The sequence below is a fragment of the Sphingomonas sp. M6A6_1c genome, from assembly GCF_053345135.1.
Genome location: NZ_JBKEZO010000001.1, coordinates 1 through 227,118 on the forward strand (window position 1 = coordinate 1; position 227,118 = coordinate 227,118).

Sequence of the window (227,118 nt, forward strand, 5' to 3'; positions counted from 1 at the left end):
CGCAACAAGAGTGGTCGCTTACCTCCCCCTCCGTCACGGCTTCGCCGCGCCACAGTGCCGGGTCGGTCATGCCCCCGGCATGACCTTGAACGGCCGGGGGCCGTTCAACCCGGCACTCCCTGGCGGGGGAGGATTTCTCGCGAAAACCCTGAATAACGATCCCGCCTAGACCTTCGGCTTATCCTTCGCCCACAGCGCATCGACGCGCTTCTGGTTGCCGCCCGCCTCGCGCAGCCGCAGGTCGAGCAGCTCGACCTTGCGCCCCTGGAAGCGCTGCGGCCGGGTATGCCAGACGATGTCGTAGATCGCCTGCCGCGTCGTCGGCTGGTCGTCGGTGAAATAGGTGTAGCGGATCAGCACCGGCAGCCGCCCGGTCAGGTCGTCCGCGCCGCCGTCGGTCGCCTGGCGCAGCGCCTTGTCGAACCAGTCCGCCTGGATCGTCTGCGTCACCGAATCCTGCGGCGAGACGCCGAGCGCGGTTGGGAAGCTGACACGGATGTCGCCGAGCGGATGCGTCTCCTCGCGCGCCAGCACGATCGTCCGCTTGTCCTTGTCGGGCGCGCCGCGCAGCACGAAGCGCGTCTTGTCGCGCGTCGCGCTCGCCTGTTCGATCGCCTTGTCGGCAGCGGCCTGCCGCCGGTCCTGCCAATTGCTGTAGAGCGTCAGCGCCGCGATCACGACGCCGGCGACCGCGACGACCTCGGCCAAAGTGACCCAGCGCCGACGGGTCTGCGCCTGGTCGCGCGTCTCGCTCATCGCCCGCCCGCTTCGAGCAGGTCGCGCGGCGCGGCGAGCTCCCAGCTGTGCGCGATCCTGTCCTCGACCAACGTCCAGTCGGTATCCTCGTCGATCGCGACGTCGGTCCACTGCGCCTCGTCGTCGAGCAACTGCACGACGGCCGTACCGTCGGTCCCGTCGCGCACCCGTACGAAGGCGGCATCGCCGACGAAGAAGCTGTGGTCGTCCTGCGCGCGCTCTTCGACTTCGGGCAGCAGCAGGGCGACGGCGCGCACCCGCGCCAGGACAGGGGAGACGTCGGTCATCGCTTCACGAATTCCTTGAGGATCTGGGGATAGAGACGATGTTCCGCCGCGAGCACCCGCGCGGCGAGCGTATCGGGGGTGTCGCCGGCCAGCACCGGCACCTCGGCCTGGCCGAGCAGCGCACCGCCATCCAGCTCCTCGGTGACGATATGCACCGAACAGCCGGCGACGCCGTCGCCCGCGGCGATCGCCCGCGCATGGGTGTCGAGCCCCTTGTATTTGGGCAGCAGCGAGGGGTGGATGTTGACGATCCGGTCGCGCCATCGCGCGACGAAAGCGTCCGACAGCAGCCGCATATAGCCGGCGAGCGCGATCACCTCGCACCCCGCCTCGCGCAGCGCCGCGTCGAGCCGCGCCTCATAGGCGGCCTTGCCGATCCCCTTGGGGGACAAGGCGAAGGTGGCGATGCCGCGTCCCCGCGCCCAGGCGAGGCCGGGCGCGTCGGGCTTGTCGGACGCGACCAGCGCGACCGGAATCCCCGCCTCGACCAGCGCCATCATGTTCGAGCCGCGGCCCGAGATCAGGATGCCGACCGTCTTGCCGTCCACGCCATCAGCCATGGTCGTGCGTCGCGGTCCAGTCGCTGCGCGCGCTCCACGTCTCGGACGCGCCGCGCACGGTGCAGCCGCGCGCCCCCGTCTCGACCGCGCCGATCCGGTGCACCGTCTCGCCCGCCGCGGTCAGCGCCGCCGCGACCGCTTCGGCCCGCTCCGCCGCGACGACCACCGCCATGCCGATGCCGCAGTTGAAGGTACGCGCCATCTCCTCGGGCTCGATCGCGCCCTGCGCCTGCAGGAACGCCATCAGCCGCGATTGCTCCCACGCATCGGCATCGATCACCGCATGCGTCCCCTCGGGCAGCACGCGCGGGATATTCTCGAGCAGACCGCCGCCGGTGATATGCGCCAGACCCTTGATCGCACCCTCGCGCAGCAGCGGCAGCAGGCTGGCGACATAGATGCGCGTCGGCGCCATCAGGATGTCGATCAGCAGCCGGTCCGAATCGAACAGCGCCGGGCGATCCAGCTTCCAGCCGCGATCCGCCGCCAGCCGCCGGACCAGCGAGAAGCCGTTCGAATGCACCCCCGACGAGGCGAGGCCGAGGATCACGTCGCCCGCGGCGATCTCGCGCCCGGTCAGCACCCGGTCGCGCTCGACCGCGCCGACGCAGAAGCCCGCGAGGTCGTAGTCGCCGGGCGCGTACATGCCGGGCATCTCCGCGGTCTCGCCGCCGATCAGCGCGCAGCCCGCCTGTCGGCAGCCCTCGGCGATCGACGCGACGACGCGCTCGGCGATGCCGTTGTCGAGCTTGGCGGTGGCATAATAATCGAGGAAGAACAAAGGCTCGGCGCCCTGGACGATCAGGTCGTTGGCGCACATCGCGACGAGATCGACGCCGACGCCTTCATGCCGGTCCCATTCGATCGCGAGCTTCAGCTTGGTGCCGACGCCGTCGTTGGCCGCGACCAGCAGCGGATCGGTGAACCCGGCCGCCTTGAGATCGAACATGCCGCCGAAGCCGCCCAGCTCGGCATCGGCACCGGGCCGGCGCGTCGCCTTGGCGAGCGGCCCGATCGCGCGGACCAGCGCGTTCCCCGCGGCGATCGACACGCCGGCATCGGCATAAGTGTAGGACTGGTCGGACGGGGAGGGCGGGTTGCTCATCCGGCCAGCCTGCTACGATTTGCGATGGTTGCTGGCAATGCCGAACCGAAATCCGCCGCCGCGGCGTGGGGCGAACGGTCACATCCCGCTTGGCATCACCCGTCGGCTTCGCCAAAAGGCCCGCGACATGCGCATCCCCTTGTTTCCCTCGCTCGCCGGTGCGGCCCTGCTGCTCGCTGCCGGTGCATATGCGCAGATCGAGGGCGGGCGCGGCGTCGCGCCGGTCGACAGTTCGGGCGATTTCGAGGTCGGCGGCGTCGATGTCGACGTCGCCGCCAAGACCGCGCAGGCGGCGCGCCTGGGCGGTTGGCGGCTGGCGCAGCGCAAGGCCTGGGTACAGCTTTCGAAGCGGCTCGGCGGCGATGGCGGCCTCGTCTCGGACGGCACGCTCGACCAGCTCGTCTCCGGCATCGTTGTCGAGAACGAACAGATCGGCCCGACCCGCTACATCGCCAAGCTCGGCGTGCTGTTCAACCGCAGCCGCGCCGCATCGGTGCTCGGCATCAGCGCCTATTCGGATCGCTCGCGGCCGATGCTGCTCGTGCCGTTGCAGGTGTCGGGCGGGGTCGAGACGGTGTTCGAGCAACGCACCGACTGGCAGGAGGCCTGGGCACGGTTCCGCACCGGCAACAGCGCGGTCGATTACGTCCGCCCCTCCGGCAACGGCGCCGATTCGCTGCTGCTCAACGCCGGGCAGATCGCCCGGCCGGGGCGCGGCTGGTGGCGGACGGTGATCGACCAATATGGCGCCGCCGATATCCTCATTCCCGTGGTCCGCCTCTACCGCAGCTATCCCGGCGGCCCGATCATCGGCGTGTTCCAGGCGCGGCACGGTCCCGATAACGAGCTGCTCGGCAGCTTCACGTTGCGCGTCGGCAGCGCCGCCGGGCTGCCGCGGCTGCTCGACACCGGCGTCGCGCGGATGGATGGGCTGTTCCAGCAGGCGCTGCGTGGCGGCGCGCTCGGTCTCGATCCGACGCTGTCGCCGCCGCCGGCGCCCGAGCCGGTGGTCGATCCCGACGCGATCGACGACGCGGCGAGCGGCGAGACGCTCGCCGAGATCGTCGGCGACACGGGTGCCGCCAATGCCGGCATCGCGCTCACCCTGCAATTCGACACGCCGGGCGCGAGCGCGGTCGCCAATACCGAGGGACTGGTCCGCAGCATCCCCGGCGTCCGCGCGGCGAGCACCACCAGCCTCGCGCTCGGCGGCCTGTCGCTGATGCGGGTCACCTATGACGGCGATCCCGACGCGCTGCGTGCGGCGCTGGAGGTGCGCGGCTATCAGGTCAGCGGGTCGGGCCAGACGCTGCGCATCCGTCGCGGCGCGCCGACGCCGGCCGCCACCGCCAATCCGACCGGCTGACGCATGAGCAACCAATTGGCGCTGCCCCTCGGGTGGCCAGCCGACCCGAAGGACGATGCCTTTCTCGTCACCCCGTCCAATATCCGCGCCGCGCAGGTGCTGGAGCAATGGGCGAGCTGGCCGGTGATGGCGGCGGTGCTGACCGGCCCGCGCAAATCCGGCCGCAGCCTGCTCGCGCGCATCTTCGCCGCCAAGAGCCAGGGCCGGATCATCGACGATGCCGAGGCGGTGCCCGAGGCGCAGATCTTCCACGCGTGGAACCAGGCGCAGGCGGAGGGGCGGCCGCTGGTGATCGTCGCCGACGCGCTGCCGCCCAGCTGGGCGGTCAAATTGCCCGATCTGCGCTCGCGGCTCGCCGCCAGCCCGCACGCCGCGATCGGCGCGCCCGACGATGAACTGATCGCCGCATTACTCGCGCATCTGTTCCACCGCCGCGGGCTCGATGCGCGCCCCGATCTGGTGACCTGGCTCAGCACGCGCATCGAACGCAGCCACGTCATCGTCCAGCGCGTCGTCGATGCGCTCGATCAGGAGGTGCTGGAAAGCCGCCGCCGCCTCTCGATCCCGCTCGCACGAACTGTTTTGACCGCGGCGGGGATCGTCACGCAACCGCAACCGTTGCTACCTATGACCGAAGTATGACACGCCCAATCCACCTCTCGCACCTCGCCGCTCCCGATGACGATCCGTTTGTTCCGGAAGTGAACGATCGCTATTTCAATCGCGAGCTGTCGTGGCTCGCCTTCAACCGGCGCGTGCTGGAGGAGGCGTGCAATCCGGCGCATCCGCTGCTGGAACGGCTGCGTTTCCTGTCGATCTCGGGCAACAATCTCGACGAATTCTTCATGGTCCGCGTCGCCGGCCTGAAGGGGCAGCAATTGAAGGACGTCGACCGCCGCTCGTCGGACGGCCTGACGCCGGGGCAGCAGCTTGCCGCGATCACCCGCGAGGCGGACGCGCTGATGGCGAGTCAGCAGGCGGTGTGGGGCGACCTGCGCACGCTGCTCGACGAGGCCGGCCTGCACGTCCTGCGCCGCGACGAGGTCGACGCGCAGGACGCCGAATGGCTCGATGCGCATTTCCGCGAACAGATCTTCCCGATCCTGACGCCGCAGGCGCTCGATCCCGCGCATCCCTTCCCCTTCATCCCCAACAAGGGACTGTCGGTGATGTTCGACGTCGTCCGCGATTCTGACGGCGAGCCGGTGCGCGAACTGGTGATGATCCCGGCGACCGCCCCGCGCTTCGTCCGCCTGCCCGGCGAGCCCGCGCGTTACGTCTCGATCGAGGCGCTGCTCAAGCGGTTCGCGCCGGTGCTGTTCCCCGGCTATACTTTGGTCGGCGCCGCCGCCTTCCGCGTGCTGCGCGACAGCGACATCGAGATCGACGAGGAGGCGGAGGATCTCGTCCGCTATTTCGCCAATGCGATCAAGCGCCGCCGCCGCGGCCGCGTCATCCGGCTCGAACTCGAGACGGGGATGCCCGACGCGCTCGCCAAGGTGCTGCGCCACGAATTGGGCGGCGCCGACGCGACGATCACCGAAAGCGGCAATCTGCTCAGCATCGGCGATCTCGACGCGGTGATCGACGAGGATCGCCCCGACCTCAAGTTCCTGCCGTTCGTGCCGCGCTTCCCCGAGCGCATCCGCGAATTCGGCGGCGATTGCTTCGCGGCGATCCGCGCGAAGGATATCGTCGTCCATCACCCCTATGAGACGTTCGACGTCGTGCTCGCCTTCCTCAAACAGGCTGCGCTCGACCCCGACGTCATCGCGATCAAGCAGACGCTGTATCGCGCCGGCAAACAGCCCGCGGTCATCAACGCGCTGATCGCCGCCGCCGAGGCGGGCAAGTCGGTCACCGCGGTGGTCGAGCTGCGTGCGCGCTTCGACGAGGAACAGAACATCCTGTGGGCGAGCGCGCTCGAACGCGCCGGCGTACAGGTCGTCTACGGCTTCCTCGAATGGAAGACGCACGCCAAGGTGTCGATGGTGGTCCGCCGCGAGAACGGCCAGTTCCGCACCTATTGCCACTTCGGCACCGGCAATTACCACCCGGTCACCGCACGCATCTATACCGATCTCAGCTTCTTCACCGCCGATCCGCGGATGGGGCGCGATGCGGCGCAGATGTTCAACTACGTCACCGGCTATGTCGAGCCGACCGACATCACCAAGCTCAGCCTCTCGCCGCGCGACCTGCGCCAGAAGCTGCTCGACCTCATCGACGTCGAGATCGCCAATGCCCGCGCCGGCAAGACCGGGGCGGTATGGGCGAAGATGAACAGCCTCGTCGATCCCGCGATCATCGACAAATTGTACGAGGCGAGCGGCGCGGGGGTCGAGATCGACCTGATCATCCGCGGCATCTGCTGCCTGCGTCCCGGGGTGCCGGGCATGTCCGAGCATATCCGCGTCAAGTCGATCATCGGCCGCTTCCTCGAACACAGCCGCATCTTCTGCTTCGGCAATGGCGCGGCGCTGCCCAACGACGGCGCGAAGGTGTTCATCTCCTCGGCCGACTGGATGCCGCGCAATTTCGACCGCCGCGTCGAATATATGCTGCCGATCGAAAACCCGACGGTGCACGACCAGGTGCTCGACCAGGTGATGGTCGCCAACCTCATCGACACCGAACAAAGCTGGGAACTCGAATCGGACGGCCGCTACGTCCGCGAAACCCCCGGCGACAGGCCGTTCAACCTCCACCGCTATTTCATGACCAACCCGTCGCTCTCCGGCCGCGGCGCGGCGCTGGCGGAAAGCAACGCGGTGCCGACGCTGGCGCTGCGGCGGCGGCGATGACGGCGGATCGGGGCGGGGTCCGGGGTGTGCGGCCCGCCGCGGACGCCCGCTGATGGTCCGTTTGCCGTTCATCACGACGTTGCGCGACCGCCCCGCATCTGAACACCAGCCCGCGCCGGCCGTTGAACCGGCAATGACCGACCCCTATCCCCGCACCGGCATCATCGACATCGGCTCCAATTCGGTGCGGCTGGTCGTGTATCAGGGCCATCCGCGCATCCCCGCGACGCTGTTCAACGAAAAGGTCATGGCCGGCCTCGGCCGCAGCCTTGCGGCCACCGGCGCGATCGACGCGGACAGCATGTCGCTCGCGATCGGGGCGCTGCGCCGGTTCGCGATGGTCGCGCGGGAAATGGACGCGCCCGTCCGCACCGTCGCCACCGCCGCGGTCCGCGACGCGAGCAACGGCGCCGCCTTCATCGCCGCCGCGAAAGACCTCGGCCTCACCGTCGAGCTTCTCTCCGGCGAGCAGGAGGCGACTGCGGCGGGCATGGGCGTGCTGTCGGCGATCCCCGATGCGGACGGCATCGTCGGCGATCTCGGCGGCGGCAGCCTCGAACTCGTCCGCGTCGTGGCGGGCACCGTCACCGACCGCATCTCCTTCCCGCTCGGCGTGTTGCGCATCGCCGCGATGCGCGCCAGCCGCGGCCCGGCGTTCGATCGCCACGTCACCCGCCTGATCGCCGAGGCGGGCTGGACCGGCCGGGGCAGGGGCCTGCCGCTCTACATGGTCGGCGGATCCTGGCGCGCGCTCGCCCGGCTCGACATGAGCCTGACGCATTATCCGCTGCCGATCATCCACGGCTACAGCCTCGCGCCCGAAACCGTCGGTCGCCTCGGCCGCAGCATCGCGCATCTCTCGCGGCCGCGGCTGCGCAGCGTGCCGGGCATGTCGTCAGTCCGCGCCGCGCAGCTCGGCGACGCCACCGCATTGCTGTCGGTGGTGATGCGCGAACTCGGTTCGGGCAGCGCGATGGCCTCGACCTTCGGGCTGCGCGAGGGGTTGCTCTATGCGACGCTCGATCCGCAGACGCGTGCGCTCGATCCGCTGATCGTCGCCGCGCGCGAGGAGGGCAAATTGCTCGGCCGCTTCGCCGAGCACGGCGATTTGCTCGCCGCCTGGATCGCGCCGCTCTTCCCCGGCGATGCGCCGGAGCTGGCGCGCATCCGCCATGCCGCGTGCCTGCTCGCCGATTCCGGCTGGCGCGCCAATCCCGAATTCCGCGACGAGCGCGGGTTCGAGGTCGCGCTGCACGGCAATTGGGTGGCGATCGACGCGCCCGAACGCGCGATGCTCGCGCAGGCGCTGCACACCAGCCTCGGCGGCAGCACGGTGCCGCATCCCTTGCTCGCCGGCCTCGCCAGCAGCGGGCAGATCGCGCTGGCGATCGACTGGGGGCTGGCGATCCGGCTTGGCCAGCGGTTCAGCGCCGGCCTCGCCGGGCCGCTGCAACGCGCCTCGCTGGCGCTGGTCCCCGGTCACGTCACGCTGTCGCTGGCCGAGGCGGACCGGCCGCTCTACGCGGAGACGGTCGAACGCCGCCACGCCGCTTTGGCCACGGCGCTCAAACGCAAGCCGCGCCTCGCGATCAGATGATGGGCGCCGGTGCCATTCAGTAAATTCCTCCCCCGCCAGGGGGAGGTGGCGCGGCGAAGCCGTGACGGAGGGGGAGGTAAGGGACAGCTCCGGTTCCGTGTCCTCCCCCTCCGTCATGCCTGCGGCATGCCACCTCCCCCTGGCGGGGGAGGAGTTTCAATCAGAACCGTTGATCAGCCGCACTTCAGCCCGCTGACCAGCCCGCCGTCGTCGAGCAGGATGTTCAGCCGGTCGACGCGGAAATCCTGCGTCGTGACATCGTCGGGATGGATCACCCGCGAGATCGCCGAATGCGTCATATGCTCGATCTCGGGCCGCATCCGCTCGCGGAACTTGACGCCGGCGAAGCGGATCTTGACCGCCTCGTCGATCGCGCACGGTCCGCGCTCCGGCTCCGGCGCGGGCATCGTCGCACATCCCGCCGCGAGCACCGGCAGTAGAAAGGCCAACCGCATCATGCTGCTTCCTCCGTTCGCGTCATCTTGAGCTTGCCGCCGCGCACCGCAAAGCCCAGCCGCCCCTCGACCAGATCGAGCGCATCGCGCCCGAACTGGTCGAACCGCCAGCCCTCCAGCATCGGCAATCCGGTCCGCACCCCCGCGGCCAGCGCTTCCAGTTCCTCGGAACGCGCCAGCAACCGCGAGGCGACGTCGATATCGCGCGAGCGGATTTTGAGCAGCAGCTTGAGCAGGTCGGCGACCAGGGCGCCCTCCTTGCCCAGCCCCGGCTTGCGATCGTCGCGCGGCGGCAGCTCGTCCGCATCGAGCGGTTCGGCCGAGTCGATCGCCGCCATCAGCCGCCCGCCGATATCGTTCGACGCCCAGGTCGCCGACAGCCCGCGCACCTTGGCGAGATCGGCCTGCTTGCGCGGCGGATGGCCGGCGAGATCGCCCAGCGTCTCGTCCTTGACGATCCGCCCGCGCGGCAGGTCCTTCGACTGCGCCTCCAGCTCGCGCCACCGCGCCAGCGCCTTCAGCCGCCCGAGCACGTCGGGCTTGCGCCCCGAAATCCGCACGCGCTTCCACGCCTGATCGGGATCGTTGGCGTAATTGGCGGGGTCGGCGAGCCGCTCCATCTCCTGGTCGAGCCACACGCCGCGCCCGGTCTTGCGCAGCCGTTCCAGCATCTTGGGAAAGATCACCGCGAGATGCGTCACGTCGCCGATCGCATATTCGATCTGCCGCGCATCCAGCGGCCGCCGCGCCCAGTCGGTGAAGCGCGCGCCCTTGTCGACGACGATGCCGAGCCAGCTGTCGACCAGGTTGGAATAGCCGATCTGCTCGCCTTGGCCCAGCGCCATCGCCGCCACCTGCGTGTCGAACAGCGGATGCGGCGTCTTGCCGGTGAGATTGTAGATGATCTCGATATCCTGCCCGCCGGCGTGGACGACCTTGAGCACGTCCTGATTCTCGGTGAGCAGTTCGAGCAGCGGCGTCATGTCGAGCCCCGGCGCCATCGGATCGATCGCCGCCGCCTCGTTCACGTCGGCGATCTGGATCAGGCACAATTCGGGATAATAGGTGCTCTCGCGCATGAATTCGGTGTCGACGGTCACGAAGTCGGCATTGGCGAGGCGGGCACACAGATTGGCGAGGCTGGCGCTGTCTGTAATCAACGGGTGGATATGCATTACCCGTCCATAGCCACACGCGCGCGGGTTGACAAAGAGGGAAGGGGTGGAGATGCGCTCCACGACCATCCACGTCACCCCAGCGTAAGGCCAGGGTGACGAAGCAAGAAGAAACGATCATGCACGCCTATCGCTCCCACACCTGCGCCGCGCTCACCGCGAGCAATGTCGGTGAGACCGTCCGCCTGTCGGGCTGGGTCCATCGCAAGCGCGACCACGGCGGCGTGCTCTTCGTCGACCTGCGCGACCATTACGGCATCACCCAGATCGTCGCCGACAGCGATTCGCCCGCATTGCCGACGCTCGAATCGCTCCGCGTCGAATCGGTGGTGACGATCGACGGCGTCGTGAAGGCGCGGTCGGAAGCGACGCAGAACCCCAATCTCGCCACCGGCGCGATCGAGGTGTTCGCGCGCGGCGCGACCGTGCAGAGCCACGCGCAGGAGCTGCCGATGCCGGTCGCGGGCGATGCCGAATATCCCGAAGATATCCGCCTGCGCTATCGCTTCCTCGACCTGCGCCGCGAGCGGCTCCACCAGAACATCATGCTGCGCTCGAAGGTGATCTCCTCGATCCGCCAGCGGATGATCGGGCAGGGCTTCACCGAATTCCAGACGCCGATCCTCACCGCGTCGAGCCCCGAGGGCGCGCGCGACTATCTCGTCCCCAGCCGCGTCCATCCGGGCAAGTTCTACGCGCTCCCGCAGGCGCCGCAGATGTTCAAGCAGCTGCTGATGGTCGCCGGCTTCGACCGCTATTTCCAGATCGCGCCCTGTTTCCGCGACGAGGACGCCCGCGCCGACCGTTCGCCCGGCGAATTCTACCAGCTCGATTTCGAGATGAGCTACGTCACGCAGGAAGACGTCTTCCAGGCGATCGAGCCCGTCCTCCACGGCGTGTTCGAGGAATTCGCCGACTGGCAGGGCCAAAATGGACGAGGGGGCGGCCGCACCGTCAGTGCGCTGCCGTTCAAGCGCATCCCCTATCGTGAATCGATGCTGAAATACGGCAACGACAAGCCCGACCTGCGCAACCCGATCCTCATCAGCGACGTGTCGGAGCAATTCGTCGGCTCGGGCTTCGGCCGTTTCGCCTCGATCGTCGAGGCCGGCGACGTCGTCCGCGCGATCCCCGCGCCCGGCACCGCCGATAAGAGCCGCAAGTTCTTCGACGACATGAACGCCTGGGCGCAAGGCGAAGGCTTCGCCGGCCTCGGCTATGCCACCCGCAAGGGCGGCGAATGGGGCGGCCCGATCGCCAAGAATCATGGCGAGGACAAGATGACCGCGATGGCCGACGCGCTCGGCCTCGGTCCGGACGACGGCCTGTTCTTCGCGGCGGGCAAGGAAGGGCAGGCGGCCAAGCTCGCCGGTCTCGCGCGCACCCGCGTCGGCGAGAGCCTCGGCCTGATCGACCAGAGCCGCTTCGAATTCTGCTGGATCGTCGACTTCCCGATGTTCGAGTACGACGAGGACAACAAGAAGGTCGACTTCAGCCACAACCCCTTCTCGATGCCGCAGGGCGAGATGGAGGCGCTGGAGACCAAGGACCCGCTCGATATCCTCGCTTATCAGTATGACATCGTCTGCAATGGCGTGGAGCTGTCGTCGGGCGCGATCCGGAACCATCGTCCGGAGATCATGTACAAGGCGTTCGAGATCGCCGGCTATTCACAGGCCGAGGTCGACACCAATTTCGCCGGCATGATCAACGCCTTCAAGTTCGGCGCCCCGCCGCACGGCGGCTCGGCGCCGGGCATCGACCGGATCGTCATGCTGCTCGCCGACGAACCCAACATCCGCGAGGTCATCGTCTTCCCGATGACGCAGAAGGCGGAGGATCTGATGATGGGCGCACCCAATTTCGCGACGCCCAAGCAATTGAAGGAACTCAACCTGCGCGTCGCGCCGCAGGCCGGTGCCGCCGCCGCCGCCGACGTCGACAAAGCGGTCGCGCCCAAGGCCGGCTGATAGATCGGCCGACGGGTGTCCTCGCGGCGCCCTTCGGCCGGTCTGGCTCAGAACCCGCCATGCACCCGCGCGGCCAGCACGTTGGCGGGGCCGCGGTCGCGATTATAGCCGGGATGTTCGATCAGCTGGTAATCGAGCGTCAGCTCGAACCCGCGCGTCGCGGCGAGCTTGTAGAAGGCCTCGCCGATATATTCGGCCCCCGGATGCGGCAATCGGCCGTCGCCGACCAGCACGCCGAGACCGCCCGCGTCGAGATAGCGCTGGTGCGCCGTGCTGATCCCGTTGACGACCACCGCCGCGCCGATTGTATCGCCGACGCGGTGCCAGCCCGTGCCTTTCAACGACAGGCCGAGCTGCGCCGTCCGGTCGATATCGGTGAAGTCATAGGGCTCGATCGCGCCATCCGCGACACCGGCGCGCGCGAACAGGCCGAGCGAGCCGGTGACCGCCTGTTCGCCGTTGACGCTCGCGCCCACCCGCGTCCGCCGCGCCCGGACGAAGGCGGTGTCGGCAGCGCCGCCGCTCGCCGCCGCCAGCGTCAAAGCATCGTCGAACCGGCCGAACTGCCCGCGGTTGCGGAACAGCGTCAGCCGTAGCGCGCCGTCGTGGCCGCCGATCCGGTGGCGGTGCTCGATCTCGCCATCGACCTGATATTGCTGGAAGCGCGTCTCCAGCGTCTCGCCATTGGGCACCTTCGACAGATTGAACAGGCCGAGCCGCAGCGTCCAGTCGCCGCGATACGCTTCGCCCGCGATCCCCGTCGTATAGCCCCAGGCATCCGCGGCGTAATCGAAGCTGCCCGCATCGACCGCCGACCAGTTGAGGAAGTCGCTGCGCGGATCGTGCGCATAGCTGTTGGTGTCGAACACGTCGCCGACGCCGAACTTGCCCGCGGTCAGCACCAGCCGGTCGGTGTCGCGCGTCGCGGCGAGCTGGTTCACCGCGCCGGCCACCGCTTCGCTGCCGCCGCCCAAGCCGATGGTCTGGCGGAAGAAGAGCCGCTGCAACCGCAGATATGGGCTCTTCCGCCCGACCTTATACGCCTCCGCGCTCGGGAAGCCGGCGGCGCCCAATGTGTTGGACAGGCCGAAGCCCTGGTCGATCTCCGGATTGATCCACATCTCGCCGCCGCGCCACGGCCGCACCCCGGCATAGAGCGTGACGTCGACCGTCTCCTTGATCTGCCGCGGCGTCAGGCTATTCGGCCCTTGATAGGGGGAGGCGAAGCCGGGCGTGCCCTGCAGCACGCCGGTCGCCTGGCCATGGATCGCCCAATCCTGATCGACGGGGGCGGCGGGCCGGTCCGCGATGGTCTGCGCTGCGGCGGGGGCGGGGAGGGACAGGCCGGCGAGCGCGCAGGCGCCCGCCAGCAGAGATGCGATTCGTGTCATGCTGATGCCCCTGGACGCGCTTGGTTACAGATGATGGGTGCGCGGGCTGGTCGGTACGGATCGGCACCAACCCGCCGGCGCGCCGTGATAGAGCCGCAGCATCAACAAAAATCAACCACCCGCGCGCTTCCCCTGAATTCCATAACAATCCGCCGCTTGGCGGGGGTAGAATGCCAAATATCCCATAAAATAGCGGTTCGATCCGTTCGCGCTTTTACACATTATTATCATTTGCAGCTGCAACCGCCCCTTGGGAATTCAGACCGGGGGCGGTGATATGCGTAAGTGGGTATACCTTTTGGCAGCGGCCGGCTGCGCGGGAGCGATCGGGCAGGCGGACGCACAGGGGCTCCGCGGCCTCGCACCGACCGCCAAGCAGGGGGAGAAGGAAAAGGCGCCCCCAACGGTCGCCGAGAACACCTCCGACATCGTCGTCACCGCGACGCGGCGCTCGCAGCGGCTGTCGAACGTGCCGATCGCGGTCAGCGCCTATGGCTCGACCGCATTGCGTCATTCGGGCGCGACCGACATTCGTCAGATGGCGCAGCTCGCGCCATCGCTGTCTGTTTCCTCGACTGGATCGGAGGCAAATGCCACCGCACGCCTGCGCGGCATCGGCACCGTCGGCGACAATCCCGGCCTCGAAAGCTCGGTCGCGGTGTTCATCGACGGTGTCTATCGCAGCCGCACCGGCTCGGGGCTCAACGATCTCGGCGAGGTCGAGCGGATCGAGGTGCTGCGCGGGCCGCAGGGCACGTTGTCGGGCCGTAACTCCTCGGCGGGCGCAATCAGCATCTACACCAAATATCCGGAATTCAAGTTCGGCGGCTATGGCGAGGCGAGCTACGGCAATTACAACGCCGTCCGCCTCGCCGGCGCGCTCACCGGTCCGGTGCTCAAGGACACGCTCGCCTTCCGTATCGACGGCGTCGTCGCCAGGCGCGACGGCTTTTACACCGACGTCGTCAACAAGACCGACTATAACGACCGCAACCGCTATTTCGTCCGCGGCCAGTTGTTCTTCAAGCCGAGCACCGATCTGTCGCTGCGCCTGATCGGCGACTACACCTATCGCAACGAAAAGTGCTGCGGCGCGGTCTACGTCGACACGCGCGAGAAATACGATCCGACACCGGGCGTGGCGGGCGACTTCGCGGTGGCGCCGCAGAACCGCGTCGTCTCGGTCATGCAGAGCCTCGGCGCGGTGCTGCCGAGCGCGGGCGATCCCTATAACCGCCAGATCGCGCAGACGCCCGGTCGCGCCTATGCCAATGTCACCAAGGATTACGGCATCTCGTCGCGGATCGGCTGGACGATCGGCAGCGTGCAGCTCATCTCGATCAGCGCCTATCGCGAATATAAGGCCGGCGACGCGCTGGATCCGGATTACGGCAATCTCGACATCGGCTATCGCAGCGACAACGGCAACGCCTACCGCCGGTTCCGCACCTATACGCACGAGACGCGGCTGAGCGGCGGCCTGTTCGACAATCGGCTCGACTGGCTGGTCGGCGGCTATTTCGCGCACGAAGGGCTCGAAGTCGCCGACAATTTCAAGTTCGGCTCGCAATTCGGCGCCTTCGCCTCGTGCAGCCTCGTCGCGCGGATGAACGCCAACTCGGCGCTGCGCGACCCGACCAAGTCCGGCTGTCTGAGCGCCGTGGGTCGTCCGGCGCTCACCAGGGCTCTCGGCGGGACCCTGATCGGCGGTCTCGACCGCATCAGCACCGCCAGCAACCTCGGCGCGCTGCGCGACGTATTCGATCAGATCAGCACCAATTACGCCTTCTTCACGCACGACATCTTCCGCATCACCGACACGCTGAGCCTCACCGCCGGCCTGCGCTACACGCACGAACACAAGGTGCTGAACGCATCGCTCAACAGCAACAATACGGTATGCCCGGCGCAGCAGGCGGCGCTCGCTTCGGCGCGGTTGAACTCCAACAAGCTGATGCGAGACATCGCCGACGGGCTCGTCGCGATCGTCTGCGCCGGCAATTCGACGACCGCGCTCAACGGCGTCCCGCTGAACGATGCGATCGGCGAGGGCCAGTTCACCGGCACCACGGTGTTGTCGTGGCAGGCGACGCCGAGCACCTTGCTCTACGGGTCCTACGCCCGCGGCTATAAGGCGGGCGGCTACAACCTCGCCCGCTCGGGTCTCGTCCTCGGCAGCTCGCGCGCGAGCGACCTCCGCTTCGATCCGGAGACGGTGCAGGCGTTCGAACTGGGCGTCAAATACAGCACCGAAAGGTTCAGCGCCAACCTCGCCGGTTTCCGCTCGTCGTTCCGCAACTTCCAGTTGAACACCTTCAACGGCAGCGCCTTCGTCGTCCAGAATATCGGCGGCTGCGACGGATCGCTGAACGGCCAGGATCGCGACGACGATCCCACCTCCGGCGCCTGCAAGGGCAAGGTCGGCGCAGGCGTCGTCACGCAAGGGTTCGAACTGGAGGCGGGCGCCTATCCGACGCCCGACGTCACCTTCAATCTCGGCTATACCTACGCCCATACGCAATATCGGGACGATCTGGTCGGCAGTGCCGCCGGCGCGCCGCTCACCCCCGCCTTGTTCATGTTGCCGGGCAGCCAGATGTCGAACGCGCCGCGCCACGTCATCACCAGCGCGGCGACCTGGACGCCGGCGATCGGCAGCAACGGGCTCACCGGCCTGTTCTACGTCGATAGCCGCATGACCAGCGACTATAACACCGGTTCCGACCTGTTCGCCGAGAAGCGTCAGGACGGCTATGTCCTGGTCAACGCGCGGATCGGCATCCGCGGCCGCGATCAGCATTGGGCGCTGGAATTCTGGGGCCAGAACATCTTCGACACCCAATACGAGCAGATCGCCGCGGCGGCCTTCCTGCAGGGCAGGGGCAGCCAGTCGCAGGTCCAGCAGCTCGGCGCGAGCTATCCCGTCGGCAATGCGCTGACCACCGCCTTCCTCGCCGAGCCGCGCACCTACGGCGTCACGCTCCGCTCGCGCTTCTGAACCCGGTCGCCATGGCGGCGCGGGACCTCTCGCGTCGCCACGCCGGGCCATCCGCACGGCGGCCGCTGCGACGATTGCGTCGCAGGCGCATCTCCCAGCCTTCGTGCGGCTATAATGAGAACACCAAACCGTCACTGGGAATGATCGGCACAGCGCCAGCCGGCGACGTGAGATCGCTCTCATCCTGCCCCCGAAGGAACGACGACCATGAAGATACCGCGCAAGCTCGGCCTCTCCTTTCTGGCGATCAACGCCTCCGCCGCGGTCGTGATGCTGGTGTTCTTCGCCAACATCATGTCGATCCAGCGCTCGACCGAGCGCAACAACGTCAGCCAGACGATCTACGCCAAGGCGCTGACGCTGGAGACGTCGATGCTGCGGCAGAACAGCCAGTTCCGCGGCTTCCTGGTCACCGGCGACCCGAGCTACCTCAAATCCTATAACGAGGGGCGCAAGGAGTTCGACGACACCGCCGTCGCCCTCCAGCGGCTGCTCACCGATCCCGTCAAGCTCGATCAGGTGCGTACCGCCGATCGCGCCGCGCTCGCCTGGCGGCGCGACTGGGGCGACCGGCTGATCGGCTGGGTCAAGGCCGGCCGCCGCGAGGAGGCCGAGGCGGCAGTGCGTGCCGCCGGCGACAAGGTGCTGGTCAGCAAGGTCGCGCTGCCGCTGCGCGACCTGCGCAGCGCCGAGACCGAGGAGATGGAGAGCAACGCCGCCAGCCAGGACGGTGCGATCCGCACCGCGCTGATCACGCTGGTGATCGGTGGAATCGCGCTGATCGGCATCGCCATCACGCTCGCGATGATGCTGAGCAGCCAGATCGCCCGGCCGATCACCGCGCTGACCGCGGCGATGGCCGACCTCGCCAAGGGGCGTCACGACATCGCGATCTCCGCCACCGATCGGACCGACGAACTCGGCGACATGGCGCGCGCGGTGACCGTCTTCCGCGACGCCGCCAAGGCCAAGCTCGCCGACGACCGCGATCGCGACGCGGCGCGCGAGACGATCGGCGAAGCGCTGCATCGTCTGGCGGAGGCCGACCTCACCGTGCGCATCACCGACGTGCCCGAGACCTTCCAGAGCCTGTCGCGTGACTTCAACGGCGCCACCTCCAGCCTGTCGCGCGTGCTCGGCGAGGTGCGGGGGGGCGTGCAGGCGATCAAGCACAATTCCGAGGAGATCAGCCGCGCGACGCTCGACCTGTCGCAGCGCACCGAACAGCAGGCGGCAGCGATCGAGCAATCCGCCGCCGCGCTCGACGAGGTCACCAAGTCGATCCGCGAGGGTGCCGGCGCGGCGATCGGCGCGAGCGGCTCGATGACCGAGACGCGCGGCGAGGCCGAGCGCGGCGGCGCGGTCGTCAAGGAGGCGATCGGCGCGATGCACGGCATCGAAAAGGCGAGCAAGGAGATCGCCGAGATCATCAGCCTGATCGACGGCATCGCCTTCCAGACCAACCTCCTCGCGCTCAATGCCGGGGTCGAGGCGGCGCGGGCGGGCGATGCGGGCCGCGGCTTCGCGGTCGTCGCGCAGGAGGTGCGCGCGCTAGCGCAACGCTCCGCAAACGCCGCCACCGAGGTGAAGAACAAGGTGACCTCCGCCTCCGCGCATATCCGCACCGGCGTCAATCTGGTCGATCAGACCGGCCAGGCGCTGGCGCGGATCATCGACCGCGTCGGCACGGTCAGCGTCGCGATCGACGCGATCGCGCGATCCTCCGACCAGCAGGCCAAGAGCCTCGGCCAGATCAACGTCGCGATCAGCGAGATGGATACGATGACGCAGGAGAATGCCGCGATGGTCGAGGAGACCTCGGCCGCGGCACGGCGGCTGGCGGCGGAGGCGGAACACCTCAACCAGTCGGTCGGCGCCTTTGTCATCGATCATGAACCGGCGCTCGCGGCACCACCGCCGCCGCCGGTGCGGGTTCTAACCCCGTCGAAGCCAAAGGTCGGCCGGCTGCCCACGGCGGCGGCGCGCCCGCGCCTCGTCGCCAACGGTGATTGGGACACGTTTTGACGCTCCTGACCAGCATGATCGACGTGCCCGACAGCGCCGCTGACCGCGGCCCGCTGCGGCGGCAGGCCGCCGCGGTGCGTGAGATGGGGTCGACCTTCGTCGCCACGGTGCTGGAGGCGGCGGAGCGGCAATTGCACCGCGCGCCGCGCACCGCCGCGCTGATCGCCGCCTGGCCGCGCGACGTCGCCGCCGATGCGCTGGCCATGCGCTTCAACGCCGCGCTGCATGCGGTGGCGCGCGGCGACACCTTGCCCGCGCTCGCCGCGCTGTACCGCGATCGGGCGGGCGACTTCGACCGCGTCATCGGCGAGGCGCTCGCGGTGGCGGACGACGTCATCGTCGAATGGATGCGTGACCCGCCGCAGACCAACGAGGTCGGCCGCACCGCGGCGATCATGGCGGCGTTGATGGTCGCGCGCGCGCATCACGACATGCCCTGCGAACTGCGCGAACTCGGCGCCAGCGCCGGGCTCAACCTCAATCTCGACCGCTACGCTTATGATCTCGGCGGCCGCGCCGTCGGTCTGGCCGGATCGCCGGTGCGCGTTGCGCCGGAGTGGCGCGGGCCCCCGCCAGCGGTCCGCCCGGTCGAGATCGTCTCGGCGCGCGGGGTCGACCTGCGCCCGCTCGACGTCACCGATGCCGCCGCCTGCGCACGGCTGATGGCCTTTATCTGGGCCGATCAGCACGCGCGCGCCGACCGGCTCGCCGCGGCGCTGGCGATCGCGCGCGCCCGGCCGCCGCAGGTCGACGCGGGCGATATCGCGCTCTGGCTGCCCGACCAGCTCGCCGCGCCGCAGCCGCAGGGGCGCTGCCGGATCATCGTCCATTCGATGGCGCTGCAATATCTCGATCCCGCCCGCCGCCACAGCGTCGAGGCGGCGTTCCGCGCGGCAGGCGCCACGGCCACCGCGACGCGCCCGCTCGCGCGCATCGCGTTCGAATGGACCCCCGCGCGCGATGCCGTCCATCTGTCGCTGACCGTCTGGCCGGACGGCGTTACGAGTCATCTCGCCACCTGCCACGCTTATGGCGCGTGGATCGACTGGCACGGCCCGACCGACTGACCCGCGCTATTTCTCACGCCGGCTGCGCCGCGCGCGCGACTGATGCGTTCGATCCCGCATTGCCCCGACAGGAGGACGTGCGTGATCGATTTAGCCGGCTTCGAGAAGACCAAGCCCTACAAGGGCCATTACAAGCGCGATCTGGCCGCGCTGCAGGAGCGGCTGGAGCGCATCCTCGTCGCGCATATCGTCCACGATCGCCGCGCCGTCGTGATGTTCGAAGGCTGGGACGCGGCGGGGAAGGGCGGCATCATCCAGCGTCTCACCGCCGGCTGGGACCCGCGCCATTTCGCCGTCCATCCGATCGCCGCGCCGACCGACGAGGAGAAGGCGCACGATTTCCTCTGGCGCTTCCGCCGCGCGCTGCCCGCGCCGGGCGACATCGCGATCTTCGACCGCAGCTGGTACGGCCGCGTCCTCGTCGAGCGCGTCGAGGGCTATGCCAGCGAGGCCGACTGGCATCGCGCTTTTGAGGAGATCAACGCCTTCGAAGCCGATCTGATCGCCGGCGGCACCACGCTGATCAAGCTCTTCGTCCACGTCTCGCAAGCGGAGCAGGACCGCCGGCTCGAAGACCGGCTCGAAGACCCGTGGAAACATTGGAAGACCGGCCTCGACGATTATCGCAACCGCGCCCGCCGCCCCGACTATCTGGCGGCGATGCACGACATGTTCGCGCGCACCGACACCGGCGGCGCGCCCTGGACGGTGATCAACGGCAACGACAAGAAGGCCGCGCGCATCCACGCCCTCACCGCGATCGCCGACCATCTCGAGGCGAACGTTGACATGACCCCGCCGGCGCTCGACCCCGAGGTCGAACGCGTCGCGCGCGCGGCACTGGGCCTCGACTGAGGGTTAGAAGCTCGCCTCGGCATAGACCCGCGACAGGTCGCCCGCCCATTCGCCGTGATAGCGGTCGAGCAGCACCTGCGCGGGCGCCTTGCCCGATCGCACCACCTCGCGCAGCGGGTCGAGGAAGCCGGTTTCGTTGTCGCCCATGCCGTTGCCGCGGGCCCGCGCGGCGAGCCCGGCATGCGCGATGTCGAGCACCTGCCCGGCGATATCGCCGAGCCTGCCGCCACCCGGCAGCGGCGCGTCGAGCGCCAGCTTCGGCACCGCAGAGCGCAGCGCCTCGCGATCCTCCATCGACCAGTCCTTGACGAGGTCCCACGCCGCGTCGAGCGCGCCCTGGTCGTAGAGCAGCCCCACCCAGAAGGCGGGCAGCGCGCAGATCTTGTTCCACGGCCCGCCGTCGGCACCGCGCATCTCGAGGAAGGTCTTCAGCCGCACCTCGGGGAAGGCGGTCGACAGATGGTCGTTCCAATCGTCGAGGCTCGGCTTCTCGCCGGGCAGGACGCTGAGTTCGCCCTTGAGGAAGTCGCGGAACGACAATCCGGCCGCATCGATATAGCGCCCATCGCGATAGACGAAGTACATCGGCACATCGAGCATGTAATCGGCGTAGCGCTCGTAACCGAAGCCGTCCTCGAACACGAACGGCAGCATGCCGGTGCGCGCCGGATCGGTGTCCGACCAGATATGGCTGCGATACGACAGGAAGCCGTTGGGCTTGCCCTCGGTGAACGGCGAATTGGCGAACAAAGCGGTCGCCAGCGGCTGCAACGCCAGCCCGACGCGGAACTTCTTCACCATGTCGGCTTCCGACGCGTAATCGAGGTTTACTTGGATCGTGCAGGTGCGCAGCATCATGTCGAGCCCCATGCTGCCGACCCGCGGCATATGGCGCAGCATGATCGCATAGCGGCCCTTGGGCATGATCGGCAGCTCGTCGCGGCGCTTGTCCGGCCACATGCCGAGCCCGAGGAAGCCGATGCCGAGCTTTTCGCCCGCCGCCTTCACCTGTTCCAGATGCCGCCCGGTCTCGGCGCAGGTCTGGTGCAGCGTCTCCAGCGGCGCGCCCGACAGCTCGAACTGCCCGGCGGGCTCGAGGCTGACGCTGCCGTCGGCGCCGTTGAGCGCGATGATCTTGCCGCCTTCCTCGACCGGCTGCCAGCCATAAGGCTGGAGCGCGCGGAGCAGGTCGCGGATGCCGCCCGGCTCGTCCCAGCTCGGCGCGCCGTGGTCGCTCAGCCGATAGACGAATTTTTCATGCTCGGTGCCGATCCGCCAGCGTTCGGCCGGCTTCTCGCCGCGGGCGAAGCTGGCGATCAATTGGTCGCGCGATTCGATGATCGGCGACGTCTTGGCGGTATCGGTCGTGGTCGTCATGATCGCGCCCTTACGCGCGGATGAACGGCTGCGCCAGTCAGTCTTCCTGCCAGTCCCCGCAAGCCGCCATCCACAGGGAAACCGCCGCCGCCGCCGCGGTGTCGGCGCGCAGGATCCGCGGCCCCAGCGCCACCCCCACCGCCTGCGGCAGCGCGCGGATCGCACCGCGTTCCTCCTCGGTGAAGCCGCCTTCCGGCCCGATCAGGATCGCCGCCGGCCCGCGCCGCGCCCGCATCGCCGCGAAGGCCGGAACGCCGCCGGTCTCGTCCGCGAAGAACAGCGCGCGCTCCGCCGGCCAGTCGCGAAGCAAGGCCGCCAGCTTCACCGACTCGGCCAGCACCGGCAGCGCGGTGCGCGCGCATTGCTCGGCCGCCTCGATCATATGGCTGCGCAGCCGGTCGAGCTTGGGCCGGTCGACGATCGTGCGCTGCGTCACCACCGGCACCAGCCGGTCGACGCCCAGCTCGCACGCCTTCTCGACCAGCCAGTCGATCCGCCCCTTCTTCAGCGGCGCCGCGCACAGCCACAGATCGGGCACCGGCTCGCGCGGCCGCAGCCGTGTAGACACGTCGACAATCAGATCGCGCTTGCCGACGCTGGCGGCGGTGGCGAGCCATTCGCCGGTGACGTCGTCGAACAATTTGACCGGATCGCCCGGCGCCATCCGCATCACCGCGACCAGATAATGCGCCGCCGGCCCGTCGATGCGCAGCGGCCCCGGCGTCAGCTCGGTCTCGACGAACAGCCGCGGCGTCGATTGCGGCGGCCAGGCGGGGGTGGCGGTCATGATCCTCCCTTGCGGCGCCGTTGCCGCGCCCACAGCTTGCGTGCGACGATCCAGGCGAGCACCGCCGCCGCCGCCACCGCGACGACCGCCATCGTCACGACGCCGGCAACGCGCAGGATCGCCCAGAAGAGCGCCTCCACGAACCGTCCCACCGCTACCGACAACCCGATCATGCCCCGCGATTGGCGCAGTTTCGCCGGCTTGGCGAGGCAAAAGCACGTCCGCGCCCTTGCCCGCGGCGGCGATTGCGCGGCAAAGGCGGGCCATGTCAGCCGAGATCGTCCCCGACAGCGAACACCGCGGCCTCGTCGGCCGCCTCCCGCCGACCGCACGCGGCCTTGCGCTGCTCGCCCGGCTCGACCGGCCGATCGGCTGGTGGCTGCTGTTCTGGCCGGGCGCCTGGGCGGTGGCGCTCGCCGGCGGCACGCTGACCCGCTGGCCGCTGATCCTGTGGATCCTCGCCGGCAGCATCGCGATGCGCGGCGCCGGCTGCGTCTACAACGATATCGTCGATCGCGACCTCGACGCGCAGGTCGCGCGCACCCGGGCGCGGCCGATCCCGAGCGGGCTCGTCTCGCTCAAGCTCGCCTGGGTGTGGTTGCTCCTGCTCTGCCTGATCGGCCTCGTCGTGCTGGTCCAGCTCCGCCCGCTCGCCGCCGGCGTCGCGCTGGCCAGCCTCGCCCCGGTCGCCGCCTATCCGTTCATGAAGCGGATCACCTGGTGGCCGCAGGCGTGGCTCGGCCTCGTCTTCTCCTGGGCTGCGCTGGTCGGCTGGAGCGAGGTGGCGGGCGACCTGTCGCTGCCGATGTGGCTGCTCTACGCCGGCTGCATCGCCTGGACGATCGGCTACGACACGATCTACGCGTTGCAGGACCGCGAGGACGACGCGCTGATCGGCGTCCGCTCCTCAGCGCTGCGGATGGGCGCGCACGTCAGGGGCGGCACCGCGCTGTTCTATGCGCTGGCGCTCGCCTGCTGGTCGGCGGCGGTCTGGCGCGTCCGCCCCGACCCGCTCGCATTGCTCGCGCTGCTCCCGGTCGCCGCGCATCTCCTCTGGCAGATTACGACGCTCCGCCCCGACGACGGCGCCAACGCCCTCGCCCGCTTCCGCAGCAACCGCTTCGCCGGCCTGCTAATGTTCCTGGCGTGCGTCGTCGTGGGGACGTCGGCGGCGGGGTAGGGGCTCGCACGGGGGCGACGATCGATCGCGCCGGCCCATCACCCCGAAAAACTACGCCACCAGCCCGGCCTGACCCGCCCGTGCCCCTGCGAAAGCAGGAGCCCAGGAGTCCCGAACGCGATCGATCGTTGCTCCGCTACCCCCGCGTCACCGCTTCCAGCCACTCCCGAACCGCGACGATCTCCGGCCGTGCCGCCACGGCGCGCGTCGTGAGGACATGATAGCCCCCGCCCTCGATCACCGGGCCGAAAGGATGCACCAGCAACCCCGCCGCCATCTCGGGTGCCGCCAGCGTCAGGCTGCTGACGACCGCGCCATGTCCGGCAATCGCCGCCTGCAACGCATGGCCGTCGTCGGTGAAGCGCGGCCCGGCGGTGACCGGCAGCCCTTCGATCCCCGCCAGCCGCGCCCAGCTCGCCCAGTCCGGCCCGGCGATCGGGCTGGTCCACTCCGAATGGAGCAGCGGTACGCGCCGTAGATCGTCGGGCGTCGCGACTCCCAGCGCCGGGCTGCACAACACTCCGACATTCTCCGCCAGCAACGGTGTCGCGATCAGCGCGCCGAACGGGCCATCACCATAGCGAACGGCGATGTCCGCAGCGCCGCTGTCGAGATCGACCACCTGATCGCTCGCATGCAGATGCAGGTCGATTGCCGGATATGACGCCGCGAAGCCGCCCACCGACGGAACGAGCAGCCGCGCGGTGAACAGCCGGGTCGCCGACACCACCACCGTCGTCCGCGCGCGCCCGCGGCGGAGCTGCGTCAGGCAGCGGTCGAACGCGTCGAAGCCGTCGCACAAGACGGGATAGAGCATCGCCCCCGCCTGGGACAGCGAGACCCGCCGCACATGGCGGACGAACATCGCCTCACCCAGCGATTCCTCGAGCAGGCGCACCTGATGGCTGATCGCCGTCGGCGTCACGCCCAATTCGGCCGCCGCGTTCCGGAAGCTGAGATGACGCGCGGCGGCTTCGAAGGCGCGCAGCGTTGCCAGCGGCGGAAGATCGCGACGGCCACCGATGGATGAAGGCACCTCAGCTATCTCCTGAGCAATTCGCGTTCGTCGCCGATGCGACGGGGCGATAGATTAGCGGCATGATAGATGAGGACAACAAGAGGATGCGCAATCACGACGATACGACCCGCCGCCTGCTCCACATCGACGCGAGCGCCCGGTTCGGCCGCTCGGATGATGATCCCCACGGTTCGCACAGTCGCCGATTGTCGCACCGCTTCGTCACCGGCTGGCAGGCGCGGCGACCCGCGGATGTGGTGGTTCGCCGCGACGTCGCGGCGCATCCGCCTACCCCCGTTGACGCCGCCTGGATCGACGCGAGCTTCACCCCGCCGGAGCGTCGCACCGCCGGGCAGGCCGCGCGCCTGCGCGAAAGCGACGCGCTGACCGCGGAGCTGCTCGGCGCCGACCTGCTGGTCGTCGGCGTCCCGATGTACAATTTCGGGGTGCCGTCGCAGATGAAGGCGTGGATCGACAACATCGTACGGGTCGGCCTCACCTTCGGCTTCGATCGATCGCGCGACGGCGAGCCATATTGGCCGATGCTGCCCGCCGGCAAGCGGCTCGTCATCCTGACTGCGCGTGGCGATTACGGCTATGGACCCGGTGGACGGCTCACCGCGATGAACGTCGTCGAGGTCGGGCTGACGGTGCCGCTAGGCTATATCGGCCTGACGGAGAGCCGGACCATCGCGATCGAATATGACGAATTCGGCGACGATCGCCTCGCCGCCTCGATCGCCGCAGCAGAAGCCGCGGTCGACGGACTGGTCGATGATCTCTGTGCGACTATCGGCGGGGTCGCACCGGCCGGCTGACCGTTCCCGCTATGTCCTACATGCCGGCCACGCTCTATAAGCCCCGCCATGTCGCGCGCGCTCCCCTCCCATCAGCACCAAAATGGAAACGATGGGGGCGGATCGTTTCCGTTAAGGTGTCCATCTTGTCCATGTTGCCTTGATTCGTCACGATCGCGGGGCCTAGCATCCCGCCGGCTGGCCCCCTAAGTCGGGACGATGCTGACCCCTGATCAGGCGCGCGATCGCGCCGCCGATATCGTCGCCCGTGCCGTCCGCGCCGGAGCCGACGCCGCCGATGCCGTCTTCGCCGCCGATGCCTCGCTCGACGTCTCCGTTCGCCTCGGCGCGCTGGAGGATGTCGGTCGGTCGGAGAGCGAGGAACTCGGTCTGCGCGTTTTCGTCGGCCGGCGCTCGGCGAGCGTCTCGACCTCCGATCTGTCGACCGACGCGATCGCCGCCCTGGTCGAACGCGCCGTCGCGATGGCGCGCGAAGCACCCGAGGATCGCTGGGCCGGGCTCGCGCCGCAGGAGCGGCTGTTGCACGGCGCGCCGCCGCTGCTCGACCTTGCCGACGGCGACGAGCCGACCCCGGCCGAGTTGCGCGAATGGGCGCTGGCAGCCGAGGATGCCGCCCGCGCGGTGCCCGGCGTCACCAACAGCGAAGGCGGCGGCGCCAGCGCGTCGCGCTCGGTCTGGGCCTTGGCGACCAGCCACGGCTTCGCCGGCGCTTATGCCGCCACCGCCTACAGCCTGTCGGCCAGCGTGCTCGCCGGCGATGCCGCCACCGGCATGGAACGCGATTACGCGCATCACGCCGCCCGCAAGCGCGCGCATCTCGACAGCCCCGACTCGATCGGCCGCCGCGCCGGCGAACGCGCGGTGGCGCGCCGCAATCCGGGCCGCATCGCGAGCGGGCCGATGCCGGTGGTGTTCGACCCGCGCGTCGGGTCGTCGCTGCTCAGCCACCTCACCGGTGCGATCTCGGGCCAGGCGATCGCGCGCAAGACCAGCTTCCTGCTCGACGCGCTCGGCACGCAGGTGTTCGCCGACGGCGTGTCGATCTGCGATGATCCCCATCGCCCGCACGGCTTGCGCTCGCGGCCGTTCGACGGCGAAGGGCTGCCGGTATCGCCGGTCGCGATCGTCGAGAACGGCATGCTGGAGACCTGGCTGCTCGACAGCGGGTCGGCGCGGCAATTGGGGCTCGAGCCGACCGGCCACGCCGCGCGCGGCGTCGGCGGCGGCCCCGGCGTGTCGCCGAGCAATCTCTATATGGCCGCCGGCATCGTGCCCGTCGCGACGCTGATCGCCGACATCGCCGATGGCGTCTATGTCACCGAATTGATCGGTCAGGGCATCAACGGCGTCACCGGCGATTACAGCCGCGGCGCCGCGGGCTTCCGCATCGTCGGCGGGCAGATCGCCGGCCCCGTCGCCGAATTCACCATCGCGGGCAATCTCAAGGATATGTTCCTCGCGCTGACCCCGGCGAACGATCTCGAATTCCGCCACGGGCTCAACGTGCCGACGGTGCGGGTCGACGGCATGACGGTCGCGAGTGGCTGAGCCGCTCGCCGACCTGACCGCCGCGGTGATCGCGGTGACGCACGAGGCGGCGACGATGGCGCTCGCCCGCTGGCAGACCGACTTCGCGCGCTGGGAAAAGACGCCGGGCAGCCCGGTGTGCGAGGTCGATCTCGACGTCGACCGGATGCTGCGCGCGCGGCTCGCCGGATTGCTGCCCGATGCGGGCTGGCTGTCGGAGGAGACGGTGGACAGTCCCGATCGTCTCGCCTGCGCGCGCGTCTGGGTGGTCGATCCGATCGACGGCACCCGCGACTATATCCGCGGCCGGTCCGGCTGGGCGGTCTCGGTGGCGCTGGTCGATGCCGGCGAGGTGGTGCTCGGCGTGCTCGACGCCCCGGCGCGCGACGAGCGCTGGCATGCGACGCTGGGGCAGGGGGCGTGGCGCAACGATGTCGCGCTCCATGCCGGCGACCGCACGATGCTGGCGGGCGCACGCGTGCCGACCGATGCGCTTCCCAAGATCGATCGCCATCTCACCGCGGTCCACAAGCCCAATTCGATCGCGCTGCGCATGGCGATGGTCGCCGCCGACGAGGCCGACCTGCTCACCACGCTGCGCTGGGGCAATGAATGGGACATCGCCGCCGCCGCGCTGATCGCCGCGGAGGCCGGTGCGACGGTCAGCGACGCTCTGGGCGCGCCGCTCCGCTACAACAAGCCCGATCCCACCGCGTTCGGCGTCATGGTCGCCGCACCCGGCATCCACGGCGAGGCGCTGGCCTGGCTAGAGGGTCGCGCGCGCGCCGCATTCGGCGGCTGATTCCTGCGCTTTTCAGTTGGTTGATCCGCCAACGGAACATGCAACGCCTGCGTAACGTTTTATCCCCCACGACGGCCCGTTGGCCGATCGCCTTGGAAGGGAAGCCGTACGATGTTGTGGACGATTGCCGTAATCCTGCTGATCCTCTGGCTGCTGGGCTTCTCGCTCCACATCGCCGGTGGTCTCATCCACATCCTGCTGGTCGTCGCGATCATCGTCGGCCTGATCCAGCTCTTCACCGGCCGCAAGGCACTCTGACTCCCGGCGACGGCCTCCCGATGGAGGCCGTCGCCGCCCGCATCAATGCACGAAGCGCGCGACCACGTCGCGATAGCTGCGGCTGACCTTCACGCTGGCACCCGAGTTGAGCACCAGGAAGCATTCGCCGTTGGTATGCGGCTTGACCTGCTTGACGAGATCGAGGTTGACGATCGTCGACCGGTGCACCCGCTGGAAGCGCCGCGGATCGAGCCGTTTCTCCAGATCCTTCATCGTCTCGCGCAGGATCAGCGTGTTGTCGCCGGTATAGATGCACATATAGTCACCGGCCGCATCGATCCGCTCGATCGTATCGACGTCGACGCGGAAGATCTGCCCGCGATCCTTGATGTTGATCAGCTTCTCGAAGCGATTGGCGCTGACCGCGTCGCCGCCCTCGACCATATCCGCCGCCGCTTCCGGCGCATGCTCGGCGAGCACCTCCTTGAGCTTCTCGACCTCCTCGACGCCGCGCTTCTCGGACAATCGCTGCCGCACCCGCTCGATCGTATCGGCAAGCCGCGCCTCCTCGACCGGCTTCATCAGATAATCCACCGCCTGCGCCTCGAACGCACGCAGCGCATGGTCGGAGTAGGCGGTTACGAAGACGAACAACGGCGGTTCGACCTCCATCAGCCCCTGCACCACCGAAAAGCCGTCGAACCCGGGCATCTGGATGTCGAGGAAGACGAGGTCGGGCTTGTGCGTCTTGATCGCGCGGATCGCCTCGCGGCCGTTGGAGCATTTCTCGATGATCTCGATATCATCATGCGCCTGGAGCCGGAGCTCCAATCCCTGGATCGCGAGCGGTTCGTCGTCCACCAGGATGGTTCTGATCGTCATGCGGCCTCTCTACTCAGATCGTCGAGCTGGAAGGGAATTTCGATCTCCACCGAAAAGCCTCCAGCCGGCGCGGTACGCGTCTCGAAGCGGTGGTCCGGGCCATAGGCCTGGATCAGCCGCTCCCTAATATTGGGGAGACCCACGCCGGTTGAAAGGCTTGGCATCACCCGGCCTTCGAGCAAACCCGGTCCGGTGTCGGATACGCCGATCTGCACGCGATCCCCGGCGAGCCGCACGCGAACGCAGATTTCGGCGCCTTCCTCCTGCGTGCTGACCGCATATTTGATCGCATTCTCGACCAGCGGCTGGAGCAGCAGCGACGGCAAGCGCGCGCGTTCGGCGGCCTGGTCGATATCGAACACCGGCCGCAATCGCTCCTCGAACCGCATCTTCTCGATCTCGAGATAGAGTTTCAGCGTCTCGACCTCCTGCGCCACCGTGACGTGCGCGGTCGGCTCGTTGGCGAGCGTGTAACGCAGGAACGACGACAACCGGCTCAGCATCGCATTCGCGCGCTCGGTTTGCTTGAGCAGTACCAACGTCGAGATCGAGTTGAGCGTGTTGAACAGAAAATGCGGATTGAGCTGGTAGCGCAGCATCGCGAGCTGCGCCGACGACGCCTGATTTTCGAGATGCTGCATCTCGTCGATCTGCTGTTCGACGATCAGGTAGAAATTGATCCCGAAATACAGCGCCGACCACCCCGCCATCACCGTGAACGCGACGTAGAAGGAGACGAGCAGCCGCGGCAGCGTGACACCGGGCTGGCCGTTCTGGATCAGCGACCAGGTGAAGGCGTCGAGGAAGGCGAAGAACAAGGTCGCCGCGGCGAAGGCGAGGACGGTCAGCAACAGCCCCGGCGCGCGCGCCAGCCCGCGGAAATAGCCGTAGAAGGTCGAGAGCAGCAGCGTCACGCAATAGCCGACGATCGCCTCGACGATCACCGGAATGATCGCGTCGAGCGACAGATTGGTCAGCGTCGAGGCGCCGCGCAGCAGCAGGTAGCCGGTCCAGCCGACCGCCTGCAACGTCCAGAAGGCGCGGCTTTTGTTCTCGAAGAACGGACGCACGTTGAGCGCCGGGCGGGATGGGGCGGGAAGGGTCGCCATGTCGGGGCGTCTCTACACGGGTGACGCCGGCGGTGCAAAAAAGAAGGGCCGCCGCTTCCGGGGAAGCGGCGGCCCTTTGCTCGTCACCCGTGAAGGCAGATCAGAATGCCGTGTTGATCGACATGATGAAAGCGCGCGGGCTGCCGATCTGGACGAACGGGATGGTGTTGTTCACCGAGAGCGTCGATCCGCCCGTAAAGCCACCAACATAGAATTTGTTGAAGGCGTTGACGACGTTAAGCTGCAAGTACGTCTTGTTGTTGCCGCCGATGCCGATCCAGTCGAGCGCCAGACGAGCGTCGAAGTCGACGACTGTATAACCCTTGGCATAGGAGTCCCAGGTCTGGACCAAGATGCCACGAGTGCCGGTGTAGGTTGCAGGAACGTCATTTACTGTCGGGCAGACGGTATTTACGAGCGCGACCGTGCAGCCGAAATTGCCGAGGTTCTGGTCGTTGACGTACCGGCGGCCGGTGCGCTTGGCCTGTGCCCCGAGCTCGAGCGGCCCCAGCGTCGCCTGAATGCGACCGCCGAACGTGTAAACGGGAGCGCCGGACTCACGCTTGCCTTCGGTCTGGGCGAGAATGGGCGCACCTGCAACGGTGCAGTTGTTGGTCGTGTTCGCCGCGGTCAGCGTCGTCGGGCAGCGGCCGATCTCGACATCGTTCTTGATCTCCGACTTCAGGTACGAACCGTAGACGTAGAACAGCAGCTCGTTGATCGGACGATAAGAGATGTTGCCGTCGATGCCGTACTTATCGACGCGACCCAGGTTGCGGTAGATCGTCTGCTGGGTGTCGATGTCGTAGGAGCTTGCCAGACGGTTCTGGAAGCGGGTGTACCACGGGCCGACCGAGGCCTGGATGCGGCTGCTCGTGTAACGCAGGCCTGCATCGAAGTTGTCGGTGATTTCGGGCGTCGGGTTCGCGGCGTTCGTGTTCTGAGGATAATAGAACGCCTGGTACAGGTTGTCCGTGCCCGGAACCTGAATGCCCTTCGAGTAATTGCCGAAGATCGAGAAGGCGTCGCTGATCTCATACGTCAGGCCGCCCGCCGGCAGGATACGGTCGTACTTGTAGACGCGGTTCTGCGGTGCCGCGAAGCCGGTTATGGTCGGCGCGGCTGCGGTACCACCGACACCATAGGGGTTGGCAGTTGCATACGCCGCATTCTGTCCCGCAGTCGCCAGGCAGTCGACGTTGCCGCCCGCCGAGGTCGAGAAGCAATAGTTGGTGAGATCGCGCTTGAACCACTTGCCCGTCACCGACGCCTCGACGCGCAGCTTGCTGTCGAAGAAATTGCCGATGTACTGCGCGAAGCCCTGGTTCAGGATCGCCTTCGAAAAGCGGTTGCGCTTCTGCACGACGCCACCGTTGGTGGCGACAAGACCGTTATTGCTCGGGAAGACGTCAAACGGAATGCCGTTCGCCTGGAGGTAGCCAAGCTCGCCGGTCTGGCGATGGCGGCCGTAATCGAGCGTGTAGCCGACACGCAGGCTCTGCGTATCCGAGAAGTCGTATCGAAGCGATGCGATGACGCCATAGCGGTTGGTTACCGTCTGGCTGGGCGCAAGCAGCGTGATCTGATCAAGCACGTCGCCATCGCCGTTCAGATCACGACCGAAATAATATTGACCGCCGACGAAGCCGTATTGCGGCGTGGTGATCGCCGGCAGCGTCGACGTTGCCGTGCGGGTGTAACCGCTCTCACGTGCTGTGACCGTACCGCCGCCGTTCGCCTTGGTATATTGATACGACGGATCGACGAAAAGCGTCAGCTTGTCGTTCAGTGTGAATCGCGAGTTTACGCGGATGTTGGCGGTGTTCGACGGGTTGTAGCGTTCGTCGAATGTGGTGCCGCAGCCATTACCGTTGTTGGACGCGCCCGGCACGTTGACGATCGCTGGCGTGTCAGCAACGCCGGCCTGCGGCTGGTCGATCTGACAGCGACCCACCGAATACGGCAGTTCATCGCGGCTGTTCGGGAAGCGGCTGAGGTTGCTCGTTCCTGCGACGCGGGCCGCGCCGGGGACGAGGACCGGAGCGGCGGCGTTGGCGCCGGCGCCCCCGGTCGAGGTAAAGACGTTCGTGTCATAGCGCAGCGGCGCCGAGCCGAAGAAGTTGTTGCGGTTCTGGTTGTAGTGGCCCGCAACCGAGATGAAGTCCTTGCCGCTGCCGATAGGCTGATAGACCTTGGCGTTATACTGCTGCTTATTAATCTTGCCAAAGTTGTTGAACACGACGTCGTTGGTCGCGCTCGAGCCCGAGAACCACGCCTTGGTGCCGAACGGGGTGAAGACGCCGGTGTTGATCAACCCGAACACGCGGAAGAAGCTGTAATCGCCGATCGAACCGACCATCCGCGCGCCGAGTTCGTCGGTCGGGGTCAGCGTGCGATAGTTCACCGTTGAACCAGATGCCGAGGCGGTCGGCGAATCCGGATCGGTCGAGCCCAGATTGACATTCACCTGCTCGATCAGCTCGGGGTCGAGCTGCTGGTTCGAGTAAATCGCGTAATTGCCGGTATCGTTGAGGGGAATACCGTCGAACGTCTGGCTGATGCGGCTGCCGTCGAAGCCGCGGATGGTGAGCGTGCCGCCGGCCGAACCGAACGGATCGTTGTTCTGGAAGCTGACGCCGGGCAACTGGTTGATGATGTCATTAACCGTCTGGCCGGGCGTCTGGTGCGAAATGAACGTCTGGTTGAGGACCTGCTTGTTCTTCGCGGTATTGGGGATGTCAACGCCGCCGACACCGGGCTCGCGCGCGCCGGTCACGACGATGTCCGTGCCCACGTTGTCGGCCTCGGACGACCCCGTCGACTGAGCGAAGGCTGCGGCTGGAACCATGAGCGCGGCGAAGGCCACGCCGCAAGCGAATGTCGTGCGCATTTGATCTAGTCCCCTTTGAGCGATGAGCTCTGGCATCGCGGCTCGTCTTTGACCGTTGCCGCCGCCCATGTCGGGAAAATATTGCGAGTTTGTGACATTCGCGAGCTTGACGATGGTACGGAGATGCTTCGATATTTTGCGTTGCAAAAAAGCCACGCCACCGCTGGCGGGCTTAGCCCGTTTCGGCCACGATTTCAGCCCATTGCGCCTCGCTGATCACCGTCACGCCGAGATCCCCAGCCTTCTTCAGTTTCGACCCCGCATCCGCGCCCGCGACCACCAGATCGGTCTTCGCCGATACCGAACCTGACACGCGCGCGCCGAGGGCTTCGGCCTGGGCCTTGGCCTCGTCGCGCGACAGGGTTTCGAGCTTGCCGGTGAACACCACGGTCTTGCCGCTCACCTGCGACGCGCGCGTTTCCCAGACCAGATCGGTCGGGCGGACCTCGCGCAGCAGGTCGAAGACGACGTCGCGATTATGGCGCTCGGCGCAGAAGCCGATCAGCGCGCCGGCGACCTCCGGCCCGATCCCCGGCGTCTCGATCGCCGCGACGAGCAGCCGGTCGCGGCGGAGGACGAACTTGCGGTCGGTCTCGCCGATCACCGGCTCGATCCGGCGGTGGAGGAACACCGCGTGGCGCAGCATCGCGCCGAGCGCCCGGATCGAGCGATAGCGGCGGGCGAGGTCGCGCGCGGTGATCTCGCCGACATGGCGGATGCCGAGCGCGAACAGGAAGCGGTCGAGCGCGATCTCGCGGCGGGCTGCGATCGCCGCGACCAGATTGGCGGCCCAGGTCCGCCCCTCCTTCTTGCGCGCGGCGAGCTGGTCCTCGGTGAGGCGGAAGATGTCGGCGGGCGACTGGATCAGGCCGTCGGTGAAGAAGGCCTCGATCAGCGTCGCGCCGAGCCCGGTGATGTCGAAGGCGTGGCGCGAGACGAAGTGGATCAGCCGCTCGACCCGCTGCGCCGGGCAGATCAGCCCGCCGGTGCAGCGATAGACGACCTCGCCCTCCTCGCGCTCGACGGTCGATCCGCAATCGGGGCAGGTGCGGGGGAAGGGCCAGGCGGGGCGGTCGGCCTCGGGCGTCAGGTTGCGGACGATCTGCGGGATGACGTCGCCGGCGCGCTGGACGACGACGCGATCGCCCTCGCGCACGCCGAGTCGCTCGATCTCGTCGGCATTGTGGAGCGTGGCGTTGGTCACGACCACGCCGCCGACGGTGACCGGCGCGAGCCGCGCCACCGGGGTCAGCGCGCCGGTGCGGCCGACCTGGATGTCGATCCGCTCCAGCGTCGTCTGCGCCTGTTCGGCGGGGAATTTATGCGCGATCGCCCAGCGCGGCACGCGGCCGACGACGCCGAGCCGCTCCTGCCAGTCGAGCCGATCGAGCTTGTAGACGACGCCGTCGATGTCGAACGGCAGATCGGCGCGCTGCGCCTCGATCCCCGCATAGGTGCGCAGCGCGGCGGCGGCATCGCCGGCGACGGCGATATTGGGGGTCAGCGGCGTGATCAGATCGTCGTCGGCGACGCGAAAGCCCCAGTTGCGGACATGCTGCATCATCGCCGACTGCGTCGCCTCGGGCAGCGTGTCGTGATCGCCCCATCCCCAGGCGAAGAAGCGCAGCGGCCGGGTGGCGGTGACCCGCGCATCCTTCTGGCGCAGCGAGCCGGCGGCGGCGTTGCGCGGGTTGGCGAACTGGCGCGCCTTGCCGGGGTCGTCGGCCTCGTCGAGCAGGCGCCGGTTGAGCGCGGCGAAATCGGACTTCGCCATATAGACCTCACCGCGGATCTCGAACACCGCCGGGGCATCGGCGGGGAGGCGTTGCGGGATGTCGGCGATATGGCGGACGTTGGCGGTGACGTCCTCGCCGATCCGGCCGTCGCCGCGGGTCAGCGCCTGTTCGAGCGTGCCGTCGACATAGCGCAGCGAGCAGGACAGGCCGTCGATCTTGGGCTCGGCGGTGAGCAGGACCGGCTCGTCCGCATCGAGCCGCAGGAAGCGGCGGATGCGGGCGACGAACTCGACGACGTCCGCTTCGCTGAACGCATTGTCGAGGCTGGTCATCGGCCGGGCATGCGGCGCCTTCGCCAGATGCGCCGACGGGGCGGCGCCGACCTGCCGGTTCGGCGAATCGGCCCGGACCAGGTCTGGGAAGGCCGCCTCGATCGCGGCGTTGCGGCGGACCAGCGCGTCATAGGCGGCGTCGGAAATCTCCGGCGCATCCTCGCCGTGGTAGCGCCGATTGTGGTGGGCGATCTCCGCCGCGAGCTTTTCGAGTTCGGCGGCGGCGTCCGGCGCGGTCTTGGGCAGGTCGGTCATGGCAGCGGGGTAGGGGAGCAAGGGCCGGTCGGGCAAGACTCGGCGCGACGGCGAGACCGCGTCGCGCCGTCATCATGCTGTAAATGCCGAATATTCTTCCTCCGGCGATGAACTATCCGCGCGCGCGGGAGCTTTCCCATCGACGCCTTCCGGAGTTTTGCCATGACCGATCAGACCAACCGCCGCGACCTGTTCAAAGGTGCCGCCGTCGTGGGCGCCGCCGCCGTCGCCGGATCGGCGATCGCGCAGACCGGCCCCGCCGCGGCGCCGGCCGACCCGCGTACGAAGTTCACCAACCAGCCTTTCCCCGAACAGAAGCAGAAATGGCCGGCGTTGCAGCGCGAGATGAAGCCGGTGCCCGATTGCGGCGAGGCGAGCTATCGCGGCTCCGGCAAGCTCACTGGGCGCAAGGCGCTGGTCACCGGCGGCGATTCGGGCATCGGCCGCGCCGCGGTGATCGCCTTCGCGCGCGAGGGGGCGGATGTCGCGATCAATTACTTCCCGACCGAGGAGCCCGATGCGCAGGACGTCGCGCGGCTGTTGCGCGCCGAAGGGCACAAGGTCGTGCTGATCCCCGGCGACCTGACCGACGAGAAATTCTGCCGCGACCTCATCGCCCGCGCCAATCGCGAACTGGGCGGGATCGACATCCTCGTCAACAACGCCGCCTATCAGCAGTCGAAGGAATCGATTGCCGAGATCACCGCGGAGCAATTCGACCGGACGATGAAGACCAACGTCTATGCGATGTTCCACCTCAGCAAGGCGGCGATCCCGCTGATGAAGCCGGGTGCGGCGATCATCAACACCGGTTCGGTCAATTCGGTCGCGCCCGAGGAGGAACTGCTCGATTACGCCTCGACCAAGGGCGCGATCCTCATCTTTACCAAGGCGCTTGCCAAGCAGCTCGGCAAACAGGGTATCCGCGTCAACATGGTGGCACCGGGACCGATCTGGACGCCGTTGCAGGTCGCCGGCGGGCAATTGCCCGGCAAGATGCACGAATTCGGGCAGGACACGCCGATGGGGCGGGCAGGGCAGCCGGCGGAGCTTGCCGGCCTCTACGTGGCGCTGGCGGACAGCGGCAACAGCTTCACGACGGGCAGTGCGTTCGGCGCCAACGGCGGCACTGGCGCGATCTGACGGTATGGCGCGGGGCCGGTTCGCCTGCCCCGCGGTCAGGCCGTTTCGAGCAGCCGTTCCGCCTGCGCGCGCGCCTCGTCGGTGACGGTGGCGCCCGACAGCATGCGGGCGATCTCCTCGCGCCGTTCCGCTTCGTCGAGCACGCGGACGCCGGTGCGCGTCACCGTGCCGTCGTGGCTCTTGGCGATCAGCAGATGTTCGGCGCCACGCGCCGCGACCTGCGGCGAATGGGTGACGACCAGCAATTGGGTATGTTCGGCGAGCCGCGCCAGCCGCTCGCCGATCGCGCTCGCCACCGCGCCGCCGACGCCGCGGTCGATCTCGTCGAAGATCATCGTCGCCGCGCCGCCCTCTTCCGCCAGCGCGACCTTGAGCGCTAGGATGAAGCGCGACAGCTCGCCGCCCGATGCGATCTTGGCGAGCGGTGCGAAGGGCGCACCGGGGTTGGTCGCGATCTCGAACTCGACCCGGTCCTTGCCGTGCGACGACCAGCCGTCGGGCGCATGCGTGACGACGACGGTGCGGAACCGCGCCGCATCGAGCTTCAACGGCGCCAGCTCGCCGGCGACCGCCGCGTCGAGCCGTTCGGCGGCCGCATGGCGGCGCCGCGACAGGATGTCGGCGGCGGCGTCGTAATCGGCCCGTGCCGCGGCGACGGCGGTCTCCAGTACCGCGATGCCGTCCTCGCCGGCTTCCAGCCGTTCCAATTTGATGCGCAGGTCGTCGGTGAGCGCCGCAAGCTCGTCGGGCTGGACGCGATGCTTGCGCGCCATGCCGCGCAGCTCGAACAATCGTGCCTCGTCCTCCTCCAGCGCGCGCGGATCGAAGGCGAGGTCGCGACGCGCCTCGGTCAGTTGCTCTTCGGCGACCGTCGCCTCGATCACCGCGCGGTCGATCGCCGCGAGTGCCTCGCCGAGCGCCGCATGATCCTCGGCGATCCGTTCGAGCACGCGCGCCGCCTGGCGCAGCTGTGCGAGGCCGCCGTTCGACCCTTCCAGATAGTCGTCGATCGCGGAAAGCTCGTCGGCGATCTTCTCGGCGCGCTGCATCCCGCGCCGCTTGTCGGCCAGCGCTTCCTCCTCACCGGGCTCGGCGGCGAGTTTGGTCAGCTCGCCGACCGCATGTTCCAGCCATTCGCGATCCCGCGCCGCCGTCTCGATCTCGGACCGCGCGGCGGTCAGCTTGCTCTCCGCCGCGCGCAGCGTCGTCCAGGCGCGGGCCGTATCGCCGGGATCGACCCGGCCGAACGCGTCGAGCAGGGCGCGATGGCCGCGCGGATTGAGCAGGCCGCGGTCGTCGTGCTGGCCGTGGATCTCGACCAGCATCGGCGCCATCTCGCGCAGCAATGCGGCGCCGGCGGGCTGGTTGTTGACGAAGCCGCGGCTGCCGCCGTCGGCCTTGACGATACGGCGGACCAGCAACGGCTCCCCGGGCTCGATCTCGACGCCATTGTCGTCGAGCAACGCGGCGAGCGCGCCGTTCGGTGGATCGAAGGTTGCGGTGACGACCGCCTGGGTCGCGCCATGACGAACGAGGCCCGTCTCGCCGCGCCCGCCGAGCGCCAGTCCCAGGGCATCGAGCAGGATCGACTTGCCCGCCCCGGTTTCGCCGGTGAGCACGTCGAGCCCGTGCCCGAATTCCAGGTCGAGCGCCTCGATCAGCACTACATCGCGAATGGACAGCGCGGTCAGCATCGCCGTCGATATAGCGCGCCCTTATCGGGATGTTGATCCCTAAACGTTCCGGTCCGCCACGAAAGTGGCGGCCGTCACGCCGCGAACGGTCAGCTCGTCGGCGTCTCGGTGCTCGGGACCGGCCCGCCGGTGGTGCCGCCGGTGGTCCCGACCGGAGTCGGCGCACCCGGCGCCTCGGCCTTCGGCGTCGCGGTACCCGATTCGCCGGGCAGCGTCTGCGCCTTCGCGCCGGGCGTGCCGGCCGGGATGATCGGCTGACCCGCCGGGATCGGCGCGACCGGCTTGAACGGATGCTTCTGCATCAGTTCGTAAGCATGGTTGTACCAATCGCTGCCGGGATAATTGGCGCCGAGGACGGCGGTCGCCTTCTGCGCCTCGTCGGGCAGACCGACGGCGAGATAGCTCTCGGTCAGCCGCATCAGCGCCTCCGGGGTATGCGTCGTCGTCTGGAACTTGTCGATCACGGTGCGGAAGCGCAGCGTCGCGGCGAGCCATTGACCGCGCGTTTCGTAGAAGCGGCCGACCTCCATCTCCTTGCCGGCAAGGTGATCGTTGACGAGGTCGATCTTCAGCCGGGCGTCGGAAGCATAGCGCGTGTTGGGATAGCGGCGGGTCAGTTCGCCGAGTGCGTCGAGCGCCTGGCGGGTGATCTTCTGGTCACGCGTCACGTCGCGGATCTGCTCGTAATAGCTCAGGGCGACGAGGTAATAGGCATAAGGCGCGTCGCGGTTGCCGGGATGGACCGACAGGAAGCGCTGCGCCGACTGGATGCTCTGGGTGTAATCCTTGTTCAGATAATAACTGAACGCGCTCATCAACTGCGCGCGGCGCGCCCAGATCGAATAGGGATGCTGGCGCTCGACCTCGTCGAACAGCACCGCCGCCTCTTTGTAGCGGCCCTGATCGAGGCGCTTGCGCGCCGTCGAATAGAGCGTGCCGACGTCGCGCGCGACATAGGGCAGGTCGGACTTCGCACGATTGCGGGCGCATCCCGCGACGGGAAGCGCGAGGACGGCGATCAGCGCTGCGGCAAGCGCCTTGGACTGGGGGATACGCATCGGCTAAGGCTCTTAGCGTAAGCCCGGCCGTGCGAACAATCCCCCCTGTCGCACGTTGGCGCCGAGTTGATACGATCACGAAAGGACCCGCATGCCTGCTACCCTGCTCCACACCCATCGCGTCGAAAAGCCATGGGGCCGGCATGATCTGGGCTTCGGGTTCGAGGATGCGCCCGCCGACCGTGATCCGATCGGCGAAATCTGGTTCCAGGAACCCGGCGATACGTCGCCCGACCTGCTGATCAAATATCTGTTCACGGGCGAGAAACTGTCGGTGCAGGTCCATCCCGACGACGAGCAGGCGCATGCCCGCGGCCTGCCGCGCGGCAAGGACGAATGCTGGACGATCCTGGCCGCACGGCCCGATTCGACGATCGCGCTCGGCCCCAAGGCACCGATCTCCGCCGACGCGCTGCGCGCCGACGCGCAGGACGGTTCGATCGAGGACGATCTCGATTGGGTGCCGGTCAAGGCGGGCGATTTCTATTATGCGCCATCGGGCACGATCCACGCGATCGGCGGTGGGCTGACGCTGATCGAGGTGCAGCAGAACAGCGAGACCACCTATCGCCTCTACGATTACGGCAGCGACCGCGAATTGCACCTCGATGACGGCGTCGCGGTGGCGCACCTGACCCCCTATCGGCCGATCACCTCGCCCGGTGCGGCCGGCGAGGGGCGTACGATCCTGGTCGAGGGGCCGAAATTCGTCCTCGAACGCTGGTCCGCCGGCCGGCATGACGTTGCCCTGGCCGAGGGACAGACGGGCTGGCTGGTGCCGATCAGCGGATCGGGCGAGGTCGCCGGCACGGCCTTCAAGGCGGGCGAATGCCTCACCGTCAGCGGTAGCGAGACGATCACCACCAGCGCCGACTCCGATCTGCTGTTCGCCTATCCGGGCACCCGGCGAATCTGACCGGATGGGTCGGGAGAAAGCTTTAACTTCGAGTGGTTAGTACGCGGATCATGCTCCGCGTACTGACGCTCTCGACCCTGTTCCCGGACGCCACCCGACCGAACTTCGGGATATTCGTCGAACGGCAGACGCGTGGCCTCGCGACCGCCGAGGATGTCGAGGTTCGCGTCGTCGCGCCGATCGGGCTGCCGCCCGGACCGCTGGCGCTGATCCAGCACGCCGACAAGCTGACGCTGCCGTTGTATGAGATATGGCACGGGCTGCACGTCCATCGGCCGCGGTTCACCTCGATCCCCGGCGTCGGCGGGCGCTGGCACGCGCACCATCTGGTGAGGGCACTGATCCCCTTGCTGGACGACATCCGCAGCGATTTCGCCTTCGACGTGATCGACGCCTCGTTCTTCTTCCCGGATGGCCCCGCCGCGGTGGCGCTGGGCGAACGCTACGGCGTGCCCGTCTCGATCAAGGCACGCGGCGCCGATATCCATCATTGGGGCACCAGCGGCTCGACCGCGGCGCAGGTCATCGCCGCCTCGCACGGCGCCGACGGCCTGCTCGCGGTCAGTGCCGCGATGCGGACCGACATGGCGACGCTCGGCATGCCGGCGGAGCGTATCCGCGTGCATCACACCGGGGTCGATCTGGCGCGCTTCCGGCCGGTTGCGGACCGCCCGGCGGCGCGGGCGGCATTGGGGCTGGCGGGGCCGCTCGTGCTGTCGCTCGGCGCGCTGATCCCGCGCAAGGGGCATGATCTGGTGCTCCGCGCGGTAGCGGCATTGCCAGGCGTCTCGTTGGCAATCGCGGGCGAGGGGCCGGAGCGCGCGCGGCTGGTCGCACTGGCCGACGAATTGGGTTTTGCGGATCGTCTGCACATGCTCGACAACGTGCCGCACGGCGATCTGCCGGCGATCTGCGCCGCGGCGGACGTGATGGCGCTCGCGTCGGCGTCGGAGGGGCTGGCCAATGCGTGGCTGGAGGCGCTCGCCTGCGGGACGCCGATCGTCATCTCCGATGCCGGTGGTGCGCGCGAGGTCGTCGCCTCGCGCACCGCCGGGCGCATCGTGAACCGCGATCCGGCTTCTTTCGCGGCGGCGATCGCCGATCTGCTCGCAACCCCGCCGGACCCCGAGGCGGTGCGCACCACCGCCCTGGCCTTCACCTGGGAGGCGAATACCGCCGCATTGGTCGATCATCTCCGCGGGCTGGTTCGCCACGGCCGGCGCCGGACGATCCGGACGCGTCAGGCGTCGAGGGGGTAGAGCGCCGCCCCGATCACGCGACCCTCGCCGCGCAGCACGCCCCAGGCGCGCGCGGCGGCCCGGCTGTCCATCGCCTCGACGCCGATCCCGCGATCCTCCAGCGCCCTGACCAGCGCGACGGGCGGCCGGACCAAGGTCGCACCGGTGCCGATCAGGATGAACTCCGGTTCGGCATCGATCAGCAGCTGCAACGCATGCTCGCCGAGCACCGAAAGCGCCGGCGGGGTCCACTCCACCGCCGTCTCATGCGTCATCAGCAGAGCGCGTATCACATGCTCATCGTCAACCCGAAACCCACTACCCACGAAGCCGCGAACGATCGGGCCGCCGGTCTGGGCGTCTGCCTGCATCCGCATCGACTCAGCGCTCGCGCGGGGCGACGCGCTCCGCATTGTCGGCGACGCCGCGGGTCGGCTTGTCGCTGGGGGTCGGCTCGGCACGCAGGCCGAGCGTGATGAGCAGCGACGACGACACGTAGATCGACGAATAGGTACCGACGACGATGCCGAGGATCATCGCGGCGGTGAAGCCGCGCAGCACGTGGCCGCCGAGCAGCAGCATCGCGATGAGCGCGAGCAGGATCGTCACCGAGGTCATCACCGTCCGCGGTAGCGTTTCGTTGACCGACAGGTTGATGATCTCGCGCATGTCCATCTTGCGATAGCGGCGCATGTTTTCGCGGATGCGATCGTCGATGACGATCTTGTCGTTGATCGAATAGCCGATGATGGTCAGCACCGCGGCGATGATGTTGAGGTCGAATTCGAACCGCGACAAGGCGAAGAAGCCGACCGTCATCAGCAGATCGTGGACGATCGCGACGATGGTCGAGACGCCGAACTGCCATTCGAAGCGGAGGATCGCGAACAGGCCGATACCGAGCACCGCGAGCACGACGGCGAGCACGCCATTGCGGATCAACTCGCCCGACACCTTGCCGGACACGGTCGAATAGCGGCTGAACGTCGCCCCGGGGAAGGCGCGTGCCAGCGCGCCTTCCACCTTCTTCACGACGGCGTTGGTCGCGCCTTCGTCCGCACCGCTCTGCACGGGGAGGCGGATCACCAGCGTCTGCGGTCCGCCCTGCTGCTGCAATGCGGCTTCACCGACGCCCAGGCCGTCGATCACCGAGCGCACCTTGTTCTGATCGGGCGGGGTGGCGAACTTTTCCTCGATCATCAGACCGCCGACGAAGTCGACGCCAAAGTTGAGGCCCTTGTAGACGGTCAGCCCGACCGCGATCACGCTCAGCAACAGCGTCAGCCCAAAGGCCAGGCCGCGCAGGCGGACGAAGTCGATGTTGGTGTTGTCGGGTACGATTTTCAGGAGGCGCATGTCTTGGCCTTTCGCCTCAGATGTTGATCGTCTTGGGCTTCTCGCGCCGAATCCACTGCGCGACGAGCATGCGCGTGAAGGTGACGGCGGTGAAGACCGAGGTGCAGATGCCGATCAGCAGCACGACCGCGAAGCCCTTGACCGGGCCGGAGCCCAGCACGAACATGATGACGCCCGAGATGGCATGCGTCATATTGGCCTCGAAGATCGTCCGGCTGGCTTCCTTGTAGCCGAGCTCGACCGCCTGGACGACCGAGCGACCACGCCGCCGCTCTTCGCGGATGCGCTCGTTGATCAGCACGTTGGCGTCGACCGCGGTACCGATCGTCAGCACGAACCCGGCGATGCCGGGCAGCGTCAACGTGCCCTTGAGCAGCGCGAGTACGCCGAGGATGACGAACACGTTGATGACGACGGCGATGTTCGCATAGAGGCCGAACCGCCCATAGGTCAGGAACATAAAGGCGACGACGAGCGCGACGGCGACCGAGCAGGCGAGGATGCCGGAACGCACCGAGTCCGCGCCGAGATCGGGACCGACGGTCGATTCCTCGATGACCTTGAGATTGATTGCCAGCTTGCCCGAGCGCAGCGCGATCGCGAGCTGGTTGGCGCTGTCGACCGTGAACCCGCCGTTGATGACCGCCGAGCCGCCGAGGATCGCGGTTTCGATATTCGGCGCGGTGATGACCTGATTGTCGACGATGATGGCGAACGGCTTGCCAACGTTCGCCTGCGTCACGCGGGCGAACCGGTTGCCGCCCGCCGCGTTGAACGTGATCTGGACGTTGGGCTGATTGGTCTGCTGGTCGAACGCCTGGCGTGCGTCGGCGAGCTGATCGCCCGAGATCATCACCGATCGTTTGACGGCGATGAAGGGCACGCCCGACGGGTTCTTCGGATAGGGCAGGATCTGGCTGCCGATCGGCGCGATGCCCTTGACGAGATCCGCGGGGTTGGTGACCGTCTGGTCGACCAGCTTGAATTCGAGCTTGGCAGTCTTGCCGAGCAGGTCCTTGAGCGCCTGCGGATTTTGCAGGCCCGGAACCTGAACGAGGATGCGATTGTCGCCCTGGCGGACGATGGTCGGTTCGCGCGTGCCCAATGCGTCGATGCGCTTGCGGACCACATCGGTGGCGTCTTCCATCGCCGTCTTGATCGCCTGCTGCAGGCCGGCCTGCGTCGGCGACAGCACGAAGCGGCTCGAATCGACGACCTGGATGTCCCATTCGCGCTGGCCGGTCATGCCGGCGCCGCCGCCGGTGATGCCGAGCAGCCGTTCGCGCGCGGCATCGACCTGGCTGGGGTCGCGCAGCATGAAGCTGATCTGGTTGTTGCGGGTCGAGACGTCGCCGATGTCGATCCGCGGCGTGCCGTTGCGCATCGTGCCCTGGATCTGCTCGCGCATCGCCTCGATCCGCGTGTTCGCGAGATCCTGCGTATCTGCCTCGAGCATCAGATAGCTGCCGCCGGCGAGATCGAGCCCCTTGTTGATACGGGACTGGAACGGCCAATCCTTGGTGACGGATTCGGGCAGGAACGTCGGGATCGACAGCGCGCAGAGCAGTGCGAGGACTGCCCAGATCGACACTATTTTCCAGCGCGGAAAGTCGAGCATCAGTCGTTCGCCGGCTTCGTATTGAGGCCGGTCACCTCGGCGAGCGTCGCCTTGACCACGCGGATGCGGGTGTTGGGCGCGATCTCGACCTCGACGAACGCATCCTCGACCTTGGTGACCTTGCCCATCACGCCGCCGGCGGTGACGACGCTGTCGCCCTTCTTCACCGCGGCGACCGCCTGCTGCAACGCCTTCATGCGCGTCTGCTGCGGGCGGATCATCAGGAAGTAGAAGACGATGAAGATGAGGAGCAGCGGCGCGAAGCTGATGAGCGAGGCGTACCCGCCGGATTCAGCGGCGCTGCCGGCGGTCTGGGCATAAGCTGGAGAGATCAACATCGTATCCGTGCATGGCTGATCGGCGGGGGAAATCCTCCGCACAAGATAATCCGCGCGCTAGCATCGGTTAGGGCAGCGCGCAATGTTGCGACGCTGCAACGGCTCTTCCCGGCGCAGCATCGATAAAGGGCGCTTGCATCCCCCGGCGGACCCGCCTACAGGCCCCGCTCCGGGATCGATGGCCATGTGCCGACGGTCCCTCGGTCGGGGCGTAGCGCAGCCTGGTAGCGCATCACACTGGGGGTGTGGGGGTCGCAGGTTCGAATCCTGTCGCCCCGACCATTTCATTCGCTCGAGACGAGCGAGCCGGATCGATCCCGCCGGGATCTCCAGCCAAAGACATCGTCGATTGTGGAAAGTGCGCGTGCCGTCGTGGGGCGCGCCTATCGTTTGCGCAGATGGTCCAGCTCTGCCTGCAGATCGGCACGGGTCAGCTCGAGATGCTGGATCATGAGCTGCTCGACGGCATCGCCGTCGCCGTCGAGCCAGGCGGCGAGCAGGTCGCGATGCTCGCGATCCGCGCGCGCGAACCGGCCGGCCGGTTCGAGATGCGCGATGACATAGCGTTCGGCGAGCATCGCCAGCCGCTCGATCAATTGCGTTGTCAGCATCCGGTCGCCAGGCCGGACGAGCGCGACGTGGAAGCGGCGGTGGCGCACCGCGATCTCGGTCGGCGCAGCGCCGCGCGCCTCTTCGAGAGCCGCCAGCGAGGTCGCCGCGTGGCTGCGATCGTCGCCGTCGGCTTCGGCCGCGCCGATCGCTGCGGCGCGCGGTTCGATCGCCAGGCGCAGCGCGTAGATCTCGTCGGCCTGCTCGGCGGAGAGCGCGCGCACCGAATAGCCGCGGTTCGCCTGGCTGTGGATCAGCCCTTCATGTTCGAGCCGGACGAGCGCCTCGCGCAGCGGGATCTTGCTGACCCCGAGTTCCGCGGCGAGCGCATCCTGCCGGATCGGCGCTTCGGCGCGGATCGATCCATCGACGATCCGTTCGCGGACGATTTCAAAAACCTGATCGGACAGGGTCCGTACGACGATGCTCATCGGCTTGTTTCCCAGCGCGACGATCCCGGCGCGTATACGGTGCTCTTCCAGAATCCGGCCGTAAGATCAATATATTGCAAAGCGGATCAAGCCTCCGGCGACTCCGCGCCCCAGCCCAGCCCGAGTGCTTTCTGCAAGGCGATGAAGTCGCCGGTCAGGCCTGCGGTACCCGCCGACAGATTCTGTTCGGCGGCCATCCGCTGCCGCTCGGCATCGAGCGTGTCGATCAACGTCGCGGTGCCGGCGCGGAAGCGTTGCTGCATCAGATCGGCGGCACGATCGGCGCTCGCTTTGCTGCGCAACAGGCTGGCGACCGTCTCGCGGCGATGGCCGAAGCGGGAGAGGGCATCCTCCGCATCCTTCAGCGCGCCGAGCACGGTGCCGCGATATTGTGCCGCGGCCTCGTCGCGCTGCCCCTCGGCCTGATTGATCCGCGCGCGGTTGCGACCGAAGTCGAGGAAATTCCATTGCAGCATCGGCGCGGCGAGGCCGACCAGCTTGTCGGGGCTGATGTCGGAGAGCCTGGTCCCGCCGAGGCCGATCAGCCCGAGGATGTTGAGCCGCGGAAAACGCGCGGCATCGGCGACGCCGATCTGCGCGGTACGCTGCGCCAATCGGCGCTCGGCGGCGCGGATGTCGGGGCGGCGCTGGAGCAAGGCGGCGGGATCGCCGACCGCGACCGCGGCGGGCGGCAACGGCACTTCCGCGACGGGGGTCAGTCGCGCATCGAGCGCCCCGGGCTCCTGTCCGGTCAATACCGCCAGCGCGTTGAGATAGCTTTCGAGATCGGCCTGAAGCGGTACGATCTGGCCGTTGGTCGCCTCAACCTGACCGCGCAGCCGCTCGACGTCGAGATCGGAGGCCGCACCCTGACCGAAACGCTGCTGGGTGAGCGTGAGCATCTGCTGCTGCATGCGCGCCGCCTCGCGCGACAAAGCAATGCGGCGCTGGACGTCGCGCAGATTGACATAGGCCTGGGCGACGTCGGCGGTGAGGCTGACCTGCGCATCGGCGACGTTCGCCTCCGCCGCCTCGGCCTGCGCGCGGGCGGCCTCGACCGAGCGGCGGCGGCCGCCGAACAGATCGACCTCCCAGCTCGCGTCGAACCCGACGTTGTAGACGTCGACCGCGCTGGCGCCATTGTCGCTGTTGCTGGACGCGCTACCGAAGTCGAAGCCGGGGATGCGCGCATGCAGATACGCCGACGAGGCATTCGCGCTCGGCGCCTGATTGGCGCGCTCCAGCCGGAGCGAGGCGCGCGCCTGCCGCAGGCGCGCCGTCGCGACCGCGATATTGGGATTGGCGGCGAGGGCCTGCGTTTCGAGCTGGGTAAGCAGCGGATCGTTCAACTGCGTCCACCACGCCGCGACACCCGGCGCGGCCGGCGAGGCGAGGGGACCGCCGCGTTTGAAACCCGCCGGTGCGGCGGTATCAGCAAGCGTCTTGGGCGGGCCGGCATAGTTTGGGCCGACCGTACATGCGCCGAGCGCCAGGGCAGGGAGCAGCAGCAGGAAAGGGGAACGGAGAATTCGCATCATCGCCTCAATGCATCGCCACGGGGCCGCCCTGCGGCAGCGGACGGAGGAACAGGACGAGCGGCACGACGCAGCAGATGCCGACCGACAGGAGCCAGAACAGGTCGTTATAGGTCATCACCAGCGCCTCGCGCTGGATGGTGCCGCCGAGCGACTGGATCGCGGTGGCGGCACCGCCGAGCGACCGGCCGGTGGCGGCGAGATAATCCTGCAACGCGACCGAATTGGCGTTGAGCACCTCGTCGATCCGCCGGCTGTGCAGATAGCTGCGCTGGTCCTGCAGCGTGGCGATGCCGGCGAGCGCGAACGAGCCGCCGATGTTGCGCGCCGCGCTGAACAGGCCCGCCGCATCGCCGGCTTCCTCCGGCCGCACCGACGCGATCGCCGCCTGGTTGAGGAAGACGAAGCCGAGGATCGTGCCGACGCCGCGCAGCAACTGCGAGTCGGTGAAGGCGTTGCCGACCGATTCGGCGGTCAGCGTCGTGTCGAGATGGCAGCTCAGCGCCATCAGCAGCAGGCCGGAGGCGACCGCGATACGGATATCGAGATGGCGGATCATCAACGGCACCAGCGGCATCATCAACAGGCTGGGGATACCGCTGAGCAGCACCACCTTGCCCGATTGCAGCGCGTTATAGTCGGCGATCGCCGCGAGGAACTGCGGGATCACATAGCTGCTGCCGTACAGCACCATGCCGAGCACCAGACCCATGATCGCGACGCTGCCGAATTGGCGGTCGATCAGCAGGCGCAGTTTGACCACCGGCTTTTCGGCGATGAACTGACCCGCGAACAGCATCACCAATCCGAAGACGGTCAGCGCGGTCAACTTGATGATGAGCGCGGACTGGAACCATTGCTCGCGCTGCCCTTCCTCGAGCACGACGGTCAGCCCGCCGAGGCCGAGCGCCAGCCCGGCGATGCCGAGCCAGTCGGCCTTCAGCAATTCGCGAAGATGCGGCTTCTGGTGGGGCAAGCCGACGAGCAGCAGCACCAGCAGCACCGCGCCGACGGGCACGTTGAGGAAGAAGGCGTAATGCCAGCTGACATTCTCGGTCAGATAACCGCCGATCAACGGGCCCAGCACCGGCCCGAGGATCGCAGTGACGCCGAACAAGGCGGTGCCGATCGGCTGTTGCGAGCGCGGGAGGCGCGTCGCGATTATCGTCATCGCGGTCGGGATCAGCGCGCCGCCGGTGATGCCCTGGCCGGCGCGACCGATGATCATCATCGTCAGCGTCGTCGACAGGCCGCAGACCACCGAGAAGGCGGTGAACAGCATCGAGGCGATCAGCAGGAAGGTGCGCAGGCCGAGCACGCGCTCCAGCCAGGCGGACAGCGGAATGATGATGATCTCGGCGACGAGATAGGAGGTGGCGATCCACGTGCCTTCGGTACCGCTCGCACCGATCTCGCCCTGGATCACCGGCAGCGCCGAATTGACGATCGAGATGTCGAGCGTCGCCATCAGCGCGCCGAGGCTGCCCGCCGCCACCGCCAGCCAGGCGGCGAGATCGGCGCGCTCGGGCGTGCCGGTCCGCGCCTGACCGGCCGGGGCCGTGCGGGCGGCAGCCGCGCTCATCGCGCCTGCCGCTCGTTATGCTGGTCCTGCTCGTCGCGGATGCGCTGCACGCTGCCCTTGGCGGAGCGGGTGTCGACCGTCACGTCCACCGACATGCCGGGCACGAGCAGCTTGCGCGTCTCCGGTCCGGCGTCGAGCGCGATGCGGACCGGCACGCGCTGGACGATCTTGGTGAAGTTGCCGGTGGCATTCTGCGGGGGCAGCAGCGAGAATTGCGCGCCGGTGCCCGGAGAAACGCTCTCGACGCGGCCGTGGATCTCCACGCCGGGGAGTGCGTCGACATCCAGCGTGACCGGCTGGCCGACCCGCATCAGGCCGAGCTGCGTTTCCTTGAAGTTCGCCTCGACGTAGATCTGCTGCACAGGAACGATCGACATCAGCCGGGTGCCGGCCTGCGCGAACTGGCCGATGCGCACCGTCTTGTCGCCGACCCGGCCATCGATGCTGGCGCGCAGGATCGTCGCGCCGACGTTGACCTTGGCCGCGGCGAGCTGCGCCCGGCTGGCCTCGCGTTGCGCGTTGGCTTGTTGGACCTGGGCATGCAATGTGCCGACGCGGCGGGTCGCGCTGGTCAGCGTTGCCTGTGCCGAGGCGACCTGCGCATCGGCCTGACGCGCCTGGTTCTGGAGCTGCGACAGTTTCTCGCGCGTCTCGGCACCCGAGGCGGCGAGCGGCTGGTAGCGGACGACCTCGGCATGCGCGAAGGCGGCATCGCTGCGCGCCGCGGCGAGATCCGAGCGCGCCTTGTCGATAGCGGCCTGCTGTTCGCGGATCTGCGCGCGCACGCCGTCGGCATTGGCGCGGGCGACGTCGATCTGCGCCTCCACCTGCGCCGCCTGCGCGTTGTAATCGCGCGCGTCGATCTGGACGAGCGGGGTGCCGGCCTTCACCTGCTGGTTGTCGGCGACGAAGACCTTGTCGACATAGCCCGATACCTTGGGCGAGATCGTCACCGCATCCGCCTGGATATAGGCGTCGTCGGTCCCTTGCATGAACTTGCCGACGCTCTGGTAGCGCACGTACCACAACACGCCGCCGATCACCGCAGCGGCGATGACGATCAGCAGGATGATGCGCACCCGCGGGTTCTTGAGCGGCGAAGGCTTGGCCGGCGCCCGATCCGAGTCGCCCTGCGATTCGGCGCTATCATCCCGATTTTGCTCGTTTTCAGCCATCAGCTTCATCTTCTTGCTTCAATTTGACGCGGTGATGCTCGCACTTGCAGCATTGTGCAAGACCATTTAATGAGGGTCCTCACATATGTCCGATTGCGAACCCCTTGCCGCCGATCTGTTCCGGCTCTTCCTGCGTATGCAGCGGTTGATGAACCAGCGGATGGCGGAGCAGGGCGCGTCGCTGGCGCGGACCAAGCTGCTGCTGTTCCTCAACAAGCGCGGGCCGGCGCGGGCGGCTGATATCGCCGACTTCTTCGATTACGCACCGCGGACGGTGACCGAGGCGATCGACGGGCTCGAGCGCGACGGGTTGGTGCTGCGTACCCCCGACGAGCGCGACCGGCGCGTCAAGCAGGTGTCGATCACCGACGAGGGGCGGCGCGTGATCGGCGAGACGGAGCCGCTGCGTCAGGAGCTGATCCGCGGCGTCTTCGGCGCGCTCGACGCGGCGGAGCGCGAGGTGCTTGCGGGGATGTTCGGCAAGATGTCCACGGCGCTCGATGCGGAAGAGGCCCGTTCGCGCCGCTGACGCCTATTGCATCCGGATCGGCCTGTGTTAGCCTCTCGCTGTCGCCGGAAGAGCGATGATGAGGAGAGGTGCTATGGACCGGTATCAGCCGACCTTGTGCCAATGCGGTTTCAGCATCCTGTGCTGCGCGAGCGGTGCGGCGCTGTCGATCTGCGCGGTGACGTTCGCCCTGCTGGGCTGAGCCGCCCGGCGGCCGTGCTGCGCGTCAGCAGCAGCGGCCGCCGTAGCGTGCGCTGCCGCCTTTCCCTTGCGGGCAGGGCTATCGCTCAGGGACGTGAGTGTGATCCCCTCGTGTTCCAAACCCACGCCGTCACCCCGGCCTTGCGCCGGGGTCCCGCTTCTTCGGACGGTGCGAAGAAGCGGGATGCCGGATCAAGTCCGGCATGACGGAATATGAATGCCGTCGCACTGCCCCAAATGGTCCTATGCGACGGTCCTGCCCTTGCAGGCGGGATCAGGCTATGCGGTTCGCGACCAGGTCGTCGACCACCGCGGGGTCGGCCAGCGTCGAGGTGTCGCCCAGCGCGGTCACGTCGCCCTCGGCGATCTTGCGCAGGATGCGGCGCATGATCTTGCCCGAGCGGGTCTTGGGCAGGGCGGGGGCGAACTGGAGCTTGTCGGGGCTGGCGATCGGCCCGATCTCCTGCCGCACCCAGGCGACCAGCGCGCTGCGCAGCCCCTCGTCGCCGTCGCGCCCCGCATTGAGCGTGACATAGGCATAGATGCCCTGGCCCTTCACCTCGTGCGGCATGCCGACCACCGCCGCCTCGGCGACCGCCTCGTGCAGCACCAACGCGCTTTCGACCTCGGCGGTGCCCATGCGGTGGCCCGACACGTTGATGACGTCGTCGACCCGGCCGGTGATCCAATAATAGCCATCCGCGTCGCGGCGGCAGCCGTCGCCGGTGAAATATTTGCCCTCGTAGGTGGTGAAATAGGTCTGGAAGAAGCGCTCGTCATCGCCCCAGACGCCGCGCATCTGGCCGGGCCAGCTCTGCGTGATGCAGAGGTTGCCCTGCGCCGGGCCGGTCAGCACAACGCCCTTGTCGTCGACGAGCTGCGGCACGACGCCGGGCAGCGGCTTCGACGCCGACCCGGGCTTCATCGGTATGGCGCCCGGCAGGGGCGCGATCATGATGCCGCCGGTCTCGGTCTGCCACCAGGCGTCGACGATCGGTGCGCGACCCTCGCCGACGACGTCGTGATACCAGCGCCACGCCTCCGGGTTGATCGGCTCGCCGACCGAGCCGAGCAGCTTGAGCGACGACCTATCGGTCTTGCGGACGAAGTCGTCGCCCTCCTTCATCAGCGCGCGTAGCGCAGTCGGTGCGGTGAACAGCGTGTGGACCTTGTGGCGGTCGACCACCTGCCAGATGCGGCTGGCGTCGGGCCAGGTCGGCAGCCCCTCGTACATCAGCGTCGTGCCGCCGTTGGAAAGCGGGCCGTAGAGCAGATAGGTATGGCCTGTGACCCAGCCGATATCGGCGGCGCACCAGAAGACCTGCCCGTGCCTGTAGTCGAAGGCGATCTTGAAGGTGAAATCCGCCCAAAGCAGATAGCCGGCCGAGGTGTGCATCACGCCCTTCGGCTTGCCGGTCGAGCCGCTGGTGTAGAGGATGAACAACGGGTCCTCCGCCGCCATCGTCTCCGCCGGGCAGTGGGTGCCGACCGTGGCGGCGGCGTCGTGATACCAGACGTCGCGCGGCCCCATCGCCACGTCGGCGCCGGTCGCCTTGACGACGATGACCGTCTCGAGCGTCGGCGCGCGGGCGGCGGCCTCGTCGACGCAGGCCTTGAGCTTGATCCTCTTGCCGCCGCGACGGCCCTCGTCGGCGGTGATGACGATCTTGGAGCCGCAATCCTCGATCCGGCCGGCGAGCGCGTCGGCGGAGAAGCCGCCGAACACCACCGAATGGATCGCGCCGATCCGCGCGCAGGCGAGTGCGGCATAGGCCGCCTCGGGGATCATCGGCATGTAGAGCGTGACGCGGTCGCCCTTGGCGACGCCATGCGCCTTCAGCACGTTGGCGAAGCGGCCGACCTCATCGTGAAGCTGGCGATAGGTGATGCGGCGTGGTTCTTCGCCGGGCTCGTCGGGTTCCCAGATGATCGCGACGGTATCGCCATGTTTGGCGAGATGGCGGTCGATGCAATTCGCGGCGACGTTGAGTTCGCCATCGGCAAACCATTTGATGTGGAAGTCTGCCTTTGCGAACGACCAGTCGCCGGCGATCGTCGGTGTGGTGATCCAGTCGAGCCGCTTGGTCGCCTGATCGAGCCAGAAGCTGCCGGGGCTGCTCGCCGCGGCCTCGTAGAGGTCTTTGTATTTCCTGGGATCGAGGCTGGCGTTGGTCCAGTCGCCGGTGATCGGGTAGATTTCAGGATCGGTCACGCAACGCATCCCCGCCATGATGATAACGCGGGCGCCGAACGGCGCCCGCGAGGGTGGATAATAGAGCGGCCGACTGGATGCCAGCCGTTACCGCACGAGCCCGTTACCGCACGAGCCCGTTACCGCTCAGGCCCGTTACCGCCCCAGAAAGGTCAGCAGATCGTTGGTCAGGCGATCGCCGTGGGTGGCGAACAGTCCGTGCGGCGCGCCGTCATATTCGACGAGCTGGCTGTTCGCGATGCCGAGCGAGGCGGGACGACCGGCGGCGTCGATCGGCACCGTCTGGTCCGACGTACCGTGGATGATCAGCGTAGGGACATTGAACGACGCGAGGTCGGGCCGGAAGTCGGTATGGCCGAACGCCTCGGCGCAGGCGAGCGTCGGCTTGAGACCCGCTTGCATCGCGCTCGTCGTCGCCCAGTCGAGCACGTCGTCGCTGACCGGATGGCTGATCACGCCGACGCCGAAGAATTGCTTGAAGAAGGTGTCGCGGAAGAAATGCGCGCGATCCTTCTGGATGTTCTCCCCGATCTCGGCGAGCTTTTCCTCGGGCGTACCGTGCGGATTGTCCTCGGTCTTCAGCATGTACGGCACGACCGAGGCGACGAGCGCCGCGGCGATCACGCCTTTGCCGCCGTGGCGGCTCATGTAGCGCGCGACCTCGCCGCCGCCCATCGAGAAGCCGACCAGCGTCGCCTCGCTGTCGGCGCCGGTCGCGGCCATCACGTCGGCGAGATCGTCGGCGAGCGTGTCATAATCGTAGCCGTTCCATGGCTGGCCCGAACGGCCGAAGCCGCGACGATCGTAGGCGATGGCGCGGAAGCCGGCATCGGCGAGTGCCATCATCTGCGGGTCCCAGCTGTCGGACGACAGCGGCCAGCCGTGCAGCAGGATGACCGGGCGGCCCGATCCCCAATCCTTGACGTAGATGTCGGTGCCGTCGCGCGTTTTGACGTAGGGCATGAAAACGTCCTCTCGTGATGTCAGCGCGTTCAACGTGGCGCGCCACAGCGCGTTCCTCGCCCGCCCGGAGTCCCGCCCCGAATGGCGCCCGGACTGGCATTTGCCCCGACCGGGTGCCAGCATCGCCGGCGACATACGAATCAGGGGATCAGGTTATGCGTAACTTCGTGGCGGCCTCGCTGCTCGCGCTCGCCGTGGCGGGCTGTTCGGGCGGTGCGCCCACGGCGGACAATGCGGCGGCGCCCGCCCGGCCGGCGCAGAGCAACGGCTTCGCCCAGTTTCGCGACGGCTTCGTCGAGGGCTGGTTCAAGCTCGATCCCGCCAATGCGGTGTATCAGGGGCGTCACGATTTCGACGGCCGACTGCCCGACTGGAGCACCGCCGGCCTGCAACGCCAATCCGCCTTCCTCCACCAGGCGATCGACCGGGCGCGCGCGTTCGGCAATGCCGACCTCAGCCCCGACGAACGGTTCGAGCGCGACTATCTGATCCGCGTCGCGGAGGGTAAGCTGTTCTGGCTCGACGACGCCGATCAGCCGCATAGCAACCCGGCTTATTATGTCGGCGGCGGCCTCGACCCCAATGTCTATATCGCGCGGCCCTATGCGGACGCGCCGACGCGGCTCAAGGCGCTGATCGCCTTCTTCGGTCGCGTGCCGGCGGCGACGCAGGCGATCCGGGCCAATCTCAAGACACCGATGCCGCGCTCGTTCATCGACTACGGTGTCGCCGGCTTCAACGGCTTCGCCGATTATTACGTCGGCGACGCGCGCAAGGCGTTCGCCGACGTCCACGATGCCGATTTGCAGGCGCAACTCAAGACGTCGTCCGAGGCGGCGAGCAAGGCGGTACGCGCACTCGGCAGCTGGCTCGCGGCGCAGCGCGGCACCGCGACGGGCGATTTCGCGCTCGGCGCCGATCGCTTCCAGCGGATGGTGCGCGCCACCGAGGGCGTCGATACCTCGCTCGCGACATTGGAGGCGGCGGGCCGCGCCGATCTCAAGCGCAACCAGGATGCGCTAACCGCGGCGTGCAAGCAATTCGCGCCGGGCCAGACGATCCCCGCCTGTATCGACAAGATGAACGCCAACAAATCGGCGGATGGCCCGGTTGCTGAGGCACGCCGCCAGATCCCGACGCTGCGCGCCTTCGTCATCGCCAAGGACCTCGTCACCATCCCCGGCACGGAGGAAGCCAAGGTGGAGGAGAGCCCGCCGTACAATCGCCAGAACTCGGCCTATATCGACCCTGCCGGCCCGTATGAGAAGAACGTGCCGTCGGTCTATTATATCTCGCCGCCCGATCCAGCCTGGGACAAGACAACGCGCGACGCCTTCGTACCGGGCAGGAAGGATTTGCTGTTCACCTCGGTGCACGAGGTGATGCCGGGCCATTTCCTCCAGTTCCTCCACGCCAACCGCTCCAAGTCGATGTTCGGCCGGGTGTTCGTCGGCTATGCCTTCGCCGAGGGCTGGGCGCATTATGCGGAGGAGATGATGTGGGAAGCGGGCCTCGATAACGGCGATCCCGAGACGCATATCGGCCAGATCAGCAACGCATTGCTGCGCGACTGCCGCTTCCTGTCGGCGATCGGCATGCATGCGCGCGGGATGACGCAGGCGCAGAGCCTCACGATGTTCCGCGAGCAATGCTATCAGGACGAGGGCAATTCGCGCCAGCAGGCGGCGCGCGGCACGTACGACCCGGCCTATCTCAACTACACGCTCGGCAAATTGATGATCCGCAAGCTGCGCGACGACTGGACCGCCACCCGCGGCGGCCGCAAGGCGTGGAAGGCGTTCCACGACCAGTTCCTGAGCTATGGCGGCCCGGCGATCCCGCTGGTGCGGCAGCGGATGATGGGCGAGGAGACCGCGCGGGCGGTGTTCTGACCCGACACTCGCTGGCGGGGGAGGGAAGGTCCCTAGCGCGACACCTGCGTTCCCGGCTGCTCGTCCTCCGCCTCGTCGCTCGACGGATTGCGGATCGACGGGCGTAGTCGGGCGAGGCTGCATAGTCCGGCGACCAGCGCCAGTCCGGCGGCGACCAGCGGCGGCGCCATCCCGGCACCGACGTTCATCGCGAGCAATGCGGCGACCAATGTCGCGCCGGTCGTCTGCCCGACCAGCCGCACCGTGCCGACGAGGCCGCCCGCCGCGGCGGCGCGCTCGCGCGGGGCGGATCCGATGATCAGCCGCGCATTGGGCGGCAGGAACAGCCCGAACCCCGAGCCGCACAGCGCCATCCGCCACGCGATGTCGAAATAGGCGGCATCGGCGGGTAAAGTCGCGATCAGCAGCAAGGCGACGATCGACACCGCCATGCCGATGCCGCCGAGGATTCCCGCCGGCACCCGATCGGACAGCCAGCCGGCCAGCGGCGCGACGATCATGTTGGTCAGCGGCCACGGCGCGATCGCCGCGCCGACCTCCGCCGCGCTGAAGCCATAGCCGTGCTGGAGCCGGAAGGGCGTCGACAGCAGCAGCGTCATCGACGCGGTGAAGGCGGTATAGGCGCCGATCGCCGACAGCGCGATCACCGGCCGCGCGAGCAGGTCGATCGGCAGGATCGGCTTGGCCTCGCCGCGCTCGCGCCGCACGAAGATCCAGCCGATGCCCGCGCCCACCGCGACGATCGCCGCCGATACCACCGGACTGTCGCCGTGCACCGCGCTCTCCGCGCCCGAGATGACGAGGCCGATCATGCTCGCGCACATCACCGCGCCGAGCACGTCGAATTTTTCGTCGCGCGGCTCGGGCGCGGGCAGCGCGCGGCCGAGCGCGAGGCTGAGCAGCGCGAACGGCACCGCGCTGGCGAACACCCACGGCCATGGCGCGATACCGAGCACCAGCCCGCCGATCGTCGGCGCGAGCGCGGCCGAACTCGACACCACCACCGAGTTGATCCCGAGCCCGCGGCCCAATTGCTTGGCGGGATAGATCGAGCGGATCAGCGCCGACGACACGCTGAGCGCCGCCGCCGCGCCGAGCGCCTGCGCGGCACGGACGACGAGCAGGAACGGCAGGCTCTTGGCGAAGAAGCAGAGCAATGTCGCGACGGTGAAGACGAGCTGGCCGAACTGATAGGTGCGCTTCAGCCCGAATTTGTCGCCGAGGCCGGCAAATGGCAGGATCATCATCGCGAGGATGAGCTGATAGACGGTGACCACCGCCACCACCGCGCTGTTGCCGACGTGCAGGTCGCGCGCGATCGTCGGCAGCGCCACCGTCGCGATGCCGCCGTCGATGATGACCAGCGCGGTCCCCGCGGAGATCGCGCCGATCGCGACATAGCGGCGGGGCAGGGGCAGGCCATCGGTCATTGCGGAAATCCCAAGCGCTCCGCCCCAGGATCACCGGCGGATTGCGCGCCAACGCTTCGCCCGGCTAGACCGGTCCACCCCCAAGGAGAAACCGCCCCGATGATCCTTCGCACGCTGCTGATCGCCTCCACGATCCTTGCCGCCGCGCCCGCGCTCGCGCAAAGCAAGCCGATGACGAGCACGCCGACCACCGAAACCGACCCCTATATCTGGCTCGAGGACAAGGACGGCGCCAAGCCGCTCGCCTGGGTCGAGGCGGAGAACGCCAGGACGCTGCCGCGCCTGCAGAACGATCCGCGTTACCGGACCTTTTATGCCGAGGCGCTGGCGATCGCATCCGCCAAGGATCGTATCCCGATGCCGAGCCAGCTTTATGGCCGCATCTACAATTTCTGGCGCGACGCCGATCATCCGCAGGGCATCTGGCGCTGGACGAGCGAGGCGGATTATGCCCGGCCGCAGCCGCAATGGACGACCGTCCTCGACCTCGATGCGCTGTCCAAGGCCGAGGGCAAGAAATGGGTATGGAAGGGCGCCTCGTGCCTGCATCCCGAGGAGCGGCTGTGCCTCGTCGCGCTGTCCGAGGGCGGCGAGGACGCGATCAGCTATCGCGAATTCGATCTTGCCGCCGGCCAGTTCGTCGCCGGCGGCTTCGCGCTGCCCAAGTCGAAGCAGGGCGCGAGCTGGCTCGACAAGGACACGCTGCTGGTCAGCCGCGACTGGGGGCAGGGGACGCTGACCGCGTCGAGCTACCCCTTCGTCGTCAAACTGGTGAAGCGCGGCCAGCCGCTCGACGCGGCGCAGGAGATCTTCCGCGGCCAGCCGACCGACCAGCTCGGCACCTATGCCGGCGTCATCACCGACGGGCAGGGCAACCGGCTCGTCGCGATCGAACGCCGCATCACCTTCTTCGGCGGCGAGACGCACGTCTGGACGCCTCAGGGAACGAAGAAGCTCGACATTCCGGCACGCACCAGCCCGGTCGGCATGGTCGCGGGGCAGGTGCTGTTCCAGACCAGCGATCCCTGGGGTGCGGTGACCGCCGGCTCGATCGCCTCGGCGCCGCTCGCCGAGGTGCAGGCCAATGCGATCCGTCCCGTCGTGCTGTTCGCGCCGACGCCGCGCCAGTCGGTCGACGAGGTGGTGACGACCAGGGATCACGTCGTCCTGATCTACAACGACAATGTCCGCGGCCGCGCGTCGGTCTACACGCCGGGCAAGACCGGCTGGACGGCGAAACCGATCGCGCTGCCCGACAATGTCTCGCTCGGGGTCGCCAGCGCCGACGACAAGAGCAATCACGGCTATCTCACCGTCACCGGCTTCCTGACGCCGACGACGCTGCTGCCGCTCGATGCGGCGAGGGCGAGTGCGGCGAAGCCGGTCAAGACGCTGCCCGCCAAGTTCGACGCGAGCGACCTCGTCGTCGAACAGCATGAGGCGACCTCGACCGACGGCACCAAGGTGCCGTATTTCATCGTCCACAAGAAGGGCATCGCGGTCGACGGCACGACGCCGACGATCATGACCGCTTATGGCGGGTTCGAGCTGCCGATGCTGCCGGCCTATTCGGCGATCACCGGCAAATTGTGGCTCGAACGCGGTGGCAGCTATGTGCTCGCCAACATCCGCGGCGGCGGCGAGTTCGGCCCCAAATGGCACGACGCCGGCCGCAAGACCAAGCGGCAGGTGATCTACGACGATTTCGCGAGCGTCGCGAAGGACCTGTTCGCGCGCAAGCTGACCAACCCGCAAAAGCTCGGCATCTATGGCGGATCGAACGGCGGCCTGCTGATGGGCGTCGAGTTCAACCAGCATCCCGATCTGTGGAGGGCGGTGACGATCCAGGTGCCGCTGCTCGACATGCTGCGCTACGAGCAGATCGCCGCGGGTGCGTCATGGGTCGACGAATATGGCTCGGTCACGGTGCCGGAGGAGAAGGCGTTCCTCGCGACGATCTCGCCGTACCAGAACATCCGGAAGGGCGTGGCCTATCCCGAGCCCTATATCTGGACGACGACCAAGGACGACCGCGTCGGCCCGCAACACGCGCGCAAGTTCGCCGCCCGCCTGAAGGAATACGGCCTGCCGTATCTGTTCTACGAGGATACTGCCGGCGGTCATTCGGGCGATGCCGACATCGAACAGGGTGCCCGGTTGCAGGCGCTGCAGATGACGTATTTCGCGCAGAAGCTGATCGGGCCGGCGAAATGACCCGCGCGCGTCCTCGGCCTAGCCGGGGACGTAGTGGTGGCTTGCCGCGCCCGGCAAGGCGTTGCTTCAGTTCCGCAATTATAACCGCGCCAGCCACGAACGCTTTCTGCATCAGGGCATGCAGGAGCGCTGGGCACAGTTCACAAGCGCGATGGTGCGGATGACGTCGGTCGAGCCCCTGTCGGCGTGCCTGTGCGGTGAGCGGTACGAGCGGTTCACCGAAGTGGCGAAGGACTCGGGTCGTCGGCTGGCCTGATCGCCGATACGTCCAAGGCGGCCGGCGACGCGATCACCGACAGTCTGGCGGATGCGGCGAAGCGGCTCGTGGCGTTGCAAAGCTATGTAGGCAAGAGACAGGCGCTCGATCTGCTCACCGCAGACGATTGCCGCTTCAATCAGCTGGAACAGCGTCCCGGATCAGCGTCGGGTCTGCTCGCTGCACCTTATCCGTAAAGTAATACAGGCCGATCATTGTCGCTATGAAAAGGTGCGATAGCCAAAAATTGTAGACTAGAATAAATGCCGACCCGATCCAAAATCGAACATCGGGATGAACAAGGATCCGAAGTCCAGGAGCGAGCATATTTGCCGAAAAGCCAAGGCCGTACAATCCGAAACACGAGAACGAGAGATATCCGAACAGAAGGCAAAGAAAACGGCGGCGCTCCAGCGGAGCCGTTTCATTACCGTATGTTGTGCGAGGTGTTCCGCCGAGCGGCTGCAGTAGTGCTTCGCTGTTCGCCGTCGATAATAGTGTCAGCGCAGCGACGAAAAAACCGCCGAGGATCGCATAAAGGCTTTGAAGGCCGGCAAGATATCCGGTCGCCGAAAAGGGTGCGGGTACCGCAGGCCAGAGGCGAACCACCAGCGTCAGCGCAACCGATCCGACGCCAGGCAGGACGATATCCCACCGTCGCTTCACGGGGTGTTTTACCTGCCAGTACCTGAGCGGGGCAAGAAGCATATCAATCCAGAAGTGGCGGGCAAACGGTCATACTAGAAATTTGCGACCATTGCCTCCACTAATTCGTCGACCAGGACGTGGCTGCAATCCGATAAGGGGTTCTCGACCCGCAGGAGTTCGCGCTTCGCGAAAAGCGCCGTGCCTATGTCGGCTAGGTCGGTTGCGATCTCGGTGGGGACTGGCCGGGTCTGTCCGGGCGGCGTCCAGCGAATTTTCATTCGACCGTAATTGGCTGCGGCCGCTCTGGCCTTCAGCTTGTTGATTGCGGCCGCAAAGCCCCCTTCACCGGCACTCACGCGCACCATGAGCTTCTTGCCGCGGGTTTCAAATTCAGGGTCCTCATCAAATGTCGGATCAACCGAGGTGTCGATCAATTCAATTGGCATAAACTTGCCGCGATCGAAAGCGTCCGCTAACTCTTGCGACCTTCGAGCGTCGAGGTTCCCTGTAACCCAGGTCTTCACCTCACTCCCGGTAGCTCGCCGTCTGAAACGGGCGTTCGTGAGAAACGCCTGCTCGCGTAATTCATGGTTTAGTAGTCGCTCAAGAGGCGCGCGCCCCAAGTGCGGCGTCTCCTCAACCAGCATCCTGTACCGCCCCTCCTTTGTGTCGTCCGGCGTAAGCCTCATGAGCACATGACAACTTAACCCTTTCACCTCGCCATCCCAGCGCTCGGCATCACGCGCTTCGCCGCGCTCATAGTGCACCCACGAAGGGCTCGATCCACGTCGATCGCCAAGCGTAACAACAAATGCCAGCCCCGGCGTGCCGTCACGTAGCTCAACTCGGCGAGCTTGGGCGATCCGAGCAACACGGTTCTCTTTCTCGTACGTCCGCTTGACGTCACCGTTATTCGCGCGGCGAATTATCTCATCGGCGTAGTCGTGGAAGTGCTGGGCTGGCGCATCTTCCGGCAAAACGTGGGTGTCGTAATCATAGTAAATGAACCATCGTTCGTGCGCATCGGCCACCGGCAACTCTCCCTGACATCTTTGAAGCTACGCTTGGTTAGCATTGGTGTCAAAATACTTGGCCGTGCCATTTCATGACGCCACCGGCGTTCGTTACCGATCGAAACCGGCCATCAGCAACCGCGACTAAAATGTAGGTGGGACCGAGGGCGTTCCGTCGCAGGACAACGCTAGCGTTGTAAACAGTGCTTTTTTTGGAATATTGGCGGAGGGAGTGGGATTCGAACCCACGGTAGGCTTCCACCTACGGCGGTTTTCAAGACCGCTGCCTTAAACCACTCGGCCATCCCTCCGTGCCGGCCCCGGATAGTCGCACCGCGGCTGCCCGTGCAACCCCTGCGACGATAAGAGGTTCACGTCACCGGCTCGCTGTGGCACCACGGCCGGCATGTGGGGGCAACGACTGCGACGCGCGCTGACGACCGGCGTAATGGCAACGACCTTGGCGCTGAGCGCCGCCGTGCCGGTGGCGGCGCAGGACGAGGCGGGGTTCCAGACCTATCTGCAGACGCTGCGCCAGCAGGCGCTCGCCGAGGGCGTGACGCAGCGCACGGTCGATGCCGTCTTCCCGACGCTGACGCTCAGCGACCGGACGATCCAGCTCGATCGCGCGCAGCCGGGCAATCCCGGCAGCACCGCGACGCCGCCGTTCGCGCCCTATAAGGCGAGCCATGTCGATGCCGCGCGGATCGGTCGCGGGCGCACCACCTATCAGGCGCAGCGCGCGCGGCTGGCGCGTGTCGAGCGCGAGACCGGTGTGCCCGAATCGATCATGGTCGCGATCTGGGGGCACGAGACCAATTACGGTGCCTATACCGGCAATTTCGATCTGCTGCGCAGCCTCGCCAGCCTCGCCTACGAGGGGCGGCGCCGCAGCCTGTTCGCGGGCGAGTTCATCGCCGGGCTCAAGATCCTCGATCGCGGCATCCCGCGCGAGCAGTTGAAGGGGAGCTGGGCCGGCGCGACCGGCAATCCGCAATTCCTGCCCTCGGTCTATCTGCGGCTGGCGCGCGATGGCGATGGCGACGGTCGCGCCGATATCTGGACGAGCCCCGCCGATACGCTCGCCTCGATCGGCAATTATTTCGCCAATGCCGGCTGGCGTCCGGGCCAGCCCTGGGGCGTCGCGGTCAGCGTTCCGCCGAGCCTCGACCGGGCCGGCCTCACCAGCCGGATGATGTCGCCGCGCTGCCCGCGCGTGTTCGAACGGCACAGCCGCTGGCGGACGATGGCGGAATGGCGCGCACTGGGCGTGGTGCCGCAGGGCGGGCGGTGGCCGGGCGATGGCGTGCAGGCGACGCTGATCGAACCCGACGGGCCCGGCGCGACCGCCTATCTGCTCACCGGCAACTATCGGGTGATCCTCGATTACAATTGCTCGAACTTCTACGCTCTGTCGGTCGGCCTGCTCGCCGATGCGGTTGAGGGCTGACGGCGCGCCCCGGCGTCGCTATGCCACTGCCATCCTCGCTTATCTTCCGGAAAGCCCCATCGACGTCATGAACAAGCTGATTGCCGCCCCCCTCGCGATCGTCGCCGCCGCCGTCCCGTCGGTCGCCGCCGCCCCCCAGTTCCAGGGGACCGCGCCGATCGCCTATATGGAAGACCTGTCGTCGGGCGCGGTGCTCTATCAGCGCGACGCGGATCGCCGCATGCCGCCGGCGTCGATGGCGAAGATGATGACGGTCTATGTCGCCTTCGACATGATCAAAAAGGGCGAATTGAAGCTCAACCAGACCTTCCAGGTGCGGCCGGAGACGTGGCAGCGCTGGCATGGGCCGCAGGCGGGATCGACGATGTTCCTGTCGACCGGCGAGACGGTCAGCGTCGAGAATCTGCTCAAGGGCATCGTGACGCTGTCGGGCAACGACGCCTGCGTCGTGCTTGCCGAGGGGATTTCGGGCACCGAGCAGACCTTCACCGATCGGATGAACGATCAGGCGAAGAAGCTGGGCCTGACCAACAGCCATTTCGGCACGTCGAACGGCTGGCCCGACAATGGCGTGACCTATGTCACCGCCAAGGACCTCGCGCATCTCGCCAGCGCGACGATCCAGCATTTCCCGGACCTCTACAAGCGCTTCTATTCGCTGCGCAGCTTCACCTGGGGCAAGACGCTCGGCGCCGGCGCCGACATCACCCAGGCCAATCGCGATCCGTTGCTGGGCCGCGTCGCCGGTGCCGACGGGCTCAAGACCGGCCATACCGAGGAGGCGGGCTATGGCTTCACCGGCTCGGCGGAGCAGAACGGGCGGCGGCTGGTGATGGTCGTCGCCGGCCTGACCTCGTCGAACGGCCGCGCCGAGGAATCGGTGCGCTTCATGGAATGGGGCTTTCGCGCGTGGCAGGCCAAGCCGGTCGTCGCGGCCGGCAAGCAGGTGTCGACCGCCGAGGTGCAGATGGGCAGTTCGAGCAGCGTCGGCCTCGTCGCGCCGAAGCAATTGACGGTCACCGTGCCCGCCGGCGCGGTGCCGCAGATGAGCGCCAAGGTCGTCTACGACGGCCCGATCCGCGCGCCGATCAAGGCCGGCCAGCATATCGCCGATCTCATCGTCAAATCGCCCGATCTGCCCGAGCAGCGGCTGCCGCTGGTCGCCGACAAGGACATCGGCGAGGCGGGTTTCTTCGGCCGCGCCTGGGCGGGGCTGACCTCGCTCTTCGGCTGATGCCGCGCGCGTGACCGGGACGTTCGGCAACGCCGACGCGCACGCCGCCTTCGTCGCGGCGCTGCGTGGCGGCGCGTTGCATCATGCCTGGCTGCTGGTCGGGCCGGAGGGCGTCGGCAAGGCCAGCTTCGCGCAGGCCGCCGCGCTGCGGATGCTCGCCGAGGCGAGCGCGACCGGCGTCTTGGCGCCGGGGCTCGCCGTGCCCGAGGGGCATCCGACCCGTGCGCTGGTCGATGCCGGTTCGCACCCCGATCTGCGCGTGATGCGGCGGTTGCCCAAGGACGCCGAAAAGCCCGATCAGGATCTCGCCCGCAGCATCACGATCGCGCAGGTGCGCAGCCTCCAGCCGCTGTTCGCGACGACGCCGTCGATGGGGGCGCGCCGCGTCGTCATCATCGATGCCGTCGACGATCTCGAGCGCAACGGCGCCAACGCCTTGCTCAAGAATCTGGAGGAGCCGCCGGCCGGGACGATCTTCCTGCTGGTCAGCCACGCGCCGGGGCGATTGCTGCCGACGATCCGTTCGCGGTGCCGCGTGCTGCGCTTCGGCGCGCTCGACGATGGCGATATGGCCAAGGCGCTGCGGCAGGCGCTGCCCGAGGCGGACGAGGACGAGATCGCCGCGCTGGTGCGGACGGGGGAGGGGGCGCCGGGCCGGGCGATCCGTTATGCCGGTCTCGATATCGACGGGCTCGACCGCGCGATCGCCGGCATCGCCGAGGATGGCGATCCGATGAACGCGCGCCGGGCCGCGCTCGCCCGGGCGCTGGCGGGGAAGGGCAATGCCGCGCGCTACGAGGCGTTTCTCGATCGCGTTCCGGCGATGATCGCGCGCGAGGCGCGGACGCGTTCCGGCACGCGGCTCAAGACCGCGCTCGATGCGCAGGCGGCGGCGCGCGATCTCGCCGGCGCGGCGCTCGGCCTGTCGCTCGATGCGCAGGCGACGGTGTTCGAGATGGCGGCGATCGTCGCGACGCTGCGCTGACCCCGCTTCACCTCGCCGGGCGGATCGACTAGGAGGCCGGCATGGCCGATCCTTATTATATCACGACCGCGATCCACTATCCCAACGGGCGTCCGCACATCGGCCATGCCTATGAGATGATCGCCGCCGATGCGATCGCGCGGTTCCAGCGCCAGGCGGGGCGCGACGTGCGGTTCCAGACCGGCACCGACGAACATGGCCTCAAAATGGCGCAGACGGCGCGCGCGCGCGGCGTCGAAGTGCGTGCGTTCGCCGACGAAATGTCTTCGCATTTCAGCGAGATGGCCGACACTCTTAACATCTCCTACGATCGCTTCATCCGCACCGTCGAACCAGCGCATTACGCCGCCAGCCAGGCGATCTGGCGCGCGATGCGCGACAAGGGCGACCTGTACCTCGACCGCTACGAAGGCTGGTATTCGGTCCGCGACGAAGCCTTCTACGACGAGAAGGAACTGATCGACGGGGAGGGGGGGCAACGCCTCTCGCCGCAGGGTACGCCGGTGGAATGGACCGCCGAGGAGACGTGGTTCTTCCGCCTGTCCGACTATCAGCAGCCGCTGCTCGACTTCTACGCCGCCAATCCCGACTTCATCCGCCCGGAGAGCCGGCGCAACGAAGTGCTGCGCTTCGTCGAGGGCGGCCTGTCCGATCTGTCGGTGTCGCGGACGAGCTTCGACTGGGGCGTGCCGGTGCCGGACAGCCCGGGCCACGTCATGTACGTCTGGGTCGATGCGCTGACCAATTACCTGACCGGCGCGGGATATCCCGACGATAGCGAAGCGCTGGCGCGCTTCTGGCCGGCGGATCTGCATCTGATCGGCAAAGATATCACGCGCTTCCACACCGTCTATTGGCCGGCGTTCCTGATGTCGGCGAATCTGCCGATCCCCAAGCAGGTGTTCGCGCACGGCTTCGTGCTCCATCGCGGCGAGAAGATGTCCAAGTCGGTCGGCAATGTCGTCAGCCCCGACGAGTTGACCGGGGCGTTCGGCGTCGATGCGGTCCGCTATTTCCTGCTGCGCGAAGTAAGCTTCGGACAGGACGGCAGCTACTCCGCCGAAGCGATCGTGACGCGGGTCAATGCGGAACTCGCCAACAGCTTCGGCAATCTCGCGCAGCGCACGTTGTCGTTCATCGCCAAGAACCTGGGTGGGGCTTTCCCGGATGCCGGGCGCAGCGATCCCGCCGATGCGATGCTGATCGAGGAGATCGTCGTCGCCTGTGCGGGGCTCAAGGCGGCGTTCGGCGATCTGATGCTCAGCCAAGGGATCGAGGCGTGGATGCGCGGCGTTTTCGCCTGCAACCAATATATCGACGCGCAGGCGCCCTGGGCGTTGCGCAAGACCGATCCCGAGCGGATGCATGCGGTGCTTAATACGCTGGTCCGCGCGATCCGCATGCTGGCGATCGCCATCCTGCCGGTGGTGCCCGATGCGGCGGCCAAGGTGCTCGACCAGATCGGTGCGACCGAACGCGATCATGCCGCGATCGACGATGACGGCTGGTATGCGCGGCAAGCGGCGTCGGGCTTCGCGATCGCGCCACCGTCGCCGGTCTTCCCGCGGCTCGAACTGCCGGTGGCCGAATGATGTTCGCCGACAGCCATTGCCACCTTAACTACAAGGGGGTGTTCGAGCAGCAGGGTGAGGTGCTGGCCCGGGCGCGAGCGCGGGGTGTCGGCGCTATGCTCAACATCTCGACGCGCGAGAGCGAATGGGATGCGGTGGTCGCCACCGCCGAGCGCGAGCCCGATGTCTGGGCGGCGATCGGCATCCACCCCAACGAGGCCGACGCCTATCCCGACGTGGGTCGCGCGACATTGGTCGACCGCGCCGCACATCCGCGCGTCGTCGCGATCGGCGAATCAGGGCTCGATTATTATTACGAGCATTCCGATCGCGCGCGGCAGCAGGCGAGCTTCCGGACGCATATCGCCGCCTGTCGCGATACCGGCCTGCCGCTGATCGTCCATACCCGCGATGCGGAGGAGGACACGCTGGCGATCCTGCGCGAGGAGATGGAGCAGGGGGCCTATACCGGCGTCATCCATTGCTTCACCGCGAGCGGCGCGTTCGCCGACGCGGCGCTCGATCTCGGTTTCTACATCTCGATCTCGGGGATCGTGACGTTCAAGAATGCGCGCGATCTGCAGGAGACCGCCGCGCGCCTGCCGGCCGAGCGGCTGCTGATCGAGACCGATGCGCCGTTCCTCGCACCGGTGCCCAACCGGGGGAAGCAGGGCGAGCCCGCCTTCGTTGCGGATACGGCGGCATTCCTTGCCAAGCTGCGCGGTGAGCCGATCGAAGACCTGGCGGCAAGAACGGCCGATAACTTCTTCTCCCTGTTCAACAAAGCGCAACGGTGAAGGTCCGTATCCTCGGCTCCGGCACGTCGTCGGGCGTGCCGCGGATCGGCAACGACTGGGGCGCCTGCGATCCCAGCGAGCCACGCAACCGTCGTACCCGTGCATCGCTGTTGGTGGAACATGAGGGCACGCGCATCCTCGTCGACACCGGCCCGGACATGCGCGAGCAATTGCTTGCCGCGGATGTCGCAGCGGTCGACGCGATCATCTGGACGCACGACCATGCCGACCATTGTCACGGCATCGACGACGTCCGCCAGATCTTCCATGCGCTCGGCAAGCCGGTGCAGGGCTTTGCCCGGCCGCGGACGCTGACCGCGCTGCGCGAGCGCTTCACTTATGTCTTCGCGGGCCGACAAGGCTATCCGCCGACGGTCGAAGCCGCCGAATTGCCGGACCGGCTGACGATCGGCGGCATCACCGTGGACGTGGTCGATCAGCCGCACGGCCATATCACCTCGGCCGGGCTGCGCTTCTGCGCCGGCGATGCGGTGGTCGGCTATGCGACGGATTTCCACGAACTCACGCCGGCGATGCGCGCGCTCTATACCGGGCTCGACGTCTGGATCGTCGATGCACTGCGCTACGCACCGCATCCGACACATCCCGACGTGCCGACGGTGCTCGACTGGATCGAAGAGCTGCGGCCCGGCCGGTCAGCCTTCATACATATGGACCATAGTATGGATTATGCGACGCTGGTGGCGAGTTTGCCGCCGGGCGTCGAACCCGGCTATGACGGACTAGAATTCACGCCATGAACACGGATGTGGGCGGCTCGGCGCTCTTCTACCTGGTGCTGCTCATCTTTCCGATTTCGGCGCTGATCGCCCGCCGCGTGCCCGTCCTGCGGATCGTCATGTCTCTGGTGAGCTGGCTGGTGATCATCGGCGTGCTCGTCGTCGTCGTCGGCCAGCGCGAGCGGTTCGATCCCTATCTGCAGCGCGTCGCCAGCCTGTTGAAGATCGATGACCAGAGTGTCGTCGGCCGCGAAACGCGCATCCGGATGGCGGCGGACGGGCATTTCTGGGCGCGCGTGACGCTCGACGGCGTACCGCGCCGCATGCTCGTCGACAGCGGCGCGACCGTGACCGCCTTGTCGACCCGCACCGCGCAGGCGGCGGCGCTGGACGTCCGCAACAGCGCGTTTCCGATGATCCTCAACACCGCCAACGGCCAGATCAGCGCGCAAACCGCTTCGGTGCGGGAATTGCGGCTGGGCGACATCGCCGCGCGTGACCTCGGGGTTGTCGTGTCGCCGGCGTTCGGGGACACCGACGTGCTCGGCATGAACTTCCTGTCCAAGCTCAAATCATGGCGGGTGGAGGGGCAGACGCTGATCCTCGAGCCGCATCACCATCAGGATTTTACATAATGTCTATTATCAGTCTTGATGGTGGTCAGTGAGAGGGGGCGTGGAATGATCGAGCGACTGGTGGCGATCATGGCACGGCTGCGTGATCCCGACCGCGGCTGCGACTGGGATGTCGCGCAGACCTGGGCGACGATCGCGCCGTACACGATCGAGGAAGCCTATGAGGTCGCCGATGCGATCGCGCGCAATGACGCGGCCGATCTCAAGGACGAACTCGGCGACCTGCTGCTTCAGGTCGTCTTCCACAGCCGGATTGCGGAGGAAGCCGGCGCCTTCACGCTCGCCGATGTCGTTGCATCGATCAGCGACAAGATGGAGCGCCGCCATCCGCATATCTTCGGCGATGCGATGCAGAGCCCCGGTTGGGAGAACCTCAAGGCCGCGGAGCGTAGCGGCAAGGCGGATGCCAGCGCGCTGGCCGGCGTCGCCGTCGGGCTGCCCGCGTTGATGCGGGCGGTGAAGCTTCAGAAGCGCGCCGCACGGGTCGGTTTCGACTGGCCCGACGACGCGGGACCACGCGCCAAGCTTCACGAGGAAATCGAAGAGGTTGCGGCTGCTACCGGTGACGAGATCGAGGACGAGATCGGCGATCTGCTCTTCTCCGCGGTCAATTGGGCGCGCCATCTCGGCGTCGATCCGGAAGCCGCGCTGCGCCGCGGCAACGCAAAGTTCGAACGGCGCTTCCGTGGCATCGAAACGCTCGCCGGTGACCATTTCGCCTCCCTGAGCCTCGCCGACAAGGAAGCGCTCTGGCAACAGGTCAAGCGCGGATAGGCATCGGTTTCACCGCTGCAAAAAGCGTTCGTAATCGCGCTCTGCGAGGCGAACCTCATATTGCGTCTGAAGATCCTCGCTGATCTGGCCGAGCACCTCGCCGTGCGCGTGCAGCCAGGCAGCCCCCGCCCCGTCGCCGGCATCCAGCGTGATCCAATAACGACGATGGCCTGCGGTGAGTTTGGCGGCGACCTGTTCGATCAGATCGTCGATCCCCTCCCCGCTGAGCGCCGAGATCGCGACGACATCGTCACGATGGCTCGCTTCGACCAGCACGTCCTCATGTCGTTCGCCGTCGAGCAGGTCGAGCTTGTTCCACGCCTCGAAGCGCGGGGTCAGTTCGGAGACGCCGATCTCCGCCAGCACCGCCTCGACGTCGCTGCGCTGCGCTTCGGTTTCCGGATGCGCGATGTCGCGGACGTGGATCAGCAGATCCGCCGACACCACTTCCTCCAGCGTTGCCTGAAAGGCAGCGACGAGCTGCGTCGGCAGATCGGAGACGAAGCCCACCGTGTCCGACAGGATCGCCTTGTCGATGCCGGGCAGCGAGATCTGCCGCAACGTCGGGTCGAGCGTCGCGAACAGCAGATCCTCGGCCATGACGTGCGCACCGGTGAGCCGGTTGAACAGCGTCGACTTGCCGGCATTGGTATAGCCGACCAGCGCGATGATCGGCCACGGCGCGCGTTGGCGCCGGTCGCGATGGAGGCCGCGGGTCCGGCTGACCTGCTCCAGTTCGCGGCGCAGGCGCGCCATACGGTCGCGGATCAGGCGCCGGTCGGCCTCGATCTGCGTTTCGCCGGGACCGCCGAGGAAGCCGAAGCCGCCGCGCTGCCGTTCGAGGTGGGTCCAGCTGCGCACCAGCCGGCCGGCCTGATAATCGAGGTGGGCGAGTTCGACCTGCAACCGCCCTTCGGCGGTGGCGGCGCGTTCGCCGAAGATTTCGAGGATCAGGCCGGTGCGGTCGATGACCTTGGCTTCGAGCGCGGTTTCGAGATTGCGTTGCTGCACCGGGGTCAGGCTCGCGTCGAACACGACGAGGTCGGCCTCGTTCTGGCGCACCTGCACCGCGAGTTGCTCGACCTGGCCGCTGCCGATCAGCGTCGCCGCCTTGGGCGAGCGCACCCGCACCGCGACCTTCTCCGTCACGACCAACCCGATCGCCGCGGCGAGGCCCGCCGTCTCATCGAGCCGGGCATCGGCATCGCGATGCGCGTCGCCCTGATCCGGCAGGACGATCAGCGTGCGACCGCCACGGGCAAATTCGTCGCGGTCGCGGTTGAAACCATTGCTCACTATTATTCTTCCGTCTCGCCCTCATCGGCAAGGTTCAACGCGCGAGCCGGCTGGATGGTGGAAACCGCATGCTTGTAGACGAGCTGTGCCATGCCTTCGCGCTGGAGCAGCATGCAGAACAGGTCGAAACCGGCGATCTGGCCCTGCAGCATGACGCCGTTGATCAGGAACATCGTGACCGAGTCTTCCGACTTGCGCACGGCATTGAGGAAGATCTCCTGCAACAGCGGCTGCTTGCGCTGCGCCTCGCCGACCGACTCGATGAGCGCGGCAATGTCCATCGGGCCCGACGGCATGATGGTGGAAATGGCATGTTTGTAGATGAGCTGGGACTGGCCATCGCGGCGCAGCAGCACCGAGAAATTGTCGAACCAGGTGACGATGCCCTGCAATTTGACGCCCTTGACCAGAAACATGGTCACCGGCGTCTTGGAACGGCGCAGCGCATTGAGGAAGAGGTCCTGCAGAGACCCTTGTTTTTCGGCCATGATGAGCCTTTCGGTTCTTGGCGAGCCGTTTGCCCGCTATCGCGCCGTTTCCCGGCGTCGGATCGTCGCCCGGATCGGGCGACACGTTGCATCTATGAACGATGCGGCCCTACGTCCAGCGCTCAATCCTCGCGCATGTCGGTGATGCCGAGCAGCTTGAGCTTCCGGTGCAGCGCCGAGCGTTCCATGCCGATGAAGCTCGCCGTGCGGCTGATGTTGCCCGAGAAGCGGCGGATCTGGACGCGGAGATATTCGCGTTCGAACGTCTCGCGCGCCTCGCGCAGCGGTGCGCCCATGATCGCCCCCCCGCCCCCGCTGCCGAGATCGCCCTGATCGCCGAGCACTTCGGCGGGGAGCAGGTCGAGATCGATGCGGCCGATCCGGTCGCCGGGGGCGAGGATGATCGTCCGCTCGACGACGTTGCGGAGCTGGCGAACGTTGCCGGGCCAGTCGTAGGATTGCAGCGCGACCATCGCATCGGGGGCGATCTCCGGCGTCGGGACCCGGCGGTCGGCGGCATAATGCGCCATGAAATGCTCGACCAGCGCCGGAATGTCCTCACGCCGTTCGGAGAGCGCGGGCAGCACGACGGGGACGACGTTGAGCCGGTAATAGAGGTCCTCGCGGAAGCGGCCTTCGGCGATCTCGTGCGTCAGGTCGCGCGAGGTGGCGGAGACGACGCGGACGTCGACCTTGACGATGCGCGTGCCGCCGATGCGGCTGAAGCTCTGGTCGGTGAGGACGCGCAGGATGCGGGCCTGCGTCGCGACGGGCATGTCGGCGATCTCGTCGAGGAAGAGCGTGCCGCCATGCGCCTGTTCGAGCAGGCCGGGGCGGACGAGATCGCCGCTCTCCTCGACGCCGAACAGCTCCTCCTCGACGCGTTCGGGGGTCATGCGGGCGGCGCTGACGATGACGAAGGGTGCCTGCGCGCGGTTGCTCCAGCCGTGCAGCAGGCGGGCGGCGACCTCCTTGCCGACGCCCGCCGGCCCCATGATCAGCACGCGGCTGCCGGTGGCGGCGACGCGCTTCAGGGTGGCGCGGACGCCGTTGATCGCGCCCGAGCTGCCGGTGAGGTCGCTCTCGCGCCCCGCCGAGACGCGCAGGCTGGCGACCTCGCGGCGGAGGCGTTCGGTTTCGGTGGCGCGGGCGACGAGGAGGAGCAGCCGCTCCGCCTCGAACGGCTTTTCGATGAAGTCGCTGGCGCCGCGGCGGATCGCGGCGACGGCGGTGTCGAGATTGCCGTGGCCCGAGATGACCAGCACCGGGATCGACGGATCGCGGCGCTTGATCTCGTCGAGCAGCTCCAGCCCGTCGAGCCGCGAGCCCTGTAGCCAGACGTCGAGCAGCACCAGCGACGGGCGGCGGGTGGCGATCGCCTCCAGCGTCGCATCGCTGTTGGCGGCGGAACGGGTCTCATAGCCCTCGTCTTCGAGGACGCCGGCGACCAGTTCGCGGATGTCGTGTTCGTCGTCGACGACGAGGATGTCGAGCGGCATGTCTAATTCCGATTGCGTGTGAGGGCGGCGAGCTGGCCTTCGCCAGCCGGCTCGGGCGCGGCGGCCCCCTGGTCGAGGGCGGCGAGCGCCGCGGCGTCGAAGGTCATGCGGACGACGGTCCCCCCGCCGTCGCGGTCGGCGAAGGTCATGGTGCCGTGATGCTCCTCGACGATCTTCTTGACGATGGCGAGGCCGAGGCCGGTGCCGCGGGCGCGCGTCGTCATATAGGGTTCGACGATACGATCGCGGTCGGGTGGCAGGCCGACCCCGGTGTCGGCGAGCTCGACGGTCGTAACATCACTATCCTCACGCACGTGCATCATCACGGATCCACCGCTTTCGCCCTTACTTTCAATGGCTTCGACGGCATTCTTGACAATATTCGTGAACGCCTGGCCGAGCTGGCGGCGGTCGCAGACGAGCGTGGGCGCGGGGATGCTGTGGTCGAGTTCGAAACGGATATTGGGATGCGCGACCTCGTGCAGGAACAAGGCCTGGCGGGCGATGTCGACCAGGGATTCCTCGCGGAACACGGGCTTGGGCATCCGCGCGAAGGAGGAGAATTCGTCGACCATCCGGCGCAGGTCGCCGACCTGGCGGACGATCGTGTCGGTGAGCCGCGCGAAGGTGGTGTCGGCGGGATCGATCTTGCTGCCGTAGCGGCGCTGGAGCCGTTCGGCGGCGAGCTGGATCGGGGTGAGCGGGTTCTTGATCTCGTGCGCGATCCGCCGTGCGACGTCGGACCAGGCAGCGCGACGCTGGTCGAGCAACTGCTGGGTGATGTCGTCGAAGGTGAGGATCGGGCCGGCGTCGGTGCGCGCGATGCGCACCGCGAGCGTGCGGGTTTCGCCGTTGCGGATCACCTGGACGATCGCCTCACGTTCGTGACCATGGACGAGATCGGCGAGTTCCGGGGCGATGGTGGTGAGCGGGCGACCGATCAGGCCGTCTGCCCCCGCCCCGATCAGCTCGGTGGCGGAGCGGTTGGCGATGCGGATCGTGCCGTCCTCGGCCGTGGCGACGACGCCGGCCGACACCCCGGCCATCACCGCCTCGATCAGCGCACGGCGGTTCTCGAGCTGGTCGTTGGCGGTGACCAGGGCGCTGTTCTGCTCCTGCAGCCGGCCGGTCATCTGGTTGAAGGCATTGGCGAGCGTGCCGACTTCGTCCTTGCGGCGGGGGTCAGGAACACGCGCGGTGAGATCGCCGGTGGCGACCTTGCGCGCCGCGCCGACCAGCTCGGCGACCGGGCGCACGAGGCGGTCGGCGACCGCCAGTGCCGCCCAGACGGCGATGCCGACGATGAGCAGCGAGACGATCAGCAGCGCGGCGTTGAACTTGAGCTGCAACGCGCGCGAGCGACTTTGCAGCGCCTGATAGTCGCGGATGATCGCGTCGCCGCGTCGGATCTGGCTGGCGAGCTGCGGATCGAAGATGCGGGCGGAATAGAGGTAGGCGCCCTTGCCGTAGGTGAGCGGAACGACGACGCCGATGCGGTCGTCGCTGCGGATGACGACGAAGCCCGCCCCCCGATCCAGCGCGCGTTCGACGGACGGATTCACCAGGTTCTGGAGGGGTTTGTCATAGGGGTTGAGGACGATGAGCGGATCGGCTTCGCCGCGACGAATGATCATCGCCTCCGATTGTTCGCGACGATAGGTCTGCAACAGAAGCGCGTTCTGGAAATACGGGCTGTCGATGTCGTGGCCCTGCAAATCCCTGGCCAGATCGCCGCTCATGGCCTGCACCTGCGCAATGACGCGGTTCGCCTCGCGCTGATAGTTTTCGCCGACCAACGTGCGGGCATTTTCGATCATGCCGCTCGCGCGGTCCGACGACCAGAATTCGACGCCGATCTGGAACAGCAACGAGGCGAAGATGGTGACGAGCAACGCCGGGACGGCGGCGATGATCGAGAAGATCGCCACCAGCCTGACGTGGAGGACCCCCTCCCCGCCGACCAGCGAGGCCGCGGCACGCTTGCGGGCGATGCGGCGGCCGAGCAGCATCAGCAGCGCGATACCGGGAACGAGATTGGCGACGAGCAGCGAGGCGATGGCGGGCGGCGACAGCGGCTGCGCGGGCTTGCTGCTGCCGGTGATGACGAAATAGGTCGCGGTCGCGATAGCGATAGCCAGCACGAGCACCAGCGCCTCGACGGCGGGCGTGATGCGCAGCCGGCGGTCCGGGGCGGGTGCGATCAGATCGGGCATGGGGGCCGCGTTCATTCGACCCTTCGTACAACGTGGATTGTTGCACGGAAACCACATAATTTACCGGGAACGGTGGTTTGTGGTGACAGTAGGGTGAGCGGGGCAGGTCGCTGGTGGGGCATGCCGTGAATCGGTCCACGCGGAGGCGCGGAGGTGTCGCGTTCGGTGCAGCGGCAGCTTGCCATCGCGCCGTCTGCCATGACAGGCCACGCTGCCCCGAGCGGTTCATCTCGGCGCCTCCGCGCCTCCGCGTGAACGTATCTGCCTTCCTCTCGAACCGCGATGTGGCTGCCGACTTCGCGAAAACACGGCAACGGGGGAAGCAGTCGATCGCGCAAGCAGCCTCGTCACCGTGGAAATGTTCGAACCTCTGCGAGGGTCAGCCGGGTACAAAGCGATGCCGTGCTCCTGCGGACGCAGGAACCCAGGGTTAGGCAGAATAACGGCTTATGACGTTCCGGGCTCCTGGGCTCCTGCGCTCGCAGGAGCACTGGGGGCGCTGCGAGGGATGAGGCTTTCTCAAGCCCCTCTCCTCGCCGCAGAGTGGACCCCGCAACGAGTCCGGGGTGCGTGTGGCGGGGACTATGACCCCCTGCCCGTTACTCCTCTGCGCGGGTGCTGATTCCCAGGGTGTCCAGTCGCTTGCGCAGGGTGTTGCGGTTGAGGCCGAGCGCTCTTGCGGCGCGGAGCTGATTGCCGGCGTGGCGGGCGAGCATCGCCTCGATCAGCGGGCGTTCGACCTCGCCGATGACGCGGTCGTAGAGCGTCCCGTCGTCGAGCGCGCCGGGACGTTCGCGGGCGATGCGCTCGACGAGATGGCGGACGGCTTCGGCGATGCCGGGGTCGGAGGCCTCGCCGCCGGTGCCCGGGGCGCCGAGCAGGTCGCGGATCGTCGCGGCGTCGATCAGTTCGTCGCGGGCGAGCACCGCCAGGCGGCGCATCAGATTTTCGAGCTCGCGGACGTTGCCGGGCCAGTCGTGCGCGGTGAGCGATGCCTGCGCGGCGTCGCTGAGCTGGCGGCGTGGCAGGCCCTGTGCAGCGGCCATTTCGAGGAAGTGGCGGGCGAGCAGCGGGATGTCCTGCCGGCGCTCGCGCAGCGCGGGGAGCGCGATCGGCACGACGTTGAGCCGGTAGAACAGATCCTCGCGGAACTGACCGGAGGCGACCTGTTGGGTGAGATCGCGGTTGGTGGCGGCGACGACGCGGACGTCGGCGCGCATCGTGCGGGCGCCGCCCACGGTGGTGAACTCGCCCGACTGGAGGACGCGGAGCAGGCGGGTCTGCGCCTCCATCGGCATGTCGCCGATCTCGTCGAGGAACAGCGTGCCGCCCGCCGCCTGTTCGAAGCGGCCGGCGTTGCGCATCGCCGCGCCGGTGAAGGCGCCGCGTTCGTGGCCGAACAATTCTGCCTCGATCAGCTCGCGCGGGATCGCCGCCATGTTGATTGCGACGAAGGGCGCGGCGCGGCGGGTGCCGAGATCGTGGATCGCGCGCGCGACGAGTTCCTTGCCGGTGCCCGATTCGCCCGAGATCAGCACGGTGAGGTCGTTGGAGAGGACCCGCGCGATGATGCGGTAGACGTCCTGCATCGCCGGCGAACGGCCGATCAGCGGCAGCGCCGGGTCCTCGCTCGCCTCGGGCTGCGGCATCACCGCGCCGCGGGCGAGCGCGCCGGTCACCGCGCGGGTGAGATCGTCGAGATCGAACGGCTTGGGGAGATATTCGTATGCCCCGACCTCGGCGGCGCGGACCGCGGTGGTCAGCGTGTTCTGCGCCGAGAGGATGATGACGGGGAGTTGCGGCAGCCGCTCGCCGATCTCCTTGGCGCGGGCGATGCCGTCGCCGTCGGGCAGGACGACGTCGGTGATCAGCACGTCGGGAACGCGGGTGGCGAGCATCCGGTCGAGCTGCGCCAGCGTCTCGGCGGTCTGCACGTCATGGCCGGCGCGGCGCAGCGCCTGCGCGACGACGGTGCGGATCGCGGCATCGTCGTCGACGACGAGGATGCGAGTCATGCGGCGGCGCGCGGCAGCAGGAGGCGGAGCGTCGTCATTTCCGGGGTTCCTTCGCGGGCATATTGGACGATGCCGCCCATGTCGCGGACCAGTTTGTCGACCAGGGCAAGGCCGAGCCCCTGCCCCTCCGGCCGGCCCGAGACGAAGGCGTCGAACAGATGGTCGGCGATATCGGCGGGGGCGCCGGGGCCGTTGTCGATCACGCATATCTCGATCGGCAGCGGCGTGCGCGGGCGGCCGGGCGCGGCGACGACGGACATGCCGTGGCGGTAAGCGGTGGTGATGAGGATGCGCGGATTGCGCACCGATCGATTGGCTTCGACTGCGTTCTTCAGAAGGTTGATGAGGATTTGCAGCAGCGCGTCGCGGTTGATCGCGGCGGCGGGCAGCGACGGATCGAACCGTTCCTCGATGGCGATGCCGCGAGCGAAGCCGGCGAGCGCGAGGCGGCGGGCGTGGCCGATCAGCGGATAGATGTTCTCGGGCACGATCGGCAGCGGGCGGGTGTCGCTGAAATCCTGCATCCGGTCGATCAGCGCGGCGATCCGGTCGACCTCGGTGACGATCAGGGTGGTCAGCTCGCCGGTGCCGAGCAATTGCGCCGCGCCGCGGATGCCCGACAGCGGATTCTTGATCTCGTGCGCGAGCATCGCCGCGGCGCCGCTGGCGGCACGCGCGCCGGCGCTGCGCCCGGAATGGCCGAGGCCGCGGGTGCTGGCGGCGGTGTGGAGCGTGATCGCGCGCCAGCCGGGATGATCGGGGATCGCCGCCTCGACGAAATCGACGCGGATCTTGGGGCCGTGCGGCGTCGCGATCTCGGTATCGTAGAAGGCGAAGCCCTGCCCGTCGCGGCGTGCGTCGGCGGCGGGCGGCGGCAGGATCGCGGCGAGCGGCTGGCCTCGCATCACGCGCTCGGACAGGTTGAGCAATTGCTCGGCGAAACCGTTGGCATGGGCGATGCGGTCGTCGGGATCGACCACCACCACCGCGACCGGCAGCGCCGCGAACAGTTCGGCGAAGCCGGGCCGGCCGGAGGTGTAGCCGGTACGCTGCTCCATTCGCCGGTCAGGCGGCCTGCCGGATCGGCTGATCGCGATGCGGTGCGTAGAAATCGGTGAGCATGCGCTTCACGACGGCGGCGTCGGGCTGCTGGTTGACCGCGTTGCGGAATTCGGCGGAGCCGGTCAGCCCCTTGGTGTACCAGCCGATGTGCTTGCGCGCCATGTTGACGCCGGTGATGCTGCCATAATGATCGAGCATCGCGTCGTAATGTTCGATGATGACGCGATATTGTTCGTCGAGCGACGGGTCGGGCCGGCGGTTGCCCGTGGCGAGATAGTCCATCACCTGGCCGAGCAGCCACGGCCGGCCATAAGCGCCGCGGCCGATCATGATGCCGTCGGCGCCGGACTGGTCGAGCGCGGCGACGGCGTCGTCGATCGTGCAGATGTCGCCGTTGGCGATCACCGGAATCGTCACCGCATCCTTGACGGTGCGGATGAAGCGCCAGTCGGCCTGGCCCTTGTACATCTGGTTGCGGGTGCGGCCATGGACGGTGATGAGCTGCACGCCCAGATCCTGCGCGATGCGCGACAGCTCGGGGGCGTTGAGGCTGTCGAGGTCCCAGCCCATCCGCATCTTGAGCGTGACCGGCGCGCTGACCGCCTTGACCACCGCGTCGACGAGTTGCGCGGCGAGCTTGAGGTCGCGCATCAACGCCGAGCCGGCGTCGCCGTTGGTGACCTTGCGGACCGGGCAGCCCATGTTGATGTCGATGATCGCGGCGCCGCGGTCCTCGGCGAGCTTCGCCGCCTCGGCCATCTCATAAGGGGTGCAGCCGACGAGCTGCATCGAGACCGGCTCCTCCGACAGGTGCCATGCCGCTTTCTGGAGCGACTGGCGCGTCTCGCGGATCGCCGCCTGGCTGGCGATCATCTCGGTGACGTTGAGGCCGGAGCCGTAGCGGCGCACGAGCGTGCGGAACGGCATGTCGGTGACGCCGGTCATCGGCGCCAGGACGACGGGATGGTCGATCCGCACGGGACCGATCTGAATGGGCGTGAGAGCTGCCATGATCTGCCTGAAAATTGGGCATCTCCCTAGCGGCTTGCGGGGGTGCTGGCAAGGTTGCGGGCGGGCGGCTAGAGCGGCGCGATGACGGATCGACCTTCGACGACCGCGCTGATCGTGGCGGCGGGCAGCGGCACGCGGGCGGGCGGTGCGCTGCCCAAACAATATGCCGTGGTGGCGGGCAAGCCACTCGTCGCGCATGCCTATGCCGCCTTCGCCGCGCATCCGGCGGTGGACGAGGTGGTGGTGGTGATCGCGCCCGGTGCCGAAGCGCTGGCGCTGGCGGCATTGGGCGGCGTGCGCACCGTGGTCGGCGGCGCGACGCGGCGCGAGTCGGTGGCGCGCGGGCTCGCCGCCGTCACCGGCGCGCGCGTGCTGGTCCATGATGCGGCGCGGCCGTTCGTGCCGGCGGCGGTGATCGACCGGGTGCTGGCGGCGCTCGACGGGGCGGAGGCGGCGATGCCAGTGCTGGCGGTGGCGGATACGCTGGTGCGCGACGGCGCGGTGGTGCCGCGCGACGGGCTGGCGCGGGTGCAGACGCCGCAGGGGTTCCGCGTCGCAGCGCTGCGCGCGGCGCATGCCGGCTGGCCGGCGGGCGACGAGGCGACCGACGACGCGCAGATGGTGCGGCGGCTTGGCGGGAGCGTCGCTTTGGTGCAGGGCGATGCGATGCTCGATAAGGTAACGCATCCAGAGGATTTCGCCGCCGCAGAGGCCCGTGTGACCTGGGAGACGCGCAGCGCGTCGGGGTTCGACGTGCATCGGCTGGAGGCGGGCGAGGAATTGTGGCTCGGCGGGGTGCTGATCCCGCACGACAAGGGTTTGTCGGGGCATAGCGACGCCGACGTCGGGCTGCACGCGCTGACCGACGCCTTGCTCGGGACGATCGCGGCGGGGGATATCGGGACGCATTTCCCGCCCTCTGACCCGCAATGGAAGGGCGCGGATTCGGCGCAATTCCTGCAGCATGCGGCGCGGCTGATCGCCGACAAGGGCGGGCGGATCGACTTCGTCGACCTGACGCTGATCTGCGAGGCGCCCAAGATCGGGCCGCATCGCGAGGCGATGCGCGCGCGGATCGGCGCGTTGCTCGGATTGCGCGAGGATCGGGTGAGCATCAAGGCGACGACGACCGAACGGCTCGGCTTCACCGGCCGCGGCGAGGGGATCGCCGCACAGGCGGTGGCGACCGTGAGCCTGCCGCGATGAGGGCGCTGATCGCGATCGTCGCGTTGCTCGCCGCTTCGTCGGCCGAGGCGCAGACGCGCTGCATCACCACGCCCGAGGCGGAGGCGATGACCCTGGTGGCGCTGCCCGACATCATCCAGCAGACCGGGATCATCTGCACGACGCGCCTGCCCTCCTCCAGCCTGATCCGGCGCACCGACAGCGAGTTTCTCGATCGCTATCGCGACGCTGCCGACCGGGCGTGGCCGAATGCGCGGGCGGCGATCGTCAAACTGTCGGATCCGATGATCGATACGCTGCTCCAGTCGGAGTTCGCGCGGCCGCTGCTCACCGCGGCGCTGGCGCCGCTGCTCGTCGGGCGGATCAACCCGGCGGATTGCGCGACGATCGACCGGTTCGTCACGCAGCTCGCGCCGCTGCCGCCGCAGAACACCGCGGCGGTGATCGTCACCACCCTGCGCTATTTCAAGGGCGAGAAGGCCAAGGGCAAGGCGATCGCGGTGCCCGACCTGCCTCTTTGTCCGGAGGGCCAACGCTGATGGATACGGTGCTTCCCCGCGAGCTGATCGAGGCCGCGACGAAGGTGGTCGAGGCGAACCGTGCCGCCGGTCGGACGATCGCGGTGGCGGAGAGCTGCACCGGGGGGCTGGTCGCCGCGGCGATCACCGAGGTGCCGGGCTCGTCCGACGTGTTCGGCGCGGGCTTCGTCACCTATTCGAACGATGCCAAGATGAAGCTGCTCAAGGTCAACAGCGACGTGCTGGAGACGTTCGGCGCGGTATCGATCGCGGTGGCGTGGAGCATGGCGCAGGGCGCGCTCGCCAATAGCGGTGCCGATGTTGCGGTGGCGATCACCGGGGTCGCCGGGCCGGGCGGCGGATCGATCAAGAAGCCGGTCGGCACCGTCGTGTTCGCCCGCGCCGAAAAAGGCGGCGATCCCTCGGACGTCCACGCCGATCGCAAGGCGTTCGGCGACCTGGGGCGCGGCGGTATCCGGCTTCAGGCGGCGCTGGTCGCGCTGGAATTGCTGCTGCCGTAGAGGATTTTGGCGCGATCCTCGAACGCACCGATCATCCGGCGCAGCGCGACGCCGAACACCTGCCCCGCCAGCATCTCGAACATCCGGTTCTTGAATTGGAAATCGACCGCGAAATCGACCGCGCAGCCACCCTCTTCGGCACGGAACCGCCAGTCGTTGTGGAGGTATTTGAGCGGACCGTCGACATATTCGACGTGGATCGTCTCGGCGCGCGTCTTCTCGACCTTCGAGGTGAAGGTCTCGCGCAGGCCCTTGAAGCCGACGATCATGTCGGCGAGCGTCGCGGTGTCGCTGTCCTGGCGCACGCGCATCGCGCTGACCCAGGGCAGGAACTCCGGGTAGCGCTTCACGTCGGCAACCATGTCGAACATCTGCTCGGGGGTGTAGGGCAGATGGCGCGTTTCGGAATGTTTAGGCACGGACGCTCGCGGTTTGCGGCACCGCGCTCTGGGCAAGCTTGGCGGCACGGGCATCGCGCATCTTGGCGAAATCGTCGCCGGCGTGATAGCTCGACCGGGTCAGCGGCGACGAGGCGACCAGCAGGAAGCCCTTGGCGCGTGCGATCGCGGCATAGCTGTCGAACGCCTTGGGTGTGACGAATTCGGCGACCTTGGCGTGCCGCGGCGTCGGCTGGAGATACTGGCCCATCGTCAGGAAATCGATGTCGGCGGAGCGCATGTCGTCCATCACCTGATGCACTTCGAGCCGCTGCTCGCCGAGGCCGAGCATGACGCCCGACTTGGTGAAGATCGACGGGTCGAGCTTCTTGACGCTCTCCAGCAGGCGGATCGAGGCGTAATAGCGCGCGCCGGGGCGGATCGTCGGGTAGAGCCGCGGTACCGTCTCGAGATTGTGGTTGTAGACGTCCGGCCGTGCCGCGACGATCGCCTCGACCGCAGCCTCGTGCTTGTTGCGGAAATCGGGGGTAAGGATCTCGATCGTCGTGCGCGGGTTGGAGCGACGGATCGCCTCGATCACCTTAACGAACTGCTTGGCACCGCCGTCGGGCAGGTCGTCGCGATCGACCGAGGTGACGACGATATGTTCGAGGCCCATCTGCGCCGCGGCGTCCGCGACGTTATTGGGTTCCATCGGATCGACCGCGCGGGGCATGCCGGTCTTGACGTTGCAGAAGGCGCAGGCGCGCGTACAGGTGTCGCCGAGGATCATCACAGTCGCATGCTTCTTCGACCAGCATTCGCCGATGTTCGGGCACGCCGCCTCTTCGCAGACGGTGGTGAGGCTTTTCGAACGCATCAGTTCGCGCGTCGCGGCGAACCCGGCGCTGGTCGGCGCCTTGACGCGAATCCAGTCGGGCTTGCGCAGGCGTTCGGGACGGGCGAGCGGGGTCATCTCGTTCATGATCCGCGAGATAGCGACTCCGTCGTTTGTGAACAACCGCCATGCCGTTTGTGAAGAAGCTTTGCCGTGCGACGGAAGGGGGGACCCTGCCCGCAAAGATGCGTTATACCAGCCGAAACGGACAGATAACGGAGGTACAATGACCGATTTCGCCGACATGGTCGAAGGCTATCGCCGGTTCCGCGCCAAGGGCTGGACCGAGCAGCGCGAACGCTGGAGCCAGCTCAGCCAGGGACAGGACCCCAAGGTCATGGTGGTCGCCTGTTCCGACAGCCGCGTCGATCCGATGCAGATCTTCGACGTCGCGCCGGGCGAGATCTTCACGGTGCGCAACGTCGCCAACCTCGTACCGCCGTTCGAAACCACGAAGGGCTATCACGGCGTCTCCGCCGCGGTCGAATTCGCGGTGACGCAGCTCGAGGTGCCCGAGGTGGTGGTGATGGGCCATGCGTCGTGCGGCGGCTGCGCGGCGGCACTGTCGGGCGGGTTCAAGGACAGCAAGCCCGGCGAAGGCGGCTTCATCTCCGACTGGGTCGGGCTCCTCGACGGCGGGCGCGACAAGGTGAAGGCGAAGTTCGGCGATGGCGCGGACGCCAAGCGCGAGCTGGAGCATGAGGCGGTGCGGGTCAGCATCGCGAACCTGCGCACCTTCCCGTTCGTCGCCGAGCGCGAGGCGGCGGGCAAGCTCAAGCTGCGCGGCGCGTATTTCGCGATCGCCGACGGGCAGTTGCATGTGATGGACGAGGACGGGGTGTTCGCACCGGCGTGATCGGGCGATCCCGTCCTCCCCCGCAAAGGGGAGGTAGGACGCCTAAGGCGTGACGGAGGGGAGGACGGGGCGGAGCCCCACGATCAGGCTCCCGCCCTTTCCTCTCCCTCCGTCAGCGCTTTGCGCTGACACCTCCCCCTGGCGGGGGATGATTTAGAGGGGGCGTGCGTAGATGAAATCGTCGTGGAGCGTCGCGCCGACTTGGTACTGGCGACGGCCAGCGACGGTGAAGCCCTGCCGTTCGTAGAAGCGCCGCGCGCGATCGTTGCCGCCGTAGACGCCCAGCAGCATGCGGGTCCTGCCCATCGCCCGCGCATCGTCGAACGCGCGCACGATCAGCGCCGGCCCGAGCCCGGTGCCGTACGCCACCGGCAGCGTGTAGATGCGGCGGAGTTCGATATCGCCCGCCCCGATCGCGAGCGGCAGGTCGGGGGTGGTGAGCAGCGTATAACCGATCGGCGCAGCGCCATCGGGATGCTCGGCCAGCGTCACGACGCTGGCGGCATCGGCGGCCCAGTCGGCGAAGCGGTCGGCCGAACTGTTCTTCGCGACATGCGCGACGATGTCGGCACCGTCGAGGATGCCGGCGAAGGTGGTGAGGAAGCTCGCGGCCGCCACCAATGCGACCGCGGGCGCATCCTCCGGGGACGCGCGCCGCAGCCGCCAGGTCATCAGCCGACGATCTCTTCGGGCTTGAAGAAATAGGCGATCTCGATCTCGGCATTCTCGTCCGAGTCCGAACCGTGGACGGTGTTCGCCTCGATCGATTCGGCGAGTTCCTTGCGGATCGTGCCGGGCTCGGCGTTCGCCGGGTTGGTGGCGCCCATGATGTCGCGGTTGCGCTGCATGGCATTCTCGCCCTCGAGCACCTGCACGACGACCGGGCCGGAGATCATGAAGCTGACGAGGTCGTTGAAGAACGGCCGCTCGCGGTGGACGGCATAGAAGCCCTCGGCCTGCTCGCGGGTCATCTGGATGCGCTTCGAAGCGACGACGCGCAGGCCGGCCTCTTCGAGCATCTTGGTGACCGCACCGGTCAGGTTGCGGCGGGTGGCATCGGGCTTGATGATCGAAAAGGTACGGTTCGCGGCCATGATGGTCACGGGCTCCTGTTTTGGGCGGTCGGGAAGTGGCGCCGCCCTAGTCGGGGGGCGCCATGTTTGCAACCGCTTCGGCTGGGCGGCGTGACGGGTCCGCGGCGGTGCGCCGATCAGGCCGCCTGTTCCCAGCGGCCGGCGTCGTTCTGCTTCCAATAGCGGCGTTCAACGCCGTCGCGGCCGCCGAGCGCGCGCCACGCGTCGCGGGCGGGACGGATGAATTCATCTTCGAAGAAGTGGAAGGCGCGGTCGAAGTCCAGCGCGGCATCGCGCCATTCGCCGTCGACCAGGGCGACGTAGCGGGCGTCGTTGGCGGCGCGGACCTCGGGCGTGATGAGGATCGGCTGGCGCGCGTCGTCGCCCGCGCCGAGCTGGGCGTGCGGTAGGAAGCTGTCGGGACGATAGACCCACAGCAACCGGTCGAGCTCGGCGCGTTGCTCGTCGCGGGCGCTGACGATCAGCAGCCGGTTGCCGGTCTCGACCACCTTCGTGGCGATCTGCGGCAGCGCGCGGTCGAGCGGGGTGGCGGTGAGATGGTAGAAGTCGACCTGCATCGCGACGGGGTAGCGTGGCGGTGCGGCGGCGTCACCCCTTGCGGTGACGCGTGCGTGGGGTGGTTCTTGGTTGGGTGTGGAGCCACGGCGGCCGCTCGAAGGTCCCACCCCTTCAGCAGAACTATCGCATATGCGAATCCGGGTAATTGAATGCGTTTTCAAACGCGCTTCGTCACCCCGGGCTTGCCCCGGGGTCCCGCTTCTACCGACGGTATGGAGAAGCGGGATGCCGGATCAGGTCCGGCGTGACGGAGGATGTAAGGACCGTCACGACGTCCCAATCATCGATATGCAATAGCCCCGCCCCTTTCGGGGAAGGGCGGAACCCGCGGTCAGCGCTCGAAATGGTCGGCGATGGCGCGGTCGAGGAGGCGGACGCCGTAGCCGGTGGCGCCCTTGTCGTAGGTCGCGCCGGCCTTGTCGCTCCACACCATGCCGGCGATGTCGAGATGCGCCCAGGCGACGCCCTCGTCGACGAAGCGCTGGATGAACTGTGCCGCGGTGATCGAGCCGGCGCCGCGCGGGCCGACGTTCTTCATGTCGGCGATCGGCGAATCGATCAGCTTGTTGTAGGCGTCCGACAACGGGAAGCGCCACAATTTGTCGCCCGTCGCGAGGCCGGCGGCGAGCAACGTGTCGGCGAGGCCGTCGTCGTTGGCGAAGACGCCGCCATATTCGTTGCCGAGGCTGACGATCATCGCGCCGGTCAGCGTGGCGAGATCGATGATCGTCTTCGGGCGGAAGGTCTTCTGCGTCCAGGTGATCGCGTCGGCGAGCACCAGCCGGCCCTCGGCGTCGGTGTTGAGGATCTCGATCGTCTGGCCGGACATCGAGGTGACGACGTCGCCGGGACGCTGTGCGTTGCCGTCGGGCATGTTCTCGACGAGGCCCATCACGCCGACGACGTTGAGCTTCGCCTTACGCGCGGCGAGCGCCTTCATCGTGCCGGCGACCGCGCCGGCGCCGCCCATGTCCCACTTCATGTCTTCCATGCCCGCGCCGGGCTTGAGCGAGATGCCGCCGGTGTCGAAGGTGACGCCCTTGCCGACCAGCGCCAGCGTCGGATCGCCCTCGCCCGCGCCGTTCCACTTGAGCGCGAGGATGCGCGCCTCGCGCACCGAGCCCTGGCTGACACCGAGCAGCGCGCCCATGCCCAATTCGGCCATCTCCGCCTCGTCGACGGTGACGATCTCGAGCCCCAGGCCTTCGACGCTGGCGCGGACCTGCTCGACGAAGCTTTCGGGATATAGGATGTTGGGCGGTGCGGCGACGAGGTTGCGGGTGAGTTCGAGGCCCTGGGTGACCGCATGCTGCGCCGCCCAGGCGGCATCGGTGTCGGCGGGGGCGCCGACGACGGTCAGCGTGGCGAGCGTCGCCTTCTGCTTGTCGGGCAGCTTGGTGCGATACTGGTCGAAGCGCCAGGCGCGCTGCGCGGCGGCGGCGGCGAAGCGCGCGGCGGCCTTCGCCGTCGGGCTGGCGGCGGACAGGTCCGCGGTGACGTCGGTGGCGCCGGAGGTGAGCAATCTGGCGACCAGCGCGCCGCCCGCCTTCTCCCAATCCGCCTCGCCATTGGCGCCGACGCCGAGCAGCAGCACCTGCCGCGTGGCGTCGCCCTCGGCAACGAACAGCTCGACGATCGCGCCGGCCTCGCCATCGAAGCGCGCGGCGCGCGCCGCGGCGGTGGCGAGCGCCTGATGCCCGTCGCCGAGCCCCGCCCAGCTGGCGCGGCCGGCGAGATCCTTTTCGATCGGCAGCGCGAGGATCGCAGGGGCAGTGGTAGCGGCGGACGAGAAGGCGATCTGCATGTAGGGTGACTTCCTGGGACGAGAACAGGCGCATGATCTAAGGTCGCCGGGCGGCAAGCACAACGATTGCAGCGCCGCGCGGGTGATGCGATAGGCGGGCGTGGGGTGCGGCGCCGTTCAGGGCGGGGCCGGCCACGCCGAAAGGGTATTCGGATAATCGTGTTGCGTTTCGACCTTATGGCCGGCTGTGCGCTCGCCGCGGCGCTGCTCGTCGCACCGGCGGCGGCGCAGGATCTGCAGAACCGCCCGGTCGCGCCGCCGCCGGCGAGCGATCCCGCGCTGGCGACGCCCGCGGCTGACGATCAGGTGCAGTTCAGCGCCGGCAGCCTCGACTATGACAGCAACGCCGACATGGTGACCGCGCTCGACGAGGTGCGGATGTTCCGCCAGGGCGACCGGCTGCGCGCCGACAAGGTGGTGTGGAACCGCAAGACCGGCAAGGTCGTCGCGACCGGCAACATCGCCGTCACCAACCCGCAGGGCGACGTCGCCTACGGCGATTCGATCGAGCTGACCGATTCGCTGAAGGACGGAATCGTCCAGAACATGCTGGTCGTGCTCGAACAGGGCGGGCGGATGGCGGCGGAGCGCGGCACGCGCCACACCGACGGCTCGATGCAGCTCGACAAGGCGGCCTATACGCCGTGCGCGGTGCAGACCTCCGAGGGCTGTCCCAAGACGCCGTCGTGGCAGATCACCGCGGTGCGGATCACCTATCGCCCCGATCGCGAGCGCGTCTATTTCGGCGGCGGGCAATTCCATCTGTTCGGCTTGCCGGCGCTCCCCCTGCCCGCCTTCTCGATGCCGGTCGGCGGCGGTTCGGAAAGCGGCTTGCTCGCGCCCGACCTCCAGCTCGACCGGGTCAACGGGCTCGAACTGGTGACGCCTTATTATTTCCGGCTGGCGCCCAACAAGGGGCTGACGCTCACCCCGCACGTCTTCTCCGCGGTGCTGCCGATGATGCAGGCGCGCTACGAGGCGCTGGGCACCAACGGCGCCTTCCAGGTGACCGGCTACGTCACCGAGAGTCGGCGCAGCGACGATCTCAACACGGTGACGCCGACCGATACCGAGCGCGCGTTCCGCGGCTATATCGACGGCATCGCGCGCTACCAACTGACCCCCAATTGGGGCGTCAGCGGATCGGCGCGGATCGCCAGCGACCGCACCTTCCTGCGCCGCTACGACATTTCGCGCGACGACCGGCTGCGCACCACCGCCTCGCTCGAGCGGATCGATCCCAACACCTATTTCGCGCTGACCGGCTGGTACATCCAGACGCTGCGCGTCAACGATCCGCAGGGCAATCAGCCGATCGCGCTGCCCGAGATGGATTTCCGCAGGCGGATCGATCTCGCCGGCGGCAAATTGCAATTGCAGGCCAATACGCTGGCAATCACCCGCACCGAGGGGCAGGATACGCAGCGCGCGTTCGTCGCCGGGCAATGGGACCTCAGGCGGCTGACCAATTGGGGCCAGGAGGTGACGTTCACCGCTTATGCCCGAGCCGACGCCTACAACACGCACAATTCGCTGCTAACCTCGGTCGCCAGCTATCGCGGCGTCGACGGCTTCCAGGCGCGCGCGATCGGCGCGTTGGCGGCGGACATCAAATGGCCGTTCGTCGGCGAATTCCTCGGCGGCACGCAGCGGCTGACGCCGCGGTTGCAGATCGTCGCCAGCCCCAAGGTCGCCAATCTCGACGTTCCCAACGAGGATGCGCGCGCGGTCGACCTGGAAGATTCGAACCTCTTCGCGCTCAACCGTTTCGCCGGCTACGATCGCTGGGAGGACAGCAGCCGCGCGACCTACGGCGCGGAATGGGCGGTGGCGGTGCCCGGCGTGACCTTCGACACGGTGATCGGCCAGAGCTATCGCCTGTCGGAACGTCCGACGATCCTGCCGAGCGGCACCGGGCTCAGCGACCGTTTCTCCGACTTCGTCGGGCGCACGACGTTGCGCATCCGCGACTTCGTTTCGATCATCCACCGCTACCGGCTCGACAAGGACGGCTTTGCGGTGCGCCGCAACGAGGTGGATGCGACGGTCGGGTCGCGCTCGACCTATATCCTCGCCGGTTATCTGCGGCTCAACCGCAACATCTTCCCGGCGATCGAGGATCTGCAGGATCGCGAGGAGGTGCGGCTCGCCGGCCGGGTGCAGTTCGCGCGCTTCTGGTCGGTGTTCGGCTCGACCGTCATCGATCTCACCGATCGCAGCGAGGACCCGCAGTCGCTATCCGACGGCTTCGATCCGATCCGCCACCGGCTCGGTGTCCAATATGAGGACGACTGCCTGCGGCTCGGCATGACCTGGCGGCGCGATTATCAGGATACCGGCGATGCACGCTCGGGTAACAGCTTCCTGTTGACGCTGGCCTTGACCAACCTCGGTCGCTAAGCCGCAGTTCAGATGGATCGGGGCATGACCGGAACAGGCGCCGTGCCCGATGCGCGACGCCGAGCTTTGGGGTAACGGAAGAACGTGACGCAGAACAATCGACGCAGCGCCCGGATCGGTCGCACCATGAGCTGGCTCGCGCTGGCGGCGATCGCCACCGGCGCGGTGGCGCAGACGGTGCCCGACCAGCAGGTGCCCGAGACCAACCTCAACATCCCCACCAATTTGCAGATCTTCGGCAAGCTCGATCCCAACGTGCGCAAGCCGACCGCGATCGTCAACGACACGGTCATCACCGGCACCGACGTCGACCAACGGCTGGCGCTCACCGTCTTCAACAACGGCGGCCGCGGACCGGCGGCGGAGCAGATCGACGAATTCAAGCTGCAGATCCTGCGCCAGCTGATCGACGAGACGCTGGAGATCCAGGAGGCGAAGACCGCCGAGATCACCGTCACCGCGGCGGAGCTCGACCAGAGCGAGGCGGGCCTCGCCAAGCGGTTCAACATGACCGTGCCGCAATTGCGCGTCGCACTGCGCAAGGCGGGATCGTCGGAGCGGTCGCTGCGCCGGGCGATCGAGGGCGAACTTGCCTGGAGCCGCTATCTGCGCCGCAAGATCGAGCCGTTCGTCAACGTCGGCGACGAAGAGGTGAGCGCGATCCAGAAGCGGATCGAGGCGTCGCGCGGCACCGAGGAATACAATCTGCGCGAGATCTACCTGAGCGCCAACGACGGCAACCGTGCCGAGGTGTTCGCCAAGGCCAAGCAGATCATCGGCGAGATCCAGAAGGCGCAGCAGCCGTTCGAATTGTTCGCGCGCAATTATTCGGAGGCCTCGACGCGCGGCGTCGGTGGCGATCTCGGCTGGATCCGGCTGGTGACGCTGCCGCAGCCGCTCGCCGATGCGGCGCAGCAGATGCAGGTCGGCCAGGTCGCCGGTCCCGTCGAAACGCCGGGCGGCTTCTCGATCCTCTATCTCACCGACAAGCGGACGATCGGTGCCGCCGATCCGCGCGATGCGCGGCTCAGCCTGAAGCAGCTCACCGTCGGCTTCCCCGCCGGCACGACGCAGGCGCAGGCGCAGGTGCGCGCCGCGACCTTCGCCAAGACGGTCCAGTCGATCCAGGGCTGCGGCACGGTCGAGAAGGTCGCCGCGACGATCGGTGCCGAAGTGGTCGACAACGATTCGGTCCGCATCCGCGACCTGCCGCCGCAGCTGCAGGAAATCCTGCTCAAGCTGCAGGTCGGTCAGGCGACCCCGCCGTTCGGTTCGCCGACCGAGGGCGTGCGCGCGCTGGTGCTCTGCGGCCGCGACGATCCGCAGCAATCGGCGGTGCCGGGCGCGGCGCAGATCCAGGGCCAGCTCGAACAGCAGCGCGTCAACCTGCGTGCGCAGAGCAAGCTGCGCGATCTGCGGCGCGATGCGGTCATCGAGTATCGTTGACATGAGCCAGGCGCCGCTCGCGATCACGATGGGCGATCCCGCCGGGATCGGGCCGGAGATCGTCGCCAAGAGCTGGGCGGTGCGGGCGCTGCGCAGCCTGCCGCATTTCGCGCTGGTCGGCGATCCCGCGGCGGTGCGGCGGGTGTGGAGCGGCCCGGTCGAGGCGATCAACGATCTCGATCAAGCCGCGGCGGTGTTCGACCGTGCGCTGCCCGTGCTGGCGATCGGCGATGCCGGACCGGTGACGCCGGGCACGCCAGAGGTCGGCGGCGCACGGGCGGCATTACAGGCGCTGGAACGGTCGATCGCGCTGGTACGCAGCGGCGCGGCGCGGGCGCTGGTCACCGGCCCGGTATCAAAGGCGCAATTGTACGGCATCGGCTTCAACCATCCCGGCCAGACCGAATTCGTCGCGGAGCGCTGCGGCATCGCCGCGGAGGATGCGGTGATGATGCTTGCCGGGCCCAGCCTGCGCGTCGTGCCGATGACGGTGCACGTACCGCTGGCGCAGGTGCCCTCGCTGCTGTCGGTCGAGCTGATCGTCGCCAAGGGCCGCGCCACGGCGCTGGGGCTGACCCGCGACTTCGGTATCGCCGCGCCGCGGCTCGCCTTTGCGGGGCTCAACCCGCATGCCGGCGAAGGCGGTGCGATCGGCCGCGAGGAGATCGACATCCTCGCACCGGCGATCGCGCAGATGCGGGCGGAAGGGATCGACGCGACCGGGCCGTTCCCGGCGGACACGCTGTTCCACGCGCGCGCCCGCGCCGGTTATGACGCGGTGCTGTGCTGCTACCACGATCAGGCGCTGGTGCCGATCAAGACGCTGCATTTCGACGAGGGCGTCAACATGACGCTGGGCCTGCCGATCGTGCGCACCTCCCCCGACCACGGCACCGCCTTCGGCATCGCCGGCCGCGACGAGGCGCATCCCGGCGCGATGATCGCGGCGATCGCGCTGGCGGGTCAGGCGGCGGACCGGCGCGCGCGGGCATGACCGACGCACCCGCGGGCGGCAAGCTGCCGCCCCTGCGCGAGGTGATCGCGCGCTACGGCCTCAACGCCAGCAAGGCGCTGGGCCAGAATTTCCTCTTCGACGGCCAGTTGCTGGCGCGGATCGCGGCGGTGCCGGGCGATCTGCATGGTGCCGAGGTGTTGGAGGTCGGGCCGGGGCCGGGCGGACTGACGCGCGCGCTGCTCGCCGCGGGGGCGAGCGTCACCGCGATCGAGCGCGACCGGCGGTGCATTCCGGCGCTGGCGGAGCTGGGCGAGGCCTATCCCGGCAAGCTGCGCGTGATCGAGGGCGACGCGCTGGAAGTGGATGCACCGTCGCTGTTCGCGGGGCGGCCGCATATCGTCTCCAATCTGCCCTATAACGTCGGTACCGCGTTGCTGGTCGGCTGGCTCACCGCCGAGTGGCAGCCGTGGTGGCAGTCGTGCACGCTGATGTTCCAGAGGGAGGTCGCCGAGCGGATCGTCGCATCGGCCAACGACGATGCCTACGGGCGGCTGGCGGTGCTGAGCCAATGGCGATCGTCCGCGCGGATCGCGATGCCGGTGCACCGCTCCGCCTTCACCCCGCCACCCAAGGTGATGTCCGCGGTGGTGCATATCGTGCCGGGCGAGGCGCCCGAGGGCGTCGCGGTGCGCGTGCTGGAGCGGATCACCGCGGCGGCGTTCGGCCAGCGGCGCAAGATGCTGCGGCAGAGCCTGAAGGGCGTGCCGGGGGCATTGGCCGGGCTCGAGCAGATCGGGATCGATCCGACGCGGCGGGCGGAGACGGTGAGCGTCGCGGAATTCGTCGCGCTGGCGCGGGTGGTCGGCGAGGGCTGAGCGAACGAGGCGGCTCGTACAGGCCTGCTTCGTTGCCTGAAAACCGAGCCTTTCCGGCATTCCATTCCTCCCCGGCACGGGGAGGTGGCACCGCAGAGCGGTGACGGAGGGGGGGCTTCCCCAGACGTTGCGCGGCGTTGCGAGCCCCCTCCACACGCCGCTGTGCGGCGCGGTCCCCCTCCCCTTGCCGGGGAGGAGTTTATTCCTTGGGTGCGGTCGGCTTGGTCTCGGTCTGCGCGGTGGTCACCGGCGGGCCCTTGGCGATCACCGCGGCGAGCTGGTTCGCCTCCGGGCAGCCCGCCTTGCAGAGCGTGCGGATCTTGGCGAGGTTGGTCTTGGCGATCGCCACCGCGCCCTTGGCGACCAGCGCCTCGCCCTGGCCGCGCAACGCGGCGACGTCATTGGGTTCGAGCGTCAGCGCCTCGCGGTAGAGGCGGATCGCCTTGCCGGGCAGGCCGCGGGTTTCGGCCACCTCGGCGAGCGTGACGAACGCCTGACGGTTGCGCGGATCGACCGCCACCGCGGTTTCGAGCAGGTCGGTCGCGCCGTCGAGGTTGCCGGCCGCCTTGGCGGCGCGGCCCTGCGCGAGCAACTGCAGCGAGCGCGCGTCGATCTGGTCGTCGGGTCGCTGGCCGCTGAGCGAGGTCGAGACACAGACGAGGGTCAGCGCAGCGGCAAGAGCGACGGACGTAACGCGCATGAAGGTCTCCACTGGGGGCACGGCCGATGAGTTAGCAGGGGCGGATCAGCCGCGCGACAAAAAAGCCGTCGGTGTCGTCGCTTGCCGGATCGAGCCGGCGCCCCTGTCCGCGCAGGCTGCCGGCGGGCAGATCGAGCGGCGCGGGCGTCCAGCCGGGATGATCGGCGAGGAAGGCATCGACCTGATCCGCGCCCTCCGCATCGAGCAGCGAACAGGTGATATAGACCAGGGCACCGCCCGGCCGGACCAGCGGCGCGCCGACGGTAAGGACGTGGCGCTGCTGCGCGGCAAAGCCGGCGAGCCGGTCGGGGGTGAGCCGCCAGCGTGCCTCGGGATTGCGCCGCCATGTACCGGTGCCGGAGCAGGGCGCGTCGATCAGCACGCAGTCGGCGGCGTCCTGCCAGTCGGCGAGCGCCTCGGCTTCGCGCCTGGGGTCGAGCAGCCGGGTCTCGACGATGGTCACCGCCGCCTTCGCGGCGCGCGGCATGAGGCGCGACAGGCGGCCGCGGTCGATATCGGCGGCGAGGATCTGACCCTGATTGCGCATCGCCGCGGCGAGCGCGAGCGTCTTGCCGCCGCCGCCGGCGCAGAGATCGACGATCCGCTGGCCGGGCTGCGCCTGCGCGGCGAGGCTGACGATCTGGCTGCCGGCGTCCTGCACCTCTGCCTGGCCGGCGAGCGTGTCGATATTGGTGCCCGCGGGCAGCCGCAGCGCGTCGGGCAGACCGGGGATCGACGTGCCGTCGAGCTGGTCGGCAAGCGCGGCGGGGTCGGCGAGCAGCCGGTTGACGCGCACGTCGAGCGGCGCACGCCCGATCAGCGCCGCCTGTTGCTCCGGCGCGACCCCGGATGCGGCGAGCGCCTCGGCAAGCCACGCAGGCATTACGCCGGCGGGGGCGGCGTCCTCGCCTGCCCCGATCGGTGCCGGGCCGTGTGTCGAGCCGTCGAAGGTGGCGGCGATCGCGGCGTCGTCGGCGGCGATCGCGAGCAGCGCGGCGCGGCCCGAGGCGGGCACCTCGCCGGCGCGGCGGATCGCGGCATAGACCAGCTCGCGCACCGCGCGGCGATCCTTCGATCCGGCGTAGCGGCGCGTCGCGAAATAGCGCGCGATCAGCGTGTCGGCGGCGGCGCCACCGCCGCGCGCGGCGGCGATGACCTCGTCGAGCAGCTCGATCGCGGCCTGGGTGCGAGCGGCGGGGGTCACTTAGCGGGTCGGGTAATTGGGCGCTTCCCGCGTGATGGTGACGTCATGGACGTGGCTTTCCTTGAGACCCGCGCCGGTGATCTGGACGAATTGCGCGCGCTTTTGCAGGTCGGGGATCGTCGCCGAGCCGGTATAGCCCATCGCTGCCTTGATACCGCCGACGAGCTGGTGGATGACGTCGCGCGCCGGCCCCTTATAGGCGACTTGCCCCTCGATCCCCTCGGGCACCAGCTTCATCTGGTCCTTGATGTCGCCTTGGAAATAGCGATCGGCCGAGCCGCGTCCCATCGCGCCGACCGAGCCCATGCCGCGATAGCTCTTGTAGGCGCGGCCCTGATACAGGAACGTCTCGCCCGGTGCCTCCTCGGTGCCGGCGAGCAGCGAGCCGACCATGCAAGTCGAGGCCCCCGCCGCGAGCGCCTTGGCGAGATCGCCAGAGGTGCGCAGGCCGCCGTCGGCGATCACCGGCACGCCGTGCCTGGCGGCGGCTTCGGCGCAATCCATCACCGCGGTGAGCTGCGGCACGCCGACGCCGGCGACGACCCGCGTGGTGCAGATCGAGCCCGGGCCGATGCCGACCTTGATGCCGTCGGCGCCGGCGTCGATCAGCGCGCGCGTCGCCTCTGCGGTCGCCACGTTGCCGGCGACGACCTGTACCGAATTGGAGAGCTTCTTCACCCGCTCGACGGCGCGGGCGACGTCGCGATTGTGGCCGTGCGCGGTGTCGATGACGATCAGGTCGCATTCGGCGTCGACCAGCGCCTCGGTCCGCTCGAACCCCTTGTCGCCGACGGTGGTCGCCGAGGCGACGCGCAGGCGGCCGGAGGCGTCCTTGGTCGCGGTGGGATAGGTCACCGCCTTCTCGATGTCCTTGACCGTGATGAGGCCGACGCAGCGATAGGCCTCGTCCACCACCAGCAGTTTCTCGATCCGGCGCTGGTGGAGCAGCACGCGCGCCTCCTCCTGCCCGACGTCGGTCGAGACGGTGGCGAGATTGTCGTGCGTCATCAGCTCGGCGACGGGCTGTTTGGGATCGCCGGCGAAGCGGACGTCGCGGTTGGTGAGGATGCCGACGAGCTTGCCGTCGCGCTCGACCACGGGGATGCCGCTGATCTTGTGATGCGCCATCAGCGCCTGCGCCTCGCCGAGCGTCGCGGTCGGCGCGATCGTGATCGGGTTGACCACCATGCCCGATTCGAACCGCTTGACCTGCCGCACCGCGGCGACCTGTTCCTCGACCGAGAGATTGCGGTGGAGCACGCCGATGCCGCCCAATTGCGCCATGACGATCGCCATGTCCGCCTCGGTCACCGTATCCATCGCCGAGGAGAGGATCGGAATGTTGAGCGCGATGCCGCGGGTGAGCTGCGTACGCGTATCGGCGGTGCTCGGCAGGATGTCCGACTCGCCGGGTACGAGCAGTACGTCGTCGAAGGTGAGGCCGAGCCGGATGTCCAAGGTGCCGTTTCCTCGCGGGAGGGATAAGTGGCGGGCCATGTAACCGCAGCGCAGCATCTGCGCTAGAGGGCGGCGAGATGTGCCGCGACGTATTCCGTCACGACACCCACCAGCGAACCGCCGAAGCGCGGGTTGAGTTCGAGGATGCGCAGGCGCCCCTCCTCCCATTTGTAGTTGAAGCAGCAGGTGCCCTCGTAGCCGAGCGCCGCGAGGATCGCGGTGCAGGTGGCGAGCGCCGGGCCGGGATCGGCAGGCGTGATGCTCGCCGGGCGATCGACCGCGCCGCGGACGCCGAGCGGCTGGCCCATGTCGTAGCGATAGGCGACCTGGAAACAAATCGTTCCGCCGATGCGGAGCAGGTGGAGGACGTATTCGTCGGCACCGGCGACCGCGCGCTGGCGGAAGACGTCGGGATGATCGCTGCCGTCGTCCTCGCCGGGGCCGCGGATCATCGCGCAGCCGAGGCCGAAATCGCCGCGCCGCGTCTTGCGGATATAGGGATAATCGGTCGGGCGGGTGCCGAGCAGCGCGGGGACGGTATCGCCGAAGCCGTGATCGATCAGCCAGAGATTGAGCGCCAGCTTGTCGTCGCACAGCGCGACGAGTTCGTCGGTCGGCAGCACGGCGCGTCCGCCGCGTGCGGGCGCGATCTGTTCGATGCGCAGCGGCACGACGAGATCGAAGCGCGAGAGGTCGACCGCATCGAAGGGTGCGAAGCTCGCTTCGTACCGGTGATGATCGATATGGCGCGCGATCGCTGGCATCTGTGTGGAATGGTTGCCGAAAAGAATGCGCTGCATGGTGACCTTTGTCGGACGTCGGGCTGTGCTAGGATCAGGTACCGGCGCGGAGACTCGCGCCGGCAGGAGGGCTCATGGGTATCACGATCGCCGCATTCGCACTGCTCCTGGTGCTGTTCTACCTGTTCACCAGCATCAAGATCGTCCGCCAGGGCTATCAATATACGATCGAGCATTTCGGCCGCTACACCGCGACCGCAAGCCCCGGCTTCAACTTCTACCCCGCCTTCTTCTACCGGGTGGGGCGCAAGGTGAACATGATGGAGCAGGTGATCGAGATTCCCGGGCAGGAGATCATCACCAAGGACAATGCGATCGTCTCGACCGACGGCGTGGTGTTCTTCCAGGTCCTCGACGCGCCGAAAGCGGCCTATGAGGTGTCGGACCTGTATGTCGCGCTGCTCCAGCTCACGACCACCAATCTGCGGACGGTGATGGGGTCGATGGACCTCGACGAGACGCTGTCGAAGCGCGACGAGATCAACGCGCGGCTGCTGTCGGTGGTCGATCATGCGACGGTGCCGTGGGGCGTCAAGATTACCCGCGTCGAGATCAAGGACATCCGCCCGCCCGCCGATATCGTCACCGCGATGGGCCGGCAGATGAAGGCAGAGCGCGAAAAGCGCGCCAATATCCTTGAAGCCGAGGGCACGCGGGCATCGGAAATCCTGCGTGCCGAGGGGCAGAAGCAGGCGCGCATCCTCGAATCGGAAGGGCGCAAGGAATCCGCCTTCCGCGACTCGGAGGCGCGCGAACGTGCCGCGGAGGCCGAGGCGAAGGCGACCCTGGTGGTGTCCGAGGCGATCGAGCGCGGCGGGACGCAGGCGATCAACTATTTCATCGCGCAGAAATATGTCGAGGCGATCGGCAAGTTCGCGACCAGCCCCAACGCCAAGACGATCCTGTTCCCGGTCGAGGCGACGCAGCTGATCGGGACGCTGGGCGGGATCGGCGAGCTCGCCAAGGATGCGCTGGGCAAGGCCCCTGCCCCGACCACCGGCACGGCCAAGCCCGAGGCGAAGCGCGGGCCGTTCGAACTGCCGCCGGCGTGACGCTCGACACGATCGGCGGAGCGGCCGGCGCGTGGCTGATCGCGGCGCTGTTGCTCGGGATCGCCGAACTGGTGATCCCCGGCGTCTTCGCGGTGTTCATCGCGATCGCCGCGGCGGTGGTCGGCGTCGCGGTGCTGGTATTGCCCGGATTGCCGGTGGCGGCGCAGATCGCTGCCTTCGCCCTGTGGAGCATCGTCACCGTCCTGATCGGCAAGCGCTGGTATGTGGATTTCCCGGTGCCGAGCAGCGATCCGCAGCTCAACGATCGGGTCGCGCGGCTGATCGGCACCACCGCGGTGGTGCAGGTGGCGATCGGTCCCGACGGCGGCCGCGTGACGGTCGGCGATGGATCGTGGCCAGCGCGCGGGGTGGTTGCGGAAGCCGGCGCGCGGGTGCGGATCGTCGCGATCCGCGACGGCATCGCGATCGTCGAACCGGCTGGCGCTTAATTCGCAGCAAACCACGGTTGCCGGGTGTAAGCGGCACGACGATCTGCTATATGGAACGGGTGACACAGAGCATCCCCCACAGCTTTCCGATCGGCATTGATCCCGCCGACATCGATTTCATGGGGCACGTCAACAACGCGAGCTATCTGAAGTGGGTGCAGGACGCCGTGGTCAGCCATTGGCAGAAGCTCGCGCCGGCCGAGGCGGTCACCGCGCACCTCTGGGTCGCGCTGAAACATGAGATCACCTATCGCAAGCCGACCTTCCTCGGCGACGACGTGATCGCGACGGTGCTGCTCGAAAAGGTACAGGGCGCGCGCGCCTTCTACGAGACGGTGATCCGGCGCGGCGAAGAGGTGCTTGCCGAGGTCAAATCGAGCTGGTGCTGCCTGGATGCGGAGACGCTGCGGCCGGCACGGCTGGCGCGCGATATAGTCGAGCAGTTCTTCCAGCGGGGCGATGGCCCGTTGCCGGCGACGGGGTTGGTCGAGCGCGGCTGACCCGGCCTGGCGGATTGGCCGATGAGGATTAGCGACGCTGCGCTTCCGTACGACCTATAGAAAGCGGTCGGCGGCTTCTGCACTTGGTGGTTTCAGAACGAGGCCGGGCCAAAAAGCCGGGCCGTTCCACTGCTCTTCACGAAGCTTAGGCGACCCACGCGATCTGCGAATAATCCCGCCAGAGCTTCTGCGTCTCGGACTTGCGGCCATGGCTCGCCGCTATCCGCGACAGCTCCGCCGCCAGATCCGCGCGCGGCGTGACGTCGAAATGCGCGAGCCACGCCAGGAACGGCTTGCGCCAGATCGCCGGCCAGCCCGATTGCGTGCCGAAGTCGACCACCGCCAGCCGCCCGGTATCGCGCGTCACCGCCAGCCCCTGCCCCAGCGCCTCCCGCCATGGCGGGATCATCGACAGCGTGTAGCTGAACATCACGCGATCGAACCGCGCGACCCCAAACAGCACCTGCGCGTCGAAACCTCCGGCATCGCCCTGCGCCAGCGTGATCCGATCCGACAAGCCGGCGGCGGCGACGTTGGCGCGGGCGGTGGTGAGCATCGCTGCGGAAATGTCGATGCCGTACAGCCGGGCACCGGGCCAGGCGCGGGCGGCGCGGACCAGATTGCGTCCCGTCCCGCACCCGATCTCCAGCAACGTGCCGCCCGCGTGAAGGTCGAGCCCGTCGATCAGGCGGTCCCGTCCGAACAGATAATATTTGCGCGTGAGATCATAGATATGCCGCTGCCCACCGTAGATGCGGTCCATGCGGGTGGCGTGGTCCCCCTCAACCATCGGCGAGCACGTAGAGATGGACGCCGCCATAGATCGCCGACCGGTCCCGCGTTGTGAAATGGCGTGACGCCTCCGCCTGGTAGCGCCATCGTGCGACGATCGGATCGGGGACACGGCCGGGGATGATGTCGGCCTCGCCTGCGGTGCGGAACAGGATGCGCGCACCGGGACGCGCGGTGCGGGTGATCTGCGCCCAGAGATCGCCGAGCTGCTCGTCGGTCATCCAGTCCTGCGCGTCGAGCAGGATATAGCGGTCGCGCGACGCGGCAGGCAGGCCGGCGAGATGCTCGGTCATATTGGCGTGGCGGAGATCGACGCGGCCGACGCGCGCGACGATCGCGTCATAATGATCCGCCTGCAGATAGGGTGGCAATGGCGCGGTCGGCCCCTCGCCGTAGCGGCGGCCGAACGCCTGCCACGCGAAATAATTGTCGCGCAAGTCGAAGCCGCAGGCGAGCTTTTCGAGCCGCTGGCGCAACACCACCGCCATCCGGCCATCGCCGGCGAGCGCCTCGAACTGCGCGGGCGGGATGCCGAGGCCGAACAACGAGGCGGGCTGGTCGGTCAGCCATTTGACGAAGCCGCGATCGAACACCGGCGCGAAATCGCGTTCGAAGATCGCGCGCTGTTCCTCGATCGTCTCGGCTTCGAGCAGCAGGCGCGGATCGACGCCATTGAGCCTGGCGAGCAGATGCGCCGCACCGATGAAGCGGCCGAGCAGCCCGCGCTTGTGGACGCCGCTGGCGAAACCGGCGATGCGGCGGCGGCCGGTGAGGTCGCGTCCCTCCCAGTAACGGCGGGTCGGCTCGTCGATATGCGGGCGGATATGACGCTGATAGGCGGCGAGATTGTCGCGGCTGGCGGCATTGCCAAAGAAGCGGTGGAAGCTGGCGTGATCGGGCAGATGGCGCGCCGCGGCGAGCTTGAGCGTGCCGAGCGCGATATGCGCGGTGTTGAGGTCGACCGCGTCGATCGCTTTGGGATTAGCCGTCAGATAGGACAGCATGTTGCAGCCGCCCGAGGCGATGGTGACGACATGGCTGTCGGGCGTGATCGCCAGCGCCGCCATGTCGACCACCGGGTCTTCCCATATCTGCGCATAGACGAGGCCGCGGAACGCCCAGGTGAAGGCGCGTTCGAGCAGGCCCTGTTTGGAAAGCTGGCCGTGCCGCTGCATCGCGGCCGCGACGGCCTTTTGCGTCTCACCGGTCATTCATCCGCCCCTCATGGTCATGGGAGCGGCCCATGCGCCGCCATTGTGACGGCGCATGGTCGTTCGTGCGATGCTATCGTGACAGCATCACGCCGCTTCGGTCACCTGTGGTGCCGACTGGCGGACGCCGGCATCGACGTGATCGTCGAATTGCGCGAAATTCTCGACGAAGAGATCGACGAGTTTCGCGGCGGTGGCGTCATAGGCGGCGGTATCCGCCCAGGTGCTGCGCGGGTCGAGGATCGCACCGTCGACGCCCGGCACCGCGATCGGCACCTGGAAGCCGAAATTGGGATCGGTGCGGAATTCGCCGTGCTTGAGGCTGCCATCGAGCGCGGCGTTGAGCAAGGCGCGGGTCGCCTTGATCGGCATGCGGTGGCCGACGCCATATTTGCCGCCGGTCCAGCCGGTGTTGACCAGCCAGCAATCCACCCCGCCCTCGGCGATCCGCTCCTTGAGCAGATTGCCGTAGACCGAGGGGTGACGCGGCATGAACGGCGCGCCGAAACAGGTCGAGAAGGTGGCGTCGGGTTCGGTGACGCCGATTTCGGTGCCGGCGACGCGCGCGGTATAGCCGGACAGGAAATGGTACATCGCCTGATCGGGGGTCAGCTTGGCGATCGGCGGCAGCACGCCATAAGCGTCCGCGGTCAGCATCACGATGTTTCTGGGCACCCCGCCCATATTGTCGGCTGAGGCATTGGGGATGAAGTCGATCGGATAGGCGCCGCGGCTATTCTCGGCGAGGCTGTTGTCGTCGAGATCGAGCTGGCGGGTGACCGGGTCCATCACGACATTCTCGAGCACCGTGCCGAAGCGCTTGGTGGTCGCGAAAATCTCCGGTTCGGCATCGGGCGACAGGCGGATCATCTTGGCGTAGCAGCCGCCCTCGAAATTGAAGACCGCCGTATCCGACCAGCCATGCTCGTCGTCGCCGATCAGCGTACGGCTGGCATCCGCGCTGAGCGTCGTCTTGCCGGTGCCGGACAGGCCGAAGAACACCGCGGTCGAGCCGTCCGCGCCCATATTGGCCGAGCAATGCATCGGCATCACGCCGCTCTTGGGAAGCAGATAGTTGAGCAGGCCGAACACCGACTTCTTCATCTCGCCGGCATAGCGGGTGCCGCCGATCAGGATCAGCTTCTCGGTGAAATTGACCGCGATCACGGTCTCGCTGCGCGTGCCGTGGCGCGCGGGATCGGCGCGGAAGCTCGGCAGGTCGATGATCGTATATTCGGGGACGAAGCCCTGCAGCTCACGCTCCTGCGGGCGGACCAGCATCGTGCGAATGAACAGATTGTGCCATGCGAGCTCGTTGACGACGCGCACGCGCACCCGGTTCTCGGGCTGCGAACCGCCGTAGAGATCCTGGACGAACAGATGCTCCTTGTCGCGCAGCGCGGCGAGGAAATCGGCCTTGAGCGCGGCGAAATGCGCCGGGTCCATGCCCTTGTTGGACTTGCCCCACCAGACGCTGTCCTCGGTCTCGGCGTCGCGGACGATGAATTTGTCCTGCGCCGAGCGGCCGGTGTGCGCACCGGTTTCGACCACCAGCGGCCCGTCGGCGCTGAGCTTGCCCTCGCCGCGGGCGACCGCGGCCTCGACCAGCCGTGCGGTGACGAGGTTCCAGTGGAGATCGGCTCTCGTCTCGATATGTTGGCTCGCGAGACCTGCGTGCGGAATGCGCTCGTTCACGTACATCCTCCCAATGCGTTCGGCCCGGCGCGCGCATCCTGGGGAGGGTCTGCACGCACGCCGGTGATCGGAATGGCATAAGGGCACCCGGACGTAGCGTCAAACCGCAGCGCGACGGATGGTGGGTCGTTACGGGACGGGATGCCGCTGGTTTCACTCGGCATTGCCGTGGATCGCATGGCGGCGGTTCGCGACGTGGCCCCTCCTGCCGCTTCACCCCGGTTGAGCCTAGCGCCGCTTTGCCCTACCGCATGCCGATGATGCCGAGGGTTCCCCACGCATGACGGCGACGATCGCGCTGGTCGACGACGACCGCAACATCCTGACCTCGGTCTCGATCGCCTTGCAGACCGAGGGGTTCCTGACCCGCGTCTATTCGGACGGCGAGACCGCGCTCAAGGCATTGACCGACAATCCGCCCGATCTCGCCATCTTCGATATCAAGATGCCGCGGATGGACGGGCTGGAACTGCTGCGCCGGCTGCGCGAGAAGAGCCAGATCCCGGTCATTTTCCTGACCAGCAAGGACGACGAGCTCGACGAGGCGCTCGGGCTGGCGATGGGTGCGGACGATTATATCGCCAAGCCGTTCAGCCAGCGGCTGCTGATCGCGCGCATCCGCGCGATCCTGCGCCGGACCGACCTCGCCACCGCGCCCACCGAGGACAATGAGGCGGCGGGCGCCGGGCCGCTGGTGCGCGGGCGGCTGTCGATGGACCCGGCGCGGCACCGCACCACCTGGGGCGGCGAGCCGGTGACGCTGACCGTCACCGAATTCCTGATCCTCGAAACGCTCGCGCAGCGGCCGGGGATCGTCAAGACGCGCAACCAGTTGATGGATGCCGCCTATCAGGACGACATCTACGTCGACGACCGTACCATCGACAGCCATATCAAGCGCCTGCGCCGCAAGTTCCGCGGCGTCGATCCCACCTTCGACGCGATCGAGACCCTGTATGGCGCCGGATACCGATTCTCCGAGGAGTGAGCCGCGGCCGGAGGGCGGCGATCTCGCGCTGCGCTGGTCGGGGCAGATCTCGCTCACCCGGCGGATCCTCGCGGTCAACATCATCGCACTGCTGCTGCTCGCCGGCGGCTTCTTCTATCTCGATTCGTATCGCAGCCGGATCGTCGACAGCCGCGTCGCGCAGGCGGGGCGCGAGGCGCGGCTGATCGGCGAGGCGCTGGCGATGGTCGCCCCCGACCAGCGCGACGACCTGCTGCGGCGGCTGGCGCGCGATACCGGTGCGCGGCTGCGCGTGTTCGATGCGGCGGGGCGGACGATGGCCGACAGCCGGGCGCTCGGCTCGCGCAACGCGGTGCTGCTCGATCCCGACAAACAGGCGTGGGATCAGGTGGTGGCGCGGTGGCTCGATGCGGGAATCGACATCATCGTCGGCGCGGCGCGTCCGCCGCTCTATCGCGAGCGGAGCGACGGGCGGCAATGGCCCGACGTGCGGCAAGCGCGTGCGGGCGAGAGTTCGGCGAGCGTCTGGCGTGCGCCCGACCGGACGCCGGTGATCACCGCCGCGGCGCCCCTGCCGAGCGGCGGCGTGGTGATGACGACGATCAACGCGCGCGACATCACCCAGACGGTGCGGATCGAGCGCTTCCGCTTGAGCCTCGTGCTGCTGCTGGTCACGATCGTGTCGGTGGCACTGTCGCTGTTCCTCGCGCGGACGATCGTGCGGCCGCTGCGCCGGCTGGCCCGCGCGGCTATCCGCGTGCGACTGGGGCGCGCGCGCGAAGTGGTGGTGCCCCGCCTGCCCTCGCGCCGCGACGAGATCGGCAGCCTCGCGCGGGCGCTGTCCGACATGAGCCTCGCGCTGCGCGCGCGGATCGATGCGACCGAGGCGTTCGCGGCGGACGTCACCCATGAGATGAAGAACCCGCTCGCCTCGCTGCGCTCGGCAGTGGAGGGGCTCGACGCGGTCAGGGACCCGGAGTTGCGCGAGCGGCTGCTGTCGATCGTCCGCGACGACGTGCACCGGCTCGACCGGCTGATCACCGACATTTCCGAGGCGTCGCGCCTCGACGCGCAGCTCAGCCGCGCGAAGTTCGAGGCGATCGACATCGCGGCGATGATCCGCGCGCTCGTCGACCAGCGGCTCGCCCGCGAGGTCGAGCGGGGCGTGCGGCTCCGCTTCGATCATGCCGGCACGGCGCTGGTGACGCTCGGCGAGGGCGCGCGGCTCGAACGCGTGTTCGACAACCTCATCGACAATGCCCTGTCCTTCTCGCCCGATGGTGCGCTGATCGCGATCGCGGTGGCACGCGAAGGCGACGATCTCGTCGTCCGCGTCGAGGATGAGGGGCCGGGCGTGCCCGAAGAGGCGCGCGAGGCGATCTTCCGCCGCTTCCAGTCGATCCGGCCCGAGGCGGAGGCGTTCGGGCAGCATTCCGGCCTCGGCCTCGCCATCGCCAGGACGATCGTCGAGGCGCATCAGGGCAGCATCGCGGTCGAATCGCGCGAGGACCGGCTGGGCGGTGCGCGCTTCGTCGTCCGCCTGCCGCTCGCCGAGCGATGAGCGAAACCGAACGCCGCCATGCGACCTGCGTCGCGATCGGCGGGCACGCGGTGCTGCTCGAAGGACCGCCGGGCGCCGGCAAGTCCGACCTCGCGCTGCGGCTGATCGATCGCGGCGCGATGCTGGTCAGCGACGACCAGACGTTGCTGGTCGGGGACGGCGCGATCGTGCTGGCGCGCGCGCCGGCGACGATCCGCGGCCGGATCGAGCTGCGCGGCGTGGGGATCGTGACGATGGCCGCGGTCGATGACGTACCGGTGGCGCTGATCGTGCGGCTCGACGGCACGCCGCTTCGCATGCCAGAGCGCCACTGGCGCCGGCTGGCGGGAATCGCGGTGCGTGAGATCGCGCTCGATGCCTTCCAAGCCGCGACGCCGCTGAAGATCGAATGGGCGCTGCGCCAGCCCGAGGCGACACCGGAATGAGGTTCGTGCCATGACCAAGGACATATTGCTCGTCACCGGCCTGTCCGGCGCGGGCAAGTCGACCGTGCTCAAGACGCTGGAGGATCTCGGCTGGGAGGTGGTCGACAATCTGCCGCTGGTGCTGCTCGATCGATTGCTCGACGCGCCGCTCGCCGCCGGGACGGCGGACGACAGCCAGCCGCTGGCGATCGGCATCGGCGCGCGCACCCGCGATTTCGACCCGGCGCGGATCGTCGAGCGCATCCGCTCGCTGCGCGACGACCATGGCCTCGACATCGGCATGCTGTTCCTCGACTGTTCGGGCGCCGAGCTGGAGCGGCGCTATTCGGAGACGCGGCGGCGGCACCCGCTCGCCCCCGACCGGCCGGCGGGCGACGGCATCGCGCGCGAGCGCGAGATGCTGCGGCCGTTGCGCGATTGGGCGAACCGGCTGATCGACACCACCGACCTCTCCGCCAATGCATTGGCGCAGCAGGTGCGCACCACCTTCGCCGGGCACGGCCGCGACGAGCCGGTGCTGTCGATCCAGTCGTTCGGCTTCGCCCGCGGCCTGCCGCGCAACGCCGATCTCGTGTTCGACATGCGCTTTCTGCGCAACCCGCATTGGGACCCGGCGCTGCGGCCGGGGACCGGGCTCGACGCCGACGTCGCCGCTTATGTCGCCGCCGACCCCGCCTATCCGCAGGCGATGGAGCAGATTGGCAGCCTGCTCGAACTCCTCATCCCGCGCTACCGCGCCGAGGGGAAATCCTATGTCAGCGTCGCGATCGGTTGTACCGGAGGGAGACACAGATCGGTCCATGTCGCCGAGTATCTCGCTGACCGGTTGCGCAAAGCGGGTTTTTCGCCCACCATTACGCATCGCGACCTCGGGGCCGCACCGCAGGACTCGCTCGAGGGGCCGCCGGCCAGCAAATGAGTAACGTATCTGAGATGATTGGCCTCGTTCTGGTGACGCACGGGCGGCTCGCCGAAGAATTCGTGACCGCGATGATCCATGTCGTCGGTCCACAGGATCGCATCGCGACGATCTCGATCGGTCCCGACGACGATATGGAGGAGCGGCGCGCCGATATCGCCACCGCGATCGGTGCGGTCGATTCGGGCCGCGGCGTGATCGTGCTGACCGACCTGTTCGGCGGCACGCCGTCCAACCTCGCCATTTCGCTGATGGAGCGCGGCCGGGTCGAGGTGATCGCGGGGATGAACTTGCCGATGCTGATCCGGCTCGGCTCGGCGCGCAAATCGATGAAGGTCGTCGAGGCGGTCGCCGCGGCGCGGGAGGCCGGGCGTAAATATATCTCGGTCGCCTCCGAAGTGCTCGGCGAGGCGGCGGCGTGAGCGCGGAGGTCACGCGCACCGTCCTCATCACCAACAAGCGTGGGTTGCACGCGCGGGCGAGCGCCAAGTTCGTCACGCTCGCCTCGACCCAGCCGGTCGAGGTCAAGGTCAGCAAGGACGATGGCGCGGTGACGGGCACGTCGATCATGGGGCTGATGATGCTGGGCGCCGCCAAGGGCGATTCGATCACGATCAGCGCGAGCGGCGACGGCGCCGAGGCGGCGGTCGGAGCGCTCTGCGAGCTGGTCGAGGCCAAGTTCGGCGAAGATTGAGCTTGCGCTGACCGGCCGCTGTGCCGGAGGGGGAACCTATGCCCCGTGAGATCACCGCCTTTTCCAACCCGCTCGTCAAATACGCCCGCGAACTGCGCGACAAGCGCCATCGCCGCGGCGCGCGCCAGTTCATGGCCGAGGGGTTGCGCATCCTCACCGAGGCGCGCGAGACCGGGCGACTGCCGCGCATCCTGTTCTACGCGGCGGGCAATGCCGACCACCCGCTGGTCCATGCGCTGTCGATCGACGTCGAGATGGCGGGCGGCGAGTCGATCCAGACGACGCCCGACATCCTGTCCAAGCTGTCGGGCAAGGACAATCCGCAGGCGGTGGTCGGCGTGTTCGACGAATTCGACCGGACGCTGGCCGATCTCGATCGGACCACGTCGAAGATCTGGCTGGTCGCCGAGCGGCTGCGCGATCCCGGCAATCTCGGCACGATCCTGCGCACCGCCGATGCGGTCGGCGCGGGCGCGCTGATCCTGATCGGCGAATGCGTCGATCCCTTCTCGGTCGAGGCGGTGCGCGCCAGCATGGGCGCGCTGTTCACAATTCCCGTGGTGCGCAGCGAATGGGAGCCGTTCCTCGGCTGGCTACGCGAGGGGCCGGGGCAACTCGTCGGGCTGAGCCTCGATACCGACCATGATTATCGCGCGGCGCGCTACGCGACCCCGACCTTCCTGCTGACCGGCAACGAGGCGCAGGGGATGCCGGCGGACTATGCCGCGGCGTGCGACCTGCTGGTCAAGATCCCGATGCTGGGCAAGGCGGACAGTCTCAACGCCGCGGTGGCGACGGCGGTGATGGCCTATGAGGTGTTGGCGCAGCACGGCTAGGGGCGGCATCGAAGTCAGTCCTCCCCCGCCAGGGGGAGGTGGCATGCCGAAGGCATGACGGAGGGGGAGGACACGCAACCGAAGTGATCGCTTTCCTCCCCCTCCGTCACGGCTTCGCCGCGCCACCTCCCCCTGGCGGGGGAGGACTTTTTATCTGGATGCCTGTCCTCGCTACTGGTCCTGCCGCCGCCTCGCGCATGATGCAACATGGACAAGTTGGACACCTTAATCGAAACGATCGAGCCCTATCGTTTCGATTTCTGAACCGATGAGAAAGAGCCAGACGGGTAGCACGAACGCTGCCTGTAGGACAGCGGTGCCGGTTTCGGCCGCAGCGTCAACGCCTTGCCGACCGGCCTAGCCACCGACCATGCCGCTGACCCGGATGACGCCGCCGCGGTCGATAATGCGGCCGGAGACCATGCCGCTGATCCGTGCGCGGGCGCCCGCCTCGACATAGACGTCACCGGCGACCATGCCGCTGATCCTGACGTCGCAGCCAGAGCGGACGATCACGTCGCCGGCGACCATACCCGACACGCGCCCGTCGCGATCCATGATGACGTCGCCATCGTACATGCCCTTCATCGCCCGCTCCTCTATTCCGCCGCGTCCGGCAGGCGCAGCGCTTCCTCGCCGTAGCGCGCCAGGGCCTCGACGGGTTCCGCGACGCCGATCTCGCGCGCGCCGGGTTCGATGTTGAGGTCGCGGAACTTGCGCGCCGATACCAGGGCGCGGCTTTCGAAGCTCGAAACGAAATTGTTGTAATTGTTGACCGCGGTGGTCAGGCCGCCGCCGACCTTGCGGAGGTCCTCGCCGGCCTTGGCGAGCCGGTCGTAGAGTTCCTTGCCGAGCGCGCCGATCGCGCGGGCTTCGGTCGCCAGTTTCTCCTGCCGCCAGACCGCCGCCACGGTGCGCGCGATCGCGATCAGGTTGGTCGGCGTGGCGAGCAGGACCTTCTTGTCGAAGGCATAATCCCACAGGCCGGCATCGTGCTCCAGCGCGGCGGAGAGGAAATGCTCACCGGGTACGAACATCACGACATATTCCGGCGTGTCGTCGAACTGCGACCAATAAGCCTTGGCGGAGAGGCCGTTGATATGCGCGCGCATCGAGGCGGCGTGGGCGGTGAGGCCGATATGGCGCTCGCTCTCGTCGACCGCGCCGAACGCGTCCTGATAGGCGTTGAGCGACACCTTGGCGTCGATGATCAGCGACTTGCCGCCGGGAACGCGGACGATCGCGTCGGGGCGCAGGCGACCGCCCTCGCCGTCGGCGACGCTGACCTCCATCGCGAAGTCGGTATGCTCGGCGAGGCCGCAGGTTTCGAGCACGTTGCGAAGCTGCTGCTCGCCCCAGCGGCCGCGCGCCTTGGGCGCGTTGCGCAGCGCGTTGACCAATTTGGCCGCCTCGCCGGAGACGCGCTCCTGGCCGAGCCGCATCTGCTCGATCTGGCCCTTGAGATCGCCGAAGGCGTCACGGCGCTCGGCCTCGACCTTGGCGACGCCCTCCTCGTAGCGGAGCAAGCGGTCGTTGACCGGCTGGAGCAGTGACTTGAGATTGGTGCCGGCGAGTTCCTCCGACTGGCGGAAGCGCGCCTCGGCACGATCAAGGAACGCTTTTTGCGCGTCGGTCAGCGCCTTGTTGGCGAGGTCGTTGAACTGCGCCGCCATCTGCTCCTTGGCGTCGCGCATGTCGATCAGGCGCGCCTCGAACGCCTCGACCTGCGCGCCGGTGGTGGCGAGCGTGGTGCGGGCGGCGTCGCGATCGGCGCGGATTGCGGAGAGTTCGTCGCGCAGCGCATCGAGCGTGGCGGCGCGGTCCTCCGCCTGCGCACGGAGCGCGGCGAGGTCGCGCATCGCCTCGTTGCGTTCGCGCTCGACCGCGTCGCGGGCGCGGGCGGCGATCTCGGCGTCGGCGGCCTTGCTCTGCGCGACGGCGAGATCGGCGGTGAGGCTGCCGGCCCTGCGGCTGGCGAGCAGCCAGCCGACGAGCAGCCCCGCCGCGAGGGCAAGGATGGCGATGATGACGATCGTCAGGTCCACGGTCATTCCCTTTGGCGGCCGGCGGACGTCATTGCGAACATCGCCGGCGGTCTTTTCGTGACGGGGAACATAGATCGAACGTCGGAGGGAGGACAGTCCCTAATTGCGGGATATGGGCGCTCGACGCTGCCCGCCTCAGTCTCCCCCTGTCACGGGCGGGGCCGTCACACAGGACCGTTCATGTAAGCACTTCGCGTTCCAAGCACTGTGCAGTGTCGCGGAGGTTTCGAACGGGTCCGGGGTGACGGATGTGGAGGAAGCGGAGCGAGCCGCCCCGCGCCTGTGCGTCAGCGGCGCATCTTCGTCAGTTTCTTCATGACCATGTCGCGCTTGAGGCGGCTGATATGGTCGATGAAGAGGATGCCGTTGAGATGATCGATCTCGTGCTGCATGCAGGTCGAGAGCAGGCCGGTCAGCTCTTCCTCATGGGCTTCGCCCTGTTCGTCGAGCCAGCGGACGCGGCAGCTCGCCGGGCGGGCGACGTCGGCATATTGTTCGGGGATCGACAGGCAGCCTTCGTTGTAGCTGCTCGTCTCTTCGCTGACCGACAGGATCTCGGGGTTGATATAGGCGTGCGGCGCCCTGATCGGCTTGTCTTCCTCGTCCTTCTCGTCCTGCAGGTCGATGACGAGGATGCGGCTGTCGACGCCGACCTGGATCGCGGCGAGGCCGATGCCGTTGGCGTCGTACATCGTGTCGATCATGTCCTGCACGAAGGCGCGCGTTTCGTCGGTGACCTGCTCGACGGGCTTGGAGATCAGGCGCAGGCGCGGATCGGGGACTTCGACGATGGGGAGGACTGCCATGCCCGGTCAGCTAGGTGGCGAGGAGTTTGGCGTCAAGTTCGAGCATAGTCCTCCCCGGCACGGGGAGGGGGACCATGCGTTGGCATGGTGGAGGGGGCTCTCCCCGGACGGGGGCGCGTGTGGAAGCCCCCCTCCACCACGCATCTGCGATGCGCGGTCCCCCTCCCCGTGCCGGGGAGGAATTTACACCGGACGCCGCGCGCGCAGCGCCTGCGCGAGCGTGCCTTCGTCGAGATAATCCAGTTCGCCGCCGACCGGCAGGCCGTGGGCGAGCTGGGTCACGCGCACCGGGAAGCGTTCGATGCGGTCGGCGAGGTAATGCGCCGTGGTCTGGCCCTCCAGCGTCGCGTTCATCGCGAGGACGACCTCGTCGATGCCGCCCGCCTCGATCCGGGTGACCAGGGTCTCGATCGCGAGATCCTCGGGGCGGATGCCTTCGAGCGCGGACAGTCGGCCGCCGAGGACGTGGAAGCGGCCGGGGAACAGCCGCGAGCGTTCGAGCGCCCACAGGTCCGCCACTTCCTCCACCACGCAGAGCGATCGTTGGTCGCGGCGCGGGTCGGCGCAGATCGCGCAGGGGTTGGCGGTGTCGACGTTGCCGCAGGTCGCGCAGGTCTCGAGCCGTTCGTCGACCGCCTCCAGCGCGGCGCGCAAGGGGCCGAGCGCCGCCTCGCGCTTCTTGAGCAGATGGAGCACGGCGCGGCGTGCCGACCGTGGCCCAAGGCCGGGGAGGCGCGCGAGCGCCTGGGTCAGGGCTTCGATTTCGGGAGAGGCCATGACGGAACAGATAGGGGGTTGCGCCGTCGCCCGCCAGCGCGTTGAAGGCAGCCCATGCGGATCATCTTCATGGGAACTCCCGACTTCGCCGTACCGACGCTGGAGGCGCTGGTTTCGGCCGGACATGACGTCGTCGCGGCCTACAGCCAGCCGCCGCGGCCCGGCGGGCGGCGCGGGCGCGAGACGGTCGCCTCTCCGGTGCAGCAGCGCGCCGAGGCGCTGGGGATCGCGGTGCGGCATCCGGTCAGCCTGAAGGGCGCGGAGGAGCAGGCGGCGTTCGCGGCGCTGGACGCGGATGTCGCGGTGGTGGCGGCGTATGGGTTGATCCTGCCCAGGGCGGTGCTGGCCGCGCCGCGGTTCGGCTGCCTCAACGTCCATGGTTCGTTGCTGCCGCGCTGGCGCGGGGCGGCGCCGGTGCAACGCGCGATCCTCGCCGGCGATGCCGAGACGGGGGTCGGGATCATGCAGATGGAGGCGGGGCTCGATACCGGACCGGTGCGGCTGGAGGGGCGCGTGGCGGTCGATCGCAAGACCGCGGGCGAGCTGACCGAAGAGCTGGCGGCGTTGGGCGCGGGGTTGATGGTCGCGGTGCTCGGCGATCTCGATGCGCATCCGCCGGTGGCGCAGCCCGAGGCGGGCGTCACCTATGCCAGCAAGATCGACAAGGCGGAGGCGCGGATCGATTTCACGCGCAGCGCCGTGGAGGTCGAGCGGCTGGTGCGGGCGATGAACCCCGCGCCGGGGGCGTGGCTGGAGATCGCGGGCGAGCGGGTCAAGGTGCTCGGCGCCGACGTGCTGCCGTTCAGCTTCCCCGGCGGCGAGGGGACGACAGTGGACGATGCGCTGACGATCGCCTGCGGCGACGGCGCGATCCGGCCGATGCTCGTCCAGCGCGCCGGGCGCGGGGTGACGAGTACGGCGGAGTTGCTGCGCGGTTTTCCGGTGCGATCGGGCACGCAGCTTTGACGCGGTTCGCGCTGACGGTGGAATATGACGGCCGGCCGTTCATGGGCTGGCAGCGGCAGAAGCACGGGCCGAGCGTGCAAGCGGCGCTGGAGGAGGCGGTGTTCGCGGTGACCGGCGAGCGGACCGCGGTCCATGCCGCTGGGCGGACCGATGCCGGGGTGCATGGGCTTGGGATGCGCGCGCATGTCGATATCGCCAAGGATATCGCGCCGTTCCGGTTGATGGAGGCGCTGAACGCGCGGGTGCGGCCGGCGCCGGTCGCGGTGCTCGACTGCGTCGTGATGGCGGACGATTGGCATGCGCGGTTTTCGTGTCTCGGGCGGGCGTATGAGTATCGCATCGTCAACCGGCGGGCGCCGTTGACCTGGGAGGCGGGGCTGGCGTGGCAGGTGCCGCAGGTGCTCGATGCCGACGCCATGGCGGCGGCGGCGGCGGTGCTGGTCGGGCGGCACGACTTCACTACGTTCCGCTCGGCGCATTGCCAGGCGGACAGCCCGGTGCGGACGCTCGATCTGCTGTCGGTGACGCAGGCGGGGGAACGGATCTCGGTGCGGGCGGCGGCGCGGTCGTTCCTCCACCATCAGGTGCGCTCGATGGTCGGGTGTCTGGCGCTGGTCGGGATGGGGCGCTGGTCGGTGGAGGACGTGCGGGAGGCCCTTGAGGCACGGGACCGGGCGCGGCTGGGGCTCAATGCGCCGCCCGACGGGCTGTTCTTCGTATCGGCGGTGTATTGAGTTCACGCGAAGGCGCGAAGGCGCGAAGGCGCGAAGGTGTTGCGATCGGGGAAGCCGCGGGACATTCCCGCATGCGATTGCTCGTCTTCCGGTCGATCCGCTCGCCCTTGGCGGGACCTCTTCGCGCCTTCGCGCCTTCGCGTGAACCAATTACCGGATGAAGCGCGCCGCCAGTTCGACGTGGGTGGACCAGCGGAACTGGCCGACCGGCTGGACCCAGTCGATCCGCCAGCCGCCTTCGATCAGCAATTTCGCGTCGCGGGCGAAGCTCGACGGGTTGCAGGAGACGTAGCCGATCACCTTCGCCTGACAGGCGGCGAGCGCCTCGACCTGATCGCGCGCGCCGGCGCGGGGCGGATCGATGACGATCGCGTCGAAGCGGTCGAGCTCGGCCACCGTCAGCGGGCGGCGGTAGAGATCGCGGTGTTCGGTGAAGACCGGGAGCTGCCCCCTGCCCGCCGCGGATTTCAGCGAGAAGAGCGCGTCGCGCGCGCCCTCCGCGGCGTAGACGCGTGTCGGCAGCGCGAGGGTGAAGGTGCCGAGACCGGCGAACAGGTCGGCGATCGTCGCGGCGCCCTTGGTGGCCTCGCGCATCGCGGCGACGAGCGCGTCCTCGCCCTCCTGCGTGGCTTGCAGGAACGCGGCGGGCGGCAGCGGCACCGGATGGCCGCCGAGCGTGATCGTCACCGGCTGCGGCTCCCAGCGGGTCTCGGCGCCGATACCGCTGTCGAGCGTGAAGCGCGCGATGGCGTGGCGCTCGCAGAAGCTGGTGATCGCCTCGGCGGCAGCGAGGCCGTCGGCGGTGAGGTTGGTGACCATCACGTCCGGCCCCTGATCCGACAGCGTCAGGTGGACGTCGCCGCGGCGCTTGAAGCCGAGCTTCTGGAGCAAGGCGCGCAACGGGGCGACGACCGCGAACAGCTCCGGCGCGAGGATATGGCATTCGCGCATGTCGACGATCGCATGGCTCTTTTCGGCGGTGAAGCCGAGCGTGACGCGGCCGCCCTTCCCCTCAGCGTGCAGCGTCGCGCGACGGCGGGTGTTGGGCGGCGAGACGAGCGGCGGGCGCAGCGCGGCAGTCAGCTCCTGCCCGTCGAGCGCGCTGGCGACGCGGTCGGTGACGAAGGCGGCATAAGCGTCGTCGTCGAGATGCTGGAGCTGGCAGCCGCCGCATTCGGGGAAATGGCGGCACGGCGGCGCCTGGTGATGCGGGCCGTGGGTCAGTGTGCCGTCGGCGCCGAGCAGGTCGCCGGGCGCGGCGAAGGCGGCGTGGCGGCCGTCGGCGGTGACGCCGTCGCCGCGCGCCGCGACGCGTAAAATGGTGTCGGTGGAGGTCATGCGCCGGCTCTGGCCGGGGTGAGCGCATTTGCCAAGTCGTCGGCGATGAAGCTTTTCCCCGCCAGCGTCGCCGCCCGAGCGTGGAGCCAGACGCCGGCATCGGCGGCGGCGAGCGGATCGGCGTGGCCGTATGCGAGCTGCGCGGCGATCGTGCCGGCGAGCACGTCGCCGGTGCCGGCGGTGGAAAGCCACGGATTGCCGGCGGGATGGACGCGGGCGCCGGCGGCGCTGGCGACGATCGTCGTAGGGCCTTTGAGGACGACGATGGCGTCGGCGCGGGTGGCGGCGCTGCGCGCTTGATCGAGGAGCGAGCCTGCGGGGCTGCCGAAGAGTGCGCGGAACTCGCCGGCGTGGGGGGTGAGGACGACCGGGTTGCGGCGGCCGCGGAGCGCATCGGGGTCGAGCAGGTGGAGCGCGTCGCCGTCGATGACGAGCCGGTGCGTGTCGGCGGCGATCAGCTCAGTGAGCCGCGCGCGTGCCTCATGGTCGCGACCGAGGCCGGGACCGATCAGGATCGCGCCGATGCGATCGTCGGCGAGCGCTTCGGGGTCGTAGGGGCGGTGGACAATCGCATCGGGGCCGCCCTGCCCGCTGCCGCCGTAGAGCGCGACATAGCCGGCGCCACTGCGCAACGCGGCGACGGCGGCGAGGCGGGCGGCGCCCTCCATCGCGCCGGCGACGATCGCGACCATGCCGCGGGTGTATTTGTGCGAGGTCGGACCGGGGTGCGGAAGCGTCGGCCGGTCGGCCACCGTGACGGCATCGGGGCGGTCGATTGCGAGGTCGATCAGGCGGACGGTGCCGCAGGCGGCCGCGGCGGGGTGGAGGACGTGCGCGGGTTTGAGCGCGCCGAGCGCGAGCGTCAGCGTGACGGGGTGGTCCTTGGCCCAATCGGGGGCTCGGGCGGTGTCGGCATCGGTGCCGCTGGGCAGGTCGGCGGCGATGACGAGGCGGGCGGCGCGCGACAGACGGGCGAGCGTCGCGTCGATCTCCGGTGCGAGCGGACGCGTCACGCCGATGCCGAACAGGCAATCGATCAGCACCGGCGCGGGTGTCGCCTCGGCGAGCGCCTCGATCGGGCCGGTCCAGCCGGCGCGCGCGGCGATGGCAGCGTCGGTCTTCGGCGGAGCGCTGGCGGCCACGCGGACCGGGTGGCCGAGGCGGGCGAGCGTCGTCGCGGCGACATAGCCATCGCCGCCGTTGTTGCCGGGGCCGCAGACCACGAGAACGTCCGTACCGATGGCGAGGCGGCGCGCGGCGGCGGCGATGCCCTCCCCCGCCCGCTGCATCAGCGCCTTTACCGACGTGCCCGCGGCGATCGCGGCATTCTCGGCGGCGCGCATCTGCGCGGCGGTGAGGATCGGCTGGCCGTCGATCGCGATCATCGGGCGGGCTTGATCGTCGCGGGGAGACGGTAACGATCGGTGCCGAGCGCGACGTCGATCGTGCCGGGTTCGGGGATCGTCACCTTCGCCGGTTCGGCGCCATCCGCCGCGACCACGCCGCGGCCGTCGCGCGTCACCAGCAGGCGGTGGAAGCCGCCGTCCGCATGGCGCAGGGTGAGGATCAGGCCGCGTTCGCTCTGCGTCTGCTCGACGGTGCAGTCGCGCTTGAGCGCTTCACCGCCGCGCGCGCAGAGGATGTTGCCGTCGTCCTCCGCCGCCTCCGCCTGCGCCGATTCCACCTGGGCCAGCGCGTTGTCGCCGGCATGCGGATCGCTGCAGGCGGCGAGGAGCAGCAGCGCCGCTCCTGCGCCCCGGCGATCAGATATCCGCATAGACGTGGGTTTCGGCTTTGGCGCCGGGGTGGGTGACAGCGCCCTGCCAGGCAGGACCGACGTTCTGGGCATAGCGCCACAATGCGCCCGAGCCGTAATCGTTCACCCGCGGCTGCCAGGCGGCGCGGCGCGCGGCCATCGTCGCGTCGTCGACGAGCAGGTCGATCGTGCCGGCCTCGGCATCGATGCGGATCGTGTCGCCGTTCTCGACCAGGGCGATCGGGCCGCCCTCGGCCGCCTCGGGGCCGACATGGCCGATGCAGAAGCCGCGCGTCGCGCCCGAGAAACGGCCATCGGTGATGAGCGCAACCTTCTCGCCCATGCCGAGGCCGTAAAGCGCGGCGGTGGTCGACAGCATCTCGCGCATGCCCGGGCCACCCTTCGGCCCTTCGTAGCGGATGACGAGCACTTCGCCTTCGTTGATCGAACGCGCTTCGACCGCGGCGAAGCAATCCTCCTCGCAGTCGAACACTCGCGCCGGCCCTTCGAACTGGAGGCGGTGCATGCCGGCGACCTTGACGATGCCGCCATCGGGGGCGAGGCTGCCGAGCAGGCCGACGACGCCGCCGGTCGGGCTCAACGGCGTCTTGACGTCGTAGATGACCTTCTGGTCGGGGTTCCACGTCACCTGATCGATGTTCTCGCCGAGCGTCTTGCCGGTGACGGTGATGCAATCGCCGTCGAGCAGACCGCCGGCGAGCATCGTCTTCATGAGCATGTAGACGCCGCCCGCCTCGTACATGTCCTTCGCCACATATTGCCCGCCGGGCTTGAGGTCGGCGATATACGGCGTCGACTTGAACGCCTCGGCGACGTCGAACAGGTCGAAATCAATACCAGCCTCGCTCGCCATCGCCGGCAGATGCAGCGCGGCGTTGGTCGAACCGCCGGTGGCGGCGACGACGCGCGCGGCGTTGATGAAGGCGGCGCGGGTGCAGATGTCGCGTGGGCGCAATTGCTTGGCGACCAGCTCCATCACCTGCGCGCCGGCGGCGACGGCGATCTGCTCGCGCGTGCTGTACGGCGCGGGGACCATGTTGCTGTTGGGCAGGCTGAGGCCGATCGCCTCGCCGACGCAGGCCATGGTGTTGGCGGTGAACTGGCCGCCGCACGCGCCGTGGCCGGGACAGGCGACCTTTTCGAGTTCGTGCACCTCCGACAGCGGACAGGCGCCGGCGGCATATTTGCCGACCACCTCGAACACGTCGACGACGGTGACGTCGCGGTTCTGGAAGCGACCGGGCAGGATCGAGCCGCCGTAGACGAAGATCGACGGGATGTTGAGGCGCAGCATCGCCATCATCATGCCGGGCAGCGACTTGTCGCAGCCGGCGAAGCCGACCAGCGCGTCGTAGCAATGGCCGCGGACCGACAGCTCGACCGAATCGGCGATGACCTCGCGGCTGACCAGCGACGCCTTCATCCCCTGATGGCCCATGGCGATGCCGTCGGTGACGGTGATCGTGTTGAAGCGGCGCGGCATGCCGCCGCCCTGGATCACGCCGGCCTGCGCGGCATCCGCCTGGCCGTCGAGCGTGGTGTTGCACGGCGCCGAATTGTTGCCGGCGCTGGCGAGCGCGACGAAGGGCTTGGCGATATCCTCCTCGCCGATGCCCATCGCGTAATAATAGCTGCGGTGCGGAGCGCGTTCGGGGCCGACCGAGACGTGGCGGCTCGGCAGGCGGGACTTGTCAAACTGGGTCATGGCGACGCCCTATGTCGCGGGAGGGCCCTTCAACGCAAGCTTGTTACGCGTAATATCGGATGCGGGCGCGACGCAGGATGCGATCCTCCAGCGAAAAATAGAGGGAGATCATGCCGTCCTCGATGACGGTCGAGGCGGCGAAGGCGATGTCGGTCTTGGCGCGATCCTCGGGCGGGGGCGGCAGGATGACGGGTTCGAGCCCGCGACCGGCTACCGCAGCGAAATCGGGCGAGAAGCTGATCCAGCCGATCCGCCAGCGCGCGTCGAGCGTCGCGCCATTGTAGAACATCACCGGATCGGCGCCGGGCAGGCAGCAGACCGGGCCGGTCGACAGATGCCAATTGTCCCACGAATCGGCGCGGATCGGAAAGGGATCGGCAAGCGAGGTCCAGGGTTCGCCGAGTCGCGCGGCGCGGGCGATGCCGACGCGCGAGGCGCCGATGCCGCGTTCCTCCGCGACGGCATATTCGTAGAACAGGCGCCAGTCGCCCGCCGCGGTCTGCGCGAAGGTCGCTTCCTTGATATTGCCCTCGCCGGCCGGGGCGGCGAGCGCGACGCGGCGCTTGACCAGCGTGTCGAGCGTGGCGCCGCTCGCGGCGATCAACACACCCTGCGAGCGGGCGGCGTCGACGCCGGTGTAATAGACGACATAGCCGCCGTCGTCGGCGATCAGCACAGTAGGGTCCTCGCAGCCGCCGGCATCGGCGTCGGCGGGATCGGTGCCCGGCGCGATCGCGAGCTGCGCGTCGAGCGTGAAGTGGAGGCCGTCGTCGCTCCAGCCGCTGGCGATCAGGCCGGTGGGATCGGCGGGGCCGAGCGGATCGGGAACGCCGCGCACCAGCATGCGGTACCGGCCCTGCTCCCGCCAGACGAAGGGGCTCATCAGGTCCATGCCGTCGATCGGCGAGCCGGGGGCGATGGTGACGGTGTCGAGGGCCTCGACGGCATAAGTGGGCATCGGGGGCGCTCCTATGCGCCCTGCGCGATGACGAGGGACAGCGCGCCGTCGATCGTGACGGTGGTGCCGGTGATATAATCCGCCGCGGGCGAGAGGAGGAAGGCGACGAGCGTCGCGACCTCGTCGGCGGTGCCGGCGCGGCCCCAGGGGATGTTCGCCTCCAGCTTCGCGCGATAGGCGGCGTCCTCCACCGCATGCGCGTTCATCGGGGTCAGGATCATGCCCGGGGCGATGCCGTTGACCGCGATCCGCGACGGCGCGAGTTCGAGCGCCAGCGTCGCGGTGAGCTGCGCGAGGCCGCCCTTGGCCGAATCGTAATCGGCCCCACCGGGGCGCGGTGCGCGTTCGTGGATCGAGGAGATGTTGACGATGCGGCCGCCGGCCTTCGCCGCCTCGGCGGCGCGGACGAAGCGGCGGCAGGTGAGGAACGGGCCGTAGAGATCGGAACGCAGCACGCGGTCGAACTGGTCGAGCGGCATGTCGACCAGCTTGGTGCCGGCCATGTTGAGGCCGGCGGAATTGACCAGCCACGTCGCGGTGCCGAACCGCGCCTCGGTCTCTGCGAAGAGCGTTTCGACCGCGGCTTCGCTGGAGACGTCGCATTGCACGGCATGGGCGCGCGTCTCGCCGCCGGCCGCCTGCGCGACCGCCGCTGCGGCGGCGGCGTCGCGGAAATAGGTGAAGACGACGCGGGCGCCGGCCTTGGCGAGCGCCGCGACGCAGGCCGCGCCGATGCCGGATTCCCCGCCGGTGACGATCGCAATCGGTTCGCCTGCCACATCTGTTCCTTCTTGAAAGCCTCGATCGGTCAATGCGATCGGAAGGACCTTCGTTCCGGTGACAAATGCGTCATGCGTACGCGGGGCGCGAATGTCGCTTCGCGCGATCGCCTGTCCTGTCGACCGTCGCCATACTTCTTCCGCTGTTCCCGCGAAGGCGGGAACCCAGAGCCAAGCAAGGAAACCTCCGTTAGCGCGCGAGACTGCTGGGCTCCCGCCTGCGCGGGAGCACCGGCCGAGTTTTGCGGAGGTCCCGGCCTAGAGCGCGTCCAGCGCCTTCGCCACGCCGTCCATAGTGAACGGCTTTTGCAGCACCGGGCGATCGCGGAACTGCGCGTCGACGCTGTCGTCGCTGCCGCCGGTGGCGAAGATGAAGGGGATGTCGCGTGCAGCCAACGCTTCGGCGATCGGCGTGCTCTTCTCGCCGCCGCGCAGGTTGACGTCGAGGATCGCGGCGTCGATGCCGCCGTCCGCGACCCGCGCGAGCGCGCCCGCGACCGTGTCGACGGTGCCGGCGGACGTCTTGTCCAGGACCTCGAGAAAATCCTCGAGCATCATCGCAATGAGAGGTTCATCCTCGACGATGAGGATCTGCGTAGGGGAAGCCATCCTGCGCCCTTACCCGCGGTCGTTGCGCAATGCCAACAGATGATTTCGCGGAACCTGTCCCGTTCCTGCCGCGGCGCGCCGTGGCGACGGCATCACCGCCCGACCAGCACGTCCCGCGCCGCCTCGGCGAGCTGCTGGACGCTGAACGGTTTGGGCAGGAAGGCGACGTTGTCGAGGTCGATCGAGCGGCGCAATTGCTCCTCGGCATAGCCCGACATGAAGATGATCGGCAGGTCGGGATAACGGTCGCGGGCGTGGCGGACCATCGTCGGGCCGTCCATCGTCGGCATCACCACGTCGCTGATCAACAGGTCGGGGCGGCCGTTGCGGTCGAGCAGCTCCAGCGCCGCCTCGCCATTCTCCGCGGTCATCACGGTATAGCCCTGGCGGGTCAGCGCGCGCTCGGCGACGGCGCGGACCATGCCTTCGTCCTCGACCAGCAGGATCGTGCCGGTGCCCCACATCTCCACCGGCTTGGGACTGGGCCGCGAGGCGGGGACGCGGGTGACGGTGCCCGCGGCGTGGACCGGCAGGTACATGGTGAAGGTGGCACCCTGCCCCGGCTTCGATTCGGCGAAGATCCAGCCGCCCGATTGCTTGACGATGCCGTAGACGGTCGACAGGCCGAGACCGGTACCCTTGCCGACCTCCTTGGTGGTGAAGAAGGGTTCGAAGATCTTGGGCAGGATCTCGGGGGGAATGCCGCCGCCCTCGTCGCTGACGACCAGGGCGGTGTAATCCGCGACGGGCAGGATGTCGGAGGCCATCGCGCGCACCTCGGTGGCGGTGACCGACTTGGTCTGGATGGTCAGCGTCCCGCCACCGCCCGGATTGTGCGCGAGCATCGCATCGCGCGCGTTGACCGCGAGGTTGACGACGACCTGTTCGAGCTGGCCGGGATCGGCGCGCACCGCGCCGAGGTTGCGGCCGTGCGTGACGTCGAGGCGGATCTGTTCGCCCATCAGCCGCTTGAGCAGATTGGAGACCTCGGCGACGACATCGGGCAGTTGCAGCGTCTGCGGACGCAGCGTCTGCTGGCGGCTGAACGCGAGCAACTGGCGGGTCAGGCTGGCGGCGCGGTTCGAGTTGGTGCGGATCTGCTGGATATCGTCGTAGTCGCTGTCGCCGGGCGAATGGCGCATCATCATCAGGTCGCAATGGCCGATGATCGCGGTCAGGATATTGTTGAAATCGTGCGCGACGCCGCCGGCGAGCTGGCCTACCGCCTGCATCTTGGTCGCCTGCGCGACCTCACGCTTGAGGCGGCTCTCCTCGCTATTGTCCTTGAGGCTGAGCAGCACCGCGGCATCGCCCAGTCCGCGCGCGCCGGCGATGGTGAGCGCGACCGGCTCCTCGGGGTGGCTCTTGAGGCGCACCGCCATGTCGGAGGAATGCGTGGCACCACCGGCGAAGCGGCGGATCGCATCGGCGACCGCGGCCTTGTCCTCGCGCACGACGAGATCGCCCGGGTAGAGCGGCGGGGTGCGCGCGTCGACACCCGCGGCGCGGATGAAGGCGTCGTTCATCTGGAGGAACTTGCCCTCGCGATCGACCAGCGCCATCCCGAACGGCATCAGGCTGACGAGGCTGCGCACGTGCGCCGAGGCCGAGGCGCCGATCGCGGGCGCGCTATCCTCGTCGTCGAGCAGCGCGACGAGCACCGGCGCATCCTCCGAATCCATGAAGGGGATCTGGACGACGCGCAGCGGCGTGCCGTCGAGCCCCTCGCGCTCGAAGCGGACGAGGCCGCGGCTGTCGGTGATCAGCAGCCGGGCGAAGTCGCGGCCCTCCAGCCGCTCGCCGCCGCCGAGCGCGCGCTGGGCCAGCACGCGATTGGCGGCGCGGACGCGGCCGTCGGGGCAGATCAGCGCCGCCATCACCCCGGCGCCACCGAGCCGATCGCCGGTCGCGCCCTCGATCAGCGCCTCGGTCGAGGCGGCGACGTCCTGCTCCTCGGTGACGCTGAACCGCCAGACGAGCATGTCGCCCTCGTCGCCGGCGCGGGTGATGCGCGCGCAGACGCGGTGGACGCCGACCTGAAGGTTGCGGACGACGCCATTGCCTTCGCGCCAGGCGATGCGGCCGGCGTTGCCGAGCAAGGCCACGCCGTCATTGTCGAGCGGCAGGCCGGGCGGGGTCGGGAAACCGGCGAACAGCGCCTCATAGGCGTCGTTGGCGCAGACCAGCCGGCCGGCACGATCGGTGATCGCGACCGCGTCGCTGCTCGCCTGCGCGACGGCGCGGGTGAACTCCCAGTCGATCGTACGCGGCTCGGTGGCGTGCTGCGGCGTCAGCAGCCGCCAGGCGAAGACCATGCCGGCGGCGATGATCCCGATCGCGAGGAAACCCGCCGCGGCGACGAGGCTGCCGACGACGGCGAGGATCAGCACCGCCGCGGCGAGCGTGATCGCGCCGGCGAGCAGCGCAGCGGTGCGGGTAGGGTTATCGAGGATCGGGGACGACGCCATCTCCGCGCCGTCATCGCGGGATCGGGCCGGTCAGGTCAAGCGATTGGTGGCGGTCCGGCGCAGCAGCAAGCCGTTGCGGCGTATTGCTTCCTTTCCGCGATGGCCAAATCCCCCGCGGGGCGGGCGATCACGCAGCGACCGCCGTCACCCCGAAACGACTCCGGGTGACGGCTTGCCTCTGGCGATCGCCGGAACCCCGTCCTGCTACCAGATGCGCACGCGCTGTTCGGGCGGCAGGACGATCTTGCCGGTCGGGGCGGGCTTGAACGCGGCATACCAGGGGTCGAGGTTGCGGACGACCCAGGTGCGCTGCTGCGACGGGCTGTGCGGATCGGTCATCAGCCGCTGCTTGAGATTGGCCTCGCGATAGTTGCGGCGCCAGACCTGCGCCCAGCCGAGGTAGAAGCGCTGGTCGCCGGTCATGCCGTCGATCACCGGCGCCGCGCGCCCGTTCAGCGACGTCTTGTACGCATCATAAGCGACCGACAGGCCGGCGAGATCGGCGGTGTTCTCGCCGAGCGTGAGCGCGCCCTTGACGTGCATGCCGGGCAGCGGCTCGTAGGCGTCATATTCGGCGACGAGCTTGGCGGTGAGCGCCTTGAAGCGTGCGACGTCCTGCGGCGTCCACCAATCGGTGAGCTGGCCCTTGGCGTCGTATTTCGAGCCCTGGTCGTCGAAATGGTGGCTGAGTTCGTGACCGATCACCGCGCCGATGCCGCCGTAATTCACCGCCGGATCGGCGTTGGGATCGAAGAACGGCGGCTGCAGGATCGCGGCGGGGAACACGATCTCGACCATGCCGAAATTGGCATAAGCGTTGACCGTCATCGGCGTCATGCCCCATTCCCAGCGCTGCAACGGCTTGCCGAGATGGCCGATGTTATAGGCGTAGCGCCATTCCGCCGCGCGGCGTTCATTGCCAAAGGCGTCGCCGGGGACGATCTTCAGCGCCGAATAGTCGCGCCAGCGGTCGGGATAGCCGATCTTGGGGGTGAAGGCGGCGAGCTTGGCATGCGCCTTGACCTTGGTCTCCGGCGCCATCCAGTCGAGCTTGTCGATGCGCGTACCCATCGCCGCCAGCACGTTCCTGACGAGGCTGTCGGCCGCCGCCTTGGTCTCGGGCGGGAAATATTGCGCGACATAGACCTTGCTGACCTCGTCGGACAGCGCGCCGCTGGTGAAGCCGACCGCGCGCTTCCAGCGCTCCTCCTGCTGCGGCGTGCCCGAGAGCAAGGTGCCGTAGAAGGCGAATTGCTCCTGATCGAAGGCGGCGGGCAGCACGTCGGCGTAATTGTCGAGGCTGCGGATCAGCAATTGGTCCTGCAGCACCGCGATCGGAACGTCGGCGATCAGCTTGGCGATGCCGGTGATCGCCGAAGGCTGGCTGACGTTGAGGCTGTCGACCGGCGTGCCCAGCGCCTTCAGATAGGTGACGAAGTCGAAGCCCGGCGCGCTGCGCGAGAGGTCGGCGACGCTCGTCTTGTTATAGGTCTTGTTGGCGTCGCGGCTGTCGATCCGCGTCCAGCTCACCTGCGCGATCTGCGTCTCGAAGTCGACCAGCGCCTTGGCGCGTGCCGCGGCATCGGTTTCGCCGGCGAGGGTGAACATCTTGGCGATATGCGCCTCATAGCCCGCCTTCTCCTTGGCGTTCTTGGCGTCGAGGTAATAATCGCGATCGGGCAGGCCGAGGCCGGCCTGACGGATGCCGACGATATAGACTTCGGGGCTCTTGGCATCCTGGCCGACGCCGGTGCCGAACGGCGTGCCGACTCCCTGCCGCGCCGCCTTGGCGATCAGCGTCGGATAGCTCGCCTTGGTCGCCGCCTTGATCTCGGCGAGCCACGGCTTGATCGGGGCCAGGCCCTTCTTCTCGATCCCCGCGGTGTCGAGATAGGTCGCATAAGCGGTGCCGATCTTCGACCCGCGCGTCCCAGCGGCGGTGTCGAGGATGCCGCGGGTGCGGTCGCGCGACCGATCGGCGAGCACGTCGAACGCGCCGAAGCTCGATTTGTCGGCGGGGATCGCAGTCGTCTTGGCCCAGGTGCCGTTGGCATATTCGTAGAAATCGTCGCCGGGCGCGACCGCGGTGTTCATGCCGGCGGTGTCGAAGCCGTAGGTGCCGAGTTCGGGCTTGCCCGACGTGACGGCGGCCGGCGCGGGTGCCGTCTGGGCGTGGACGATGCCGGCAAGCGCCGGTGCGCCGAGCAGCCCGGCGATGAGGAAGGACTTCATAACGTCTCCGGAAACGAAAAACGCCGCCCGCTCTTGTCAGAGCGGGCGGCGGAAAAGCGAAGGATTACCAGATCTTGATGCGGTCGGCGGGGGCGAGATAATATTTCTGCCCCGGCTTCACGTCGAACGCCGGATACCAGGCGTCGAGGTTGCGGACGACATAGGCGCGCCACTGGCCCGGCGTGTGCGGATCGGTGGTGAGCTGGTTCTTGATCGAGGCTTCGCGCGCCTTGGTCTGCCAGACCTGGCCGAAGCCCATGAAGAAGCGCTGGTCGCCGGTGAAACCGTCGAGCACCGGCGGCTTCTTGCCCTTGAGCGACAGCTTGTACGCGTCATAGGCGACGTTGATGCCGGCGAGATCGGCCATATTCTCGCCGAGCGTCAGCTTGCCGTTGACGTGGCTGCCCGCGATCGGCTCGTAGGCGCCATATTGCGCGACGACCTTGTCGGTCAGCGCGGTGAAGCGCTGGACGTCGGCGGGCGTCCACCAATCGGCGAAATTGCCCTTCGGATCGAACTTGCGGCCCTGATCGTCGAAGTGATGGCTCAGCTCGTGGCCGATCACCGCGCCGATCGCGCCGTAGTTCACCGCCGGATCGGCATTGGGGTCGAAGAACGGCGGCTGGAGGATCGCGGCCGGGAAGACCACCTCGTTCATCAGCGGGTTGGCGTAGGCGTTGACCGTCTGCGGCGTCATGAACCATTCGCTGCGGTCGACCGGCTTGCCGATCTTGTTGAGCTGGCGGTTGTATTCGAATTCGGCGACGCGGTCGGCATTGCCCAGCACGTCACCCTTGACGACGCGCAGCGCGGTATAGTCGCGGAACTTGTCGGGATAGCCGATCTTCGGCGTGAAGGCGGCGAGCTTGGCGCGCGCCTTCACCTTGGTCTCGGGCGCCATCCATTCGAGCTTGGCGAGGCGCGCGTCCATCGCGACGATGAGGTTGTGGACCAGCTCGTCGGCCTTGGCCTTCGCCTCGGGCGGGAAATATTTCTGGACGTAGATCTGGCCGACCGCCTCGCCGAGGCTGCCGTTGACGAGGTCGACGCCGCGCTTCCAGCGCTCCTTGAGCTGCGGCGTGCCGTTGAGCGTCGTGCCGAAGAAGGCGAACTGGGTGTTGACGAAGTTCGACGACAGCAACGGTGCGGCGTTGGAGATCGTGTGGAACGCCAGATATTCCTTCCACACCGGCAGCGGCGTGGCGGCGATGATCTTCGCGGTGCCGGTCAGCGCCGAGGGCTGGCCGACGATGACGCGGGTCTGCGCGCCGAGACCCTGCGCGGTGAGCATCGCCTTCCAGTCGAAGCCCGGCATGCTGGTCGCGAGATCGGCGACCTGCGCGGGGTTGTACCCCTTCTCGACCTGGCGCAGCTCGGCGCGTTCCCAATGGACCTGCGCGATCTGCTTTTCGAGATCGTAGATGCGCTGCGCCGAACCCTGCGGGTCGGGCTGGCCGGCCATGCGCAGCATGTCGGCGATATAGGTGACGTATTTGGTCCGCGCCTCGGCGAATTTGGCGTCGTCCTTGAGGTAATAGTCGCGATCCGGCAGGCCGAGGCCACCCTGGCCGAGATAGACGGCATAGACCGTATTATCCTTGAGGTCCTGCTCGACGCCGGCGCCGACCGGCACGTCGATGCCGTGCATCGTCGCCTCGCCGAACGCCTTGGCGAGATCGCTCTGCGAGCGGATCGCGGCGATCTTGGCGAGATAGGGCTTGAGCGGCGCGGCGCCCGCCGCCTCGATCGTCGCGGCGTCCATGAAGGTCGCATAGGTGTCGCCGATCTTGGCGGCGACGGGATCGCTGCTCGGGCTGGCCGCCGCGCCTTCGATCACCGCTTTGGTGCGGGTGTCGGACAGGTCGCGCAGGATGCCAAAGCCGCCCCAGCTCGCCTTGTCGGCGGGGATTTCGGTACGCGCCATCCACGCGCCGTTGATGTAATTGTAGAAATCGTCGCCGGGCGCGATCTTGCGATCCATCGCGGTCAGGTCGACGCCGAAATCGCCGAGCTTCGGCTTGCCATCGGTGGCGACGGGTGCCGTCGCGGAGCGCGCATTGGTCTGCGCATAGACCGCGCCGGATGCGGCCGAAGCGAGCAGAATGGCGGCAAGTACCTGTTTACGCATCAAAATCCCCCTGTCTTGTCGAATATTATGCTGCGTGTTGTACCGGCTTGGCACGGCCCGTCAAACCCGGTTTGGCGCATGACGGTGACGCCATTTGCGCGCGATCCACAGCCGCCAGCCGAACGCGCTCAACGCATAGCCGAGGCCGGCGCAGACGCTGGTCAGGATGACGAGGCCGAGTGCGAACGCCGGCCCCTTGTCCCACAGCCAGCCGAGCGCGCCGGTGACGCGGTGCAGCCAGTCGGTCGCCTCCGCCACCGGCTGGACGATCGCCGGCGCGTCGCTGTGCAGCACCCAGGCGCCGATGCGATAGGCGAGGAACCACAGGAAGGGCGTGGTCAGCGGATTGGTGATGAAGGTGGTGAGCGCGGCGACCGGGACGTTGGCGCGGAACGGCAGCGCGAACAGCGCGGCGATCGCGATCTGCGCGACCGGGAACAGGAAGCCGGCGACCATGCCGAGCGCGACGCCGCGCGGCACCGACCGGCGGTTGAACCGCCACAGGCCCGGCTCCATCACCCGATGCGCGACCGGGCGCAGCAGCCGGTTCGATTCCATCGATTCGCGCGTCGGCATGTTGCGACGACACCAGGCGACGCTCTTGTGGAACATGCTCGCGTCGGTCGCCGGGGTCAGCCGCGGTCGCGCATGATGCGGCCGGCTTCGCGCTTCCACTCGCGTTCCTTGATCGCGGCGCGCTTGTCGTGGTCCTTGCGGCCCTTGGCGAGCGCCAGCTCGACCTTCGCCCGACCACGGCCGTTGAAATAGACGCTGAGCGGGACCAGCGTCATGCCCTCGCGTGCGACGGCGCCGTGGAGTTTGTTGATCTCGCGCTCGTGGAGCAGCAATTTGCGCGGACGCTTGGCTTCGTGGTTGAAGCGGTTGCCGTGGCTGAATTCGGGAACGTTGGCGTTGACCAGCCACACCGATCCGTCGCGCACCTCGGCATAGCTCTCGGCGATACTGCCCTCGCCGAAGCGGAGCGACTTCACCTCGGTGCCGGTGAGCGCGATGCCCGCCTCGTAGACGGTGTCGATCGTATATTCGAACCGGGCCTTGCGGTTCTCGGCGACGATCTTCTTCTTGTCGAAGGTGGCAGGTTTGGGACGCGACATGTGGGGGCGATGTAGGAGGTGTTGCGAGCGAGGGGAAGCGGGGGCGGCTGATATCGTTTGGACGGTCTAATTCCCTCTCCGCCCTTATTCCTCCCCCGCCAGGGGGAGGTGGCAGGCCGTTAGGCCTGACGGAGGGGGAGGATACGGCGACCTAGCGTTTGCGGAGACGCCCCCTCCACCACCCGCTACGCGGGCGGTCCCCCTCCCCCGCTAAAGCGAGGGAGGACTTAGATAAGCCCCGCATGTGCGAGTGCGGCGTCCACCGCCGCCCGCGACGCCTCCGCGGGCCACGTCATCGGCAGACGCAGCCCCTTCGGAAAGCCCGGCCTCACGCGCGTCATCGCGTACTTCACCGGCCCGGGCGACGCGTCCGAGAACAAAGCGTCGTGCAACGGATACAAGCGATCCTGCAACGCCAATGCGGCGGCATAATCGCCCGCCTGGCACGCCGCCTGGAAGTCTGCGCACAGCCGCGGCGCGACGTTCGCGGAGACGGAGATGCACCCCCTGCCCCCCATCGCGTTGAACGCCAGCGCCATGTCGTCGTTGCCCGAGAGCTGGACGAAGTCGGGTCCGCAGCCGGCACGATGCGCCGAGACGCGTGCGATCGCGCCGCTCGCGTCCTTCACCGCGACGAAGATGTCGGGAAAGGCGGTAACGATCCGCACCAGCGTCGCCGGCTGGATGTCGGTCACCGTGCGGCCGGGAACGTTGTAGAGCACGATCGGCAGTTCGGCGCGCGCGGCGAGATGCGCGAAATGCTGATAGATGCCCTCCTGGCTCGGGCGGTTGTAATAAGGCGGGACCATCAGCGCGGCGTCGGCGCCCGCCTCCCGCGCCCGCGCGATGTTCGCGGCGGCGACCTGCGTGTCGTTCGATCCGGCGCCGGCGATCACCGGCACGCGGCCCGCCGCCTGTTCGACGCAGATGCGGACGATGCCGAAATGCTCGTCGGCGGTCAGCGTCGCCGCTTCGCCGGTGGTGCCGCAGGGGACCAGCGCCGACGACCCTTCGGCGATCTGCCACTCTATAAGATCACGGTAGACGGCTTCGTCGAACGCCCCGTCGGCGGCGAAGGGCGTGACCAGAGCGGGGATGGAACCAGAGAACATGGGACTTTTCGGGCTCCTGCTGCGGCCAGTCGGGATTTTCGTTCAGGACAGATACGGGTCGAGACCGTATGATGTCCACATGCACCCGACCAGCCTGCCGATCTCGATCCTCATCGCCGCCTTCGCCGGAGTGACCGCGGCGCCCGTACAGCAGCAGGTGCCGCCGAGCAATCAGGCGAGCAGCCCCGACGCGCTCGAACGCTATCGCACGCAGATGGCGAACATGTCGCCGCAGGCGCCCCAATCGCCCGCCGACGGGGCGATCGCCGCCGCCATCGCGCAGTGGAAGACGATCCAGCAGACCGACGCGCTGCCGTTCGACAGCTACGCCGGCTTCCTGATGGCGCATCCCGGCTGGCCGAGCCAGACCGCCAACCGCCGCGCGGCGGAGCGCCAGGCGGTCAATGCCTCGCCGAACAGCGTGCTCGCCTTCTTCACCCGCTTCCCGCCGCAGTCGACCGCGGGGCTCGTCGCGCAGGCGCGCGCCTATCAGGCGGTGGGTCGCACCGCCGAGGCGCAGGCCGCCGCGCGCGCCGCGTGGCGCAAGGGCGGGCTATCGGCGAACGACGAGGCGACGATCCTGACGAGCTTCGCGAGCGCACTGACGCCCGACGATCACGATGCGCGGATGGACGCGTTGCTGTGGCAGAATGCGACGGGAGTCGCCTCGCGCCAGATCGCCTATACCAGCCCGGCGCGACGCCCGGTGTTCGAAGCGCGGCTCGCCTTCCGCACCAATGCGGCCAATGCCGCCGACCTCGCGATGCGGACGCAGGATCAATATGCGACCGACCCCGGCTATGTCGCCGATCGCGCCGTCTGGCTGCGCAATTCGGGCGCGTCGCCGACCGCGCGGAGCTGGCTGGCGCGGCCGCGGACGCTCGCCGGGCGGCCGGGCGCGGTCGAGGCCTGGTATGAGGTGCTGCTGACCAATGCGCGTGGCGCGGCGGCGGACGGCCAGTATCAGCTCGCCTATGACATCGCGCGGCAGGTCGACGATGCCTATCCGGCCGGCACCGACGTCTCGACCAAACCCTATGGCGAGCGCGACGATTATACGAGCCTGGTCTGGCTCGCCGGGCAGACCGCGATGAAGCAGCTCGGCCGGCCTGCGGATGCGATGGTGATGTTCGAGCGATACGGCCGCGGTTCGCAGGCGCCGCAGACGCGCGCCAAGGGCTTCTATTGGGCCGGCCGCGCCGCGGAGGCGGCGGGCAAATCGGCGGAGGCCGCGGGCTATTTCGCGCAGGCGGCGGGCTATCGCGATCAATTCTACGGCCAGTTGGCGCTGGAGCGGACCGGGCGGCCGTTGGTCGCGCCGCCGCGGATCGGCACGCCGGCGATCGCGCCCGAGGTGCGGCAGGCCTTCGCCAGCCGCGAAACGGTGCGCGCCGCGCGCTTCCTCGGCCAGATCGGCCAGTGGCAGGACCAGACCGCGTTCATCCGCCAGATCGCCGCGGACGCCACCAGCCCGACCGACCATCTGCTCGCCGCCGAGCTGTCGAAGCAGATCGGCCGGCCGGATCTCGGCGTGCTGGTCGGGCGCAGCGCGATGCAGAACGGCCTCAGCGATTATTCCGCGACGGGTTTCCCGACGGTCGCGGTGCCGGTGGGTTACGAGGACAATTGGACGCTGATCCACGCGATCGCGCGGCAGGAGAGCCAGTTCGACAAGACCGCGGTCAGCCATGCCGGTGCGCGCGGCCTGATGCAGCTGATGCCCGCTACCGCGCGCGAGCAATCGGGCAAGATCGGCATCGCCTACGACCCCGCCTCGCTGACCACCGATCCCAACATCTCGATCATGCTGGGGTCGAGCTATTTCCAGCGCGTATTCAACATCTACGGCAGCTATCCGCTGGCGATCGCGGCGTATAATGCGGGCGGCGGCAACGTGAACAAATGGCTGCGCGCCAACGGCGACCCGCGCACCGGCGCGGTCGACATGGTCGATTGGATCGAGGCGATCCCCTATCAGGAGACGCGCAACTACGTGCAGCGCGTGGTCGAGAATGCCGTCGTCTACGACCTCATCAACCCGGCGCGCGCCAAGAGCCGCGGGCCGGCGAATACGAGCTGGTATCTCGGCAAGGGCCGGCCGGGCTGAGCCATGGCGATGGAGCAACGGCCGAATTACATCACGCCCGCGGGCTATGCGGTGCTGCGCGCGGAATATGAGCGTTTGTTCGGCAGCGAACGGCCGGCGTTGGTCGATACGATCGCCTGGGCGGCGGGTAACGGCGACCGGTCGGAGAACGGCGACTATATCTACGGCCGCAAGCGGTTGCGCGAGATCGACCGGCGGCTCGGCTGGCTGTCGAAGCGGATGAAGGCGGCCAAGGTCGTCGATCCCGCGCGCGCGGAGGACCGCACCCGCGTCTGGTTCGGCGCAACGGTGACGATCGCCGACGAGGACGATGCGACGCGCGTGCTGACGCTGGTCGGCGACGACGAGGCGGAAGCGGGCGCCGGCCGGATCGGCTGGAACGCACCGATCGCCCGCGCGCTGCGCGGCGCGACGGTGGGCGACGTGCGCCGCGTGCTGCTACCCGCGGGCGAGAAGGACTATGAGGTGATCGCGATCCGCTATCCCGAGGCGTGAGCGGCAACGGACCGTTTCGGCCCTTCGCATTGCGCCGGACGATCGATCGCGCGATGTTTCGGGTCGACAACGAAAGGTCCCCGCTCATGCCGATCCCCGACCGCTGGTCGCCTTATCTCCTCAGCGTCTTCCGTTTCGTGCTTGGCCTGCTGTTTCTCGGTCACGGCGTATCGAAGTTCTTCGGCTTGCCGCCTTTTTCGATGCCGCTCAATCCGCTGCTTACCGTGGCGGGGGGGCTCGAACTGGTCGGCGGCGCGCTGATCGCGGTTGGGCTGCTGACCCGGCCGGTCGCCTTCCTCCTGTCGGGGCAGATGGCGGTGGCCTATTTCCTCGCGCATGCGCCACAGGGCTGGCTGCCGCTCGCCAATGGCGGCGAGGCGGCGATCCTCTATTGCTTCGGCTTTCTGTACCTTGCCGCAGCCGGTGGCGGGCGGTGGAGCGTCGACGCGCTGCGCTGGCGGGGCTGACCGGGCTCTGATAGGCCGGGCGGATGCCCGACGACAACAATCGCAACATCGCCCTGCTGATCGACGCCGACAATGCCTCCTGGCATGCGATCGATCCCGTGCTGACCGTGCTCGCCGAACTGGGCACGGTCAACATCCGCCGCGTCTACGGCAATTGGTCGAAGCCCGCGCTCAAGGGCTGGCGCGACATGACGCTCAAGCACGGCATCGAGCCGCAGCAGCAGTTCGACCTGACCAAGGGCAAGAACGCCACCGACATGAAGATGACGATCGACGCGATGGACCTGCTGTTCCGCGGCCGGATCGGCGGCTTCGGCATCATGTCGTCGGACAGCGACTTCATGCCGCTGGCGATGCGCATCCGCCAGGACGGCATCCCCGTCTATGGCTTCGGCAATCTCAAGACGCCCGAGGCGTTCAAACAGGCATGCACGCGCTTCATCGACGTCGGCGCCCTGGTCAGCGAGGCGAAGGCCGAGGCGATGCCCGCAGCGGTCGCGGCCAAGCCGGCCAACGTCGACGTGCCGATCGGCGAATCGCTACCGCCGTCGATCGCCGCGCCCAAGGCGAAGAAGCCGATCGATCCCGAACTGATCGCCTTGCTGATCGACGCCTATCAGTCGGTCAAGCGCGACGAGAAAGGCTATGTCAGCCTGTCGGCGATGGGCCAGCTCGCCGGCAACCGGTCGAGCTTCGACGCGCGCAACTATGGCTATCAGCAGCTATCCGACCTGATCCAGGCGGTGCCGAACTTCCAGACCGAACGCCGCGAAGACGGGCGGATCTTCGTCAAGCGGGTGCGGTAGCCTTTCGTCCGACGGTTCCGAATGGTATATAAACGCCATGTTGGCGCGGGACCGTCTTTCCCCCGGAAAATATGCCCTGCGGGTCGAGGACTATCTTCGTCTCTGCGATGCCGATGCGTTTGACGACCGGCGGACGGAATTGATCGGGGGAGACGTGCTCGTCATGGCGCCGGAATACCGTCCGCATTCCTTCGTCCGCGACGAGCTGACCTATCGCCTTCGCCGCATGCTCGAAACGATCGGGTCGACGCTCTATCCGACCGGCGGCAGCGTCTTCATCTCCGACAACGACATGCCACAACCGGATATCGTGCTGACCCGCGAACCGCGCGGGCCCGGAGCCATCCCTTCCGCCTCCGTCGCCCTGATCGTCGAAATATCCTCGACGACGCTTGCGATCGACATGGGCCGCAAGCGCGAAGCCTATGCCGCCGCGGGCATCGCCGAATATTGGGTGGTGGAGGTTGAGAGCAGGATCATCCATCTCATGTCTTCCCCCGCCGGGTTGACGTTTCGTCACCATCGCCGTGTCGCGATCGGCCAACCGCTCGCGGCGGCGACGATCCCGGGCTTGACGGTCTCGACCAACGGCCTTTGATCCCGATACGCCTTTTTCTTAGGGACCGTCGGCATCACGCCCACCCGGTCACCCCGGAACAAGCCTGGGGTGACCGGGTCATCTAAAAGAAATGCGCTGATTTCGCGACGAGACGGGCGGCGCCGTTTCCGAAGCCGCCCCTGCCCGCTCAGCGCGTGAGCTTCTTGTACGCCAGCCGTGTCGGACGATCGGCCGCATCGCCCAGGCGACGGCGCTTGTCTTCCTCGTAGCTCTCGTAATTGCCCTCGAACCATTCGACGTGGCTGTCGCCCTCGAAGGCGAGGATGTGCGTGCACAGCCGATCGAGGAAGAAGCGATCGTGGCTGATCACCACCGCGCAGCCCGCGAACGTCTCCAGCGCCTCCTCGAGCGCGCGCAGTGTCTCGACGTCGAGATCGTTGGTCGGTTCGTCGAGCAGCAGGACGTTGCCGCCCTCCTTGAGCATCTTGGCCATATGGACGCGGTTGCGTTCACCGCCCGAGAGCTGGCCGACCTTCTTCTGCTGGTCCGGACCGCGGAAGTTGAAGGCGCCGACATAGGCGCGCGTACCCAGCTCCTGCTTGCCGAACCGGAAGACCTCGAGCTCGTCGGAAATCTCCTGCCAGACGTTCTTGTTGGGATCGAGATCGTCGCGGCTCTGGTCGACATAGCCGAGCTTCACCGTCGAACCGACCTCGATCGTGCCGCTGTCGGGCTGTTCCTGCCCGGTGATCAGCTTGAACAACGTCGACTTGCCCGCGCCGTTCGGCCCAATGACGCCGACGATGCCGCCCGGCGGCAGCGTGAAGTCGAGCCCGTCGAACAGCAATTTGTCGCCATAGGCCTTGGTCAGGCCCTTGGCCTCGATCACCTTGCCGCCCAGCCGCTCGGGCAGCTGGATGAGGATCTGCGCCTTGCCGGCGACGCGATTCTCCTGCTTCGCCATCAGCTCGTCGAATGCGCGGATACGCGCCTTCGACTTGGTCTGGCGCGCCTTGGGGGTCTGACGCATCCAGGCCAGCTCGTCCGCGATCGCCTTCTGCTTGCCGGCCTCCTCGCGCTCCTCCTGCTCCAGCCGCTTGGCCTTCTTTTCGAGATAGCCCGAATAGTTGCTCTCATAGGTGTAATAGCGGCCGCGATCGAGCTCGAGCACCCAGTTTACGACATTGTCGAGGAAGTAGCGATCGTGCGTCACCAGAATGACGTTGCCGTTATATTCCTTGAGGTAATTTTCCAGCCACGACACACTCTCGGCGTCGAGGTGGTTGGTCGGTTCGTCGAGCAGCAGGATGTCGGGCTTTTCGAGCAACAGCTTGCACAAGGCGACGCGGCGCTTCTCGCCGCCCGACAGGCGGGTAACCTCGGCGTCGCCCGGCGGGCAGCGCAGCGCTTCCATCGCCTGCTCGAGCTGGCTGTCGAGCGTCCAGCCGTCGATCGCGTCGATCTTGGCCTGCAGGTCGCCCATCTCCTCGAGCAACGCGTCGAAGTCGGTGTCGTCCTTGGGATCGCCCATCTCGGCCGAGATGGCGTTGAAGCGATCGACGAGGTCGGCGACCGGACGCACGCCGTCCTTGACGTTGCCCATCACGTCCTTGGTCGGATCGAGCTGCGGCTCCTGCGCGAGATAGCCGACGCGCACACCTTCCGCCGCCCAAGCCTCGCCGGTGAAATCGGGGTCCATGCCCGCCATGATCTTCATCAGCGTCGACTTGCCGGCGCCGTTGGGACCGATGATCGCGATTTTGGCGGACGGAATGAATTGCAGATGGATGTTGTTCAGAACGGGCTTGTTCGCGCCCGGGAAGGTCTTGGTCAGACCCTTCATGACGTAGGTATACTGGACGGCCATGTGCCGACGGCTCCTGATCGATAAGGACGGGAAATCTTGGAGCGGCATGTAGCGATCCGATGCCCCCCGTGCAAATGCCGCCGCCGCCGCCCGCCCCGGCTTGTGCTCGGCGCGGCCATCGCTCACACCCCGGCGATACGACCGAACAGGGGAACCGACCGAATGACGCGTATCGCACTGGCCTTGCTGGCCCTCGCCTCTTCCACCGCGCTGGCGGCGCAGCATAGCGCGCCGCCCCTGCCCGCCCCGGTCGATGCCAAGGTCGCGGCGCTGCGCGACGCCGCGCTCAAGGACGACGTCGCCTATGACATCGTCGAGGGGCTGACCACCGAGGTCGGCCAGCGGCTGGCGGCGACCGAGGCGGAGGCGCGGGCGCGGACCTGGGGCGTCGCCAAGCTCAAGGCGCTCGGCTTCAAGAACGTCCACGTCGAGACCTATCAGATGCCGGTCTGGCTGCGCGGCGAGGAGCGCGCCGAAGTGGTCGCACCCTTCCCGCAGGCGCTCAAGCTGGTCGCCCTCGGCAATTCCGGCGCGACGCCTGCCGCGGGCCTTACCGCCCCGGTCGCGGTGTTCCGCACCTATGGCGATCTCGCCAACGCGCCCGCCGCGGCGGTGCGCGGCAAGATCGTCTATGTCGGCAATGCGATGGTGCCGACGCAGGACGGGTCGAGCTACGGCGCTTATGGCCCGGCGCGCTTCGTCGGCCCGGCGCTGGCGGCGAGCAAGGGCGCGGCGGCGATCGTCATCAAGTCGATCGGCACCGATCATCATCGCAACCCGCATACCGGGGTCACCGACTTCCCCGCCGGCGTCGCGCCGATCCCCGCGGCGGCGCTGTCGGTCAGCGATGCCGAATTGCTCGAACGGATCGCCGATCGCGGCAAGCCGATCACGCTCAAGCTGGTGCTTACCCCGCGCTTCGCCGGCACCGGCACCTCGGGCAACGTCATCGCCGAAGTGCCGGGCAGCGACCCCAAGGCGGGGATCGTGTTGGTCGGCGGCCATCTCGACAGCTGGGACCTCGGCACCGGCGCGATCGACGATGCCTCGGGCGTCGCGATCACCACCGCCGCCGCCAAGCGCCTGCTCGACGGCCCGCGCCCGAAGCGGACGATCCGCGTCGTCTGGTTCGGCGCGGAGGAGCCGGGCGGCTATGGCGGCAAGGATTATGCGCGGGTGCACGGCGCCGAGCGCCATGCGACCGCGGGCGAGAGCGATTTCGGTGCGGATCGCATCTGGCGCTACGAGGTCAATCTGCCCGAAACCGCGAAGCCGATCGCCGAGCGGCTGCAGACCGCCCTCGCCCCGCTGGGCATCGGCCGCGGTGCGGGCGTGGGTGGCGACGGCACCGACGTCGGCCCGACGCTGGCGCTCGGCGTCGCCGCGATCGATCTCAACCAGGACGGCACGCGCTATTTCGACACGCACCATACGCCCGACGACACGCTCGACCGGATCGACCCCGAACAGCTCCGCCAGAACGTCGCGGCATGGACCGCGATGCTCGCCGTGGTGGCCAATGCGCCCGAGGAAATCGGCGCGGTCACGCCGCGGCGATAACGGCCAAAGAATGTCGGAACCTTTCGCCTCGGTGAATTTCGTGATTGACCGGGGGGAGTCGTGCGGTATTTGAGCTGTCTCGCGACGGCGATCGGGCCGGCCGCGATTTTGCTTTGCTTTGCTTGGGAGCAACCGAATGAAGAAGATCGCTTTCGTTCTCGCTGCCGCCGGCCTGATGTCCGTCGCTGCCTGCCACAAGTCGCCTGAAGCTGCCGCCGTTGAGAACAACGGTGACATGCTGGCCGACAACATGGAAGCGCAGGCCGACAACATCGACGCGCTGGCCGACAACACCTCGAACGCCTCGGCTGCTGCCGTGCTCGAGAACGTTGCCGACAACACGAACGCCGCAGCGGACAACGTCCGTGACGCAGCCGAGGCCAAGGCCGACAACCTGTAATCGCGCGGCGTCGGGCTTGCCCGGCGCGCCGATCCTGCTGTCGCACGATCTCGAAGGGCGCCTCCCGACTGGGAGGCGCCCTTTTTCGTGATGCGCGACCCCACGCACCGGCTTTTTCTTTGCCGCCGGTTGCGCTAGCGAACGCCCAGGTGGGGCCTGTAGCTCAATGGTTAGAGCTGGCCGCTCATAACGGCTAGGTTGCGGGTTCGAGTCCTGCCGGGCCCACCAACATGATTGTCATGGCACGTTAACGACGCCCAGTTGGCAACCTAACAAGGTCTTGCACGCTAACGCGTCCATGGTCCACATTGACCGTGAAGGGGTGAATTAGCGTGCCCATGGCATGCGGTAGGCCACCGCGTTGGTCGCGACGATCAGCGTCTGTCCGAGAACCGCGGGCTCCGGATCTTCCACCGCGACGATGGGCCAGCCGCGTCCCCGCAGGGCGACATGTTCTACGATTGTCGACGCCGCGCGTCCTACGCAGGCCTCCGCAAGGGTGGCGGGAATACGCAGATCCAGCTCCATCCTTAGTTCGCCAAACAGCGTCACGAACCTCACCGGCCCGATCTGGCATTCAACTTCGAGCGAGTGATCGATGACCTGCAGGTGAGCCCAGCCGTCCGCCGACCACATGAAGGTCATGCCGTGGCCGACGGCACGGAGCCGGACGGCCGTGGTCCAGCCTGAAGCGGTGTGCGCCAGATAGTCACGATGGACATCGCGGACGTGCCGCAACTTAGCGCTATCATCCCGATACACCGCAGGCGAGCGTGGCCACTTGGACGAAGGCTCAAGCCGTTCGGCAAGATCGTCCAGCGAGAAACCTTGGCTTGTAGCCAACGATATTAGGAAGGGCGATGCCGATCGGATCGTCGCTCCCATCTCCTCCCGGAACGCCTCGCGCCTCGCATCCCCGCAACGCCGCGTCGCTTCGCGGATGCGCCTGCGTGCCTCAGCTCTCGCCGCCCTCAGCCGCCGCCGGTCGGCGGCCGTTGCCGGATCCGTCCGCGTGACGGCCGTCACAGCAGCCGGCGACCGCGTCCGGGCGCGACGCCGCCATCCGGGTCGTCGGGGCCCGTCATGACCATCGCCAGCAGATGCTGGGTCAAGACCGGCGCGCCTCGTCTGTAGGCCATCGCACCCCAGCTCTCCCAGCGGTCGAGGCGGTGGGCGAGCCATACGTGAAAGCGATCCCGCGATGGATTGTCGGTGAACGACTGCATCCACAGGGTTCGGCGCAGCGGCACCACCTCGCCGAGGCCATCCCCCACCAGCGCGACCGCGGGCTTGCGCCACAGTTCGCGGCGCTCGAACCTGTAGGGCAGCTTGGCGGCGAGCGCCTCAACCCGATCCAGCCAGGCGGCGATCTCCGCGTCCGACGCCTTCGACGGGGCGAGCGTCTGGATCGACTCCGTCCCGATGGGGACGCCGCGCACCTGCGACGGCCGCGTCGAGGCGAGCATGACGAGCGCGGCGTTGCCCTCGGCGCTGATGCCGGTCCCGAACGGCGGGTCACCACCCGTCAGACCCTGGGCATAGACCCAGGTCCGGTAGAAGCGGTCGAAGTCCTGCTCTCCGGCGAACAGGTCGTGAGCGCTCTCCGCGACATGGACGACGCGCCGGCTGACCGCGGCCAGATGCGCCATCAGCCGCTCGAGGTTCTCCTCAATCATCAGCGTGCCGGGCATGCCCAGCCGGCCGATCCAAAAGGCCTCGCGCACCGTCTTCCAGCGGCGACCCTCCTCGTCGATCAGCGGGCCGCCATGGGGCGACGAGTCGGCATGTAGCCAATAACCCCAGGGCAGCGCGGGGTTGCGGATGTCCTCGTATCTCACCGGCGCCGCACAGGATCGTATTCGGCGAGGCCAACGGGCGGGCGCTCGCCCTTCAACTCGGGCATCGGCTGCCCTTCGCCAATCGCGTGGAGCTGAGCAGCGAGATTGGTGATCTCGCGGACGACGTAGCGCTCGTCGCGATACACCCTGCCGTTCTCAAGGCCCAACGCCCGGATGTGGTGACGGTCCTTGGGGACCAGGTCGTAGGGCTGGTTGCACGAGAAGCCGAACCACCAGACCTCGTCGGGCAGCTTGGTCAGCGCGACCATCGTGCGGGCGTCGAAGGGCGGGTTCATCGTCGCGGACGACCGACCGGACACCTGCCGCGGCACGCGGATGTGACAGACCGAGACCTCCTGCGGCTCATACTCCTCGCAGGGCGACGCGTAGTCGACGCCGCCGTGCACGATGATCGGCGGGTCGTGGGGCAGCGCCTCCTCGCCGACGCCGGCGAGCGGGTGGTCCGGTCCGACGCCGACGTATCCGCACAGCGCGCCGTCGTTGCCCCTGCGCATGATGCACGGCAGCCCGGTGTCGGGGTCGATCCACGACACCTTGTCCGCCTCGGCGCTCCAGGGACCATCACCCGACGGGTGGCGATCGCGCACGTGGTACACCTCCACCGGCATGATGTCGGTGCCCGCCAGCGGCCGGTGCTGGACTGCGGTCGCCACCAGCACGATCGCCGTGGTCGTCTTTGGCTTCTTTGCCATAACTGTCTCCTTCTAGGTTGTAGGTGTCTTCACCCGCGGCCCGCCGAGGGCGCGTAGCGTTCGTGCCAGGTCACCCGCTCGATCAGCGGGCCCAAAGCCTTCGGATTGGCGTCGACGCTGTAGACATGACCGGCGAGCCACCATTCCTCCTCGGAACGCCTGCTGTCCGGCACCTCGCGCCACCAGTTCTTCGCCGTGGCGTCCCACCTGTAGCCGCGCGCCCGCAGCCTATCCTTGAGATCGAACGCCGCGCCGACGGCACGAAAGCGCCAGCTCGGCGCACGCGCCTGCCCGAGCATGTCCGCCAGCGCCGTGCCGCCCGTCTCGAACCGGTGGCCGAGCAAGGCGATCACGGCATCCACGTCGTCGGTCGCGCGGTGGGCACCGTGATAGAAGCCCACCTGCGCGAGCAGCCAGCCGAGCGACCTTCCGTCGAAGCCCCGCGCGCGCCAGTCCACGTCGTTGCACGAGCAAGCCCAAGCCAGGTCGCCGATGCCATCGATCCGCCGCTCAAACATGCCGCGGTCGAACGTCGCGTTGTGCGCACATACGAAATCCGCGGAAGTCAGCAGCCGCCGAACGGCGTCGTCGTCGATGACCTGACCCTTCAGGTCGTCGTCCGTCAGACCGGTCAGGCGGACGATGTCGTCCGGCAAGGGCGACCCCGGATCCTCTAGCCAGCTATACGCCCGATCGATCTTCACGATCACGCCATCCGGATCGAAGCGGATCCTGCGCAAGGCGAGTTCGACGATGACGTCGTCCTCGCCGATGCCGGTCGTCTCGCAGTCGACAACCACGCCGATGCCCGTGTCGACGGTGCCACCGACGCCGGTCAGCCCCTCGCGGATATCGAGCCGCCGCAGGATGCGGACGTCATCGGCCGTATCGACGGCGCACAGCAGATCAGGGCCGAGAGGCTCGTCCCGCATATCACCTCCATTGTCCGTTGAAGCGATGTCCGGCGTCGGCCAGCGTAAGGCTCCCGCCGTCAGCTGCAGAAGCGCTGCTCGACGTTCACATCGAGGCCGGCAGCCAGCGGCGAGTCGGGGTCTTCGGCCACGAGCGCGAGCGTGTCGCACATCGCAGGGGACACCAGCGCCGCGACCAGCGGGTCGGCCGGGTCGAAACCGGCGACGATGCGCGCGTCGGCCGAAGCCGCACCCATCCGGCAATACAGCCGGCCCGCGACCTCGGCTTCCTCCGTAGCCAGCGACGCGTGGAAGGCCTGGATGCTCTCGAAGCCGTCGTGCGACACGACCGTCGCGGTGAAGAGCCGCGGCGCCGGCGCGACCGCCCGGCTGAACGGCAGGATGTCGGCGCTCCGCCGATCAGCCTGCGTATCGGGCCCGCCTTCATCGTCCGCACCGACCAGGTCATCGATCACACCGGGTTCAGCGTCGAGCCCGAGCGAAAGACCGTGGATGAGGATGCCGCGCACGCACGCCTGACGAGTGAGACAGGCATCGATCGCGCTGGCACCCTCGAATAGCGCGCGGGGTGCGAGCAGCCAGCTCATCGGGTCGTGCGCCACGCCTTCCCGCTGGAAGCGAGCGCCCGTCTCGGCGGCAACGAGCGCCAAGCGGACCAGCCCTCGGCGGGTCGTCGTGACCGCGACATCCGTGGGGGCGTCATCCTCCAGCGGATCGTCATATCGTACGATCGGCATCGCCGGAGTCGCGCTGGCCACATCGAACATCGTCATCATGTTCATGCGTATTCTCCGTCCGCCGATCCCTTCCGATCGCGTCCCTCCCGGCGGTAAGGTGGGCTGCAACCCTAAAGTAGCTACAGGGTCCGATAGTTCAACCCTTCTAGATATGTCGAACTGTTGGTGACCTGTGCCGTTTTGAATCAGGCGGGGACAAGGCCCTTGTGACCGTGGTCCTTTCGGTTATTCTAGAGGAATGGAAAAGATGAAGGCCATCACCGTCATGAGCGCACTGGCCCAGCCGACCAGGCTCGCGGTCTTCTCGCTACTCGCGCGCGCCGGGGACGAAGGCATGACCGCCGGCGTTCTGGCAGAGAAGACGGGCACCCCATCGAACACGATGAGCAGCCACCTGACGATCCTTTCGCAGGCGGGGTTGACCGCATCCCGCCGGGCTGGTCGGAACATCTTCTACCGCGCCGTGCCCGACATGATCCGACACCTGACGGTGTTCCTGATCAAGGACTGCTGCGCCGGCTGCGCGGAGGTGTGCTGCCAGCTTCAGGCCGATCTGAACGAATGCCAGCGCGGACGCGGAGATTGCATTGCGACTAAGGGGCAGAACGCATCGGGAAAGACCGATCCTTCTTGATGAAAAGTCACCCATCGTGTAATCCCGATGCGTGAATGACAGTGAAGCCCTTGCCGCGCTCGGCGCCCTGGCCCACCCGACGCGCCTCCAGACGTTCAAGGCGCTCGTCGCGCATGAACCTGAAGGCCTGACGACCGGTCAGCTGGTCGAGCGCGCGGCGATCTCGCAGAGCACCTTCTCGACGCATCTGGCGGTTCTCGCCAAGGCAGGGTTGGTGATCACCGAAAGACGCGGTCGCAACTTCGTCCAGCGCGCCGACATCGTGACGCTGCGGACGCTGATGCTTTTCCTGGCCAGGGACTGCTGCCAGTCGCGCCCTGAGCTATGCGAGCCGCTCCTCTCCGAACTCGCCTGCTGCTGACCTGGAGACCCCTCGTGACCGACGTCGTCATCTACCACAATCCGGACTGCGGCACGTCCCGCAACACGCTGGCCATGATCCGCAATGCCGGCATCGAGCCGCACGTCGTCGAGTATCTGAAGACACCGCCCACCCGCGCACTGCTCGTCGAACTCATCGAGCGCGCCGGAATGCAGCCACGCGACCTGCTGCGCGAGAAGGGCACGCCCTACGCCGACCTGGGCTTGGGCGACCATGCCATCAGCGACGAGGGGCTGGTCAACGCGATGATGGATCATCCCATTCTGATCAACCGTCCGCTCGTCGTGACGCCGATCGGTGTGCGCCTATGCCGCCCATCCGAAGCGGTGCTCGACATCCTGCCCGAAGCGCAGCGAGGCGCGTTCGCCAAGGAGGACGGCGAGCAGGTCGTCGCCCCCTCCGGCCAGCGGATCGCCTGATGGCGACGCTCGCATCCGAAGCACAGCGTCCCGGCATGGGCACGTTCGAACGCTACCTTACGCTCTGGGTGGCGCTATGCATCGTCGTCGGCATCGGTCTCGGGCATCTGCTGCCCGGAGCGTTCGCAACGATCGCCTCGGCCGAGGTGGCGAGCGTCAACCTCTTGGTGGCCGCCCTGATCTGGCTGATGATCATCCCGATGCTGCTGAAGATCGACTTCGGCTCGCTCGGTTCCGTGCGGCAGCACTGGCGCGGCGTGGGCGTCACGCTCTTCATCAACTGGGCCGTGAAGCCGTTCAGCATGGCGGCGCTTGGCACCATCTTCATAGGCTGGCTATTCGCCGACATGCTGCCTGCCGGACAGGGGCCGTCCTACATCGCGGGGCTCATCCTCCTCGCCGCGGCACCTTGCACTGCGATGGTCTTCGTATGGTCGAACCTCTGCGAGGGCGATCCGACCTACACCCTCGGTCAGGTCGCGCTGAACGACGTGCTGATGATCTTCCTGTTCGCCCCGCTGGTGTCGCTGCTGCTCGGCGTGGCCGCGATCACGGTGCCTTGGGACACGCTCCTGCTATCGGTTGCGCTCTACATCGTGGTGCCCGTCATCGTCGCTCAGGTTCTGCGTCGAGCCGTGCTGGCCGGCGGCGGACAGCCCGCGTTCGATGTTTTGCTGTCGCGCCTCGGTCCGATATCGCTGATCGCCCTACTCGCGACCCTCCTGCTGCTGTTCGGATTCCAGGGTGAGCAGATCCTGGCGCAGCCTGCGGTGATCGCGCTCCTCGCCGTGCCGATCCTGATCCAGGTCTACCTCAACGCCGGCCTCGCATACTGGCTGTCCCGTCGCTTCGGCGTCGCCTGGTGCGTCGCGGCGCCGGCAGCGCTGATCGGCGCATCGAACTTCTTCGAACTCGCTGTCGCCGCCGCCATCAGCCTGTTCGGACTGAACAGCGGCGCTGCGCTCGCCACGGTCGTGGGCGTGCTGGTCGAGGTTCCCGTCATGCTCTCCGTTGTGTCGATCGTGAAGCGGACGCGTGGATGGTACGAGTCCGGAGCGCACACATGACCAGCCTCACGTTCACAGACATTCCGCGCGGGGGCCGTGACGTGCTCCAACTCCAGTTGGAAATCGCCGGCTTACCGATCGACGACCTAGACGAGCCTAGCCAGCTGTTCTTCCGGCTATCCGATCAGGACGGTCCGATCGGCTACGTGGGTCTGGAGGGGGAAGGATCTGACCGACTGATCCGGTCGCTGGTGGTAATGCGGAGCCGCAGGGGTCGGGGTCACGGGCGCGAACTCGTCCGTCGTCTCGAGCTAGTCTGCGACGGCGCGGTCGACCGCCTCCACCTCCTGACGACGGGCGCGGCGCCGTTCTTCCGCACCCTCGGCTACGTAGACGCCGACCGAGGCCAAGCACCACCGGCGATCGCCACCTCCGCGCAGTTCACCTCGCTCTGCCCCGCGAGCGCGACCTACCTTGTAAAGGTCCTGCCATGACCCGGCTGCGCCACCTCAATGATGCAAATGCGCTGCCCGCTCTTGATCCGGCATACGCTCTTCCCCGTCCGGCGCTTGGCCTCGGCCCTGATCAGCCCCCACCGCGTATCCTGCTGCTCTACGGCTCGCTGCGGGAGCGCTCGTTCTCGCGGCTATGCATCGAGGAGGCGGCGCGTCTGCTCCAGTTGTTCGGAGCCGAGACCCGAATCTTCGACCCATTCGACCTGCCGCTGCCAGACCAGATCGCAGGCGACGATCATCCCGCCGTGCAGGAACTGCGCGAACTGTCGATGTGGAGTGAGGGCCACGTCTGGTGCAGTCCCGAGCGGCATGGCCAGATCACAGGCGTAATGAAGACGCAGATCGATCACCTGCCACTATCGATGGGCGGCATGCGTCCGACCCAAGGCCGAACGCTCGCCGTCATGCAGGTGTCGGCGGGATCGCAGTCGTTCAACAGCGTCAACACGCTGCGCCTGCTCGGACGCTGGATGCGGATGTTCACGATCCCCAACCAATCGTCGGTCACCATGGCCTACAAGGAATTCGACGAAGCTGGGCGCATGCTGCCGTCCAGCTATTACGACCGCATCGTCGACGTGATGGAGGAGCTGGTGCGCTTTACCGTGTTGATGCGCCCGCATGCGGAGCAACTAATCAATCGATATTCGGAGCGAAAGGCTATGGTTAGATCAGATGGCTCCGTCCCGGATCCGGCGCGCGACGCACTGCCGCAGACAGGCGCGACGCAGCAGTAGGCGGCCGGCCTACAGCAGACCTGACCGTCCACCAGCTCCACCACGGAAGACAACCACGTTGGCAATGGCTGCCAGATCGCTTGGCGGATCGACATTCTCAACGACGATAAACTGGCCGACATCCGACAGGGATGCGAGGTGGGTGAAGAAGTGCTGCTTGAGCGAAGATGCAGCGAGCAGACGCTCCTCGTCCGTCAGCGTGTCGTCACCGATCGGATCGCGATAGGTCAGCAACGGTGTGTCGAGCACCAGGAAGCCGGGGTGCGGCAGCCCCCGTTGTTTGCAGAAGATCAGCAGTGCCACCTTGAACGCAGCATGCGTAATCGCGCGAACGCCCTTGCCGTTGTAACCACGCAGCTTGCCGTCAATTCGGAGATCATAGCTTGCCTCGTCGAACGACACGTGGCGGTCGCCGGGGAAATTCCAAGCGGTGAGAACCTCGCTGACCACCTGGGCGAACTCGTGCACCGTCGGTCCGTCCACCCCAATACGTGGACGATCGGCCTTCCCGGCAGGCTTGCGCGCCGCGATCTCGGCGCGGCGTTCCAGAAGCGATTTCCGCTGATCCAGCAGCGCCAAGCCGCGTCTCACCTGGTCGCGCACCTCCATGATCTCGGACATGGCGCGACGCGCCTCGGTGGCGCCTGGCGTTAAACGTTCCAGCTGCGCCTCGGTGTCCTGCAGCCTTCCTTGTATCGTGGGCAGATGGCCCCGCAATCTCTGCCGATCCGACGCCAACTGAGCCATGGTGCTTGCCAAGTCGGCGCGCTGCCTGACGATCTTCGCGGCCTCGGCCGCTGCTGCCGCGCGAACACGCTCGACGTCGCCGACCTCCTCATGATGATGCTGGCTGTCGGGCGCGGCCCCGCACAGCGGGCAGTCGCGCCCGCCGCCCAGCGTCAGAAGGAATCCCGCCTCGTCCAGCGCCTCAAGGCGCTGGATGTCGGACACATAGACCGAATCGAGCTGCGCGAACCGCTCAAGGCTCAAGTCGATGTCGTCGAGGCGGGTCGTTGCCATCGAGATCTCAAGCCCCAGACGCCGCTTGCCTTCGAGCAAGTCTCGAATCGAGCCCTGCGCCGCGTCGAGATCGGCTTGGGCAGCGGTAAAGGTCGCCTCGAGGCGATCGCCCTGGTCCTTCAGTCCGTTCGCGTCGGCGAACCCGTTCTCGATCTCCGCGTCCACAGCCGCGAGCATGTCATCCAGCATCTCGATCTGGGCCGTGGTGGACGACTTGAACGTGCGACTGTCCACCACCTCGACGATCGCACTGTCGTCGATCCCGGTCAGCAGCAGCTTGAAGGCGCTGCGCTCGGCGGTCTGGGTCACCGGGCTTCCGGTCTGAATCGGCGAACCCTCGCTTTGGATCGTCGTCTCATCGACGATGCAGAAGCGCGATACGTCCCGGAAGCTGAGCGACCGCTTCTTGCCATTCGCGTCGACTGCGATCCGCTTCCCGCGCAGTCCGACCTGACCCAACAGGAACTGCGACAGGTTCGCGTCGTCGGTGTGATCGTGCTTGGCGCCGAGCACGCGGACATCCTCCGCACCATCCTGGGGGATAGCCAGTCCGGGGCGGACCGCGAAATTCCCGCCAGCCAGCGCGCGCGACAGCATCTCGTCGCCGTCCGGTGTCGACAGGGCCAGCCATGCCCGCTCATACGGGCGTCTCTCGCTGATGTCCGGCAGCAGCCGGGAGCCGCCCAGCATGTAGTCGATCGCCTTGGTGGCGAAGGACTTGCCGGTGTTCGAGGCGCCATAAACAAGATTGAGGCCGTTAACGAAGTCGAGCTCGGAAAAAATGCCCGGACCCGAAAACGCGACCTTGCGGATGACGATCGCCATCAGGATCCACCACCGGGCTGGACGCTATCCGAACTGAACTCGACCGACCACCTGTCCAATCGATGCTCGACACGCCGTGCCAGCTCCTCGGCCGAGAGATCGGCGAAATGATCGACCAGCCACCTGGCGCAGGTCTTCAGCGCCTGAGCATATTCAGTCCGCATCAGACTGACGAACGGTGCGGCCTCGTCGCTCGCGCGGAACGAGACACCATGTTCGTCGGCCACGGCATCGACGAGGTGGACACGCCGCATGAGGGTCAGACTGTCCTCAACGAGCCGTCGGCGAACGAGCAGTTCGCCCGTCCGCTCCGGCAGTGGGGGATGCAAGCTGGGCGGGCCGCCGGCGTCCCCTGTGTGCACGACAAGATGGTCGAACCAGGTCAGCCGGGCGAGATCGAGCGACCGCGGATAGGCGGCGTCCAGCACGACGACCGCACGGGTGCCTGTCTCGAGCTTGCTGTTGAACAGCCCTATCTGCTCGGGCCGGTCGATCACCTCTTCCACACGAACTTCCCGTCGTTGGCGAAGTGATGGCAAAAGCCCTGCTTGACGGGCACCCGCGCGTGCCGCGCAAGCAGGCCGCCCGGCGTCACGGTCGCAGCCTGCGACATCACGGCGTCAATGCGCCCAAGCGTGTCACCGTGATTGCCACGGTAATGACCGCTCACCCCATGGTAGACGTCGTCGTGAAGCGCCTCGAGATCCTCCTCCAGCGTGTTGTCACGATAAAAGCGATTGAAGGCGTCGGCCTCGAAGAACCGCTTTCGCTGGTCCTGCAGGTGCTCGCCGAACTCGGCATGTCCGCCCACCGCGACGTGGTCATCGAACGGCGATCCGGCACGCTCGCCATATGCATCAACGAGTTGGCTGAGATAGGGTTGCTCCCGGACGTCCACGTTCACCGGTACGATGCCGCGCGGCGCGGGACCCGGATCAGCACCGAACCACTTCGCCAGCACCGGCGCCGCCACCTCGTCGCCGAGGATGTCGTCGACGGTCAGCCGCTTGACCTGGCCGAAGTCGAACGCGTTAATCGAGGTGAGGAGCGAGCCTTCCAGCGCGATGGTCTGTCCCCGCACGATCTTTTTGGCACAGACCGGTTCCCACCGATCGATCAATGCGGTGCGCAACGCCGATGGATTGAAGATCAACTTCTCGAGGTCCCGGCCCATCCCGCGCGGGGCGACGAAGAAGTAAGCGGTCGGCGGGGTGAACTCGCCGCGGTCGCTATTATACAGGATCTTCCCGAGCTCGAGCAGCGCTGAGGAAGTCGCCAGAGTCCGTCCATATTGCTTACACTGATAGTTGTGCCAAGGTCCCTCATGCCGTCGATCAGTCAGGAAGCCGACGACGTCGCGACCGAGGTCACCTGCACCGGAGAAACGCTGGACCTCGACATAGTCCGACGTCTTCCGCGCGATCCAGTCGCGGACGAATCGCTCCAGATCTTCGTCGTCGAGCGCCAGAATGTCGCGGTGGAACCCCATCAGCACGACATAGCGGCGGCTTCGCTCACCGGGCAAGGGTGTCGTGCCGGAGCCACTGACCCACTCGCCGGTCCTTATACCGTGTTGTCGGATAATCTCTCGTCGCCGAAGGCTTCCAGGATCCGGCAATCCTCAACCGTGCCGCCGGCACAGTTCGAGATGATCGTGGAGAGTTCACGGCGAAGACCCCACAGATCCGCGATCTTGCGATCGACGTCAGCCAGATGCTTCGATGCGATCGCGTCGATCGTGTCGCACGACCGGTCTCGCTGACGGGCAAGGTCCAGCATCGCCCTGATCTCCTCGAGCGTGAAGCCCAGGTCGCGCGTCCGTCGGATGAAGCGCAGCCGATCAAGGTCACCGTCCGAATACGACCGATAGTTGCCATCCGTCCGGGCAGGCGGCGCAATCAGGCCCGACCGCTCATAGTAGCGGATCGTCTCGACCTTCACGCCGGTCGCGGCCGATAATCGTCCGATCGTCAGGTTGGTCACGAAACCCCTTGAGTCTGTAGCTGCTACAGGGTGCATATACCCTTCCACAACGAGTCGCACGAGGTGGAAATGGCCTGCACGAGCTGCGCGCCCGGGAAGCCGGACGCCAACAACAACCCGGCATGGCGCCGAGCACTGTGGATCGCGCTGGCGGTGAACGCCTTCATGTTCGTCGGGGAGATGGTGGCGGGTGTCGCAGGCGGGTCGAAGGCGCTCCAGGCCGACGCGCTAGACTTCCTCGGCGACGCCGCCAACTACGCGATCAGCCTCGGCGTAGCTGGCATGGCGCTGGCATGGCGGGCCCGCGCCGCCCTGCTCAAGGGCGTGACGCCCGCAGTGCTCGGCATCTACGTCCTCGCCGCCACCGCCTGGGCGATCGGGAACGGGCGGACACCCGAAGCCGAGGTGATGGGCGTCGTCGGCTTGGCTGCGCTCGTGGCGAACGCAGGTGTCGCCGTGTTGCTCTACCGTTACCGCACAGGCGATGCGAACATGCGGTCGGTCTGGATCTGCTCGCGCAACGACGCGATCGGAAACGTCGCCGTGGTGCTCGCCGCAGCCGGCGTGTTCGGAACCGGAACCGCCTGGCCCGACCTGATCGTTGCCGGCGTCATGGCCGTGCTCGGCATCGGCGGCGGCCTGCAGATCATATCGCAGGCGCAATCGGAGCTCGCGCTGCACGCAAGGGGTTACGGGGTAGCGGCGGAATGATAGGAAGCAGGAGCATGCGCAGACTGCTGCCCTTCCTCGCCTGCCTGATGCTCGTCCTTACGGGCTGGTCGGGCATGGTGCACGCCGCGGAGACCGTGACGTGCATGGAGATGCCACACGCCATGGCCGGTATGCATGTAGCCGATAGCTGCGACCAGCCGGCGAACGACGCAAGGAAGGGCTTCCCCGCCCATCATGCGGCCTGCCATGGCCATCATGTCGCGACGCCCGCCATCGGCGACGTGCGCTTCGAGCGTGTGCTCATCTCCCCGACGTTCACGCGGGTCGCTCTGCCCGACGTTCCGCAGCGCTGGACGAACCGGACCCTCCGCCCCCCGCAGGCCTGACGGTCGCATAGCGGGCGACGACGCCCGGCAAGCACCCGATCAGGAGCAATCCATGCAACGTTTCGTAGCGGCCGTCCTGGCTGCAGCCTGCGTGGCGGCGTCACCGACGTCGGCACAGAATACCGAGGCGTCATCCGTTCCGATGACCCTCGACGATGCACTCGTCGCAGCCGGCGCCTCGTCGCCTGCCATCGAGGCCGCACGGTCCGGCATCAGCGCGGCGCAGGCACAGCGCACGGTCGCCGGTCTGCGCCCCAATCCGTCCCTCGACACCATGTCCGAGAACGTGGCGGGAACCGGCATGTATCGCGGACTGCGCTCGTCCGAGACGACGGTGGGCCTGTCCCTGCCGCTGGAGCTCGGCGGCAAGCGCTCCGCCCGCGTCGCGGTCGCGAACGCGCAGCTCGAACGCGCCACGCTCGAAGCGACGATTGCGCAGGCGGATCTGCGGCTTCGCGTGACGCGGGCCTACAACGACGCCGTCGCCGCCCAGCGCCGGGCGATGAACGCACGAGAGCAGGTCGGCATCGCCGCCGAGGTCCTCCGCGCGGCTCGCGTCCGCGTGAGCGCCGGCAGGGCATCCCCGCTGGAGGAGCAGCGCGCCGACGTGGCGAGGCTCAACGCAGAAGGTGCCGTCGAACGCGCCGACCGCTCGGCTCAGGTGGCCGACGAGAACCTTGGTCGCCTGATCGGCCGAGCCGCGAACGTCCTCGACGTGGTATGGTTCTCGAGCGTCGGCGTCACCGGTCCGGTAGCGCCGGTCCGAAGCGAGGACACGCTTGCGGCTGCGGCCGCCTCGGCGGATCTCACCACGGCGACTGCGCAGGTCCGGTTCGCGCGTAGCCAACGGATCCCCGACGTGACCATCAGCGCCGCCGCCCGGCGACTGGAGGCCACCAATGACACTGCGGCTGTGTTCGGCCTCTCCGCTCCGCTGCCGCTGTTCAACAACGGCAGGGCATCGACGGACATGGCTTCGGCACAGCGGCAGCAGGCCGACGCGCAGCGACGGCTCGCGCTACTCGATGCGGAACAGGCGATCTCATCTGCACGCGCGGAAGCCGCCAATGCTGCGACGACCGCCCGCAACGCGAACGGCCCGACGCTCGCCGCTGCGCAAGAAGCGGCGCGCATCGCGCGCATCGGCTACCGGGAAGGCAAGTTCGGACAGCTCGATCTGCTGGAAGCCGAACGCACCCTCGCTGAGACGCGGGCGACCGCGATCGACGCGCTCGCCGCATACCATGACGCACAGGCCCGGCTGGAACGGCTCACCGCCCCGGCGCCCACCGATGCGAAGGACGCACGATGACGAACAGCTACAGGCGGACGCTTCTGTTCGCGGCCCTCTCTCTCGCGCTCGCGGGCTGCGGCGCGGGTGAGAAGAAGGCCGACGAAATGGGCGGTATGGAAGGCATGGAGAAGGGCGAGACGGGCGAGAAGAAGGCGGACAAGGACGCCGTCACGCTCACCGCTCAGCAGATCTCTGACGCCGGGATCGAGGTGGGGCGCCCCACCGTGGGCGGCGTAGCGGGTGCCATCGAGCTGCCCGGCATCGTTCAGGGCGACTCGCAGGGCGTGCAGGTCGTGTCCGCGACGATCGGCGGACGCCTGGTCGCACTGACCCGCAATCTCGGCCAGTCGGTGCGACAGGGCGATACGCTCGCCGTGATCGAGAGCCGGGAGGCAGCATCCCTGAAGGCCGAGGTCGAGGCGGCGCGCGCCCGTTCGGCGCTGGCGCAGTCGAACCTCAGGCGCGAGCAGCGGCTGTTCGCCGAGCGGGTGTCGCCCGAACAGGATCTCGTCGCAGCCCGCACCGCGGCGACCGAGGCGGGCATCGCGCTCCGCCTCGCACAGCAGCAGCTTGGCGCCACGGGCGGCGGCGGCGGTGCGCTCAACCGCATCTCGATGCGCTCGCCGATCTCGGGTCAGGTGATCGCCAGACCGGCGGTGCTCGGCCAGGCCGTCGACGCCAACGCCGAACTCTTCCGCGTCGCCAACCTCGGCAGGGTCACGGTGCAGGCGTCGCTCCCACCCGCCGACGCCGCGCGCGTCCGCCCCGGGGCCCACGTCGAGGTCACAGCCGCCGGACGCCGGCAGGAAGGCCGCGTGACGTTCGTCTCCCCTGTCCTCGACGAAGCCACCCGCCTCATCCCGGTCATCGCCTCGCTGGACAACGCCGGCGGACAGTGGCGCGTGGGCGAGCCGGTCACGGCATCCATCATGCTGCCGGCAACCTCGTCCGATCGCGGCATCGCCGTTCCGTCGACCGCCGTGCAGTCAGTCGAGAACCGCACGGTGGTGTTCGTCCGCACGCCGTCCGGGTTCCGTGCCGTGCCGGTGGGCACGGGTCGACGCAACGGGGACCAGGTGATCGTTACCTCCGGCCTGACCGGCAGCGAACGTATCGCCACGACGAACTCGTTCACCCTGAAGGCAGAGCTCGGCAAGGGCGGCGAAATGGATATGGACTGATGATCAGCCGCCTCGTCACATTCTCCGTCGAGCGCCGCTGGCTCGTCCTGCTGTTCACCGCCATCGCCGCGCTCGCAGGCGTCTTCGCCCTCCAGCGCCTGCCCATCGACGCGGTCCCGGACATCACCAACAATCAGGTGCAGGTGAACGTGCTGGCCCCGTCGCTGTCGCCCGATCAGATCGAGCGGCAGGTGTCCTTCACGATCGAGACGTCGCTCGCGGGCATCCCGGGGCTCAAATACACGCGGTCGCTCAACCGCAACGGCTTCGCCCAGATCACGGCGGTCTTCTCCGATCAGACGGACATCTACTTCGCGCGCCAGCAGGTGACGGAGCGGATGCGCATGGCGGAGGAGCGGCTGCCCGCCGGCATCATGCCCGAGATGGGCCCGATCGCCACAGGGCTCGGCGACATCTTCATGTGGACGGTCGAGTTCCGAGAGCTCGACAAGGTCCGGCACCGGGACGGAGAGCCGGGACTCCAGCGCGACGGCAGCTACATCACGCCCGAGGGCGAGCATCTCGTCAGCGAGGCGGACAAGGCGACCTACCTGCACACCGTCCAGGAATGGATCGTGTCGCCCCAGTTGCGCGGGACGGAAGGCGTCGCCGGCGTCGACTCGCTCGGCGGCTACGACCGCGAGTATCTGGTCGTGCCCGACGTCCAGCGGCTCGCGGCGATGCGGCTGACGATCAACGATCTCGCCACCGCGCTCGAACGAAGCAACACCAGCGTCGGCGCCGGCACCGTGGATCTCAACGGAGCCGGCCTCTTCGTCCGATCCGACGCCCGCGTGCGCACGGCCGACGAACTCGCCCGGACGGTGGTCGCCTCCCGGGACGGCGTTCCGATCCAGCTGAGTCAGGTCGCCACGGTTCGCGCCGGACAGGGCATCCGCACCGGATCCGCTTCCGAAAACGGGCACGAGGTGGTTGTCGGCACAGCCGTCATGCGCATCGCCGAGAACAGCCGCACCGTCGCGACTGCGGTCGCCGATCGGCTCGCGGTCATCGGCAAGTCGCTGCCAGCTGACGTCGTCGCGAAGCCCGTCCTAGACCGCACCAAGCTCGTCAACTCGACGGTGTCCACGGTCGCGCGCAACCTTGCCGAGGGCGCGGTGCTGGTGATCGTCGTGCTGTTCGCGCTGCTCGGCAACTTCCGGGCCGCGCTAATTGCGGCACTGGTTATCCCGATCACCATGCTGCTCACCGCCACCGGCATGCTGCGGGCGGGCGTCTCCGCCAACCTGATGAGCCTCGGCGCGCTCGACTTCGGGCTGATCGTCGATGGCGCGGTCATTATCGTTGAGAACGCGCTCCGGCGTCTCGGCGAACGACAGCATGAGACCGGCGCCCAGCTGCCGCTGACGGAGCGTCTGGAGGTGCTAGCCGCGGCCGCGAGGGAGATGATCCGGCCGTCGCTCTACGGACAGGCCATCATCATCCTCGTCTACACGCCGCTGCTCACCTTCTCGGGCGTCGAGGGCAAGATGTTCGAGCCGATGGCGCTGACCGTCATCATCGCGCTGCTGTTCGCCTTCGTGCTGTCCCTGACGTTCGTCCCCGCCGCCATCGCCGCCTTCCTCGTCGGCAGGGTGGAGGAGAAGGAGAGCCGCGTCGTCGCCTGGCTGCGGGCTCGATACGAGCCGGGTCTCGATGCCGCCATGCGGCGCCCCAGCATCACCATGGGCGGTGCGGTGCTCGGCGTCGCGATCGCGTCGCTGGCCTTCACCACGCTAGGACAGGAGTTCCTGCCACAGCTCGACGAAGGCGACATCCTCGTTCAGGCATGGCGTCCGCCCGGCACGTCGGTGAACCAGAGCCAGCGGATGCAGTTCGCCGTCGAGAAGACGATCAGCCGCGAGCCGGAGGTCCAATACGCCTTCTCGCGCACCGGCACGTCCGAGATCGCCTCCGATCCCATGCCGCCCAACGCGACGGACACCTTCGTCATGCTAAAGCCGCGAGGCGAATGGCCCGACCCGAACATGCCCAAGGAGGAGCTGGTCGAGCGGATCGAGAAAAAGGTCTCGACGATCCCGGGCAACGGCTACGAGATCACGCAGCCGATCCAGATGCGCTTCAACGAGCTGATCGCGGGCGTGCGCGGCGACATTGCGGTGAAGGTGTTCGGCGACGACTTCGCGAGCATGAACGCCACCGCCGTACGCATCGCCGAGGTGCTGCGGAAGGTCCGCGGCGCAGCGGACGTGCGGGTGGAACAGACCGAAGGTCTGCCGCTGCTCGACATCCGGCCCAACCGCGACGCGATGGCGCGCGTCGGCGTGACCGCCGGCGACGTGCAGGACCTCGTCTCCGCGACGATCGGCGGCAAGCACGCGGGCGTCATCTTCGAAGGCGACCGGCGCTTCCCAGTGGTGATTCGTCTCGCCGAGTCGTCCCGATCCGACATCCAGACGCTTGGGCAGCTGCCCGTGCCGACGGCGAGCGGCTCGTTCGTGCCGCTCGCCAGCGTGGCCGACATCGCGATCGGTGACGGTCCGAACCAGATCAGCCGCGAGAACGGAAAGCGCCGCGTGGTGGTGCAGGCGAACGTCCGCGGGCGCGACGTGGCCGGGGTAGTCGCCGACGCCCAGGCAGCCATCGACCAGCAGGTCCAGCTGTCGCCCGGCACCTACCTGCAGTGGGGCGGTCAGTTCGAGAACCTGGCGGCCGCAAGGGCGCGGCTCGCCATCGTGGTCCCGATCTGCTTCGCCGTCATCATGCTGCTGCTCTACGGGGCGCTCGGCTCCGTCCGGGACGCGGCACTGGTGTTCACCGGCGTTCCGCTGGCGCTCGTCGGTGGCATCCTCGCGCTGCTGCTGCGCGGCCTGCCGTTCTCTATATCCGCGGCGGTGGGGTTTATCGCGCTATCCGGCGTCGCCGTGCTCAACGGCCTCGTCATGCTCAGCTCGATCCAGGATCTTGCGCGACGGGGGCTGACCCGGGCGCAGGCGGCGCGCGAAGGCGCGCTGACCCGCTTCAGGCCGGTGGCGATGACCGCGCTGGTCGCATCGCTCGGCTTCGTGCCGATGGCGCTCGGCCACGGTGCGGGCGCCGAGGTGCAGAAGCCGCTGGCGACCGTGGTCATTGGCGGGCTGATCTCGGCCACGCTGCTGACGCTGTTCGTGCTGCCGACGCTCTATGCGCGATTCGGACAGCGACAGCTCGACGACGTCCTTGCAGCGACGCACCGATCGTCGTCTGAGAGCAAGCCAGCGGGGGATCCGGGTGGCTAAGCCGTTGGGGCGCCCTGGGCCGGAAAATACCGCGTGCCCTGCTCCTGGCAGTGCGCCCGCACGCGGGCGAGCCAGCTGTCGAACCATACCCAGGTGCCGGCGTAATCGCCGGCCCGACCGAAGCCCTTCGCCGGGTCCTTCGCGCTCAGCGCTCGCCACAGGGAGGTGTGCGACGTCTGCGTGAAGCGCGTGAACCCTTCGGCGTGCATCCTGTCGACAACTTGCGTCGCCGTGAAGCGCATCTTGTCCACCTCTTTTAGAAGAACGCGGCTGATCTCCCGCGCCTCGTCCGTGCCTGGCTTGACGAATTCGACCGCCAAGTCGGCGTTAGTGGCCTTGCTACCGACCTTGGGCACGAACGCCACGCGGTATCCGAACGCGGGATCAACGCGCTGCTCGTCGTTAAGTCGACCATCGAACGCATCCATCGTCGTGGCCAAGTTCGCAGGCAGGCCCGCGGCCGCCTTCAGCGCGGTCCGCTGGTCGCCATCGAACGTGACGAACTGGAGCGCCAGCGGAAGCCGACGCTCGAGGCCGTATTGGCTTCCGAACAGCGAACGGATGGCCGCATTGAAGTTGATGCAGCAGGCCTGCAGCTTGGCGCCCAAAGCGTCATCGATGCGATTGGTCGAGCGATGCTCGATCTCGTGACGGATCTCGAGTAGAAATTCGAGATTGAGTCTGACCCCGCTGGTGACTGGCGAGCGCGCGTGACGCAGGCACTTGCCAAGCTCCCAATACTTTTCTCCGCCGCCTGGTGTTAGCGCCACGTCTCCGGCCTGCCTGTAGCGATAGTCGATGCCTTCGCGCTTGAAGAAGGCGTGAAGCAGATATGTCCAGGCGATCACCGCGGTGGTAATGAACAGTTCCGCGCGGAACGTCAGGCCGCCACTGTTGAAGCAGTGCACCGCGGCGATCATCGCCTCCCGCGCCTTCAGCAGCAGCTCGTCGCCTCGCCGACTCAGACCCGTCTCCGGATCAACGTCAGGCCAGTGGGTGAGGAATTCCGATAATTGGGTGTCGGTGGCAGGCCTGATTGCCCGATGCTTTGCAGCTGTGCGTATCTCTGCGATGGCGCGGTGGTTCACCGACCGGGTGGGCCGAGTGAAATAAGCGAGGACGTCCTGGTCATTGTAGCCGCCAGTTGCGAGCATCGCCTTGACCAGCGCGACCTCCCACCGTTCCAGCGTGTGTACTCGTCTCCGCGTTGGCATCCGCAGTCCCTCCATTCTTAGGATGGGCTGCATGCGCGGGCGAGGCAATCCCGCCCAACCAAGGTGTGTGGCATATCCCCACACCTGCGTGTGGATCAGACGCCCCAGCGACAGGACGCGGCATCACTCGTGCGACCTGCGTTGCAGCCGGTCTTCGCGCCCTCTATGCCGCCGGATCGTCTTGGTCGTCGATCAGGTCGGCGGGCGCGGCCGACAGCGTGATGCCAGCCTTGCGTCCGGCCTCGTGGAACCAAAGATCGACGATCTTGGCATCGTCGCTGGCCGGCAGCGGATCGGCGCTGCGGACCCTGAAGGTCGTCGGCAGATTAACCGAGTTGCCGAAGACGAGCGCGTGCTGCTTGGGGAGCGTCGGCAGTCGACGCAGCACGCCGTCCGAGATCGAGGGCGACATCTGCCTGATCTGCGAGAGGTCGTCGGGGTTCTGGATGCGGTGCACGACGAAGTTCGAGCACTGCGAAAGGACGGTCTTGGAGAGTTCGCTCGGCCGTTGCGACGCGACGATCAGGAACAGCCCATACTTCCGGCCTTCCTTGGCGATCCGTTCGAAGACCCGGCCCGCGTCGAGCGCGTATTTCGACGGCGCGGACGATATGTAGCGATGCGCCTCCTCAAGCAGCAGATGGACGGGGAAACGGCTGCGGGGATCTGCCCGCCGCAGCAATCGGAAGACAATGCGCGCCGTGACGGCGCTTACCAGTTCGACGACCTCGTCCTCGACGGCGTTCATGTCGATGATGACGATCTGCGCCGCCTTGACGTGCCCCCCCTGCGCAGCGCCCAGACCTAGCAGGCGGGCAAGGAATGGGCCGGTATCCTTGGTCCCGCCGGCCGCGGCATGCCGCAGAAACGCATAGTCCTCACGCTCGAGCAACGCCTTGAACCGCGTCACCATCTGCGAGCAATAGTCGCGGATCTGGCGGTTGCCGTGCGCCTCCTCATACAGCAGCGCCAAGTCGATCGCGTCGCCCAGAGTCGCGAAGTCGAACGGGCTGTTCGTATAGTCGGGCAGCTTGAAATCCTCAATGACGAAGCCGCCGTCCCCGTCCGCCCCGACCAGGTATTCGAAAGCGTCCTCGATGTGGTCCATCTTACCAAAGTGCGTATGCACCATCGTGCCGATTGTGCCCGAACTGATTTCGGTCGTGCGGAAGCGCTGGAGTATGCCGAGGATCCGCGTCTCCTTAGCACCCGGTGGACTTTCGTCCGACAGTATCTGGGTGACACACTTTGCGAGGATGTGGTTGCGGATGGCATTCAACTGCTGGTCGGCGGCACCACCGAACAGCGTCGCTAGGCCCAGCGCCATGCGGAGGATGGGAACCTGCGTGCGCTCGCTCGCCTGCAGCAGCAGTTCCCACTCCGACAGGTCGAGAAACCAGTGCGGGATTCGGAAGCGGCCGGCCGCGGCGCTTCCGTCCAAGATCAGCCTGTCTACCCCAATAACCCCGCCGTCAGCGAGCTCGGCGAAGGCCTGGTGATACTCGCCGTTCACATCCAGCACGACGAATGTCGCGCCCCGCGCGTAATGTTCCTCCGGTTTGTCGAACAGCTCCTGCAAGATCGCCGCAACGGTGCACGACTTGCCGCTCCCCGTGTTGCCAAGCACCGCAGCGTGACCGCCAAAGAATTCGTCGATGCGGACTTTAACCTGATAGCCTTCGAAGACCACCGACCGGCCGATCTCGAGGATGCGCAACCGGGTGGCCTCCGCCGGAACACAGTCGCCGCCGTCCGGCCCCGTTGACCTTTCGCACGCCGGACTGGTGTTGAAGATGCGGTCGAGCTCCTTGTCCAGGGCATAGAGCGCGTCAACATAGAGGGAGGGGAAAATGGAAACGCCGAAGCGAAACCTGCCGCCTTCCACAGGCAGCATGCCCACGGGCACGACGTCGAGGAATTTGGCGGACCCGGCCTTGTCGATCTCGCCGCCACCACCGGCATCGCGCTCGCGCAAGCCGACGATCTCGGCGACGACATACTCGGCCTGCGCCGGTATCATGACAAACGAGCCGAGCCGCGCGACGTAATGGACGTCGTCGAAGCCGACGACGGTGAAGCTGTCGGTGCCACCATGCATCTCGATGACGAACCTGTCCGCCGCCACCGCGACGACCGAGCCGATGGCGCGGCGGCGATCGTCAGTCGTCATCGGTCGACACCGTGGCTGCGGGCGATCCGGCCGCCATCGTCTGGAGCACCAGCTTGACCGCGTCGTCGATACGGTCCGACGGACGCCGCGGCAGCAGGTGCTCAACGATGGTGCTGAAGAAATGGGCGGGTGCGCCGCCTGGCGGCCCCGACCCGCCGATGATCCATATGCGCGGGTCCGCCAGCCCGCGCAGCTTGGCTATGTCGCCACCCGAATCCGGGTCAGCAAAGATGATCAGCCTGAAGGTCGGGATAGTCAGAGCCTGATAGATGATGTTGTTCAGGTGCTCGTCGCCGAAGGCGTATCCCATAGTGATCAGCACGCTCTGCTCGCGCACGATGCGCGACTGGAACTCGCGAAACAGGTCCGAATATGGGGAGCCGAGGCTGGAGTTCTGCTTAGCCGGTGTCGGAAAGATCATGACCTTCGACGGTGCAGTCTGCGGCCACGTCTCGCGGATCGGGAAAAGACCGTGATCATCCTCAGTCCAGCTGATCGAGCCGTGCAACTTGCACAGGTACACGAACCCGTCGACGGCCGACCATTTGCGGTTCGTGATATCTAGCTGCTCCGCCAGGGCATATCGGAACGTAGCCGGATTGAACCGCCGCTCGACGACGCCCGAGAAACCATTGGCGTATGGCAGGCCCAATCGGTCCATCGCACGCTCGCTGAACAGGTCGTAGTTGGTGGTGAAGACCCAGGGGCGCGGCAGCGACCGGTCACGCAGAACCAGTCGCCGGTAGAACGATTCGTAGAGGGACAGGACGTTGCCGTCCCCGCTGGCAAAGGCACCGGCGGTGCACCGCTCCCACAGGAAGGCGTGCACCTTGGCGATCATCTTTTCGACGCTTGCGACCTCGTCCTCGTCGCCAGCGTCGTCGCTCCGGGCCAGCACGAAACGGAGCGCATGCAGCGTCTCCATCAGCCGCTCAAGGTTGCGCGTGTAGTCGCCGGTCAGCGTCAGGCCGTGCCCCGCCAGGCACGACAGGTCCGATGCGTCGAGTGCCCAAGCAGGACCGCCGGCGGCGGCACCGGCCGCGTCGCAGAACTCCTTCGCCAGCGGCGCCATCGTGGAGATGCCGCGCTCAGCGCCGGCAACCACCATCGACGAGCATCCGGCACCAAGCAGGAATGAGACGTTGCGGGCGCCAAGCGCCTCGCCAAGCGCCTTGCGCACCTGCTCGGGGCCTTTGCTCCAATCGAGCTGCTGCGTGCCATGATCTCCGCTGCGGACGAAGGTGAAGCCAGCCGCCTCGGGCACGATGCCCCCCGGAGCCGGTGGGACTGCTGCCGCTTGATCGTCCGTCTCAGCCACTCGTCACCCCCGGATCCGGACGACCGCTTCGAGGGCGATCCGCCCCCTTTGTGCGGGCAGCTTCGCGCCGGGGCAACCCAACCATCGATCTCAACCCCTTGCGAGACCGACCATCCAATCCGCCGTCCCGAAAATCGCAATCAGAATGGAGAAGACCCATGTCATTCGACCCGTCGAAAGTTGACCTCTCCCTCGTCGAACCGGCGCTGCGGCCGGAAGTGCTGCGCCGGGTCACGGTGCTGGAGGAATTCACCCGGAGTCGCGGACCGGCCGCGCGGCGGAAGGCGTGCGACGCCCTCGGTATCAGCCACCACCAGCTCTACCTGCTTGCCCGTGCCTGGACCGCCCGCCGGCGGGCCGAGGACATCACGCTGCGCGCCACAAAGCGCCATCGACCGACCACCCTGCCGCCGGAGGTCCTGCGCATTATAGGAGAGGTTGCGGACCTCATGCCCGACGCCAACGGGGTGGAAACCGCACGCGAGGCGGAGCGCCGGATCATCGATGCCGGCTTCACGCCTCCCACACGGCCAACCATCGGCAAATACATCCGCGAAGCGTCGGCTACTCGTGGCATCGCCGCGTTGAACGATATCGGGGCTGACCTGCTCATCGACGTGATCGTCAGCGACATTCCTGCTCTCGGGGCGCGGGGTGACAGAGTGCGTCCACAACTCATCGTCCTGGCCGAAGGTGTGCGCGGCGAGCTGGTGGCGATCGACGCGGTCACCGACATGGTTATGACATCCGACCTAAAGTCGCTGCTGCTCCGCGCTATGCCGGATCCGGCCCAGCCAGCGATAAGACCCTGCCACAGGTCCGGCACCGTCGTGGTATCGGTGCCCGACGGCACGGCGACCGAGTGGTTCGAAGGCGTCCTCTCGCCACTGGGGATGTCGGTCGTCACCCGCGCGGGCGCCGCCGGGCGCCCCGGCGCCGTCGCGACTGCGCTTCTCGGCACCTCGGTCGGCAGCTACAAGCTCCGCCGCAAGCTGGTCGGCTCGCCGGCGAGCAAGCGGAAGGCTGCCTATCCCGACCGTCAAGCCGTGGATGCGACCGAAGCGGCGTCCTTCATCGCGAGCGTCGTGCGTGATGGGCAGGATCCGCCAATGACAGTCCTAGACGAGATGCCATCGGACTGGCTGATGAGGGTCGCGACGGCGCTTGCCCCGGCCGTCGACATTGCGGAGCGAGCGTCCAGTGTGGAGGACGCCACCTCAGGCGAGGTAGTCAGCTGTCGCCGAGAACCCCGAGAAGGCGGCGCAGCGAGCTGACCATCGCACCCTCCGCCATGCCCCACCCCGGGAAGACTCCCCCTTGCGCGAGGCTGGCGAGCGTCTCGGCGTTGTGGCCATCGACCTCGACCGCGACCATGACCGCTGCATCCGAGATCGCGATCGCATTGCCCCAGTCCGACGGCGGAGGCTCGCATCCGGGTGCCGACGACCGAGGGCGCCACCATAACCGCCCTAGGCGCTTGCCAAGCTGTGAGACGAGGCGCTGCCCATACCGTCGGGGACCTACGCTGTTGACGCGCAGATCGACCCCTTCGCACCTGATGCGCTGGGCGCTGGCGAACGCGCCGGGAGCCCGCGGTCCGTCGCCGATCGTCAATTCGATCTCGGACGGAACGCCGTCGACATCCAGGCGCCGCTCCGTGACGAAGGCAATCGCGGCGCGAACGGCCGCCGACTCGGCCGCAACCGTATCACCGTCCGAGGCCTCCACCGCATGACCTAGGATCAAACCGCTGGTCCGTTCGACCACCACCGCGCAAACGATGGTGGTGACAGGCCGGGCCACGGTCACGTAGTCGATGGCGCACAGGTCCACGAGCAAAGAGCGGCCGAACGTCTTGCCGACACGTGCCGGATCCGTCGCGTCGTCACGGCGCAGACGCCGCACCAAGCGGATCATGTTTGGAACCGAAGCACCGAAGTCCTTCCGCAGCCGGGACGCAAGCACCGAGTCTGGGCTTCCAGGCTCATCGGCAATTAGTGCTCGCGCAGCAATGACGATCGGATCATCATCGAGCCGCTGCGTCGGCTGGCGCTCGGCCCTGCCGAGGTATGGCGCTATCGACGCCAGCGAGCGAGCCGCCTCCCATTTTCTTCGGAGGCCGAATAGGCCGTCGGCGGTCAATCCCGCCATTAGCGCCTTGCCGCGCATGTCTACCTGCGCGTTGGGGTTCACTTGCCGAGCGTCCTCGATGTCCAGCAGAGCGCCGAGGCGCGCCATTACCTTGGACCGCCTCGGCGCAGTTAGTGAGCGCAGAAGCGTTATCTCCTGATCCGGCACTCCATCGGGCCAGGCGCGGCCCAGCAGCGTCATCTCGTCGTCGGCAAGTTCGGATGCATTAACCATCAAAGTCGCTATGACGTAATTTCACGATTGCGCCAACAGGAAAATGAACTACGTAGAGATAGCGTTTCACGATCTGATTCGCGCTCATATGGAGATGCCAATGGCCTCGTTACCCCTCTCGTCCCACGCCTATGCGGGACCCGTCACCAACCTGCGTATCATCCCGCCCAGGAACGGCCACTCGTTCCTCTCCATCGGTTCTGTGGGGAGCGGGGCTACCAGCGTGGTCAAGGCTTCGTCCTATCGATACCGCGCCGGTCATGTGCTGACCGGCGCGACCGAGGTTCTGCTCGACAAACACGACGAGGTGGTCGCCGACGTTATGGCTAGCATCCCGCAGGCGTTCGCGGTTGAGGGCCGCATCGACGGGGAGAGCCACCGCACCATCATCGATCGGGCACGGCTGTGGCGCGACGGCACCCGCCAGATCTGCGAGTGCAAGCCGGACTGGGCGGCGTTCTACCGCCCGCGCGCCGTTACCCAACGGCTGCTGGGCGAAGCCGCAGCCGCTGCACTCGGCTGGGAATATCTGCCGGTCGTGCCCGAGACGCTGGGCAGTCGCACCTTCCGCAACAACGTCGACCGCATCTACGGTGCCCGCAGCGTGCGCGTTCCCGACCACGTCGCCATCCACGCCAGCCAGCTCCTGGCGGACGGGCCGATGAAGCTCGGCGAGTTCACGGCGCGCATCCACGGCCACGAGGGCAATGCCTTTTCGATGGCGTGCGCGATGATGGTGCGGCGTATCGTCGAGATCGACCTCGAGGTGCCGCTCGGCCACTCGTCGCCGGTCCGCGCCGCGCCGCCCATGCCGCGTGGTCTCCCGTCGATCCGCATCTTCGGGCACCGCAACTAGGACGACCGGCGAACCTCCGCCGACAAGCCGACCAGCCAGAACTTCCGAAATCAACCTCAGGGACGCCGCCCCGGTGGCGCGGCGTCCCGATGCTCCCGGGCGGCGGACAACCCGCGCTCGATCCACCCGATCCGACATCCTGCCGCACCATGCGGCCACCTGAGATCTGTCGGACGCCAAAGACCACAGCCATATCACCAGCCGTGGTCTTCCGTGCGCGCCGGGGCCGAACGGCTCCGCATGCGCGCAGGAGAAGACCATGAAGAACGAATACGACAACGACCCGACCGCTGACACCACCGTCGCCAACTTGTTCGAGGGCAAGTATCAATACGGGGATATCCCGCTCGCGATCCGCGCATCGCTCGGCGACGGTCACCTCGAGATCCGCAACCTGAACACGGGCGGCCCGTTCCAGCTCCCGCACCCGAAGATCCCCGGAGCCAAGTTCGCACCTGACGCGCTCTGGGCCGAACGCGCCATCAGCGAGAACAGGCTGCTCCGCATCCAGTCCGTCGACGCCAGCGTGTTCGTGCCGGAGCACGACGACGACGAGGCGGCTGCGATCGATCCCTTCGCCTTGGCGAAGTGGAAGCTCGTCCGCGAGATCACCGCGCGCGGCATCGGCGCCAGCCACCCGAAGCTGTCGGCGACCATCACCGAGGTCTGGAAGGAACTCGGCCTAGAGGCCGATCACGGCGAGCGTCCAACGACCAAGAGCGTGCGCGCATGGCTCGGCAAGGGCGATCCGGAGACCATATCGGTCGCCGAGCTGATGTCCCGCTCGGGACAGGGCAACCGCGCCAGCCGGCTGGATCCCGCTCTCGTCCAGCCGCTCGAAGATGCCGCCGAGCACTATTACACCCAGCGCGGCCTGCGCCTGCGCGACAGCACGGCGCACCTAAAGGACGCGGTGAAGGCCATCAACGTCACGCGCCCGCCGACCGATCAGCTCTCCGCCCCAAGCCGCGAGACCCTTCGCCGGCGCATCGGCGAGCTGCTGACCGAGGAGCGCTACACGAAGAAGTACGGCAAGACCGCGGCGGCCAAGAACTTCCGCGGCGCCGGCCTCGGCTTGCAGGCGACGCGCATCGGCCAGCTCGGCGCGATGGACGACACCGTGCTCGACGGGATCGCGTGCTTCGACGCCGAGCGCGGCCTGCCGGCGGGCCGCCCGAACCTCTGCCTCATCGTCGACGTGGCCTCGCGCTGCATCGTCGGATACCTGCTGAGCTTCTCGCCGCCGACGGCGAATACCGCGATCGAGACCATCAAGGCGGCCAACGCCTACAACCGCGTGCCCAAGGAGCTGCTTGAACTCTATCCGGTCCTCGAGCGGATCAACTGCCGGTTCGAGGAGATCGTCGTCGACCGGGGGTCGAACTACACCTCCATGCCCTTCGGACAGGCATTGCTCGACGTCGGGACCGTGCTCCGCTTCGCCCGCGTGCGACGCGCCCGCGACAAGGCGATCGTGGAGCGGATCTTCCATACGCTGAAGACCTTCCTGCTCGATAAGCTGCCCGGCGCCACCTATGCGCCCAAGCTGATGCGCGAATTCGGCTACGATCCCGAGAAGGAGGCGTGCCTGACGATATCGGAGCTGCGCGAACTCATCGAATACTTCATCGCCGTCTACCACATGACGGTGCATAGCGGCATCGGCACCCAGCCGGCGCAGTTCTGGACCAGGTCGATGGCGGCGCACGGGCGCCACCTTATGACCGACGCGCCCCGCTTCGGCATCCTGCTCGGCGAGACCATCTATGGCGTTCAGCTCCACCGCTGGGGCTTCGTCCTCAACGGCATCCGCTACACGCACCCGACGCACGTCCAGATCGGCCTGGACGCGCTTGCTGGCGCGCAGGCGGTCGCCACCAGCGAGGGCTACACGGAGGCCCCCAGCGAGGAGGGTCGCAACAGCACTGGCCGTCGGCGCAAGTCTCGCAAGGCCGGCCTCGGCGACAATGGGGCTTCGGCCAACCTGAAGGTCAAGCGCAACACGGCCAACCTCGGGCGTGTCCACGCTTGGGTTCCCGGCCATGGCTGGCTCGAATACGAGGCGGCCAACATCGGATACGCCGAGGGGCTGTCTCTTCATCAGCACGAGCAGATCGGTAAGTGGGCCGCGTCCAGGAACATGGCCTTCTCGACCGAAGAGGACCAGCTGGCCGCCCGCGCCTCGCTCAACAAGCGCATCCAGGAACTCGCCCCCGACATGTCGCTGCGGAACCGCCGCTCGATCGCTCGGATGCTGGAGGACAATGCCGTCGTCGCGGGGCCGACGACCGTCGTCCACGACGACGCCGTCATCCCGGTAGATCCGTGTGACGAGCGCTCCGACCCCATGGCCGAGCCGAAGCCTGTGACGGACGTCGATGCCAACGGCCGGCCGGTCGCCCAGACGGAAGCGGAGAAGGCGATCCGGTCCAAGCTGAAGGAGGTGCAGGATCTCGACTGGGAACAGGTCGTCCCGGATGAAGAGATGATGGAGGAGCACGCATGATGGGCTCCAACCACACCCTCGCTAAGCTGCCCAACGACCTCGTCCCGCGCACGGGCGAACGCGAGCCGCTCTCCGAGCACACCGATGCGGCCATCGAATCCGGCAGACGGTTCGACGAAGCGAGGATCGTCCACCCCGCGCATGAGCGCGTCATCGGGGCGTTCGACCAGGCGCGGCGCATCGGCGTCGCGTCCGGCGACAAGCGCAAGATGCTGATCGCGTCGCTCGGCGCGTCGGGATCGGGCAAGACGACCTCGATGGAGACCTTCGCGGCGCGGACCGCTGCGGGGCGACCGCAGGTTGGCAAGCACCCCGCGAAGCCCGTGGTGATCGTTCAGGTCGACAACGGCTGCACCAACCGCCGCCTCTGGGCGCTTGTCCTCGAGGGGCACGATGACCCGCCTGGCCGGGGAACCGAGGAGACGTTCCGCACCCGGGCCTACGCCACCATGCGGCGGGCCGGCACGGAGATGGTGATCTTCGACGAGGCCCAGCACCTGCTGCGCTCGCCGAGCGCTCGCGACGTGACGGACACCATCAAGCGGATCCTGGATGACGGCGTCGTGACCCTCGGCCTCGTTGGGACCGAGGCCGCGCTGCCGCTCATCCAGAAGAACATCCAGCTCGCAAACAGGATGCTCGCGCCGGCCCCGATCAAGGCGCTCGACGCCAAGAACGAGGCGGACCGCACCGATTTCAAGGCGTTCCTGCGCAAGCTCGACGACTTCATCGTCGGCCGGGGGATCGTGCCCGAACGGTCCTTCCTCGACGATCCCCGCATCCTGCGGTGCCTGTTCGTCATCTCGGCCGGCGTGGTTGGCGTGGCGGTCAACCTGATCCGCCAGGCGACCGTGCACGCCGTCAGCCGCGGCGCGACCCGCATCGAGCCCTACGACCTGTCGCGCGTCACGGACGACTGGGCCGTGCCCACGGGCGTGTGCGAGGATAATCCGTTCCCGATGGTCTTCGACGGAAAGGTGGTGGTGCGATGAGCGCGCTCGACCTCCCGCAGGTCCGCTGGCCGATCGTCCCGGTCGGCGGCGAGTCTCTGCCCAGCGTGCTCGTGCGCACCGCCGAGGAGAATGGCCACCCCGACATGGGCACCATCCTCAGCTTCGCGCGACTTGGAACGTGGAACGGCATCGGCATCACCATGCGGCATGAGCAGTCCCGGGCCGCCCTCGCGCACGTGATCGACCAGCCGCAGGCAGTGGTGGACGAACGCGCTCACGCCCTCACCGAGTCGATCGCGGGTATGGACACGATCGACTTCTTCGGCGCGCGCGTGCTGGCGAGCGATGTGCTCTACGACCGTCGCCGCATGGGCAGCACGGCGGGGAATGGCGTGCACCACAAGGCGGTGTGGCAGATGATCCACCTGCCCGTGGATGTCGACGACGGAGCGATCATCGTCGACCGCTGCCAGTCCTGCGGCACCCGGCTGGGTTGGCGGACCATCACCAGCACCTCGCAATGCGCGATCTACAGGACCAGCGGGGCGGACCACGACCGCACGGCGTTCGTTTCGGCCGGCTACGACTGCCGCGTGCCGGGCGCGGGGGTCAACGATCAGCCCCGCATCATCGATGGCAACCGGCTGGACCGCGTCTCGCTGCTGGGGAAGCTGATCGATCCCCGGCCCGAGGTGCACGGACCCGTGCGCGACGCCCTGCATCCCGATCTCGGGGCGCAGGACCGAGGGATCGTCTTCTACCTCGGCCTCAAACTGGGCCGAGCCGTCGGCCTGGGCGGGACCGGTGCTCGGCTGCGCCGAGGGCTCGCTGCCCCGCTGGACGAGGCGATCACGGCGCTCGAGATCGGCTCGGAGATCATCGCGGGCTGGCCCGATAGCGTCGCCCGGCTCGTGGCCGAGAAGACGGGTGAGGATCACGAGCTCGCAATGGCGGCAATCGCGGCGGTGCGCCGCGTCTGCCACGGCGAGAGCGCGTGGCCCGACCACCGCGCGCTGGTCACCGCCGCGATGCCGGACATCGTCAACGGCCACTACCAGCACGTGATCAGGCGCATCGCCCCCGGGATCGTGGACGGGAAGGAGGCGTCGCGGATCATCGGTATCCGCAGCAGCTCCATGGTGCGCCTCATCCGTGCCAAGGCGATCGTGCCCCGCATCACCCGGGGCACGGCACGGACGCACGGCAGCTTCCTGCTGTCCGATGTCGAGGCGATCGCCGACGCCGTGAAGGACAGCGTCGAGGCAACGCAGATCGTCGACGAGACCGGCATCACGCTGCATGGCGTCGAGCAGCTGATCTGCGACGGGCAGCTGGCCCATGCAAACAGTCCCGCAGTGCTCGCGTTGTTTCCCAACCTGCGCGTCACGCGTGCGAGCTACGAGACGCTGCTGGACAGGATCCGAGCCGTGTCCAACGATGACGGAGGCTCCGGCGAGAGGCTGACGCTGAGGCTCGCCGTGCACCGGATCGGAGGGCGGGAAAAGCCGTGGGCAGCGATCATCGCGGCGCTCGTCGACGGCCGTCTGCCGTTCTTCATCGGCGGAGCGCCGGGACGGCTGATCGACCGCATCTGGGTCGCCTCCGGTCCCGCGATCGACGAAGTGCTCGCCAACGTCTTCGACAGGGCCGATCACGCGGCGCACTTCACGTTCGCAACCGTGATGCGCCAGCGCGATGCTATCGAGCTGCTCAACATCGACCCTTCGCGTTACCAGGACATCGCCAAGCTCCTGCCGCCCGAAGTTCACGGCCCGCACAAGACGCTCGTCGTGTCGGAGATGCTGAAGGTCGCCGCGCGCATCATCGACAGCCGGGAGGCGAAGCACAGGTGGGGCGCCAGGCTCGACCGGCGGCGGATGATCGACGACGGTGTCGGATGGTCGCGCGTCGAAATCGAGGCCGACTTCGCAAAGACCCGTCGGCCGAACCAAGAACGCTTCGAGTTCTAGACGACTGGGCCGCCCCAAGAGGGGCGGCCCTTTTTCGTTGGGCTGAACTTCCTCTCACGCCAAGCTGGAATTCGTTAGCGTGCCAAGTCGCTTATCTGGAAGCCGTTAGAGTGCTGACATTATGCGTGCGGAACATTCTCCGTCTTCCTAGACGGGGAAGCCGTTAATGAGCCATGACAATGATCGCGATACGATTACCTAACCGATAGCCCCCTGCGCCGTATCTGATCGGTTCGTTGCGTGATCGCCGGCTGTGGATACAGGGCTGGACGCCCTTGATCAGCGGGGCGTCTCTAAACCAGTCCGCGTCGTGGCGCGGTCGCCGGGCAGCCGTTGCGCTTCCGACCCGACACCTGCCGAGGCCAGTCCTTGGGGCAGATCGGCCTCAGCCGCTCGATCGGCTCGTTCGTCAGCCGACACAGGTCGCTGATCCTGATTTCCTCGCAGGGCCTGGATCAAATCGCGACGCTTATTTCGACGAGGGCTGGCAACCTGGCTCAATAGGAGTTTTCCGACAGCGTCTGATTGGTATCGATGTCATGATAGACGCCGCGATGCGCGATCACCTCATAGGCCGAGCTGGCGGTCGGCATCACCGCGGCAGCCAGAGCGGCGAACATCGCCGTTACCTTGGCAAACTTGATCATTGATCTTTCCTTTTCGAAAAATGGCATGGGTCGAGGGCGGCATGCGCTATCCGCTGGTCATCGTTTCCTCCTGATCGTTGGCGTGATGCGCGGTGCGCAGCGTCACCCGTCGCCGGTGAACACCGACGGGCCGGGCCGGGGGACGTCGCTCGGCGAGGTCAGCCGGCCGGTATCGGGATCGTAGCGGAAGGTTTCGCGGATCGCGTCGGTGTCGACGGTCAGGACGCCGTGCGCGAGGTCGTCGTCGACGCTGATCCGCCGCGGCGCCTGCCCCGGACAGGCGACGATCGCACCAGAGGCAAAGCCGCCGGCGCCGGCCGGGCGGATATGGCATAGCGGGCCGTCCGACCGGCCGAGATCGAGCCAGCCTTCGGCGGTGATGCGGTGGGTGTAGACGCCCTGCCCGTCCGCGCCGATCGTCGTGAACGCCTGGCCGCGCTCGAAGCGGCGCTGCGGCGCATCGAGGCCTTTGACCCCGACGACATTGTGGGTCAGCAAACCGTCCGGCCCGATGTAATAATGGCCGATCTGCGTCCCCGTATTGCCCGGCCAGCGCAGATGCATGTGGATGTGCGGCGGGGAGTCGCGATGATCGTGGGGGGCGTTGGTGTCGAAGCCCATGATCTGGATCGTCCCCAGCCCCGCCCGCGCGACATGCTCGCCCAGCCCGAGTTCGCGCACCGCCTCCCGCTGCGCGAATTCCAGCACGTCGGCCGCGGCGCGCTCGACCGCGGGGAAACGGCCGCCGGCATAATCGCCCGCTTGCCGCGCCGGATCGGCATGTTCGAAGCGCAGCACCATGCCCGGCTCGACGATATGCGTCGCCACCTCGCCGGCGGTGATCGCATCCGCCGGCACCGGCGGCAGCGCCACGACGATCCGCGCGCCCTCGCGCCGGAACGGCAGGTCGCCGCCTTCCAGGATCACCCGCCGGATCGTCGCGACCGACCCGGCGAAACCGAGCTCCAGCGACCGCATCCGCGGCACCGTCACGGCGACCACGGTCTCTCGGTCGTTGTCGGCGTTCCAGTTGGCTTCGGTGACGAGGCGACAGGCCGGACAACTCGCCGCATCGAAGCGCACCCCCGCGCCTGCCAGGTGCTTGACGAATTTGAGCACGACGCGGACCGTCGCCTCGGCCGGCGCCCCAACGGCCGCGTCCGGTGCACCGGCATCGGGCGCGGCGGTGGCCGCGGTAGCGGCGAGCATCATGCCCGCCGTTATGGCCGACAGCAGCGGCCTCACAGCTTCGGCGTCCACGACAGGCCGAGCCAAAACGTCCGTCCGACCGGGAAGAAGTAATTGACGTCCTCGCGCCGGCGCCCCTGGCGGACGACGAACGCCTCCTTGGTGAGATTCTGCACCTGACCGACGAGATCGAGCCCGTCGCGCACCGCGAAGCGCGCCTGCACGTCGACTTGCTGGCGCGGCTCCTGATAGAGATCGCGCAGCGGCGTATCGCCGTCCGCCGATTGCAGCGCACGACCGATGCGATTGTACGAACCGCGCAGCTCGACCGGCCCGGTGGCATAGAAGACGGTGAGGTTTGCGATATAGTCGGGCTGCTGGATCAATCCGCTGGTCCGCCGCGTCGCCGGCAGGCCCGCGGTGATCCCCGCCGCGCTGACCGGCTGGCGATACGATCCGTCGAGCAGCGTGACGTTGGCGTTGAAGCCGAGGCCCGGCACCGCCGCGACCCGGTCGATGGTATAGCCGACCTCCAGCCCCTTCACCCGCGCCGACGCGGCGTTGCGCGGCGTGGCGACGAAGACGGTCTGGTAGGTGACGCCCTGGAACAGCGTCGCCGGCCCCTGCTGGCTGCTGGTGAAGATCTCGTTGCGGATATCCTTGGTGAAGGCGGCGACCGAGATAATGCCGGCGCCGAGATACCATTCGTAAGACAGGTCGTAATTCCACGCCTCGCGCGGTTTCAGGTCGGGGTTTCCGGTGCTGATCGTCAGCGTGCCGTCGGTGCCGACCCCGAACGTGTTGCGAACGGCATATTGGCTATAGTCTGGCCGGCCGATCGTCTTCGACACGCCCGCGCGCAGCCGCATGCCATCGCCGAGCTGATAGGTGGCGAGCGCCGAGGGCAGCCAATAGGCATAGCCGGTGGTGCGCCGCATCGCGCGATAGGCGGTCGCCGCGGTGCTGGTCGGCTGGTTGGTGTCGACGACGAGATGCGTGCTGTCGTAGCGCACCCCGGCCTGCACGTCGAAGCGGTCGGTGCGGAACAGCGCCTGCGCATAGGCCGCCTTGGTCGTCTCCAGATCGCGGAAATCGTCGGCGGCATTGTTGGCGATCTGGTTGGTGGCGACGAAGGCGCTGCGCGTTGCCGCAAACCGCTGCCATGCCGCCTGCCGGTCGATCAGCAGATAGGGGACGTCTGGCGTCATATAGGCGCCGGGACGCTGATCGTAGAGCAGGCCGCGCATCGACCCGATCGTCGTCTGTCCAGCGGCATCGGCGGGGACATATTCGGCGTAGCGCTGGTCGTAGGCGAGATCGGTGCGCGTCGCCGCGACGCCGATGTTGGCGCCGAAGCCGCGGTCGAGCGCCGCGGCGTTGATGCCGAGGTTGACCTTGGCGTAATCCACCGTCGAATCGAGGTTGCGGTCGATGCTGCGATAGTAGAGCGCGCGATAGCTGTCGGGATTGTTGGCCGCGGCGCTGTCGTTGAGCGTCAGCCGCGAGCGGCCGTGGACGATGCGATAGGCATAGCCGAACGCCGGCAGATAGCCTGCCGTGGCGCTGCCAGGCTGCGGGTTGGTGTCGTATTTGATCATCTCGCGCAGCTCGCGATAGGTCGCCTGCGATCGCGCGAGGGTCGTGTCGAGCACCACGCCACCGCCGAAATCGTGATGCCCCTTGGCATCGACCAGCCAGGTGTCGCGCGTCACCGGTTGATAGGTCAGCCCTTGTTGCAGGTCGCCGCGCGCAAACCGGCCGCTGGTCGGCGTAACGTCGGTCGGCGCGCCGGTCGGGACGGTGAGCATCTCGTACCGGGTCTCGGTATCGGTGTCGTGATAATAGCCGCCGAACAGCGCCAGCGCGGTCGCATCGTCGGGTCGCCATTCCAGCTTCAGATTGCCGCTGAGCCGGGTGCGCATGTTCTCGAAGAAATAATCTTGGTTGCGTACCGGTACCGGATAGCCGGTCGACGGAGCGGCGAAGGGCGTGCGCGCGCCCTTTGCGGTGAAATAGGACCAGCCCGCGCCGTTGCTGTCGCCGGGCAGTTCGGCGCGCGCGGTCGACGGCAGGCGCTGGTATTCGGCCGAGGCGACGACGCCGAACTCGCGGTTGGCGCCGAACCGCGCCGCGGCGGTGGCATCGGTGCGGATCGTCACACCACCACCGCGGACGAGCTTGCCGGCGGTGTCGTTGTCGCCGGCATTGGCGTTGAGCACGAGGCTGCGATCGCCGCGGCCGTCGAACGCGCTCTTCGACACGATGTTGATCTGCCCGCCCAGCGCGTGCGGATCATATTGCGCGGTGACGCTCTTGATCGCCTCGATCCGCGAGACCAGCGATGCCGGCAGCATCTCGAGCCGCGCACCGCGATAGACCCAGTCGGGCGAGGCGAGCGGGATGCCGTCGATCGTGACGAGATTGTAGCGCGGATCGAGACCGCGGATCGTCGCACGCTGATAGATGTCGCGGTTCTTGGTCGCATCCGCACCGCCGACCACGGACACGCCGGTGATCCGCCGGCTCGCCTCGACGATGTTGAGGTCGGGCAATCGGCCGACATCGTCCTGCGCGACGGAATCGAGGATCACCGCCGCGTCGCGCTTCGCCTTGGTCGCCGAGCGCTGCGATGCGCGGAAGCCGGTGACGACGATGTCCGGCTGATCGCTGTCCTGCGCGCTCGCGTCGCCTGCGACAGACGCACCGGCCTGCTCCTGAGCCTGCGCCGGCATCCCCGCCAGCATCGTGCCGGCTGCCAGCGTCAACAGCATGGAACGTCTCGTAAAATATGTCATGAGCCCCCTCGACATCGGTTAATAAATATCACTCTGTACGATATGTATTTGACAGTCTGAAGACGGTGGGGCTAACGCTGGGCGGTCGGCCTCTGCGTAAAGTTAGTGAAGATGAACCACCTCTCCCTCACCCCGCGCGCGCGCCGCGTGCTGACCCTCGTCAGGCGGCACGACGGCCTGTCGCGATCGGCGCTGATCCGCGACACCGGCCTGTCGGGCACCGCGATCTTCCGCGCCACCGAGGAGCTGGAGGCCGCGGGGCTGGTCCGTGCGGGCGAGGCCGTGGCGCAGGGCCGCGGCCAGCCGAGCGCGACGATCCACATCGTTCCCGACGCCGCCTTCAGCCTCGGCCTGTCGGTGATGACCGACCGCGCCGACGTGCTGCTGCTCGACCTCGCGGGGGCGGTTCGCGCGCGGCGGGAGATCAGCCTGCCGGGGATGCCGCGCGCTGCCCTGCTCGATGCGGTCGCCAGCTTCCGCGACGAACAGCCGCTGCGCGAGCGGATCGTCGGGATCGGCGTGGCGATCGCCGGCTTCTTCACCGCCCCGCGGATCGTCAACCCCTCCCCCGAACTCGACGACTGGGCGCTGGTCGATCTCGAAGCGCTCGTCGGCCGCCGCCTCGGCCTGCCCGCGATGGTCGAGAACATCGCGGCGGCCACCGCGATCGGTGAGCATCTGCTCGGCATCGGCGCCGACTTCGGCAGCTTCTGCTACGTCAACGTCGCTGCCGGCTTCCGCGCCGCGACCGTCATCGACGGCCAGTTGTTCCGTGGCCATCACGGCAATGCCGGCGAGATCGCCGGGCTGTTCACCTTCGCGGGTCGCACCACGCCGAACCTCGGCGACCTCAGGGCCACGCTAACGGACCACGGCACCGTCTGCGACGGCATCGGCGATCTGGTGGCGCGGTTTGATCCGCGCTGGCCGGGGGTCGACGCGTGGCTCGCCGCGCGCCAGGATTCCTTCACCTGGCTATTCCAGACGCTACGTTATGCCTTCGACTGCGAAGCGATCGTGCTGGGCGGCCGGTTGCCGCGCGCGCTCGCGCGCCAGATCGTCGACGCGGTGGAATGGCCCGAACGCACCCTGCCCGAACGCCGCGGCGTACGCGAGCCGCCCGCGACGCTTGCGGTGGCGGCGCTGGAGCCGGATCTGGCGGCTCCGCTGGGCGCCGCGGCGCTGGTTCTCCACCACCGGATGTTCATCTGATACTGTCGATATCCAGATGGACACATCTACTGACCGGAAGCGGCGCTCTCGATCGCCTAAGCCACGTTGCGCAGCGTCTCCAACACCGTATGAACCACGCTCTTCTCACTGCCCGCTGCCGCCGTTTCCAGCTGCTCCTCGAGTTCTGCCGCGCGTATGCCGAGATCCCTCTGCCCGAACATCGCGGCGGAGCCCGCTAGCTTGTGGAGGAGCCCCGCAAGCTGCCTGACCTGCTCTTCGTTCAACTGGTCGTCGGCGGCGAGGCGCTCGGCCAGGGAAACCAGTTCCGCCTTACGGTCGTCGAAGCGGGCTTGTAGTGCCGGGCTGACGGTGAACGTCGGTGTGGCGATGACCTGGAAAGGCGCGGAACGGGTCCATTTCTGGACGGCGCGCGTCAGCATCGCCAGGTCGAGCGGCTTGGCGAGATGGTCCTGCATCCCGGCGTCGAGGCAGGTGGCGACGTCGTCGGCATAGGCATTGGCCGTCAGCGCCACGATCGGCAGGTGATCGGCGGTGATCCCCGCCGACCGTATCGCTCTGGCGGCGTCCAGCCCGTCCATGACGGGCATCTGCACGTCCATCAGCAGCAGGTCGAAATTCGCATCGGCGGCGGTCGCCGCCTGCACGGCGCGCAGGCCGTTGTCGACGATGACGCAATCATGGCCGAGCCGCGACAGCATCGCCTTCATCAACACCTGATTGACGTCGTGATCCTCGGCGAGAAGGATACGGAGCGGGCGCTGCCCGGTCGCCCGGGCGGCGATCAGGACCGCTTCCCGCGCGTCGGTTTGCGCCGGCAGCAATGGCAGGCGCAGCGTGAACGTCGTGCCGATCCCCTCGTCGCTGGTCAGTTCCAGACTGCCGCTCATCAACGCCGCGAGTTGCTTGCTGATCGTCAGGCCGAGACCGGTGCCGCCGAACCGTTTCGCCGTGGATTGTTCGGCCTGGGTGAATTGATCGAATACCGCCGCCTGACGATGCGCGGGGATGCCGATGCCGGTATCCTCCACGGCGACTTCGAACATCGCACGCCCCTGCCGCTCGACGCCATATGCACGCAGGCACACGCTGCCCGCCGGGGTGAATTTCACCGCATTCGCTAGCAGGTTCAGCGTGACCTGACGCAATCGCAGGCCATCCAGCAGCACGCAGACCGGCAGCGTGTCGTCGATCTCGACATCGAGCCGCAGGCCCTTCTGGGATGCGGCGGGTTGTACGAGCTTGATGCAGTTGCGCAGAGCATGGCGGAGATCGATCGGCTCGGGCGAGATTTGCATCTGCCCTGCCTCGATCTTGGAGAGATCGAGAATGTCGTTGAGCAGGCGCATCATCGCCTTGGCGGAATCGACGATCAATTGCGCCTGATGGCGTTGCTCCGTCGATATCTCGCTGTTGAGCAACAGGTCGGCGAAGCCCAGAACGCCATTCATCGGCGTGCGTATCTCATGGCTCATATTGGCGAGGAAACTCGACTTGGCGCGCACGGCGGCTTCGGCATGTTCGCGCGCCGCCTCCAGTTCGACTTCGAGGCGTTTGCGTTCGGTGACGTCGCGCAGCGACGTGATGATCTCGCGCGGTTCGCCAGTGGCTGGGTCGCGGACGAGGCCGGAATGCGCTTCGATCCATAGCTCGTACGCCGGCATGTCGATCCGCTTGGCGCGATAGGCCCGCACGCCGCGATCGAGGCTGCCGGTGACGAGCGCGCGGTGGAATGATTGCATTTCGGGACGATCGTCGGGGTGAACCGACGCGCCCAGCCGTTGCCCGACCAGCACGCTGGCTTTGACCCCGAACAATTGCTCGACCGATGGCGACGCATAGATGCAGCGACCCTTGAGGTCGATGCGCAGCACGGCATCGGTAGCGTTCTGCGCGAGGAGCGCCAGTTCCGATTCCGCCATTTCGCGGCGCAGGATGTCCGCCTCGAGCCGCTCGTTCGCGATGCGCAAGGCGTCGAGCCGCCGCCAGCGATCACGGTAGACGAGCACGGCAAGCAGCACGATGAGCAAGCCGCTAACGATCAGGCCCGCCTGGATCGGCTCGCGCAGATTCTCGGCGTGCTTTAGCCGGATAGCCAGCAGGCGCCGCTCCTCGGCGCTGATCCGCTTGATCAGGTCGATCAGGGCGGCGGTGGCCTCATGACTGTCGGGGCTCGCCATGATCCCGATCGCGTCACTCGCCCTGCCCTGCCGGGTCAAAGCGATGGTCTCGTCGATGTCCTTCAGCCTGGTGGTTGCGATCTGGGCGAACGCTTCGACGCGGGCGTGCTGATCGGGATTGTCGTCGGTCGACCGGCGCAGCGTCGACAATTGCCGCGGCACTTCGCGGGCGATCTGCGCGAGCGTGTCGCGCGCCTGCGTGTCGCCGAGGACGAGGGCGCGGCGGTATACCTCCGCGCGCAGCAGATCGACGCGGACGTCGGAGAGATGCTCCTTGACGGTGTAGGTGTGGCGAACCCAGGCGTCGGCCTTCTGCTTCTCGTGGACCAGCCAGAGCCCGGACCCCGCACAGCAGATCAGCAGGACCATCGCGACGATGAGCGCGACCTGCGACCTGATCCTCTCCGTGTACATCGCGGCGTCTCCCGTTAGACGTCGCGTCTACGGCGGGATTGGTTAAGGCCTTGTTGAACCATTGGTTCTTAAAGATGGGTGCTCGGGTTCGACGGCGTTGCGCCACCCCGAACCGCGGATTTCGAAACCTAGAGCGAGACACTTATGGCCCGGATCATCATCGCAGACGACGACGAGATCGTCGGTGAAATCGCACGCGATGCGCTCATTTCGGCGGGCCACGGCGCCGGGCTCGTCCTCGACGGTGGCGAGGCGCTCAAGATCATCAAGGCGCGAAAGCCTGATCTGGTGATCCTCGACTGCAACATGCCGGGTCTGGCGGGCGTCCTGTTGGTGCAGGAACTGCGCAAGAGCGCTGCCTTCGCCGATCTGCCGGTCATGATGCTCACCGGGCGTCAGGGGCAGCGCGACGAGGAGCTCGCCCGCTTCGCCGGCGCCAACGATTATATGAAAAAGCCGTTCGACCCGGACGAACTCGTTTTCCGGGTCGAGCAGCTTCTCGCAAAGGCATAGCGCCTACTTCGACAGATTTGGCACAAGGCGTCGCTCAAATCGCCCTGCCCGCTTCCCAATTTCGGTTAATCGTTCATTCTGATCTCCGCGCTGCGCGCCGGTCGACTCGGCGGCCGCCGTTTCGACGCAGGGAGCATTACGATGACCAAGATGATCTTCGTCAACTTGCCGGTCGCCGATGTCGCGGCATCGACGGCCTTTTATGAGGCGATCGGCTTCGAGAAGAACGCCCGCTTCAGCAACGAGCAGTCGTCTTCGATGGTGTGGTCGGATGCGATCTACGTCATGCTGCTCGCCAAGCCCTTCTTTGCGACATTCACCGAGAAGACGATCGTCGACGCGACGACGAACTCCACCGGACATTACGCGCTGTCGTTCGATAGTCGCGAAGCGGTCGACGCGATTACGCGGGCAGCGGTCGAAGCGGGCGGACGTGAGGTGCATGAGCCGCAAGACATGGGTTTCATGTACAGCCGCGCGTTCGAGGATCTTGATGGTCACGGCTTCGGACCGTTCTGGATGGACGCAGCCGCGATCGAGAGTGGACCGCCAGATCACGCCTAGGCGCACGTCCGTTCAGCTCGGCTGTCTTACCGCTCGCGAGCGTTCGAAGCGGCAACACCTTAGGTTCGATCTTCCTTTGGGCGGATCACGGCCGACGGCTCAAGTGGGGTGCATCAGCGGGGCACAGGCCCGGTCGACTGACGGATGATCAGTTCGTGTCGATGCTTGCGACACATGTCAGGGCTTTGGTCATTGAGCTGGGCCACGACCATGTCGGCGGCCGCGACCGCCATATCGAACACCGGCTGACGCACCGTCGTGATCGCCGGCCAAGCGATCCGCGCGACTTCAGAATCGTCAAAGCCGGTGATCGACAGATCGCCCGGAACCGTCAGCCCCGCCTCGAGCGCGGCGATCAGCGCACCAACCGCCATATCGTCGTTTTGCGCGAGGATCGCGGTCGGCCGATTGGCGCGATGCAGCAAGGTCTGCGCCGCCGCATAGCCGCTGTCATAGGTGTAGAAGCCGGTCGCCACGTGATCGCGCGGCATCGGCAAACCCGCTGCTGCGAACGCCTCGCCATAGCCTTTCATCCGCGCATCGGCGGAGGCGTGCGTGGGATCGCCCGTGATGATGCCCACGTTGCGATGGCCGAGCGCGATGACATGCGCCGCTATTTCGCGCGCGGCCGTCACGTCGTCGATCAGATTGCTCGGCCCCGCCTCGATCAGGCGCGTCGGGGCGATCCGCGCGAAGCGGATGCTCGCCGCGGTGAGGTCCGCCATGATGCGGGCGTTGTCCGACGCTGGCGGGGCGAGCACGACGCCGTCGAGCGCTGCCGACCGTAACAATCCTACGACGTCGGCTTCATGCTCCGAGATCGAGGCGATCGGAATGACGACGAGGCGGAAGTGTTCGCCGCGCAGGCGTTCCAGCACACCCTTCTGCAGATCGACCACATAGCTGGGCGACGGATTTTCGTAGACGAGGCCGATCAGATGCGAGCGGCGCTGAACCAGCGCGCGTGCCAGCATGTTGGGATGGTAGTTGACCGCGGCCGCCGCCTCCCTGACGCGCCGGATCACCTCCTCCGTCACATGGGGTTGCCCGTTCAGGACCCGGGAAACCGTCTTGATCGACACCCCCGCATGGCGGGCGACATCGACAATCGTAGTGCGGCGCTGATCGTGGACCATGAGACGGCGTAGGCACGATCGTGCATTTGGTCCACATCGGCGTCCGGACAGCATAGCGAAATATCGCTCGCAGCCGATTGACAACGTAGGACAAAAAGGCCGTTATGCCGGCAACGCTACAAAAGCGATATATCGGAGAGGGCAGATGAACCGCCGCGACATGCTACGGAACGGATTGACGGCCGGCGTCGGCCTAGCAGCGGGGATGCAACGGGCATCTGCCGATCCCGTCGACCTCTCGTTCCCCGCCGACTTCCGCTGGGGCTGTGCCACCGCCGCCTATCAGATCGAAGGTGCCGTGCGCGAAGATGGTCGCGGCCAGACCAACTGGGACGTCTTTTCGCATACGCCCGGCAAGGTCGCCAACAATGATACCGGCGACGTCGCCTGTGACAGTTACCACCGCTATGCGGAGGACATCGCGCTGCTGAAGGCGCTCGGCGTCAACAGCTACCGGATGTCGATCGCGTGGTCGCGCATCTTTCCGAATGGGCGCGGCAAGGTCAATCAAAAGGGCCTCGACTATTACAATAAGATCATCGATGCGCTGATCGCCGCAGGCATCCGGCCGTACGTGACGATGTTCCACTGGGATCTTCCACAGGCGCTGCCGGGCGGCTGGCAGAACCGCGACACGGCTTATGCTTTTGCCGATTATGCGGGATTCATGGCGAGCAAGCTGTCGGATCGCGTCCAGGATTTCATGACGGTCAACGAACTCGCCTGCTTTACCGATCTGGGCCATCAGCGCGGCATACACGCACCCGGACTCAAGCTGGCGGCGGCGGCGGTCAACCAGGTTCGCCATCATGGTGTGCTCGCGCACGGGCTGGGCGTTCAGGCGATCCGCGCGCATGCTGAGCCGGGCACGCGCGTCGGCCTGGCGGACAATACCAGCTTCCATATCCCGGTGATCGAAACGGCCGAGCATATCGCCGCGGCGAAGAAGGCGACACGGGAAAAGAATGCGATGTTCCTGACCGCGATCATGGAGGGACATTATCTCGACAGCTATCTCGCCGAGCAGGGCGCGGCCGCTCCCAAGGTGCAGTCGGGCGACATGGCCGCGATCGGCAGTCCGCTCGATTTCGTCGCGCTTAACATCTACGCGCCCGAATGGGTCCGCGCCGATGCTGGCCCGAAGGGATATGCCGTCATCCCGCATATCGCATCCTCGCCGCGGATGGCATCGCCCTGGCTCGTCGTGGGTCCGGAAGTCGCTTATTGGGGCGTACGGATGGTGAGCGAGCTGTGGCGGCCCAAGTCGCTCTTCATATCGGAGAATGGCGCATCGGCGGACGATCCCGTTGCCGACGGCCGTATCGATGACGTCGACCGGATCATGTATCTGCGAAATTATATCGGGCAGTTCCGCCGCGCCGTGGCGGAAGGCTATCCGCTCAAAGGCTATTTCCTGTGGAGCCTGATGGACAATTTCGAATGGGCGGACGGCTACGGCAAACGCTTCGGGATCCACTATGTCGATTTCGCCACGCAGAAACGGACCCCGAAGCTGAGTGCGGCCTGGTACAAGGAGGTCATACGGCAGAACCGGTTGGTATGACCCTTCGGGCGCAGCGCCTGATCCGCGGTGAAAAGGCAGCCCTGCCGAAAGTGATCGAGCGATGACGACCAGCTTCGACCTCGCGACGGGGGTCAGGCTTGGCGCATCCGTGATCGGGAGCGAGCAGGAACCGCTGCTTCAAGCCGACGGATTCCTCGCCGACCCGGCCGGGCTGCGCGACATTGCCGCGGCGCAAGCGTTCCAACCCGCCTTCGGTCCTACGGGAGGCTATCCGGGACTGCGCGCGGCGCTGCCCGATGGCTATATCCAGTCGGTCGTGAACGTGCTCGTCAGGCCGCTCGCCGAAGCCTTCTCGCTCGGGTCGGTACGTCCGCTGCATGCGCAGGGCGCGTTCTCGCTCGTGACCTTGCCGCCGGCCGATCTGAAGCCGGCGCAACGGGTGCCGCACGTCGATTCGGTGAACCCTATGCAGTTCGCGATCCTTCACTATCTCTGCGACGAAGCGGCCGGCGGCACCGCTTTCTATCGCCATCGCGCCACGGGGTTCGAGCTGTTGAGCCAGGCGCGACTCGCGGCATATGATGCGGTGCGCGCCACCGAAGGCGCACCCGCCGGCTACGTCGACGACGGCGCGCCCTGGTTCGAACGGACCGCGCGGGTGACGGCCAAGTGGAACCGGCTGGTCGTCTACCGCAGCTGCGTCCTGCACTCGGGAACGGTGCCCTCGCCCGAAATGCTCAGCTCCGATCCGCGGCGGGGGCGCCTGACGGCAAACGTGTTCCTCACCCTCACGCCATCGGGACCGACGATCGCCTGACGTCGCGCACCGTGTGGCCCGACACGTACGCCCGCGGCGTCGACAACGCGCGGCGAGCCGCCTGCGTACCAATATAGACCGCTCGAAATGGCGGTGTGACACAACAGACGCAATGGATTGTATATTTTTATTGCCGTTGACAACGTAGGACACGACAGTAATTTACAGTCATCGGGTGGGATGTGGCTGCCTGCAAAAACGGCAACTTAGCCGTACGGGGAGGAAGTATGAGGGGTTTCAAATTAGCGGGTGCGCTCGTCTGCACGACATCGGTCGGCACGATCGCGATGTGCATCGCAAGCCCGGCAGCGGCACAGGTCGTGGGGGGTGGCAACGATGCCAACGCCCCCGCGACCAATGCGCAGCCGGGATCAGAAGACGCGCCGCGTGCCGCGCAGGACGGCGCGACGACCACGCCTTCCGCCGATAGCACGAGCGACGATATCGTCGTCACCGGCATCCGCGCATCGCTGAACCGCGCCATCGACATCAAGCGCAATTCGAACGGCATCGTCGACGCGATCTCCGCCGAGGACATCGGCAAGTTTCCCGACACCAACCTCGCCGAATCGCTCCAGCGCGTCAGCGGCGTTTCGATCAATCGCGTGAACGGCGAAGGCGCCGAGGTCACCGCGCGCGGCTTCGGCGGCGGCTTCAACCTCGTGACGCTCAACGGCCGCCAGTTGCCCGCGACGAACCTGCAGGGCGTGGGCGGCGATCAGAGCGTCGATTTCGCGACTGCGACGGGACGTTCGTTCGACTTCGGCAACCTCGCCTCCGAAGGCGTCAGCACGCTGGAGGTCTACAAGACCGGTCGCGCGGCGATCCCCACCGGCGGCATCGGTGCGACGATCAACGTCATCACGCGCAAACCGCTCGACTCGCGCCAGGCCGGCTTCTCGGGCTCGGTCGGTGCCAAGGCCTCCTACGATACCAGCATCGAGAAGGACGAAGACGGCCTGGCGAAAGTCACGCCCGAAGTGTCCGGTCTTTTGAACTGGAAAAATGATAGCGATACCTTCGGTGTCGCCTTGTTCGGCAGCTACCAGAAGCGCAACTCGGCCGCGGCCAGTTCGACGTCCAACGCGTGGAACATCCGCACGATCGACAATCCCGGCGATATCATCGGCGCCAACACGATCGTGACCAACCGGCCGGCGAGCGGCAGTCTGATCGCCTTCCCGAACGACGCGCGCTATCATTTCTCCGAATCGACGCGTGAGCGGATCAATGCTTCGGGCGTGCTGCAATATCGTCCCGTCGAAAGCCTGCTGCTGACCGCGGACGTTCTGTGGGCGCAGAACCGGCAGAGCGAAGCGCGGCAGGATCAGACCAACTGGCTCAATCGGCCGTTCGGCAGCGTCACCTTCGACGACAGTCCCGTGCCCACTGCGACGGTCATCTCGCAGGCCGTCCCCGACCCCAAGGACACCGGCTACGAGCAGCAGTTCCGCGCGACCAAGGACAAGCTCCAGGAATATGGCCTGAACGCCGCCTGGGACGTCACCGACAAGTTCAAGCTCATCGCGGATATCCAGCATTCCAAGTCGGAGGCGTTGCCGGACGCGTCGAATGGCGCCAGTTCGACCCTGTTCTCGATGGGTGCGAACGTCGTCAACGGCCAGACGATCGACTGGTCGCGCGGCTTTCCGCAGATCAACGAGACGATCAACGACTGTAACGCGCTCGCCACCAGCACCGGCCCCGGCCGCGCGATCGGCAATTGCAACGGCCAGCTCGACGTCGGCGATCTCGGCACGCAGGTCGCCCGGACCAACAGCGCCAGGCAGATCCAGACCATCAATCAGGCACAACTCGGCCTCGGCTGGGATCTTGGCGAGGGCAGCAAGGCGGAGTTCGGCGGCAGCTATATCGACTCCAAGCTGCGCTCGACCCGCACGCAGACGACGCAGACGCTCGGCGACTGGAGCATCAGCAACCCCGGCGAGGTCGCGGCGCAGGCCGGCGACCTGATCAAGACGTTCTGCCTCGTCTGCAAGTTCGACCATTTCAAGCCGGGCGTGACTGGGCCGGGCCTCAACGCGTTCCGCGGCAATGCCGTCGCCCTGACCAATCTGTTCTCGCAACTCTATGCGGATCGCGGCAATCCGGTGACCGCCGGTTCCGCGAACGACGACAGCATTCGCGAAAAGATCGCCTCGGTCTACGGTCAGCTGACGTGGAAGGGGCAGATCGCCGGTGCCGATGCGACCCTGGTCGTCGGTGCACGCTATGAAGTGACGAAGGTGAGCGCCTTCTCGCGGGTCAACGGACCGTCGGCGATCATCTGGACGTCGGACAACGACTTCAACGTGCCCGGATCGGCGACCGCGTCGCCGCTGAGCGGTCGCGGCAGCTACGACAATCTATTGCCCGCGCTCGACTTCCAGATTTCGCCGTTCACCAACGTGATCACACGCGTGTCGTTCAGCCGGACGATCGCACGCCCCTCCTACGGCGACCAGTTCGTCAGCTCGACGGCGGGTGCGGGCAGCCGCGCCACGCTCTTCGGCGGCCAGCCGAACGGCACGACAGGCAATCCGAACCTGCGACCGCTCGTCTCGGACAATTTCGACGTCTCGGCCGAATGGTATTTCAAATCGTCGAGCTATGTGTCGGCCGGCTTCTTCGACAAGCGGGTCCGCAACTTCGTCGGCACCGGTCTGACGAACGGCAATCTGTTCGGGCTGCGCGATGCCACAACGGGCGCCGCGGGATCGCGTTCGGGCACCGCCGCGGCAGCGCTCGGCCGCCTCGGCCTCGACCGATCGGACATCAACCTGTTCAGCTATACGGCCAGGCTGATCCAGAACGGCGGCAACGTCGGGCAGACCGATGCCGACATCCGCGCGAACAGCTCGGGGACGTCGGTCAACCAGGGCTATTTCGACACGCTGTCGCGCGCCGTCGACATCACGCCAGACGGCAACGACCCGCTGGCCGTGTTCTCGATCGCTTCTCCGATCAACAACCGCGACGCGGAGATCTATGGCGCCGAATTCGCGGGCCAGTATTTCTTCGGCCAGACCGGCTTCGGTGTCGCGGCGTCCTACACGCTGGTACGCGGCAATGTCGGGATCGATGTCCTCGCCGCACCGACGGTCGATCAATTCGCCTTGCTCGGCCTGTCCGACACGGCGAACGCGTCGCTCATCTACGACAAGAACGGGATATCGGCACGCCTTACCTACAATTGGCGTGACAAGTTCCTGTCGGAGATCGGGCGCGGCGGCACCACCGATCGCAACCCGGTGTTCTTCGCGCCCTACAGCACCGTCGATCTGAACGTCAGCTGGGACATCAGCAAACAGATCGCCGTCTCCCTGGAGGGGATCAACCTCACCAGCGAGTCCGTGCGCAGCTACGGTCGTTCGAACAACCAGACGTTCTTCGCGCAGGAAAACAAGCCGCGGCTTCTGCTCGGCGCGCGCTACCGCTTCTGATCCCCGGATCAGCCTCGTCCCCCTCTGAGGCCGCTCTTCGGAGCGGCCTTTTTTTTCTCGACGGCCGCCCTCTCTCGCTGGTCGATCCACGGCAAATCGTGCAGCATCAAGAGCATGCTGCTTTTCAGCACAGGGTGTCCAAGTCATGAACCGCGTCCTGCTCAACAATGTCGATCATGCCGATCTTCGCGTCGCCATCCGGGCGGGTGCCGATTACGGCGACAGCGTCAATCAGCTGCCGATCTTCCCGGCAGAGTTCGAGGAGGCGCAGCGGTCCTTCCCGATCATCTTCCGCCCGGAAGGCGATGGCCTTCAGGCCTATGTGCTGCTCGGCCTCGATCGCGACGAAAACCTGTTCCTCGATGGCGAGCGCTGGACCAGCAGCTACGTTCCCGCGTTCCAGCGTCGTGGCCCCTTTTCCATCGCGATCGGCCCAGCCGGCCCCCACGAGGTCGAGCCCGGCGAACCGATGATTCATGTTGATGTTGATGATGCTCGGGTGGGCATGTCGGATGGGCTGCCGGTTTTTCGCGAGCATGGCGGTAATGCGCCGCTGCTGAACCATGTGAGCGACGTCCTGCGCACGATCTACGAGGGTTTGGAGACGGCACCGGCGATCTATGCGGCGTGGCGGGAGGCTGGCCTGTTGCAACCGATCACCTTGCAGATCAGCCTCGACGACGAGAGCGCCTACGAGCTTCCCGACCTGCTCACCGTCGATCGGCAGGCGCTTGCCGAGCTATCGGGCGAGCGGCTCGAGCGGCTGCATCGTGCCGGCCTGCTGGAGGGGGCGATCCTCGCGGCCGCGTCGCTCGGCAACGTGCAGCGGCTGATCGAACTGAAGACGCGAAAGCGAGCCGCGGCGTGACCGCTCCGCCGATCACCGCCACCCGCGTGCGGGAAATCGATGCCGGACAGGCGCAGATCGATCCCCACGCGCTGGTGCTGGCCGGCGAGCCGGTCGTCGTGCGCGGCCTCTGCCGCGACTGGCCGCTCGTCGCCGCCGGACGCGACGGCGCGCAGGCGGCGGCCGATTATCTCCTGTCGTTCTACAACGGCCGGCCCGCGGTCGGCTACACTGCGCCGGCGGAACTCGGCGGCCGCTATTTCTACGACGAAAGCCTGACCCGCCTGAACTTCGAGGCGCAGCGGGTGTCGCTGAGCGAATATCTCGGCCGCATGCTCGCCCATCTGGGTGATGCCGACGCGCCGTCCTTCTATGTCGGCTCCACCGATCTCGATCAGTATTTCCCCGGTCTTGCCGACGCGGGCAACGATCTCGCCACGGCAGGCCCGGCGTTGGCGAACCTGCTGCGCAGCATCTGGATCGGCAACCGCACGACCGCGTCCGCGCATTACGACATGTCGAACAACATCGCGTGCGTCGCCGTCGGCGCGCGCCGCTTCACGCTCTTTCCACCGGACCAGATCGCCAACCTCTATCCGGGACCGCTGGAGCCGACGCCCGGCGGCCAGGTCGTGTCGCTGGTCGACTTCCGCGCCCCCGATCCCGACCGCTTTCCGGACTTCGCCAAAGCGGTGGCCGCCGCACGCGTCGCCGAACTCGAGGCGGGCGATGCCGTCATCTACCCCGCGCTCTGGTGGCATCACGTCGAGGCGCTGTCCGACTTCAACATGATGATCAATTTCTGGTGGAACGACGCCCCCCCCTTCCTCGATTCGCCGATGAACACCCTCCTCCACGCTCTCCTCAGCCTGCGCGACCGGCCGGCAGCGGAAAAGGCGGCGTGGTCGGCGATGTTCGACTATTATGTGTTCGGCCCCGCCGGACGCCCCGCGGCGCACCTGCCCGATGCAGCCCAGGGCGCGCTCGCCCCGCTCGACGCCATGTCCGCGCGCCGGTTGCGTGCGCAGCTTCTGCAACGGATCAACCGATGACCGGAACGACCGGGATCAGGCGCATCGTGATCGCGGGCGGGGGCACCGCCGGCTGGCTGGCCGCGGCGATCCTGACCCGTCAACTCGGCGCGCTGGCCGAGGTGACGCTCGTCGAATCCGAGGATATCGGTACGGTCGGCGTCGGCGAGTCGACGATACCGACGGTCCGCGCCTTCCATGCCCTGATCGGCATCGACGAGCAGGAGTTCATGCGGGCCACCGGCGCCAGCTTCAAGCTCGCGATCTCGTTCGAGAATTGGGCGCGCGACGGGGATCGGTACATCCATTCGTTCGGAGACGTCGGGAAATCGACCTGGATGAGCGAATTTCACCATTTCTGGCTGGAGGCGCAGAGCAAGGGACTGGCGCAGCCCTTCGGCGCCTATTGCCTCGAACATGAGGCGGCGATCGCCGGCCGCTTCGCCGTCGGGGCGAGCCCGGCGCTGAACTACGCCTATCATTTCGATGCCGGCCGGTACGCGCGCTATCTCAGGGACAAATGCGAAACCAACGGCCTGCGCCGGATCGAAGGCAAGATCGAGCGGGTCGAGCAGGATGCCGACACGGGCGATATCGCCGCGCTGGTCATGGCGGATGGTAGGCGCGTCGAGGGCGACCTGTTCTTCGACTGCACCGGCTTCCGCGCATTGCTGATCGGCGAGACGCTGGGCGTCGGCTTCGAGGACTGGAGCCACTGGCTGCCGACCAACCGCGCGCTCGCGATCCAGACGCGTGCGACGGGACCGGCGGTGCCCTATACCCGCGCGATCGCGCACGATGCCGGCTGGCGCTGGAAGATCCCGTTGCAGCATCGGGTCGGCAACGGCCTGGTCTATTGCGCCGACTATCTGAGCGACGAAGCCGCGCAGGCGCGCCTGCTCGACGCCGTCGAGGGCGAGCATCTCATCACGCCCCGGCTCATCAAATTCCGTACCGGGCGCCGCCGCGCGGCATGGCACCGCAACTGCATCGCGCTCAGCCTTGCCAGCGGCTTCGTCGAGCCGCTGGAATCGACCAGCATCCACCTCATCATGATCGCCCTGACGCGCTTCCTCCAGCTATTGCCCGCGGGACGGCCGAGCGACGCGACGGTGGCGCGCTTCAACGAGCAAGCCGCGCGCGAGATCGAGGGGGTGCGGGACTTCATCATCCTCCATTACCACCTGAACGAACGCGACGAGCCGTTCTGGCGCGACCGGCGCGAGATGCGCATTCCCGACAGCCTCGGCGAGCGGATCGCCTTGTTCCGCGACAGTGCCAACGCCTATCAGGACAATCACGAATTGTTTCGCGTCGCCTCATGGTTGCAGGTGATGCTCGGCCAGCGGCTCGGTGCGGCGAGCCATCATCCGCTGGTGCAATTGATGCCGCCGGCGCAGCTCAAGGCGACGCTGTCGAACATGGCCGACGGGATCGCCGGTGCCGTGCGACAGCTGCCCCCTCACCAGACGTTCCTCGACCGGTATTGCGGGATACCGGCGGAGGCCCGGACGTAGCGCCGGACGCTCTAGCGGCGCCGTCCGCTCAATGCGCGACGGCGTCGTGCACGCCGAGCCCCGTCTCGGAGCGCAGGCGCTGTGCGGCATAGCCCGCCTTGTCGATCGCCGCGCGCGGCGAGCGGTCGAGCGTCGAGATCAGCCAGATGCCGAGGAACCCGGCCGGCACGGAGAACAACGCGGGCGAACTGTACGGGAAGACGGCGTGATCGAAGCCGAACACCGCGACCCAGATCACCGGCGACAGGACGGTCAGGCCGAAGGCGGACGCCAGCCCGATCGCCCCGCCCCATGCCGCGCCGTTGGTGGTGCAGCCCTTCCACAGCAGCGACATCACCAGCACCGGGAAATTGCCCGACGCGGCCAGCGCGAAGGCGAGGCTGACCATGAAGGCGACGTTCTGCTTCTCGAACACGATGCCCAGGACGATCGCCAGGATGCTGAGCAAGACGGTCGTGACGCGCGACACGCGCAGCTCCTTGACGGGATCGGCCGTCCCCCGGCGGATCACGCTGGCGTAGATGTCGTGCGAGATCGCGGACGCCGCCGACAGCGTCAGCCCCGCGACCACCGCGAGGATCGTCGCGAACGCGACCGCCGAGATGAAGCCCAGGAACAGGTTGCCGCCGATCGCATGCGCCAGATGCATCACCGCCATGTTGTTGCCGCCGCGTAACGCGCCGCCCACGCCGACGTAATCGGGATTGAACGAGATCATCACGATCGCGCCGAAGCCGAGGATGAAGGTCAGCGCATAGAAATAGCCGATCCACACCGTCGCCCACATGATCGATTTGCGCGCTTCGCGGGCATCGGGAACGGTGAAGAAGCGCATGAGGATATGCGGCAGGCCGGCGGTGCCGAGCATCAGCGCGAAGCCGAACGACAAGGCCGAGATCGGATCCTTGATGAACCCGCCCGGGCCCATGATCGATCGCCCCTTCACCAGCGCCTCGGCGGGTGAAAGGCCGGTTTGGAGCGCCAGCCGCGTCTTCACCGCGACGGCGCGCGCGAACAGCGTCTCGAACGAAAAGCCGACATGCGCCATCACGCCGAGCACCAGGAAGCTCGCGCCGCACAACAGCATCACCGCCTTGATGATCTGCACCCACGAGGTCGCGCGCATGCCGCCGAACAGGACGTAGATCATCATCAGCCCGCCGACGACGGTGATCGCATAGAGATACGGCAGACCGAACAGCAGCTGGACGAGCTGCCCGGCGCCGACCATCTGCGCGATCAGGTAGAAAGCGACGACGAACAGCGTGCTGACCGCCGCGAAGCTGCGCACCGGACCCTGCAGAAAGCGATAGGATGCCACGTCGGCAAAGGTGAACTGGCCGAGATTGCGCAGCTTCTCGGCGACGAGGAACAGCACGATCGGCCAGCCGACGAGGAAGCCGATCGCATAGATCAGCCCGTCATACCCGTCGTTGAAGATCTGTGCGGTGATGCCGAGGAACGACGCTGCCGAGCAATAGTCCCCCGCCATCGCCAGGCCGTTCTGGAAGCCGGTGATCCCGCCGCCGGTGTAGAAGTCCGATACGGTGCGCGTGCGGCGGGCCGCCGCGCCGGTGATGAACAACGTGATCGCGACGAACCCGGCGAACATCAGGATCGCGGTCCAGTTTGTCGGCTGACGCTGGATCGCGCCGCTGATCGCGGCATTCGCCCCGGTCGCCCAGCCGAGCAACGCGAGCAGCGCGAGCGTCCGCCACAGGCTGCGCGTCACGCGCGGACCGCCGCGAGCAGCTCGGCGAGCCGCGCATCATATTCGCCGTTCGCGCGTCGCACGTAGACCGCGCAGATCGCCACCGTGCCGATCAGCATCGCGAAGCCGAGCACCACCGCAAGGCTGATCGTGCCACCGCCGATCGGGCGCGCCATCAGCGGCTTGTCGAAGGCGATGAGCGAGATGAAGCTGCTGTAGACGGCGATCGTGATCGCGGTCAGCGTCCACGAGAAGCGCTGTCGATCGCGTACCAATGCGGCGTAGCGGGGGTCTTCCGCGACGCGCGTCGCCAATGCATCGTCGGATTGCGTCGATATGCCCATAGGACATTCTTGCCGAGGATGCCGGGGTTAGCAAGCGCCCTCCTCATGAGGATGGGTGCCGTGTGCTTGCCGCCCTACCCCAGTGGATTGCTGCCTGCCACGGGGAGACCCTCCGGCCGTTCAGCCTCGCGTCCATGGCGTAAGGATGCAGCGGCGGGGCCGAATGCGCCGTTCAGCAATTCCTTGATCGAGCGGTCCAACGGGCACGCCTTGTATCGGGCCAAGGCGATCCGCAGGCCGCGCGGCGATAGATAGATCGCCAGCGACCAGACGACCAGCTGGACGAGCTTCCCGGGGGGCGCCCGATCGGCAAAGGTCGACTGGCAATAGCGCAGCAGGGAGGAAAGGCTGGGCCGATGGCCGTCGCACACCGCCGTCATCACCGATTTGATCAGGACCACGGAATGGTGTCGCGTATTCGTGATCGGTACGAAGCTTCTGTCCAGCGCCTGCACCAACGTGTTCAGGTGTTTGATGCGTTCATGATGGATCCGGATCTCATCGCGCAGCCGCCGCGCATCGAGCTTGCCGTGCTGCGAGTAGTTCGCGTCGTGATATCGGTACGATGCCAGCGGATGATTGATGTGCCGGACGTCGCCGACGAACGGCGCATACAAATAGATGATACCGTCGATACTGGTTTCATAGTCGATGCTGTCGATCGATCTGACCACATCCGCACGATAGGCGTTGCCGGACGTGGGCGGCGAAGGATAGCATCCGTTGCGTCTGATCCGGGATATGATCGTCTTGCTGTCGATGCGATTGTTCTCGATCGGCCAAGGGTCGCCGACGACCTCGCCCTTGCTATCGATCGGGCAAAGCTGGAACTGGACCTTCGACACGCCGGGTTCGAACTTCTGGACGATCTGACTGAGTGCGCCTGGAAGGAGGTAGTCGTCGGAATCGAGAAACTGGATTATGTCGCCGGTCGCGTACCGCGCGGCGATGAGGCATGACCGCGCCTGCCCCATGTTACGGTGCGCGATGATCTGTACGACGTCTTTATACTGGTGGATGATCGAGCGGGACTCATCCGTCGAGCCGTCGTCGACGACGACGATCTGTTTATTCGGATAGCCCTGCCCGATGACGCTTTCGATCGCCTGCCGGATGTATCGGCCGTAATTGTAGGAATTGATGATGACCGTGATTTGAGGCGGCATTTCAGTCTCGATATCGCGGTGCTATCGAGTTCTGATAATGGCGATTAGTTAATGTTATCCTGACGCTTAGTGGGCTGGAGACTGTGCTGTAGGGCGAAGAGACGCTGCCCACGCCAAATATTCAGCAAGTCGCGTCTGGCCGATGGCGGTTGGTATCGCGAATGCTTCGGCCGCACCTCCATACCGCCTGCCGTTTGGCTAATCGGCCGATGAGGTTGCCGCGTTTCAGTCCGTCACCTTTTCCACGCATCGGCCTGCGTATCGATCGCCCCGGCGATGCGGTCGGCGATCACCTTCTGGTCCGCTAGCGACGGGTGCGCGTTACAGGCCGTGAACGCCAGACCGTTCACCGGGACATAGGCCAGCCGCCGCTCCCCGGACGCGCGCAATTTGGCGACGACCTTCGTGACCTCCGCTGCGATCTCGCCGTCGGCCAAATCGGTCGCCCACAGCACGATCAACGCCTTCGGATCGCGCGCGCGCAGCGACTGCACGAAGCGCACATATCGCGCTTCGTAATCCGCATGGAGCGCATCGCGGGTGGCCCATGTCTCGCCGGCGTGAAGCGGGGTGGTGAAGTCGTTGGTCCCCAGCGCGACGACGATCACCTGCGGGTGCCAATCGGGGTCGATGGCGCGGGATTGCCGGTCGAACACCGTATAGGGATAGGCGTCCGGCAGCGTGTCCGCCGCGAAGCCGTTGTAATTGCGGACGATGCCTCGTCCCGAGATCGCGTTGATCTCGTAATCCGCGCCGTAGCGATGCGCCAGGAGCGCGCCGAAGCCCCGCGACGTGTCGGTTGTCCTCCACACCTCGTCCTGCGTGCATTCGCGCTTGGCGGACGTCACCCCATAGCCGACCGTGTGCGAGTCGCCGACGAATTCGATCTGGCGGGCGCGGGCCGGTGGCGGTGGCATCACGGCGCGCTGCGCGGCGTAGAACGGTCCCAGCCGCGTCGGCCCCGCCTGGCTTTCGGAGGCGATTTCGATACGCAGGTCATGCCGGCCGCCGGGCAGTCCGTCGATGCGGTAGACGCCCGGTGCGGGCCTGACGAGCGTGTCGATCTCACGCCCGTCGACGATGACGTGCAGCCCGACCTCACCCGCCCCGATCGTGAAAAGCGCGCTCGCCCCGTCGAACGCGGTCTCGACATAGCTGCCCGGCCACTGCCGAACGAGTGCATCGCCCTTCCGCTCGACGCGTCCATGGACCCGTACCGGTAGGATCGACAGGTGGGCGGGCATCTCCGCGACGCGCTCCACCCGCTGCGCCGCTGCGGAGCCGACGGGGGCCATCGCCATCGTCAGCATCGTCGCGATCCCGGCCACCAGCCTGTGCTTCGTCACTCTATCCTCCCGATCCGTCGCCGCTCCCTACCATGGCCGCTGGCCCGAACCAGGCCGCAAGTCGGGTGACCGGTGCCGACCATGCGATTGCCGGGTCACGGTTTCATTCGCGACTAAGGTCGCAATAGCTACTTTCGTGCCCTGCCCTCAGTGTCGGCCAAGTGCCGGGTCGGGGTCACGAAGGGATCATGCCAGTGCTACGCGCGCGCCATCTTCTTGCGCTCCTGCTCACGCTGGCGTGCCCGGCAGTCGCCGCCGATACCGCCGCCATCCCGATATGGTCGAAGGCGCCGCCGGGTTCGGAGCGGCGCGCAGGAGAAGCCGAGCAACTGGAAGCCGGAGTCTACGTCCACAACGTCCATCGGCCGTCGGTGACCGTCTCCCGCCCCGACGCCCGGCGCGCCAACGGTGCCGCGATCATCATCGTGCCCGGCGGCGGCCATCGCATGCTGGTCTTCCAGAACGAGGGCATGGCGCCGGCCCACGCGCTGAACCGCTACGGCATCACGACCTTCGTCCTCAAATACCGGCTCGCCCGCGAAGCCGGCTCTTCCTACACGATCGAGGGCGATGCGGTCGCGGATGCCAGGCGCGCGATCCGCTGGGTCCGCGCGCACGCCAAGGAATATGGCGTCGACCCGCACCGGGTCGGCATCATGGGCTTTTCCGCCGGCGGGGAACTCGTTTCGCTGCTTGCGGACAATCCCCAGCCCGACGCTCCGGCAGCGGCGGATGCCGTCGATCGCCAAAGTGCCCGGCCCGATTTCCAGATACTCGTCTATCCCGGACCACTCGGCATACCGGCGCGGTCGGTCGCAGGCGCGCCTTCCGCCTTCATCGCTGCCGGCTCGCTCGATCGCTGCTGCGCGACTCCAGCGCTTACGCTCTACACGCAGCTTCGCGAGGCCGGCGTGCCTGCCGAACTCCACATGTTCGCCAGCACGGATCATGGTTTCAACGTCGCCGTGCACAACGACCGTGTCTCGATACAGCATTGGCCCGATCGCCTGGCCGATTGGCTCAGCGACGAGGGGTGGCTTACCCCAGGCCATTGATCGGCGACCCCGTAATCAAAAGTCGCCGTCTTGCGCGGCACCGTCCGAATGATGCGACGGGTGATGCTGGACAGACCCGCCGCGCCATGGTTTCGGCGACCTATGTCCAGCATGGCCTCGCAACGCGTGTGATCGCAGATCTCGACCTTCTGTTTCGCGGCGGTGCGATCGGGTTGCTGGTGCTGGCGGCGGTGGTGTTCGCGCGGGCGCCGGCATCGCTGCCGAGCCGGTTCGGGTTGGCGCTGACGTCGTGCACGGTGATCGGGACACTCGCCGGCCTGCCGCATGCGCCGACCGCGTTCGATCCGCTGCTCGACCTGAGCGCGAGTGCTGCGATCCCGTTGTTCTGGCTGTTCGCGCGCGCGTGGTTCGACGATGCGTTCCGGCCGACGCGGGTTGATCTCGGCCTGTCGGCGGCGTTCCTGTGCTGCACGCTCTACGCCAGCCTGCAGGGCCGCGGATGGGTGGCGCCGGTCGCGGGGTTGGACGTCGCGGTCTATCTGGGCGGAATGGCGTTCGCGATCCATGCGCAATGGCTGGCATGGCGGAATCAGCCGGGCGATCTGGTCGAGGCGCGGAGGCAGGCGCGGACGATCTTCGTCGTCTCGATCGGGCTCATCATCCTGTGGCTGCTGGGCAGCGAGATCGTCGGCCGCGCGACCGGCGCGTTCGCGCTTTCGCGCATCGCGGCTGCCGCGGGGCTGTTCACGGGCGCGCTCGCGATCACCGCGCTGCTGTTCGGATTGCGGCATCCCGAGATCTTCCCGCAGCCGGCAAGCGGCATCCCGACGGGCGACGCGGCGCCGGCCCGCGCACCCGTTCCGGACCCCCTCGACCCGTCGCTCGAACGGAGCCTTGCGCGGATGATGACGGAGGAGCGCGCCTATCGCGATCCCGACCTGACGATCGGGATGATCGCCGCGCGCGTGGCAACACCGGAATATCGCGTGCGGCGGCACATCAACGGCGGCCTTGGCTATCGCAACGTCAGCGATTACCTCAACGCGCACCGGATCGCCGAAGTCCGCAGCGCGCTGGCCGACCCGGCGCAGGCGGACGTCCCGATCCTGACGATCGCGATGGATGCGGGGTTCGGCAGCCTCGTGATGTTCAACCGCGTGTTCAAGGACCGGCTGGGCGAAACGCCGAGCGCGTTTCGACGGCGGCATCTGGAGTCGTAAAAGCGATCGACATTCGGGGTTTTTGGCCAGGATTTCTCCCCCGCCAGGGAGTGTCGGGTTGAACGGCCCCCGGTCCGTTCAAGGTCGTGCCGGGGGCATGACCGACCCGGCACTGTGGCATGCCGCAGGCATGACGGAGGGGGAGAACACGCAACACAAGACATCGCTTACCTCCCCCTCCGTCACGGCTTCGCCGCGCCACCTCCCCCTGGCGGGGGAGGACTTACGCTACGACGATGAATGTCGATCCCGCTTAGGCGCGGGATCGAGACTCGCCGGCGGCGGGCGGCGGCACCGCGCCTCCGCCAGTCGCTTTCGAAAATGACTGGTCGGTTTCGAGGATCGGCAGGCCGGGAAGAGCCCGGATCGGCAGGGCGGCGGCGTTCACCAACGGGACGCGTCGATGCCGAAGATATTCACTCTACCCGCCGGGCTGCTGGCCGCCGGTCTTACCCTGGCCTGCGCCGGCTGTTTCCCCGCGCCGGTCGCCACGCCCTTGTCCGACGCCACTTTGGTCGATGTCGTCACGATCCATCACGCCGGCGGACGGAGTTCGGCGTTCGACGGCATCCTGCGCCCGCGTCGCGACCTCGCGCTTGGATTCAAGACGGGGGGCCGGCTGCTCGCGCTGACGGTGCAGGTCGGCGATCATGTCCGCGCCGGGCAGGTGCTCGCCCGCCTGTCGCACACCGCTGCGATCGCGGACAGCGGACAGGCGCGCGCCGAGCTGTCGGCGGCCACCGCGGAGGCGATGCGGGCCGGCGACGCGGCACAGCGCGCTTCCGGGCTGGACGGGATCGGCGCCTTGTCGGCCGCCGAGGTGCGCGACCGCGCGCTGGTCGCCAGCGCCGCGGCCGCAAAGCGCGACGCCGCGCGGGCGGCGCTGGCGCGCAGCCGGGCGACGCTTTCCGACGCGATACTCGTCGCGCCCGAGGACGGGGTGGTGACCGAACGTGCGGCGGAGCCCGGCAGCGTCGTCGATGCCGGCAGCGTCGTCGTCCGGGTCGCGGCGGGGGGTCCCGAGATCGAGGTTCGCCTGCCCGAGCGCGCGCATCTGACCGCGGGCACGATGGCGGAAGCGAGCTTCTGGTCCGCGCCCGACACGATCGCGGAGGCGCGGCTGCGGCTGGTCGGACCGGCGGCGGACGGCACGCTGCGGTTACGGACCGCGCGGTTCACGTTGCTCCGCGACGTTGCGGCCATCCCCTTCAACAGCTCGGCGACCGTGACGCTGCGGACGCCCGATACGGACGCGACGGTGCGCGTGCCGATGACGGCGCTGGGCGCGCTTGGCGGCCGGCCGCACGTATGGTCGCTGTCGACGGCCGGGGACCGCGTTCACCGGACGCCGGTACGCCTCGTCGACCTGCGCGGCGACGACGCGATCGTCTCCGGGCTGCGCGACGGCGAGCGGATCGTCGCGAGCGGCGGCGATACGCTGTCGGAGGGGCAGCACGTCCTCCTGACCGGCGTCGTTCCGGGCGGCAATTGAGCGATGGACCGTTTCAACCTGTCGCGCTGGGCGATCCGTCACCCCGCCCTCGTCGGCTTCCTGATCGCGATGCTGTTCGCCGCCGGCACCGCCCAATTCTTCGCGCTCGGCCGCGACGAGGACCCGGGTTTCACGCTGAAGGAGATGATCGTCGCCGCCGCATGGCCCGGGGCGACGCCCGCTCAGATGCAGGCGCAGGTCGCCGATCCCATCGAGCGGCGGCTGCGCGCGACCGAACAGCTCGATTTCCTGCAGACCTATTGCGTCGATGCCCGCTGCGTCATCCGCGTCTCGCTGAAGGACGGCGCCCCCGGCAAAAGCGTGCCGGCGATCTGGCAACAGGTGCGCAAGCGGCTGAAGGATATCGAGCCCGATCTGCCCGCGGGGGCGTCCGTCGCCGCCGACGACGATTACGCCGATGTCTATGGCTATGTCTTCACGCTGACCGGGGCGGACAATGCACGGCTCGTGACGCTTGCCGAACAGGCGCGCGACGCGATGCTGCGCGTGCCGGGCGCGGGCAAGGCCCGGATCGTCGGCGAGATCCCGCGCAGGCTGTTCGTCGATCTCGACGGCCGCCGGCTTGCCGCGATGGGGCTGTCGCCGGATGCGGTCGTGCAAGCGCTGGCCAGGCGCAGCAGCGTCGCGCCGTCCGGCGTCGCGGAACGGTCGATGCGCGTGCCGGTGCGGATCGGCGGTGCGGTCGATGGCGTCGATACGGTCGGAACCACCGCGGTCGCCGCGGCGAACGGGACCGTGACGATCGGCGACCTCGGCATGGTCAGCAACGGCTATGCCGATCCGCCCGACGGACTGGTCCGCCATGGCGCGAAACCTGCGGTGGTATTGGCGATCGCCATGGCGCCGGGCGCGGACGGGCTCGGCTTCGGCAAGCGGCTGGCGCAGGCCGCCGCGGATGTCGGGCGGACGCTGCCCGCCGGGGTCCGGATGACACAGGTCCAGGACCAGAGCCGCAACATCCGCGAAGCGGTCGATGCGTTCCTCATCAAGTTCTTCTGCGCGCTGTCCGTGGTGCTGCTGGTCGCGTTCGTGACCCTGGGGTGGCGGACCGGCGTGGTGGTCGCGCTGTCGGTGCCGTTGACGCTGGCGATCGTCGCGCTGTTCATGGGGGTGAGCGGGATCGGGCTCGAGCGGATATCGCTCGGCGCGCTGATCCTGTCGCTCGGCCTGCTCGTCGACGATGCGATCATCAGCGTCGAGGCAATGGTCGTCCAGCTCGACCAGGGCGCGACGCGCGCCGATGCCGCCGCTTATGCGTGGACGCATACCGCCTTCCCGATGCTGACGGGCACGCTGCTGACGATCGTCGGTTTCCTGCCGGTCGGCTTCGCGCAATCGACGACCAGCGAATATGCCGGCGGCATCTTCTGGGTGACCGGGTCGGCATTGCTGGTGAGCTGGGTCGTCGCGGTCGTGTTCACGCCCTATCTGGGCGTGCGGCTGCTCCCCGAGGCGCGCGCGCATCACGATGCCGCGACGCTTTACGATACGCCGCTGTATCGGCGGCTGCGCCTCGTGGTCGAGGCGTGCATGGGCCGTCGCAAGACGGTGGTCGCGGCGACCGCGGCGCTGCTCGCGGTGAGCCTCGCGGGTGCGACGTTGGTCCGGCAGCAGTTCTTTCCGGTTTCCGACCGTCCCGAGATCATCGTCGACGTCAGCCTGCGGCCCGGCGCGTCGCTCGCCGCCACCGCGGCGGCGGTGAAGCGGATCGAGGCGGGCGTGGTTGGCGATCGCGACGTCGCGCAGGTCGACAGCTACGTCGGCGAGGGCGCGCCGCGCTTCTATCTGCCCTACGGCCCCGCCCTGCCCGATCCGGCGACCGCGACGATGGTCCTCGTCGCGACCGATCTGCGGGCGCGCGAACGCGTCATCGCGCGGCTGGCGGCGAACCATGCCGCGCCCGAAGCCAAGCTGCACATCCGTCGCCTCTCGCTGGGGCCGAGCGCGGGTTTCCCCGTGCAATATCGCGTGACCGGCGCCGATCCCGAGATGCTGCGGAGCATCGCGACGCGGATCGAGGCGGTGCTGCGCGCGACGCCGGGCACGACCGCGGTCCAGGCGGACTGGGGGACGCCGTCGGTCGCGATGCGGCTCGATCTCGACGGCGAGCGGGTGGCGCGGCTGGGGCTCGACCGGGCGCGGCTGGCGGGCGAGGTCGCGACGATGATGGCGGGCCAGCCGGCGGGCGAGGTGCTGCGCGGGACCAAGCGGATCGGCGTCGTCGTGCGCGGCAGCGCGGCGGAACGCAACGATCCGGGGCGGCTCGCCGATCTGGCGGTGAGCACGCCCGGCGGCCCGGTCCCGCTCGGCCAGGTCGCGCGGATCGGCGTTACCAGCGAACAGCCGATCATCTGGAAACGCGACGGCATGCTCTGCATGACGGTGCAGGCGGACATGACCGGCGACGTCCAGGCGTCCGAAATCGCCGCCGCCGCCGCCGGCCGCATCGCCGCCATCGCGCGATCGCTGCCCGCCGGTTACGGCATCGAGGAGGGCGGCGACGGCGAATTGTCCGCCAAGGCGAACGACGCGATCTACCGGCTGCTGCCGATCACCTTCGCCTTGATGCTGCTGCTGCTGATGATCCAGTTGCAGAGCATCGGGCGGACGGTGCTGGTGCTCGCCACCGCGCCGCTCGGGGTGATCGGCGCGGTGGCGGCGCTGCTGCTGACCGGGGCGCCGTTCGGCTTCGTCGCGCTGCTCGGGCTGATCGCGCTCGCGGGCATGATCATGCGCAACTCGATCATCCTGGTCGATCAGGTGACGCACAACCAGGCCGGGGGCATGGATCTGCACGCGGCGATCGTCGCCGCGACGATCGGCCGCTCGCGCCCGGTGGTGCTGACCGCGCTGGCGGCGGTGCTCGCGTTCATTCCGCTGTGCTTCAACATCTTCTGGGGACCGATGGCGATCGTCATGATCGGCGGGCTGATCGGCGCGACGATCCTGACCCTCGTCGCGCTGCCGGCGCTCTACGCGCTGGCGTTCGCTTCTCCCTCGCCCCCCACCACGCAGGACGATAGACATGGTTGACCGCAAGTGGCCGCTGATCCTCGCCGTCGCGCTGGCGGGCTGCACCGTCGGGCCGGATTTCGCGCCGCCAGCACCGATCCTGCCGCCGGTCTGGCAGGCGGCGGGTCCCGCCGCGTCGCCGACCGCCGGCGATGCGCGCTGGTGGCGCAGCTTCGACGATCCGATGCTCGACACGCTGGAGGCGCGCGCCGGCGCCGGCAATCTCGACATCGCATCGGCGATCGAACGGATCACCGCGGCACGGATCGAGCGGGGCCAGGCGCGTGCAACCGGCGCACCGCAGGTCGAGGGGCAAGCAGGCTATAGCCGCGAGCGGCTCGGCACCGCGGGGGTCGCCGCGGTCACGCGGACGCTGCTGGGGATCACTCCCACGTCCGCCCCGCCGAAGGGCGTCGATTTCGATCTGTACAGCGTCGGCGTCGGCGCGAGCTGGGAGCTCGACCTGTGGGGCGGCCATCGCCGTCAGGCGGAGGCGGCGCAGGCCGCGGTCGCTGCGAGCGAAGCCGCCGCGCGCGGCGTGCGCCTGTCGGTCGCGGCGGAGGTGGCGCGCACCTATGTCCAGTTGCGCGGCCTGTGGGACGAGCAGCGCCTCGCACAGAACGCCGCCGCCATCGCCGAGCGTAAGGTCGGGATCGCCCGCGCGCTGCTGACGCGCGGTCTCGCCGCGGAGGTCGACCTCGCCGCTTCCGAGGAGGCGTTGCGCAGCCTGCGCGGCGAGATCGTCGAACGCGATCGTCAGGCGGCAACGACCGCGCGCGCGCTGGCGATCCTGGTCGGCGCGACGCCGGACACCGCGCCGGTCGACCGCGCGATGCTGCGACCCCCGCGGCCGCTGCCGTCGGCGGCGGTGCGCGTGCCGTCGGAGGTCGCGCGGATGCGCCCCGACATCGTCGAGGCCGAAGCGCGGCTCCACACCGCCACCGCGCGGATCGGCGTCGCGCAGGCGGATTTCTATCCGAAGATCAGCCTGACCGGGCTGTTCGACATCGACGTGCTCAACCTCGCCGATTTCGGCTGGGACGCGCGCAGCACCAGCATCGGGCCGGGCCTGTCGCTGCCGATCTTCTCCGGTGGCCGGTTGCAGCGTCAGCTCGACCTCCGCCGCTCCGAAGCGCGTAGCGCCGCGCTCGCCTATCGACAGACCGTCGTCGCCGCGTGGCGCGAAGTCGATGACGCCCTGTCGGCGACGCGCGCCGCGGCCGAACGCTGCGATCTGTCCGACCGCGACCTCGCGTCGCGGCGGCGAACGCTCGCGATGATCGAGGCACGCCATGCCCGCGGCGATATCGGCGCGGAGCCGGTGCTCGAGGCAAGGCAGGCGCTGCTGTCAGCGGAACGCGCGGTGGTTCGTCAGCGCGTCGCCGCGGCGCTCGCGCGCATCGAGCTTCACCGCGCGCTCGGCGGCTAGGCGATCGCGTGCCCGGTCGTTCGACCAAGGTTTGCCTGTGGCTGATACCCGCATGCAGCGACATCTGGCGCCGCGACGGGCCAGTCCGCGACACGCTGGGGCGATTGCGCTATCGCGCGGCGATGGCGAGGAAGAAGCGCTACCTGACCGCGACGATGGCCGACGGCTATGTGAAGACGATCGGCCCCACCGCCGCGCGCTTCACGCACTATTGGCGCATCGTCGCGCATCTGCACGACGGCAAGACCGAGGTGTTCTGGGGCCACGCTTCGTCCGCGAAGGACGCCGCGGCCAAGGAGGTGCTGACCGAACAGGCCGCGCGGCGACATGGCTGGCAACGCTATGAGTTCGAGGTCGTCGCGCTGACCGAACACTGACGCCCTCCGACGCCATTCGGTGGGCGGATCGACCTTCTCGCAACAGATTTCGGGACCCGGGAATAGCGGTTCATGAATCGCGTGATCGTCGCGATCGACAGCTGGTTGGTGATGCTGTTGAAGGTCGTGTTGAAATTGTGCCCCGAATAGGGAAGCATGACCAGATCGACGGCGTTGCCCGCCGCCGTCGACCGGCGCGCGAAGTCCTCGACGCTGGCTGCCGGCAGCAGTGGATCGTTCTTGCCCGCCAGGATCAACGTCGGCGGATTGCCGGGCGTGCTCAGCCGCCGCAGGTCCAGCGCGGCGTATCGTTCGGGATAGCGCTTGTACGCGCCAGCGGCTTCCCACTCGCCCATCCGAGCAGCCTTTACCCGGCGGCGTGCTTCTCGTCGTCGGGCAGCCCCTCCTCACGGCCGGGCACGGATATGTCGTAGGCGTTGAGCAGCAGCGACACGAGGCAATAGCCGCCGACCAGATAGATCAGCTCCGCCGTTTGCTCCTGACCGAATGCCTTGACCGCACGATCGTAGGTGGATTGCGGAAGCTGCCGCCCGCCGGCCAGCGTCACCGCGACGTCATAGGCGGCCTGTTCCTCCTCGGTCAGGTCGGCGGGACGTTGACCCGCGGCGATCGTCGCGATCTTCTCCGCCGACAGACCGACGCCGTCCGCGACCCGCTCGTGCGCGTACAATTCGTAACGCGAGTTGAAGACGGCGCCGGTCGCCAGGATCGCCACCTCATGCGCGGGCTTCGGCAATTTCGTATTGTCGATGAGCGCCTTGGTGTAGGTCCAGGCCGCCCGTCCGAAGGCGGGGAAGCGGAGCATCGGGGCGAACGGGCCGACCAGCGCGCCATCGGCACGATGCGACACGAAGCCCTTCAGATGTTCGGCGATATAGCCGTCCATCTCGTCGTGGAGCGGGCGGAGATCCGCGGGCAGCTCGGCCGGCGGGACAGGAGCGGCGCGCATCAGGCCACGATCTCATGCTGGAGGCCGACCAGCGGCACGAAGTGGCCGAAGCGGGCGGCCTCGTTCCTCGGTTTCTCGTATCCCAATGCCTTGGTCATGCTGGTGCTCCTGAAAGCCGCGAGCCGCGGCCGGTCGTTGAACGCGTGGGATCGGTCTTCGGGCGATAGCGCGGGGCTCGCCCTCGATCGGTGGATATTCGGGGGGTACGGTTCCACTGAAGGGCGGTAGGCCGTTGGACGCGGTCAGCCTGCCGTCGACCGGCAGGTTCACGCCGGTCACGAACCGCCCTCAAGCTTCATGACCGTCCTTTCGAGTTGCAAGAATGTGTGCGGCGCCGAGCGGCGATGTCGGTGATGCCAACGGTCGCTCGCGCTGTTCGACGGACTAAACACCGGGACGCGGCGCAACGTTTCGGTACGGTTTCGAACAAATCCCTGCCTGTCCGCGGCGCCACAGCGGCAATCCGTCACCTGCGCTTTTCTACGGGAACGCGAGCGGCGGGATCGGGTTCAGCAGGAACGTGGCAACGACCCACCCCCCGGTCGTTCCGAGGACGAAGGAAGTAACCGTGACCATCCAAGCCGTCCGGGTTCACCGTTTCACCGATCCCGAAACGCTCGCCGTCGAGCGTATCGCCGCGCCCTCCCCCCGCGACATGACCGCGCTCGTTCGCGTCGCGGCCGCGAGCGTCAATCCGGTCGATTGGAAAACGGCGGAGGGCCAGTATCCGCCAGTCGGTGCCGACAGATTGCCGATCGTTCTCGGCCGGGATCTGGCCGGCGAGATCGTCGAGCCGGGCGATGGCATGGCGGGTTGGTCGATCGGTGCCCGCGTGTGCGCGTTCATCGGGCAGGACCGCGGCGCACAGGCCGAGCAGGTGCTGGTCAAAGCCGAGGAACTGGTGCGCGTGCCCGATAGCGTCTCGACCGACGTCGCCGGCGCCGTGCCGCTCGCCGCGATGACGGCGTGGCAAGGGCTGTTCGACCATGGGAGATTGCAGGCGGGCCAGCGCGTCCTGATCCATGGTGCGGCGGGCGGCGTCGGGCATCTTGCGGTGCAGTTCGCGCGTTGGAAGAAGTGTATCGTCTTCGCTACCGCGGCGGCGGATGACCTCGACTTCATCCGCTCGCTCGGCGTCGACACGGCGATCGATTACGAGACCGAACGGTTCGAGGACATCGCGACGGACCTCGATCTGGTGTTCGATACGCAAGGGGGCGAGACCCAGGCGCGTTCGTTCGAGACGTTGAAGACGGGCGGCATGCTGGTATCGACGCTGGAACCGGACGAGGCGCGCGCCGCCGAATTGGGCGTGCGCACGGTACCGCGCTGGCATGCGCAGCCCGACGCCGTCGCGCTGGGCAAGGTGCTGGACCTGATCGCCACGGGTGATGTGCGCGTGGAGATAGCCCGACGCTTCCGCCTCGACGAGGTCGCCGCCGCGCACCGTTTCGCCCGCAACGATCATCCGCGCGGCAAGGTGATCCTTATCGCCTGAGCGAAAGGGGCTATTCCGCGTTGCTATAAAAAAGCGATCCGATCGAGCCGCTTACGATCTGGTTACCCTTGTCCGCTACTATGCAGCGTCAGGGAGAACATCGATGACCTGCTACGTCGTGATCGGCTCTTTCATTGCCGCGAACCTGACCTTGATTGCGGGGGTCGTGCTGAACCAACGCGGTATGAGCGACCTGCGGGCGCTCAACCGCGTCGGCGAGCGTCGCCGTCACCCCCGCGTCTGAACAGTCGATGGGCCAGGCCCGTGCCTAACCCGTTCAGGGCTGGTGCGGGCCTCCCGGATAGTATCCGAGGAGGGCCTTTCAAGAGGCTGTTGCCGCAATGCAACATGCCTGCCGCAGCGTCTGCAGCGGGGGGATACGCATCAGATCACGGCGGTTCTATCACCTGACAGGCTGTGTTTCGCCTGCCGCTTACAAGGTGATTGATATGAAGAAGCTGCTTCTCGCAGCGGCCAGTGCCGCGTTCCTGATCCCCGCCGCAGCCTCCGCGCAGGACACCACGTCCGACGGTTCGCGCGCTTTCGGGATCGATCCCTATGTCGGCGTGACCGGCGTGTACGAAGGGTTCGAGAGCAACCCGGGCCATGGCATTCCGTTCTCGGCGCCGGGGGATCGCCTGAAGGGCGGGCTGGTCGAGGGCGTCGCCGGCGTCAACGTGCCGCTCGGTTCCTTCTTCGTCGGCGTCGAAGGCAATGCCGCCAAGGGCTTCAGCGGCGATATCGACTGGGAATATGGCGTCCACGGCCGCGCCGGCGTGCGTGCCGGTGAAACCGGCCTGGTCTACGGCAAGGTCGGCTACCGCTGGGTGAACTTCGACCGCTACGGCAACAACAGCCCCGACTTCGGCCGCATTTCCTACGGCGTCGGCGGCGAGTTCGGGCCGAAGGCGATCGGGCTGGACGGTCTGGTGAAGAAGGAGGGCGTGCGCTTCCGGGCGGAAGTCGCCACGACCGGCAATTTCGAGACGGTTCGTCCCTCGCTCGGGATCATTGGCCACTTCTGATACGTTTACAGGATGTTGCCTCAGGGAGCCTCGGACCTCGCGTCCGGGGCTCTTTGCGTATGAAGCGGTCTGTCCGGCAGGGATATGGTCTTCAGGGCCCCTGCCCGCGCCTCAATCCTGCGGATCGGTCGACCGGCGGCCCGTCTTGCGCTCGGCCGCGACGAACTCCGACGATCGCAGGTTGATGCGATCGTATAGCTCGAGCAGGTGGTTCACCTCGTCGATCACCGTTGCCTGCTCACGCCGCCAGCGATCGCTCGCATCGGCGGTCGGGGCACCATCGCGGCCGTCGTGGATCGTGAAGCCCTGATCGAGCAACCACAATGCATCCTGCGCGCGCGAACGCTGCCGCCTCAGGTGAAACACCCATTGTTCGATGACCCCTGACGGGACCAGCCTTTCGATCTCACCCATCGTCCGCGCCTATCCGCCTTGGGCGGCCCGCGCCAGCCCATGGATGAACACCGGGACCGTGCCTGCCGATCCGCACCCTTGGACGACGTGCCCGCGGAACAGGGCTCAATGTCCCATGAAAGTGAGGAGCAGCACCGTCGTCGCGCCGTAGAACGCGAGCTGCCACAGTGCGAGCATCGCGAGCGCGACGCCCGGCTTGCCGCGTGCCCATTCGTATTTGATCGCATTCTTCACGCTGCCGGGGATGAGCCAGCTTCGATCGAGAACGTGCAGCATCTTGCGTTCGGCAGGCGACATGGGATCTTGCATTCCGACCTCTTGCGAACGTGACTGTCGTTGGTTGCGGCGCCCGGCGATGGCGGGAGGTGCCGGCTTTTGCGAATGGCGCTCCGTCCGTGGTGTCAGGTGGGGGAAACGGACGGAGCGCCGGCACACTCTCCAGTACGCAACAGGGAGTCTGCGCTCCGGTGCTGTGTGATCGCACTATCCCCTTAAGATTGAACGAAGATGTTGGTCCAATTCGGTCCTGTCCGAAGCGATCTGGCGGGGCCATTCAGAAGCCCCCGCTGATGATCCGCCACCAGCGCCTGATCCGTTGCCGCCACGTCGAGCGTTCGGTCTTCGACGGACGGCCCTGGTCGTTGGGGCGTCTGGCGCGGTTGCTGATCGGTCGGCGGGCCATGCCGCGTCTTGGCCGACGACGCGTGCATCAGCCGTGAACGCAGCGGACTGACGCGGTTCAGCTATGCCCTCGCGGCCGACACTCGGGTGACCATTCCGTAGAAGTCGATGTAATCGAACGACTTGGCGGATGACGGCCCTCGACGTGTGGGGCGTGGACCATTACATACCGACCGTTATGCAATCCGCCCCTGCCGCTGCGACGCGAGGTCGTCCCCGCGCCTTCTGCCCCGAGACGGCGCTGGCCGCGGCGCTCGGCGTGTTCTGGGCGAAGGGCTATGACGGCGCGTCGATGGCGGATCTGACCGCGGCGATGGGCATCACCAAACCCAGCCTGTACGCCGCGTTCGGCAACAAGGAGCAACTGTTCCACCGCGCGCTCGACCTCTACGGCGCGGAGAAGATGGCCTATACCCGCGACGCGCTGAAGCAGCCGAGCGCGCGGGCGGTCGCTGAGCATCTCCTGCGCGGGGCGGTCACCGCGCAGACCAGCACTTCCGATCCTAAGGGCTGCCTGGGCGTCATCAGCGCCACCAGCTGCGGTGCCGAGGCCGAGTCGATCAAGAGCCATATCATCGAACGGCGCGGCGCGGCGCATGCGGCGCTGGTCGAGCGCTTCCACACGGCGCAGCGCGACGGCGACCTCGCCCCCGGCGCCGACCCCGAGGGACTCGCGCAATATCTCTACGCGATCCTGCAGGGCATGGCGGTGCAGGCCGGCTCGGGCGCGACCCGCGCCGACCTCGACCGCGTCGTCGATATCGGGCTGATGATGTGGCCCAGCCGATGAACGCGAAATAAATTACCGGCCGGTACAGAAAGACGTTGATCTTCTCTGCACCGGTTAATATACCATGCGGTACGGAATGAAGCGCCACGCCGGCGGTTCACGATCGAAGGAGCCGACATGGATCCTGGACTGACCGGACGACCCGACGCGACCTGACGGTCGCGCACCCATTTTTCATCTGCACCTGCCGCAACGGGCCGTCAGCGCCCGCCGGTTCCGTGCGCCCACCGCCGTTCCCGAACGGTGCGCCCCGTCATCCTCTGCGATGCCGGGCGGTGGTGACGCACGCCCATTTTCAGGGATTTCGCATGGCCTATCTGATGCTCGACGCCGACCGCATCCTCGACCGCCCCGCCACCGCCACCGCCCCCGCGCCCGCCGCCCTATCCGTGGACGACGGCGAACCCGCCGCACGGCTCACCGGTCTGGAATGGTCGGTCGTCGCGCTGGCTCGCAAGGATGCCTTGTCCTCGCTGCGCCGCCCCGGCCGCATGGCCAGCGCGCTCGGCGCGCTGTTCAGGCAGCCGCACAATCCGATGCTCGCGGACGAGCGACTGGAGGCACTGCGCCGGATCGCGGTGTTCGCCTGGCATTACGGCTACACCATACCCAGTACCGAACTGGCCCGCTTCCTCGATGCCGGATTTTCGCCCGCGCAATACGAACTGATGACCGACAGTATCGGCGTCGCCCGCCGCAAGACGATGGGAGCGCGTCGATGACCGTACACGCACCCGTCGACACCGCCGCTGCGACGCCGCTCGACCCGCCGGCAGCGCGGCATCGTCTGCTCCGCCGCGCGATGTGGATCGGCGTCCCGGCATTGCTGGCGGTCGCTGCCGGCGTCGCAGTCGATCGCGGCCAGCCGGCGATCGCCTCCGCCCCGCCCGCGCCGACCGTCACCGTCGCCGCGCCGCTCCAGCGCAACGTGGCGCAATGGGACGATTTCGTCGGCCGTTTCGAACCGAGCCGCTCGGTCGAGGTCCGGCCACGCGTCTCCGGTGCGGTGACCGCGCTGCACTTCACCGACGGCGCGATCGTACGGCCGGGGCAATTGCTGTTCACGATCGATCCGCGCCCGTTCGCCGCCGCGCTCGCCGAAGCGCGCGCCGGGCTGGCGAGCGCACGCAGCGACCTCGCGCTGGCGCAGGCCAATCTCGCCCGCGCCAACCGGCTGGAGGCGGAGGATGCGGTGTCGAAGGGCGAACTGGATCAACTGGCCGCCCGCGTCCGCGCCGCCACCGCCGCGATCGCCGCGGCGGAGGCGCGCGTCCGCGCCCGCGCGCTCGACGTCGAGTTCACGCAGGTGCGCGCGCCGATCGGCGGGCGCATCTCCAACCGCCGCGTCGATCCCGGCAACCTCGTCGCGGGCGGCGATACCAGCGGGACGTTGCTGACCACGATCAACGCGCTCGACCCGATCTATTTCACCTTCGACGGGTCGGAGGCGCTGTTCCTCAAGAACAAGCGCGCGCATGCCGGCGCCGCCCCGGCGGTCGACGTGCGATTGCAGGACGAGAGCGACTATCGCTGGCACGGCAGGCTCGACTTCACCGACAACGGCTTCGATCCACGCTCCGGCACGATCCGCAGCCGCGCGGTGCTGGCCAACCCGGACATGTTCCTGACGCCCGGCCTGTTCGGCAACATGCGGCTGGCGAGCGGCGGCACCACGCGCGCGTTGCTGGTGCCGGACGCGGCGGTGCAGACCGATCAGGCGCGAAAGACTTTGCTGACCGTCGCCGCCGACGGCACGGTGGTGGTCAAGCCGGTGACGCTCGGCCCGGTGGTCGACGGCTTGCGGATCGTCAGCGGCGGGCTGTCGCGCGGCGATCGCATCGTGATCGGCGGCACGCAGATGGCGATGCCGGGGACGAAGGTGCAGGTGCGCCCCGGCCGCATCGCGCCGGTCGTCGCCGCCCCCGCCCCCGGCGGCCTGTCGCCGACCACCGGCGAGGCGACCTTCACCTCCTGACGCTTCGCCGAGCCACATTCCGGCCGTCCTCATCCTCGTTAAGGGGGAGCATATCATGCGCCTGTCGCGCTTCTTCATCACCCGCCCGATCTTCGCGGGCGTCATCGCGGTCGTCATCACCCTCATCGGTGCGATCGCCTATTGGGGCCTGCCGGTCGCGCAATATCCCGATATCGTACCGCCGACCGTCACCGTGTCCGCCAGCTATCCCGGCGCCTCCGCCGAGACGGTTGCGGAAACGGTCGCCGCGCCGATCGAGCAGGAGATCAACGGCGTCGACGACATGCTGTACCAGTCGAGCCAATCGACCGGCGACGGCAACGTCACGATCACCGTCACGTTCAAGATCGGCACCGATCTGGATGCGGCACAGGTGCTGGTGCAGAACCGCGTCGCGGTCGCGGTGCCGCGCCTGCCCGAGGAGGTGCAGCGGCTGGGCGTCGTCACGCGCAAGACCAGCCCCGACTTCCTGATGGTCGTCAATTTGATCTCGCCCGACCATTCGCTCGATCGCGGCTATATCTCCAATTACGCGCTGACGCAGGTCCGCGACCGGCTGGCGCGGATCGACGGCGTCGGCGACGTGCGGCTGTTCGGCAGCCGCGACTATGCGATGCGCGTCTGGATCGATCCCGGCCGCGCCGCCGCGCTGAACCTGACCGCCGGCGATATCGTCGCGGCGCTGCGCGCGCAGAACGTGCAGGTCGCCGCCGGCTCGCTCGGCCAGCCGCCCTATTCGCAGGGTAACGCCTTCCAGCTCAACGTCGAAACGCAGGGGCGGCTGCTCGAGCCCGGGCAATTCGCCGATGTCGTGATCCGCAGCGACGCCGATGGCCGGCAGGTGCGCGTGCGCGACGTCGCGCGCGTCGAACTGGGCGCGCAGGACTATAATTCGAACACCTATCTCTCCGGCCAGCCGACCGTGATCGCGGCGGTGTTCCAGCGCCCCGGCTCCAACGCGCTCGCCGCCGCGGAGAAGGTCGAGGCCGAAATGCAGGCGATGTCGAAGTCCTTCCCCAAGGGGCTGGAATATCGCGTCATCTACAACCCCACCGAATTCATCGCGCAATCGGTGGATGCGGTGATCCACACCCTGTTCGAAGCGATGGTGCTGGTCGTGCTCGTCATTCTGGTGTTCCTCCAGAAATGGCGGGCGGCGATCATCCCGATCGTCGCGATTCCCGTGTCGCTGGTCGGCACCTTCGCGGTGCTGGCGGCGGTCGGCTATTCGCTCAACACGCTGTCGCTGTTCGGGCTGGTGCTGGCGATCGGCATCGTCGTCGACGACGCGATCGTGGTGGTCGAGAATGTCGAGCGGAACCTGGCGCGTGGCCTGCCGCCGCTGGAGGCGGCGATGATCTCGATGGACGAGGTGTCGGGCGCGCTGGTCGCGATTGTGCTGGTGCTGTGCGCGGTGTTCGTGCCGACCTTGTTCCTGACCGGCCTGTCGGGCGCCTTCTACCAGCAATTCGCGGTGACGATCGCGACTGCGACGGTGATCTCGCTGATCGTGTCGCTGACGCTGTCGCCCGCGCTCGCCGCCATCCTGCTGCGGGCACACGACACGCACGAAGGCGGCAACCGCGCCGTCCGTTTCGTCCGCGCTGCGGGCGACCGCTTCAACACCGCATTCGAGCGGCTGAGCGTGCGCTATGCCGCGCTCACCGCGCGACTGGTGCGACGGCCGAAGCGGATGATGGCGGTCTATGCCGGGCTGATCGCCGCCACCGTCGCGTTGTTCTGGGCGACGCCGACCGGCTTCATTCCGGCGCAGGATCAGGGCTATTTCCTGACCATCGTCCAGCTACCCGCCGGCGCTTCGGTCGAGCGCACCGATGCGGTGGTGCAGAAGGTCGCCAAGCGCATCCTGCCGCTGGCAGGCGTCAAGGGCGTGGTGATGCTGGCGGGCTTCGACGGCCCGTCGCAGACGCTCGCCCCCAACACCGCCGCCGCTTATGTGCCGTTGAAGTCGTTCGCGGAACGCGAGAAGCTGGGCGTCACCTTCGCCGGGCTGATGGATGCCACGCGCAAGGCGACCGCCGACATCGACGAGGCGCGCATCCTCGTCGTGCCGCCACCGCTGATCCAGGGCATCGGCTCGGCGGGTGGCTATCGGCTGATGGTGCAGGACCGGCAGGGCGCGGGCTACAAGCAGCTCGACGCCACCGCCGGCGCCTTGATCGCCAAGGCCAACCAGACCGAGGGGCTGGCGCAGGTCTACACCTTCTTCAACACCGCAACGCCGCGCATCTTCGCCGACGTCGATCGCGCCAAGGCCGATATGCTCGGCGTGCCGCCGGCGCAGGTGTTCGAGGCGTTGCAGGTCTATCTCGGCAGCGCGTTCGTCAACGACTTCAACCTGATCGGCCGCACCTATCGCGTCACCGCGCAGGCCGACGCGCCGTTCCGCTCGACCCCCGCCGACATCGCCGATCTCAAGACGCGCTCGGCAGCGGGCGGGATGGTGCCGCTGGGATCGGTCGCGACCTTCCAGGATCGGACCGGGCCGTATCGCGTCACGCGCTACAATCTGTATCCGGCGGTCGAGGTGGATGGCGACACCGCGCCCGGCTATTCCTCCGGCCGTTCGCTGATCGCGATGGAGAAGCTCGCCGCCGACGCGCTGCCGCGCGGCTACGGCAGCGAATGGACCGGCATCGCCTATCAGCAGAAAGCGGCGGGCAGCACCGCGGGCATCGTCTTCGCGCTGGCGGTGGTGTTCGTCTTCCTGGTGCTGGCGGCGCAATATGAGAGCCTGTTGCTGCCGCTGTCGATCGTGCTGATCGTACCGATGTGCCTGCTGGCGGCGATGATCGGCGTCAATCTGCGCGGCATGGACAATAACGTGCTGACGCAGATCGGGCTGGTCGTGCTGATCGCGCTCGCCGCCAAGAATGCGATCCTCGTGGTCGAGTTCGCCAAACAGGCCGAGGAACAGGACGGCCTGTCGCCGGTCGAGGCGGCGGTGCAGGCCGCGCAGGTCCGGCTGCGTCCGATCCTGATGACCAGTTTCGCGTTCATCCTCGGCACGGTGCCGCTGCTGGTCGCCAGCGGCGCGGGCGCCGAGCTGCGGCAGGCGCTGGGGACGGCGGTGTTCTTCGGCATGATCGGCGTCACCGGCTTCGGGCTGATCTTCACGCCGACCTTCTACGTCGTATGCCGCGCGCTCGGCCTGCGACTGGCGGCGCGGCGCGCCCGCCGCGGCGCCGCCGATCCCGCACTTCAGCCTGCCGAATGAGGAGGGCCAACATGCTCAAAACCCTGACCGCCGCCGTCTCGCTGCTGGCGCTCACCGCCTGCGCCGTCGGGCCGGACTATCGCCCGCCCGCCACGCCGGCGACCGCCGCCGCGCCGTTCGTCTCGACCAGTGCCGCGACCAGCGTCGCCGCACCCGACGACCATTGGTGGCGGCTGTACGACGACCCGGTGCTCGACGGCCTCGTCACGCAAGCGCTGGCCGCCAACACCGACCTGCGCGTCGCGGTCGCCCGCCTCGCCCGTGCACGCGCGTCGCTGCGCGAGGTGCGCACCGACCGCACGCCGCAGGCGACGCTCGGCGCGGGTGCCAGCTACAACCGCTTCTCGCAGGTGCAGCGCCCGGCCGGCGTTGCCGGCGAGACGTGGGTGATCGATGGCGGGCTCGACCTGTCCTACGAGGTCGATCTGTTCGGGCGCATTTCACGCAACGTCGCCGCCGCGCGTGGCGACGTCGCGGCGGCCGATGCCGACGCCGATGCGGTCCGCGTCGCCGTCGTCGCGGACACCACCCGCGCCTATGCCGACGCCGCCGCCGCGGCGGAGCGGATCGCAGTGGCCGAGCGGATCGTCGCGCTGCTCGACCGGCAGGTGCGCACCACCGAACGCCGCGTCGACGTGGGCATGACCACCCCGCTCGACACCGCGCGAATCGCCGCGCTCCGCGACCAGCGCAGCGCGGACATCCCGCTGTTGCAGGCCGAACGGCAGGCGGCCTTGTTCCGCCTCGCGACGCTGACCGGCCGCACCCCGCAGGAGCTGCCCGCGATCGCCGCGCAGCGCACCGCGACGCTGCGGCTGACCCAGCCGATCCCGATCGGCGACGGCGCGAAGCTGCTCGCGCGCCGCCCGGACGTGCGCGCCGCCGAGCGCCGGCTGGCGGCGGCGACGGCGCGGATCGGGGTGGCGACCGCCGACCTCTATCCACGCATCACCCTGGGCGGGTCGATCGGCCAGACCAGCACCGGGCTGGGCAATCTGTTCGGTGTCGGGCCGCTCAACTTCCTGCTCGGCCCGCTGCTCAACTGGAGCGTCAACCGCGACCGCGCGCGGGCGCGGATCGCCGGCGCGGAGGCCGACACGCAGGCCGCGCTGGCGACGTTCGACGGCACGATCCTGACCGCGCTGGGCGAGACGGAGACGGCATTGTCCGATTACGCCCGCGCGCTGGACCGCCGCACCGCATTGCAACGCGCGCTCGACCAGGCCGATCGCGCATCGCGCATCACCCGCGCGCAACGCCGCGAGGGCCAGATCGACAGCCTGTCGCAGCTCGACGCCGAACGCACGCTGGCCGACGCGCAGGCCGCCCTCGCCGCGCAGGACGCCGCGATCGCGACCGCGCAGATCGACCTCTTCCGCGCGCTCGGGGGACGCTGGGAGCGCGCCGGCACCGCCCGGGCCGACCTTCGCCGCGGGGATGCCGGGGGGCGATCCTAGACGATCGGTCTAGCCGGTGGTACGGCCGGTCCATGTCCGCTTCGCCCTCCGATACCCCCGCCGATACCGGCACCCGCACGACGATCCTGGCGACGGGGCAGAAGATCATGAGCCGCAAGGGCTTTTCCGCCGTCGGCCTGACCGAGATCCTGAAGGACGCCGGGGTGCCCAAGGGCTCCTTCTACCATTATTTCGCCTCGAAGGACGCGTTCGGCGAGGCGATGCTCGCCGCCTATTTCGACGACTATCTCGCCGAGATGGACGCGATGATCGCGCGATTAAACCTGACCGGCGCCGAGCGGCTGATCGCCTATTTCGCGGCGTGGCGCGACAATCAGGGCGCGTTCGACTGTCAGGGGCGGTGCCTTGCGGTCAAGCTGGGCGCCGAGGTCGCCGATCTCTCCGAACCGATGCGGCTGACGTTGAAGACGGGCACCGCCGGGATCATCGCACGGATGACGCGCATGATCGAGGACGGCGTCGCCGATCGCTCGCTTGCCGCGACCGGGGCGGCTGCCGATCTGGCCGCGTCGCTCTACCATCTGTGGCTCGGCGCCAGCGTGATGGCGAAGATCGTCAAGGCGCACGACCCGTTCGATACGGCACTCCGCTCGACCCGGCAGTTGCTGGGCTTGCCAGCGTAACAGGGCGCATACCGGCACTTCATCTAACGCTCGTCTGACCTATAGACGACCGGTCTATTCAACGGTATACGGGTGCTATCACAGCCAAGGAAGACCGACATGAAGATCCTGATCGTCCTCACCTCGCACGACCAGCTCGGTGACACCGGCAAGAAGACCGGGTTCTGGCTCGAGGAACTGGCCGCGCCTTATTACGTCTTCAAGGACGCCGGCGTCGACCTCACGCTCGCCTCGCCCAAGGGTGGCCAGCCGCCGCTCGATCCGAAGAGCGACGAACCGTCGTCGCAGACCGATGCCACCCGCCGCTTCGCCGCCGACGCCGAAGCGCAGGCCGCGCTGGCCCACACGGGCGTGCTCGCCGATGTGTCCGCGGACGATTTCGACGCGGTCTTCTATCCCGGCGGCCACGGGCCGTTGTGGGATCTTGCCGAGGACGCGCGCTCGATCAGCCTCATCGAGACGACCATCGCGGCGGACAAGCCGGTGGCGCTGGTCTGCCACGCGCCGGGCGTGCTGCGTCACGTCAAGGGCGCCGACGGCAAGCCGCTGGTCGACGGCAAGACCGTCACCGGCTTCACCAACAGCGAGGAGGCGGCGGTGGGCCTGACCGAGGTGGTGCCGTTCCTCGTCGAGGACGTGCTCAAGGCGAATGGCGGCCGTTTCGAACGCGGCGACGACTGGGCGTCATATGTCGTCGCCGATGGCCTGCTCATCACCGGGCAGAACCCCGGCTCGTCGGCCGACGCCGCACAGCGGCTGCTCGACCTGCTTGGCCGCCGCAACGCGGGCTGACGGTGCGGTATCGCGGCCCGGCAGAGAGCGATGCCGGGCCGCGTCTCACCTCCCGAGGGGCGCGCGGGAGGGACTCTAGAAGCGCAGGATCGGCTTGATCGTCTTGCCGCTTTCGCTGTCGGCGATCGCCGCGTTGATCTGCGCGAAATCGTAGAAGCCGACGAGCCGGTCGAACGGGAAACGGCCCTGCAGATACAAATCGACGAGGCGCGGGATGAAGACCTGCGGCACGCTGTCGCCCTCGACGATGCCGATGATCCGCTTGCCCGGCACCATCACGTCGTTGACGTCGAACGAGGCTTCGGTGCCGAGCCGCGGCGCGCCGACGATCCCGCAACTGCCGCGGATCGCCAGCGCGTCGATCGCCTGACGCAGCACCTCGGGCCGGCCGCTGCTTTCCAGCGTATAGTGCACCCCGCCGCCGGTGATCTGTTTGATCGTCGCGACCACGTCGACCTCGCGGCTGTTGACGACATGGGTGGCGCCCAGCTCCGTGGCGAGTGCGAGGCGGCTCGGCGTCACGTCGACGGCGATGATCGTCGTCGCACCCGCGACGCGCGCCGCCATCACCGCGCTCAGACCCACCGCGCCCGAGCCGAAGGCGGCGAAGCTGCTGCCCGCCTCGACCTTGAGCGCGTTGAGCACCGCGCCCGCGCCGGTCATGATGCCGCAGCCGAGCGGGCCGAGCAGTTCGAGCGGCGCATCGCGCGACACCTTCACGACGTTGCGTTCGTGCGCGACCGCGAAGCTGCCGAAGGAGGACTGGCCGAAGAAATGGTCGTGCAGCACGCCGCCGTGCGCATCGCAGGTCGCGGTCGAGCCGTCGCCGCGGCCGCCGCCGAAGTTGAGGCCGAAGAAATTCTCGCAATGCGCCGGATGGCCCTGATCGCACTGGCCGCAATAGCCGCACGACATGAAGGTCATGACGACATGATCGCCCGGCGCCACCGACCGCACCTCCGCTCCCACCGCCTCTACGACGCCCGAGCCCTCGTGGCCCAGCACCGCAGGGAGCGGCGAGGGATAATATTGGTCGCGGATGATCATGTCGGTGTGGCAGACGCCGGTCGCGACGACGCGCACCAGCACCTCGCGCGGGCCGGGCGCGCCGATGCTCGCCGGCTCGATCAGGAAATCGCCGCCCTGTTCGCGGACGACCGCGGTGGTGATCGGGCGACGCTCGTCCAATATGGTGGTCATGATACCTCTCCTTGCGTGTTCGTCAGAAGGGATAGGCGGGGGCTTCGCCCTTGATCGTCACCCACTGCCACTCGGTGAATTCCTCCCAATTGGCAGGGCCGCCGATCGCGGTGCCGTTGCCGGAGGCGCCGACGCCGCCGAAGGGATTGACGACATCGTCGTTCACCGTCTGGTCGTTGATGTGGAGCAGCCCGGTGTTGAGCCGCTCGCCGAGCGCCAGCGCGCGCGACACGTTGCGCGAGACGACCGCCGCCGACAGGCCGTAATCGGTGTCGTTGGCGAGCCGGATCGCCTCCTCGTCGTCCTTGAAGGTGGTGACGACCGCGACCGGACCGAAAATCTCTTCGGCGAACGCGGGCATGGCGGGCGTGACGCCGCTCAGCACGGTCGGTGCGTAGAAGAGCCGGTCGGCGGTGCCGCCCGTTTCGAGCCTTGCGCCCGCCGCGACGCTGTCGGCCACCACCCGGGCGACATGATCGAGCTGGCGCTGGTTGATGAGCGGCCCGATCGCGATACCGTCCTGCGCGGGATCGCCGACCGGCAACGCCGCCGCCTTCGCCGCGAGCCCGGCGACGAAGTCCTTCGCGATCGCCTCATGGACGAGCACGCGCCCCGCCGACATGCAGATCTGCCCCTGGTGCAGATAGACGCCCCATGCGGCGTTGCGCAGCGCGAGGTCCAGATCGGCATCGTCGAGGATGATGATCGCATTCTTGCCGCCGAGCTCGAGCGATACCTTCTTGAGATGGCGGCTCGCATTCTGGCCGACGATGCGACCCGCGCCGGTCGAGCCGGTGAACTGGATCATGCCGATATTGGCGTCGGCGCACAGCGCCTCCCCCGCCTCGCTGCCGCCCGGCAGGACGTGGAGCACGCCGCGGGGCAATCCCGCCAGTTCGAACAGGCGCGCGATGACCAGACCGCCGCTGATCGCGGTGCGCGGATCGGGTTTCAGCACCACCGCATTGCCGACCGCGATCGCCGGCGCCACCGCGCGCATTGCCAGATAGAGCGGGAAGTTGAACGGCGCGATGATCCCGACGACGCCGATCGGCCGCCGCCTTGCGAGGCTGATGCGCCCCGGCTGGCTCGGCAGCACCAGTCCCTGCGGTTGATGCGGCATCGCCGCGGCGAGCTGGATCGCCTTCAGCGTGACGTCGAGCTCGAAGGCCGCCTTGGCTTTCACCGATCCGCTCTCGCGTACCAGCCAGTCGACGATCTCATCGCGATGATCCGACCCGATCCGCAAGACCTTCAGGAAGACGGCGGCACGATTGTCGGGGGACAAAGCCGCCCATCGGCGCTGCGCCGCACGGGCCTGCGCGGCGGAGGCGGCGACGGCGTCCGCGCCGGCCAGCGCCACGGTGCCGAGCGTCGCGCCGGTTGCCGGCTCGATCGCCGGCGCGGTCTGCGATCCGGGCGACCAGCCCCCGTCGAAGATGACGCCCGACACATGGTCGGCATCGATCAGCCTTGTCTTCGCAGCGGGGGCAGTCGCGTTCGTCATGACGATCTCCAAACAGCCGGAGTCTTTTCCGATTCCTCTCCGTCGGAGCGGAGAGCTACTCTCCACGTCGCCGCGATAAAAAGACCGTTTGGGTCGCCTCGCGATACTCAGTTGGTATGGTCGCCATCCGTCGCCGACGGGCGCGCGCGGCCGTCCCGCGCCGGTCGTTATCGGCAACGGTTCGGCCCTTCTGCAACTGATGCGGTCAGACCCTCAGACGCGCTCCAGCATCAGCGCGATCCCCTGCCCGACACCGATGCACATGAACGCCAGCGCATAGCGGCCGCCGGTGCGGTGCAATTCCTCGACCGCGCTCATCGTGATCCGCGCCCCCGACATGCCCAGCGGATGCCCCAGCGCGATCGCGCCGCCGTTGCGGTTCACCCGCGGGTCGTCGGGCGCGATGCCGAGGTCGCGCAGCGTCGCGATCGCCTGGCTGGCGAAGGCTTCGTTGAGTTCGATCACGTCGAGCCGGTCCAGCGCGATGCCGGTGATCCGCACCAGCTTGCGCGCCGCCTCGATCGGCCCAACCCCCATGATCCGCGGCGCGACCCCCGCCGCCGCCATGCCGAGCACGCGCGCGCGCGGCGTCAGGCCGTGCCGCGCCGCCGCCGCTTCGGAGGCGACCAGCATCGCCGCCGCGCCGTCGTTGAGGCCGGAGGCGTTGCCCGCGGTCACGGTGCCGTCGGCGCGCACCACCGGCTTCAGTCCGGCGAGCGCCTCCAGACTGGTCGCGCGGGGATGCTCGTCCTGCGCGAAGACGATCGGGTCGCCCTTCCGCTGCGGGATGACGACCGGCACGATTTCCGCGGCGAGCCGGCCGCTGGCGATGGCGGCGGCGGCCTTCTGCTGGCTTGCGAGCGCGAACCGGTCCTGCGCCTCGCGGTCGACGTGCCACGCATCGGCGACGTTCTCGCCGGTCTCGGGCATCGTATCGACGCCGTACGCCGCGCGCATCGCCGGATTGACGAACCGCCAGCCGAGCGTCGTATCCTCGATCTTCTGCCCGCGGTCGAATGCGGTCGCCGCCTTGCCGAGCACGTAGGGTGCGCGCGTCATGCTCTCGACGCCGCCGGCGATGACGAGCTCGGCATCGCCCGACCGGATCGCCTGCGCGGCGATGCCCACCGCGTTGAGTCCCGAGCCGCACAGGCGATTGACCGTCGTCCCCGGTATCGCGTCCGGCAGGCCCGCCAGCAGCACCGCCATGCGCGCCACGTTGCGATTGTCCTCGCCGGCCTGGTTGGCGCAGCCGAGGATCGTGTCGTCCACCGCCGCCCAGTCGACGTGCGGATTGCGGTCCTTGAGCGCGCGGATCGGGATCGCGGCGAGATCGTCGGCGCGGACCGTGGCGAGCGCGCCGTTCAGTTTGCCGATCGGCGTGCGGATCGCGTCGCAGAGGAAGGCGTCGGGCATGGAAACCTCAGGCAAAGGTGTCGATAAGGGCCGCCGCGAGCGCATCGGGCGCCTCGAGCGGTGCGAGGTGCGCGGCGTCGAGCGCAACGTGGCGGGCGCCGGCGATCTGAGCAAGAAGATGGTCGCCATGGCCCGCAAACGGCGTCGAGACATCGTGGTCGCCGCTGACCACCAGCGGCGGCGCGGCGATCGCCCCCAGCCGGTCGGCCAGCCGCATGTCGCGGATCGCGGCGCCGCAGCCGGCATAGCCCGCCGGATCCATCGCCAGCAGCCCGCGCCGGATCGTCGCCTCGACCTCGGGATGCGCGTCGCAGAAGGCGGGCGAGAGGAAGCGGCCCATGACGGGATCGACGATGCTGCCGAGCCCCTCCGCACGCACCGTCTCGACGCGCGCGCGCCACGCCGCCCGGTCCATCGTCGCCGAGGTGCAGACCAGCGCCAGCCCGGCGACCCGCTCGGGCGCGTCGAGCGCCATCTGCATCGCGATCATGCCGCCGAGCGACACGCCGGCGATCCCCGCGCGATCGATCCCCGCGGCGTCCATCGCTGCGCCGATATCGCCGGCGAGCAGGGCCATGTCGTAATCGCCCGGCGTCGCATCGGAGGCGCCATGGCCGCGCGTATCGACCCGCAGCACGAGGAAGCGCCGGCGCAATGCGGGGAGCACCGGCGCCCACAGGTCCATGTCGGTGCCGATCGAGTTGAGCAGCACCAGCGACGGCCGACCCCGCTCGCCTTCGAGCTTCCAGTAGAGGCGGGTGCCGACGGAGGGGACGAACGGCATCAGGCGGCCCTTGCCGAGGGGCCGTCGACCGCGAACGCCGCCGCCGTCTTCGCCCGCATTTCGTCGAGCGTGACGCCCGGCGCGAGTTCGACCAGCCGCAGCCCCGGCCTGTCGCACGCCAGCACCGCCAGATCGGTGACGATGAGATCGACGCACGCCGCGCCGGTCAGCGGCAGCGTGCAGACCGGCAGGATCTTCGGTTCGCCCGCCTTGTTGACATGATCCATCACCACGACGACGCGGCGGACGCCGGCGACGAGGTCCATCGCGCCGCCCATGCCCTTCACCATCTTGCCCGGAATCGTCCAATTGGCGATGTCGCCCGCCTCGCTCACCTCCATCGCGCCGAGCACCGCCATGTCGATATGGCCGCCGCGGATCATCGCGAAACTGTCCGCGGAGGAGAAGAAGGACGAGGTCGGCAGCGCGGTGATCGTCTGCTTGCCGGCGTTGATGAGGTCGGGATCGACCGCGTCGCGCGTCGGAAACGGCCCGATGCCGAGCATGCCGTTCTCCGACTGGAGCGTCACGTCGAGCCCCTCGGGAACGCAATTGGCGACCAGTGTCGGGATGCCGATGCCGAGGTTGACGTAATAGCCGTCCTGCAATTCCTGCGCAGCGCGCGCCGCCATCTGTTCGCGGGTCCAGGCCATCAGACGCTCTCCTCTTCGCGGACGGTCAGCTTCTCGATCCGCTTCGCGTTGATCGTGCTCCGCACGATGCGATCGACATAGATGCCGGGCGTGTGGATGCAATCGGGGTCGAAGCTGCCCGCCGGCACGATCTCCTCGACCTCGACCACCGTCACCCGGCCCGCAGTCGCCATGTTCGGGTTGAAGTTGCGCGCGGTCTTGCGGAACATGAGATTGCCGGCCGGGTCGGCGCGCCACGCCTTGACGATCGACAGATCGGCGCGCAGCCACGTCTCGCGGACATACTCCTCGCCCTCGAACGTCTCGACCGGCTTGCCCTCGGCGACGACGGTGCCGACGCCGGTCTTCGTATAGAAGGCCGGGATGCCCGCCCCGCCCGCGCGGATGCGCTCGGCGAGCGTGCCCTGCGGGGTCAGCTCCAGCGCCAGCGCGCCGGACAGATATTGCTGTTCGAACAATTTGTTCTCGCCGACATAGGACGAGATCATCCTGGCGATCTGCCGGCTTTCCAGCAGCATCCACAGCCCGAACCCGTCGGCGCCGGCATTGTTCGAAATCACGGTCAGCCCCGTAACCCCGCTCGCGCGGATCTCGGGGATCAGGCTTTCGGGATTGCCCGACAGGCCGAAGCCGCCCGACATGATCGTCATGCCGTCGAACAGCACGCCCTCCAGCGCCGCGGCGGGGCTATCGAAGATCTTGTTTCTCATCGTCGGCTCCTCAGCCCAGATCACCGCCGGCGACGGGGAGGACCGAGCCGGTAATATAGGATGCCTCGTCGGACGCGAGGAACAGGATCGGCGCGATCTGTTCGTCGAGCGTCGCATATCGTTTGAAGAAGGTGGAGGTCGTCACCTGCGCCACCGCCTCGGCCATCCATGCCTGTTCGCGCGCGTCGTCGCCGTCCGGGTTGCGCGGCACGATACGGGCCGGGGCCTGCGTGCCACCTGGGGCGGTCGCCACGACGCGGATGCCCGCTTCGCCATATTCCATCGCGAGGCTCTGCGTCAGCGCGTTGATCCCGCCCTTCGCCGCCGAATAGGGGACGCGCCGGACACCCCGCGTCGCGTTGGACGAGACGTTGACGATCGTCCCCCCGCCCTGCCGCAGCATCACCGGCAGCACCGCATGACAGCCCCAGAGGGTCGGCATCAGCGAACGGCGGATCTCCGCCTCGATCTGGTCGGGCTCGAACTCGGCGAAGGGGCGCATGCGGATCGCGCCGCCGACATTGTTGACCAGGATATCGACGCGCCCGAACAGCGCCTCGGCCCCGCCGATCGCCGCGACCGCCCCCGCGTGTGTTTCGAGATCGCAGGTGAAGGCGCGCGCCGCCCCGCCCGCCTCGCGTGCGACATCGTCGACGAACGCCGCACGGTCGACCAGCAGCACCGCCGCGCCCTCCGCCGCGGCGCGCAGCGCGACGCCGCGGCCGATGCCCTGTGCGGCACCGGTCACCACCATGACCTTGCCCGCGAAACGACCGGCGAAGATCATGCCGCCACCGCGGTGATCGCCGCTTCGGTCGGGGCGAATTTCTCGTAATGGAAATGCCGGGGATCGACGCCGCGTTCGCGCAGGAAGACGCGCACCGCCTCGACCATCGGCGGCGGACCGCACAGATAGATGTCGCACTCGCCGGCGTTGAGATGCGCGTCGGTGAGGAAGTCGGTGACATGGCCCTTGAGCGGCTGCGCGCTCTGCGGGTCGGAGACGCATACCTCCCAGCTCATCGTCGGTAGTCGCGCCGCCAGCGCCGCGATCCGGTCGGTTTCGACGATATCGCCGTCCTGGGAGACGCCGTAGATCAGGTGGATCGGCTGATCGACCTCGTCCGCCTCGTCGGCCAGCACCTCCAGCATCGACAGGATCGGCGCGAGGCCCGTACCGCCCGCCAGCAGCACCGTCGGGCGATCGACGTCGCGCAGGAAGAAGCTGCCCTGCGGCCCGACGAACGTCATCCGCGCGCCCGGTTCCGCCCGCGTCGTCAGCCATTCGCTCATCCGCCCGCCGGGAACGTTGCGGATCAGGAAGCTGGCTTCGTCGTCACCGGGTTTCGAACTGAACGAATAGGAGCGCGTCTCGCCGGTGCCCGGCACGGTTAGATTGACATATTGCCCCGGCAGGAAGGCGAGCGCAGCGGGATCGTCGGGGCGCAGATTTAGGATGATCGTCCCGTCTGACACCAAATCGACGCGCGTCACCGTGCCGCCATGCTCGGCCGGGCGGACCTTATAGGCCGAGGCCGGCACCGGCACGGCGATCACGCAGTCGGACGACACCTGCATCTGGCAGGTCAGCACCAGCCCTTCCTCCGCCTCGTCCGCGGTCAGCGCCTCGTCGATATAGTCGTCGCCCAGATCGTAGGCGCCCGCCTCGCAGCGGCATTTGCACGTCCCGCACACCCCGTCCGAACAATCCATCGGCAAATTGACCTTCTGGCGGAAGGCGGCGTCGAGCACCGTCTCGCCGGCGTTGCAGTCGATGAAGCGCGTCGCGCCATCCTCGAAGTTGAGAGCTATGCGATAGGCCATGATGATCCTCTCGGGGCCCGGCGCGTCAGACGTGGTAGACGTCGATGACCTGCCGGATATAGTCGTTCTTCAGGACGACTTTCTTGCTGGTGATGCGCGGCTGCTCGCCGCCGACGTCGATCGTGTAGAAGGACGTGCCGAAGAAGCTCAGCGTCTCCTTGTAGCGGTGGCTGAGCGTGTGCCAGTTGAACCGCACCTCCAGCCTGCCGTCATGCTCGCCGACGATCTCGACATTGGTGACCGCGTGGTTGGTGCGCGGTTCGGGCATGCTCGCGCCCGACCGCTCGGTCTTGATGCGGAAGACGCGATCCTCCAGCCCCTCGCGATTGGGATAATAGATCAGCGAGATCTCGCGCTGCGGGTCGTCGACGAGCTGGTCGTCATCGTCCCACGCCGGCATCCAGAAGACGACCTCGGGCGCGTAGCAGGTCAGCCATTCGTCCCACAGACGATCGTCGAGCAGCCGCGCCTCGTGATAGAGGAAGGCGACCACCGCGTCATAGTCGATCGTCATGCCGCCACCCGCAGGCGGTCGTCCGGGCGGACCGCATTGCCGTCGTCGCCGCCGCCCTCGCGGTCGAGCGCGGCGATCAGCGTGCGTGCCCAATATTCGTGCTGGCGGACGAACAGGCCCTCGTCCTCGCTGCGGCTGCCGCTCAGGATCGGTTCGAGCCCCATCGCCTTGGCATTGTCGTCCGGCCCGGCGATCCAGTGCGTCGCGCCGCGGCTGAGGTCGTTCCACAATTCGCCGGCGCCCGCATAGGCCGTCTGGCACGAACGGAATTCCTCCAGATCGTCGGGCGTGCCCATGCCGCTGACGTTGAAGAAATCCTCATATTGGCGGATGCGCAGCGCGCGTTCGGCGTCGCTCTCGCCCTTCGGCGCGAAGCAATAGATGGTGACCTCGGTCCGGTCGACCGCGATCGGCCGGACGACGCGGATCTGGGTCGAGAATTGGTCCATCAGATAGACGTTGGGATAGAGGCACAGATTGCGCGTCTGCGTCAGGATCGGCGCGGCGCGCTCGGCGCCCAGCCGCTGCTCCAGCTCGGCGCGATGCGCGTAGACCGGCCGCACCTCGGGATTGAGCAACCGCGTCCACAGCAGGATATGGCCGTGATCGAAGCCGTAGACGCCACCGACGCTCTTCGACCAGCCGTCGGGATCGACCGCCTTGGTCGCATCCGCCTGCCGCCGGCCGGTGGTCGCCGCGTAATTCCAGTGGACCGCGCTGACGTGATAGCCGTCGGCGCCGTTCTCCATCTGCAGCTTCCAGTTGCCGTCATAGACATAGGAGGAATTGCCGCGCAGCACCTCCAGTCCCTCGGGCGCCTGGTCGACCATCTGGTCGATGATGACGCGGGTCGAACCGAGCCAGTCCTCCAGCGCCGGCACGTCGGGGTTGAGGCTGCCGAACAGGAAGCCGCGATAGCTTTCGAACCGCGCCACCTTCGTGAGATCGTGCGAGCCGCCGGTGTTGAACGCCTCGGGATAATCGGCATTCCTGCCGTCCTTCACCTTGAGCAATTTGCCGGTGTTCGCGAACGTCCAGCCATGGAACTGGCAGGTGAAGCTACCCTTGTTGCCATGCTTGCGGCGGCACAGCATCGCGCCGCGATGCGCGCAGGCGTTGATGACCGCGTTGAGCTGCCCGGTCTTGTCGCGGGTGATGATGATCGGCTGCCGGCCGATGACGGTGGTGAAATAATCGTTGGCGTCCGGGATCTGGCTTTCGTGCGCCAGATAGACCCAGTTCGCCTCGAAGATATGCTTCATCTCCAGGTCGAAGAGCTCCGGGTCGGTGAACACGTCGCGGCGGCAGCGGAAGGTGCCGGTGGCGGGGTCGTCTTCGACGGCGGTTTGCAGACGGGTGCGAAGGTCGGTCATCATGCGTCTCCTTGCGCGCGGATCAGGCGGCGACGGCGAGGCGGGCGCGGTGCGAGAAATGCTCTTCCTCGGCATCGTCGGCGCGCTGGAGGTGGAAATCGAAGACGATCGTCGCGCTGTCGCCCTGCCGGTTCGGCACCGGCAGCAGGCCCTCGCGCGTGCCGAAGGCGAAATCGTCCGCGGCGAAGGGATCGTCGCCGAAATTGATCTGCGTGGTCAGGACGCGATAGCTGGGCGCCTCGATGAAGAAATGGACGTGCGCGGGGCGATTGCCGTGGCGACCGAGCGCCTTCATCAGCGTGTCGGACGCACCGCCGGGCGGCACGCTATAGCCGTTGGGCATCTTCGAATGGAACGCATAGCGGCCGTCGTCGCCGACCCGGATGCGGCGGCGGTTGTTGAACGGCGTCTGTTCGTGCGTCGGGTCGAAATGCGAATAGAAGCCCTTCGAATTGGCGTGCCAGACATGCAGGATCGCGCCCGGCACCGGTTCGCCGTCCGGCCCGATGATTCGTCCGCTCATATAGAGCGTGCTGGTCTCGTCGGGATCGGTGGTGAGGTTCGCGTCATTGTCGACCAGCGGCGCGCCGGCGACATAGAGAGGCCCTTCGATCGTGCGCGGCGTGCCGCCGGTCTTACCCGCCTCGACATCCTTGGCGTCCATGTAGAGGTCGAGGAAATGCTCGATCCCGCTGCCCGGCATCAGCAGGCCGAACTCGCCTGCGCCCGATTGCAGGAAATTGACCGCGTCCCACACCTCGTTCTCGCTGATGTCGTGACGGACGATGAGCGTCATGATCTGCTCGGTCAGATCGCGCAGGATGACCTTCAGCCGCGGATTGCCGCCTGCGCTGCCCACGCCGGCGGCGCGGTCGAGCAGGTCCTGAACGGCGGGGGTCTGTACGAAGCCTGTGTCCATCACGTCTCTCCTGGATTGGGCGCCGCCTGCGGCGGTCGTCTGGTCAGCGGTCGTCGTCGTGCAGCGACGAGGGGTGCCGGCACAAAGCCGTCACGCGCATCGTCATGAAGGGGTAGAGCGGCAGGCTCGTCAGGATGTCGTGCAGCTCGGCATTCGAGCCGACGTCGAAGATGCTGACGTTCGCGTATTGCCCGACGACCCGCCAGATATGCCGCCAGATGCCG

The 227,118-nt window shown here is 67.7% G+C and carries 204 protein-coding genes and 3 tRNA genes (1 of these 207 only partly in view); 99 read left to right on the top strand and 108 right to left on the bottom strand.

What is annotated here, in order from left to right:
- Positions 1 to 165: 165 nt before the first annotated feature.
- Genes ACLBWH_RS00005 through purM form a run of 4 tightly spaced genes read right to left on the bottom strand, consistent with a single transcriptional unit; the run spans position 166 to position 2,708 of the window.
- Entirely contained in the window at positions 166 to 756 is a 591-nt protein-coding gene (locus ACLBWH_RS00005) for a hypothetical protein (protein WP_447795840.1), read from the bottom strand.
- Complete coding sequence (locus tag ACLBWH_RS00010; protein ID WP_447795841.1) at positions 753 to 1,043, bottom strand: MmcQ/YjbR family DNA-binding protein; 291 nt, start codon at positions 1,041 to 1,043, stop codon at positions 753 to 755. The genes ACLBWH_RS00005 and ACLBWH_RS00010 overlap by 4 nt, the downstream gene beginning before the upstream one ends.
- On the bottom strand, positions 1,040 to 1,603 hold the full coding sequence (gene purN / locus ACLBWH_RS00015) for a phosphoribosylglycinamide formyltransferase (RefSeq protein WP_447795843.1): 564 nt from the start codon (positions 1,601 to 1,603) through the stop codon (positions 1,040 to 1,042). The genes ACLBWH_RS00010 and purN overlap by 4 nt, the downstream gene beginning before the upstream one ends.
- On the bottom strand, positions 1,596 to 2,708 hold the full coding sequence (gene purM / locus ACLBWH_RS00020) for a phosphoribosylformylglycinamidine cyclo-ligase (RefSeq protein ID WP_447795845.1): 1,113 nt from the start codon (positions 2,706 to 2,708) through the stop codon (positions 1,596 to 1,598). The genes purN and purM overlap by 8 nt, the downstream gene beginning before the upstream one ends.
- Positions 2,709 to 2,835: 127 nt before the next feature.
- Here purM and ACLBWH_RS00025 point away from each other — a divergent pair, with 127 nt between their 5' ends.
- The 4 genes from ACLBWH_RS00025 (at position 2,836) to ACLBWH_RS00040 (ending at position 8,475) form a co-directional block, all read left to right on the top strand.
- Positions 2,836 to 4,074, top strand: coding sequence for a heavy-metal-associated domain-containing protein (locus tag ACLBWH_RS00025; RefSeq protein WP_447795847.1), 1,239 nt, complete (start codon positions 2,836 to 2,838; stop codon positions 4,072 to 4,074).
- Positions 4,075 to 4,077: 3 nt separating this feature from the next.
- Positions 4,078 to 4,716 carry an HdaA/DnaA family protein gene (locus ACLBWH_RS00030; RefSeq protein ID WP_447795849.1) on the top strand — a complete coding sequence of 213 codons (639 nt, stop codon included), beginning with the start codon at positions 4,078 to 4,080 and terminating at the stop codon, positions 4,714 to 4,716.
- Positions 4,713 to 6,878 (top strand): RNA degradosome polyphosphate kinase, encoded by a 2,166-nt coding sequence (locus ACLBWH_RS00035; RefSeq protein ID WP_447795851.1) that lies wholly within the window; start codon positions 4,713 to 4,715, stop codon positions 6,876 to 6,878. Before ACLBWH_RS00030 ends, ACLBWH_RS00035 begins: the two co-directional genes overlap by 4 nt.
- A 133-nt stretch (positions 6,879 to 7,011) precedes the next feature.
- Positions 7,012 to 8,475, top strand: coding sequence for a Ppx/GppA phosphatase family protein (locus ACLBWH_RS00040; RefSeq protein ID WP_447795853.1), 1,464 nt, complete (start codon positions 7,012 to 7,014; stop codon positions 8,473 to 8,475).
- A 173-nt stretch (positions 8,476 to 8,648) separates the two neighbouring features.
- Here ACLBWH_RS00040 and ACLBWH_RS00045 read toward each other — a convergent pair whose 3' ends face one another.
- Both ACLBWH_RS00045 and rnd read right to left on the bottom strand, forming a co-directional pair.
- Positions 8,649 to 8,933, bottom strand: a complete 285-nt coding sequence (locus ACLBWH_RS00045) for an I78 family peptidase inhibitor (RefSeq protein WP_322849359.1) — start codon at positions 8,931 to 8,933, stop codon at positions 8,649 to 8,651.
- On the bottom strand, positions 8,930 to 10,105 hold the full coding sequence (gene rnd / locus ACLBWH_RS00050; protein WP_322849358.1) for a ribonuclease D: 1,176 nt from the start codon (positions 10,103 to 10,105) through the stop codon (positions 8,930 to 8,932). Before rnd ends, ACLBWH_RS00045 begins: the two co-directional genes overlap by 4 nt.
- 119 nt (positions 10,106 to 10,224) lie before the next feature.
- Between rnd and aspS the strand changes: the two genes are divergently transcribed.
- A complete protein-coding gene (gene aspS, locus ACLBWH_RS00055; protein ID WP_447796677.1) occupies positions 10,225 to 12,075 on the top strand; it encodes an aspartate--tRNA ligase in 1,851 nt (616 codons plus the stop codon).
- A gap of 47 nt (positions 12,076 to 12,122) precedes the next feature.
- Here the strand turns inward: aspS and ACLBWH_RS00060 are convergent, their stop codons facing one another.
- Positions 12,123 to 13,466 carry a carbohydrate porin gene (locus ACLBWH_RS00060; protein WP_447795855.1) on the bottom strand — a complete coding sequence of 448 codons (1,344 nt, stop codon included), beginning with the start codon at positions 13,464 to 13,466 and terminating at the stop codon, positions 12,123 to 12,125.
- Between the two features lie 277 nt (positions 13,467 to 13,743).
- On the opposite strand from ACLBWH_RS00060, the gene ACLBWH_RS00065 reads away from it, so the two are divergent.
- The 4 genes from ACLBWH_RS00065 (at position 13,744) to ACLBWH_RS00080 (ending at position 20,411) form a co-directional block, all read left to right on the top strand.
- Positions 13,744 to 16,464: a TonB-dependent receptor gene (locus ACLBWH_RS00065; protein ID WP_447795857.1), complete on the top strand. Its 2,721-nt coding sequence runs from the start codon at positions 13,744 to 13,746 to the stop codon at positions 16,462 to 16,464.
- Between the two features lie 207 nt (positions 16,465 to 16,671).
- Entirely contained in the window at positions 16,672 to 18,489 is a 1,818-nt protein-coding gene (locus ACLBWH_RS00070; protein WP_447795859.1) for a methyl-accepting chemotaxis protein, read from the top strand.
- Entirely contained in the window at positions 18,486 to 19,556 is a 1,071-nt protein-coding gene (locus tag ACLBWH_RS00075; protein ID WP_447795861.1) for a DUF2332 domain-containing protein, read from the top strand. Before ACLBWH_RS00070 ends, ACLBWH_RS00075 begins: the two co-directional genes overlap by 4 nt.
- Positions 19,557 to 19,598: 42 nt before the next feature.
- Positions 19,599 to 20,411, top strand: a complete 813-nt coding sequence (locus ACLBWH_RS00080; RefSeq protein ID WP_447795863.1) for a polyphosphate kinase 2 family protein — start codon at positions 19,599 to 19,601, stop codon at positions 20,409 to 20,411.
- 3 nt (positions 20,412 to 20,414) lie between these two features.
- Here the strand turns inward: ACLBWH_RS00080 and ACLBWH_RS00085 are convergent, their stop codons facing one another.
- The 3 genes from ACLBWH_RS00085 to ACLBWH_RS00095 are packed head-to-tail and all read right to left on the bottom strand — an operon-like array spanning position 20,415 to position 22,748.
- Positions 20,415 to 21,788, bottom strand: a complete 1,374-nt coding sequence (locus tag ACLBWH_RS00085; RefSeq protein ID WP_447795865.1) for a glutamate--cysteine ligase — start codon at positions 21,786 to 21,788, stop codon at positions 20,415 to 20,417.
- 37 nt (positions 21,789 to 21,825) lie between these two features.
- A complete protein-coding gene (locus tag ACLBWH_RS00090; protein ID WP_447795867.1) occupies positions 21,826 to 22,575 on the bottom strand; it encodes a 16S rRNA (uracil(1498)-N(3))-methyltransferase in 750 nt (249 codons plus the stop codon).
- Entirely contained in the window at positions 22,572 to 22,748 is a 177-nt protein-coding gene (locus tag ACLBWH_RS00095; protein ID WP_447795869.1) for a hypothetical protein, read from the bottom strand. The genes ACLBWH_RS00090 and ACLBWH_RS00095 overlap by 4 nt, the downstream gene beginning before the upstream one ends.
- Before the next feature lie 92 nt (positions 22,749 to 22,840).
- Between ACLBWH_RS00095 and ubiA the strand changes: the two genes are divergently transcribed.
- Complete coding sequence (gene ubiA / locus ACLBWH_RS00100) at positions 22,841 to 23,755, top strand: 4-hydroxybenzoate octaprenyltransferase (protein WP_447795871.1); 915 nt, start codon at positions 22,841 to 22,843, stop codon at positions 23,753 to 23,755.
- A gap of 136 nt (positions 23,756 to 23,891) precedes the next feature.
- On the opposite strand, the gene ACLBWH_RS00105 is transcribed toward ubiA, so the two are convergent.
- Positions 23,892 to 24,791, bottom strand: coding sequence for a LysR substrate-binding domain-containing protein (locus ACLBWH_RS00105; RefSeq protein WP_447795873.1), 900 nt, complete (start codon positions 24,789 to 24,791; stop codon positions 23,892 to 23,894).
- Between the two features lie 62 nt (positions 24,792 to 24,853).
- Here ACLBWH_RS00105 and ACLBWH_RS00110 point away from each other — a divergent pair, with 62 nt between their 5' ends.
- The 4 genes from ACLBWH_RS00110 (at position 24,854) to ACLBWH_RS00125 (ending at position 28,178) form a co-directional block, all read left to right on the top strand.
- On the top strand, positions 24,854 to 25,591 hold the full coding sequence (locus ACLBWH_RS00110; RefSeq protein WP_447795875.1) for an FMN-dependent NADH-azoreductase: 738 nt from the start codon (positions 24,854 to 24,856) through the stop codon (positions 25,589 to 25,591).
- Between the two features lie 198 nt (positions 25,592 to 25,789).
- On the top strand, positions 25,790 to 27,139 hold the full coding sequence (locus ACLBWH_RS00115) for a TldD/PmbA family protein (protein ID WP_447795877.1): 1,350 nt from the start codon (positions 25,790 to 25,792) through the stop codon (positions 27,137 to 27,139).
- Positions 27,132 to 27,920 carry a 3'(2'),5'-bisphosphate nucleotidase CysQ gene (locus ACLBWH_RS00120; RefSeq protein ID WP_447795879.1) on the top strand — a complete coding sequence of 263 codons (789 nt, stop codon included), beginning with the start codon at positions 27,132 to 27,134 and terminating at the stop codon, positions 27,918 to 27,920. Before ACLBWH_RS00115 ends, ACLBWH_RS00120 begins: the two co-directional genes overlap by 8 nt.
- A 111-nt stretch (positions 27,921 to 28,031) precedes the next feature.
- The gene (locus ACLBWH_RS00125) at positions 28,032 to 28,178 is read left to right on the top strand and encodes a lmo0937 family membrane protein (RefSeq protein ID WP_137897336.1); all 147 of its coding nucleotides are present in this window, start codon (positions 28,032 to 28,034) and stop codon (positions 28,176 to 28,178) included.
- Between the two features lie 42 nt (positions 28,179 to 28,220).
- On the opposite strand, the gene ACLBWH_RS00130 is transcribed toward ACLBWH_RS00125, so the two are convergent.
- The 4 genes from ACLBWH_RS00130 to ligA all read right to left on the bottom strand — a co-directional run bounded on the left by ACLBWH_RS00130 (position 28,221) and on the right by ligA (position 35,343).
- A complete protein-coding gene (locus tag ACLBWH_RS00130) occupies positions 28,221 to 29,021 on the bottom strand; it encodes a LytR/AlgR family response regulator transcription factor (protein ID WP_038659443.1) in 801 nt (266 codons plus the stop codon).
- Positions 29,018 to 30,130 carry a sensor histidine kinase gene (locus tag ACLBWH_RS00135; protein WP_322849344.1) on the bottom strand — a complete coding sequence of 371 codons (1,113 nt, stop codon included), beginning with the start codon at positions 30,128 to 30,130 and terminating at the stop codon, positions 29,018 to 29,020. Before ACLBWH_RS00135 ends, ACLBWH_RS00130 begins: the two co-directional genes overlap by 4 nt.
- A 100-nt stretch (positions 30,131 to 30,230) precedes the next feature.
- Complete coding sequence (locus ACLBWH_RS00140) at positions 30,231 to 33,020, bottom strand: TonB-dependent receptor (protein WP_447796678.1); 2,790 nt, start codon at positions 33,018 to 33,020, stop codon at positions 30,231 to 30,233.
- 172 nt (positions 33,021 to 33,192) lie between these two features.
- Positions 33,193 to 35,343, bottom strand: coding sequence for an NAD-dependent DNA ligase LigA (ligA, locus tag ACLBWH_RS00145; RefSeq protein WP_447795881.1), 2,151 nt, complete (start codon positions 35,341 to 35,343; stop codon positions 33,193 to 33,195).
- A 162-nt stretch (positions 35,344 to 35,505) separates the two neighbouring features.
- Here ligA and ACLBWH_RS00150 point away from each other — a divergent pair, with 162 nt between their 5' ends.
- On the top strand, positions 35,506 to 36,486 hold the full coding sequence (locus tag ACLBWH_RS00150; protein ID WP_322849341.1) for an SDR family oxidoreductase: 981 nt from the start codon (positions 35,506 to 35,508) through the stop codon (positions 36,484 to 36,486).
- A 35-nt stretch (positions 36,487 to 36,521) separates the two neighbouring features.
- Here the strand turns inward: ACLBWH_RS00150 and recN are convergent, their stop codons facing one another.
- Positions 36,522 to 38,180: a DNA repair protein RecN gene (recN, locus tag ACLBWH_RS00155; protein WP_447795884.1), complete on the bottom strand. Its 1,659-nt coding sequence runs from the start codon at positions 38,178 to 38,180 to the stop codon at positions 36,522 to 36,524.
- Positions 38,181 to 38,269: 89 nt separating this feature from the next.
- Positions 38,270 to 39,238 carry an outer membrane protein assembly factor BamD gene (locus ACLBWH_RS00160; RefSeq protein ID WP_322849339.1) on the bottom strand — a complete coding sequence of 323 codons (969 nt, stop codon included), beginning with the start codon at positions 39,236 to 39,238 and terminating at the stop codon, positions 38,270 to 38,272.
- 91 nt (positions 39,239 to 39,329) lie between these two features.
- On the opposite strand from ACLBWH_RS00160, the gene ACLBWH_RS00165 reads away from it, so the two are divergent.
- Together ACLBWH_RS00165 and ACLBWH_RS00170 are read left to right on the top strand one after the other, a co-directional pair.
- Positions 39,330 to 40,154 (top strand): phosphoheptose isomerase, encoded by an 825-nt coding sequence (locus ACLBWH_RS00165; RefSeq protein WP_447795886.1) that lies wholly within the window; start codon positions 39,330 to 39,332, stop codon positions 40,152 to 40,154.
- A gap of 50 nt (positions 40,155 to 40,204) precedes the next feature.
- Positions 40,205 to 41,413: a glycosyltransferase gene (locus tag ACLBWH_RS00170; protein ID WP_447795888.1), complete on the top strand. Its 1,209-nt coding sequence runs from the start codon at positions 40,205 to 40,207 to the stop codon at positions 41,411 to 41,413.
- Here ACLBWH_RS00170 and ACLBWH_RS00175 read toward each other — a convergent pair.
- From ACLBWH_RS00175 to yajC, 4 genes are read right to left on the bottom strand one after another with little or no spacing between them, the layout of a single operon-like run.
- Positions 41,395 to 41,763 carry an MTH938/NDUFAF3 family protein gene (locus ACLBWH_RS00175; protein ID WP_447795889.1) on the bottom strand — a complete coding sequence of 123 codons (369 nt, stop codon included), beginning with the start codon at positions 41,761 to 41,763 and terminating at the stop codon, positions 41,395 to 41,397. The two genes, ACLBWH_RS00170 and ACLBWH_RS00175, sit on opposite strands and share 19 nt — an antisense overlap.
- A gap of 10 nt (positions 41,764 to 41,773) precedes the next feature.
- The gene (gene secF, locus ACLBWH_RS00180; RefSeq protein WP_447795891.1) at positions 41,774 to 42,748 is read right to left on the bottom strand and encodes a protein translocase subunit SecF; all 975 of its coding nucleotides are present in this window, start codon (positions 42,746 to 42,748) and stop codon (positions 41,774 to 41,776) included.
- 16 nt (positions 42,749 to 42,764) lie between these two features.
- Positions 42,765 to 44,366, bottom strand: coding sequence for a protein translocase subunit SecD (gene secD, locus ACLBWH_RS00185; protein ID WP_447795893.1), 1,602 nt, complete (start codon positions 44,364 to 44,366; stop codon positions 42,765 to 42,767).
- Positions 44,366 to 44,704: a preprotein translocase subunit YajC gene (gene yajC / locus ACLBWH_RS00190; RefSeq protein ID WP_447795895.1), complete on the bottom strand. Its 339-nt coding sequence runs from the start codon at positions 44,702 to 44,704 to the stop codon at positions 44,366 to 44,368. The genes secD and yajC overlap by 1 nt, the downstream gene beginning before the upstream one ends.
- 205 nt (positions 44,705 to 44,909) lie before the next feature.
- Between yajC and ACLBWH_RS00195 the strand changes: the two genes are divergently transcribed.
- Positions 44,910 to 44,986 (top strand) — tRNA-Pro (locus ACLBWH_RS00195).
- Positions 44,987 to 45,087: 101 nt separating this feature from the next.
- Here the strand turns inward: ACLBWH_RS00195 and ACLBWH_RS00200 are convergent.
- From ACLBWH_RS00200 to ACLBWH_RS00215, 4 genes are all read right to left on the bottom strand, one after another.
- Entirely contained in the window at positions 45,088 to 45,744 is a 657-nt protein-coding gene (locus ACLBWH_RS00200; protein ID WP_322849332.1) for a GntR family transcriptional regulator, read from the bottom strand.
- A gap of 86 nt (positions 45,745 to 45,830) precedes the next feature.
- Entirely contained in the window at positions 45,831 to 47,282 is a 1,452-nt protein-coding gene (locus tag ACLBWH_RS00205; protein ID WP_447795897.1) for an efflux transporter outer membrane subunit, read from the bottom strand.
- A 4-nt stretch (positions 47,283 to 47,286) separates the two neighbouring features.
- Positions 47,287 to 48,861: an MDR family MFS transporter gene (locus ACLBWH_RS00210; protein WP_447795899.1), complete on the bottom strand. Its 1,575-nt coding sequence runs from the start codon at positions 48,859 to 48,861 to the stop codon at positions 47,287 to 47,289.
- Complete coding sequence (locus tag ACLBWH_RS00215) at positions 48,858 to 50,036, bottom strand: HlyD family secretion protein (protein WP_447795901.1); 1,179 nt, start codon at positions 50,034 to 50,036, stop codon at positions 48,858 to 48,860. Before ACLBWH_RS00215 ends, ACLBWH_RS00210 begins: the two co-directional genes overlap by 4 nt.
- A gap of 85 nt (positions 50,037 to 50,121) precedes the next feature.
- Between ACLBWH_RS00215 and ACLBWH_RS00220 the strand changes: the two genes are divergently transcribed.
- On the top strand, positions 50,122 to 50,565 hold the full coding sequence (locus tag ACLBWH_RS00220) for a MarR family winged helix-turn-helix transcriptional regulator (protein ID WP_322849328.1): 444 nt from the start codon (positions 50,122 to 50,124) through the stop codon (positions 50,563 to 50,565).
- 454 nt (positions 50,566 to 51,019) lie between these two features.
- On the opposite strand, the gene acs is transcribed toward ACLBWH_RS00220, so the two are convergent.
- Together acs and ACLBWH_RS00230 are read right to left on the bottom strand one after the other, a co-directional pair.
- Entirely contained in the window at positions 51,020 to 52,957 is a 1,938-nt protein-coding gene (gene acs, locus ACLBWH_RS00225; RefSeq protein ID WP_447795903.1) for an acetate--CoA ligase, read from the bottom strand.
- Between the two features lie 135 nt (positions 52,958 to 53,092).
- A complete protein-coding gene (locus ACLBWH_RS00230) occupies positions 53,093 to 53,920 on the bottom strand; it encodes an alpha/beta fold hydrolase (protein ID WP_447795905.1) in 828 nt (275 codons plus the stop codon).
- A gap of 155 nt (positions 53,921 to 54,075) precedes the next feature.
- Between ACLBWH_RS00230 and ACLBWH_RS00235 the strand changes: the two genes are divergently transcribed.
- On the top strand, positions 54,076 to 55,812 hold the full coding sequence (locus tag ACLBWH_RS00235; protein ID WP_447795907.1) for a DUF885 domain-containing protein: 1,737 nt from the start codon (positions 54,076 to 54,078) through the stop codon (positions 55,810 to 55,812).
- Positions 55,813 to 55,844: 32 nt separating this feature from the next.
- Here the strand turns inward: ACLBWH_RS00235 and ACLBWH_RS00240 are convergent, their stop codons facing one another.
- Positions 55,845 to 57,242 carry an MFS transporter gene (locus ACLBWH_RS00240; RefSeq protein WP_322849324.1) on the bottom strand — a complete coding sequence of 466 codons (1,398 nt, stop codon included), beginning with the start codon at positions 57,240 to 57,242 and terminating at the stop codon, positions 55,845 to 55,847.
- A gap of 99 nt (positions 57,243 to 57,341) precedes the next feature.
- Here ACLBWH_RS00240 and ACLBWH_RS00245 point away from each other — a divergent pair, with 99 nt between their 5' ends.
- Positions 57,342 to 59,456, top strand: coding sequence for a prolyl oligopeptidase family serine peptidase (locus ACLBWH_RS00245; RefSeq protein WP_447795909.1), 2,115 nt, complete (start codon positions 57,342 to 57,344; stop codon positions 59,454 to 59,456).
- A 61-nt stretch (positions 59,457 to 59,517) separates the two neighbouring features.
- Positions 59,518 to 59,712 carry a hypothetical protein gene (locus ACLBWH_RS00250; RefSeq protein ID WP_447795911.1) on the top strand — a complete coding sequence of 65 codons (195 nt, stop codon included), beginning with the start codon at positions 59,518 to 59,520 and terminating at the stop codon, positions 59,710 to 59,712.
- Positions 59,713 to 59,847: 135 nt separating this feature from the next.
- Here the strand turns inward: ACLBWH_RS00250 and ACLBWH_RS00255 are convergent, their stop codons facing one another.
- The 3 genes from ACLBWH_RS00255 to ACLBWH_RS00265 form a co-directional block, all read right to left on the bottom strand.
- Positions 59,848 to 60,378 carry a hypothetical protein gene (locus tag ACLBWH_RS00255; protein WP_447795912.1) on the bottom strand — a complete coding sequence of 177 codons (531 nt, stop codon included), beginning with the start codon at positions 60,376 to 60,378 and terminating at the stop codon, positions 59,848 to 59,850.
- Between the two features lie 74 nt (positions 60,379 to 60,452).
- A complete protein-coding gene (locus ACLBWH_RS00260; protein ID WP_447795914.1) occupies positions 60,453 to 61,391 on the bottom strand; it encodes a hypothetical protein in 939 nt (312 codons plus the stop codon).
- Positions 61,392 to 61,594: 203 nt separating this feature from the next.
- A tRNA-Ser gene (locus ACLBWH_RS00265) sits at positions 61,595 to 61,684 on the bottom strand.
- A 137-nt stretch (positions 61,685 to 61,821) separates the two neighbouring features.
- On the opposite strand from ACLBWH_RS00265, the gene ACLBWH_RS00270 reads away from it, so the two are divergent.
- The 8 genes from ACLBWH_RS00270 (at position 61,822) to mazG (ending at position 69,559) form a co-directional block, all read left to right on the top strand.
- Positions 61,822 to 62,823, top strand: a complete 1,002-nt coding sequence (locus ACLBWH_RS00270) for a lytic murein transglycosylase (RefSeq protein WP_447795915.1) — start codon at positions 61,822 to 61,824, stop codon at positions 62,821 to 62,823.
- Positions 62,824 to 62,890: 67 nt separating this feature from the next.
- Positions 62,891 to 64,057 carry a D-alanyl-D-alanine carboxypeptidase family protein gene (locus tag ACLBWH_RS00275; protein ID WP_322849319.1) on the top strand — a complete coding sequence of 389 codons (1,167 nt, stop codon included), beginning with the start codon at positions 62,891 to 62,893 and terminating at the stop codon, positions 64,055 to 64,057.
- A gap of 10 nt (positions 64,058 to 64,067) precedes the next feature.
- A complete protein-coding gene (locus ACLBWH_RS00280; protein ID WP_447795918.1) occupies positions 64,068 to 65,042 on the top strand; it encodes an AAA family ATPase in 975 nt (324 codons plus the stop codon).
- A gap of 41 nt (positions 65,043 to 65,083) precedes the next feature.
- Positions 65,084 to 66,634 carry a methionine--tRNA ligase gene (metG, locus tag ACLBWH_RS00285; protein WP_447795920.1) on the top strand — a complete coding sequence of 517 codons (1,551 nt, stop codon included), beginning with the start codon at positions 65,084 to 65,086 and terminating at the stop codon, positions 66,632 to 66,634.
- Positions 66,634 to 67,410, top strand: a complete 777-nt coding sequence (locus ACLBWH_RS00290) for a TatD family hydrolase (protein WP_447796680.1) — start codon at positions 66,634 to 66,636, stop codon at positions 67,408 to 67,410. The genes metG and ACLBWH_RS00290 overlap by 1 nt, the downstream gene beginning before the upstream one ends.
- On the top strand, positions 67,407 to 68,171 hold the full coding sequence (locus ACLBWH_RS00295; protein ID WP_447795922.1) for an MBL fold metallo-hydrolase: 765 nt from the start codon (positions 67,407 to 67,409) through the stop codon (positions 68,169 to 68,171). Before ACLBWH_RS00290 ends, ACLBWH_RS00295 begins: the two co-directional genes overlap by 4 nt.
- On the top strand, positions 68,168 to 68,785 hold the full coding sequence (locus ACLBWH_RS00300; RefSeq protein WP_322849315.1) for a retropepsin-like aspartic protease family protein: 618 nt from the start codon (positions 68,168 to 68,170) through the stop codon (positions 68,783 to 68,785). Before ACLBWH_RS00295 ends, ACLBWH_RS00300 begins: the two co-directional genes overlap by 4 nt.
- Before the next feature lie 45 nt (positions 68,786 to 68,830).
- Positions 68,831 to 69,559: a nucleoside triphosphate pyrophosphohydrolase gene (mazG, locus tag ACLBWH_RS00305; RefSeq protein WP_447795924.1), complete on the top strand. Its 729-nt coding sequence runs from the start codon at positions 68,831 to 68,833 to the stop codon at positions 69,557 to 69,559.
- A 9-nt stretch (positions 69,560 to 69,568) separates the two neighbouring features.
- Here mazG and hflX read toward each other — a convergent pair whose 3' ends face one another.
- The 7 genes from hflX to dusB form a co-directional block, all read right to left on the bottom strand.
- On the bottom strand, positions 69,569 to 70,855 hold the full coding sequence (hflX, locus tag ACLBWH_RS00310; protein WP_447795926.1) for a GTPase HflX: 1,287 nt from the start codon (positions 70,853 to 70,855) through the stop codon (positions 69,569 to 69,571).
- A gap of 2 nt (positions 70,856 to 70,857) precedes the next feature.
- Entirely contained in the window at positions 70,858 to 71,343 is a 486-nt protein-coding gene (gene hfq / locus ACLBWH_RS00315) for an RNA chaperone Hfq (RefSeq protein ID WP_322849312.1), read from the bottom strand.
- A 122-nt stretch (positions 71,344 to 71,465) separates the two neighbouring features.
- Positions 71,466 to 72,842, bottom strand: coding sequence for a nitrogen assimilation response regulator NtrX (gene ntrX, locus ACLBWH_RS00320; RefSeq protein WP_322849311.1), 1,377 nt, complete (start codon positions 72,840 to 72,842; stop codon positions 71,466 to 71,468).
- A 2-nt stretch (positions 72,843 to 72,844) separates the two neighbouring features.
- Positions 72,845 to 75,055, bottom strand: a complete 2,211-nt coding sequence (locus tag ACLBWH_RS00325; RefSeq protein ID WP_447795929.1) for a sensor histidine kinase — start codon at positions 75,053 to 75,055, stop codon at positions 72,845 to 72,847.
- 599 nt (positions 75,056 to 75,654) lie between these two features.
- Positions 75,655 to 77,070 carry a nitrogen regulation protein NR(I) gene (ntrC, locus tag ACLBWH_RS00330; protein WP_447795931.1) on the bottom strand — a complete coding sequence of 472 codons (1,416 nt, stop codon included), beginning with the start codon at positions 77,068 to 77,070 and terminating at the stop codon, positions 75,655 to 75,657.
- On the bottom strand, positions 77,067 to 78,128 hold the full coding sequence (locus ACLBWH_RS00335) for a two-component system sensor histidine kinase NtrB (RefSeq protein WP_447795933.1): 1,062 nt from the start codon (positions 78,126 to 78,128) through the stop codon (positions 77,067 to 77,069). The genes ntrC and ACLBWH_RS00335 overlap by 4 nt, the downstream gene beginning before the upstream one ends.
- 7 nt (positions 78,129 to 78,135) lie before the next feature.
- Positions 78,136 to 79,143 (bottom strand): tRNA dihydrouridine synthase DusB, encoded by a 1,008-nt coding sequence (gene dusB / locus ACLBWH_RS00340; RefSeq protein WP_322849307.1) that lies wholly within the window; start codon positions 79,141 to 79,143, stop codon positions 78,136 to 78,138.
- An 81-nt stretch (positions 79,144 to 79,224) separates the two neighbouring features.
- On the opposite strand from dusB, the gene ACLBWH_RS00345 reads away from it, so the two are divergent.
- The 3 genes from ACLBWH_RS00345 to ACLBWH_RS00355 are packed head-to-tail and all read left to right on the top strand — an operon-like array spanning position 79,225 to position 81,367.
- A complete protein-coding gene (locus tag ACLBWH_RS00345; RefSeq protein WP_322849306.1) occupies positions 79,225 to 80,349 on the top strand; it encodes a bifunctional 2-C-methyl-D-erythritol 4-phosphate cytidylyltransferase/2-C-methyl-D-erythritol 2,4-cyclodiphosphate synthase in 1,125 nt (374 codons plus the stop codon).
- The gene (locus ACLBWH_RS00350) at positions 80,346 to 80,867 is read left to right on the top strand and encodes a hypothetical protein (RefSeq protein ID WP_447795935.1); all 522 of its coding nucleotides are present in this window, start codon (positions 80,346 to 80,348) and stop codon (positions 80,865 to 80,867) included. Before ACLBWH_RS00345 ends, ACLBWH_RS00350 begins: the two co-directional genes overlap by 4 nt.
- On the top strand, positions 80,867 to 81,367 hold the full coding sequence (locus ACLBWH_RS00355) for a CinA family protein (protein ID WP_322849304.1): 501 nt from the start codon (positions 80,867 to 80,869) through the stop codon (positions 81,365 to 81,367). The genes ACLBWH_RS00350 and ACLBWH_RS00355 overlap by 1 nt, the downstream gene beginning before the upstream one ends.
- Here the strand turns inward: ACLBWH_RS00355 and ACLBWH_RS00360 are convergent.
- Positions 81,328 to 81,786: a type II toxin-antitoxin system RatA family toxin gene (locus tag ACLBWH_RS00360; RefSeq protein WP_447795938.1), complete on the bottom strand. Its 459-nt coding sequence runs from the start codon at positions 81,784 to 81,786 to the stop codon at positions 81,328 to 81,330. The two genes, ACLBWH_RS00355 and ACLBWH_RS00360, sit on opposite strands and share 40 nt — an antisense overlap.
- Positions 81,779 to 82,729 carry a lipoyl synthase gene (gene lipA, locus ACLBWH_RS00365; RefSeq protein WP_322849302.1) on the bottom strand — a complete coding sequence of 317 codons (951 nt, stop codon included), beginning with the start codon at positions 82,727 to 82,729 and terminating at the stop codon, positions 81,779 to 81,781. The genes ACLBWH_RS00360 and lipA overlap by 8 nt, the downstream gene beginning before the upstream one ends.
- Before the next feature lie 139 nt (positions 82,730 to 82,868).
- Here lipA and ACLBWH_RS00370 point away from each other — a divergent pair, with 139 nt between their 5' ends.
- Positions 82,869 to 83,498, top strand: coding sequence for a carbonic anhydrase (locus ACLBWH_RS00370; RefSeq protein WP_447795940.1), 630 nt, complete (start codon positions 82,869 to 82,871; stop codon positions 83,496 to 83,498).
- 153 nt (positions 83,499 to 83,651) lie between these two features.
- On the opposite strand, the gene ACLBWH_RS00375 is transcribed toward ACLBWH_RS00370, so the two are convergent.
- The 4 genes from ACLBWH_RS00375 to ACLBWH_RS00390 all read right to left on the bottom strand — a co-directional run bounded on the left by ACLBWH_RS00375 (position 83,652) and on the right by ACLBWH_RS00390 (position 86,954).
- Positions 83,652 to 84,170, bottom strand: coding sequence for a GNAT family N-acetyltransferase (locus tag ACLBWH_RS00375; RefSeq protein WP_447795942.1), 519 nt, complete (start codon positions 84,168 to 84,170; stop codon positions 83,652 to 83,654).
- On the bottom strand, positions 84,170 to 84,592 hold the full coding sequence (gene ndk, locus ACLBWH_RS00380; protein ID WP_037536422.1) for a nucleoside-diphosphate kinase: 423 nt from the start codon (positions 84,590 to 84,592) through the stop codon (positions 84,170 to 84,172). The genes ACLBWH_RS00375 and ndk overlap by 1 nt, the downstream gene beginning before the upstream one ends.
- Positions 84,593 to 84,708: 116 nt before the next feature.
- Positions 84,709 to 85,149 (bottom strand): DNA polymerase III subunit chi, encoded by a 441-nt coding sequence (locus ACLBWH_RS00385; protein ID WP_447795944.1) that lies wholly within the window; start codon positions 85,147 to 85,149, stop codon positions 84,709 to 84,711.
- A gap of 332 nt (positions 85,150 to 85,481) precedes the next feature.
- Positions 85,482 to 86,954 carry a leucyl aminopeptidase gene (locus ACLBWH_RS00390; RefSeq protein WP_447795946.1) on the bottom strand — a complete coding sequence of 491 codons (1,473 nt, stop codon included), beginning with the start codon at positions 86,952 to 86,954 and terminating at the stop codon, positions 85,482 to 85,484.
- A 177-nt stretch (positions 86,955 to 87,131) separates the two neighbouring features.
- Between ACLBWH_RS00390 and ACLBWH_RS00395 the strand changes: the two genes are divergently transcribed.
- From ACLBWH_RS00395 to rsmA, 4 genes are all read left to right on the top strand, one after another.
- Positions 87,132 to 89,354, top strand: coding sequence for an LPS-assembly protein LptD (locus tag ACLBWH_RS00395; protein ID WP_447796682.1), 2,223 nt, complete (start codon positions 87,132 to 87,134; stop codon positions 89,352 to 89,354).
- Positions 89,355 to 89,480: 126 nt separating this feature from the next.
- Positions 89,481 to 90,800: a peptidylprolyl isomerase gene (locus ACLBWH_RS00400; RefSeq protein WP_322849297.1), complete on the top strand. Its 1,320-nt coding sequence runs from the start codon at positions 89,481 to 89,483 to the stop codon at positions 90,798 to 90,800.
- Between the two features lies 1 nt (position 90,801).
- Positions 90,802 to 91,794 (top strand): 4-hydroxythreonine-4-phosphate dehydrogenase PdxA, encoded by a 993-nt coding sequence (gene pdxA, locus ACLBWH_RS00405; protein ID WP_322849296.1) that lies wholly within the window; start codon positions 90,802 to 90,804, stop codon positions 91,792 to 91,794.
- Positions 91,791 to 92,630 (top strand): 16S rRNA (adenine(1518)-N(6)/adenine(1519)-N(6))-dimethyltransferase RsmA, encoded by an 840-nt coding sequence (rsmA, locus tag ACLBWH_RS00410; protein WP_447795949.1) that lies wholly within the window; start codon positions 91,791 to 91,793, stop codon positions 92,628 to 92,630. Before pdxA ends, rsmA begins: the two co-directional genes overlap by 4 nt.
- A gap of 199 nt (positions 92,631 to 92,829) precedes the next feature.
- Here the strand turns inward: rsmA and ACLBWH_RS00415 are convergent, their stop codons facing one another.
- The 4 genes from ACLBWH_RS00415 to ACLBWH_RS00430 all read right to left on the bottom strand — a co-directional run bounded on the left by ACLBWH_RS00415 (position 92,830) and on the right by ACLBWH_RS00430 (position 96,792).
- A complete protein-coding gene (locus tag ACLBWH_RS00415) occupies positions 92,830 to 93,330 on the bottom strand; it encodes a tetratricopeptide repeat protein (protein WP_322849294.1) in 501 nt (166 codons plus the stop codon).
- 31 nt (positions 93,331 to 93,361) lie between these two features.
- Positions 93,362 to 94,534 (bottom strand): RsmB/NOP family class I SAM-dependent RNA methyltransferase, encoded by a 1,173-nt coding sequence (locus tag ACLBWH_RS00420; protein ID WP_447795951.1) that lies wholly within the window; start codon positions 94,532 to 94,534, stop codon positions 93,362 to 93,364.
- Positions 94,535 to 95,992, bottom strand: coding sequence for an IMP dehydrogenase (gene guaB, locus ACLBWH_RS00425; RefSeq protein WP_322849292.1), 1,458 nt, complete (start codon positions 95,990 to 95,992; stop codon positions 94,535 to 94,537).
- A gap of 62 nt (positions 95,993 to 96,054) precedes the next feature.
- Positions 96,055 to 96,792 carry a hypothetical protein gene (locus tag ACLBWH_RS00430; RefSeq protein WP_447795953.1) on the bottom strand — a complete coding sequence of 246 codons (738 nt, stop codon included), beginning with the start codon at positions 96,790 to 96,792 and terminating at the stop codon, positions 96,055 to 96,057.
- Between the two features lie 74 nt (positions 96,793 to 96,866).
- Between ACLBWH_RS00430 and ACLBWH_RS00435 the strand changes: the two genes are divergently transcribed.
- Genes ACLBWH_RS00435 through ACLBWH_RS00445 form a run of 3 tightly spaced genes read left to right on the top strand, consistent with a single transcriptional unit; the run spans position 96,867 to position 98,793 of the window.
- Entirely contained in the window at positions 96,867 to 97,844 is a 978-nt protein-coding gene (locus tag ACLBWH_RS00435) for an SPFH domain-containing protein (protein ID WP_447795955.1), read from the top strand.
- On the top strand, positions 97,841 to 98,293 hold the full coding sequence (locus tag ACLBWH_RS00440) for an NfeD family protein (protein ID WP_322849289.1): 453 nt from the start codon (positions 97,841 to 97,843) through the stop codon (positions 98,291 to 98,293). Before ACLBWH_RS00435 ends, ACLBWH_RS00440 begins: the two co-directional genes overlap by 4 nt.
- Positions 98,294 to 98,352: 59 nt before the next feature.
- Positions 98,353 to 98,793, top strand: coding sequence for an acyl-CoA thioesterase (locus ACLBWH_RS00445; RefSeq protein WP_322849288.1), 441 nt, complete (start codon positions 98,353 to 98,355; stop codon positions 98,791 to 98,793).
- Between the two features lie 145 nt (positions 98,794 to 98,938).
- Here the strand turns inward: ACLBWH_RS00445 and ACLBWH_RS00450 are convergent, their stop codons facing one another.
- The 3 genes from ACLBWH_RS00450 to ACLBWH_RS00460 all read right to left on the bottom strand — a co-directional run bounded on the left by ACLBWH_RS00450 (position 98,939) and on the right by ACLBWH_RS00460 (position 102,497).
- Complete coding sequence (locus ACLBWH_RS00450) at positions 98,939 to 99,583, bottom strand: class I SAM-dependent methyltransferase (RefSeq protein ID WP_447795958.1); 645 nt, start codon at positions 99,581 to 99,583, stop codon at positions 98,939 to 98,941.
- Positions 99,576 to 100,796, bottom strand: coding sequence for a DUF3419 family protein (locus ACLBWH_RS00455; protein ID WP_447795960.1), 1,221 nt, complete (start codon positions 100,794 to 100,796; stop codon positions 99,576 to 99,578). Before ACLBWH_RS00455 ends, ACLBWH_RS00450 begins: the two co-directional genes overlap by 8 nt.
- A gap of 87 nt (positions 100,797 to 100,883) precedes the next feature.
- Complete coding sequence (locus ACLBWH_RS00460; protein WP_447795962.1) at positions 100,884 to 102,497, bottom strand: phosphoenolpyruvate carboxykinase; 1,614 nt, start codon at positions 102,495 to 102,497, stop codon at positions 100,884 to 100,886.
- Between the two features lie 274 nt (positions 102,498 to 102,771).
- On the opposite strand from ACLBWH_RS00460, the gene ACLBWH_RS00465 reads away from it, so the two are divergent.
- From ACLBWH_RS00465 to ACLBWH_RS00495, 7 genes are read left to right on the top strand one after another with little or no spacing between them, the layout of a single operon-like run.
- The gene (locus ACLBWH_RS00465) at positions 102,772 to 103,479 is read left to right on the top strand and encodes a response regulator transcription factor (RefSeq protein WP_322849284.1); all 708 of its coding nucleotides are present in this window, start codon (positions 102,772 to 102,774) and stop codon (positions 103,477 to 103,479) included.
- Complete coding sequence (locus tag ACLBWH_RS00470) at positions 103,448 to 105,019, top strand: stimulus-sensing domain-containing protein (RefSeq protein WP_447795964.1); 1,572 nt, start codon at positions 103,448 to 103,450, stop codon at positions 105,017 to 105,019. Before ACLBWH_RS00465 ends, ACLBWH_RS00470 begins: the two co-directional genes overlap by 32 nt.
- Positions 105,016 to 105,444, top strand: a complete 429-nt coding sequence (locus ACLBWH_RS00475) for an HPr kinase/phosphorylase (protein ID WP_447795966.1) — start codon at positions 105,016 to 105,018, stop codon at positions 105,442 to 105,444. The genes ACLBWH_RS00470 and ACLBWH_RS00475 overlap by 4 nt, the downstream gene beginning before the upstream one ends.
- A 10-nt stretch (positions 105,445 to 105,454) precedes the next feature.
- Complete coding sequence (gene rapZ / locus ACLBWH_RS00480) at positions 105,455 to 106,363, top strand: RNase adapter RapZ (protein WP_447795968.1); 909 nt, start codon at positions 105,455 to 105,457, stop codon at positions 106,361 to 106,363.
- A 14-nt stretch (positions 106,364 to 106,377) separates the two neighbouring features.
- A complete protein-coding gene (locus ACLBWH_RS00485; RefSeq protein WP_038659276.1) occupies positions 106,378 to 106,785 on the top strand; it encodes a PTS sugar transporter subunit IIA in 408 nt (135 codons plus the stop codon).
- The gene (locus ACLBWH_RS00490; RefSeq protein ID WP_322849280.1) at positions 106,782 to 107,057 is read left to right on the top strand and encodes an HPr family phosphocarrier protein; all 276 of its coding nucleotides are present in this window, start codon (positions 106,782 to 106,784) and stop codon (positions 107,055 to 107,057) included. Before ACLBWH_RS00485 ends, ACLBWH_RS00490 begins: the two co-directional genes overlap by 4 nt.
- A 38-nt stretch (positions 107,058 to 107,095) precedes the next feature.
- Positions 107,096 to 107,893, top strand: a complete 798-nt coding sequence (locus ACLBWH_RS00495; protein ID WP_447795971.1) for a TrmH family RNA methyltransferase — start codon at positions 107,096 to 107,098, stop codon at positions 107,891 to 107,893.
- Between the two features lie 357 nt (positions 107,894 to 108,250).
- Here the strand turns inward: ACLBWH_RS00495 and ACLBWH_RS00500 are convergent, their stop codons facing one another.
- From ACLBWH_RS00500 to recR, 4 genes are all read right to left on the bottom strand, one after another.
- The gene (locus ACLBWH_RS00500) at positions 108,251 to 108,481 is read right to left on the bottom strand and encodes a hypothetical protein (protein WP_447795973.1); all 231 of its coding nucleotides are present in this window, start codon (positions 108,479 to 108,481) and stop codon (positions 108,251 to 108,253) included.
- Between the two features lie 11 nt (positions 108,482 to 108,492).
- Complete coding sequence (locus ACLBWH_RS00505) at positions 108,493 to 109,944, bottom strand: DNA recombination protein RmuC (protein WP_447795975.1); 1,452 nt, start codon at positions 109,942 to 109,944, stop codon at positions 108,493 to 108,495.
- A gap of 281 nt (positions 109,945 to 110,225) precedes the next feature.
- Positions 110,226 to 110,744: a peptide deformylase gene (gene def, locus ACLBWH_RS00510; RefSeq protein ID WP_447795976.1), complete on the bottom strand. Its 519-nt coding sequence runs from the start codon at positions 110,742 to 110,744 to the stop codon at positions 110,226 to 110,228.
- A 183-nt stretch (positions 110,745 to 110,927) separates the two neighbouring features.
- Positions 110,928 to 111,521, bottom strand: a complete 594-nt coding sequence (gene recR, locus ACLBWH_RS00515; protein ID WP_322849276.1) for a recombination mediator RecR — start codon at positions 111,519 to 111,521, stop codon at positions 110,928 to 110,930.
- Between the two features lie 54 nt (positions 111,522 to 111,575).
- On the opposite strand from recR, the gene fmt reads away from it, so the two are divergent.
- Both fmt and truA read left to right on the top strand, forming a co-directional pair.
- Positions 111,576 to 112,487, top strand: coding sequence for a methionyl-tRNA formyltransferase (fmt, locus tag ACLBWH_RS00520; protein ID WP_447795979.1), 912 nt, complete (start codon positions 111,576 to 111,578; stop codon positions 112,485 to 112,487).
- Complete coding sequence (gene truA / locus ACLBWH_RS00525) at positions 112,484 to 113,221, top strand: tRNA pseudouridine(38-40) synthase TruA (RefSeq protein ID WP_447795981.1); 738 nt, start codon at positions 112,484 to 112,486, stop codon at positions 113,219 to 113,221. The genes fmt and truA overlap by 4 nt, the downstream gene beginning before the upstream one ends.
- A gap of 150 nt (positions 113,222 to 113,371) precedes the next feature.
- On the opposite strand, the gene ACLBWH_RS00530 is transcribed toward truA, so the two are convergent.
- The 13 genes from ACLBWH_RS00530 to dapA form a co-directional block, all read right to left on the bottom strand.
- The gene (locus ACLBWH_RS00530; RefSeq protein WP_447795983.1) at positions 113,372 to 114,559 is read right to left on the bottom strand and encodes a class I SAM-dependent RNA methyltransferase; all 1,188 of its coding nucleotides are present in this window, start codon (positions 114,557 to 114,559) and stop codon (positions 113,372 to 113,374) included.
- The gene (locus ACLBWH_RS00535) at positions 114,556 to 115,944 is read right to left on the bottom strand and encodes an NAD(P)H-hydrate dehydratase (protein WP_447795985.1); all 1,389 of its coding nucleotides are present in this window, start codon (positions 115,942 to 115,944) and stop codon (positions 114,556 to 114,558) included. The genes ACLBWH_RS00530 and ACLBWH_RS00535 overlap by 4 nt, the downstream gene beginning before the upstream one ends.
- Entirely contained in the window at positions 115,941 to 116,336 is a 396-nt protein-coding gene (locus tag ACLBWH_RS00540; RefSeq protein WP_447795987.1) for a hypothetical protein, read from the bottom strand. The genes ACLBWH_RS00535 and ACLBWH_RS00540 overlap by 4 nt, the downstream gene beginning before the upstream one ends.
- Positions 116,323 to 118,041: a dihydroxy-acid dehydratase gene (gene ilvD, locus ACLBWH_RS00545; protein ID WP_447795989.1), complete on the bottom strand. Its 1,719-nt coding sequence runs from the start codon at positions 118,039 to 118,041 to the stop codon at positions 116,323 to 116,325. The genes ACLBWH_RS00540 and ilvD overlap by 14 nt, the downstream gene beginning before the upstream one ends.
- 43 nt (positions 118,042 to 118,084) lie before the next feature.
- Positions 118,085 to 118,999 carry a glycosidase gene (locus ACLBWH_RS00550; RefSeq protein ID WP_447795991.1) on the bottom strand — a complete coding sequence of 305 codons (915 nt, stop codon included), beginning with the start codon at positions 118,997 to 118,999 and terminating at the stop codon, positions 118,085 to 118,087.
- An 11-nt stretch (positions 119,000 to 119,010) separates the two neighbouring features.
- Positions 119,011 to 119,778, bottom strand: coding sequence for an SDR family NAD(P)-dependent oxidoreductase (locus tag ACLBWH_RS00555; protein WP_322849268.1), 768 nt, complete (start codon positions 119,776 to 119,778; stop codon positions 119,011 to 119,013).
- A gap of 258 nt (positions 119,779 to 120,036) precedes the next feature.
- Positions 120,037 to 120,387 (bottom strand): response regulator, encoded by a 351-nt coding sequence (locus ACLBWH_RS00560; protein WP_322849267.1) that lies wholly within the window; start codon positions 120,385 to 120,387, stop codon positions 120,037 to 120,039.
- Positions 120,388 to 120,479: 92 nt separating this feature from the next.
- Positions 120,480 to 122,855 (bottom strand): response regulator, encoded by a 2,376-nt coding sequence (locus ACLBWH_RS00565; protein WP_447795994.1) that lies wholly within the window; start codon positions 122,853 to 122,855, stop codon positions 120,480 to 120,482.
- Between the two features lie 204 nt (positions 122,856 to 123,059).
- Positions 123,060 to 125,087: a M13 family metallopeptidase gene (locus ACLBWH_RS00570; RefSeq protein WP_447795996.1), complete on the bottom strand. Its 2,028-nt coding sequence runs from the start codon at positions 125,085 to 125,087 to the stop codon at positions 123,060 to 123,062.
- A gap of 64 nt (positions 125,088 to 125,151) precedes the next feature.
- Positions 125,152 to 127,215 carry a M13 family metallopeptidase gene (locus tag ACLBWH_RS00575; protein WP_447795997.1) on the bottom strand — a complete coding sequence of 688 codons (2,064 nt, stop codon included), beginning with the start codon at positions 127,213 to 127,215 and terminating at the stop codon, positions 125,152 to 125,154.
- A gap of 60 nt (positions 127,216 to 127,275) precedes the next feature.
- On the bottom strand, positions 127,276 to 127,827 hold the full coding sequence (locus tag ACLBWH_RS00580) for a DUF2062 domain-containing protein (protein ID WP_447795999.1): 552 nt from the start codon (positions 127,825 to 127,827) through the stop codon (positions 127,276 to 127,278).
- A gap of 20 nt (positions 127,828 to 127,847) precedes the next feature.
- Entirely contained in the window at positions 127,848 to 128,330 is a 483-nt protein-coding gene (gene smpB / locus ACLBWH_RS00585; protein WP_038659218.1) for an SsrA-binding protein SmpB, read from the bottom strand.
- Positions 128,331 to 128,557: 227 nt separating this feature from the next.
- Complete coding sequence (gene dapA, locus ACLBWH_RS00590; protein ID WP_322849262.1) at positions 128,558 to 129,442, bottom strand: 4-hydroxy-tetrahydrodipicolinate synthase; 885 nt, start codon at positions 129,440 to 129,442, stop codon at positions 128,558 to 128,560.
- A 79-nt stretch (positions 129,443 to 129,521) separates the two neighbouring features.
- Here dapA and ACLBWH_RS00595 point away from each other — a divergent pair, with 79 nt between their 5' ends.
- The 5 genes from ACLBWH_RS00595 (at position 129,522) to ACLBWH_RS00615 (ending at position 133,915) form a co-directional block, all read left to right on the top strand.
- Complete coding sequence (locus tag ACLBWH_RS00595) at positions 129,522 to 131,549, top strand: lytic transglycosylase domain-containing protein (RefSeq protein WP_447796002.1); 2,028 nt, start codon at positions 129,522 to 129,524, stop codon at positions 131,547 to 131,549.
- A gap of 9 nt (positions 131,550 to 131,558) precedes the next feature.
- Positions 131,559 to 132,044, top strand: a complete 486-nt coding sequence (locus ACLBWH_RS00600) for a GreA/GreB family elongation factor (protein WP_447796003.1) — start codon at positions 131,559 to 131,561, stop codon at positions 132,042 to 132,044.
- Between the two features lie 86 nt (positions 132,045 to 132,130).
- Positions 132,131 to 132,511: a DoxX family protein gene (locus ACLBWH_RS00605; RefSeq protein WP_447796005.1), complete on the top strand. Its 381-nt coding sequence runs from the start codon at positions 132,131 to 132,133 to the stop codon at positions 132,509 to 132,511.
- A 23-nt stretch (positions 132,512 to 132,534) separates the two neighbouring features.
- Positions 132,535 to 133,317 carry an NYN domain-containing protein gene (locus ACLBWH_RS00610; RefSeq protein WP_322849258.1) on the top strand — a complete coding sequence of 261 codons (783 nt, stop codon included), beginning with the start codon at positions 132,535 to 132,537 and terminating at the stop codon, positions 133,315 to 133,317.
- Positions 133,318 to 133,354: 37 nt separating this feature from the next.
- The gene (locus ACLBWH_RS00615) at positions 133,355 to 133,915 is read left to right on the top strand and encodes a Uma2 family endonuclease (protein ID WP_447796007.1); all 561 of its coding nucleotides are present in this window, start codon (positions 133,355 to 133,357) and stop codon (positions 133,913 to 133,915) included.
- A 148-nt stretch (positions 133,916 to 134,063) separates the two neighbouring features.
- On the opposite strand, the gene ettA is transcribed toward ACLBWH_RS00615, so the two are convergent.
- Positions 134,064 to 135,743, bottom strand: a complete 1,680-nt coding sequence (gene ettA, locus ACLBWH_RS00620) for an energy-dependent translational throttle protein EttA (protein ID WP_447796009.1) — start codon at positions 135,741 to 135,743, stop codon at positions 134,064 to 134,066.
- A 162-nt stretch (positions 135,744 to 135,905) separates the two neighbouring features.
- Between ettA and ACLBWH_RS00625 the strand changes: the two genes are divergently transcribed.
- The 3 genes from ACLBWH_RS00625 to ACLBWH_RS00635 all read left to right on the top strand — a co-directional run bounded on the left by ACLBWH_RS00625 (position 135,906) and on the right by ACLBWH_RS00635 (position 137,931).
- Entirely contained in the window at positions 135,906 to 137,303 is a 1,398-nt protein-coding gene (locus ACLBWH_RS00625) for a M20/M25/M40 family metallo-hydrolase (protein ID WP_447796011.1), read from the top strand.
- A gap of 136 nt (positions 137,304 to 137,439) precedes the next feature.
- Complete coding sequence (locus tag ACLBWH_RS00630) at positions 137,440 to 137,703, top strand: hypothetical protein (protein WP_322849254.1); 264 nt, start codon at positions 137,440 to 137,442, stop codon at positions 137,701 to 137,703.
- Positions 137,704 to 137,855: 152 nt separating this feature from the next.
- Positions 137,856 to 137,931 (top strand) — tRNA-Ile (locus ACLBWH_RS00635).
- A 99-nt stretch (positions 137,932 to 138,030) separates the two neighbouring features.
- On the opposite strand, the gene ACLBWH_RS00640 is transcribed toward ACLBWH_RS00635, so the two are convergent.
- The 5 genes from ACLBWH_RS00640 to ACLBWH_RS00660 form a co-directional block, all read right to left on the bottom strand.
- Entirely contained in the window at positions 138,031 to 138,441 is a 411-nt protein-coding gene (locus tag ACLBWH_RS00640) for a hypothetical protein (protein WP_447796012.1), read from the bottom strand.
- A 284-nt stretch (positions 138,442 to 138,725) separates the two neighbouring features.
- Positions 138,726 to 139,541 carry a hypothetical protein gene (locus ACLBWH_RS00645; RefSeq protein ID WP_447796014.1) on the bottom strand — a complete coding sequence of 272 codons (816 nt, stop codon included), beginning with the start codon at positions 139,539 to 139,541 and terminating at the stop codon, positions 138,726 to 138,728.
- Positions 139,538 to 140,254 carry a hypothetical protein gene (locus ACLBWH_RS00650; RefSeq protein ID WP_447796016.1) on the bottom strand — a complete coding sequence of 239 codons (717 nt, stop codon included), beginning with the start codon at positions 140,252 to 140,254 and terminating at the stop codon, positions 139,538 to 139,540. The genes ACLBWH_RS00645 and ACLBWH_RS00650 overlap by 4 nt, the downstream gene beginning before the upstream one ends.
- A gap of 29 nt (positions 140,255 to 140,283) precedes the next feature.
- Complete coding sequence (locus tag ACLBWH_RS00655) at positions 140,284 to 141,186, bottom strand: 3'-5' exonuclease (RefSeq protein WP_447796018.1); 903 nt, start codon at positions 141,184 to 141,186, stop codon at positions 140,284 to 140,286.
- Between the two features lie 59 nt (positions 141,187 to 141,245).
- Entirely contained in the window at positions 141,246 to 141,968 is a 723-nt protein-coding gene (locus tag ACLBWH_RS00660) for a hypothetical protein (protein ID WP_447796020.1), read from the bottom strand.
- Positions 141,969 to 142,170: 202 nt separating this feature from the next.
- On the opposite strand from ACLBWH_RS00660, the gene ACLBWH_RS00665 reads away from it, so the two are divergent.
- The 6 genes from ACLBWH_RS00665 to arsH are packed head-to-tail and all read left to right on the top strand — an operon-like array spanning position 142,171 to position 145,617.
- The gene (locus ACLBWH_RS00665; RefSeq protein WP_447796022.1) at positions 142,171 to 142,557 is read left to right on the top strand and encodes an ArsR/SmtB family transcription factor; all 387 of its coding nucleotides are present in this window, start codon (positions 142,171 to 142,173) and stop codon (positions 142,555 to 142,557) included.
- Between the two features lie 31 nt (positions 142,558 to 142,588).
- The gene (locus ACLBWH_RS00670) at positions 142,589 to 142,918 is read left to right on the top strand and encodes an ArsR/SmtB family transcription factor (RefSeq protein ID WP_447796024.1); all 330 of its coding nucleotides are present in this window, start codon (positions 142,589 to 142,591) and stop codon (positions 142,916 to 142,918) included.
- Positions 142,919 to 142,932: 14 nt separating this feature from the next.
- The gene (gene arsC / locus ACLBWH_RS00675) at positions 142,933 to 143,358 is read left to right on the top strand and encodes an arsenate reductase (glutaredoxin) (RefSeq protein ID WP_447796025.1); all 426 of its coding nucleotides are present in this window, start codon (positions 142,933 to 142,935) and stop codon (positions 143,356 to 143,358) included.
- Positions 143,358 to 144,425 (top strand): ACR3 family arsenite efflux transporter, encoded by a 1,068-nt coding sequence (arsB, locus tag ACLBWH_RS00680; RefSeq protein ID WP_447796027.1) that lies wholly within the window; start codon positions 143,358 to 143,360, stop codon positions 144,423 to 144,425. The genes arsC and arsB overlap by 1 nt, the downstream gene beginning before the upstream one ends.
- Positions 144,422 to 144,859 (top strand): arsenic resistance N-acetyltransferase ArsN2, encoded by a 438-nt coding sequence (arsN2, locus tag ACLBWH_RS00685; RefSeq protein ID WP_447796029.1) that lies wholly within the window; start codon positions 144,422 to 144,424, stop codon positions 144,857 to 144,859. The genes arsB and arsN2 overlap by 4 nt, the downstream gene beginning before the upstream one ends.
- Positions 144,856 to 145,617 (top strand): arsenical resistance protein ArsH, encoded by a 762-nt coding sequence (arsH, locus tag ACLBWH_RS00690; RefSeq protein WP_447796031.1) that lies wholly within the window; start codon positions 144,856 to 144,858, stop codon positions 145,615 to 145,617. Before arsN2 ends, arsH begins: the two co-directional genes overlap by 4 nt.
- 9 nt (positions 145,618 to 145,626) lie before the next feature.
- On the opposite strand, the gene ACLBWH_RS00695 is transcribed toward arsH, so the two are convergent.
- From ACLBWH_RS00695 to ACLBWH_RS00710, 4 genes are all read right to left on the bottom strand, one after another.
- Complete coding sequence (locus ACLBWH_RS00695; protein ID WP_447796033.1) at positions 145,627 to 147,462, bottom strand: hypothetical protein; 1,836 nt, start codon at positions 147,460 to 147,462, stop codon at positions 145,627 to 145,629.
- Entirely contained in the window at positions 147,462 to 147,968 is a 507-nt protein-coding gene (locus ACLBWH_RS00700; RefSeq protein ID WP_447796034.1) for an ABC-three component system middle component 2, read from the bottom strand. Before ACLBWH_RS00700 ends, ACLBWH_RS00695 begins: the two co-directional genes overlap by 1 nt.
- On the bottom strand, positions 147,956 to 148,951 hold the full coding sequence (locus ACLBWH_RS00705) for an ABC-three component system protein (protein ID WP_447796036.1): 996 nt from the start codon (positions 148,949 to 148,951) through the stop codon (positions 147,956 to 147,958). The genes ACLBWH_RS00700 and ACLBWH_RS00705 overlap by 13 nt, the downstream gene beginning before the upstream one ends.
- A gap of 74 nt (positions 148,952 to 149,025) precedes the next feature.
- On the bottom strand, positions 149,026 to 149,445 hold the full coding sequence (locus tag ACLBWH_RS00710; RefSeq protein WP_447796038.1) for a MerR family transcriptional regulator: 420 nt from the start codon (positions 149,443 to 149,445) through the stop codon (positions 149,026 to 149,028).
- Between the two features lie 69 nt (positions 149,446 to 149,514).
- Between ACLBWH_RS00710 and ACLBWH_RS00715 the strand changes: the two genes are divergently transcribed.
- From ACLBWH_RS00715 to ACLBWH_RS00735, 5 genes are read left to right on the top strand one after another with little or no spacing between them, the layout of a single operon-like run.
- The gene (locus ACLBWH_RS00715; protein WP_447796684.1) at positions 149,515 to 150,156 is read left to right on the top strand and encodes a cation transporter; all 642 of its coding nucleotides are present in this window, start codon (positions 149,515 to 149,517) and stop codon (positions 150,154 to 150,156) included.
- A gap of 14 nt (positions 150,157 to 150,170) precedes the next feature.
- Positions 150,171 to 150,503 (top strand): hypothetical protein, encoded by a 333-nt coding sequence (locus ACLBWH_RS00720; RefSeq protein WP_447796040.1) that lies wholly within the window; start codon positions 150,171 to 150,173, stop codon positions 150,501 to 150,503.
- Positions 150,504 to 150,555: 52 nt separating this feature from the next.
- A complete protein-coding gene (locus tag ACLBWH_RS00725; RefSeq protein ID WP_447796042.1) occupies positions 150,556 to 151,815 on the top strand; it encodes a TolC family protein in 1,260 nt (419 codons plus the stop codon).
- Positions 151,812 to 152,978, top strand: a complete 1,167-nt coding sequence (locus ACLBWH_RS00730; protein WP_447796043.1) for an efflux RND transporter periplasmic adaptor subunit — start codon at positions 151,812 to 151,814, stop codon at positions 152,976 to 152,978. The genes ACLBWH_RS00725 and ACLBWH_RS00730 overlap by 4 nt, the downstream gene beginning before the upstream one ends.
- Entirely contained in the window at positions 152,978 to 156,217 is a 3,240-nt protein-coding gene (locus tag ACLBWH_RS00735; RefSeq protein WP_447796045.1) for an efflux RND transporter permease subunit, read from the top strand. The genes ACLBWH_RS00730 and ACLBWH_RS00735 overlap by 1 nt, the downstream gene beginning before the upstream one ends.
- Here the strand turns inward: ACLBWH_RS00735 and ACLBWH_RS00740 are convergent.
- From ACLBWH_RS00740 to ACLBWH_RS00750, 3 genes are all read right to left on the bottom strand, one after another.
- Entirely contained in the window at positions 156,214 to 157,446 is a 1,233-nt protein-coding gene (locus ACLBWH_RS00740; RefSeq protein ID WP_447796046.1) for a DUF3644 domain-containing protein, read from the bottom strand. The genes ACLBWH_RS00735 and ACLBWH_RS00740 overlap by 4 nt on opposite strands.
- A 148-nt stretch (positions 157,447 to 157,594) precedes the next feature.
- A complete protein-coding gene (locus ACLBWH_RS00745; protein ID WP_447796047.1) occupies positions 157,595 to 159,601 on the bottom strand; it encodes an ATP-binding protein in 2,007 nt (668 codons plus the stop codon).
- A complete protein-coding gene (locus ACLBWH_RS00750) occupies positions 159,591 to 160,919 on the bottom strand; it encodes an SIR2 family protein (protein ID WP_447796049.1) in 1,329 nt (442 codons plus the stop codon). The genes ACLBWH_RS00745 and ACLBWH_RS00750 overlap by 11 nt, the downstream gene beginning before the upstream one ends.
- A gap of 158 nt (positions 160,920 to 161,077) precedes the next feature.
- Between ACLBWH_RS00750 and ACLBWH_RS00755 the strand changes: the two genes are divergently transcribed.
- Positions 161,078 to 162,193 (top strand): hypothetical protein, encoded by a 1,116-nt coding sequence (locus tag ACLBWH_RS00755; RefSeq protein ID WP_447796051.1) that lies wholly within the window; start codon positions 161,078 to 161,080, stop codon positions 162,191 to 162,193.
- On the opposite strand, the gene ACLBWH_RS00760 is transcribed toward ACLBWH_RS00755, so the two are convergent.
- Entirely contained in the window at positions 162,150 to 163,283 is a 1,134-nt protein-coding gene (locus tag ACLBWH_RS00760; protein WP_447796053.1) for a hypothetical protein, read from the bottom strand. The two genes, ACLBWH_RS00755 and ACLBWH_RS00760, sit on opposite strands and share 44 nt — an antisense overlap.
- Positions 163,284 to 163,326: 43 nt before the next feature.
- On the opposite strand from ACLBWH_RS00760, the gene ACLBWH_RS00765 reads away from it, so the two are divergent.
- The 4 genes from ACLBWH_RS00765 (at position 163,327) to ACLBWH_RS00780 (ending at position 169,568) form a co-directional block, all read left to right on the top strand.
- Positions 163,327 to 164,139 carry a hypothetical protein gene (locus tag ACLBWH_RS00765; RefSeq protein WP_447796055.1) on the top strand — a complete coding sequence of 271 codons (813 nt, stop codon included), beginning with the start codon at positions 163,327 to 163,329 and terminating at the stop codon, positions 164,137 to 164,139.
- Between the two features lie 259 nt (positions 164,140 to 164,398).
- Positions 164,399 to 166,645 carry a hypothetical protein gene (locus ACLBWH_RS00770; RefSeq protein ID WP_447796057.1) on the top strand — a complete coding sequence of 749 codons (2,247 nt, stop codon included), beginning with the start codon at positions 164,399 to 164,401 and terminating at the stop codon, positions 166,643 to 166,645.
- On the top strand, positions 166,642 to 167,637 hold the full coding sequence (locus ACLBWH_RS00775; RefSeq protein WP_447796059.1) for a TniB family NTP-binding protein: 996 nt from the start codon (positions 166,642 to 166,644) through the stop codon (positions 167,635 to 167,637). Before ACLBWH_RS00770 ends, ACLBWH_RS00775 begins: the two co-directional genes overlap by 4 nt.
- Positions 167,634 to 169,568, top strand: a complete 1,935-nt coding sequence (locus ACLBWH_RS00780) for a hypothetical protein (RefSeq protein ID WP_447796061.1) — start codon at positions 167,634 to 167,636, stop codon at positions 169,566 to 169,568. The genes ACLBWH_RS00775 and ACLBWH_RS00780 overlap by 4 nt, the downstream gene beginning before the upstream one ends.
- A 497-nt stretch (positions 169,569 to 170,065) precedes the next feature.
- Here the strand turns inward: ACLBWH_RS00780 and ACLBWH_RS00785 are convergent, their stop codons facing one another.
- The 3 genes from ACLBWH_RS00785 to ACLBWH_RS00795 form a co-directional block, all read right to left on the bottom strand.
- Positions 170,066 to 170,215, bottom strand: a complete 150-nt coding sequence (locus tag ACLBWH_RS00785; RefSeq protein WP_447796062.1) for a hypothetical protein — start codon at positions 170,213 to 170,215, stop codon at positions 170,066 to 170,068.
- Between the two features lie 102 nt (positions 170,216 to 170,317).
- Positions 170,318 to 171,427: a hypothetical protein gene (locus ACLBWH_RS00790; RefSeq protein WP_447796064.1), complete on the bottom strand. Its 1,110-nt coding sequence runs from the start codon at positions 171,425 to 171,427 to the stop codon at positions 170,318 to 170,320.
- Between the two features lie 29 nt (positions 171,428 to 171,456).
- Positions 171,457 to 174,174, bottom strand: a complete 2,718-nt coding sequence (locus tag ACLBWH_RS00795; RefSeq protein WP_447796066.1) for a TonB-dependent receptor — start codon at positions 174,172 to 174,174, stop codon at positions 171,457 to 171,459.
- A gap of 135 nt (positions 174,175 to 174,309) precedes the next feature.
- Between ACLBWH_RS00795 and ACLBWH_RS00800 the strand changes: the two genes are divergently transcribed.
- Entirely contained in the window at positions 174,310 to 175,410 is a 1,101-nt protein-coding gene (locus ACLBWH_RS00800) for an ROK family transcriptional regulator (RefSeq protein ID WP_447796067.1), read from the top strand.
- Between the two features lie 56 nt (positions 175,411 to 175,466).
- Here the strand turns inward: ACLBWH_RS00800 and ACLBWH_RS00805 are convergent, their stop codons facing one another.
- The gene (locus ACLBWH_RS00805; RefSeq protein WP_447796069.1) at positions 175,467 to 177,983 is read right to left on the bottom strand and encodes an ATP-binding protein; all 2,517 of its coding nucleotides are present in this window, start codon (positions 177,981 to 177,983) and stop codon (positions 175,467 to 175,469) included.
- A 144-nt stretch (positions 177,984 to 178,127) separates the two neighbouring features.
- Here ACLBWH_RS00805 and ACLBWH_RS00810 point away from each other — a divergent pair, with 144 nt between their 5' ends.
- Positions 178,128 to 178,496: a response regulator gene (locus ACLBWH_RS00810; RefSeq protein ID WP_038665254.1), complete on the top strand. Its 369-nt coding sequence runs from the start codon at positions 178,128 to 178,130 to the stop codon at positions 178,494 to 178,496.
- Positions 178,497 to 178,637: 141 nt separating this feature from the next.
- The gene (locus ACLBWH_RS00815; RefSeq protein ID WP_447796072.1) at positions 178,638 to 179,060 is read left to right on the top strand and encodes a VOC family protein; all 423 of its coding nucleotides are present in this window, start codon (positions 178,638 to 178,640) and stop codon (positions 179,058 to 179,060) included.
- A 113-nt stretch (positions 179,061 to 179,173) separates the two neighbouring features.
- Here the strand turns inward: ACLBWH_RS00815 and ACLBWH_RS00820 are convergent, their stop codons facing one another.
- Positions 179,174 to 180,196 (bottom strand): LacI family DNA-binding transcriptional regulator, encoded by a 1,023-nt coding sequence (locus tag ACLBWH_RS00820; protein WP_447796074.1) that lies wholly within the window; start codon positions 180,194 to 180,196, stop codon positions 179,174 to 179,176.
- A 145-nt stretch (positions 180,197 to 180,341) separates the two neighbouring features.
- On the opposite strand from ACLBWH_RS00820, the gene ACLBWH_RS00825 reads away from it, so the two are divergent.
- The 6 genes from ACLBWH_RS00825 (at position 180,342) to ACLBWH_RS00850 (ending at position 189,376) form a co-directional block, all read left to right on the top strand.
- Entirely contained in the window at positions 180,342 to 181,760 is a 1,419-nt protein-coding gene (locus ACLBWH_RS00825) for a GH1 family beta-glucosidase (RefSeq protein ID WP_447796075.1), read from the top strand.
- Between the two features lie 61 nt (positions 181,761 to 181,821).
- Positions 181,822 to 182,538, top strand: a complete 717-nt coding sequence (locus tag ACLBWH_RS00830) for a DUF6445 family protein (RefSeq protein WP_447796076.1) — start codon at positions 181,822 to 181,824, stop codon at positions 182,536 to 182,538.
- A gap of 227 nt (positions 182,539 to 182,765) precedes the next feature.
- Positions 182,766 to 185,981, top strand: coding sequence for a TonB-dependent receptor (locus tag ACLBWH_RS00835; RefSeq protein WP_322849243.1), 3,216 nt, complete (start codon positions 182,766 to 182,768; stop codon positions 185,979 to 185,981).
- Between the two features lie 145 nt (positions 185,982 to 186,126).
- The gene (locus tag ACLBWH_RS00840) at positions 186,127 to 186,849 is read left to right on the top strand and encodes a SapC family protein (protein ID WP_447796078.1); all 723 of its coding nucleotides are present in this window, start codon (positions 186,127 to 186,129) and stop codon (positions 186,847 to 186,849) included.
- Entirely contained in the window at positions 186,846 to 187,880 is a 1,035-nt protein-coding gene (locus ACLBWH_RS00845) for a cupin-like domain-containing protein (RefSeq protein WP_447796080.1), read from the top strand. The genes ACLBWH_RS00840 and ACLBWH_RS00845 overlap by 4 nt, the downstream gene beginning before the upstream one ends.
- Positions 187,877 to 189,376, top strand: a complete 1,500-nt coding sequence (locus ACLBWH_RS00850) for a tryptophan halogenase family protein (RefSeq protein ID WP_447796082.1) — start codon at positions 187,877 to 187,879, stop codon at positions 189,374 to 189,376. Before ACLBWH_RS00845 ends, ACLBWH_RS00850 begins: the two co-directional genes overlap by 4 nt.
- 28 nt (positions 189,377 to 189,404) lie before the next feature.
- On the opposite strand, the gene ACLBWH_RS00855 is transcribed toward ACLBWH_RS00850, so the two are convergent.
- From ACLBWH_RS00855 to ACLBWH_RS00870, 4 genes are all read right to left on the bottom strand, one after another.
- A complete protein-coding gene (locus ACLBWH_RS00855; RefSeq protein ID WP_322849239.1) occupies positions 189,405 to 191,108 on the bottom strand; it encodes a cation acetate symporter in 1,704 nt (567 codons plus the stop codon).
- On the bottom strand, positions 191,105 to 191,431 hold the full coding sequence (locus tag ACLBWH_RS00860; protein WP_322849238.1) for a DUF485 domain-containing protein: 327 nt from the start codon (positions 191,429 to 191,431) through the stop codon (positions 191,105 to 191,107). Before ACLBWH_RS00860 ends, ACLBWH_RS00855 begins: the two co-directional genes overlap by 4 nt.
- Before the next feature lie 74 nt (positions 191,432 to 191,505).
- On the bottom strand, positions 191,506 to 192,597 hold the full coding sequence (locus tag ACLBWH_RS00865) for a glycosyltransferase family 2 protein (RefSeq protein ID WP_447796083.1): 1,092 nt from the start codon (positions 192,595 to 192,597) through the stop codon (positions 191,506 to 191,508).
- Positions 192,598 to 192,830: 233 nt separating this feature from the next.
- The gene (locus ACLBWH_RS00870; RefSeq protein ID WP_447796085.1) at positions 192,831 to 193,943 is read right to left on the bottom strand and encodes a GDSL-type esterase/lipase family protein; all 1,113 of its coding nucleotides are present in this window, start codon (positions 193,941 to 193,943) and stop codon (positions 192,831 to 192,833) included.
- 188 nt (positions 193,944 to 194,131) lie between these two features.
- Here ACLBWH_RS00870 and ACLBWH_RS00875 point away from each other — a divergent pair, with 188 nt between their 5' ends.
- The 6 genes from ACLBWH_RS00875 (at position 194,132) to ACLBWH_RS00900 (ending at position 202,510) form a co-directional block, all read left to right on the top strand.
- A complete protein-coding gene (locus ACLBWH_RS00875) occupies positions 194,132 to 194,998 on the top strand; it encodes an alpha/beta hydrolase (protein ID WP_447796086.1) in 867 nt (288 codons plus the stop codon).
- A gap of 128 nt (positions 194,999 to 195,126) precedes the next feature.
- Complete coding sequence (locus ACLBWH_RS00880; protein WP_447796088.1) at positions 195,127 to 196,179, top strand: helix-turn-helix domain-containing protein; 1,053 nt, start codon at positions 195,127 to 195,129, stop codon at positions 196,177 to 196,179.
- 403 nt (positions 196,180 to 196,582) lie between these two features.
- On the top strand, positions 196,583 to 197,671 hold the full coding sequence (locus ACLBWH_RS00885) for an efflux RND transporter periplasmic adaptor subunit (RefSeq protein ID WP_447796090.1): 1,089 nt from the start codon (positions 196,583 to 196,585) through the stop codon (positions 197,669 to 197,671).
- Between the two features lie 3 nt (positions 197,672 to 197,674).
- Positions 197,675 to 200,725 carry an efflux RND transporter permease subunit gene (locus ACLBWH_RS00890; protein WP_447796092.1) on the top strand — a complete coding sequence of 1,017 codons (3,051 nt, stop codon included), beginning with the start codon at positions 197,675 to 197,677 and terminating at the stop codon, positions 200,723 to 200,725.
- Positions 200,718 to 202,133, top strand: coding sequence for an efflux transporter outer membrane subunit (locus ACLBWH_RS00895; RefSeq protein ID WP_447796094.1), 1,416 nt, complete (start codon positions 200,718 to 200,720; stop codon positions 202,131 to 202,133). Before ACLBWH_RS00890 ends, ACLBWH_RS00895 begins: the two co-directional genes overlap by 8 nt.
- A gap of 122 nt (positions 202,134 to 202,255) precedes the next feature.
- A complete protein-coding gene (locus ACLBWH_RS00900; RefSeq protein ID WP_447796686.1) occupies positions 202,256 to 202,510 on the top strand; it encodes a hypothetical protein in 255 nt (84 codons plus the stop codon).
- Here the strand turns inward: ACLBWH_RS00900 and ACLBWH_RS00905 are convergent.
- Complete coding sequence (locus ACLBWH_RS00905) at positions 202,474 to 202,866, bottom strand: alpha/beta hydrolase (RefSeq protein ID WP_447796096.1); 393 nt, start codon at positions 202,864 to 202,866, stop codon at positions 202,474 to 202,476. The two genes, ACLBWH_RS00900 and ACLBWH_RS00905, sit on opposite strands and share 37 nt — an antisense overlap.
- 11 nt (positions 202,867 to 202,877) lie before the next feature.
- Complete coding sequence (locus ACLBWH_RS00910) at positions 202,878 to 203,480, bottom strand: carboxymuconolactone decarboxylase family protein (protein WP_447796097.1); 603 nt, start codon at positions 203,478 to 203,480, stop codon at positions 202,878 to 202,880.
- 568 nt (positions 203,481 to 204,048) lie between these two features.
- Here ACLBWH_RS00910 and ACLBWH_RS00915 point away from each other — a divergent pair.
- The 3 genes from ACLBWH_RS00915 (at position 204,049) to ACLBWH_RS00925 (ending at position 206,003) form a co-directional block, all read left to right on the top strand.
- The gene (locus tag ACLBWH_RS00915; protein ID WP_322849227.1) at positions 204,049 to 204,978 is read left to right on the top strand and encodes an NADP-dependent oxidoreductase; all 930 of its coding nucleotides are present in this window, start codon (positions 204,049 to 204,051) and stop codon (positions 204,976 to 204,978) included.
- Between the two features lie 103 nt (positions 204,979 to 205,081).
- Positions 205,082 to 205,222 carry a hypothetical protein gene (locus tag ACLBWH_RS00920; RefSeq protein ID WP_322849226.1) on the top strand — a complete coding sequence of 47 codons (141 nt, stop codon included), beginning with the start codon at positions 205,082 to 205,084 and terminating at the stop codon, positions 205,220 to 205,222.
- Between the two features lie 205 nt (positions 205,223 to 205,427).
- Positions 205,428 to 206,003: an opacity protein gene (locus ACLBWH_RS00925; RefSeq protein WP_322849225.1), complete on the top strand. Its 576-nt coding sequence runs from the start codon at positions 205,428 to 205,430 to the stop codon at positions 206,001 to 206,003.
- 111 nt (positions 206,004 to 206,114) lie between these two features.
- Here the strand turns inward: ACLBWH_RS00925 and ACLBWH_RS00930 are convergent, their stop codons facing one another.
- From ACLBWH_RS00930 to ACLBWH_RS00940, 3 genes are all read right to left on the bottom strand, one after another.
- A complete protein-coding gene (locus ACLBWH_RS00930) occupies positions 206,115 to 206,417 on the bottom strand; it encodes a hypothetical protein (RefSeq protein WP_447796100.1) in 303 nt (100 codons plus the stop codon).
- A 105-nt stretch (positions 206,418 to 206,522) separates the two neighbouring features.
- The gene (locus tag ACLBWH_RS00935; RefSeq protein WP_322849223.1) at positions 206,523 to 206,726 is read right to left on the bottom strand and encodes a hypothetical protein; all 204 of its coding nucleotides are present in this window, start codon (positions 206,724 to 206,726) and stop codon (positions 206,523 to 206,525) included.
- 244 nt (positions 206,727 to 206,970) lie between these two features.
- A complete protein-coding gene (locus tag ACLBWH_RS00940) occupies positions 206,971 to 207,099 on the bottom strand; it encodes a hypothetical protein (protein WP_447796102.1) in 129 nt (42 codons plus the stop codon).
- 129 nt (positions 207,100 to 207,228) lie between these two features.
- Here ACLBWH_RS00940 and ACLBWH_RS00945 point away from each other — a divergent pair, with 129 nt between their 5' ends.
- The 7 genes from ACLBWH_RS00945 (at position 207,229) to ACLBWH_RS00975 (ending at position 215,994) form a co-directional block, all read left to right on the top strand.
- The gene (locus ACLBWH_RS00945) at positions 207,229 to 207,888 is read left to right on the top strand and encodes a TetR/AcrR family transcriptional regulator (protein ID WP_447796104.1); all 660 of its coding nucleotides are present in this window, start codon (positions 207,229 to 207,231) and stop codon (positions 207,886 to 207,888) included.
- 308 nt (positions 207,889 to 208,196) lie between these two features.
- Positions 208,197 to 208,610, top strand: coding sequence for a hypothetical protein (locus tag ACLBWH_RS00950; RefSeq protein ID WP_447796106.1), 414 nt, complete (start codon positions 208,197 to 208,199; stop codon positions 208,608 to 208,610).
- Complete coding sequence (locus ACLBWH_RS00955; RefSeq protein WP_447796108.1) at positions 208,607 to 209,863, top strand: efflux RND transporter periplasmic adaptor subunit; 1,257 nt, start codon at positions 208,607 to 208,609, stop codon at positions 209,861 to 209,863. Before ACLBWH_RS00950 ends, ACLBWH_RS00955 begins: the two co-directional genes overlap by 4 nt.
- A gap of 55 nt (positions 209,864 to 209,918) precedes the next feature.
- Positions 209,919 to 213,101, top strand: a complete 3,183-nt coding sequence (locus tag ACLBWH_RS00960; protein WP_447796110.1) for an efflux RND transporter permease subunit — start codon at positions 209,919 to 209,921, stop codon at positions 213,099 to 213,101.
- Between the two features lie 11 nt (positions 213,102 to 213,112).
- Positions 213,113 to 214,558: an efflux transporter outer membrane subunit gene (locus ACLBWH_RS00965; protein WP_447796112.1), complete on the top strand. Its 1,446-nt coding sequence runs from the start codon at positions 213,113 to 213,115 to the stop codon at positions 214,556 to 214,558.
- 32 nt (positions 214,559 to 214,590) lie between these two features.
- Positions 214,591 to 215,202: a TetR/AcrR family transcriptional regulator gene (locus tag ACLBWH_RS00970; RefSeq protein ID WP_447796114.1), complete on the top strand. Its 612-nt coding sequence runs from the start codon at positions 214,591 to 214,593 to the stop codon at positions 215,200 to 215,202.
- Positions 215,203 to 215,301: 99 nt separating this feature from the next.
- Positions 215,302 to 215,994, top strand: coding sequence for a type 1 glutamine amidotransferase domain-containing protein (locus tag ACLBWH_RS00975; protein WP_322849216.1), 693 nt, complete (start codon positions 215,302 to 215,304; stop codon positions 215,992 to 215,994).
- A gap of 75 nt (positions 215,995 to 216,069) precedes the next feature.
- On the opposite strand, the gene ACLBWH_RS00980 is transcribed toward ACLBWH_RS00975, so the two are convergent.
- The 12 genes from ACLBWH_RS00980 to catC all read right to left on the bottom strand — a co-directional run.
- Positions 216,070 to 217,194 (bottom strand): NAD(P)-dependent alcohol dehydrogenase, encoded by a 1,125-nt coding sequence (locus ACLBWH_RS00980; RefSeq protein ID WP_447796116.1) that lies wholly within the window; start codon positions 217,192 to 217,194, stop codon positions 216,070 to 216,072.
- A gap of 22 nt (positions 217,195 to 217,216) precedes the next feature.
- A complete protein-coding gene (locus tag ACLBWH_RS00985; RefSeq protein WP_447796118.1) occupies positions 217,217 to 218,701 on the bottom strand; it encodes a benzaldehyde dehydrogenase in 1,485 nt (494 codons plus the stop codon).
- A 213-nt stretch (positions 218,702 to 218,914) separates the two neighbouring features.
- The gene (gene pcaF / locus ACLBWH_RS00990; RefSeq protein ID WP_447796120.1) at positions 218,915 to 220,117 is read right to left on the bottom strand and encodes a 3-oxoadipyl-CoA thiolase; all 1,203 of its coding nucleotides are present in this window, start codon (positions 220,115 to 220,117) and stop codon (positions 218,915 to 218,917) included.
- 7 nt (positions 220,118 to 220,124) lie between these two features.
- Positions 220,125 to 220,901, bottom strand: a complete 777-nt coding sequence (gene pcaD / locus ACLBWH_RS00995) for a 3-oxoadipate enol-lactonase (protein ID WP_447796121.1) — start codon at positions 220,899 to 220,901, stop codon at positions 220,125 to 220,127.
- A complete protein-coding gene (locus tag ACLBWH_RS01000) occupies positions 220,901 to 221,554 on the bottom strand; it encodes a 3-oxoacid CoA-transferase subunit B (protein WP_447796122.1) in 654 nt (217 codons plus the stop codon). The genes pcaD and ACLBWH_RS01000 overlap by 1 nt, the downstream gene beginning before the upstream one ends.
- Entirely contained in the window at positions 221,554 to 222,264 is a 711-nt protein-coding gene (locus tag ACLBWH_RS01005; RefSeq protein ID WP_447796124.1) for a CoA transferase subunit A, read from the bottom strand. The genes ACLBWH_RS01000 and ACLBWH_RS01005 overlap by 1 nt, the downstream gene beginning before the upstream one ends.
- 10 nt (positions 222,265 to 222,274) lie before the next feature.
- Entirely contained in the window at positions 222,275 to 223,051 is a 777-nt protein-coding gene (benD, locus tag ACLBWH_RS01010) for a benzoate diol dehydrogenase BenD (protein ID WP_447796126.1), read from the bottom strand.
- Complete coding sequence (gene benC, locus ACLBWH_RS01015; RefSeq protein WP_447796128.1) at positions 223,048 to 224,088, bottom strand: benzoate 1,2-dioxygenase electron transfer component BenC; 1,041 nt, start codon at positions 224,086 to 224,088, stop codon at positions 223,048 to 223,050. Before benC ends, benD begins: the two co-directional genes overlap by 4 nt.
- 25 nt (positions 224,089 to 224,113) lie before the next feature.
- Complete coding sequence (benB, locus tag ACLBWH_RS01020; RefSeq protein WP_447796129.1) at positions 224,114 to 224,602, bottom strand: benzoate 1,2-dioxygenase small subunit; 489 nt, start codon at positions 224,600 to 224,602, stop codon at positions 224,114 to 224,116.
- Positions 224,599 to 225,978, bottom strand: a complete 1,380-nt coding sequence (locus tag ACLBWH_RS01025; protein ID WP_447796131.1) for a Rieske 2Fe-2S domain-containing protein — start codon at positions 225,976 to 225,978, stop codon at positions 224,599 to 224,601. Before ACLBWH_RS01025 ends, benB begins: the two co-directional genes overlap by 4 nt.
- 19 nt (positions 225,979 to 225,997) lie before the next feature.
- Entirely contained in the window at positions 225,998 to 226,894 is an 897-nt protein-coding gene (locus ACLBWH_RS01030; RefSeq protein WP_447796133.1) for a dioxygenase family protein, read from the bottom strand.
- Between the two features lie 43 nt (positions 226,895 to 226,937).
- Positions 226,938 to 227,118 carry the 3' portion of a muconolactone Delta-isomerase gene (gene catC, locus ACLBWH_RS01035; RefSeq protein WP_447796135.1) on the bottom strand. 110 nt of this gene lie beyond the right edge of the window, so the window shows 181 of its 291 coding nt (coding positions 111-291); the start codon falls outside the window, past its right edge; it ends in the stop codon at positions 226,938 to 226,940.

Bases quoted from the DNA above. Each gene is read 5' to 3' on its own strand.
- ACLBWH_RS00005 (WP_447795840.1), bottom strand. From the start codon at position 756: ATGAGCGAGACGCGCGACCAGGCGCAGACCCGTCGGCGCTGGGTCACT.
- ACLBWH_RS00010 (WP_447795841.1), bottom strand. From the start codon at position 1,043: ATGACCGACGTCTCCCCTGTCCTGGCGCGGGTGCGCGCCGTCGCCCTG.
- purN (WP_447795843.1), bottom strand. From the start codon at position 1,603: ATGGCTGATGGCGTGGACGGCAAGACGGTCGGCATCCTGATCTCGGGC.
- purM (WP_447795845.1), bottom strand. From the start codon at position 2,708: ATGAGCAACCCGCCCTCCCCGTCCGACCAGTCCTACACTTATGCCGAT.
- ACLBWH_RS00025 (WP_447795847.1), top strand. From the start codon at position 2,836: ATGCGCATCCCCTTGTTTCCCTCGCTCGCCGGTGCGGCCCTGCTGCTC.
- ACLBWH_RS00030 (WP_447795849.1), top strand. From the start codon at position 4,078: ATGAGCAACCAATTGGCGCTGCCCCTCGGGTGGCCAGCCGACCCGAAG.
- ACLBWH_RS00035 (WP_447795851.1), top strand. From the start codon at position 4,713: ATGACACGCCCAATCCACCTCTCGCACCTCGCCGCTCCCGATGACGAT.
- ACLBWH_RS00040 (WP_447795853.1), top strand. From the start codon at position 7,012: ATGACCGACCCCTATCCCCGCACCGGCATCATCGACATCGGCTCCAAT.
- ACLBWH_RS00045 (WP_322849359.1), bottom strand. From the start codon at position 8,933: ATGATGCGGTTGGCCTTTCTACTGCCGGTGCTCGCGGCGGGATGTGCG.
- rnd (WP_322849358.1), bottom strand. From the start codon at position 10,105: ATGCATATCCACCCGTTGATTACAGACAGCGCCAGCCTCGCCAATCTG.
- aspS (WP_447796677.1), top strand. From the start codon at position 10,225: ATGCACGCCTATCGCTCCCACACCTGCGCCGCGCTCACCGCGAGCAAT.
- ACLBWH_RS00060 (WP_447795855.1), bottom strand. From the start codon at position 13,466: ATGACACGAATCGCATCTCTGCTGGCGGGCGCCTGCGCGCTCGCCGGC.
- ACLBWH_RS00065 (WP_447795857.1), top strand. From the start codon at position 13,744: ATGCGTAAGTGGGTATACCTTTTGGCAGCGGCCGGCTGCGCGGGAGCG.
- ACLBWH_RS00070 (WP_447795859.1), top strand. From the start codon at position 16,672: ATGAAGATACCGCGCAAGCTCGGCCTCTCCTTTCTGGCGATCAACGCC.
- ACLBWH_RS00080 (WP_447795863.1), top strand. From the start codon at position 19,599: ATGCGTTCGATCCCGCATTGCCCCGACAGGAGGACGTGCGTGATCGAT.
- ACLBWH_RS00085 (WP_447795865.1), bottom strand. From the start codon at position 21,788: ATGACGACCACGACCGATACCGCCAAGACGTCGCCGATCATCGAATCG.
- ACLBWH_RS00090 (WP_447795867.1), bottom strand. From the start codon at position 22,575: ATGACCGCCACCCCCGCCTGGCCGCCGCAATCGACGCCGCGGCTGTTC.
- ACLBWH_RS00095 (WP_447795869.1), bottom strand. From the start codon at position 22,748: ATGATCGGGTTGTCGGTAGCGGTGGGACGGTTCGTGGAGGCGCTCTTC.
- ubiA (WP_447795871.1), top strand. From the start codon at position 22,841: ATGTCAGCCGAGATCGTCCCCGACAGCGAACACCGCGGCCTCGTCGGC.
- ACLBWH_RS00110 (WP_447795875.1), top strand. From the start codon at position 24,854: ATGATAGATGAGGACAACAAGAGGATGCGCAATCACGACGATACGACC.
- ACLBWH_RS00115 (WP_447795877.1), top strand. From the start codon at position 25,790: ATGCTGACCCCTGATCAGGCGCGCGATCGCGCCGCCGATATCGTCGCC.
- ACLBWH_RS00125 (WP_137897336.1), top strand. From the start codon at position 28,032: ATGTTGTGGACGATTGCCGTAATCCTGCTGATCCTCTGGCTGCTGGGC.
- ACLBWH_RS00130 (WP_038659443.1), bottom strand. From the start codon at position 29,021: ATGACGATCAGAACCATCCTGGTGGACGACGAACCGCTCGCGATCCAG.
- ACLBWH_RS00135 (WP_322849344.1), bottom strand. From the start codon at position 30,130: ATGGCGACCCTTCCCGCCCCATCCCGCCCGGCGCTCAACGTGCGTCCG.
- ACLBWH_RS00140 (WP_447796678.1), bottom strand. From the start codon at position 33,020: ATGCGCACGACATTCGCTTGCGGCGTGGCCTTCGCCGCGCTCATGGTT.
- ligA (WP_447795881.1), bottom strand. From the start codon at position 35,343: ATGACCGACCTGCCCAAGACCGCGCCGGACGCCGCCGCCGAACTCGAA.
- ACLBWH_RS00150 (WP_322849341.1), top strand. From the start codon at position 35,506: ATGACCGATCAGACCAACCGCCGCGACCTGTTCAAAGGTGCCGCCGTC.
- recN (WP_447795884.1), bottom strand. From the start codon at position 38,180: ATGCTGACCGCGCTGTCCATTCGCGATGTAGTGCTGATCGAGGCGCTC.
- ACLBWH_RS00160 (WP_322849339.1), bottom strand. From the start codon at position 39,238: ATGCGTATCCCCCAGTCCAAGGCGCTTGCCGCAGCGCTGATCGCCGTC.
- ACLBWH_RS00165 (WP_447795886.1), top strand. From the start codon at position 39,330: ATGCCTGCTACCCTGCTCCACACCCATCGCGTCGAAAAGCCATGGGGC.
- ACLBWH_RS00170 (WP_447795888.1), top strand. From the start codon at position 40,205: ATGCTCCGCGTACTGACGCTCTCGACCCTGTTCCCGGACGCCACCCGA.
- ACLBWH_RS00175 (WP_447795889.1), bottom strand. From the start codon at position 41,763: ATGCAGGCAGACGCCCAGACCGGCGGCCCGATCGTTCGCGGCTTCGTG.
- secF (WP_447795891.1), bottom strand. From the start codon at position 42,748: ATGCGCCTCCTGAAAATCGTACCCGACAACACCAACATCGACTTCGTC.
- secD (WP_447795893.1), bottom strand. From the start codon at position 44,366: ATGCTCGACTTTCCGCGCTGGAAAATAGTGTCGATCTGGGCAGTCCTC.
- yajC (WP_447795895.1), bottom strand. From the start codon at position 44,704: ATGTTGATCTCTCCAGCTTATGCCCAGACCGCCGGCAGCGCCGCTGAA.
- ACLBWH_RS00200 (WP_322849332.1), bottom strand. From the start codon at position 45,744: ATGAGCATCGTCGTACGGACCCTGTCCGATCAGGTTTTTGAAATCGTC.
- ACLBWH_RS00205 (WP_447795897.1), bottom strand. From the start codon at position 47,282: ATGATGCGAATTCTCCGTTCCCCTTTCCTGCTGCTGCTCCCTGCCCTG.
- ACLBWH_RS00210 (WP_447795899.1), bottom strand. From the start codon at position 48,861: ATGAGCGCGGCTGCCGCCCGCACGGCCCCGGCCGGTCAGGCGCGGACC.
- ACLBWH_RS00215 (WP_447795901.1), bottom strand. From the start codon at position 50,036: ATGGCTGAAAACGAGCAAAATCGGGATGATAGCGCCGAATCGCAGGGC.
- ACLBWH_RS00220 (WP_322849328.1), top strand. From the start codon at position 50,122: ATGTCCGATTGCGAACCCCTTGCCGCCGATCTGTTCCGGCTCTTCCTG.
- ACLBWH_RS00230 (WP_447795905.1), bottom strand. From the start codon at position 53,920: ATGCCCTACGTCAAAACGCGCGACGGCACCGACATCTACGTCAAGGAT.
- ACLBWH_RS00235 (WP_447795907.1), top strand. From the start codon at position 54,076: ATGCGTAACTTCGTGGCGGCCTCGCTGCTCGCGCTCGCCGTGGCGGGC.
- ACLBWH_RS00240 (WP_322849324.1), bottom strand. From the start codon at position 57,242: ATGACCGATGGCCTGCCCCTGCCCCGCCGCTATGTCGCGATCGGCGCG.
- ACLBWH_RS00245 (WP_447795909.1), top strand. From the start codon at position 57,342: ATGATCCTTCGCACGCTGCTGATCGCCTCCACGATCCTTGCCGCCGCG.
- ACLBWH_RS00270 (WP_447795915.1), top strand. From the start codon at position 61,822: ATGGCAACGACCTTGGCGCTGAGCGCCGCCGTGCCGGTGGCGGCGCAG.
- ACLBWH_RS00275 (WP_322849319.1), top strand. From the start codon at position 62,891: ATGAACAAGCTGATTGCCGCCCCCCTCGCGATCGTCGCCGCCGCCGTC.
- metG (WP_447795920.1), top strand. From the start codon at position 65,084: ATGGCCGATCCTTATTATATCACGACCGCGATCCACTATCCCAACGGG.
- ACLBWH_RS00290 (WP_447796680.1), top strand. From the start codon at position 66,634: ATGTTCGCCGACAGCCATTGCCACCTTAACTACAAGGGGGTGTTCGAG.
- ACLBWH_RS00300 (WP_322849315.1), top strand. From the start codon at position 68,168: ATGAACACGGATGTGGGCGGCTCGGCGCTCTTCTACCTGGTGCTGCTC.
- mazG (WP_447795924.1), top strand. From the start codon at position 68,831: ATGATCGAGCGACTGGTGGCGATCATGGCACGGCTGCGTGATCCCGAC.
- hfq (WP_322849312.1), bottom strand. From the start codon at position 71,343: ATGGCCGAAAAACAAGGGTCTCTGCAGGACCTCTTCCTCAATGCGCTG.
- ntrX (WP_322849311.1), bottom strand. From the start codon at position 72,842: ATGCCGCTCGACATCCTCGTCGTCGACGACGAACACGACATCCGCGAA.
- ACLBWH_RS00325 (WP_447795929.1), bottom strand. From the start codon at position 75,055: ATGCCCGATCTGATCGCACCCGCCCCGGACCGCCGGCTGCGCATCACG.
- ntrC (WP_447795931.1), bottom strand. From the start codon at position 77,070: ATGACTCGCATCCTCGTCGTCGACGACGATGCCGCGATCCGCACCGTC.
- ACLBWH_RS00335 (WP_447795933.1), bottom strand. From the start codon at position 78,128: ATGGAGCAGCGTACCGGCTACACCTCCGGCCGGCCCGGCTTCGCCGAA.
- dusB (WP_322849307.1), bottom strand. From the start codon at position 79,143: ATGGCAGCTCTCACGCCCATTCAGATCGGTCCCGTGCGGATCGACCAT.
- ACLBWH_RS00345 (WP_322849306.1), top strand. From the start codon at position 79,225: ATGACGGATCGACCTTCGACGACCGCGCTGATCGTGGCGGCGGGCAGC.
- ACLBWH_RS00350 (WP_447795935.1), top strand. From the start codon at position 80,346: ATGAGGGCGCTGATCGCGATCGTCGCGTTGCTCGCCGCTTCGTCGGCC.
- ACLBWH_RS00355 (WP_322849304.1), top strand. From the start codon at position 80,867: ATGGATACGGTGCTTCCCCGCGAGCTGATCGAGGCCGCGACGAAGGTG.
- lipA (WP_322849302.1), bottom strand. From the start codon at position 82,729: ATGAACGAGATGACCCCGCTCGCCCGTCCCGAACGCCTGCGCAAGCCC.
- ACLBWH_RS00370 (WP_447795940.1), top strand. From the start codon at position 82,869: ATGACCGATTTCGCCGACATGGTCGAAGGCTATCGCCGGTTCCGCGCC.
- ACLBWH_RS00375 (WP_447795942.1), bottom strand. From the start codon at position 84,170: ATGACCTGGCGGCTGCGGCGCGCGTCCCCGGAGGATGCGCCCGCGGTC.
- ndk (WP_037536422.1), bottom strand. From the start codon at position 84,592: ATGGCCGCGAACCGTACCTTTTCGATCATCAAGCCCGATGCCACCCGC.
- ACLBWH_RS00385 (WP_447795944.1), bottom strand. From the start codon at position 85,149: ATGCAGGTCGACTTCTACCATCTCACCGCCACCCCGCTCGACCGCGCG.
- ACLBWH_RS00390 (WP_447795946.1), bottom strand. From the start codon at position 86,954: ATGCAGATCGCCTTCTCGTCCGCCGCTACCACTGCCCCTGCGATCCTC.
- ACLBWH_RS00395 (WP_447796682.1), top strand. From the start codon at position 87,132: ATGGCCGGCTGTGCGCTCGCCGCGGCGCTGCTCGTCGCACCGGCGGCG.
- ACLBWH_RS00400 (WP_322849297.1), top strand. From the start codon at position 89,481: ATGAGCTGGCTCGCGCTGGCGGCGATCGCCACCGGCGCGGTGGCGCAG.
- pdxA (WP_322849296.1), top strand. From the start codon at position 90,802: ATGAGCCAGGCGCCGCTCGCGATCACGATGGGCGATCCCGCCGGGATC.
- rsmA (WP_447795949.1), top strand. From the start codon at position 91,791: ATGACCGACGCACCCGCGGGCGGCAAGCTGCCGCCCCTGCGCGAGGTG.
- ACLBWH_RS00415 (WP_322849294.1), bottom strand. From the start codon at position 93,330: ATGCGCGTTACGTCCGTCGCTCTTGCCGCTGCGCTGACCCTCGTCTGT.
- ACLBWH_RS00430 (WP_447795953.1), bottom strand. From the start codon at position 96,792: ATGCAGCGCATTCTTTTCGGCAACCATTCCACACAGATGCCAGCGATC.
- ACLBWH_RS00435 (WP_447795955.1), top strand. From the start codon at position 96,867: ATGGGTATCACGATCGCCGCATTCGCACTGCTCCTGGTGCTGTTCTAC.
- ACLBWH_RS00450 (WP_447795958.1), bottom strand. From the start codon at position 99,583: ATGGTTGAGGGGGACCACGCCACCCGCATGGACCGCATCTACGGTGGG.
- ACLBWH_RS00455 (WP_447795960.1), bottom strand. From the start codon at position 100,796: ATGACCGGTGAGACGCAAAAGGCCGTCGCGGCCGCGATGCAGCGGCAC.
- ACLBWH_RS00460 (WP_447795962.1), bottom strand. From the start codon at position 102,497: ATGTACGTGAACGAGCGCATTCCGCACGCAGGTCTCGCGAGCCAACAT.
- ACLBWH_RS00465 (WP_322849284.1), top strand. From the start codon at position 102,772: ATGACGGCGACGATCGCGCTGGTCGACGACGACCGCAACATCCTGACC.
- ACLBWH_RS00470 (WP_447795964.1), top strand. From the start codon at position 103,448: ATGGCGCCGGATACCGATTCTCCGAGGAGTGAGCCGCGGCCGGAGGGC.
- ACLBWH_RS00475 (WP_447795966.1), top strand. From the start codon at position 105,016: ATGAGCGAAACCGAACGCCGCCATGCGACCTGCGTCGCGATCGGCGGG.
- rapZ (WP_447795968.1), top strand. From the start codon at position 105,455: ATGACCAAGGACATATTGCTCGTCACCGGCCTGTCCGGCGCGGGCAAG.
- ACLBWH_RS00485 (WP_038659276.1), top strand. From the start codon at position 106,378: ATGATTGGCCTCGTTCTGGTGACGCACGGGCGGCTCGCCGAAGAATTC.
- ACLBWH_RS00495 (WP_447795971.1), top strand. From the start codon at position 107,096: ATGCCCCGTGAGATCACCGCCTTTTCCAACCCGCTCGTCAAATACGCC.
- ACLBWH_RS00500 (WP_447795973.1), bottom strand. From the start codon at position 108,481: ATGAAGGGCATGTACGATGGCGACGTCATCATGGATCGCGACGGGCGC.
- ACLBWH_RS00505 (WP_447795975.1), bottom strand. From the start codon at position 109,944: ATGACCGTGGACCTGACGATCGTCATCATCGCCATCCTTGCCCTCGCG.
- def (WP_447795976.1), bottom strand. From the start codon at position 110,744: ATGGCAGTCCTCCCCATCGTCGAAGTCCCCGATCCGCGCCTGCGCCTG.
- recR (WP_322849276.1), bottom strand. From the start codon at position 111,521: ATGGCCTCTCCCGAAATCGAAGCCCTGACCCAGGCGCTCGCGCGCCTC.
- fmt (WP_447795979.1), top strand. From the start codon at position 111,576: ATGCGGATCATCTTCATGGGAACTCCCGACTTCGCCGTACCGACGCTG.
- ACLBWH_RS00530 (WP_447795983.1), bottom strand. From the start codon at position 114,559: ATGACCTCCACCGACACCATTTTACGCGTCGCGGCGCGCGGCGACGGC.
- ACLBWH_RS00535 (WP_447795985.1), bottom strand. From the start codon at position 115,944: ATGATCGCGATCGACGGCCAGCCGATCCTCACCGCCGCGCAGATGCGC.
- ACLBWH_RS00540 (WP_447795987.1), bottom strand. From the start codon at position 116,336: ATGCGGATATCTGATCGCCGGGGCGCAGGAGCGGCGCTGCTGCTCCTC.
- ilvD (WP_447795989.1), bottom strand. From the start codon at position 118,041: ATGACCCAGTTTGACAAGTCCCGCCTGCCGAGCCGCCACGTCTCGGTC.
- ACLBWH_RS00550 (WP_447795991.1), bottom strand. From the start codon at position 118,999: ATGCCCACTTATGCCGTCGAGGCCCTCGACACCGTCACCATCGCCCCC.
- ACLBWH_RS00560 (WP_322849267.1), bottom strand. From the start codon at position 120,387: ATGGCTTCCCCTACGCAGATCCTCATCGTCGAGGATGAACCTCTCATT.
- ACLBWH_RS00565 (WP_447795994.1), bottom strand. From the start codon at position 122,855: ATGGCGTCGTCCCCGATCCTCGATAACCCTACCCGCACCGCTGCGCTG.
- ACLBWH_RS00570 (WP_447795996.1), bottom strand. From the start codon at position 125,087: ATGAAGTCCTTCCTCATCGCCGGGCTGCTCGGCGCACCGGCGCTTGCC.
- ACLBWH_RS00575 (WP_447795997.1), bottom strand. From the start codon at position 127,215: ATGCGTAAACAGGTACTTGCCGCCATTCTGCTCGCTTCGGCCGCATCC.
- ACLBWH_RS00580 (WP_447795999.1), bottom strand. From the start codon at position 127,827: ATGTTCCACAAGAGCGTCGCCTGGTGTCGTCGCAACATGCCGACGCGC.
- smpB (WP_038659218.1), bottom strand. From the start codon at position 128,330: ATGTCGCGTCCCAAACCTGCCACCTTCGACAAGAAGAAGATCGTCGCC.
- dapA (WP_322849262.1), bottom strand. From the start codon at position 129,442: ATGTTCTCTGGTTCCATCCCCGCTCTGGTCACGCCCTTCGCCGCCGAC.
- ACLBWH_RS00595 (WP_447796002.1), top strand. From the start codon at position 129,522: ATGCACCCGACCAGCCTGCCGATCTCGATCCTCATCGCCGCCTTCGCC.
- ACLBWH_RS00600 (WP_447796003.1), top strand. From the start codon at position 131,559: ATGGAGCAACGGCCGAATTACATCACGCCCGCGGGCTATGCGGTGCTG.
- ACLBWH_RS00605 (WP_447796005.1), top strand. From the start codon at position 132,131: ATGCCGATCCCCGACCGCTGGTCGCCTTATCTCCTCAGCGTCTTCCGT.
- ACLBWH_RS00610 (WP_322849258.1), top strand. From the start codon at position 132,535: ATGCCCGACGACAACAATCGCAACATCGCCCTGCTGATCGACGCCGAC.
- ACLBWH_RS00615 (WP_447796007.1), top strand. From the start codon at position 133,355: ATGTTGGCGCGGGACCGTCTTTCCCCCGGAAAATATGCCCTGCGGGTC.
- ettA (WP_447796009.1), bottom strand. From the start codon at position 135,743: ATGGCCGTCCAGTATACCTACGTCATGAAGGGTCTGACCAAGACCTTC.
- ACLBWH_RS00625 (WP_447796011.1), top strand. From the start codon at position 135,906: ATGACGCGTATCGCACTGGCCTTGCTGGCCCTCGCCTCTTCCACCGCG.
- ACLBWH_RS00630 (WP_322849254.1), top strand. From the start codon at position 137,440: ATGAAGAAGATCGCTTTCGTTCTCGCTGCCGCCGGCCTGATGTCCGTC.
- ACLBWH_RS00650 (WP_447796016.1), bottom strand. From the start codon at position 140,254: ATGGCAAAGAAGCCAAAGACGACCACGGCGATCGTGCTGGTGGCGACC.
- ACLBWH_RS00655 (WP_447796018.1), bottom strand. From the start codon at position 141,186: ATGCGGGACGAGCCTCTCGGCCCTGATCTGCTGTGCGCCGTCGATACG.
- ACLBWH_RS00660 (WP_447796020.1), bottom strand. From the start codon at position 141,968: ATGAACATGATGACGATGTTCGATGTGGCCAGCGCGACTCCGGCGATG.
- ACLBWH_RS00665 (WP_447796022.1), top strand. From the start codon at position 142,171: ATGAAGGCCATCACCGTCATGAGCGCACTGGCCCAGCCGACCAGGCTC.
- arsB (WP_447796027.1), top strand. From the start codon at position 143,358: ATGGCGACGCTCGCATCCGAAGCACAGCGTCCCGGCATGGGCACGTTC.
- arsN2 (WP_447796029.1), top strand. From the start codon at position 144,422: ATGACCAGCCTCACGTTCACAGACATTCCGCGCGGGGGCCGTGACGTG.
- arsH (WP_447796031.1), top strand. From the start codon at position 144,856: ATGACCCGGCTGCGCCACCTCAATGATGCAAATGCGCTGCCCGCTCTT.
- ACLBWH_RS00695 (WP_447796033.1), bottom strand. From the start codon at position 147,462: ATGGCGATCGTCATCCGCAAGGTCGCGTTTTCGGGTCCGGGCATTTTT.
- ACLBWH_RS00705 (WP_447796036.1), bottom strand. From the start codon at position 148,951: ATGGGGTTCCACCGCGACATTCTGGCGCTCGACGACGAAGATCTGGAG.
- ACLBWH_RS00715 (WP_447796684.1), top strand. From the start codon at position 149,515: ATGGCCTGCACGAGCTGCGCGCCCGGGAAGCCGGACGCCAACAACAAC.
- ACLBWH_RS00720 (WP_447796040.1), top strand. From the start codon at position 150,171: ATGCGCAGACTGCTGCCCTTCCTCGCCTGCCTGATGCTCGTCCTTACG.
- ACLBWH_RS00725 (WP_447796042.1), top strand. From the start codon at position 150,556: ATGCAACGTTTCGTAGCGGCCGTCCTGGCTGCAGCCTGCGTGGCGGCG.
- ACLBWH_RS00730 (WP_447796043.1), top strand. From the start codon at position 151,812: ATGACGAACAGCTACAGGCGGACGCTTCTGTTCGCGGCCCTCTCTCTC.
- ACLBWH_RS00735 (WP_447796045.1), top strand. From the start codon at position 152,978: ATGATCAGCCGCCTCGTCACATTCTCCGTCGAGCGCCGCTGGCTCGTC.
- ACLBWH_RS00740 (WP_447796046.1), bottom strand. From the start codon at position 157,446: ATGGAGGGACTGCGGATGCCAACGCGGAGACGAGTACACACGCTGGAA.
- ACLBWH_RS00745 (WP_447796047.1), bottom strand. From the start codon at position 159,601: ATGACGACTGACGATCGCCGCCGCGCCATCGGCTCGGTCGTCGCGGTG.
- ACLBWH_RS00755 (WP_447796051.1), top strand. From the start codon at position 161,078: ATGTCATTCGACCCGTCGAAAGTTGACCTCTCCCTCGTCGAACCGGCG.
- ACLBWH_RS00760 (WP_447796053.1), bottom strand. From the start codon at position 163,283: ATGGTTAATGCATCCGAACTTGCCGACGACGAGATGACGCTGCTGGGC.
- ACLBWH_RS00765 (WP_447796055.1), top strand. From the start codon at position 163,327: ATGAACTACGTAGAGATAGCGTTTCACGATCTGATTCGCGCTCATATG.
- ACLBWH_RS00770 (WP_447796057.1), top strand. From the start codon at position 164,399: ATGAAGAACGAATACGACAACGACCCGACCGCTGACACCACCGTCGCC.
- ACLBWH_RS00775 (WP_447796059.1), top strand. From the start codon at position 166,642: ATGATGGGCTCCAACCACACCCTCGCTAAGCTGCCCAACGACCTCGTC.
- ACLBWH_RS00780 (WP_447796061.1), top strand. From the start codon at position 167,634: ATGAGCGCGCTCGACCTCCCGCAGGTCCGCTGGCCGATCGTCCCGGTC.
- ACLBWH_RS00785 (WP_447796062.1), bottom strand. From the start codon at position 170,215: ATGATCAAGTTTGCCAAGGTAACGGCGATGTTCGCCGCTCTGGCTGCC.
- ACLBWH_RS00790 (WP_447796064.1), bottom strand. From the start codon at position 171,427: ATGATGCTCGCCGCTACCGCGGCCACCGCCGCGCCCGATGCCGGTGCA.
- ACLBWH_RS00795 (WP_447796066.1), bottom strand. From the start codon at position 174,174: ATGCTGTTGACGCTGGCAGCCGGCACGATGCTGGCGGGGATGCCGGCG.
- ACLBWH_RS00800 (WP_447796067.1), top strand. From the start codon at position 174,310: ATGAACCACCTCTCCCTCACCCCGCGCGCGCGCCGCGTGCTGACCCTC.
- ACLBWH_RS00805 (WP_447796069.1), bottom strand. From the start codon at position 177,983: ATGTACACGGAGAGGATCAGGTCGCAGGTCGCGCTCATCGTCGCGATG.
- ACLBWH_RS00810 (WP_038665254.1), top strand. From the start codon at position 178,128: ATGGCCCGGATCATCATCGCAGACGACGACGAGATCGTCGGTGAAATC.
- ACLBWH_RS00815 (WP_447796072.1), top strand. From the start codon at position 178,638: ATGACCAAGATGATCTTCGTCAACTTGCCGGTCGCCGATGTCGCGGCA.
- ACLBWH_RS00820 (WP_447796074.1), bottom strand. From the start codon at position 180,196: ATGGTCCACGATCAGCGCCGCACTACGATTGTCGATGTCGCCCGCCAT.
- ACLBWH_RS00825 (WP_447796075.1), top strand. From the start codon at position 180,342: ATGAACCGCCGCGACATGCTACGGAACGGATTGACGGCCGGCGTCGGC.
- ACLBWH_RS00830 (WP_447796076.1), top strand. From the start codon at position 181,822: ATGACGACCAGCTTCGACCTCGCGACGGGGGTCAGGCTTGGCGCATCC.
- ACLBWH_RS00835 (WP_322849243.1), top strand. From the start codon at position 182,766: ATGAGGGGTTTCAAATTAGCGGGTGCGCTCGTCTGCACGACATCGGTC.
- ACLBWH_RS00840 (WP_447796078.1), top strand. From the start codon at position 186,127: ATGAACCGCGTCCTGCTCAACAATGTCGATCATGCCGATCTTCGCGTC.
- ACLBWH_RS00850 (WP_447796082.1), top strand. From the start codon at position 187,877: ATGACCGGAACGACCGGGATCAGGCGCATCGTGATCGCGGGCGGGGGC.
- ACLBWH_RS00860 (WP_322849238.1), bottom strand. From the start codon at position 191,431: ATGGGCATATCGACGCAATCCGACGATGCATTGGCGACGCGCGTCGCG.
- ACLBWH_RS00865 (WP_447796083.1), bottom strand. From the start codon at position 192,597: ATGCCGCCTCAAATCACGGTCATCATCAATTCCTACAATTACGGCCGA.
- ACLBWH_RS00875 (WP_447796086.1), top strand. From the start codon at position 194,132: ATGCCAGTGCTACGCGCGCGCCATCTTCTTGCGCTCCTGCTCACGCTG.
- ACLBWH_RS00885 (WP_447796090.1), top strand. From the start codon at position 196,583: ATGCCGAAGATATTCACTCTACCCGCCGGGCTGCTGGCCGCCGGTCTT.
- ACLBWH_RS00890 (WP_447796092.1), top strand. From the start codon at position 197,675: ATGGACCGTTTCAACCTGTCGCGCTGGGCGATCCGTCACCCCGCCCTC.
- ACLBWH_RS00895 (WP_447796094.1), top strand. From the start codon at position 200,718: ATGGTTGACCGCAAGTGGCCGCTGATCCTCGCCGTCGCGCTGGCGGGC.
- ACLBWH_RS00900 (WP_447796686.1), top strand. From the start codon at position 202,256: ATGGCGAGGAAGAAGCGCTACCTGACCGCGACGATGGCCGACGGCTAT.
- ACLBWH_RS00905 (WP_447796096.1), bottom strand. From the start codon at position 202,866: ATGGGCGAGTGGGAAGCCGCTGGCGCGTACAAGCGCTATCCCGAACGA.
- ACLBWH_RS00910 (WP_447796097.1), bottom strand. From the start codon at position 203,480: ATGCGCGCCGCTCCTGTCCCGCCGGCCGAGCTGCCCGCGGATCTCCGC.
- ACLBWH_RS00920 (WP_322849226.1), top strand. From the start codon at position 205,082: ATGACCTGCTACGTCGTGATCGGCTCTTTCATTGCCGCGAACCTGACC.
- ACLBWH_RS00925 (WP_322849225.1), top strand. From the start codon at position 205,428: ATGAAGAAGCTGCTTCTCGCAGCGGCCAGTGCCGCGTTCCTGATCCCC.
- ACLBWH_RS00930 (WP_447796100.1), bottom strand. From the start codon at position 206,417: ATGGGTGAGATCGAAAGGCTGGTCCCGTCAGGGGTCATCGAACAATGG.
- ACLBWH_RS00935 (WP_322849223.1), bottom strand. From the start codon at position 206,726: ATGCAAGATCCCATGTCGCCTGCCGAACGCAAGATGCTGCACGTTCTC.
- ACLBWH_RS00940 (WP_447796102.1), bottom strand. From the start codon at position 207,099: ATGGCCCGCCGACCGATCAGCAACCGCGCCAGACGCCCCAACGACCAG.
- ACLBWH_RS00945 (WP_447796104.1), top strand. From the start codon at position 207,229: ATGACGGCCCTCGACGTGTGGGGCGTGGACCATTACATACCGACCGTT.
- ACLBWH_RS00950 (WP_447796106.1), top strand. From the start codon at position 208,197: ATGGCCTATCTGATGCTCGACGCCGACCGCATCCTCGACCGCCCCGCC.
- ACLBWH_RS00955 (WP_447796108.1), top strand. From the start codon at position 208,607: ATGACCGTACACGCACCCGTCGACACCGCCGCTGCGACGCCGCTCGAC.
- ACLBWH_RS00960 (WP_447796110.1), top strand. From the start codon at position 209,919: ATGCGCCTGTCGCGCTTCTTCATCACCCGCCCGATCTTCGCGGGCGTC.
- ACLBWH_RS00965 (WP_447796112.1), top strand. From the start codon at position 213,113: ATGCTCAAAACCCTGACCGCCGCCGTCTCGCTGCTGGCGCTCACCGCC.
- ACLBWH_RS00970 (WP_447796114.1), top strand. From the start codon at position 214,591: ATGTCCGCTTCGCCCTCCGATACCCCCGCCGATACCGGCACCCGCACG.
- ACLBWH_RS00975 (WP_322849216.1), top strand. From the start codon at position 215,302: ATGAAGATCCTGATCGTCCTCACCTCGCACGACCAGCTCGGTGACACC.
- ACLBWH_RS00980 (WP_447796116.1), bottom strand. From the start codon at position 217,194: ATGACCACCATATTGGACGAGCGTCGCCCGATCACCACCGCGGTCGTC.
- ACLBWH_RS00985 (WP_447796118.1), bottom strand. From the start codon at position 218,701: ATGACGAACGCGACTGCCCCCGCTGCGAAGACAAGGCTGATCGATGCC.
- pcaF (WP_447796120.1), bottom strand. From the start codon at position 220,117: ATGCCCGACGCCTTCCTCTGCGACGCGATCCGCACGCCGATCGGCAAA.
- pcaD (WP_447796121.1), bottom strand. From the start codon at position 220,901: ATGCCGTTCGTCCCCTCCGTCGGCACCCGCCTCTACTGGAAGCTCGAA.
- ACLBWH_RS01000 (WP_447796122.1), bottom strand. From the start codon at position 221,554: ATGGCCTGGACCCGCGAACAGATGGCGGCGCGCGCTGCGCAGGAATTG.
- ACLBWH_RS01005 (WP_447796124.1), bottom strand. From the start codon at position 222,264: ATGAGAAACAAGATCTTCGATAGCCCCGCCGCGGCGCTGGAGGGCGTG.
- benD (WP_447796126.1), bottom strand. From the start codon at position 223,051: ATGATCTTCGCCGGTCGTTTCGCGGGCAAGGTCATGGTGGTGACCGGT.
- benC (WP_447796128.1), bottom strand. From the start codon at position 224,088: ATGGCCTATCGCATAGCTCTCAACTTCGAGGATGGCGCGACGCGCTTC.
- benB (WP_447796129.1), bottom strand. From the start codon at position 224,602: ATGACGATCGACTATGACGCGGTGGTCGCCTTCCTCTATCACGAGGCG.
- ACLBWH_RS01025 (WP_447796131.1), bottom strand. From the start codon at position 225,978: ATGATGACCGACCTTCGCACCCGTCTGCAAACCGCCGTCGAAGACGAC.
- ACLBWH_RS01030 (WP_447796133.1), bottom strand. From the start codon at position 226,894: ATGGACACAGGCTTCGTACAGACCCCCGCCGTTCAGGACCTGCTCGAC.